This window comes from Neisseria shayeganii (assembly GCF_014054965.1).
Classification (GTDB): domain Bacteria; phylum Pseudomonadota; class Gammaproteobacteria; order Burkholderiales; family Neisseriaceae; genus Eikenella; species Eikenella shayeganii.
Genome location: NZ_CP059567.1, coordinates 2,132,575 through 2,359,290, shown reverse-complemented (window position 1 = coordinate 2,359,290; position 226,716 = coordinate 2,132,575). Strand labels below are relative to the sequence as shown.

At 58.7% G+C, this 226,716-nt stretch carries 210 protein-coding genes, 6 tRNA genes, 1 other RNA gene and 7 pseudogenes (2 of these 224 cut by a window edge); 137 read left to right on the top strand and 87 right to left on the bottom strand.

The genetic code is table 11. The features are described from left to right. The 3 genes in view from pyrC to H3L94_RS12740 are tightly spaced (at most 60 nt apart) and all read right to left on the bottom strand, a layout consistent with a single transcriptional unit that may run on beyond the window. Window positions 1-771, bottom strand: the 5' portion of a protein-coding gene (gene pyrC, locus H3L94_RS11585; protein WP_182122106.1) for a dihydroorotase. Its footprint begins 267 nt before the window's first position; the window shows 771 of its 1,038 coding nt (coding positions 1-771); its start codon is at window positions 769-771; the stop codon falls past the left edge of the window. Window positions 772-831: 60 nt separating this feature from the next. Further along, complete coding sequence (locus tag H3L94_RS11580) at window positions 832-1,056, bottom strand: sulfurtransferase TusA family protein (protein WP_040660493.1); 225 nt, start codon at window positions 1,054-1,056, stop codon at window positions 832-834. Between the two features lie 38 nt (window positions 1,057-1,094). Continuing rightward, the gene (locus H3L94_RS12740) at window positions 1,095-1,289 is read right to left on the bottom strand and encodes a lipoprotein signal peptidase (protein ID WP_244958908.1); all 195 of its coding nucleotides are present in this window, start codon (window positions 1,287-1,289) and stop codon (window positions 1,095-1,097) included. Window positions 1,290-1,406: 117 nt separating this feature from the next. Here H3L94_RS12740 and purD point away from each other — a divergent pair, with 117 nt between their 5' ends. Together purD and H3L94_RS13110 are read left to right on the top strand one after the other, a co-directional pair. Then, window positions 1,407-2,675 carry a phosphoribosylamine--glycine ligase gene (gene purD, locus H3L94_RS11575; protein WP_182122105.1) on the top strand — a complete coding sequence of 423 codons (1,269 nt, stop codon included), beginning with the start codon at window positions 1,407-1,409 and terminating at the stop codon, window positions 2,673-2,675. 176 nt (window positions 2,676-2,851) lie between these two features. Continuing rightward, window positions 2,852-3,791, top strand: a protein-coding gene (locus H3L94_RS13110; RefSeq protein ID WP_182121299.1) for an IS630 family transposase whose coding sequence is annotated in 2 segments (ribosomal slippage) — window positions 2,852-3,184 and window positions 3,186-3,791 — 939 coding nt in all. Because the reading frame shifts where the segments join, the coding sequence is not laid out codon by codon here. A 31-nt stretch (window positions 3,792-3,822) separates the two neighbouring features. Here H3L94_RS13110 and H3L94_RS11565 read toward each other — a convergent pair. The 5 genes from H3L94_RS11565 to H3L94_RS11545 all read right to left on the bottom strand — a co-directional run bounded on the left by H3L94_RS11565 (window position 3,823) and on the right by H3L94_RS11545 (window position 6,961). Next, a complete protein-coding gene (locus H3L94_RS11565; RefSeq protein WP_182122104.1) occupies window positions 3,823-4,620 on the bottom strand; it encodes a phosphatidate cytidylyltransferase in 798 nt (265 codons plus the stop codon). An 87-nt stretch (window positions 4,621-4,707) separates the two neighbouring features. Then, window positions 4,708-5,214 (bottom strand): 4-hydroxyphenylacetate 3-monooxygenase, reductase component, encoded by a 507-nt coding sequence (gene hpaC / locus H3L94_RS11560; protein ID WP_009120107.1) that lies wholly within the window; start codon window positions 5,212-5,214, stop codon window positions 4,708-4,710. A 4-nt stretch (window positions 5,215-5,218) separates the two neighbouring features. Then, window positions 5,219-5,683, bottom strand: coding sequence for a homoprotocatechuate degradation operon regulator HpaR (gene hpaR / locus H3L94_RS11555; protein ID WP_040661132.1), 465 nt, complete (start codon window positions 5,681-5,683; stop codon window positions 5,219-5,221). Between the two features lie 509 nt (window positions 5,684-6,192). Further along, window positions 6,193-6,435, bottom strand: coding sequence for a hypothetical protein (locus tag H3L94_RS11550; RefSeq protein WP_182122103.1), 243 nt, complete (start codon window positions 6,433-6,435; stop codon window positions 6,193-6,195). A 49-nt stretch (window positions 6,436-6,484) separates the two neighbouring features. Next, the gene (locus H3L94_RS11545; RefSeq protein ID WP_182122102.1) at window positions 6,485-6,961 is read right to left on the bottom strand and encodes a hypothetical protein; all 477 of its coding nucleotides are present in this window, start codon (window positions 6,959-6,961) and stop codon (window positions 6,485-6,487) included. A 191-nt stretch (window positions 6,962-7,152) separates the two neighbouring features. On the opposite strand from H3L94_RS11545, the gene H3L94_RS11540 reads away from it, so the two are divergent. The 3 genes from H3L94_RS11540 (at window position 7,153) to H3L94_RS11530 (ending at window position 9,952) form a co-directional block, all read left to right on the top strand. Further along, complete coding sequence (locus H3L94_RS11540) at window positions 7,153-7,770, top strand: alpha/beta fold hydrolase (protein ID WP_009120100.1); 618 nt, start codon at window positions 7,153-7,155, stop codon at window positions 7,768-7,770. 38 nt (window positions 7,771-7,808) lie between these two features. After that, complete coding sequence (locus H3L94_RS11535; RefSeq protein WP_182122101.1) at window positions 7,809-8,951, top strand: NADH-dependent flavin oxidoreductase; 1,143 nt, start codon at window positions 7,809-7,811, stop codon at window positions 8,949-8,951. A gap of 155 nt (window positions 8,952-9,106) precedes the next feature. After that, window positions 9,107-9,952 (top strand): CPBP family intramembrane glutamic endopeptidase, encoded by an 846-nt coding sequence (locus H3L94_RS11530; protein WP_182122100.1) that lies wholly within the window; start codon window positions 9,107-9,109, stop codon window positions 9,950-9,952. Window positions 9,953-10,025: 73 nt separating this feature from the next. Here H3L94_RS11530 and H3L94_RS11525 read toward each other — a convergent pair whose 3' ends face one another. Then, window positions 10,026-10,607 carry an HPP family protein gene (locus tag H3L94_RS11525; protein ID WP_244958770.1) on the bottom strand — a complete coding sequence of 194 codons (582 nt, stop codon included), beginning with the start codon at window positions 10,605-10,607 and terminating at the stop codon, window positions 10,026-10,028. Between the two features lie 8 nt (window positions 10,608-10,615). Between H3L94_RS11525 and H3L94_RS11520 the strand changes: the two genes are divergently transcribed. Beyond that, window positions 10,616-11,164, top strand: a complete 549-nt coding sequence (locus H3L94_RS11520) for a TetR/AcrR family transcriptional regulator (protein ID WP_182122099.1) — start codon at window positions 10,616-10,618, stop codon at window positions 11,162-11,164. A gap of 315 nt (window positions 11,165-11,479) precedes the next feature. Beyond that, on the top strand, window positions 11,480-12,499 hold the full coding sequence (locus H3L94_RS11515) for an NADP-dependent oxidoreductase (protein ID WP_244958769.1): 1,020 nt from the start codon (window positions 11,480-11,482) through the stop codon (window positions 12,497-12,499). Window positions 12,500-12,809: 310 nt separating this feature from the next. Here the strand turns inward: H3L94_RS11515 and H3L94_RS11510 are convergent, their stop codons facing one another. Beyond that, the gene (locus H3L94_RS11510) at window positions 12,810-13,733 is read right to left on the bottom strand and encodes a LysR family transcriptional regulator (protein ID WP_182122098.1); all 924 of its coding nucleotides are present in this window, start codon (window positions 13,731-13,733) and stop codon (window positions 12,810-12,812) included. Window positions 13,734-14,177: 444 nt separating this feature from the next. Beyond that, the gene (locus tag H3L94_RS11505) at window positions 14,178-14,354 is read right to left on the bottom strand and encodes a hypothetical protein (RefSeq protein WP_182122097.1); all 177 of its coding nucleotides are present in this window, start codon (window positions 14,352-14,354) and stop codon (window positions 14,178-14,180) included. A 158-nt stretch (window positions 14,355-14,512) separates the two neighbouring features. Between H3L94_RS11505 and speB the strand changes: the two genes are divergently transcribed. Further along, window positions 14,513-15,460 (top strand): agmatinase, encoded by a 948-nt coding sequence (gene speB, locus H3L94_RS11500; protein ID WP_182122096.1) that lies wholly within the window; start codon window positions 14,513-14,515, stop codon window positions 15,458-15,460. Between the two features lie 130 nt (window positions 15,461-15,590). Next, window positions 15,591-16,997 (top strand): YjiH family protein, encoded by a 1,407-nt coding sequence (locus H3L94_RS11495; protein WP_182122095.1) that lies wholly within the window; start codon window positions 15,591-15,593, stop codon window positions 16,995-16,997. 20 nt (window positions 16,998-17,017) lie between these two features. Here the strand turns inward: H3L94_RS11495 and H3L94_RS11490 are convergent, their stop codons facing one another. Continuing rightward, complete coding sequence (locus tag H3L94_RS11490) at window positions 17,018-17,269, bottom strand: hypothetical protein (protein ID WP_182122094.1); 252 nt, start codon at window positions 17,267-17,269, stop codon at window positions 17,018-17,020. Between the two features lie 75 nt (window positions 17,270-17,344). Between H3L94_RS11490 and H3L94_RS11485 the strand changes: the two genes are divergently transcribed. Continuing rightward, on the top strand, window positions 17,345-18,967 hold the full coding sequence (locus H3L94_RS11485; RefSeq protein ID WP_182122093.1) for a 5-guanidino-2-oxopentanoate decarboxylase: 1,623 nt from the start codon (window positions 17,345-17,347) through the stop codon (window positions 18,965-18,967). A 125-nt stretch (window positions 18,968-19,092) separates the two neighbouring features. Here the strand turns inward: H3L94_RS11485 and H3L94_RS11480 are convergent, their stop codons facing one another. The 4 genes from H3L94_RS11480 to yihA form a co-directional block, all read right to left on the bottom strand. Further along, window positions 19,093-20,565 (bottom strand): Na+/H+ antiporter NhaC family protein, encoded by a 1,473-nt coding sequence (locus tag H3L94_RS11480; RefSeq protein ID WP_182122092.1) that lies wholly within the window; start codon window positions 20,563-20,565, stop codon window positions 19,093-19,095. Window positions 20,566-20,585: 20 nt separating this feature from the next. After that, the gene (locus H3L94_RS11475) at window positions 20,586-21,710 is read right to left on the bottom strand and encodes a class II histone deacetylase (protein ID WP_182122091.1); all 1,125 of its coding nucleotides are present in this window, start codon (window positions 21,708-21,710) and stop codon (window positions 20,586-20,588) included. Window positions 21,711-22,077: 367 nt separating this feature from the next. Continuing rightward, on the bottom strand, window positions 22,078-23,091 hold the full coding sequence (locus H3L94_RS11470) for a helix-turn-helix transcriptional regulator (RefSeq protein ID WP_182122090.1): 1,014 nt from the start codon (window positions 23,089-23,091) through the stop codon (window positions 22,078-22,080). Window positions 23,092-23,125: 34 nt separating this feature from the next. Beyond that, window positions 23,126-23,782 (bottom strand): ribosome biogenesis GTP-binding protein YihA/YsxC, encoded by a 657-nt coding sequence (yihA, locus tag H3L94_RS11465; protein ID WP_182122089.1) that lies wholly within the window; start codon window positions 23,780-23,782, stop codon window positions 23,126-23,128. Window positions 23,783-23,915: 133 nt separating this feature from the next. Between yihA and H3L94_RS11460 the strand changes: the two genes are divergently transcribed. Beyond that, the gene (locus tag H3L94_RS11460; protein WP_009120081.1) at window positions 23,916-24,554 is read left to right on the top strand and encodes a c-type cytochrome; all 639 of its coding nucleotides are present in this window, start codon (window positions 23,916-23,918) and stop codon (window positions 24,552-24,554) included. A 112-nt stretch (window positions 24,555-24,666) separates the two neighbouring features. On the opposite strand, the pseudogene H3L94_RS13105 reads toward H3L94_RS11460, so the two are convergent. The 3 genes and pseudogenes from H3L94_RS13105 to maiA form a co-directional block, all read right to left on the bottom strand. Beyond that, a pseudogene (locus H3L94_RS13105) lies at window positions 24,667-24,933 on the bottom strand (hypothetical protein); the annotation flags it as partial. Window positions 24,934-24,985: 52 nt separating this feature from the next. Next, window positions 24,986-27,001: a DUF1963 domain-containing protein gene (locus tag H3L94_RS11455; RefSeq protein WP_182122088.1), complete on the bottom strand. Its 2,016-nt coding sequence runs from the start codon at window positions 26,999-27,001 to the stop codon at window positions 24,986-24,988. Window positions 27,002-27,359: 358 nt separating this feature from the next. Then, on the bottom strand, window positions 27,360-27,998 hold the full coding sequence (maiA, locus tag H3L94_RS11450) for a maleylacetoacetate isomerase (RefSeq protein WP_182122087.1): 639 nt from the start codon (window positions 27,996-27,998) through the stop codon (window positions 27,360-27,362). 148 nt (window positions 27,999-28,146) lie between these two features. On the opposite strand from maiA, the gene H3L94_RS11445 reads away from it, so the two are divergent. Continuing rightward, entirely contained in the window at window positions 28,147-29,079 is a 933-nt protein-coding gene (locus H3L94_RS11445) for a LysR family transcriptional regulator (RefSeq protein ID WP_244958768.1), read from the top strand. A 131-nt stretch (window positions 29,080-29,210) separates the two neighbouring features. On the opposite strand, the gene H3L94_RS11440 is transcribed toward H3L94_RS11445, so the two are convergent. After that, on the bottom strand, window positions 29,211-31,049 hold the full coding sequence (locus H3L94_RS11440) for an ABC transporter ATP-binding protein (RefSeq protein WP_182122086.1): 1,839 nt from the start codon (window positions 31,047-31,049) through the stop codon (window positions 29,211-29,213). A 401-nt stretch (window positions 31,050-31,450) separates the two neighbouring features. Between H3L94_RS11440 and yccS the strand changes: the two genes are divergently transcribed. Next, a complete protein-coding gene (yccS, locus tag H3L94_RS11435) occupies window positions 31,451-33,640 on the top strand; it encodes a YccS family putative transporter (RefSeq protein ID WP_182122085.1) in 2,190 nt (729 codons plus the stop codon). Between the two features lie 194 nt (window positions 33,641-33,834). Further along, complete coding sequence (thiC, locus tag H3L94_RS11430; RefSeq protein ID WP_244958767.1) at window positions 33,835-35,709, top strand: phosphomethylpyrimidine synthase ThiC; 1,875 nt, start codon at window positions 33,835-33,837, stop codon at window positions 35,707-35,709. Between the two features lie 110 nt (window positions 35,710-35,819). Here thiC and H3L94_RS11425 read toward each other — a convergent pair whose 3' ends face one another. Next, complete coding sequence (locus H3L94_RS11425; protein ID WP_182122084.1) at window positions 35,820-36,263, bottom strand: VOC family protein; 444 nt, start codon at window positions 36,261-36,263, stop codon at window positions 35,820-35,822. 80 nt (window positions 36,264-36,343) lie between these two features. Beyond that, window positions 36,344-37,132: a helix-turn-helix transcriptional regulator gene (locus H3L94_RS11420; protein WP_182122083.1), complete on the bottom strand. Its 789-nt coding sequence runs from the start codon at window positions 37,130-37,132 to the stop codon at window positions 36,344-36,346. Between the two features lie 248 nt (window positions 37,133-37,380). Between H3L94_RS11420 and H3L94_RS11415 the strand changes: the two genes are divergently transcribed. The 6 genes from H3L94_RS11415 (at window position 37,381) to H3L94_RS11390 (ending at window position 42,661) form a co-directional block, all read left to right on the top strand. Then, window positions 37,381-38,820, top strand: a complete 1,440-nt coding sequence (locus tag H3L94_RS11415) for an MBOAT family O-acyltransferase (protein WP_182122082.1) — start codon at window positions 37,381-37,383, stop codon at window positions 38,818-38,820. A 323-nt stretch (window positions 38,821-39,143) separates the two neighbouring features. Further along, window positions 39,144-40,175 carry an SGNH/GDSL hydrolase family protein gene (locus tag H3L94_RS11410; protein WP_244958906.1) on the top strand — a complete coding sequence of 344 codons (1,032 nt, stop codon included), beginning with the start codon at window positions 39,144-39,146 and terminating at the stop codon, window positions 40,173-40,175. Window positions 40,176-40,196: 21 nt separating this feature from the next. Then, window positions 40,197-41,366, top strand: a complete 1,170-nt coding sequence (locus tag H3L94_RS11405) for a GDSL-type esterase/lipase family protein (protein ID WP_182122080.1) — start codon at window positions 40,197-40,199, stop codon at window positions 41,364-41,366. Window positions 41,367-41,469: 103 nt separating this feature from the next. After that, window positions 41,470-42,207, top strand: coding sequence for a triose-phosphate isomerase (gene tpiA, locus H3L94_RS11400; RefSeq protein ID WP_182122079.1), 738 nt, complete (start codon window positions 41,470-41,472; stop codon window positions 42,205-42,207). A 10-nt stretch (window positions 42,208-42,217) separates the two neighbouring features. Then, entirely contained in the window at window positions 42,218-42,544 is a 327-nt protein-coding gene (gene secG / locus H3L94_RS11395; protein ID WP_182123180.1) for a preprotein translocase subunit SecG, read from the top strand. Between the two features lie 31 nt (window positions 42,545-42,575). Beyond that, a tRNA-Leu gene (locus H3L94_RS11390) sits at window positions 42,576-42,661 on the top strand. 103 nt (window positions 42,662-42,764) lie between these two features. Here the strand turns inward: H3L94_RS11390 and H3L94_RS11385 are convergent. Beyond that, the gene (locus H3L94_RS11385) at window positions 42,765-42,971 is read right to left on the bottom strand and encodes a hypothetical protein (RefSeq protein ID WP_182122078.1); all 207 of its coding nucleotides are present in this window, start codon (window positions 42,969-42,971) and stop codon (window positions 42,765-42,767) included. Between H3L94_RS11385 and H3L94_RS11380 the strand changes: the two genes are divergently transcribed. The 16 genes from H3L94_RS11380 to tsf all read left to right on the top strand — a co-directional run bounded on the left by H3L94_RS11380 (window position 42,951) and on the right by tsf (window position 56,707). Next, complete coding sequence (locus H3L94_RS11380; protein WP_182122077.1) at window positions 42,951-44,162, top strand: tyrosine-type recombinase/integrase; 1,212 nt, start codon at window positions 42,951-42,953, stop codon at window positions 44,160-44,162. The genes H3L94_RS11385 and H3L94_RS11380 overlap by 21 nt on opposite strands. A 152-nt stretch (window positions 44,163-44,314) precedes the next feature. After that, entirely contained in the window at window positions 44,315-45,106 is a 792-nt protein-coding gene (locus tag H3L94_RS11375) for a hypothetical protein (protein ID WP_182122076.1), read from the top strand. A gap of 238 nt (window positions 45,107-45,344) precedes the next feature. After that, window positions 45,345-45,581, top strand: a complete 237-nt coding sequence (locus H3L94_RS11370) for a helix-turn-helix transcriptional regulator (RefSeq protein WP_182122075.1) — start codon at window positions 45,345-45,347, stop codon at window positions 45,579-45,581. Beyond that, complete coding sequence (locus tag H3L94_RS11365) at window positions 45,578-45,955, top strand: hypothetical protein (RefSeq protein WP_182122074.1); 378 nt, start codon at window positions 45,578-45,580, stop codon at window positions 45,953-45,955. Before H3L94_RS11370 ends, H3L94_RS11365 begins: the two co-directional genes overlap by 4 nt. Window positions 45,956-46,405: 450 nt before the next feature. Continuing rightward, on the top strand, window positions 46,406-46,600 hold the full coding sequence (locus H3L94_RS11360) for a hypothetical protein (protein ID WP_182122073.1): 195 nt from the start codon (window positions 46,406-46,408) through the stop codon (window positions 46,598-46,600). Further along, on the top strand, window positions 46,597-47,046 hold the full coding sequence (locus H3L94_RS11355; RefSeq protein WP_182122072.1) for a hypothetical protein: 450 nt from the start codon (window positions 46,597-46,599) through the stop codon (window positions 47,044-47,046). Before H3L94_RS11360 ends, H3L94_RS11355 begins: the two co-directional genes overlap by 4 nt. A gap of 193 nt (window positions 47,047-47,239) precedes the next feature. Beyond that, complete coding sequence (locus H3L94_RS11350) at window positions 47,240-47,557, top strand: hypothetical protein (RefSeq protein ID WP_182122071.1); 318 nt, start codon at window positions 47,240-47,242, stop codon at window positions 47,555-47,557. Continuing rightward, complete coding sequence (locus H3L94_RS11345) at window positions 47,554-48,612, top strand: DUF7146 domain-containing protein (protein ID WP_182122070.1); 1,059 nt, start codon at window positions 47,554-47,556, stop codon at window positions 48,610-48,612. The genes H3L94_RS11350 and H3L94_RS11345 overlap by 4 nt, the downstream gene beginning before the upstream one ends. Continuing rightward, entirely contained in the window at window positions 48,609-50,519 is a 1,911-nt protein-coding gene (locus tag H3L94_RS11340; RefSeq protein WP_182122069.1) for a DUF927 domain-containing protein, read from the top strand. Before H3L94_RS11345 ends, H3L94_RS11340 begins: the two co-directional genes overlap by 4 nt. Window positions 50,520-50,893: 374 nt before the next feature. Continuing rightward, entirely contained in the window at window positions 50,894-51,235 is a 342-nt protein-coding gene (locus tag H3L94_RS11335) for a hypothetical protein (RefSeq protein ID WP_182122068.1), read from the top strand. Window positions 51,236-51,624: 389 nt separating this feature from the next. Continuing rightward, on the top strand, window positions 51,625-51,894 hold the full coding sequence (locus H3L94_RS11330; RefSeq protein ID WP_244958764.1) for a type II toxin-antitoxin system HicA family toxin: 270 nt from the start codon (window positions 51,625-51,627) through the stop codon (window positions 51,892-51,894). Beyond that, on the top strand, window positions 51,891-52,226 hold the full coding sequence (locus tag H3L94_RS11325; protein WP_182122067.1) for a type II toxin-antitoxin system HicB family antitoxin: 336 nt from the start codon (window positions 51,891-51,893) through the stop codon (window positions 52,224-52,226). The genes H3L94_RS11330 and H3L94_RS11325 overlap by 4 nt, the downstream gene beginning before the upstream one ends. 848 nt (window positions 52,227-53,074) lie before the next feature. Beyond that, on the top strand, window positions 53,075-54,205 hold the full coding sequence (locus H3L94_RS11320) for a beta-ketoacyl-ACP synthase III (protein WP_182122066.1): 1,131 nt from the start codon (window positions 53,075-53,077) through the stop codon (window positions 54,203-54,205). Then, on the top strand, window positions 54,202-54,717 hold the full coding sequence (gene coaD / locus H3L94_RS11315) for a pantetheine-phosphate adenylyltransferase (protein ID WP_009120075.1): 516 nt from the start codon (window positions 54,202-54,204) through the stop codon (window positions 54,715-54,717). The genes H3L94_RS11320 and coaD overlap by 4 nt, the downstream gene beginning before the upstream one ends. Window positions 54,718-55,027: 310 nt before the next feature. Beyond that, window positions 55,028-55,753, top strand: a complete 726-nt coding sequence (gene rpsB / locus H3L94_RS11310; protein ID WP_009120073.1) for a 30S ribosomal protein S2 — start codon at window positions 55,028-55,030, stop codon at window positions 55,751-55,753. 99 nt (window positions 55,754-55,852) lie between these two features. Beyond that, complete coding sequence (tsf, locus tag H3L94_RS11305) at window positions 55,853-56,707, top strand: translation elongation factor Ts (RefSeq protein WP_009120072.1); 855 nt, start codon at window positions 55,853-55,855, stop codon at window positions 56,705-56,707. 221 nt (window positions 56,708-56,928) lie between these two features. On the opposite strand, the gene H3L94_RS11300 is transcribed toward tsf, so the two are convergent. From H3L94_RS11300 to H3L94_RS11290, 3 genes are all read right to left on the bottom strand, one after another. Further along, complete coding sequence (locus H3L94_RS11300; RefSeq protein WP_182122065.1) at window positions 56,929-57,825, bottom strand: polyprenyl synthetase family protein; 897 nt, start codon at window positions 57,823-57,825, stop codon at window positions 56,929-56,931. Then, window positions 57,809-58,036, bottom strand: a complete 228-nt coding sequence (locus H3L94_RS11295) for an exodeoxyribonuclease VII small subunit (RefSeq protein WP_182122064.1) — start codon at window positions 58,034-58,036, stop codon at window positions 57,809-57,811. The genes H3L94_RS11300 and H3L94_RS11295 overlap by 17 nt, the downstream gene beginning before the upstream one ends. A 73-nt stretch (window positions 58,037-58,109) precedes the next feature. Continuing rightward, on the bottom strand, window positions 58,110-58,802 hold the full coding sequence (locus tag H3L94_RS11290; protein ID WP_182122063.1) for a pyrimidine 5'-nucleotidase: 693 nt from the start codon (window positions 58,800-58,802) through the stop codon (window positions 58,110-58,112). A gap of 229 nt (window positions 58,803-59,031) precedes the next feature. Here H3L94_RS11290 and fba point away from each other — a divergent pair, with 229 nt between their 5' ends. Further along, complete coding sequence (gene fba / locus H3L94_RS11285; protein ID WP_009119273.1) at window positions 59,032-60,096, top strand: class II fructose-bisphosphate aldolase; 1,065 nt, start codon at window positions 59,032-59,034, stop codon at window positions 60,094-60,096. A gap of 274 nt (window positions 60,097-60,370) precedes the next feature. Then, window positions 60,371-61,459 carry an AOC03_06830 family ribosome hibernation factor gene (locus tag H3L94_RS11280; protein WP_182122062.1) on the top strand — a complete coding sequence of 363 codons (1,089 nt, stop codon included), beginning with the start codon at window positions 60,371-60,373 and terminating at the stop codon, window positions 61,457-61,459. A gap of 294 nt (window positions 61,460-61,753) precedes the next feature. Here H3L94_RS11280 and H3L94_RS11275 read toward each other — a convergent pair whose 3' ends face one another. Continuing rightward, complete coding sequence (locus H3L94_RS11275; RefSeq protein WP_182122061.1) at window positions 61,754-62,650, bottom strand: helix-turn-helix domain-containing protein; 897 nt, start codon at window positions 62,648-62,650, stop codon at window positions 61,754-61,756. A gap of 109 nt (window positions 62,651-62,759) precedes the next feature. On the opposite strand from H3L94_RS11275, the gene H3L94_RS11270 reads away from it, so the two are divergent. After that, window positions 62,760-63,638 carry a DMT family transporter gene (locus tag H3L94_RS11270; protein WP_182122060.1) on the top strand — a complete coding sequence of 293 codons (879 nt, stop codon included), beginning with the start codon at window positions 62,760-62,762 and terminating at the stop codon, window positions 63,636-63,638. A 175-nt stretch (window positions 63,639-63,813) separates the two neighbouring features. Here the strand turns inward: H3L94_RS11270 and H3L94_RS11265 are convergent, their stop codons facing one another. After that, window positions 63,814-64,806 carry a putative transporter gene (locus H3L94_RS11265; RefSeq protein WP_009120045.1) on the bottom strand — a complete coding sequence of 331 codons (993 nt, stop codon included), beginning with the start codon at window positions 64,804-64,806 and terminating at the stop codon, window positions 63,814-63,816. Between the two features lie 144 nt (window positions 64,807-64,950). On the opposite strand from H3L94_RS11265, the gene H3L94_RS11260 reads away from it, so the two are divergent. Continuing rightward, window positions 64,951-65,466: a cytochrome b gene (locus H3L94_RS11260; protein ID WP_182122059.1), complete on the top strand. Its 516-nt coding sequence runs from the start codon at window positions 64,951-64,953 to the stop codon at window positions 65,464-65,466. Between the two features lie 362 nt (window positions 65,467-65,828). Here H3L94_RS11260 and H3L94_RS11255 read toward each other — a convergent pair whose 3' ends face one another. Next, the gene (locus tag H3L94_RS11255; protein ID WP_009119227.1) at window positions 65,829-66,557 is read right to left on the bottom strand and encodes a cytochrome c biogenesis CcdA family protein; all 729 of its coding nucleotides are present in this window, start codon (window positions 66,555-66,557) and stop codon (window positions 65,829-65,831) included. Window positions 66,558-66,566: 9 nt separating this feature from the next. Further along, complete coding sequence (locus H3L94_RS11250) at window positions 66,567-66,944, bottom strand: thioredoxin family protein (protein WP_182122058.1); 378 nt, start codon at window positions 66,942-66,944, stop codon at window positions 66,567-66,569. A gap of 338 nt (window positions 66,945-67,282) precedes the next feature. On the opposite strand from H3L94_RS11250, the gene metE reads away from it, so the two are divergent. Next, entirely contained in the window at window positions 67,283-69,556 is a 2,274-nt protein-coding gene (gene metE, locus H3L94_RS11245) for a 5-methyltetrahydropteroyltriglutamate--homocysteine S-methyltransferase (protein ID WP_182122057.1), read from the top strand. Window positions 69,557-69,663: 107 nt separating this feature from the next. Here the strand turns inward: metE and aldA are convergent, their stop codons facing one another. From aldA to H3L94_RS11225, 5 genes and pseudogenes are all read right to left on the bottom strand, one after another. Continuing rightward, window positions 69,664-71,103 (bottom strand): aldehyde dehydrogenase, encoded by a 1,440-nt coding sequence (gene aldA, locus H3L94_RS11240; RefSeq protein WP_182122056.1) that lies wholly within the window; start codon window positions 71,101-71,103, stop codon window positions 69,664-69,666. A 94-nt stretch (window positions 71,104-71,197) separates the two neighbouring features. Continuing rightward, a pseudogene (locus H3L94_RS12730) lies at window positions 71,198-71,424 on the bottom strand (ATP-dependent exonuclease). Between the two features lie 26 nt (window positions 71,425-71,450). Continuing rightward, window positions 71,451-72,341, bottom strand: coding sequence for a DMT family transporter (locus tag H3L94_RS11235; protein WP_182122055.1), 891 nt, complete (start codon window positions 72,339-72,341; stop codon window positions 71,451-71,453). A gap of 94 nt (window positions 72,342-72,435) precedes the next feature. Beyond that, complete coding sequence (gene ruvC / locus H3L94_RS11230) at window positions 72,436-72,972, bottom strand: crossover junction endodeoxyribonuclease RuvC (protein WP_009119219.1); 537 nt, start codon at window positions 72,970-72,972, stop codon at window positions 72,436-72,438. A 97-nt stretch (window positions 72,973-73,069) separates the two neighbouring features. After that, entirely contained in the window at window positions 73,070-74,416 is a 1,347-nt protein-coding gene (locus H3L94_RS11225; RefSeq protein WP_182122054.1) for a M16 family metallopeptidase, read from the bottom strand. Window positions 74,417-74,536: 120 nt separating this feature from the next. Here H3L94_RS11225 and H3L94_RS11220 point away from each other — a divergent pair, with 120 nt between their 5' ends. The 24 genes and pseudogenes from H3L94_RS11220 to hsdR all read left to right on the top strand — a co-directional run bounded on the left by H3L94_RS11220 (window position 74,537) and on the right by hsdR (window position 100,694). Further along, on the top strand, window positions 74,537-74,872 hold the full coding sequence (locus H3L94_RS11220; RefSeq protein WP_280525470.1) for a zinc ribbon domain-containing protein YjdM: 336 nt from the start codon (window positions 74,537-74,539) through the stop codon (window positions 74,870-74,872). 95 nt (window positions 74,873-74,967) lie between these two features. Beyond that, window positions 74,968-75,099 (top strand): annotated as a pseudogene (locus H3L94_RS12910) (lipoprotein signal peptidase); the annotation flags it as partial. Window positions 75,100-75,170: 71 nt separating this feature from the next. Beyond that, window positions 75,171-76,337: a DNA-processing protein DprA gene (gene dprA / locus H3L94_RS11215; RefSeq protein ID WP_182122053.1), complete on the top strand. Its 1,167-nt coding sequence runs from the start codon at window positions 75,171-75,173 to the stop codon at window positions 76,335-76,337. Window positions 76,338-76,358: 21 nt separating this feature from the next. After that, window positions 76,359-76,823 (top strand): Smg family protein, encoded by a 465-nt coding sequence (locus H3L94_RS11210; RefSeq protein ID WP_009119215.1) that lies wholly within the window; start codon window positions 76,359-76,361, stop codon window positions 76,821-76,823. Window positions 76,824-76,961: 138 nt separating this feature from the next. Then, window positions 76,962-79,256, top strand: a complete 2,295-nt coding sequence (gene topA, locus H3L94_RS11205; RefSeq protein WP_182122052.1) for a type I DNA topoisomerase — start codon at window positions 76,962-76,964, stop codon at window positions 79,254-79,256. Window positions 79,257-79,396: 140 nt separating this feature from the next. Next, window positions 79,397-80,047 (top strand): phosphatase PAP2 family protein, encoded by a 651-nt coding sequence (locus H3L94_RS11200; protein WP_182122051.1) that lies wholly within the window; start codon window positions 79,397-79,399, stop codon window positions 80,045-80,047. Window positions 80,048-80,158: 111 nt separating this feature from the next. Further along, on the top strand, window positions 80,159-80,737 hold the full coding sequence (gene rsmD, locus H3L94_RS11195) for a 16S rRNA (guanine(966)-N(2))-methyltransferase RsmD (RefSeq protein WP_182122050.1): 579 nt from the start codon (window positions 80,159-80,161) through the stop codon (window positions 80,735-80,737). Between the two features lie 110 nt (window positions 80,738-80,847). Next, window positions 80,848-81,099, top strand: a complete 252-nt coding sequence (locus tag H3L94_RS11190) for a YfhL family 4Fe-4S dicluster ferredoxin (protein WP_009119210.1) — start codon at window positions 80,848-80,850, stop codon at window positions 81,097-81,099. A 137-nt stretch (window positions 81,100-81,236) separates the two neighbouring features. Beyond that, window positions 81,237-81,320: transfer RNA gene (locus H3L94_RS11185), tRNA-Tyr, on the top strand. Window positions 81,321-81,357: 37 nt separating this feature from the next. After that, window positions 81,358-81,431: transfer RNA gene (locus H3L94_RS11180), tRNA-Gly, on the top strand. A 19-nt stretch (window positions 81,432-81,450) separates the two neighbouring features. Further along, a tRNA-Thr gene (locus tag H3L94_RS11175) sits at window positions 81,451-81,525 on the top strand. A gap of 54 nt (window positions 81,526-81,579) precedes the next feature. After that, window positions 81,580-82,764 (top strand): elongation factor Tu, encoded by a 1,185-nt coding sequence (gene tuf / locus H3L94_RS11170; RefSeq protein ID WP_182121945.1) that lies wholly within the window; start codon window positions 81,580-81,582, stop codon window positions 82,762-82,764. Window positions 82,765-82,774: 10 nt separating this feature from the next. Beyond that, a tRNA-Trp gene (locus H3L94_RS11165) sits at window positions 82,775-82,850 on the top strand. A gap of 79 nt (window positions 82,851-82,929) precedes the next feature. Next, window positions 82,930-83,370 (top strand): preprotein translocase subunit SecE, encoded by a 441-nt coding sequence (gene secE / locus H3L94_RS11160; RefSeq protein WP_182122049.1) that lies wholly within the window; start codon window positions 82,930-82,932, stop codon window positions 83,368-83,370. Between the two features lie 18 nt (window positions 83,371-83,388). Then, window positions 83,389-83,931, top strand: coding sequence for a transcription termination/antitermination protein NusG (gene nusG / locus H3L94_RS11155; RefSeq protein ID WP_182122048.1), 543 nt, complete (start codon window positions 83,389-83,391; stop codon window positions 83,929-83,931). Window positions 83,932-84,071: 140 nt separating this feature from the next. After that, window positions 84,072-84,503 carry a 50S ribosomal protein L11 gene (gene rplK / locus H3L94_RS11150; protein ID WP_182122047.1) on the top strand — a complete coding sequence of 144 codons (432 nt, stop codon included), beginning with the start codon at window positions 84,072-84,074 and terminating at the stop codon, window positions 84,501-84,503. Continuing rightward, window positions 84,503-85,198, top strand: a complete 696-nt coding sequence (rplA, locus tag H3L94_RS11145; protein WP_182122046.1) for a 50S ribosomal protein L1 — start codon at window positions 84,503-84,505, stop codon at window positions 85,196-85,198. The genes rplK and rplA overlap by 1 nt, the downstream gene beginning before the upstream one ends. A gap of 237 nt (window positions 85,199-85,435) precedes the next feature. Further along, window positions 85,436-85,936 carry a 50S ribosomal protein L10 gene (rplJ, locus tag H3L94_RS11140; protein WP_182122045.1) on the top strand — a complete coding sequence of 167 codons (501 nt, stop codon included), beginning with the start codon at window positions 85,436-85,438 and terminating at the stop codon, window positions 85,934-85,936. Between the two features lie 62 nt (window positions 85,937-85,998). Beyond that, window positions 85,999-86,373: a 50S ribosomal protein L7/L12 gene (gene rplL / locus H3L94_RS11135; protein WP_009119204.1), complete on the top strand. Its 375-nt coding sequence runs from the start codon at window positions 85,999-86,001 to the stop codon at window positions 86,371-86,373. A gap of 232 nt (window positions 86,374-86,605) precedes the next feature. Continuing rightward, window positions 86,606-90,787, top strand: a complete 4,182-nt coding sequence (gene rpoB / locus H3L94_RS11130) for a DNA-directed RNA polymerase subunit beta (protein WP_182122044.1) — start codon at window positions 86,606-86,608, stop codon at window positions 90,785-90,787. Between the two features lie 109 nt (window positions 90,788-90,896). Then, the gene (rpoC, locus tag H3L94_RS11125; RefSeq protein ID WP_182122043.1) at window positions 90,897-95,078 is read left to right on the top strand and encodes a DNA-directed RNA polymerase subunit beta'; all 4,182 of its coding nucleotides are present in this window, start codon (window positions 90,897-90,899) and stop codon (window positions 95,076-95,078) included. A 224-nt stretch (window positions 95,079-95,302) separates the two neighbouring features. Beyond that, window positions 95,303-96,826 carry a class I SAM-dependent DNA methyltransferase gene (locus H3L94_RS11120; protein ID WP_182122042.1) on the top strand — a complete coding sequence of 508 codons (1,524 nt, stop codon included), beginning with the start codon at window positions 95,303-95,305 and terminating at the stop codon, window positions 96,824-96,826. Further along, window positions 96,826-98,292 carry a restriction endonuclease subunit S gene (locus tag H3L94_RS11115; RefSeq protein ID WP_182122041.1) on the top strand — a complete coding sequence of 489 codons (1,467 nt, stop codon included), beginning with the start codon at window positions 96,826-96,828 and terminating at the stop codon, window positions 98,290-98,292. Before H3L94_RS11120 ends, H3L94_RS11115 begins: the two co-directional genes overlap by 1 nt. After that, window positions 98,289-100,694 (top strand): EcoAI/FtnUII family type I restriction enzme subunit R, encoded by a 2,406-nt coding sequence (gene hsdR, locus H3L94_RS11110; protein ID WP_182122040.1) that lies wholly within the window; start codon window positions 98,289-98,291, stop codon window positions 100,692-100,694. The genes H3L94_RS11115 and hsdR overlap by 4 nt, the downstream gene beginning before the upstream one ends. Window positions 100,695-101,222: 528 nt before the next feature. Here the strand turns inward: hsdR and H3L94_RS11105 are convergent. The 6 genes from H3L94_RS11105 to H3L94_RS11080 form a co-directional block, all read right to left on the bottom strand. Further along, on the bottom strand, window positions 101,223-102,326 hold the full coding sequence (locus H3L94_RS11105; RefSeq protein ID WP_182122039.1) for an endonuclease/exonuclease/phosphatase family protein: 1,104 nt from the start codon (window positions 102,324-102,326) through the stop codon (window positions 101,223-101,225). Window positions 102,327-102,566: 240 nt separating this feature from the next. Then, window positions 102,567-103,484, bottom strand: a complete 918-nt coding sequence (locus tag H3L94_RS11100; RefSeq protein ID WP_182122038.1) for a DUF58 domain-containing protein — start codon at window positions 103,482-103,484, stop codon at window positions 102,567-102,569. Continuing rightward, on the bottom strand, window positions 103,484-104,392 hold the full coding sequence (locus tag H3L94_RS11095) for an AAA family ATPase (RefSeq protein ID WP_182122037.1): 909 nt from the start codon (window positions 104,390-104,392) through the stop codon (window positions 103,484-103,486). The genes H3L94_RS11100 and H3L94_RS11095 overlap by 1 nt, the downstream gene beginning before the upstream one ends. Window positions 104,393-104,491: 99 nt before the next feature. Further along, a complete protein-coding gene (rbfA, locus tag H3L94_RS11090; RefSeq protein ID WP_009119193.1) occupies window positions 104,492-104,863 on the bottom strand; it encodes a 30S ribosome-binding factor RbfA in 372 nt (123 codons plus the stop codon). 28 nt (window positions 104,864-104,891) lie between these two features. Then, the gene (locus tag H3L94_RS11085) at window positions 104,892-105,347 is read right to left on the bottom strand and encodes a hypothetical protein (protein ID WP_182122036.1); all 456 of its coding nucleotides are present in this window, start codon (window positions 105,345-105,347) and stop codon (window positions 104,892-104,894) included. 29 nt (window positions 105,348-105,376) lie between these two features. Beyond that, window positions 105,377-105,709 carry a hypothetical protein gene (locus H3L94_RS11080; RefSeq protein ID WP_009119191.1) on the bottom strand — a complete coding sequence of 111 codons (333 nt, stop codon included), beginning with the start codon at window positions 105,707-105,709 and terminating at the stop codon, window positions 105,377-105,379. Between the two features lie 124 nt (window positions 105,710-105,833). Here H3L94_RS11080 and H3L94_RS12905 point away from each other — a divergent pair. Then, window positions 105,834-105,983, top strand: a pseudogene (locus H3L94_RS12905) (lipoprotein signal peptidase); the annotation flags it as partial. Window positions 105,984-105,997: 14 nt separating this feature from the next. On the opposite strand, the gene infB reads toward H3L94_RS12905, so the two are convergent. From infB to rimP, 3 genes are read right to left on the bottom strand one after another with little or no spacing between them, the layout of a single operon-like run. Next, complete coding sequence (gene infB, locus H3L94_RS11075) at window positions 105,998-108,769, bottom strand: translation initiation factor IF-2 (RefSeq protein ID WP_182122035.1); 2,772 nt, start codon at window positions 108,767-108,769, stop codon at window positions 105,998-106,000. 12 nt (window positions 108,770-108,781) lie between these two features. After that, window positions 108,782-110,278 carry a transcription termination factor NusA gene (gene nusA / locus H3L94_RS11070; protein WP_009119188.1) on the bottom strand — a complete coding sequence of 499 codons (1,497 nt, stop codon included), beginning with the start codon at window positions 110,276-110,278 and terminating at the stop codon, window positions 108,782-108,784. A 28-nt stretch (window positions 110,279-110,306) separates the two neighbouring features. After that, window positions 110,307-110,738, bottom strand: coding sequence for a ribosome maturation factor RimP (rimP, locus tag H3L94_RS11065; RefSeq protein ID WP_182122034.1), 432 nt, complete (start codon window positions 110,736-110,738; stop codon window positions 110,307-110,309). 266 nt (window positions 110,739-111,004) lie between these two features. Here rimP and H3L94_RS11060 point away from each other — a divergent pair, with 266 nt between their 5' ends. The 3 genes from H3L94_RS11060 to H3L94_RS11050 all read left to right on the top strand — a co-directional run bounded on the left by H3L94_RS11060 (window position 111,005) and on the right by H3L94_RS11050 (window position 116,585). After that, window positions 111,005-112,162: an alpha-hydroxy acid oxidase gene (locus tag H3L94_RS11060; protein ID WP_182122033.1), complete on the top strand. Its 1,158-nt coding sequence runs from the start codon at window positions 111,005-111,007 to the stop codon at window positions 112,160-112,162. 168 nt (window positions 112,163-112,330) lie between these two features. After that, entirely contained in the window at window positions 112,331-114,223 is a 1,893-nt protein-coding gene (speA, locus tag H3L94_RS11055; RefSeq protein WP_182122032.1) for an arginine decarboxylase, read from the top strand. A gap of 376 nt (window positions 114,224-114,599) precedes the next feature. Next, entirely contained in the window at window positions 114,600-116,585 is a 1,986-nt protein-coding gene (locus tag H3L94_RS11050; protein ID WP_182122031.1) for a TonB-dependent receptor domain-containing protein, read from the top strand. 375 nt (window positions 116,586-116,960) lie between these two features. Here the strand turns inward: H3L94_RS11050 and H3L94_RS11045 are convergent, their stop codons facing one another. The 3 genes from H3L94_RS11045 to H3L94_RS11035 all read right to left on the bottom strand — a co-directional run bounded on the left by H3L94_RS11045 (window position 116,961) and on the right by H3L94_RS11035 (window position 120,002). Further along, a complete protein-coding gene (locus H3L94_RS11045) occupies window positions 116,961-117,575 on the bottom strand; it encodes a glutathione S-transferase family protein (RefSeq protein ID WP_182122030.1) in 615 nt (204 codons plus the stop codon). 70 nt (window positions 117,576-117,645) lie between these two features. Then, the gene (locus tag H3L94_RS11040) at window positions 117,646-118,224 is read right to left on the bottom strand and encodes a DJ-1/PfpI family protein (protein ID WP_009119180.1); all 579 of its coding nucleotides are present in this window, start codon (window positions 118,222-118,224) and stop codon (window positions 117,646-117,648) included. Between the two features lie 152 nt (window positions 118,225-118,376). Next, window positions 118,377-120,002 (bottom strand): GH3 family acyl-acid amido synthetase, encoded by a 1,626-nt coding sequence (locus H3L94_RS11035; protein ID WP_244958762.1) that lies wholly within the window; start codon window positions 120,000-120,002, stop codon window positions 118,377-118,379. Between H3L94_RS11035 and H3L94_RS11030 the strand changes: the two genes are divergently transcribed. From H3L94_RS11030 to H3L94_RS10965, 14 genes are all read left to right on the top strand, one after another. Further along, window positions 119,992-120,459 carry a hypothetical protein gene (locus tag H3L94_RS11030; RefSeq protein WP_182122029.1) on the top strand — a complete coding sequence of 156 codons (468 nt, stop codon included), beginning with the start codon at window positions 119,992-119,994 and terminating at the stop codon, window positions 120,457-120,459. The genes H3L94_RS11035 and H3L94_RS11030 overlap by 11 nt on opposite strands. 84 nt (window positions 120,460-120,543) lie before the next feature. Then, entirely contained in the window at window positions 120,544-121,140 is a 597-nt protein-coding gene (locus H3L94_RS11025; protein WP_182123175.1) for an LOG family protein, read from the top strand. Beyond that, complete coding sequence (locus H3L94_RS11020) at window positions 121,101-121,925, top strand: Rossmann-fold NAD(P)-binding domain-containing protein (RefSeq protein ID WP_244958759.1); 825 nt, start codon at window positions 121,101-121,103, stop codon at window positions 121,923-121,925. Before H3L94_RS11025 ends, H3L94_RS11020 begins: the two co-directional genes overlap by 40 nt. A 188-nt stretch (window positions 121,926-122,113) precedes the next feature. Further along, window positions 122,114-122,521, top strand: coding sequence for a DUF2059 domain-containing protein (locus H3L94_RS11015; RefSeq protein WP_182122028.1), 408 nt, complete (start codon window positions 122,114-122,116; stop codon window positions 122,519-122,521). Window positions 122,522-122,549: 28 nt separating this feature from the next. Continuing rightward, on the top strand, window positions 122,550-123,101 hold the full coding sequence (locus H3L94_RS11010; protein ID WP_182122027.1) for a ubiquinone biosynthesis accessory factor UbiJ: 552 nt from the start codon (window positions 122,550-122,552) through the stop codon (window positions 123,099-123,101). Window positions 123,102-123,169: 68 nt separating this feature from the next. Then, window positions 123,170-124,183 carry a tRNA dihydrouridine(20/20a) synthase DusA gene (dusA, locus tag H3L94_RS11005; protein ID WP_182122026.1) on the top strand — a complete coding sequence of 338 codons (1,014 nt, stop codon included), beginning with the start codon at window positions 123,170-123,172 and terminating at the stop codon, window positions 124,181-124,183. A 159-nt stretch (window positions 124,184-124,342) separates the two neighbouring features. Then, on the top strand, window positions 124,343-124,765 hold the full coding sequence (locus H3L94_RS11000) for a DUF5339 domain-containing protein (RefSeq protein ID WP_182122025.1): 423 nt from the start codon (window positions 124,343-124,345) through the stop codon (window positions 124,763-124,765). Window positions 124,766-125,113: 348 nt separating this feature from the next. After that, the gene (locus tag H3L94_RS10995) at window positions 125,114-126,064 is read left to right on the top strand and encodes an AEC family transporter (RefSeq protein WP_244958758.1); all 951 of its coding nucleotides are present in this window, start codon (window positions 125,114-125,116) and stop codon (window positions 126,062-126,064) included. A 95-nt stretch (window positions 126,065-126,159) separates the two neighbouring features. Beyond that, the gene (locus H3L94_RS10990) at window positions 126,160-126,954 is read left to right on the top strand and encodes a thymidylate synthase (protein WP_182122023.1); all 795 of its coding nucleotides are present in this window, start codon (window positions 126,160-126,162) and stop codon (window positions 126,952-126,954) included. Window positions 126,955-127,088: 134 nt separating this feature from the next. After that, window positions 127,089-127,304, top strand: coding sequence for a 50S ribosomal protein L31 (gene rpmE / locus H3L94_RS10985; protein WP_009119161.1), 216 nt, complete (start codon window positions 127,089-127,091; stop codon window positions 127,302-127,304). Window positions 127,305-127,441: 137 nt separating this feature from the next. Next, window positions 127,442-128,422 (top strand): TerC family protein, encoded by a 981-nt coding sequence (locus H3L94_RS10980; protein WP_182122022.1) that lies wholly within the window; start codon window positions 127,442-127,444, stop codon window positions 128,420-128,422. 126 nt (window positions 128,423-128,548) lie between these two features. After that, window positions 128,549-129,919 (top strand): adenylosuccinate lyase, encoded by a 1,371-nt coding sequence (gene purB / locus H3L94_RS10975; RefSeq protein ID WP_182122021.1) that lies wholly within the window; start codon window positions 128,549-128,551, stop codon window positions 129,917-129,919. Window positions 129,920-130,127: 208 nt separating this feature from the next. Further along, complete coding sequence (locus H3L94_RS10970) at window positions 130,128-131,714, top strand: inorganic phosphate transporter (protein WP_220457309.1); 1,587 nt, start codon at window positions 130,128-130,130, stop codon at window positions 131,712-131,714. A gap of 71 nt (window positions 131,715-131,785) precedes the next feature. Continuing rightward, window positions 131,786-133,354 (top strand): DNA recombination protein RmuC, encoded by a 1,569-nt coding sequence (locus H3L94_RS10965; RefSeq protein ID WP_182122020.1) that lies wholly within the window; start codon window positions 131,786-131,788, stop codon window positions 133,352-133,354. Here H3L94_RS10965 and H3L94_RS10960 read toward each other — a convergent pair. The 4 genes from H3L94_RS10960 to gcvT all read right to left on the bottom strand — a co-directional run bounded on the left by H3L94_RS10960 (window position 133,300) and on the right by gcvT (window position 137,857). Then, window positions 133,300-134,007 (bottom strand): aspartate/glutamate racemase family protein, encoded by a 708-nt coding sequence (locus H3L94_RS10960; RefSeq protein ID WP_220457308.1) that lies wholly within the window; start codon window positions 134,005-134,007, stop codon window positions 133,300-133,302. The two genes, H3L94_RS10965 and H3L94_RS10960, sit on opposite strands and share 55 nt — an antisense overlap. Window positions 134,008-134,042: 35 nt before the next feature. Beyond that, a complete protein-coding gene (locus H3L94_RS10955; protein ID WP_182123173.1) occupies window positions 134,043-135,920 on the bottom strand; it encodes a monovalent cation:proton antiporter-2 (CPA2) family protein in 1,878 nt (625 codons plus the stop codon). A gap of 276 nt (window positions 135,921-136,196) precedes the next feature. Next, the gene (gene gcvH, locus H3L94_RS10950; protein ID WP_182122019.1) at window positions 136,197-136,580 is read right to left on the bottom strand and encodes a glycine cleavage system protein GcvH; all 384 of its coding nucleotides are present in this window, start codon (window positions 136,578-136,580) and stop codon (window positions 136,197-136,199) included. Between the two features lie 179 nt (window positions 136,581-136,759). Continuing rightward, window positions 136,760-137,857, bottom strand: a complete 1,098-nt coding sequence (gene gcvT / locus H3L94_RS10945; protein WP_182122018.1) for a glycine cleavage system aminomethyltransferase GcvT — start codon at window positions 137,855-137,857, stop codon at window positions 136,760-136,762. A gap of 940 nt (window positions 137,858-138,797) precedes the next feature. Here gcvT and H3L94_RS10940 point away from each other — a divergent pair. The 3 genes from H3L94_RS10940 to H3L94_RS10930 all read left to right on the top strand — a co-directional run bounded on the left by H3L94_RS10940 (window position 138,798) and on the right by H3L94_RS10930 (window position 140,373). After that, window positions 138,798-139,286, top strand: coding sequence for an Lrp/AsnC family transcriptional regulator (locus tag H3L94_RS10940; RefSeq protein ID WP_040660898.1), 489 nt, complete (start codon window positions 138,798-138,800; stop codon window positions 139,284-139,286). A gap of 146 nt (window positions 139,287-139,432) precedes the next feature. Continuing rightward, window positions 139,433-140,014: a DUF1415 domain-containing protein gene (locus H3L94_RS10935; RefSeq protein WP_182122017.1), complete on the top strand. Its 582-nt coding sequence runs from the start codon at window positions 139,433-139,435 to the stop codon at window positions 140,012-140,014. Then, a complete protein-coding gene (locus H3L94_RS10930; RefSeq protein WP_182123171.1) occupies window positions 140,014-140,373 on the top strand; it encodes a YbaN family protein in 360 nt (119 codons plus the stop codon). Before H3L94_RS10935 ends, H3L94_RS10930 begins: the two co-directional genes overlap by 1 nt. Window positions 140,374-140,704: 331 nt before the next feature. Here H3L94_RS10930 and H3L94_RS10925 read toward each other — a convergent pair whose 3' ends face one another. The 5 genes from H3L94_RS10925 to H3L94_RS10905 all read right to left on the bottom strand — a co-directional run bounded on the left by H3L94_RS10925 (window position 140,705) and on the right by H3L94_RS10905 (window position 146,475). Next, complete coding sequence (locus H3L94_RS10925) at window positions 140,705-141,634, bottom strand: hydrogen peroxide-inducible genes activator (RefSeq protein WP_182122016.1); 930 nt, start codon at window positions 141,632-141,634, stop codon at window positions 140,705-140,707. Beyond that, window positions 141,631-141,909 carry a cell division topological specificity factor MinE gene (minE, locus tag H3L94_RS10920; protein ID WP_009119142.1) on the bottom strand — a complete coding sequence of 93 codons (279 nt, stop codon included), beginning with the start codon at window positions 141,907-141,909 and terminating at the stop codon, window positions 141,631-141,633. Before minE ends, H3L94_RS10925 begins: the two co-directional genes overlap by 4 nt. A 4-nt stretch (window positions 141,910-141,913) precedes the next feature. Continuing rightward, window positions 141,914-142,726: a septum site-determining protein MinD gene (minD, locus tag H3L94_RS10915; RefSeq protein WP_009119141.1), complete on the bottom strand. Its 813-nt coding sequence runs from the start codon at window positions 142,724-142,726 to the stop codon at window positions 141,914-141,916. Window positions 142,727-142,935: 209 nt separating this feature from the next. Then, on the bottom strand, window positions 142,936-143,655 hold the full coding sequence (minC, locus tag H3L94_RS10910) for a septum site-determining protein MinC (RefSeq protein WP_182123170.1): 720 nt from the start codon (window positions 143,653-143,655) through the stop codon (window positions 142,936-142,938). Window positions 143,656-143,766: 111 nt separating this feature from the next. Then, entirely contained in the window at window positions 143,767-146,475 is a 2,709-nt protein-coding gene (locus tag H3L94_RS10905; RefSeq protein ID WP_244958757.1) for an FG-GAP-like repeat-containing protein, read from the bottom strand. Window positions 146,476-146,766: 291 nt separating this feature from the next. Here H3L94_RS10905 and rseP point away from each other — a divergent pair, with 291 nt between their 5' ends. The 12 genes from rseP to H3L94_RS10845 all read left to right on the top strand — a co-directional run bounded on the left by rseP (window position 146,767) and on the right by H3L94_RS10845 (window position 159,555). Then, complete coding sequence (gene rseP / locus H3L94_RS10900; RefSeq protein WP_182123169.1) at window positions 146,767-148,110, top strand: RIP metalloprotease RseP; 1,344 nt, start codon at window positions 146,767-146,769, stop codon at window positions 148,108-148,110. A gap of 2 nt (window positions 148,111-148,112) precedes the next feature. Further along, entirely contained in the window at window positions 148,113-150,515 is a 2,403-nt protein-coding gene (bamA, locus tag H3L94_RS10895) for an outer membrane protein assembly factor BamA (RefSeq protein WP_182122014.1), read from the top strand. A gap of 19 nt (window positions 150,516-150,534) precedes the next feature. After that, window positions 150,535-151,038: an OmpH/Skp family outer membrane protein gene (locus H3L94_RS10890; RefSeq protein ID WP_182122013.1), complete on the top strand. Its 504-nt coding sequence runs from the start codon at window positions 150,535-150,537 to the stop codon at window positions 151,036-151,038. Window positions 151,039-151,052: 14 nt separating this feature from the next. Next, window positions 151,053-152,084, top strand: a complete 1,032-nt coding sequence (lpxD, locus tag H3L94_RS10885) for a UDP-3-O-(3-hydroxymyristoyl)glucosamine N-acyltransferase (protein ID WP_009119135.1) — start codon at window positions 151,053-151,055, stop codon at window positions 152,082-152,084. Beyond that, entirely contained in the window at window positions 152,085-152,540 is a 456-nt protein-coding gene (gene fabZ / locus H3L94_RS10880) for a 3-hydroxyacyl-ACP dehydratase FabZ (RefSeq protein WP_182122012.1), read from the top strand. It abuts the gene before it with no gap. Window positions 152,541-152,649: 109 nt separating this feature from the next. Further along, on the top strand, window positions 152,650-153,426 hold the full coding sequence (gene lpxA, locus H3L94_RS10875) for an acyl-ACP--UDP-N-acetylglucosamine O-acyltransferase (RefSeq protein WP_182122011.1): 777 nt from the start codon (window positions 152,650-152,652) through the stop codon (window positions 153,424-153,426). Between the two features lie 96 nt (window positions 153,427-153,522). Continuing rightward, window positions 153,523-153,900, top strand: coding sequence for a DUF4870 family protein (locus tag H3L94_RS10870; protein ID WP_009119132.1), 378 nt, complete (start codon window positions 153,523-153,525; stop codon window positions 153,898-153,900). Window positions 153,901-153,957: 57 nt separating this feature from the next. Continuing rightward, window positions 153,958-154,842, top strand: coding sequence for an alpha/beta fold hydrolase (locus H3L94_RS10865; RefSeq protein ID WP_182122010.1), 885 nt, complete (start codon window positions 153,958-153,960; stop codon window positions 154,840-154,842). A gap of 116 nt (window positions 154,843-154,958) precedes the next feature. Then, entirely contained in the window at window positions 154,959-155,750 is a 792-nt protein-coding gene (locus H3L94_RS10860) for a 3'-5' exonuclease (protein WP_182122009.1), read from the top strand. Window positions 155,751-155,803: 53 nt separating this feature from the next. Then, entirely contained in the window at window positions 155,804-156,676 is an 873-nt protein-coding gene (locus H3L94_RS10855; protein ID WP_182122008.1) for a prephenate dehydrogenase, read from the top strand. Between the two features lie 654 nt (window positions 156,677-157,330). Then, entirely contained in the window at window positions 157,331-158,131 is an 801-nt protein-coding gene (locus H3L94_RS10850) for a 3-hydroxybutyrate dehydrogenase (RefSeq protein WP_182122007.1), read from the top strand. Between the two features lie 185 nt (window positions 158,132-158,316). Further along, window positions 158,317-159,555: a DUF3734 domain-containing protein gene (locus H3L94_RS10845; RefSeq protein ID WP_009119127.1), complete on the top strand. Its 1,239-nt coding sequence runs from the start codon at window positions 158,317-158,319 to the stop codon at window positions 159,553-159,555. A gap of 114 nt (window positions 159,556-159,669) precedes the next feature. On the opposite strand, the gene H3L94_RS10840 is transcribed toward H3L94_RS10845, so the two are convergent. Together H3L94_RS10840 and H3L94_RS10835 are read right to left on the bottom strand one after the other, a co-directional pair. Next, window positions 159,670-160,326, bottom strand: coding sequence for a YiaD family glycine zipper/OmpA-like lipoprotein (locus tag H3L94_RS10840; RefSeq protein ID WP_009119126.1), 657 nt, complete (start codon window positions 160,324-160,326; stop codon window positions 159,670-159,672). Between the two features lie 145 nt (window positions 160,327-160,471). Then, on the bottom strand, window positions 160,472-161,089 hold the full coding sequence (locus H3L94_RS10835) for a peroxiredoxin (protein ID WP_182122006.1): 618 nt from the start codon (window positions 161,087-161,089) through the stop codon (window positions 160,472-160,474). Window positions 161,090-161,376: 287 nt separating this feature from the next. On the opposite strand from H3L94_RS10835, the gene H3L94_RS10830 reads away from it, so the two are divergent. From H3L94_RS10830 to H3L94_RS10805, 6 genes are all read left to right on the top strand, one after another. After that, window positions 161,377-161,835: a hypothetical protein gene (locus tag H3L94_RS10830; RefSeq protein ID WP_182122005.1), complete on the top strand. Its 459-nt coding sequence runs from the start codon at window positions 161,377-161,379 to the stop codon at window positions 161,833-161,835. Window positions 161,836-161,896: 61 nt separating this feature from the next. Next, complete coding sequence (locus H3L94_RS10825; RefSeq protein ID WP_182122004.1) at window positions 161,897-162,385, top strand: hypothetical protein; 489 nt, start codon at window positions 161,897-161,899, stop codon at window positions 162,383-162,385. 72 nt (window positions 162,386-162,457) lie between these two features. Beyond that, entirely contained in the window at window positions 162,458-163,867 is a 1,410-nt protein-coding gene (gene cysS, locus H3L94_RS10820; protein ID WP_182122003.1) for a cysteine--tRNA ligase, read from the top strand. A 93-nt stretch (window positions 163,868-163,960) separates the two neighbouring features. Beyond that, entirely contained in the window at window positions 163,961-165,145 is a 1,185-nt protein-coding gene (gene ispC / locus H3L94_RS10815) for a 1-deoxy-D-xylulose-5-phosphate reductoisomerase (protein ID WP_182122002.1), read from the top strand. Between the two features lie 11 nt (window positions 165,146-165,156). Next, window positions 165,157-165,765: a hypothetical protein gene (locus H3L94_RS10810; RefSeq protein WP_244958756.1), complete on the top strand. Its 609-nt coding sequence runs from the start codon at window positions 165,157-165,159 to the stop codon at window positions 165,763-165,765. Next, window positions 165,762-166,508, top strand: a complete 747-nt coding sequence (locus H3L94_RS10805) for a hypothetical protein (RefSeq protein ID WP_182122001.1) — start codon at window positions 165,762-165,764, stop codon at window positions 166,506-166,508. Before H3L94_RS10810 ends, H3L94_RS10805 begins: the two co-directional genes overlap by 4 nt. An 82-nt stretch (window positions 166,509-166,590) precedes the next feature. On the opposite strand, the gene H3L94_RS10800 is transcribed toward H3L94_RS10805, so the two are convergent. The 3 genes from H3L94_RS10800 to H3L94_RS10790 all read right to left on the bottom strand — a co-directional run bounded on the left by H3L94_RS10800 (window position 166,591) and on the right by H3L94_RS10790 (window position 170,340). Continuing rightward, window positions 166,591-167,751 (bottom strand): polyamine ABC transporter substrate-binding protein, encoded by a 1,161-nt coding sequence (locus H3L94_RS10800; RefSeq protein ID WP_009119117.1) that lies wholly within the window; start codon window positions 167,749-167,751, stop codon window positions 166,591-166,593. Window positions 167,752-168,080: 329 nt separating this feature from the next. Next, window positions 168,081-168,995, bottom strand: coding sequence for a c-type cytochrome (locus tag H3L94_RS10795; RefSeq protein ID WP_182122000.1), 915 nt, complete (start codon window positions 168,993-168,995; stop codon window positions 168,081-168,083). Continuing rightward, window positions 168,988-170,340 carry a c-type cytochrome gene (locus H3L94_RS10790; RefSeq protein ID WP_182121999.1) on the bottom strand — a complete coding sequence of 451 codons (1,353 nt, stop codon included), beginning with the start codon at window positions 170,338-170,340 and terminating at the stop codon, window positions 168,988-168,990. The genes H3L94_RS10795 and H3L94_RS10790 overlap by 8 nt, the downstream gene beginning before the upstream one ends. Window positions 170,341-170,741: 401 nt before the next feature. On the opposite strand from H3L94_RS10790, the gene rnpB reads away from it, so the two are divergent. The 13 genes from rnpB (at window position 170,742) to H3L94_RS10725 (ending at window position 181,505) form a co-directional block, all read left to right on the top strand. Then, window positions 170,742-171,099, top strand: an RNA gene (rnpB, locus tag H3L94_RS10785) — RNase P RNA component class A. Window positions 171,100-171,129: 30 nt separating this feature from the next. After that, complete coding sequence (locus H3L94_RS10780; protein WP_182121998.1) at window positions 171,130-171,498, top strand: anti-anti-sigma factor; 369 nt, start codon at window positions 171,130-171,132, stop codon at window positions 171,496-171,498. Window positions 171,499-171,770: 272 nt separating this feature from the next. Next, window positions 171,771-172,217, top strand: a complete 447-nt coding sequence (locus H3L94_RS10775; RefSeq protein WP_182121997.1) for a CopD family copper resistance protein — start codon at window positions 171,771-171,773, stop codon at window positions 172,215-172,217. A 73-nt stretch (window positions 172,218-172,290) separates the two neighbouring features. Continuing rightward, window positions 172,291-173,451 carry a lipid-A-disaccharide synthase gene (gene lpxB / locus H3L94_RS10770; RefSeq protein ID WP_182121996.1) on the top strand — a complete coding sequence of 387 codons (1,161 nt, stop codon included), beginning with the start codon at window positions 172,291-172,293 and terminating at the stop codon, window positions 173,449-173,451. Beyond that, a complete protein-coding gene (rnhB, locus tag H3L94_RS10765; RefSeq protein WP_182121995.1) occupies window positions 173,448-174,032 on the top strand; it encodes a ribonuclease HII in 585 nt (194 codons plus the stop codon). Before lpxB ends, rnhB begins: the two co-directional genes overlap by 4 nt. Window positions 174,033-174,127: 95 nt before the next feature. Continuing rightward, a tRNA-Met gene (locus H3L94_RS10760) sits at window positions 174,128-174,204 on the top strand. Between the two features lie 370 nt (window positions 174,205-174,574). Continuing rightward, the gene (locus tag H3L94_RS10755; protein ID WP_182121994.1) at window positions 174,575-175,078 is read left to right on the top strand and encodes a cupin domain-containing protein; all 504 of its coding nucleotides are present in this window, start codon (window positions 174,575-174,577) and stop codon (window positions 175,076-175,078) included. 23 nt (window positions 175,079-175,101) lie between these two features. Then, window positions 175,102-176,106: a hypothetical protein gene (locus tag H3L94_RS10750; RefSeq protein ID WP_054598612.1), complete on the top strand. Its 1,005-nt coding sequence runs from the start codon at window positions 175,102-175,104 to the stop codon at window positions 176,104-176,106. Window positions 176,107-176,283: 177 nt separating this feature from the next. Beyond that, window positions 176,284-177,753, top strand: a complete 1,470-nt coding sequence (locus tag H3L94_RS10745) for an aldehyde dehydrogenase family protein (RefSeq protein ID WP_182121993.1) — start codon at window positions 176,284-176,286, stop codon at window positions 177,751-177,753. Between the two features lie 198 nt (window positions 177,754-177,951). After that, window positions 177,952-179,019 (top strand): maleylacetate reductase, encoded by a 1,068-nt coding sequence (locus tag H3L94_RS10740; protein ID WP_182121992.1) that lies wholly within the window; start codon window positions 177,952-177,954, stop codon window positions 179,017-179,019. Window positions 179,020-179,130: 111 nt separating this feature from the next. Beyond that, a complete protein-coding gene (locus tag H3L94_RS10735; protein WP_182121991.1) occupies window positions 179,131-179,994 on the top strand; it encodes a dioxygenase family protein in 864 nt (287 codons plus the stop codon). After that, a complete protein-coding gene (locus tag H3L94_RS10730; RefSeq protein ID WP_182121990.1) occupies window positions 179,984-180,331 on the top strand; it encodes a Rieske (2Fe-2S) protein in 348 nt (115 codons plus the stop codon). The genes H3L94_RS10735 and H3L94_RS10730 overlap by 11 nt, the downstream gene beginning before the upstream one ends. Before the next feature lie 163 nt (window positions 180,332-180,494). Beyond that, complete coding sequence (locus H3L94_RS10725) at window positions 180,495-181,505, top strand: LysR family transcriptional regulator (RefSeq protein WP_182121989.1); 1,011 nt, start codon at window positions 180,495-180,497, stop codon at window positions 181,503-181,505. On the opposite strand, the gene pcaF is transcribed toward H3L94_RS10725, so the two are convergent. Genes pcaF through H3L94_RS10710 form a run of 3 tightly spaced genes read right to left on the bottom strand, consistent with a single transcriptional unit; the run spans window position 181,425 to window position 183,972 of the window. Beyond that, on the bottom strand, window positions 181,425-182,639 hold the full coding sequence (pcaF, locus tag H3L94_RS10720; protein WP_182121988.1) for a 3-oxoadipyl-CoA thiolase: 1,215 nt from the start codon (window positions 182,637-182,639) through the stop codon (window positions 181,425-181,427). The genes H3L94_RS10725 and pcaF overlap by 81 nt on opposite strands. Then, window positions 182,636-183,298, bottom strand: coding sequence for a 3-oxoacid CoA-transferase subunit B (locus H3L94_RS10715; protein ID WP_182121987.1), 663 nt, complete (start codon window positions 183,296-183,298; stop codon window positions 182,636-182,638). The genes pcaF and H3L94_RS10715 overlap by 4 nt, the downstream gene beginning before the upstream one ends. 11 nt (window positions 183,299-183,309) lie before the next feature. Then, complete coding sequence (locus H3L94_RS10710; protein ID WP_182121986.1) at window positions 183,310-183,972, bottom strand: 3-oxoacid CoA-transferase subunit A; 663 nt, start codon at window positions 183,970-183,972, stop codon at window positions 183,310-183,312. A gap of 203 nt (window positions 183,973-184,175) precedes the next feature. On the opposite strand from H3L94_RS10710, the gene H3L94_RS10705 reads away from it, so the two are divergent. Further along, window positions 184,176-184,559, top strand: a complete 384-nt coding sequence (locus tag H3L94_RS10705) for a nuclear transport factor 2 family protein (protein ID WP_182121985.1) — start codon at window positions 184,176-184,178, stop codon at window positions 184,557-184,559. A 253-nt stretch (window positions 184,560-184,812) separates the two neighbouring features. Here the strand turns inward: H3L94_RS10705 and H3L94_RS13100 are convergent. The 4 genes and pseudogenes from H3L94_RS13100 to H3L94_RS10690 form a co-directional block, all read right to left on the bottom strand. Beyond that, window positions 184,813-184,986, bottom strand: a pseudogene (locus H3L94_RS13100) (ATP-dependent exonuclease); the annotation flags it as partial. Window positions 184,987-185,052: 66 nt separating this feature from the next. Then, a complete protein-coding gene (locus tag H3L94_RS10700) occupies window positions 185,053-185,376 on the bottom strand; it encodes a DMT family transporter (RefSeq protein WP_182121984.1) in 324 nt (107 codons plus the stop codon). Between the two features lie 92 nt (window positions 185,377-185,468). Further along, window positions 185,469-186,341: a pirin family protein gene (locus H3L94_RS10695; protein ID WP_182121983.1), complete on the bottom strand. Its 873-nt coding sequence runs from the start codon at window positions 186,339-186,341 to the stop codon at window positions 185,469-185,471. A 77-nt stretch (window positions 186,342-186,418) separates the two neighbouring features. Further along, a complete protein-coding gene (locus H3L94_RS10690) occupies window positions 186,419-186,655 on the bottom strand; it encodes a DUF896 domain-containing protein (RefSeq protein ID WP_220457306.1) in 237 nt (78 codons plus the stop codon). A 178-nt stretch (window positions 186,656-186,833) separates the two neighbouring features. Here H3L94_RS10690 and H3L94_RS10685 point away from each other — a divergent pair, with 178 nt between their 5' ends. Together H3L94_RS10685 and H3L94_RS12715 are read left to right on the top strand one after the other, a co-directional pair. Continuing rightward, window positions 186,834-187,196: a winged helix-turn-helix transcriptional regulator gene (locus H3L94_RS10685; RefSeq protein WP_182121982.1), complete on the top strand. Its 363-nt coding sequence runs from the start codon at window positions 186,834-186,836 to the stop codon at window positions 187,194-187,196. Window positions 187,197-187,231: 35 nt separating this feature from the next. Then, window positions 187,232-187,506 (top strand): annotated as a pseudogene (locus H3L94_RS12715) (hypothetical protein). Here H3L94_RS12715 and H3L94_RS10680 read toward each other — a convergent pair. The 3 genes from H3L94_RS10680 to murA form a co-directional block, all read right to left on the bottom strand. Continuing rightward, the gene (locus H3L94_RS10680) at window positions 187,470-188,240 is read right to left on the bottom strand and encodes a TIGR03915 family putative DNA repair protein (protein WP_182121981.1); all 771 of its coding nucleotides are present in this window, start codon (window positions 188,238-188,240) and stop codon (window positions 187,470-187,472) included. The pseudogene H3L94_RS12715 and the gene H3L94_RS10680 overlap by 37 nt on opposite strands. A gap of 23 nt (window positions 188,241-188,263) precedes the next feature. After that, complete coding sequence (locus tag H3L94_RS10675) at window positions 188,264-189,526, bottom strand: putative DNA modification/repair radical SAM protein (RefSeq protein ID WP_182121980.1); 1,263 nt, start codon at window positions 189,524-189,526, stop codon at window positions 188,264-188,266. A gap of 148 nt (window positions 189,527-189,674) precedes the next feature. Beyond that, on the bottom strand, window positions 189,675-190,928 hold the full coding sequence (gene murA, locus H3L94_RS10670; protein WP_182121979.1) for a UDP-N-acetylglucosamine 1-carboxyvinyltransferase: 1,254 nt from the start codon (window positions 190,926-190,928) through the stop codon (window positions 189,675-189,677). A gap of 44 nt (window positions 190,929-190,972) precedes the next feature. On the opposite strand from murA, the gene H3L94_RS12710 reads away from it, so the two are divergent. Continuing rightward, complete coding sequence (locus H3L94_RS12710) at window positions 190,973-191,185, top strand: ATP-dependent exonuclease (protein ID WP_425325920.1); 213 nt, start codon at window positions 190,973-190,975, stop codon at window positions 191,183-191,185. A 117-nt stretch (window positions 191,186-191,302) separates the two neighbouring features. On the opposite strand, the gene hpf is transcribed toward H3L94_RS12710, so the two are convergent. The 6 genes from hpf to H3L94_RS10640 form a co-directional block, all read right to left on the bottom strand. Continuing rightward, on the bottom strand, window positions 191,303-191,626 hold the full coding sequence (gene hpf, locus H3L94_RS10665; RefSeq protein ID WP_009119074.1) for a ribosome hibernation-promoting factor, HPF/YfiA family: 324 nt from the start codon (window positions 191,624-191,626) through the stop codon (window positions 191,303-191,305). Window positions 191,627-191,678: 52 nt separating this feature from the next. After that, the gene (gene rpoN, locus H3L94_RS10660; RefSeq protein ID WP_182121978.1) at window positions 191,679-193,052 is read right to left on the bottom strand and encodes an RNA polymerase factor sigma-54; all 1,374 of its coding nucleotides are present in this window, start codon (window positions 193,050-193,052) and stop codon (window positions 191,679-191,681) included. A gap of 17 nt (window positions 193,053-193,069) precedes the next feature. Further along, on the bottom strand, window positions 193,070-193,813 hold the full coding sequence (lptB, locus tag H3L94_RS10655) for an LPS export ABC transporter ATP-binding protein (protein WP_182121977.1): 744 nt from the start codon (window positions 193,811-193,813) through the stop codon (window positions 193,070-193,072). Window positions 193,814-193,907: 94 nt separating this feature from the next. Next, window positions 193,908-194,420, bottom strand: coding sequence for a lipopolysaccharide transport periplasmic protein LptA (gene lptA, locus H3L94_RS10650; RefSeq protein ID WP_182121976.1), 513 nt, complete (start codon window positions 194,418-194,420; stop codon window positions 193,908-193,910). Further along, on the bottom strand, window positions 194,395-194,979 hold the full coding sequence (gene lptC, locus H3L94_RS10645) for an LPS export ABC transporter periplasmic protein LptC (RefSeq protein WP_182121975.1): 585 nt from the start codon (window positions 194,977-194,979) through the stop codon (window positions 194,395-194,397). Before lptC ends, lptA begins: the two co-directional genes overlap by 26 nt. Beyond that, window positions 194,976-195,512 (bottom strand): KdsC family phosphatase, encoded by a 537-nt coding sequence (locus tag H3L94_RS10640; RefSeq protein ID WP_182121974.1) that lies wholly within the window; start codon window positions 195,510-195,512, stop codon window positions 194,976-194,978. The genes lptC and H3L94_RS10640 overlap by 4 nt, the downstream gene beginning before the upstream one ends. Before the next feature lie 229 nt (window positions 195,513-195,741). On the opposite strand from H3L94_RS10640, the gene putP reads away from it, so the two are divergent. Then, window positions 195,742-197,259 carry a sodium/proline symporter PutP gene (putP, locus tag H3L94_RS10635; protein ID WP_182121973.1) on the top strand — a complete coding sequence of 506 codons (1,518 nt, stop codon included), beginning with the start codon at window positions 195,742-195,744 and terminating at the stop codon, window positions 197,257-197,259. A gap of 428 nt (window positions 197,260-197,687) precedes the next feature. Beyond that, the gene (gene putA / locus H3L94_RS10630) at window positions 197,688-201,293 is read left to right on the top strand and encodes a bifunctional proline dehydrogenase/L-glutamate gamma-semialdehyde dehydrogenase PutA (protein ID WP_182121972.1); all 3,606 of its coding nucleotides are present in this window, start codon (window positions 197,688-197,690) and stop codon (window positions 201,291-201,293) included. Here putA and H3L94_RS12700 read toward each other — a convergent pair. Beyond that, window positions 201,294-201,475 (bottom strand): annotated as a pseudogene (locus H3L94_RS12700) (ATP-dependent exonuclease); the annotation flags it as partial. A 180-nt stretch (window positions 201,476-201,655) separates the two neighbouring features. On the opposite strand from H3L94_RS12700, the gene fdx reads away from it, so the two are divergent. The 3 genes from fdx (at window position 201,656) to xth (ending at window position 203,109) form a co-directional block, all read left to right on the top strand. Further along, window positions 201,656-201,997, top strand: coding sequence for an ISC system 2Fe-2S type ferredoxin (gene fdx / locus H3L94_RS10625; protein WP_182123166.1), 342 nt, complete (start codon window positions 201,656-201,658; stop codon window positions 201,995-201,997). 68 nt (window positions 201,998-202,065) lie between these two features. Then, window positions 202,066-202,260 carry a Fe-S cluster assembly protein IscX gene (gene iscX, locus H3L94_RS10620; protein WP_182121971.1) on the top strand — a complete coding sequence of 65 codons (195 nt, stop codon included), beginning with the start codon at window positions 202,066-202,068 and terminating at the stop codon, window positions 202,258-202,260. A gap of 81 nt (window positions 202,261-202,341) precedes the next feature. Beyond that, window positions 202,342-203,109 (top strand): exodeoxyribonuclease III, encoded by a 768-nt coding sequence (xth, locus tag H3L94_RS10615; RefSeq protein ID WP_040660268.1) that lies wholly within the window; start codon window positions 202,342-202,344, stop codon window positions 203,107-203,109. Window positions 203,110-203,526: 417 nt separating this feature from the next. On the opposite strand, the gene H3L94_RS10610 is transcribed toward xth, so the two are convergent. The 5 genes from H3L94_RS10610 to mutS form a co-directional block, all read right to left on the bottom strand. After that, window positions 203,527-204,126 carry a response regulator gene (locus H3L94_RS10610; RefSeq protein ID WP_009119087.1) on the bottom strand — a complete coding sequence of 200 codons (600 nt, stop codon included), beginning with the start codon at window positions 204,124-204,126 and terminating at the stop codon, window positions 203,527-203,529. After that, entirely contained in the window at window positions 204,119-205,840 is a 1,722-nt protein-coding gene (locus H3L94_RS10605) for a sensor histidine kinase (protein WP_182121970.1), read from the bottom strand. Before H3L94_RS10605 ends, H3L94_RS10610 begins: the two co-directional genes overlap by 8 nt. A gap of 179 nt (window positions 205,841-206,019) precedes the next feature. Further along, the gene (locus H3L94_RS10600; RefSeq protein WP_182121969.1) at window positions 206,020-206,985 is read right to left on the bottom strand and encodes a hypothetical protein; all 966 of its coding nucleotides are present in this window, start codon (window positions 206,983-206,985) and stop codon (window positions 206,020-206,022) included. Between the two features lie 168 nt (window positions 206,986-207,153). Further along, entirely contained in the window at window positions 207,154-208,056 is a 903-nt protein-coding gene (locus H3L94_RS10595; RefSeq protein ID WP_182121968.1) for a patatin-like phospholipase family protein, read from the bottom strand. A gap of 75 nt (window positions 208,057-208,131) precedes the next feature. After that, window positions 208,132-210,726, bottom strand: a complete 2,595-nt coding sequence (gene mutS / locus H3L94_RS10590; RefSeq protein WP_182121967.1) for a DNA mismatch repair protein MutS — start codon at window positions 210,724-210,726, stop codon at window positions 208,132-208,134. A 508-nt stretch (window positions 210,727-211,234) separates the two neighbouring features. On the opposite strand from mutS, the gene mltA reads away from it, so the two are divergent. The 8 genes from mltA (at window position 211,235) to H3L94_RS10550 (ending at window position 218,814) form a co-directional block, all read left to right on the top strand. After that, window positions 211,235-212,545, top strand: coding sequence for a murein transglycosylase A (gene mltA / locus H3L94_RS10585; protein ID WP_182121966.1), 1,311 nt, complete (start codon window positions 211,235-211,237; stop codon window positions 212,543-212,545). Window positions 212,546-212,814: 269 nt separating this feature from the next. After that, window positions 212,815-214,311, top strand: coding sequence for a hypothetical protein (locus H3L94_RS10580; protein ID WP_244958755.1), 1,497 nt, complete (start codon window positions 212,815-212,817; stop codon window positions 214,309-214,311). Between the two features lie 3 nt (window positions 214,312-214,314). Beyond that, a complete protein-coding gene (locus H3L94_RS10575; protein ID WP_182121965.1) occupies window positions 214,315-215,400 on the top strand; it encodes a hypothetical protein in 1,086 nt (361 codons plus the stop codon). Between the two features lie 12 nt (window positions 215,401-215,412). Continuing rightward, the gene (locus tag H3L94_RS10570) at window positions 215,413-215,949 is read left to right on the top strand and encodes a GTP-binding protein (RefSeq protein WP_182121964.1); all 537 of its coding nucleotides are present in this window, start codon (window positions 215,413-215,415) and stop codon (window positions 215,947-215,949) included. A 2-nt stretch (window positions 215,950-215,951) separates the two neighbouring features. Beyond that, a complete protein-coding gene (locus H3L94_RS10565) occupies window positions 215,952-216,611 on the top strand; it encodes a roadblock/LC7 domain-containing protein (protein WP_182121963.1) in 660 nt (219 codons plus the stop codon). Window positions 216,612-216,641: 30 nt separating this feature from the next. Further along, window positions 216,642-217,007 carry a roadblock/LC7 domain-containing protein gene (locus H3L94_RS10560; protein ID WP_009119101.1) on the top strand — a complete coding sequence of 122 codons (366 nt, stop codon included), beginning with the start codon at window positions 216,642-216,644 and terminating at the stop codon, window positions 217,005-217,007. A 167-nt stretch (window positions 217,008-217,174) separates the two neighbouring features. Further along, window positions 217,175-218,416: a signal recognition particle-docking protein FtsY gene (gene ftsY, locus H3L94_RS10555; protein ID WP_182121962.1), complete on the top strand. Its 1,242-nt coding sequence runs from the start codon at window positions 217,175-217,177 to the stop codon at window positions 218,414-218,416. A 203-nt stretch (window positions 218,417-218,619) separates the two neighbouring features. Continuing rightward, complete coding sequence (locus tag H3L94_RS10550; protein WP_182123164.1) at window positions 218,620-218,814, top strand: lipoprotein signal peptidase; 195 nt, start codon at window positions 218,620-218,622, stop codon at window positions 218,812-218,814. 72 nt (window positions 218,815-218,886) lie between these two features. Here H3L94_RS10550 and H3L94_RS10545 read toward each other — a convergent pair whose 3' ends face one another. Beyond that, window positions 218,887-220,704 (bottom strand): bifunctional chorismate-binding protein/class IV aminotransferase, encoded by a 1,818-nt coding sequence (locus H3L94_RS10545; protein WP_182121961.1) that lies wholly within the window; start codon window positions 220,702-220,704, stop codon window positions 218,887-218,889. Window positions 220,705-220,890: 186 nt separating this feature from the next. Here H3L94_RS10545 and H3L94_RS10540 point away from each other — a divergent pair, with 186 nt between their 5' ends. Next, window positions 220,891-222,582 carry a vWA domain-containing protein gene (locus H3L94_RS10540; RefSeq protein ID WP_182123163.1) on the top strand — a complete coding sequence of 564 codons (1,692 nt, stop codon included), beginning with the start codon at window positions 220,891-220,893 and terminating at the stop codon, window positions 222,580-222,582. A 138-nt stretch (window positions 222,583-222,720) separates the two neighbouring features. Here the strand turns inward: H3L94_RS10540 and H3L94_RS10535 are convergent, their stop codons facing one another. Beyond that, a complete protein-coding gene (locus H3L94_RS10535) occupies window positions 222,721-223,101 on the bottom strand; it encodes a transposase (RefSeq protein WP_182121960.1) in 381 nt (126 codons plus the stop codon). A gap of 125 nt (window positions 223,102-223,226) precedes the next feature. Here H3L94_RS10535 and H3L94_RS10530 point away from each other — a divergent pair, with 125 nt between their 5' ends. Next, window positions 223,227-224,132: a LysR family transcriptional regulator gene (locus H3L94_RS10530; protein ID WP_182121959.1), complete on the top strand. Its 906-nt coding sequence runs from the start codon at window positions 223,227-223,229 to the stop codon at window positions 224,130-224,132. Between the two features lie 55 nt (window positions 224,133-224,187). Here the strand turns inward: H3L94_RS10530 and H3L94_RS10525 are convergent, their stop codons facing one another. Together H3L94_RS10525 and H3L94_RS10520 are read right to left on the bottom strand one after the other, a co-directional pair. Beyond that, on the bottom strand, window positions 224,188-225,153 hold the full coding sequence (locus tag H3L94_RS10525; RefSeq protein ID WP_182121958.1) for a cation diffusion facilitator family transporter: 966 nt from the start codon (window positions 225,151-225,153) through the stop codon (window positions 224,188-224,190). Between the two features lie 144 nt (window positions 225,154-225,297). After that, the gene (locus tag H3L94_RS10520; RefSeq protein WP_182123162.1) at window positions 225,298-225,867 is read right to left on the bottom strand and encodes an adenine phosphoribosyltransferase; all 570 of its coding nucleotides are present in this window, start codon (window positions 225,865-225,867) and stop codon (window positions 225,298-225,300) included. A gap of 133 nt (window positions 225,868-226,000) precedes the next feature. Here H3L94_RS10520 and H3L94_RS10515 point away from each other — a divergent pair, with 133 nt between their 5' ends. Next, on the top strand, window positions 226,001-226,716 hold the 5' portion of the coding sequence (locus tag H3L94_RS10515; protein ID WP_182121957.1) for a RelA/SpoT family protein. 1,495 nt of this gene lie beyond the right edge of the window; only the first 716 of its 2,211 coding nucleotides appear in the window; the start codon lies at window positions 226,001-226,003; the stop codon falls past the right edge of the window.

Here is a 226,716-nt window from a genome sequence, read left to right as displayed (position 1 = left end):
TTCTTTGGTGTGCTGCGGGTGCGGGGCGGAATCGGTGCCGAGGAAGAATTTATGCGCCTGCGGGCCGGTAACCGCCGCCACCAGTGCTTGGCGGTGGCTTTCGCGTTTGAGCACGGGCAGGCAGTAGTAGTGCGGCCGCACGCCGCCCACCAAAAGATCGTTGCGGTTGAGCATCAGGTGCTGCGGGGTCACGCTGGCGGCAATATTGTCGCCCGCCTCGCACACCAAACGGGCGGCTTCGGCGGTGGTGATGTGCTCGAACACCACTTTCAAATCGGGCACTTCGGCCAGCACCGGCTTCAAAATGCGTTCGATGAACACCGCTTCGCGGTCGAAAATGTCGATGTCGGCATCGGTGACTTCGCCGTGCACCAGAAAACGCAAATCCTGGGCGGCGATTTCGCGCAGCACCGGCAAGAGCTTGAACAAATCGGTGACGCCGGAATCGGAATTGGTGGTGGCGCCGGCGGGATAGAGTTTGAAGGCCACAATGCCGGCCGCTTTGGCTTCGCGCACGGTGTCGGGCGTGGTGTTGTCGGTGAGGTAGAGCGTCATCAGCGGCTCGAAAGCGCTGCCTGCAGGCAGGGCGTCGAGAATGCGCTGTTTGTAGGCCAAGGCGTCGGCCACTTGCGCCACCGGCGGTTTGAGGTTGGGCATGATGACGGCGCGCGCCATCTGGCGGGCGGTGTAGGGCAGTACGGCGCGCAGCGCTTCGCCGTCGCGCAGGTGCAGGTGCATGTCGTCGGGTTGGATCAGCTGGAGGGTTTGCATGGGAATCTTTCGGTGTTTCGGTAGGGGTTTCAGGTAGCCTGACGGGCGCAGGCACCGGGCTTATTTGTGGCGCACCACCAAGGTAAATACGCCGTTATCGGCGGTGGAGGATAAGAGTTCGTGGCCGGTTTGGCGGCAGAAGGCGGCGAAGTCGTCGGGTGCGCCGGCATCGGTGGCCAGCACGGTAATCACTTGGCCGCTTTCCATTGCCGCCAGCGCTTTTTTGGTGCGCAAAATCGGCAGCGGGCATTTGAGGCCGCTTAAGTCTAAGGTGAGTGGGTTCATGGCAGTCGGCATGGGGTTGGCTGGGAAAATATGCCGAATTATAGCCGATTGCGCAAAGCCTGAGACCTTTGCAAACCCTCCAGATGTGGATGCAGTTCAAGGCGTAGCAGCGCAGGGAACGCAGACATATCATATAGATAGGCAAGTGAGCGAGCAGCGCACAACGCAGAAATGCGCCGCAGATGGGGGTTTTGCAAAGGTCTCAGCCTGCCGTCTCCTGATCGGGTGTTCAGGTAGCCCGAAGCAAGAAGGCTGCCTGAACACAGTCTGTTTTTCGCAAAGCCCCTGCCACCCGCCAATCCGCTATAATCGCGCCTCAGATTTTTCCGCTTTTTACCGAAGGATATCGCATGAAACTTCTCGTTATCGGCAGCGGCGGCCGCGAGCACGCCTTGGCTTGGAAACTGGCGCAGTCGCCCAAGGTGGACACCGTCTTTGTCGCCCCCGGCAATGCCGGCACCGCGCAAGAGCCGAAGTTGCGCAATCTGGCCCTGAGCAGCCATGCCGAGTTAATCGATTTCTGCCGCCGCGAACAAATTGCCTTTACCGTGGTCGGCCCCGAAGCCCCGCTGGCGGCCGGCATGGTGGACGACTTCCACGCCGTCGGCCTGCCTATTTTCGGTCCCACCCGAGCCGCCGCCCAGCTGGAAAGCTCCAAAGACTTTGCCAAAGCCTTTATGGCGCGGCACGGCATTCCCACCGCCGGCTACCAAACCTTTGCCGAAGCCGAGGCCGCCCATGCTTATGTGGACGACAAAGGTGCGCCCATCGTGATCAAGGCCGACGGCCTGGCTGCCGGCAAAGGGGTGGTGGTGGCGATGAGCCTGGCCGAAGCCCATGCCGCCATCGACGACATGCTGTTGGGCAACAAAATGGGCGCCGCCGGTGCGCGGGTGGTGATTGAAGACTTTTTGCAGGGCGAGGAGGCGAGTTTTATCGTGATGGTGGACGGCGAACATGTGCTGCCGATGGCCACCAGCCAAGACCACAAACGCCTGCTCGACGGCGACCAAGGCCCCAACACCGGCGGCATGGGTGCCTACAGCCCGGCGCCGGTGGTCACCCCCGCCGTGCATCAGCGCGTGATGGACGAAATCATCCTGCCCACGGTGCGCGGCATGCAGGCGGACGGCACGCCGTTTACCGGCTTTCTCTATGCCGGCCTGATGATTGATCACAGCGGCGCGCCCTACACCATCGAATTCAACTGCCGCTTCGGCGACCCAGAAACCCAGCCCATCATGAGCCGTTTGGACAGCGATTTGGCCGACCTAGTGGCCGCCGCCCTGGCTGGCCGGCTCGACACCGTCAGCGCCCAATGGAATCCGCAAACCGCCGTCGGCGTGGTGTTGGCGGCCGCCGGCTACCCCGACAGCCCGCAAAAAGGCGAGGTGATTCACGGTTTGGCCCAAGCGGCCGAGGCCGGCGGCAAAGTGTTCCACGCCGGCACCGCCGATAAGGGCGACGGCCAAATCGTTACTAACGGCGGCCGCGTGCTGTGCGTGGTCGGCCTGGGCGACGATGTGGCCGCGGCCAAAGCCCGAGCCTACCAAGCCCTGGCGCCAATCCGCTTTGACGGCATGCAATACCGGCAAGACATTGCCGACAAAGCCATCTGACGCGGATAAAGAAAGCCGGCGTTAACAATAAAGCTGCCGAATCTGAAAACGATTCGGCAGCTTTATTGTGTTTGATACCCGCAGAGAGCATTTCAGGTAGCCCGAGACCTTCAGATTAGAGCAACTTCGACTAAAAACGTTACATAATAGGTTTTTTCTGGCAGCCGGAGCATGAGATGCGCGCCTATTCGCAAGACCTGCGAGATCGAGTACTGGGAGCGCTGGAGCGCGGAGAGCGCCCCAGCGCCATTGCCCGTCGTTATGAAGTCAGCCGCATGTGGGTATATCGGGTGCGTGATCGCTTCGAAAAAGAAGGCGAGCGCAGCAGCAGGCAGCAAGGCGGCAAGCGCATCTCCCGGCTGGCGCCAGTAGAGGGCATGATCCGCGACTGGATCAAGGCCGATCCCGATCTGACCTTGGTGCAAATGTGCGAGCGTTTGGGCGAGCATGGCATCAGCATCAAACCCTCGGCCTTGTGGCACCAGCTCAACAAATGGCGGCTGAGCTTCAAAAAAAACGCTGCACGCCAGCGAGCAGGAGCGTGAAGACGTGCAGCAGGCACGGGCGAGCTGGATACAGCAGCAGGCCCGGCTCGATGCCAGGCGCCTGGTATTTCTGGACGAGACCTGGAGCAGCACCTGCATGACGCCGCTGCGCGGGCGCGCCCCGCGCGGTCAACGCTGCGTGGCCAGCGCCCCGCATGGGCACTGGAAGACCAGCACCTTCATTGCCGCCTTGCGCTGTGATGCACTGACGGCCCCCATGGTGACCGATGGCCCCATCAATGGCGCCGTGTTTCTGGCGTGGGTCAAAACCTTTCGGTGCCCGACACTTCGCCCTGGCGACATCGTCATTGCCGACAACCTCTCCAGCCACAAAGTGGCGGGCGTGCGAGAAGCCATCGAAGGCGTGGGCGCCAGCATTCGCTATCTGCCGCCGTACTCGCCGGATTTGAACCCCATCGAGAAGCTGTTTGCCAAGTTCAAGGCGCTGCTGCGCAGGGCGGGCGAGCGCACGGTGGGTGCGCTGTGGCAGCGCATGGGGCAGCTGGTTGATTTGTTCTCGGCTCAAGAGTGTGCCAATTACTTCAAATCAGCTGGGTATGTAATGAATTAAATCGAAATTGCTCTAATGGAGCGGGGCACATTCAGGCGAATAACGCGAGTACGGCGGTATAAACGCTCAGTACCGCAATCAGCGAATCCACGCGGTCGAATACGCCGCCATGGCCGGGCAGCAGATGGCTGCTGTCTTTGACGCCGGCGGCACGTTTCAGCCAGCTTTCCAACAAATCGCCACAGATACCGGTGGCGGTGAGCAAAACGGCTACCAGCACGGTGCCCAACCAAGACATATCAAAGCCCAGCCAGCCGGCCGAACGTGCCCAGCTCATGTATAAGACTACGGCAAACAGGGCGCCGGCCACGCCCTCCCAGCTTTTGCCGGGGCTGATGGTGGGCGCGAGTTTTCTTTTGCCCCACAGTTTGCCGAAAACATAGGCAAACACATCGGCCACCCAAACCAACATCATTACCGCCAGCAGGGAGACGGCGTCTTCGCCGTTCGGGCGCAGACCGATGAGGGCAAACCAAAACGGCAGCATCAGCAGCCAACCCGCGGCCATGCCTTTCCAATCCGGGCGCAGCCGCCATTTGTTTTTCAGCCACAAGGGCATGGCCATCAGCCAAAAGCCGAGTACGCCCCACCATGCCGGTGCGGGCAGCTGCCAACCGCCGGCATGGGCCAACCACATGAATAAGGCGGTACCGGCCAGATAAGGTTTTTGCATGCCCGGACCCATGCCGCATAAGCGGCTGTATTCCCAAAGGGCGATGAGGGCGATGAGGCCGCTGAAGGCAGCCCACAAGCCGTTGCCGGCGCCGAAGAGCATGCCGAGCATCAGCGGCAGCAGCACGAGGGCGGTGAGAATGCGTAGTTTCAACATAATGGTCTTTCAGGTAGCCTTTTGACGCCGGCCAGCTCCTTGCTTATTGCCTTGAACCGGATTGCAGTGTTTTTCGCCGGTAAGGGATTAAACCAAGCTGCCGAAGCGGCGGCGGAAATAGGTGAGCGCCGGCGCGGCGGTGTCGTGTACGCTGATGTGGCCGATCTCCACAAACAGGACGCGGTGGGTGCCGACGGTGGTGTGCTGCACGATTTCGCCGTGCATGTGTGCCAAGGCACCGGTGACTTGCGGCTGTCCGGTGGGGCCTTCGGCCCAGATATGGTGGAGAAACCGCTCTTCGGGGGTGAGACGGGTGATACCGGCGAAATGTTCGGCCGCATCCTGTTGGTCTGCGGCCAAGACATTGATGCACAAGCGCCCGTTGGTTTCCAGCAGGGGAACGATGCGGGCGTGGCTGTTGATGCACAGCATCACGGTGGGCGGCTGGTCGGTGATCGAAGTAACGGCCGTCATGGTGATGCCGTAGCGGCCGGCCTGGCCGTTGGTGGTGATGATGTGCACGCCGGCGGCACAGGCCGACATGGCCTCGCGGAAGGCGGTTTGCAGGGGATGTGGCGGATGTTCTGGCAGCATGGATTCAGGATTTCGCAACGGCAGCGTATTTTTTGTCGTCTTCAACGCCGATGGTGGCCAATTCGGCCAGCAGGGTGTGTAACTGGTCGATTTTGTCTTTCGGCATCAGGGTTTCGATGATGTCGTAGTGCTTGTCGATTTGGTTGACGAAATCGGTGTAAGTGCGTTCGCCTAGGGAAGTGAGTTTGAGGAAAACACGGCGCTGGTCGCTGGCGGGTTTCAGGCGCATCACCAAGTCCATTTTTTCCAAACGGGTGAGGATGCCGGTGAGGCTGGGGCGCAGAATGCAGGCGGTACGGGCCAAATCTTGGAAATCCATGGTGCCGTTTTCTGCCAGCAAGCGCAGAATCCGCCATTGTTGGTCAGTCAGCCCGACTTCGTTCAGCAGAGGGCGGAAATGGGTCATCAAGGCTTCGCGCGCTTGAATCAGGGCGATGTTGAGCGACATGTGTTTGGACGGGTGGATCATAATGGCAAACATTCCCTTCGGTTATGAACAGGCGGCATCAGGCGCAGGCCGCCGGATTTTGTTTCTTTCAATTTTAATAATCGGATTATAGCCCTTCCGCAGCCAGGCTGGAAACGTGTCTGCCGCTTGATTGCGTCAATCGCAACCAAAGCGCTCGGCTATGAATCGGCCGGGGGCGGGTTGGAAATTCGCTTGAGCAGCATGAACCTGTTCACAATTTCCGTGAAAGCGGTATTTTCGATCAAAACTGCCGGCGCAACGGCCTGAGACCTTGGCAAAACCCCATCTGCGTCGCATTTCTGCGTTGTGCGTTTATGCCCTATGGGTACTGCTCGCTCACTTGCCTATCGTGTGATATGTCTGTCGCACAGGGATTCCTAGCGTTCACGTTCGCTGCGCTGCTACGCCTTGAACTGCATCCACATCAGGGGTTTTTGCAAAGGTCTCAGCCTGCCGAAGGGAGCGGGTCTGGCCCGAACCCACACAAAACAAACACTTTCTGAATCCGATTAGCGGTCTGCTTCGTCAAAAGGCGCTTTGCCTTGTTCGCGACGGGTCAGATAGGTGGCGAACAGCGGAAACAAAGCGGCCAGCAGGTAACAGCCGCCGATAATCAGCAGGGCGATGCCGCCAATCGGCTGGTTGAGCACTTCATGTATCCAATCGCCCATGCCCAGCAGCGTCATCAGGCCGGGAATCAGGGCGCATAAGCCGCAAATCAGAATAATGACGGAACCGACGGGTAAACGCATGACAAAGCTCCTTTCATCTGAGATCAGCACAAAAACCAGTGGTTTGTCTTTACGGCAGCGCTGGCTCGCTTTCACAAACCACGCCCTTGGGATGGGCGGCACGGTAGCGTTCGGTCAAATCGTCTGCCACCATTGCGGCATAAAGCACCAAGCCCAAACTGGCCGGCAACAAGGCGATTCCGAGCCAGGCCCGCCACAGCGCCGGCCACCCGTGCCGCACGCGGATTTTCCTCCAGGTTTTGCGCCCCGGCGGCGGATATTGCTTGCTGCGCAGCATGCACAGAGCGTCCGGCAGCAGCCAAGCCGCAAACAGCACCAGCAGCAAAACAGGGCCGAAGGTGCTGCCGTAGAACACCACGATATAGCCGGGGATGCCCCACAGGCTGCGGCAGTCGGCATGGTTGGCGAAATCGTGGAAGGCGGGAAAAAAGATGAAATGCAGCCAGCAACCGATCAGGCCGAACACCACTGCAAAGCGGATGCGGACGGCGCGGCTGTAACGCGGGGCATAGTATGGGCCGGACATGATTTTCCCTGATGGTTGCGATGCATGATTCAGAGCCTTTATCCTAACAGATGCCGGCGGTGTAGCAAATCAGGCTACCTGAAAGCCGTCCGCATTCGGGGCGAAAACATCGGACTGTTTTCAGGTAGCCTGCTGTCGATTAAACCGCATCAGCAAACTACCCTAACGATCAGCGCAAGGAAGATTTAATTGTGAATAGCCGAAACAAATCCATTTTGTTTTTACCCGGCGCGTCGGGTGATCCGGCATTTTGGCAGCCGGTGGCGGATTTGATGCCGTCGGATTGCTGCTGTACCGTACAGACTTATCCTGAATTTGCCGGACAGCCTCCTCACCCAGCCGTTCAGGATTTTGCTGGTTTGTGCGACTGGGTATTGGCAAAAATTCAAGAGCCTACTGTGCTGGTAGCGCAATCGATGGGCGGCATCATTGCCATGCAGGCGGCTTTGTGCCAGCCCGAGCAAGTGCGAGGTTTGGTGCTGGTTGCCACATCCGGCGGCATGGATGTATCGGCTTTCGGTGCGGAAGACTGGCGCAGCGCTTATCTGTTGGAGCAGCCGCAGCTGCCGACATGGTTTGTAGAGGCGGATTGCGATTTGTCACCGGATTTTGCCGAGATTCAAGCGCCCGTGCTGCTGATTTGGGGCGGCGATGACCGCATCAGCCCGCCTGCCGTCGGACGTTTTTTGCAGCAGGCATTGCCGAATGCCGAGTTGGCAGTGATACCGCATGGCGGGCACGATGTGGCACACACTCATGCGGCGGAAGTAGCGGCGCTGATTCGCGATTATTTGAATGAGGCCGTCTGAAAACCATGCCTGTCTGAAACACAAGAAAGTGATACACAATGAACCCGAAATACACCCCGCTTTTCCAACCCTACACGCTCAACAACGGCGTGGTCGTGAAAAACCGTTTGGTGGTCGCGCCCATGACGCATTGGGCTTCCAACGCAGACGGCAGCATCAGCGAGGGCGAGCGCCGTTTTTTGCAAAACCGCTTTGAAGGCTTCGGCCTGTTTATCGCCGCCGCCACGCTGGTGTCGCCCGAAGGCAAAGCGTTCGGCGGACAACCGGAAGCCATCGGCGCGGAAGACTTGCCGAGCTTGCAAGAAGTGGCGCAGATTGCGCACGAACAAGGCGCCAAAGCCGTTTTGCAGCTTCATCACGGCGGCACCAAAGCGATGGCCGATTTGCTGGAAGGTGCCGACAAAGTGGCCCCGTCGGACGACGAAGCCAGCGGTTCGCGCGCGCTCACCGAACCGGAAATCCGCGCACTGATTGAAGCCTTTGCCCGTGCCGCCGAGTTGGCGCTTCAGGCAGGTTTCGACGGCGTGGAAATACACGGTGCCAACGGCTACCTGATTCAGCAGTTCGTGTCCGCCCAAAGCAACCGCCGCGACGACGCATGGGGCGGCAGCCTGTCCAACCGCTTGCGCTTTTCGCTGGCCATCGTCGATGCCGTCGATGCCGTGCGCCGCAAACACAACCTTCCCGATTTCATCCTCGGCTACCGTTTCTCGCCCGAAGAAGGCGGCGACAACGGCCTGACCATGCAGGACACGTTCGCGCTGATTGATGCCATGGTGCAGAAACCGCTGCAATACCTGCACGTTTCGCTTTGGGATTTCTACAAAAAAGCCCGCCGCGGAGCCGACACAAATTTGACGCGCATCGAGCAGATACACCGACGCATCGGCGGCAAACTGCCCCTGATCGGCGTAGGCAACCTTTTCAGCACCGAACAAATTTTGGCAGCCTACCAAACCGGCTGGGCGGAATTCATCGCACTAGGCAAAACCGTGATGATTAACCCCGATTTGGTCGCGCTGATTGAAAGCGGCCGCGAAGCCGAAATCGTGTGCGAACTCGACCCCGACAAAGCCGACCGTTACCGCATTCCCGAACGATTGTGGCAGCAATGCCAAATGGGGTTGGCCTACCTGCCGCCGGTGAAAGGCAGCAAAAACTGGCAGCCGGTGGATATTTGATTCGATAGGTTTTTATGCGTAGGGCAGGCATTCCTGCCCGCCACTCAGACTTGCAAGTTTGAATCATACAAAGCGCAAGGGTGCCAACCATACGGTTGCATCATGAAGTGATACCGTCTGAAAAACATACTTGCACAAACAACAAGGAGCCACCGATGACGCCAACCCAATACATCGTCAACCCCGCGGTTTACCGGCCCGTGTTTTTCTTCGCTGGGTCGCTGTTGCTGCCGTGGGCGGCTTGGTTGGCGGCGGCTTACTTCAGCCACCAGCCCGACGGCGGGCACAAAGGTTTACTCACGGCCTTGCTGTTGGCCGGTTTGCTCGCGCCGGTGTGTTTGGCGGCGGGGTTGTTGTGGCGGCAGCCTTCTCTGCGGGCGGATGCTTTGTTGCGTTTGCGTTTTTCCGGCGTGCGCAAACGGTATTGGCTGGCGGCGGTGCTGTTGCCGCCGCTGTCGCTGGTGTTGGCGCAGGGCGTGTCGCTGTTATTTGGCTATTCTGCCGGGCAGTTCCATATTTCAGGTAGCCCTTCGTTTACTTCGGCGCTGATTTCGCCGTGGCTGGCTTTGGTGCTCGGGGCGGTGCTGGAAGAGCTGGCGTGGCACTCCTACGGCACGGACGCGCTGCTGTCGCGCTTCAGCCTGTTTGCCGCGTCGCTGATTTTTACCGTGTACTGGGCGCTGTGGCATATACCGTTGGGCTTGGTGAAAGGCTATTACCACAGCGAACTGGTGGCGCAAGGCTGGCTTTACACCGCCAATTTTGTCGCCAGCATGGTGATGTTTGTGCTACTGATGAACTGGCTGTATCTGAAAAGCGGGCGCAGTATTATGGTGGCGCTGCTGTTTCATTTGGTCGCCAATCTCGGCAACGAGATCTTCCAAACCCACCCCGACAGTAAAGTGATTCAAACCGGCATTCTGCTGCTGTTGACTGCATGGGTGCTGTGGAAAGAGCGGGCTTTGTTTTTCAGACGGCCTCAGTTTAAACAGGCTACCTGAAAGGCCGTCTGAAAAACCATGCCTGTCTGAAAATACTTTTCAGGCAGGCATCATTAAAACCAAGCTGTGAAAACTAAAACCAATAAGTCGGATAGCGTCTACCTTCACCCCAATTGTTATAGAACAAAGCAACCGCTACCAAAATCAGGGAACCTAACAATGTAGGTGTCAATAAAAAATCCCAGCCTACCCCGCCCAACATCACGATCAATGGATTTGAACCGGCAGGAGGATGCGGAACGCGTAAAATAAGCATCAAGGCAATAGCTGTTCCGACCGCAAGCGCCATACTCCACCAGCCAGAACCGAAAATGCCCATAAGTATCAAACCCGTCAAGGTGGCGACAAAATGCCCGCCTATTACATTTCGAGACTGTGCAAACGGGCTTTGCGGGTAGGCAAATACCAATAAACAGCTTGCTCCGAAAGAACCTAACACCAAAGGCAACACCAGAGTGTTTCCCAAACCCGCGAAAGCTGCTGTGGCCAAGACGGCGCCAAGCCAAGCAAACCCAATGGTTTTCCAAGGCAGGCGAGGCGGGCAGTTTTCTGTTGCTTGAAAGCGTGGTTTATCGACCATATGATTATCCGTATCAATTAAATTGAATACACCGATTGGTATACCAATAATATACCGTTCGGTATATTTGAACAAGGGTTCACATGGATATCCGTCAGAAAATCTTAGAAACTGCTTATCAAACGTTTTATCGTCGAGGCTTTCATGCCTGCGGTGTAGAGTTGTTGGCAGCGCAGGCCAATACGACCAAACGGACACTTTATGCGCATTTCGGCAGCAAAGAAGGTCTGATTGAAGCCGTTTTGCAATACCGGCACGAGCAATTTATCCAAAATATGATTGATGCATTAGCGTGTTATGCGGAGCAGCAAACGGCTTATGCTTATCTCGATTTCATTATCAATTGGACACAATCTGCCGATTTTCACGGCTGCATGTTTATCAACGCGTGTGCCGAGTATTCCGATAAGGCGAGCATGCCGCATCAAAAATCAAGCCGACATAAGTCCGAAGTCAGGCAAATTCTGCGTCAACGTTTGCAAAGCTGCGGCGTGCCTGAGTCGGACAAAAAAGCCGATATGTTATTTATGATTGGGGAAGGATGGATTGTTGCCGCACAAAGCGGACAAGATTTGGCCTGTTCCATAGAAGAAATGGCTAATCTGATTGATGAACGTGGGTCGGGTTCTTGAATATGAGCCAAGCACCGAGTTTGCCTGAAACCCCACTACCTGTCTGAAAACAGCATAGAAGATGGTGAACAAGCCTGCCGTTACCCTACTGTGTTGCCAGAACAATGTTTCAGGTAGCCTCAAAGATTTTCAAGGGCGCGAAAACCCGGCCTGATCGCTACACTTGCTCTTTTCAAAGCGCTTCTGGATCACACAGGTTACCTGAAAAGCCATCCGATAATAGCCATTTTTGGAAAAACAATTATTTACAATGGTATGAGATGCGTGCAAACAGCAACTGTACCGCACTCATCCGCTGAGCAACAAGGAATCTAGATGCCAAGCATGCAAGCCATGACCATCAGCCGTTACGGCAAAACACCGCTCCAAATGAGCACCATGCCCATGCCCGAAATCCGGGACCATGAGGTTTTGGTGGCCATTCATGCCGCCAGCGTGAACCCGATTGATTTCAAAATCCGTGACGGCAAAGTCAAAATCCTGCTGCATTACGATATGCCGCTGATTTTGGGCAACGATTTTGCCGGAACGGTGGTGAAAACCGGCCAAGCGGTGCAACGCTTCAAAACAGGCGATGCCGTTTACGGCCGCCCCGCGAAGTCGCGCATCGGCACCTTTGCCGAATACATCGCCGTGCATAAAGACGATATTGCCGCCAAGCCCGCCAATTTAAGCTTTGCCGAAGCCGCCTCGATTCCCTTGGTGGGTCTGACCGCCTACCAAGCGTTTTACGAAGCCCTGCGCCTGAAAGCGGGCGATAAAATCCTGATTCACGCCGGTGCGGGCGGTTTGGGTACGTTTGCCATTCAGCTGGCCAAACACATCGGCGCTTATGCGGCCACCACCGCCAGCCCCGCCGGACATGATCTGGTGGCGCGTTTGGGTGCCGACCACATCATCAACTACCGCGAAGAAAATTTTGCCGACGTGTTGCACGCTTACGATGCGGTGTTGGACACTTTGGGCGGCGACGCGCTCAAACAGTCTTTCCGCATCCTCAAACCGGGCGGACACATCGTTTCCGTCTCCGCCCTGCCCACCGCCCGTTTTGCCCGTGAATGGCAGCTGCCGGCATGGAAACAATGGCTGTTTGCCGCCGCCACTCTGCCCTTGCAGCGGCTGGAAAAGCGCTACCGCGTGCATTACGATTTCTTGTTCATGCGCGCCAGCGGAGCGCAATTGGCCGAAATTACTCGGCTGATAGAGGCGGGCGCAATCGTGCCCGTGATCGACCGCATCTTCCCCTTTGCCGAAACGCAAGCTGCATTGGATTATGCCGAAAGCGGACGGGCAAAAGGCAAAATCGTGGTACAGCTGCTGCCTGAACAGTCTTAGTTTCGGCCCACCTTCACTTGGCCCAAACAGGCTGAGACCTTTGCAAAAGTCCCATCTGCGGCGCATTTCTGCGTTCTTCGGTTATACTCTATGGGTATGCTCGCTTGCTTGTCTATCGTGTGAGATGTCTGCCCCACGCGGATTGCAGGCGCTCACGCTCGCTGCGCTGCTACGCTTTGAACTGCAACACATCTGGGGATTTTGCAAAGGTCTCAGGCTACCTGAAAAGCAAATGGCTGGCGGGATAGATACTGCCGATGCGGGTTCTGACCCAAAATACCGCGGCAACGCCTGCTGGAGGCATAATCTATTACGTTTGGGGTGAACCTGACTCTGTCGCCAAGCCGGCCAACAGTTGTTGCAATACCCAATCCACCCGCGGATCGGATTCCGGCCGGAATACCGCCATGTGTGCCACCTGATAAGCCGTTTGCGCGGGCAGCAGCGCTTTTAGGGTTCCTTCTGCCACCAACGGGGCAGCGTAATCCTGAGGCAAGAAGCCGATGTGGCTGCCGGCCAAGATAAACAGCAGGGTGACTTCCATGTGATAGGCGGTGGCCGTGATCTGTTGCGGTGACAGTGTCGAAAGCGAAGGCGAGAGCAGGTAGCCGCGTCTGACCCAGGCATAATCGGATTCCAATTGTCCGATGGTCAGTGCCGGCTCGCCGGCCGCAGGGTGGTCGCGGTGGCAGTAAATGTGTTGGGTTTCTTCCCACACCGGGAGGTAGCGCAGATTTTTCAGCGGCTGGGCAAAATAGCCGAACCCCAAGTCGGTTTGCTTTGAGGCCACTGCGGTTTCCATCTCTTGCGGAGAGCGCACATCGGCGGTCAAACGCAAATCGGGATGGCGGCGGTAAGCCTGGCGGATGGTTTCTGCGAGCGCCTGAGTGAAGCGGTCCGGCATATGGTCCACCATGCACAAGCGCAAAGTGCCTGAAAACTGTTCGTTCCGCCGTCGGATTCCCTGCACTTCATGGTGAAATTCGCGGGTGGCGTGCAACAGGCGCAAGCAGGCTTGATAGAGTTGTTCTCCGGTACGGGTCAGCTCAAAACCGCTGCGTCCCCGGCGACACAGCTTGGTATCCAAGCTGCTTTCCAAGTGCGCCAAATGCGTGCTGATGGCCGACTGGGACATATTGAGCCGTGCTTGGGCGGCGCTGATCCCGCGGCATTCGACAATGGCCACAAAAGCCTGAAGTGCTTTGATGTCATGTTTCAGCAAGGTGTGGAGCATCACAATTTCCCCGATTCTGTAGCCCGGCAAGGCCGGATGTTGACTGAAATATAGCGCCGATCAGAGATTGGCGGCAGATGATAAGGCGGAAGTCTGGGCAAAGTCCCAGCTGCGGCGGATTAAGGCTTGGTGTGTTCGTGCCCCATGATATCTTGTCCCGTAGGGTTTTTTGCTTTCAGACTCTTGGCGTTGCCGCCCCTTGAGCTGCCTGCGCATCTGAAGGTTTTGCCCAGGTTTCAGGCTACCTGAAAACATTCGGGCAGTTTTTTTTACCGACACATTTTGAAGCAATCGTTTCTGCTCTCCCAAAAAAACGCTTATTTTTCTTATCTTTTTTTCGGGTCTTATCCGGCTCGGTGTCACCAGCCGTTCGGCTGTTCTGTCTTCCCCATTTCATTCTCATTCATATTCCGCAAGGGCCGTACCCGGTGTTCGGTTTGGTGGTCACGCGTGGTTTGAATCGGCTGCTTTCGGTACAAACATTTCAATTTCGAATGTTGGCATCAGAAATTCGGCATAGAAACGGCGGCCAAAAACTTTTATTTTTGTTTTTGTCTGCGGGCAGCAGGAGAGAAAAACCTGCCATCCGCCCGCTGCCTGCATGACAGCGAGGCTGCCCAAGCCGCCAGTGCTTTCAGCTTTAGCCCATGTGCGGACAGTGGGGCTTTATGGCGGTAAAAACGGTGATGAACAGGCGTTCAGTCCGTTGGCGGACGCGCAACCAGACCGTTTTCCTGGCCCATTGATGCCTATCCATTTCTACATTCAGGAGCCTGACCATGTTCAACCAACCCCTCAGCGGCAATGCCATGCCGCGTTGCGGTGGCATTGCCACCATGATGCGTCTGCCTTTTCAAGCCGATGCGGCAGGATTAGACGCGGCCTTTGTCGGCATTCCGCTCGATATCGGCACCTCCAACCGCCCCGGCGCCCGTTTGGGGCCGCGCCAAATCCGTGACGAATCCAGGATGTTGCGTCCCTACAATGTGGCCACTTTCGCTGCACCTTTCGAGAGCCTTCAGGTAGCCGATATCGGTGATGTGCCGATCAATACCTTCAACCTGCTCAAAAGTGTTGACATCATTGAAGCGTTTTACCGAGACCACATTCTGGCCCACGACTGTGTCCCGCTGACTTTGGGCGGCGACCACACGGTGGTGTTGCCGATACTGCGCGCCATGGCGGCCAAACACGGTCCGGTGGGTTTGGTGCATGTGGACGCCCACGCCGACATCAACGACGAAATGTTCGGAGAAAAAATCGCCCACGGCACCCCGTTTCGCCGGGCGGTAGAGGAGGGCCTGCTGGATTGCCGCCGCGTGGTGCAGATTGGTCTGCGCGGCACCGGCTACAGCGCCGACGAGTTTGATTGGTCGCGTGATCAGGGTTTCCGCGTGGTGCCGGCAGAGGCTTGCTGGCACCGATCTTTAGCGCCTTTGATGGCGGAAGTTCGGGAGCAGATGGGAGACGGGCCGGTGTACATCAGTTTTGACATCGATGGCATTGATCCCGCCTATGCACCGGGTACCGGTACCGCCGAAATCGGCGGCCTGACCGTGCCTCAGGCACTGGAAATCATCCGCGGGCTGCGTGGCTGCCGGGTGGTCGGGGGCGATTTGGTGGAAGTAGCGCCGCCCTATGATCCTTTCGGCAACACTTCCGTGGTGGCCGCCAATCTGTTGTTCGAAATGTTATGCGTGCTGCCCGGGGTACGCTACGACCGCTGAATCTGGCCTTAAAACCAATAACATTCCGAAAGCCGGGCCAGATTTCCCTGCCGCGTACTCTGTTTGTCGGGCAACACCGACCAATCGCAGCGCGGCTGCGGAGGCAATCGGAATAATCAGGAGAAACCTCATGAAACTCAATGCTTCCCAGGAACCCTTCATCCATGAAACGCCACCGCCGCCAACCATTCCGCTGGCGCAGCGCAGACAAGCCACTGCCAAATTTATTGTGTTTTCCCTCATCGGCGTGCTCATGTTTCTGACCCCGCTGTATTGGGGCGGCAAATGGACGATTGGCTTGGGCATTATTGCCGATGCGGTGCGTGAAGTGGTGAAGCCCTATCTGCCGCTGACCGCCGTATGCGTGGTGGTGGCCTCTGCATTGCTCACTTTGTGGGTGGCGCTGCTCAAGCCGCAATGGAGCCGTGCCGATACAACATTCGCCGCCATTTTCCGGGTCAACTGGTTGTGGCTGCTGCTCAGGATTTTGGGTGCGGTATTCATCGTCATGATTTATACCCAGACCGGGCCGGAATGGGTGATCGGCAAAAACACGGGCAGCGTGATTCTCAACGATCTGAATCCCGTGCTGATTCCTTTCTTTTTCTTCGCTGTGCTGTTGCTGCCGTTTCTGGTGGATTACGGTTTGATGGAGTATGTGGGCACCTTGCTGCGCAAGCCTTTTCAGAAAGTGTTCCGTCTGCCCGGCCGCGCGGCGATTGATGCCACCGCTTCTTGGCTCGGATCCGGCACCATCGGGGTGTTGATTACCTCCCAGCAGTATGAAAAAGGCTTTTACAGCCAACGCGAAGCGGCCGTCATTGCCACCAGCTTCTCGCTGGCTTCGGTGGCCTTCAGCCTTTTGGTATCCGATTTCATTGGCATTTCCCATTTGTTCGTGCCTTTTTATCTGACGGTTTTGGTGGCCGGCCTGGCTGCTGCAGTCATCATGCCGCGCATCCCGCCCCTGAGCTTGAAAAAAGATGTGTACCATCCGAAAAACGGCAAGCAGCTGCTGGAAACCGGTGCACCTGCGGGCAATACCCATGCTTGGGCGCTTGACCAAGCGGTGCGTCGTGCCCATGCCATGCCGGGGCCGCTCAAGGCATTGGGCAACAGCATTCAGGTATTGGCCGACGTTTATCTGGGCCTGTTGCCGGTCGTCTTCGCCATCGGCACGTTGGCTTTGGCCTTGTCGGAATACACGCCTGTGTTTAGCGTGCTGTCCGCCCCGTTGGTGCCGTTTTTGGAGTGGCTGCATCTTCCCGAGGCCGCCAAAGCGGCTCCCGCGGTATTGGTTGGTTTTGCCGATATGTTTTTGCCGGCGGTGTTGGGTAAGGGCATTGAAAGCGAACTGACCCGTTTTGTGATTGCCTGTTTGTCGCTTACCCAAGTGATTTACATGACCGAAGTCGGCGCCTTGATACTCAAAGCGCGCTTGGGCTTGAATATCTTGGAGCTGTTTGCCGTTTTTCTGCTGCGAACCCTGATTACCTTGCCCATCATCGTACTGATGGCGCATTGGGTTGTGTTTTGAGTACCCTTGTGCGCTGCAGATCAGCTGCTTGGTTTGCGGCGCACGGTGATGGCTTGGCTGTGCGCCGCAAGGGGGCGCCACCGTTTTAACCCATCAAAATACTTATCGTCCATGATAACCAGGGTCAGCGGAAAGAACAGGCTACCTGAAAACCCTGGGCCTGTTTCAGGTCTTTCATAACGTCGGTATTGGCGGGCAATAGCCCGTGTGCCGTCTTTTCGGCCCGGCAGCTGTGGCATGCGCAAAACTGCCGCCACATTTTCTGACCACACGCCCCCGCCGGCGCTTGTTTCACTGCGGTGTGCTGCCTGCAAAGGCGTGGCGCGCCGCCACTACTGGAATACGCTATGTCTTTACTTCCCCCTCATGCCACTTGCGGCGAAGCTTTGGTTCATCTGTTGGCCGCTTACGGCATCGATACCGTTTTCGGCATTCCCGGCGTCCACACCGTTTCGCTTTATCGGGGTTTGCCGCAAACCGCTATCCGCCACATCACGCCCCGTCACGAGCAGGGCGCCGGCTTTATGGCCGACGGCTATGCCCGCGTCAGCGGCAAACCCGGCGTCTGTTTCATCATCACCGGCCCCGGCATGACCAATATTCTCACTGCCATGGGGCAGGCGTATGCCGACTCCGTGCCGATGCTGGTGATTTCGAGCGTCAACAAAACCCATCAGTTGGGTTTGGGCGAAGGCCGCCTGCACGAGTTGAAAAACCAAAGTGAGATGGTGGCCGGTGTGGCTGCCTTCAGTCATACCCTCATGCGGCCGCAAGACCTGCCCAAAGTATTGGCCCGCGCTTTTTCGGTGTTCAACAGCAGCCGTCCCCGGCCGGTACACATAGAGATTCCGATTGATATCATCGATGCGCCCTTCGGCGAACCCTCGGTGCGGGCTGCGGCATTGCCGGACAAACCCTGTGCCCCGGAGGAGGCCTTGGCGCAAGCGGGTGCATGGATGCGCCATGCCGTACGGCCGCTGCTGTTGTTGGGCGGCGGTTGCGCACGCGCCGATCCTGCGCGGGTACAGGCCTTGGCGGAAGCTTGGGACGCACCGGTGTGTTGCACCATCAATGCCAAAGGCCTATTGCCGAACGGGCATCCCTTGCAATTGGGCAGTAATCAGTCGCTGCCGGCCGTGCGCGAACTGGCGGCACAGGCCGATGTGGTGCTGGCCATCGGCACCGAACTGGGCGAAACCGATTACGACGTGGTGTTCGACGGCAACTTCCAGTTGGGCGGCCGCCTGATCCGCATCGATATCGATGCCGAGCAGCTGCAGCGCAACCATCTTGCCGACCTGGCCATTGTGGGCGATGCGGCCGATGCCGTCAGCCGCTTGGCCGATATGATGGCGGCCGCTCCCATTTCTCGCCAAGGCGCCCAACGGGCGGCGGCGGTTCGCGAAGCGCTGGCGGCGTATTGGCCGCCGGCCTGGTTGAAGCAGGCTGCCGTCTTGGCGCAAGTGCAGCAAACTTTACCGGGCGTGATTGTGGTGGGCGACTCTACCCAGCCCGTCTACTCCGGCAACCATTTGTACGAGCCGGATACGCCCCGTGCTTGGTTTAACGCCTCCACGGGTTACGGCACCTTGGGTTATGCCTTGCCGGCCGCTTCCGGGGCCAAATTGGCGGCACCCCACCGCCCGGTGGTGTGCCTGATCGGCGACGGCGGCATTCAGTTTACCCTGCCCGAGCTGGCGTCGGCCGTAGAGGCGGGCATCGGCATTGTGGTTTTGCTGTGGAACAATCACGGCTATGGCGAAATCAAACGCTATATGCGCCGGGAAGGCTTGCCCGAAATCGGGGTGGACATCTATACGCCCGATTTCCAAACCCTGGCACGCGGATTCGGCTGCCAGAGCGCCAGAGTTAGTAATCTGGCCGAGCTGGGAGCAGCTTTGCGTCAAGCCGCTCCTAACCGGCCGACCTTGATTGAAATCGTTGAAGACGATTTTGACGCAGACCGTTAACCGTTTTATCTGAGTGCGAAACCCCCTGCTGCCGGCTTATTCAGCCCACAGCAGGGGGTTTCGCTGCGGAAAACAGAGAAGGGTTTGGGCTTTTCAGGTAGCCTTTCCGGTTCTCCAACGCCTACTTAGCCCCACAGCCAACCGCCCAGGGCAAACAGCACGGCGGCAATCAGGGCCGACACCCAGACGTAGCGCCATTGGGTGAGGGCGTGTTCCATCGGCGTGATTTCGCAGCTGCGGGCCGACAGCACGGTGGAATCTCCGAAGAAGCAGGCTTGGCTGCCGAAGCCGCCGGCGGAAATCAGCGCGCCGAGGGTGAGCGGCAGATTGGCGTCCAGCGCCACCGCCAGCGGCACGATGATGGGGAAGGCGATGGCGTAAATGCCCCAGAACGAGCCGGTGGTGAAGGTGAGCGCCGAGAGCAGCACAAAGGTGATCACCGGCAGCCATTGCGCATTGAGATAAGGCTTGACGTTTTCAATCAGCCACGGCGCCAGCCCCAGCTGTTCGTTCACGTCTTGCAGCACAAAGGCGGCGAAGATGATGGCCACCGGCGTCACCATGCTGAGCATGCCTTCCATAAAGTCGTTGAACAACTGCGGCAGGCCGGCCAGCTGCAAAAAGCGGTACAGCGCGGCGGTAAACAGCACCGCGGCCATGGCGCCGAGCAGGGTGTCGCCAAACCACCAAGTGCCCAATACCAGCACCACAATCGGCAGCAGGAAATACATGATGTGGCTGCGGCCGCCGTAGCTTTCTTCAACCGGCGCCTGCTCGGCCAGGCCCTGATCGCGGCGTTCGGCGGCCCGTGCCTCGGCCTGGCGCATGGCGGCGCCGGGCTTGAGAATGTCGAAAGCCACCAGCGGCACCACCAAAATCGCCACCCAGGCATAGAGCACATAGGGGATCACCTGCATATAGTAGGCCATGCCGCTGCCGGCTTCGGCCACATGGTTGCTTTCCAGCAGGCCGGCCAGATAAATGCCCCAGGTGGAAATCGGCACCAGCAGGCACACCGGTGCGGCGGTGGCGTCGGCCACATAGGAGAGCATGGCGCGCGACACGCCCAGGCGGTCGGTGAGCCGGCGCATGGTGGCGCCGACGGTGAGCGAGCTGAGGTAGTCGTCGATGAAAATCAGCAAACCCAACAGCCAGGCGGCAATCAGGCTGTGGCTGCGGGTGCGCGCCACGCGGCCGATCAGGCGGCTGAAGGCGTCGGTGGCGCCCGATTTTTGCAGCCACATGATCAGGCCGCCCATCAGCACGCACAACAGCAGAATCCAGCCCATGACCGGCCCGGCCATTACCTTGAGGCTGCTGGCCATCAGGCTTTCAATCAGCACTTTGGGGTTGGGGTTGATCAGCATCAGCCCGACCATGGCGCCGAAAAACAGCGGCTCCAGCGTGCGGCGGCTCACCAGCGCAAAGCCGAGCACGCAGGCAATCGGCAGCAGGCTGAACACACCGTAGGCGGTTTTGCCGTCGGCCAAGGTGACGCTGTAACCGTTGCCCAGCCACAGCGCCACGGCCACCAGCACCATGCTGATCAGCAGCACACGGTTGTTGATTTCCGGATGGGATTTGGGAATAAACCACATGGCATGCCTCCTTTCCGTTTTCAGGTAGCCTCAGCAGCCAGCGGGCAGCCGGGCTGTTGCTGGAAGAAGGCGCGCAGTGCGTCGATGTGCGCGCGCTGCTGCGGCTGCAAATCCTGACCGGCGGCGGCCAGATGCGCCGGCAGCGAGGGATCGCTGATGCCGGTGTCGCGCCCGCTCAGGGTTTCCACCACCGCCAGGCCGAGGAAGGGCGTGGTGGCCGGGTTGTAGCCGCCCTCGTGGGTGAACACCACCCGCCCGCCGCACAAGCGCTCGGCGGCATCCAGCACCATCTGCGTGAGGGTGCGGTAGCTGTCGGCATGCAGCATCATGCGCCCCAGCGGGTCTTCGATGCTGGAATCGAAACCGCAGGCCACCATGATCAAATCGGGGCGGAAGGCTTCCAGCGCCGGCAGCACAATCTGTTCAAACGCATACACATAAGCGCCGTGGCCGCAGCCGGGCATCAGCGGCAGATTCATGTTTTTGCCCAAGCCGGCGCCGGCGCCGACATCGGTGTGCGCGCCGCGGTTTTGCGGGAACCAGTTGTCTTGGTGCAGGGAAATCGCCAGCACGCGGCCTTCTTCCCAAAAACAGGATTCGGTGCCGTTGCCATGGTGCACGTCCCAGTCGATGATGGCCACGCGTTCGCAGCCGTTGTCCAGCGCCCAGGCGGCGGCCACCGCGGCATTGGAGAAAATGCAGAAACCGCCGCCGGCATCCGGCTCGGCATGGTGGCCGGGCGGACGGATCAGCGCATAGGCATTGTCGGCTTGGCCGGCCAGCACCGCTTTCACCGCGCTGATGGCGCCGCCGGCGGCTTTGCGGGCAATGTCAATCGAAGCGGCGCCGAAAGGCGATTCGGCGTCGGCCAGGCCGTTTTGGCCGCGCGCGGCCTCGGTTTTGGCCAGATAGTCGGCGGTGTGCACCCGCAGCAGGTCGGCATCTTCGGCATCCGCCGGCGCCACGCGCTGCAATTGGTCTAGCAGGCCGGACACCTCCAGCAGATTGCGGATGCGGCGCTTGGGTTCGGGCGATTCGTAGTGTTGCAAGGGCTGTACGGTAAGGCCGGGGCGGTAGAGGCCGGCGTAGGTGGACGTGTCGTGCCACATATACAGCTCGTGCCAGACAAAGGCGGTTTCGCGCATGGCGTTTCTCCTGTGTGATTTTGTTATGGACGGGCGCTGATGTCAGCCGCTTTATTTTTAAAACAAAACCCGTGTCGGCAAGAGGATATATTCGGACAGATTTGCGGTTTTTGCAGACAAAACCGGCCATTCAGGCTTTCAGGTAGCCTGCTGCGGTGCAGCAATAAAGCAGAAGGAGAAGCGGGAGAGCGGCCCGACCAATACGCGGGCGGGGCGGAAAATAAAAGGTTGATGCTGTCGGATTCCAGAATCCGACCGACGAAACCGATATCCGGCAAAAGTGGCGCTGGAAATATTGAGTGGAGTCGGATGTCGATATCCGACTATCGGGCTATCTGAAAACTATATACGCCGGTTGGCACCGCTTCTAACGGCCGTACCAGGCGGCGGGGCTGCTGCCGGTCCAGCGTTTGAAGGCGTGCTTGAAGGCGGCGGGGTCGGCAAAGCCCAAGGCGTCGGCAATCTGCGCCAGATTGTGCCGGCGGTCGTGCAGCAGCGCCACCGCTTCGTGCAGGCGAATGTCGTCGAGCAGGGTTTGGAAGGCGGTGCCGCATTTGCGCAGGTGGCGGTGCAGGGTGCGCTCGGTCATGTGCAATTCGGCCGCCACCGCCGGCATGGCGCTGTAGCGCTTCAAATCGCCGGCCATCAGGGTGCGCACCTTCAGCACCAAGGGCTGCATCAAGAGGGCGCCGATTTGCTGTTCGAGGGCGCGGCATTCGCGCAGGGTTTGTGCAAACACGCTGCTTTGGGCATAGGGCAGCGGCAGCGCCAATAATTCGGCGCTAAAGCACAGGGCGTCGGCCTCGCCACCCTGGTCGCGGTACTGGGTGGCAAAGGCGCTGCCGTCCACCGCGCCCAGGGTGGCGATGATTTGGCGGTAGGCTTCGGCGCACAGGCGCAGATGGAAGCGGAACAGCTCGGGGCGGCCGCGGTAGTGTTCAAAGCGCAGCTGCGCCTGGCCGCTGTCGGCGCAATGCAGCAGGCGGATGCCGAAATAGCTGCCCAGTTGCAGCGGAAACTGCAGCGCGGTGGCCAGCGCAGTGCCCAAATCGGCGCTGAGCAGCATCAAATAACCCAACAGGCCGTAATAGGAGAAATGCAGGTGGCGGCCCAAGCGGCAGCCCCATTCGGCGGCGTCGCCGGCGGCCACGCACTGCAAAAAGCAGTATTCTTCCAAATCGCGGCTGATGTAATTGAGTTCGCGGTAAAGCGGGTTTTGCGCCTGATAAGCGGCCACCGCCGAGCGCAACTGCGCCGCCTGCGGCCCCTCGCCCAGCAGCTCGGCCAAGCCTTCCAGCGCGCTGGCGCTGGTGGGCTGGCCCGAACCGTAACCGGCGAGCAGGTGGGCTTGGCTGTCGGCCAGGCAGTGCCAATCGGGCATGGGCGCTCCTTATTGCTTGGGCGGTGTCGGGCTTTCAGGTAGCCTGCGGCGGCTCTGAGGTGGCAGCATCGTCTGCGGCGGTGTTGGCAGCAGTGTGGCTTTCAAACCACTGGCGCACCACGGCATCCACTTCTTCAATGCCTTGTTTTTTCAGGCTGGAAAACAGCTGCACGCCTACTTCTTGCTGTTCGGTAAAGGGTTTTAACGCTTTCTTGACGGCAGACAAAGTTTTCATTTGCTCATTCTTGGATAATTTGTCCGCTTTCGACAGCAAGATGTGCACCGGCCGGCCGGTGAGGGCGAAAAAATCCAGCATACGCACATCCAGCTCTTTCAAAGGATGGCGCGCGTCCATGATCAGAATCAAGCCGATCAGCTGGCTGCGGGTTTGCAAATAGTCGCCCAGCAGCTTTACCCAATGGGTGCGTATGGCTTCCGGCACTTGGGCGTAGCCGTAACCGGGCAGGTCCACCATAAAGCCGCCGTTGGGCAGCTCGAAAAAGTTGATGTGCTGGGTGCGCCCCGGGGTTTTGGAAACAAAAGCCAGACGCGTGTGATTGGTCAGCGTGTTGATGGCGCTGGATTTGCCCGCATTGCTGCGGCCGACGAAAGCGATTTCCGCCGGCGTGTCGGGCAGGTCTTTTAAATGATTGACGGTGGTATAGAATTTTGCGTTTTGAAAAAGCGTCATGGCTGGAACAATTTGTGAAATTTGGTATAGAATACCACGTTTATGAAAATATCGGTTTAAATCGGGCAGGCCCGATTCATAGAGTATTGGGGGCGGAGTCAAGAATCAACGCCCTGATTTTAGGAGCATTTTAATGAAACGTACTACCTTGTTGGGCTTGGCGCTGGCCGCTTCCGGTTTCGCTCTGGCCGCCCCGCAGGCAGCCGACATCGCCAAAGGCAAAGAAATTGCCGAAACCGTGTGCGCCGCCTGCCATGGTGCGGACGGCAACACCTCGATCGCCATGTATCCGCGCTTGGCGGCGCAACACCCCGCCTATACCGTACAGCAAACTTTGGCCATCAAAGACGGCAGCCGCAATACCGGCGCCGCTGTGACCATGCGCCCGCTGGTGGAAAACCTGAGTGAGCAGGACATCGCCAACGTGGCCGCCTACTTTGCCACCCAGCTGCCGAAATCCGGCGAGGCCAACCCGAAAGAAAACCCCGAGCTGGGCGCCCGCATCTACCGCGGCGGTTTGGCTCAGAAAGGCCTGCCGGCCTGTATGTCTTGCCACGGCCCCAGCGGCGCCGGTATTCCGGGCAATGCGAAAGCGCAAGACGGCACCGTGGCCTACCCGCGCCTGGCCGGCCAGCACACCTCTTATGTGGTGGATCAACTCAACGCCTATCAAAGCGGCCGCCGCACCAACGCCATCATGGTGGACATCGCCAAACGCATGACACCGGAAGAAATGCAGGCCGTCGGCAATTTTATCCAAGGTTTGCACTAAACCCTGATGCCCAAACCGCCGTATCCGGCTTATGCGGATACGGCGGTTTTTGTATGCTTTTTTTCGGTTTGGCAAAGAGCCCAGGCTACCTGAAAACTTTTCGGCTCAGCCGCTACTGGCGTTGTCTGTTTTCAGGTAGCCTGAAACCTTTGTTGTTTCCTGTTGCAGAGCATCGGTAAGGGCAGGTGTAGAAACCAACTACGTTACTGACACCCACAGGTTGATAAAAATAAGCCTGTAATAGCTCAAAGGATATCTCCTACTTCAGGCTGCGGTGCGGCTTCACAGTATTGAAAAGTTGACGAAACGGCATGGCGCCTTCTGTCTGTGATCTGGGCTGCCAAATCTCCATTATCGTTCGGATGACTAGCTCTGTTTTTACCAAGGCCTCAGCCTCAAACATCAACTTGGCGTGTTTGCCGGTCGTCGAATCAATAAGCATCCCAATGCAGCCAGGCTTGATCAAAGCGCCGCGCGGCCAAATCCTCGCGGGCGATGAAGAACCGGCCGATGCCGCCGTCGCCCCACATCACGCTGCCGTATTCGCCGTCCACTTCCTGGCTGTCGAGCTGGAACAGGAGCACATCGTCTTTGCCTGCACGCGGGTCGTCTTGGATGAAATAGGGATAGCCCATGAGATGGCTTTCGTTTTGCAGGGCGACCTCGACGAAATGGCGTTTTGCCGCCTCACTGAGTGCCAGCCCCTGTGCCCAGTCATAGAACGATTGGCCGAAGATGGCAGTAAATTCATCATGTTCGGCAAACGGATAGTGTTCGGCAAGTGTGGCCTGCACCGCGTATTCGCCCGCCACCGGGTGATACCATTGCGGCGGAGCGTTGTCCCAACCCATGACATCCGCGTTGATTTCGCGGGCAATGGCCTGCGCTGCCGGATTGACTTTGCCCTGTTGTGCCAGATGCAAATAGCTGCGGCTGCCGCTGCTGATCTGCACCAGCAGCGCCGCTTTGCTTTGCGGGGGCTCGGCGAGAAGTTGCGCGCGTTCTTCCGCCCATAAGTGCGCCAGTTCGCCATCCTGCTCTGCCGCCACAAAGGCATCGTTTTCTTTCAGGTAGCCTGTCAAAAGCGCCGCAACTTCTGCCTCCTCATCTTCTTCTGCCAAGTCGAAGGCTTCTTCAAACGCGGAAAATTGTTTCAATAATTCCCCCACCGACGCCAGCGGATGCGCATCTTCGCCCAGCTCATACACCTGATCAAAATTGCGCACGGCATCCAGCGCGCTGGCCGGGGCTTCGCCTTCGGCAACAAAGCCTTGCGCCGCGAAACGGGTGGTCAGGCGCTCCATGCGCTCGGCGAGCATCTGCTGCTCCCGCGCCATAATCTCTTGCTGGCGGGCGAAATCGGCTTCGGCAAAGGTCTGGCGCATATGCTGCATCAGGGTGTCGATATGCCCTTCCAGCACCTGATCGAGATCAGCGGCGCTCATCACCCGCGCGGTCTGCGCTTCGGCGACGATGGCATCGATATTGGCTCGCAACGCGGGCAAGGCCTCGCGCCACAGGGCGGCGAGTTTGTCATTGCCATAAAAATCAATCAATTCCTGCTGCATTTGCCAATCGACTTCCAGCACTGCGCGCGGATCGTGCTGCCAGTATTGCCGCCAGCGCAAATCGCCGGTGGTGAGCATTTGCCGGGTCAGCACCTGGTGCACGTGCACGCTGTGTTCAATCTCCGCTTCGTCCATCTCGCTTTCTGCAAGCGTCCAATACATGCTGGCGGGATGATCGGTGAGACGAGTCGCCACATATTCCGCGGTTTGCGGCAGCACTTCCTCAAGCGCATAGGTAATGGCGGACCAATCGGCCGGGGCACCGTCTTCTGCTTCGTTGATGGTGCGCACGATGTCGGCGAGCGCAGGCAGCGCCGCTTTTTCTTTTTGCCACAGGCGGGTGAGCTTGGCATCGCCGCCTTTGGTCACCGCTTGCTCATGGCGCGTCAGCCATTCGGCAAGCATCTGTACCGGTTCTTCGCACCAGCGCGCCTGAAAAGCAAGTTGTTCTTCGGAAAGCGTTTCTTCTCCCGCTTCGGGAAAGGCGTGCGCTGGGAAAAGCTCGCGCTGCTGCTCGCGGGAAAGCGAGGGCGCGGTGGCGTCGGCAAAATAGACGGCGCGATAGCCGCTTGCCTCATCCATGCCGTAATTCCAGTGGAAGGGATTGATATAAAACGCCAGTATGCCTTCGTGCGGCAAATCGGGATGCGGCGGCAATTCGCCCAAATTGAATTGCGCCAGCAGCGACAACGGCTGTCCGTTTTCATTCTCCGGATAGGGCTGGTTTGCCGGCCAATAACCGAAGCCGCCGATGCGCGAGGCGGTGAGCGGCAAATCGTCTGTGGCACGGGTGAGTGTGAGCGAGAGCACGGGGCGGGCGTGTTGCACCAACTTGGCGATAAAATCGGCGGGCAAATGGGCTTGCAGGTGCTCGAGCATGGTTTTCTCCGGTGTTTATTTCCTATTGTTCAGTCTGTTTTGGTGGGAAATGATGCAGTTGGCTGACTGAGGTGGAGGCCATTATGCCATTGATGCTGGAGCAAATAGCGAATTTTCACCGGAGCGCTTCGAGTATCGTTCTGTCTGTATGGGCCATGCCGGCGGCGGTTTCCCGGTGCAGAAAGCCCAACGGCCCCGCAGAATATTGTGTTGTTTTCTGCAGGGCCGTTGGCCAAGGTGGGCGCTCTGGTTTTTATTTGTGCGCGGACGGGCGGTGATCCCGTCTCAGCCTGTTGGATTGTGTCTGGTGCAGGCCAAGCGGCTTTTCAGGTAGCCTCCAGTTCAATGAGGGCGTACCTTAAGGCGCATCCGACTGCTGTTCGGGGGCGGCCTGGATAAAGGCGGGGTGCCGGGCGGCGGTTTCGGCAATGCGGCAGATGCGGGGATAGGCGGATAAGTCGATTTGGAAACGGCGGGCGTTATACACCTGGGGAATCAGACAACAATCGGCCAGCGTGGGCGTGTCGCCGAAGCAGTAGGCGCCGCTGTCGCTGAGCGAGGCTTCCAAGGCGGTAAAACCTTTGTGCACCCAATGTGCGTACCAAGCCTGTTTGTGTGCGTCGTCCCAACCCTGTTGCACGAGGTATTGCAGCACGCGCGTATTGTTTAGCGGATGGATGTCGCAGGCGATGTGCTGGGCGAAGGCGCGCACGCGGGCGCGTTGCAGCGGGTCGTCCGGCAGCAGGGGCGGCTCGGGGTGGGTTTCTTCCAAGTATTCGATGATGGCCAGCGACTGTGCCAACACGGCGCCGTCTGCGGTCTGCCAAGCCGGCACCAGCTGTTGCGGATTGAGGGCGGTATAGGCGGGCAGCCGCTGTTCGCCGCCTTGGTTGAGCAGGTGGACAGGCACGCTGCGGTAAGTGAGGTTTTTCAGCGCCAAGGCAATCCGCACGCGGTAGGCGGCAGAGCTGCGGAAATAGGTGTAGAGCGTATCCATATTCAGGTAGCCTTCGTTGATGCGGGGGAAGCGCTGCTATTTCAGCAGAAATACACTTATCGGTAAAACAGTTTTTTGGGCGGTATTCATCGGCAAGATTGATAAATGGCCGCACCGCCGCTATGCTGGGCACCGAAAGGAACCGACCATGCACATCACCTTGCGCCAACTGCGTGCTTTTATTGCCGTTACCCAAACCGGCAGCTTCACCCAAGCGGCCGAATCGCTGCATCTGACCCAATCCGCCCTCAGCGGGCTGATTAAGGAGCTGGAAAACCACCTCGACGTGCGCCTGTTCGACCGCACCACCCGCCAGCTTTCCCTCTCCGCCATGGGTGCGCAGATTTATCCGATGGCCAGCCGCATCGTGCACGATGTGGACGCCATGCTCACCGAAATCGGCTACCTGAAAGACCTGCACCGGGGCGCGGTCAAGATTGCCGTTTCGCAACAGCTGGCCTCTTCGCTGATGCCCGCGGTGATGGCCGGCTTTGCTGCCGAACACGGCGACATCCGCGTGGGGCTGGAAGATTGTCCGGTGGAGCGGGTGCTCGACAGCGTGCGCACCGGCGAAGTGGATTTCGGCATCGGGCCTGAGCGCGAAAACAGCAGCGACATCCAAGCCGAGCGGCTGTTTTCGCTGCCGTTTTATTTGGTGTTGCCGGACGCACACCCGCTGGCGCGGCATCAAACAGTGCCTTGGCAGGCTTTGGTCGGCGAAACCCTGATTACCCTCAACGGCCCGTTTTCCGACTTGCTGGCCGCCGAATTGGGCGGCGACATCGGCCCCGTCATCAACAATGCGGCCCACCGCGTCAATCTGCTCTCCACTGCCGTCAGCATGGTGCATGCCGGCCTCGGTCTCACATTGTGTCTGCCGTTTGCCGCCAACCGCATCCGTCAATACGGCTTGCAGATGCGGCCCATGTGCGCACCCGTGCTCACCCGCTCGTTCTGCCTCTACCGCCGCAAAAACCGTGCCCTCTCGCCGGCCGCGGAGCACTTCCACGATTTTCTGTGCCGCAGTCTGCGGCAGCAAACCGCCGAATGGTCGGCCTGCGGCGAAACGGTCGGGCAGTAAGCAATCAAGGTCTCAGGTTTCAGGCCGCCAATGCGTTTTCAGGTAGCCTTAAGGCTACCTGAAAACGCAACACTCGCTACAAAAAGGCGATTTTTGGCAAAAAGCAGCTGCAAACGAGTGGCCAGTTTGCCTTAGCGATCGGGAAGAAAACCGCCGCTTTGGTGCGCCCACAATTTGGCATACAGGCCGTTTTTCGCCAGCAGTTCGCTGTGGCTGCCTTCCTCCACAATCCGCCCGTGGTCAAGCACGATCAGCCGGTCCATGGCGGCGATGGTGGAGAGGCGGTGGGCGATGGCGATCACGGTTTTGTCGGCCATCATCTTGTCCAAACTGTCCTGTATCGCCGCCTCCACTTCCGAATCCAGCGCGCTGGTGGCTTCGTCCAGCAGCAGAATCGGCGCGTCTTTCAGCATCACGCGGGCAATCGCAATGCGCTGGCGCTGGCCGCCGGAAAGTTTCACCCCGCGCTCGCCCACATGGGCGTCGTAGCCGGTGCGCCCTTTGGCGTCTTGCAGCTGCGGGATAAAACCGGCGGCTTCCGCCCGTTCGGCGGCCCGGATCATGTCCGCTTCGCTGGCCTGCGGGCGGCCGTACACAATGTTGTCGCGCACCGAGCGGTGCAGCAGGCTGGTGTCTTGGGTGACCAAGCCGATTTGCGCACGCAGACTTTCCTGGGTAACTTGATGGATGTTTTGCCCGTCGATGCAGATGCGTCCGCTTTGCGGCTCGTAAAAGCGCAGCAGCAAATTGATGATGGTCGATTTTCCGGCGCCGCTGCGGCCGATCAGACCCACTTTTTCGCCCGGTCGGATGCGCAGGTTGAAGCCCTCCAGCAACGGTTTGCCCGCTTCATAGGCGAAATCGAGGTTGTCAAAACAAATCTCGCCGCGCGACACCTGCAAAGGCAGGGCTTGCGGGTGGTCGAGAATGGTTTGCGGCTTGGACAAAGTGTTCATGCCGTCGTTGACCGTGCCGATGTTTTCAAACAGGCGGGCCGACTCCCACATAATCCATTGCGACAAGCCGTTGATGCGCAAAGCCATGGTAATCGCCACCGCAATCGCGCCGGCGCTCACCTGCCCCTGATGCCACAGCCACAGCCCCAAAGCGGCGGTGCCCAAAATCAGCGACACATTCACCGCATAGCTGCTTACCGACAGCAGGGTGGCCAGCCGCATCTGCGCGTGCACGGTGCCCAGGAATTCCTGCATCGATTCTTTGGCATAGGCCGCTTCGCGCGCGCCGTGGGAAAACAGCTTCACCGTGGTGATGTTGGCATAGGCGTCGGTGATGCGGCCGGTCATCAGCGAGCGCGCATCCGCTTGCCGCTGCGCAGTTTTCGACAGGCGCGGAATCAGCAGCCGCATCACGGTGGCAAACGCCGCCATCCACAGCAGAAACGGCAGCAGCAACCAGCCGTCGAGCGCAAACAGAATCACGCCGGAGCTGACAAAATACACCGTCACATACACCACCATGTCCGACAGCGTCATCACCGTGTCACGCACCGCCAATGCGGTCTGCATCACTTTGGCCGACACTCGGCCGGAAAATTCGTTTTGGTAAAACCCTAGGCTCTGGCCGAGCATCAGGCGGTGAAAGTTCCAGCGCAGGCGCATCGGAAATGCACCCTGCAAGGTTTGCAGCTGTATGCCGGAGGCCAGCAGACGCCAGCCGATGCTGAGCAGCAACACCGCCGCCATGCCGATGAGCAGGCTGCCTTTTTCCCGCCACAACTCGGCCGGCGGATATTGGTTGACCCAATCCACCAGCACGCCCATAAACTGAAACAGCAGGGCTTCGGTGATGCCGATGCCGGCCGAGAGCACGGCCAGCGCCAGCAGCCAGCCGCGCAGGCCGGCCAAATTGCTCCAGATAAAGCGCCACAAACCTTTCTCCGGGGTGACGGGAGCGGTATCGGGATAAGGATCGATGCGGTTTTCCAACCAACTGAACAGACGTTTCAACATATTGGCATTTCTTCTGTTTGAAGGGTTTTCAGGTAGCCTGCGGCATCCGGCGGCAGGCTACCTGAAAGATGGGCATATAGTGTAGCGCACGTCAGCAGGACCAATCAGAATTTTCTGCCGCGAAAGCCTGAGACCTTTGCAAAACCTCCATCTGCGGCACATTTCTGCGTTGTGCGTTTATGCCCTATGGGTACTGCTCGCTCACTTGCCTATCTGTATGATATGTCTGTCCCACAGGGATTCCTGACGTTCACGTTTGCTGCGCTGCTACGCCTTGAACGGCATCCACATCTGGAGGAGGTGCAAAGGTCTCAGCCTGCCTGTCTGCGCGCACGGCCTTCTGCGCTATAATGGCGTGCCTGCCGATTGTCTCTTGTGTCTTGCTTTTTGTCGATTCTTCCATGCCGCTGCGTAACCGATGGCTTTCCGCCCGCGTCTTGTCTACTTTGCCGCTGTTTTTCAGCGTCAGCGTGGCGGCGTGGGCGGTGTGGTATTGGCAGCAGCCGCAGCTGAATATGCCGCTGGTGTTGGGCATCATCGCCGGCGGTTTGGTGGATTTGGACAACCGGCTCACCGGCCGCATCAAAAACGTGGTCATCACCGTGGCCGCGTTTACCGTGTCGTCTTTGGCGGTGCAGTTGACCTTCGGCCATCCCTGGCTGTTCGGCGCGGTGATGACGGGGCTGACCTTTGTGTTCACCCTCGCCGGTGCCATCGGCCTGCGCTACCGCACCATCGCCTTCGGCACGCTGGTGGTGGCGCTCTATACCGTGCTGACCCACCACGAGCAGACGGTGTGGTATGTCAATCCGCTGCTGATTCTGTGCGGCACCCTGCTCTACAGCGCCTCCACTTTGCTGCTGCACCTGCTGTTTCCGCACCGTCCGGTGCAAAACAGCATGGCTTCGGCCTATACCGCGCTGGCCGCGTATCTGGATGCCAAATCGGTGTTTTTCGACCCCGACGAAACGGAAACGCTGGAGCAGCAGCAGATTGCCTTGGCCATGCAAAACGCCAAGGTGGTGGCCGCGTTCAACCTAGTGCGCAGCGCCCTGTTTTACCGCCTGCGCGGCCAACACCGCCATCCGCGCACCACGCGCATGCTGCATTATTATTTCGCCGCCCAAGACATTCACGAACGAATCAGTTCCAGCCATGTGGAGTACCACAGTTTTGTGGAAAATCTGCGCCACAGCGACTTGATTTTCCGCATCCAGCGGCTGCTCGAATGGCAGGCGCAAACCTGCCGCGATGTGGCCCACAGCCTGCGCCGCGACGGGCCGTTGCCCGACACCCAAAGGCTGGAGCGCGTGATGGCCGGCGTGCGCCAGTCGCTGCGCCTGCATATGGAACGCCATCCCGACAGCCGCAGCGAGCACGGCCTGCACCGGTTGTTGGACAATCTGCAAAGCGTGAACTACCAGCTCACCCATTTGGGCAATGCCGACGTGGATGCCGAATACGGCGACAACAGCGAGCGCAACCGCATTGCCGGCGAAGACGTACGCGGCTGGCGCTCGGTGGGGCGCACCGTGGCGGCGCACCTGAGTCTCGAATCGCCGGTGTTCCGCCATGCCGTGCGTTTGGCCATGGTGGTGTCGGTGTGCATCGCGCTGATTGAAAGTCTGCATCTGCCTTTGGGCTATTGGATTCTGCTCACTGCGGTGTTTGTGTGCCAGCCCAACTATTCGGCCACCAAATCCCGCCTCAAGCAGCGGGTGGTCGGCACCTTGGCGGGCGTATTAGTGGGCTCTTTGGTGCCCTATTTCACGCCTTCTCTGGAAACCCGGTTGGCGGTGGTGGTGGTGTCCAGCACGCTGTTTTTCTTTTTCCGCACCAATAAATACAGCTACTCCACCTTTTTCATCACCATTCAGGCCGTGGTCAGCTTCAGTATTGCCGGGCTGGATGTGGCCGAAGCCCTCCCGCTGCGCCTGCTCGACACCGTGATCGGTGCCGGCATTTCTTGGCTGGCGGTGTCTTTTCTGTGGCCCGATTGGCATTATCTGGGCTTGGAGCGCACCGGCGCACAGGCCTTGCGCAGCAGCGCAGGCTACCTGAACAGCATTCTCGACCAGCTGCGCCACGGCGGGGCCGACGACGTGGCCTACCGCAGCGTCCGCCGTCGCGCACACGAACACGCCGCCCAGCTGAGCAGCACCCTGTCCGATATGTCGGGCGAGCCGGCCAAATACGGCGACCAACTGCAAAACGGCTTCATTCTGCTGAAAACCAACTACGCCCTTATCGGCTATATTTCCGCCCTCGGCGCCTACCGCAGCCAAATGCCGGCCGACAGCCGCGACGAAACTTTCCTGCCCGATTTTTTCCGCGCCGCCGCTCAAACCGCCGCCCTGCTGCGCCGCCTGCCCGAACTGCCGCCGGAAGACTTTGCCGGGCAGGCCGAAGCCCTGCGCGGAAGTTTGCTTGCCCTGCGGCCGGCAGACGACGAACGCCAAAACAGCATTCTTTGGCAGCAGCTCAACCGCATCGCCCGCCTGCTGCCTACCGCCTATCAGGCGTTGCACGATGCCGGCCGCACCGAAAGCCCGCCACAAAATCCTTTACCCCGTTCCGATAGCATGCTTTAATCCCGCCACGAAACAGGGGTGCCGTTACCCGCGGCTGAGAGTCACCCTTAGAGCGGCCTGCCTGCTCTTACACCCGATCAAGATAATGCTTGCGTGGGGAGTTTTGCCAAGGATTCTTTCAGGTAGCCTGATGCTTCAGGCTGCTTCCCCCGCCCCGGCTCCTGTTTCCGTTACCCACCGACAGGAGCATTTTTATGGCCACCAAAACCACCGGCAACGAAGCCAGCCAACTTGAGCAGCTTTCCCACGATTTGGGCATCCAGTTTGCCTATCCCAATTCCACCAAAGTCTATTTGCAAGGCAGCCGCGCCGACATCCGCGTGCCGCTGCGCGAAATCGCCCAAGACGATACCGTCACCGACCAAGGCCGCGAGCCCAACCCGCCGATTCCGGTGTACGACACCAGCGGCGTGTACGGCGATCCCTCGGCCAAAATCGACCTCAAACAAGGCCTGCCCGACGTGCGCAGCGCTTGGATAGCCGAGCGCTGCGACACCGAAATCCTGCCCGGTTTATCCAGCGAATACGGTCTCGAACGCGCCCACGACCCCAAAACCGCCCACCTGCGTTTCAACCAAATCACCCAACCGCACCGTGCCAAAGCCGGCAAAAACGTGACCCAAATGCACTATGCCCGCCAAGGCATCATCACGCCGGAGATGGAGTTTGTCGCCCTGCGCGAGCGCATGAAAATGGAAGAAATCTGGCGCGACCCGCGTTACGCCAAAATCATCAAGCAGCACCCCGGCGAAGCCTTCGGCGCGAACCTGCCCACCCATCCCGACCAAATCACGCCCGAGTTTGTGCGCAGCGAAGTGGCCGCCGGCCGCGCGATTATCCCTGCCAATATCAACCACCCCGAATTGGAACCGATGATCATCGGCCGCAATTTCCGCGTCAAAATCAACGGCAATTTGGGTAATTCCGCCGTGACTTCCTCGCTCACCGAAGAAGTGGAAAAAATGGTGTGGTCGCTGCGCTGGGGTGCCGACACGATCATGGATTTGTCCACCGGCGCGCACATTCACGAAACGCGAGAATGGATTATCCGCAACGCGCCCGTGCCCATCGGCACCGTGCCGATTTACCAGGCGCTAGAAAAAACCGGCGGCATCGCCGAAGATTTAACGTGGGGTTTGTTCCGCGACACCTTAATCGAGCAGGCCGAACAGGGCGTGGATTATTTCACCATCCATGCCGGCGTGCTGCTGCGCTATGTGCCGCTGACGGCCGAGCGCATCACTGGCATCGTGTCGCGCGGCGGCTCGATTATGGCGAAATGGTGTTTGGCCCACCATCAGGAAAACTTCCTCTACACCCATTTCGACGAAATCTGCGAAATCATGAAGGCTTACGACGTGTCGTTCAGCCTCGGCGACGGCCTGCGTCCCGGTTGCGTGGCCGATTCCAACGATGCCGCCCAGTTCGGCGAACTGCACACGCTGGGCGAACTGACCGCCAAAGCGTGGCAGCACGACGTGCAAGTGATGATCGAAGGCCCCGGCCATGTGCCGCTGCAACGTGTGAAACAAAACATGACCGAAGAGCTGCAACACTGCTTTGAAGCGCCGTTCTACACGCTCGGTCCCTTGGTCACCGACATCGCCCCCGGCTACGACCACATCACTTCCGGCATCGGCGCGGCCAATATCGGCTGGTACGGCACGGCCATGCTGTGTTACGTCACCCCGAAAGAGCATTTGGGTCTGCCCGACAAAGAAGACGTGCGCACCGGCATCATCACCTACAAGTTGGCCGCCCACGCCGCCGACTTGGCCAAAGGCTGGCCGGGCGCACAGTTGCGCGACAACGCCTTATCCAAAGCCCGCTTTGAATTCCGCTGGCGCGACCAATTCCGCCTCGGCCTCGACCCCGAACGCGCCGAAAGCTACCACGACGCCACCCTGCCGGCCGAAGGCGCGAAAATCGCCCACTTCTGCTCGATGTGCGGCCCCAAATTCTGCTCGATGAAAATCACGCAGGAAGTGCGCGACTACGCCGCCGCACAAAAAGGTATGGCAGAAAAAGCGATTGAGTTTGTGAAAACCGGCGCCAAGATTTACAGCTAAAACGGCTGCCGAACAGCCAACAGGCTACCTGAAAACGTTAGCGACGCAGAAATTCGCGTGGCTTGTTTTCAGGTAGCCTGTTTTTTAAAGCCGAGTGGCTGAATGATCCCTCAGGCTGATTCGCCTTGCAGTTCGGCATTCACCATCCATGGGGTGCCGAAGCGGTCGGTGACGATGCCAAAGCCTTTGGCCCAGAAGGTTTCGGCAAACGGCATGCGCACCTGCCCGCCTGCGGCCAGCGCGTTGAAGATGCGCTCGCCCTCGGCCAGGGTGTCCACATCTATGGCTACCTGAAAACCCTGCATGGGCTGAAAGCCGCCTTCGCTGCAAAAGGCGGGCAGGCTGTCGCTGGCAGAGAACAAGAGTTTGCCGTCTTTCGTCAGAGCGCTGTTCGCCACTTTGCTTTTATCGGCCTCGGACAGCGGCGCCATGTCCGGCTCCGGCGGCATCTCGGCATAACGCATGAGTTGTGCTTCGGCGCCGAGCAGTTCGGCGTAGAAGGTCATGGCCTCGGCGCAGTTGCCGTTGAAATAAAGATAGGGGCTGAGTTGCATGGGGTTCTCCTTGCGTGAATGCGCTATTGGCGCGGATGAAGATCGCCCAGATTCTGCCGCAAATCGCTGTGCGGCATTTGTCACGGATTGCGCTGGCGCAGGTAGTCAAACAGCAGTTTGGGTAGGTTGACGGTGATCGGCGGGTCGCTGGGGCGCAGCGGGCGGAAGGCTAAATCGAGCGTTTGCGGTGCGGGCAGCGGGAAGGTGATGGGTTCGGGATGCAGGGCGCGCAGGCAGTGGTCGAGGCGGAAGAAATCCAGCAGGTTGAGGCTGGGGCGCATTTCGCAGCCGAGCAGGTGGTAGCGGCCGTCGGGCATGTGGTCGATGACAAAGCGGCGGGTGTGAAACAGCGCCCGCCCCAGTACCGGCACGCCGCGCGGAATCGGCTCGGGAAACAGCCCGACAAACACCAGCGGTGCCAGCCCCTCGCCCTGTATTTCCACGCTGAGCGCATGCGTTTGCGGGTGGGCAGCGGGGTCGAAGCCGTGGTAGGGCAGCACCCGGGCGCCGCCGTCATGCAGCGCTTGCCGCAAGGTGGCGCTGAAGGTGGCGGCCTGTGCGCGGTAGTCGCGCGGGCTTTGCCCGGTATGGGCGCGAAAGCGGTGCGCATAGGTGGCGGCGCTGGCATGACCGGCCTCCAGTTGCGAGGCAATCACTGGCTGGCCTTGTACCAGCGGGGCAATGCCCTGCTCGATTTTCAGCGCGGCGATATAGTCGCGCAGCGACAGCCCGGTGTGGGCGCGAAACCAGCGGCTCAGGGCGAAGCGGTTGACCCTGAAATGCGCGGCAATCTGCGCCGGCGTGGGGTCTTGGTGCAAATGCGCGCGGATATGGGCGGTAACGGCATCAATGGTCTCGGGAGGCAGCATGGTCAAGCCTGATTCGGACAAGAAAAGCGACGCCGCACCGTAACACCGAACGGCCGCCGCTTTCAAGCCGAAACGGCGGCAGCTTCCCTATGGGGCGTTTCAGGTAGCCTGCCGCCTGCTGCGGGATGCCGGGCAAGCGGCTGAAAGTTTTTGTAAAAATACGTGAGGCGGGTATAATTCGGCGTTTTGCGGCCGTCCGTTTGCGGCCGTCCGTTTGATTTCCGTTTTGAGCCTGCCCTGCTTCCGCCATGCCGCTGCTTTCCATCGAATTTGCCGTTTTTTTTCTCTGCTTCTTTCCCCTCTATTGGCTGCTGCGCGCTTCGCCGCGCGGGCAGAATTATCTGCTGCTGGCGGCGGGCTTGGGCTGGCTGTTTCATCTGCATTGGGGCTTTGCTGCGGCGGTGGTGGTGTTTTCGCTGGCGGTGACGGTGGCGGCGGCCGGGCTGTCGCAGGCGGTGCGGCCGCGGGCGCGGCAGGGCTGGTTGGCCGGCGGGGTGGGCTTGGCGCTTGTGAATCTGGCGTTTTTCAAGTATTTCGATTTCTTCCGTCCGGCTTTGCAGCAGTGGTTGCACGGGCCGGTGGCCGATCTGCTGCTGCCTTTGGGCATTTCTTATTACACCTTTCAGGCGGTGGCCTATCTGGTGTCGCTTTACCGGCGCGAAGACGTGAAGCTGAAATGGCGTGATCTGCTGCTGCACCTGAGTTTTTTTCCCACCATTACTTCGGGCCCGATTGCGCGGGCAGGCTACCTGAAAAGCCTGGAAGGCACGCATCCGGGCATGGCCGGGCAGATTCAAACCGATACGCCGCGCCGCATTCTGTATCCGGCGCTGGCGGTGTCGCTGGTGGTGTTGGGCATCACCAAAAAATGGTGGCTGGCCGGTTCGCTGGCCGGCGGCTGGGTGGACCCGGTGTTTGAAAACCCGATGCAGTACGATGCGCTGGCGGTGCTGACTGCGATGTACGGCTATACGGTGCAGCTGTTTCTGGATTTCTCCGGCTACACCGATTTGGTAATCGGCATGGCCATGCTGCTCGGTTTCCGTTTGCCGCAAAACTTCATGATGCCGCTGCGCGCCTTCAATATCCGCGATTTTTGGGACCGCTGGCACATCACGCTCTCCACTTGGATCCGCGACTACATTTATATCCCGCTCGGCGGCAGCCGCCACGGCTTTGTGCGCACCCAGTTCAACCTGATGGCGGCCATGCTGTTGTCGGGCATTTGGCACGGCCAGGGCTGGAACTTTCTGCTGTGGGGCTTTTTGCACGGCGCGGCGCTGGTGCTGCTCAATATCGGCGACCGCATTGCGGGCAAACGGGAGTGGCTGGCCTCGTCGTCGCGCTGGGGCAAGGCGCTGGGCGTGCTGGTCACGGTGAACTTCGTCTGCTTCGCCTTTGTGGTGTTCCGCACCGCCAGTTTGGAGGAAGCCGGCCTGATGTTCCGCGCCCTGCTGGGCAATGAGTTGGGCTGGCGGCCGGCCGATTTGGGCACCGTGGCCGTCTTGGCGCTGATGGTGTTGGCGCTGCTGTTTTACGGCAGTCTTGCCCGCCTGTTCCAAGGTGCGGTGCGCCTGTTGGAACGCCTGCCGCTGTGGTTGTGGCCGCTGCCGCTGGCCGCCGCCCTGTGGCTGCTGATGGTATTGGCGCCGTCCGGCATCCCCGGCTTTATCTACGCCAATTTCTGATCCGGCCGAAATAACCGACACCCAAGTCTTTCAGGTAGCCTGAACCGCACCGTCACCATCCGCCGTTATATGGACATAAGGAACACGGCATGAAACCGCACCAAGCCAAACGCAAAGCCAACCGCCACAAATACAGCAAATCTGCGCCCCGGCCGGCCGCGCCCGCTCCAGTTGCCGTCCGCGCAGCTGCCCAAGCGGACAAGCACGTGCCGGAGTTGCCGGCCAAGCCGCATATTCCGGTGCGCCAGCCCAAGCCGCAGCCGCCCGCTGCCTTGGCCGAGAAACCCCAACCCCGCCGTTATGCTTGGGGGCTGGCGGCGGTGATGTTGTGTACCGCCTTGCTCACGGTATGGTTCAGCCAGCAGTCGATCAACGCTTACTGGCAGCAAACCTACCACCGCGCCAGCCCGCTGGAAATGTTGAACCGCTACGCCTGGTGGCAGAGCGGCGCGCGGCTGCAAACGGCGGCCAACGAGCGTTATCAGGCGCTGGCCGATTGGTTTGCCGGACACAACGAGCGCTGGCGGCCGCCGCCCGCGCCCGCAGCCAAGCCGGGCGTTCAGGTAGCCCTTGCGCACGCCGTACCGCTCGAACAAGCGAATGTTAAGCCGCCGTCAGAGACGGTAAAACCGCTTGCCGCCGAGCAACGTGCGCCTGATAAAGTGCGCCTCACGGCCGGCGACAAGGTGTTTTTTGCCGGCGATTCCATGATGGAAGGCATCGCACCCCACCTGCAAAGACGGCTGCGCAGCGAATACGGCATCCAGTCGGTCAACCTCAGCCGCCAAAGCACCGGTTTGTCGTATCCGCAGTTTTTCGATTGGCCCGCCGTGATTGAAAAACAGTTGCAGGACGACCCCGACATCAAACTGCTGGTGGTGTTTCTCGGCCCCAACGACCCGTGGGATTTTCCCAATCCGCAGCAGCCCGGCAGCGGCTACCTGAAATTCCAAAGCCCCGAATGGGAGCAGGTGTACCGCCAGCGCATCGACCGCATCGTCCAAGCCGCCCGCCGCGCCGACGTGCAATTGGTTTGGCTGGGCATCCCGCTGATGAAGGGCAGCAAGCTGAACACCCAAATGCGCTACCTCGACGGCATCATGGCCAGCGAATTGCAGGGCAAAGCCATCTGGCTGCCCACCGACCGCCTGCTCGGCGGCAGCGAGAACGGCGAATACCGCGACAGCATAGAACTGGACGGCCGTTCCGTGCGCGTGCGCAGCAAAGACGGCATCCACTTCACGCTGAAAGGCCAGCAGTTCTTGGCCGACCACCTCGCCGCCTACATCGAATACCGCGCACCCGAGCCGGTGGCCGCCGCCGCTGTGCCCGCAGCCGTACCACACACACCCTAAGTCAAAATTAAAGGAAAAATTATGTTGTTGCACACAGGCAGAAAGGCCGCCCTGATGCTGGCCTGCCTGCTGAGCTGCCAAGCCTGCGGCGCCGACCCCACTCCCCAGGCCCAAGCTGCCCAACTCACCAACTACGGCACTTGGCAGCCGGTTTGGTTGGACAAGCTGGATCGCCTCAACCGCGGCGAAAACGTGAAATTCCGCATCCTGCAGGTGGGCGATTCGCACACCGCCGGCGATCACTTCACCCACGAGCTGCGCCAGCGCCTGCAGCAGAAATGGGGCGACGGCGGCATCGGCTGGGTGTATCCGCACGCCGTCAGCGGCCAGCGCAACGCCCAAGTTTTGCACAGCGGCAGCGGTTGGCAGCTGCTCAGCAGCCGCAAAGACCGCGCCGACTTCCCCTTTGGCGGCATCCTGTCCCGTTCCGGTAACGGCGGTCGCGTTACCGTGTCGCCGCGCCAGCCGGTCAGCGGCGAACAGCGCATCACCATCACTGCCCGCCCCGTGTTTGCCGACCAAGCCCTGACCGTCAGCGACGGCCAAGGCCAAACCGCGGCCGCCCTGCCCAATTTGGGCAGCAATGCTTGGCAGTATTTTTCTTTCCACGCCAGCCTGCCGCTGAGCTACCGCGCGCAAGCGGGCGATATTTGGGAAATCGGCCACATCAATATCGAAAACGACCGCCCCGGGGTGGTGGTGTCGGCCATGGGCATCAACGGGGCGCAGCTGACACAATGGAGCGGCTGGCGCAGCGACTGGCCGCAGGATTTATCGGCCACCCAGGCCGATTTGGTGATTTTGGCCTACGGTACCAACGAGGCGTTCAACAACCGCATCGACATCGCCCAAACCAAGGAAGAATGGGCGTTTGCCATCCGCCGCATCCGCGAAGCCCTGCCCGGCGCGGGTATTTTGATTGTGGGTGCGCCGGAGTCGCTGCGCGGCAAGCAGGGCCGGTGCGGCACCCGTCCGGCGCCGTTGGATGCGGTCCAACAGATGCAACGCGAAGTGGCCCAGCAGGAGCAGATTTTCTTTTGGTCTTGGCAGGAAGCCATGGGCGGCCCTTGCAGCATGAAAAGCTGGATCGGCCAAGGGCTGGGCGCCCGTGACGGCGTCCACTTCACTGCCCAAGGCTATCAAAAGGCCGCGGGCCAATTGGCCGAAGACATCATCGCTTTGGTGAAATAAACCATTCGGGCGGACCGGTTTTCAGGTAGCCTCGGCGGCCGGCAGGCAGCGGGGGAAATCGGTTACAATAGCCGCCGTTTCACATCACTCGGAGAACGCGCACATGTGGCAGCAACAATGGATTTTGGGTAACTGGAAAATGAACGGACGTTCGGCCGCCTGCGCTGATTTTGCCGCCCGTTTGGCCCAACACAGGCTACCTGAAAACGTGCTTGCCGGCATTGCCGCCCCCGCGCCGTACGCCGCCGCCCTGAAGCAGCTGTTGCCGGCCGGGTGGTTAAACGGCGCGCAGGACGTCAGCCGCTTTGCCGCCGACGGCGCCTTTACCGGCGAAACGTCCGCCGCCATGCTGGCCGATATCGGCTTGGACTTTGTGTTGGTCGGCCATTCCGAGCGCCGCCAGTATTTCGGCGAAGACCATGCCGTGCTGTCCGAAAAAATCGACCATGCCCAAACCGCCGGCCTGATTCCGGTGTTGTGTGTGGGCGAATCGCTGGCCGAGCGCGAAGCCGGCCGCGAGCAAGCCGTGGTGGCCGCCCAACTGGCTGTGCTGGCAGAGAAAAAGCCCGCTCAAATTGCGGTGGCCTACGAACCGGTATGGGCCATCGGCACCGGCAAAGTGGCCACGCCCGAGCAAATTGCAGAAATGCATGCATTTATTTACCGCGAGCTCTTGTCATGGGCGGCCGAGGGTGCTAATATCCGCACCCTTTACGGCGGCAGCGTCAACCCGCAAAATGCCCGCGCCATCCTCAGCCTCCCTCATGTGGACGGCGCCTTGGTCGGCGGCGCATCGCTACAAGCGGACAGTTTCGCTGCCATTATTTGTGCAACCGAGTAAAAACATGGGTCTGGAAGCATTTAAAACCATCATTATGATCATCGGCGGTTTTGCCTCGCTGGCTGTCATCGGTTTGATTCTGATGCAGCAGGGCAAAGGCGCAGATGCCGGTGCCGCTTTCGGCTCGGGCAGCGCCCAAGGCGTATTCGGTTCTGCTGGCAGCGCAAACTTTTTGAGCCGCAGCACCGCCATCGCCGCTGCCGTATTCTTTGCCTGCTGCTTGGCCTTGAGCTATATTTCAACCTATGGCAATAAAAGCCGCTTGAATTTCGATCAGCCAGCCGCCGCTCAACCGGCAGCCCCTGCTGCAGCCAGCCAAGCCGTGATTCCTGAATAAGGAAGCCGCCGTATTTGACAAACAGTTTTCAGCCGACATGGTGGAATTGGTAGACACGCTATCTTGAGGGGGTAGTGACCCTAGGTCGTTCGAGTTCAAGTCTCGATGTCGGCACCATACTAAAGAAACCAGCAGCCTTCGGGCTGCTGTTTTTTTGTCCCTATGCGTCTAAGCAAATCTACAATATAATTTCAATTCATAGACTTATTCACAATTTTGGTTAATCGGCAAGCGGCTTGCCGTCTATCCCCGTCCACAGACAGGCCACCAAATCTACAAAAAAATGTTGGTGCTTTTGTTGGTGCTTGGCAAAATGGCATAAAAAAGCACCAACAAAATCGCCGGCAAGCCTGATTGGCTGTGGCTTTGCCGCATTCGTCACAAGCACCAACACCAGCAGACCATCATGCCCCTTAACGATTTGCAAATCAGGCGAGCCAAGCCGGGCGACAAGAAGCAAACTTTGTCCGATGGCGGCGGCTTGGCCTTGGTTATCAGCCCCGTTTCACGCGGCGGCACCAAGTATTTTGTTTACAATTACCGCTTCCACGGCCGGCAGCAGTCGTTGCGCCTTGGCAAGTATCCCGATATAGGTTTAAGCGAAGCCCGCGAAAAACACCAGCAGGCGCGGCAAGACTTGGCGAAAGGCATCAATCCCAGCGAAGCCAAACAGCAGGCCAAAATCGAGCAGCAGGCCGCCTTGCTGCATACGTTTGAGCATATCGCCCGCGCTTGGCATCATGACAATTTGCACCGCTGGCAGCCTGCACACGCCGGCCGGATTATGTCGGATATGGAAAAAGACGTTTTTCCCGCTATCGGCAGCCGGCAGATTGATGAAATTGGCGTGGCCGATGTGAAAGCGCTTGTCGGCTGTATTGTGGCGCGGGGCGCGACAGTCACAGCCGAAAAGGTGCGCCAATGGATAGCCGCGATTTACGGCTATGCGGCCATGTTGGAAATCACAGACCGCAACCCGGCTGCGCCCTTACGAGGCTACTTTGACAAGAAGGCAACGCGCCATATGCCGGCCTTACCGCAAGGGGAATTGACCGAGTTTTACCGCCGCCTGCTGTTGGCCGATATAGACCACAGAAACCGGATTGCCCTATTGCTGACGATGCTGGTGTTTGTGCGGAGTACCGAATTGCGCGGCAGCGAATGGCCGGAAGTGGATTTTGCAAATGCCGAATGGGTGATTCCGGCTGCCCGCATGAAAATGAAACGCAGCCATACCGTGCCTTTGGCCGATTGGCCGCTTGCCTTACTGGAAGAGCTTCACGGCTTGAGCGGCAACGGGTGCTATCTGTTTCCCAGCCGCACGGCCACGCACGGCTTTATCAGCGAGGCCACGCTGCCGCGCATCATCGAACGCATGGGCTACAAAGGCATTGCCACACCGCACGGCTTCCGCAGCCTAGCCAGCACAGTATTGAACGAACAGGGCTTTAATCCCGATGCCATCGAACACCAGCTTGCCCATGTGCCGGCCAATAAAATCCGTGCCGCCTACAATCGGGCGGACTATATGGCGGAAAGGCGCAAGATGATGCAATGGTACAGCGACTATCTGCGGCGGCATTACGAGGCCGCACAAGCCCTGCTGGCGGCAGATTGAGGCATGCCAGCCTGCACCTTTCAGGCTACCTGAAAAGCGTTTACCGCCACACCTAGCCCGCGATTAGCTACCAAGGGCGAAAACAAGGCAATTCCCTGCCAGCCTTGCCGGTGTGGTTCCCTTTTATCTTAGGCAGGGGAACGGTAGGGATAATGGATAAGGTAGGTTTACTCGAGTATGCAGATTTGTTGAAAGCATGGGGGGTGGATTTTCAAATAACCCGTATTTATGATTTTCAGACACAAGTACTGAAACACTTCCTGAATGATAAAGAATTGTTAGACTTGGAAGAGACTATTCTTAGTTATTGTTATTTGACAAGGGCGATGCGTGAGGAAAATGAGGAATATCCTTATGCTTGGTTAATGGAGCCATTTTCGGCCAGTGCAGATGATTTTGGTAACCGTTGGAAGCAGCTTATTGTTGGTATTCCCCGTATTGGTCTTCGCGCTGAATTAAAAGTGCGGAAAAGATGGCACTTGGAATCTACTTGCGCTGCCTGCTTGTTGGTTGTTTCTTATGCTGAAAGTATTCAGGCTGGCAAATTACAGCGTGATGATGCCTTGACGCGGGCGGCTGTTATGCAAGACCTGGCTTTTCTATTGAATGATGCCGCCTTTTGGGGCAGCAGTGCGCCTGAGATAGAAAAACAGAAGGTCAAGCGAAGGCGGCGTAAGGGAGCGGTAGAAAGTGCTGCCAAATCCTTTAAGGCAAGATTCAGGAATGAGGTGGTTTCTCCTGAATATCAGAAAATTTTGAAAAAAGGTTTGCAGCGGGGCGATAAAGCTAAATTTATACGAAAAATGGTGCAGGCATATGCTGATTTTTTTGATGAAGCAGTCAACAACGGTGCAGCTTTGTCGGAAAGAGATGAGTTTATTACCGAAGAGACGATTAAACGCTGGATAAGTGAGATTGATAATGAAATGAAATCATCAGCTTAAATGATAAAGCAAGCTGACGCCCATGCCCGATATTCGGGCATTTTTTACGCCTCGTGATTGTAGAAAAATGGGTACAGAGCATTGCTAAATCACCAAATGTCATTGCGATATCATGAAATGGCATTACCCAATCCTAGATATTGATTTTACAGGGAGTTATATTTCGCCCCGCTGTATCAAGCCAGCTATTTCAGTCTAGGCCAAGGTGCAGCGGGGTTAATTTTATGGAGTGAATAAAATGGGCATTCAGATGTTACGTTTGCCGCAAGTGATGGCAAAAACCGGATTGAGCCGTGCTGCGGTGTGGGCAAAGCAAAATCCGAAAGACAGCCGCTACGATGCTTCTTTTCCAAAGGGTGTAAAGCTGGCGGCCAATACTACCGCATGGGTGGAATCGGAACTTGATGTTTGGTTGGAAAGCCGCCTTGCTGCCAGCCGGGCTATTCAACACACCAGCAAAGGGGCAGTGGCATGAGAGAAGAGGAATACCGCCAACAAGTTCACGGCGTAATGTGCCGCCATCCTGACGGCGGGCAGACCGACCGCCGCTTAGGCGGCCTGCTTGGCTTGCTGGGCAATCACGATTTTTTGACCGCGATTGTTTGCGGCATGGAAGGCGATTTATTGGGGCGGGATACCGCAACAGCATCCGATATTGATTTTCTGCTGCATTGTGTGGCGGAAGCCAAGCAGGAAGCTTTCAAGCTGTGTCCGGTGGCGCACTATCACGGCGAAATCGGCGGCGAATTGGCGCTGTTAAACAAGATTGAAGAATCGTTGTTGCAGTATCAGGCCGATTCAGTCCGTTTGGCTTTGGAAGCGGCCGAAATGGAAGCTGCCGGTATCTAAAACAAAGCCGCCAACCCAAAAGGGCGGCGGCGTAAAACCTGCGGGGAGATAAAACGCAGGTCGGGAAGAATCGTTATGTTATCAAAAAACTGTCTTTTGCACTCTGTGGCCGTGGTGCCGCCTGTTTTTCAGGTAGCTTGCCCGCGCCCGTCTATTGACAGCGCCCGCCGGCAGCGGCAAGATACGGCTGCCGCTTTCAATCAGGCGGCAGGGTTTAGCAGCCCTAATACAACGTGGCAGACAAGCCGCCGTTATTCCCTATCGGGCGGCGTTATTGCGTCTGCATTCCCTTGTTGTACCTTTTCCTACGGGGAACAGGGGAACGGGAGGCTTTATGCCTGCTGGAAACACGTTGTCCAGTCTGCTAACCCGTTCCTTTTGTTCCCCGCCCTCACGTTTAGCAGCGTGAAACGGGGGCTTAAAAACCAACGTGAAAAGGTACTTATCATCATGAAACCAATCCGCAAGGGCTATTCACGCCCCATTACCGCGCAACCGCTGCGCACCTTCCCCACTTTGCTGCAAGCCAGCGCCTTTGTTGACCGCCTGACGGCGCAAAGCGCGGTGTCTTACCGCTTCAATATCCAGCAAACCGCTGCCGACTGTTGGACGGTTGCCCGCGTGGTGTCTGGAGGTGCGGCATGAAGCTGACTTTGGAAACCCGTTATTACAACCCGCTGGCCGATTTGCTGGGCAATGCTGCCGCTGTGGCCGCCGTGCAAAAAACCTATCTTTACGGCCGCGAACATTTGGCGGCAGTATCCGATGGCGATTGCGGTTCTTTGCTGTGTACGGTGGAAGCCGCACAAACGGAACTGGCTGAAATCTTGAGTTTGGCCGGCTTTGTGCAGCAGGCGGCTTACAGCAACCAGCCTTTAAGCCATGTCATGCCAGATGACGACAAGATAGAGACTACCTTGAGTTTCATTACGCACTTGGCGGCCGATGTGGGCGCATTACTGGCCGATTGGCGCGAAGTTTTGGCGCGGGAAAGCGTGTACCGCGAATGCGGGGCGGTGGCGGGCAAATCCGCCACCAAGCGCTGCGCACACCAGCCGAAAAGCCCGCCGGCTTCGCCCGGTTCGCCATAAGGCGGCATAGAAGCGTTTTTACGGCGATTCGGGGCTTGATGCGCCCTAGTATTCTCTAGGCAGGAAACCACGCTAAAAACGCAAATTTGAGCCGCTAACGGCCATTCTCTACAAATTCCCTTCCCTATTTTCACACCGCTAAGGCGTTTTTGCGCCTTGGCTGGTGTTTTGCAACCTGAAAAAGGTGTTTGTCATGGATAAATTCGTTTTGCTCGCCCCGCTGTGGGCGTGTGCCGACTTGGCGGCGGCATCGGCCGATGCGGCCAAACTGCGTAACCATCCCGCCTATGCCCGTTTGGGCTTGGTGCAGTCTGCTTGCGGCCGCTGGCTGGTGTGCCGTGTGGTGCCTTTGCCGGAAGATGATGGCGGGGCATCATGTGCCGCCACGGGCTGCGGGCTACCTGAAACGCCGGTCGATGCCTTCAACGGCAACGGTAAGGCTTTCCCTGCCGATGGGCTACCTGAAAGCGTGTTTGGCGACGGCTGGCGGCCGGAAAGGGGGTTGGCATGAATGCCGTGCGTATCGGCTTAAACGACGTGAAGGCGGCGGCGTATGGCCGCTGGCCGGAAATCTTGCAGTCTTTGGGCGTGCCGGCGGCGCTGCTGGATAAGTCCAAACACCAGCCCTGCCCCGCTTGCGGGGGCAAAGACCGCTTCCGCTTTACCAACCACAAGCAGGGCGGCGGCTTTATTTGCAACCATTGTAGCCCGGATGGCGGCAGCGGCTTCGATTTGTTGATGCTGGTGTACGGCTACACCTTTGCTGAAGCGGTGCAGGCAGTAAAAGCGGTGTTGGGTTTGGCCGGCGGCCATGTGGCGCCCATGGTGGCGAAGGCCAAGCCGGCAGCCGACCACACGGCGGAAGAGGCGGCGCGCAACCGCTGCCGTTTGGCGAAGCTGTGGGATGAATGCCTGCTGTGGAATGCGCAGCCTGTGATTGCGGATTATCTGCACGGGCGCGGCATTCCCTTGCCGGAAGCTTTGCCGGTGAGTTCGGCGTTACGTTTTCATCCGCACCTGGCCTACTGGCACGGCAAACGGCTGCTTGGCCGTTTCCCTGCCATGGTGGGGCTTTACCGCGATGCCGAAGGCCGGCCGTGCGGCCTGCATCTGACGTATTTGGCCGTTACGGCAGGCGGTGCCACAGGCAAGGCGGTGTTGTTCGACCCGAAAACCCGCGAACGCCTGCCGGCCAAGAAAATGCGTGCCGTGCATTCAGGCAGCCTAACCGGGGCGGCCATACGCCTGTTCACGCCACAAAACGGCCGTATCGGCATTTGCGAAGGAATAGAAACGGCCGTGGCCGCGCGTTATGTGTCCGGGGTGCCGATGTGGGCTTGCGGTTCGGCGCACGGCATTCAATCGCTGGCGTTGCCGGCAGGAATACGCGAGCTGGTAATTGTGGCCGATAACGATGCCAACGGCACGGGTATGCAGGCTGCACGGGCCTTGCAGCGGCGGTACAGCCGCCATTTGGACAGCATCAAGATTTGGCAGCCGAGCATGACGGGCGCGGATGCGCTGGATGTGTTGGCGGCACAGGTAGGGAAAGGGGCCGTGGCATGACGGACGAAACCAAAAACAGAGGCGCAGACGGCCGAAACGGCGGCCGTAAGCCGAATATGTGCTTAGTGAAGGGCAAGGCAGGCAAGGGCGGCCAAAATGTGCCTATCAGCGATTTAGAGGCATTGCAGGGCATTGCCGATGCCGATGCTTCGCCCTTGGTGCCGTATTACGAGAATCGGCCGGACGGTTTGTTTTTTATCGGCGTGGGCATGACGCGGGAAGGCGAGCCTTACCATCTGCCGGCGCTGCATATTGCCGACCCCATCGGCCTGATTGGGCGAGGCACGGGCGAGGACGGGAAGGAATACCGCATTATCGAATATGCCCGCCGTGGGGAAAGACAGCGCCAGCAGGCGGCTTTGCCTTTGGAAGGCGTGGGCATGCCTGATTGCTGGCGCTTTCTGCGTGGCTTGGGTATCGGCATCAAATCAGGCGGCAAGGCACAGGGCGCATTGGCGGATTATCTGCAATGGGAAGGCGACCTGACGGACTGGCAAATCGCCAACCGGGGCGGCTGGCTGAATGACGATTACACGGCTTACGTGCTGCCCAGCGGCGAAATCATCGGCCGCAGCGACGGAAAGGTTATCTACAACGGCGACACGTCTAAGAAGACCGCCTACACGGTATCCGGCACGCTGGAATCATGGCAGGCCGAAGTAGCGCGTTACGCGGCGGGCAACAGCCGCCTGCTGCTGGTGTTGGGCGCGGCCTTTGCCGCCCCGCTGCTGGCACCGATGAAGCTGGAAAACGGCGGTTTCCACCTGTTCCATTCTTCCAGCGGCGGTAAAACCACGGCCGCCATGCTGGCTTTGTCGGTATTCGGTAATCCAGACAAGCTGAAAAACACTTGGAAAGCAACCGCCTTGGCGATTGACAATATCGCGGCCGCCACTTCAGACGGCTTTATGGTGTTGGACGAAATTTCGCAGGCCAAAGGCCAAGACGTGAGCAGCGTGGCCTATTCGCTGTTTAACGGCGTGGGCAAGCTGCAAGGGGCGAAGCAAGGCGGCAACCGCGAACGGCTGGAATGGCGCGTGCTGCTGCTTTCTACGGGGGAGTTTGACGCCCTTCACTACATGAAGCAGGCGGGCTTTGAATGGAACGCCGGCCAAAACGTGCGTCTGCCTTCCGTGCCGGCCGATGCGGGCAAGGGCTTCCGTGTGTTCGACACCCTGCACGGCTTTGCCGACGGGGCGGAATTTGCGGAAACGCTGGAACGGGCGGCGAAATACCACTACGGGCAGGCCGGTCGGGCGTTTGTGGCACAGGTGGCCGCTGCCATGCACAGGGATAAGGCGGGGTTTATCGCCAAAGTGAACGGTTTGTGCCAAGCCTTCCGCCAATCCCTGCCGGAACTGGACGGCCAGCCGGCACGGGTGGCGAAACGCTTTGCGCTGGTGGCGGCCGCTTTGGAACTGGCAACGGAATACGGCATTACGGGGTTTGCTGCCGGCGAAGGTGCGGCTGGTGTGCGTGCCTGCTTTCAGGCGTGGTACGAGCGGGAAGGCAGGGGCAATTACGAGGAACGCACCATTTTGCAGCGGGCGATTGACTTCATTCAATCAAAAGGCAATTCGGAAATGTTCCGCCGGCTGGAAGATATTGGTGCGGACGGTATTCACACCACCAGCCGCTACCATGCCGGCTATGTGGAACAGCGCAACGGTTACGCCCCAGTTTACTACCTGACCCGTGAAGCCTTTGAAACCGAGGTATGCGGCGGCTATGACAAGGATTTTGTTTGCAAGGTGTTGTTTGATGCCGGCTGGCTGCGCAAGGGCAGTTCGCGTTGGACAAAACAATTGAAGCGCAACGGCATGACGACGGCTTGGTTTTACGTTTTGGAGGGCAGCCAGCCGCCGGAAAGACAGCCGGCAGACGGGGAAAGCCTTGGTGGCCGGTAGGCATGTTTGAATGTTTCCGTACGCGCGAGGCGCTAAATGTTGGTTACTTTGGTTACCATTGCATTATCTTCATGTTTTATATGTGATATTCGGTATTTTTGCTTTGGTTACTTCTTGGTTACCCGTTGGTTACTTTGGTTACCTTATTGAGAAAAACAGGCGCTGTTTTCTGATTTAATTTTAATATTCATGATGTTAATTAGGTAACCAAGATTTTATTGTTTTAAATCATGTTGATATTGAAATGGTAACCAAGCGGTAACCGTAAAGTAACCAAGAAAAAGGGGTATTTTATCATATAAAACAAAGAAGTAACCAAAGTAACCAAGTTTTTGGGGGTGTGCGTTATATATTTTTTGCGAAAAGGGGTTTAAATGATAGACGGTATCATTAGTGGCAGATTGAGCCGGCCGCCGAAAAAGCTGTTTACCGAGCGTGGCAGCGTGTATGTGATTGCGAAAATGAATGTGTCCTCCTTCAATCGTGAGCTGCCTGCCATGCACGCGAATGTGATTGCCTTTGACGGCCGCGTGTGCGGCTATCTGCTGGAGAGGCAGCAAGGGGAAACGGTGTCTTTGGGCGGCATCATCACGCCGAGGCTGACGCATGCATACGGGCAGCCGGAAATAGAATTGAATCTGACGGCCAAGGCCGTGATGCGGGGCTACCATATCGGCCAAGCGCAGGGGAAAGGCTGGATATTCGATGGCCGTTAGGCCGGTATGGCTGCTGCCGTCCGGCTTCAGGCTACCTGAAAGGCGGTAAGGTACTTCCAGCCGTTCGATTCACGCGGGTTATTCGCACCGTATTTTTTGGGAAGCGGCAGGGTTATATGATTTGCTTGCTGGCTTTCAGGGGTGGGGGCGGTAAAAGTCTGTAGGGCTTGGCTATCGGACACCGCCCGCACTTTCATTGAGAGAATTTTTTCCTGTGGAGCGATGTTAAAGATAGGATTAACAGGCTGATTAACATTGAACTTTTAGCATTTAATGCTGTTTGGTTTCACGCCTTCAGGCTACCTGAAACCAGCGCCGCCCGCTTACCCCGTGGCGGTAGCGCAGATTGTCATGCCGCCGTCCCTGTTTTAAAATGGTACTAGATAATAGTGCCATTTATTTTGATGAAGAAGAGACACCAGCGCACGCTTGCTTTGATATTCAGCCGCCCCGTATCCGGTGGCATCAAATGGGCGGATATAGAATCCCTGTTTACCGAGCTGGGCGCGGAAATTCAGGAGCGGGAAGGCAGTCGCATTGCCGTTGTGCTATTTGGGCAAGTGAAAGTGTTTCATCGGCCGCACCCCAGTCCCGATACCGACAAAGGCGCGGTGGCTAGCGTGCGCAAATGGTTGGAAGACAACGGAGTAAAACCATGAACAACATAATGGAAATCAACGGCCATAAGGCAGTTATCCAGTACGACCCGGAAACCGAATTGCTGCGCGGAGAATTTATCGGCCTCAATGGCGGGGCGGACTTTTACGCCGACAACGTGGCCGACCTGCACAAAGAAGGCGCAGCCAGCTTGGCGATATTTCTCGATGTGTGCAAAGAGAAAGGCATTGAGCCTTACAAGCAGTATTCAGGCCGTTTCAATGTACGGGTAAGCCCCGCTACCCATGCGGCAGCAGTAGCGGCAGCAGCCGCGCAGAATATCAGCTTGAACGAGTGGGTAAGCCGTGCCATCAGCCAGTCTGCTCAGTCCTGAGGGCGTGTGTTTCGCTACTGCTTGATGGTGTCCGCTGAATAACTGCGTATAGATGACTATCCGGTTGTGTGCGGCATAGCCCCTGCCGGCAATTTATTCCGTTGGTAAGACGCTTGAGAATACCGAGAAATGCGGCAGCTATTATGTTCCATTGATACCGCTTTATTGGCACAATTCATTGCAGGTTGCTTTATAGTTTTTTGTAATGGCTTTGCGCCTTGCTAAACAGAATGAAATACGGCTCTATTATGTTACGTTCTGATGCTGCTTTATCAGCCCAATTCATTAGAGCGTGCTCTGCGGTTTATTTTGGCTGTTGCCCGCGTTGTGAAACAGGGTGACTTGAACAAAATGTTGGTGCTTTTGTTGGTGCTTTTGGATTTTAAATTTATTTTGTATTTTTTAAACAATGTATTGAGTGAATAATTCAAGTCCCGATGTCCACCATACTAAAGAAACCAGCAGCCTTCGGGTTGCTGTTTTTTTGTCTCTATGCGTCTAAGAAAATCTACAATATAATTTCAATTCATAGACTTATTCACAATTTTGGTTAATCGGCAAGCGGCTTGCCGTCTATCCGCGCCACGGTAGTAGAGCCAAATTTACAGGCAAATCTTAGTGTTTGGAAAATAACGCCAGAGTCACCAAAGCAAAACAGCCCGAACATTTCAGTTTGGGCTGTTTTTATCGGCTTTGCCGGCGCTCGGAAAACAGGCACAGAGCAAATCCTGCAGCGTCGTATGGCGGCAGGTTTTCCCCGATGGCGCTCATGCTTTGACTTCCGTTTTCCAAAGCATTATGCTTGCCGCGTTTGCGGGTTTCCCGCGCTTTTATTTTGGAGCACCGCTATGTCCCACCCCGCCGCCGTTCTCAGCGCAACCGGCCTGTTTACCCCGCCTTTCAGCATCAGTAACGAAGAGCTGGTTGCCGCTTTCAACCGCTATGTGGCCCAGTACAATCAAGAACATGCCGATGAAATTGCCGCCGGCAGCCGTGCGGCGTTGGCCGAGTCCAGCAGCGAATTCATCGAAAAAGCGTCCGGTATCCGCAGCCGTTTTGTGATGGATAAAGAAGGAATTCTGAATCCGGACGTCATGCATCCGGTATTTGCTCCGCGCAGCAATGACGCTTTGTCGCTGCAGGCCGAAATCGGCGTGGCGGCGGCACGCGATGCTTTGGATCGCGCCGGTGTGGCTGCGGCCGACATTGACATGATTGTGGTGGCCAATTCGAATATGCAGCGCCCCTATCCGGCGGTGGCGGTGGAGATTCAGCATGCTTTGGGTGCCGGCGGCTTTGCTTTCGACATGAATGTAGCCTGCTCGTCCGCCACGTTTGGCCTGCAAACGGCGGCGGACGCGATTGCCAACGGTTCGGCCAGCCGTGTGTTGGTGATCAGTGCCGAAATCTGCACCGCGCACCTGAATTTCCGCGACCGCGACAGCCACTTTATTTTCGGCGATGCCGCCACCGCCTTGCTGCTCGAACGCGCCGATTTGGCCGCGCCCAAGCAGGGCTTCAATGTGGTCAGCACTCGGCTGTGGACCCAGTTTTCCAACAATATCCGCAATAATGCGGGCTTTCTCAACCGCTGTGAGGCGGATAACGACCCGCTGGCGGCCGACAAGCTGTTTGTGCAGCAGGGTCGGAAGGTATTTAAGGAAGTTTGCCCGGCGGTCGGCGAACACATTGTTGCCCATTTGTCCGCCCAAAATATCGCCCCCGAAGCGGTGAAACGCTTCTGGCTGCACCAGGCCAACCGCAGCATGAACGATTTGATCAGCCGCCGCGTGCTCGGCCGCGATGCCACGCCCGAAGAAGCACCGATTATTCTCGACCGCTATGCCAACACCAGCTCGGCCGGTTCCGTGATTGCCCTGCATTTATATCAAGACGGCCTGCAAAGCGGCGACTTGGGCGTGCTGTCCAGTTTCGGCGCCGGTTATTCCATCGGCTCCGTGATTTTGGAAAAACGATGAACGCGCCGCGCCGCGCCGTGTATGCCGGCAGCTTTGATCCGCCCACCAACGGCCATCTGTGGATGATCCGCCGCGCGCAAGCCATGTTTGACGAGCTGGTGGTGGCCATCGGCAACAATCCGGACAAAAAATCCACCTACACGCTGGAAGAGCGGCAGGCCATGTTGGCGGAAATCACCACCGAATTTCCCAATGTGCGCATTGCCCATTTCAGCAACCGTTTTCTGGTGGATTTTGCCGACAGCATCGGCGCCAAATTCGTGGTGCGCGGCATCCGCACCGCCTCGGATTACGAATATGAGCGCTCGATGCGCTACATCAACGCCGATTTGCAGCCCGACATCACCACCGTGATCCTGATGCCGCCGCGCGAATTTGCCGAAGTGTCTTCCACCATGGTGAAAGGCATGGTGGGGCCGCATAATTGGCAGAAAACCATCCGCCGCTATGTACCGGATGCGGTGTACCGCAAAATCATGGCAGATCAAGGCGAGCAGCCAGTTGTGCCGTAAAGCGGCGATCTGCGACTCAGGCTACCTGAAAATGCCAAGGCGGCGTTTCAGGTAGCCTGGTTTGTTTGCATGACCAAGCAGTTGTGTCGCTTGGCGGGCAAAAATAGCATCCAGGATGTTGTTTCTGGATGCGGTTTTCTTGCGCGAGTGCTTCATTTCCTATACAATTCCGCCGCTTTCGTTTTGGAAGCGTTTTTTATTTTTTATCCCAATCATGCTCGCATCTTGCGCCAAAGGGTGCTCGGAATCTTTCGGGAGTTCGGGTTCTGTGCGCATGGATGTCTGCCTTAACCCTTTGTAAGGAAATTAAATGTCTCAAGTTACCATGCGTCAAATGCTGGAAGCCGGCGTACACTTCGGCCACCAAACCCGCTACTGGAACCCGAAAATGGAGCAATACATTTTCGGCGCGCGCAACAAAATCCACATCGTGAATCTGGAAAAAACCCTGCCGCTGTTCCAAGAAGCCCAAGACGTGGTGCGTCGTTTGGCTGCCAACAAAGGCACCATTTTGTTCGTCGGCACCAAGCGTCAAGCGCGTGACATCATCCGCGAAGAGGCCACCCGCGCCGGTATGCCCTATGTTGACCACCGTTGGTTGGGCGGCATGCTGACCAACTACAAAACCGTGAAACAGTCGATCAAACGCCTGGAAGAAAAAGCAGCAGTTTTGGAAAACGCCGAAACCAGCGGCTACAACAAAAAAGAACTGCTGGATATGCAGCGCGAAGTGGACAAGCTGGAACGCTCTTTGGGCGGCATCAAAAACATGAAAGGCCTGCCCGATGCCATCTTCGTGATCGACACCGGCTATCAGCACGGCACTTTGGTAGAAGCCGCCAAGTTGGGCATTCCGGTGATTGCCGTGGTGGACACCAACAACAGCCCCGACGGCGTGAAACACGTGATTCCGGGCAACGATGACTCCGCCAAAGCCATCCGTCTGTACTGCCGCGGCATGGCCGATGCGGTTTTGGAAGGCAAAAACCAAGCCATCGCCGAAACCGTGGCCGCTGCCCAAGCTGCCGCAGAATAAGTTCTGCCCCGCAGGCTGCCTTATTTTCAGGTAGCCTGCTCCCATTTCTGAGGCGCGGCACCGGCCGCGTTTCGTGTTCATGAATTTTAGGAGACAGCTATGTCTAACATTACCGCAAAAATGGTGGCCGATCTGCGCGCCGCCACCGGCCTCGGCATGATGGAGTGCAAAAAAGCTTTGGTGGAAGCCGAAGGCAACTTTGAAAAAGCCGAAGAAATCCTGCGCATCAAATCCGGCGCCAAAGCCGGCAAGCTGGCTGGCCGCACCGCTGCCGAAGGCGTGTTGGCTTATGCCATCGAAGGCAATGCAGGCGCTTTGGTGGAAGTGAACTGCGAAACCGACTTCGTGGCCAAAGATGCCGGCTTTGTAGAGTTTGCCAACTTTGTTGCCAAAACCGCCGTGGCCAAAAAACCCGCTACGGTTGAAGAGTTGAGCGAACTGGTGGAAGAAGAACGCAAAGCCATCATCGCCAAACTGGGCGAAAACATGTCTGTACGCCGTTTCCAAGTGATCGAAACCGGCAACAGCCTGACTGCCTACATCCACGGCGCCCTGGCTACCGAAGGCGTGTTGGTTGAGTTCAAAGGCGCCGAAGACGTGGCCCGCAAAGTGGGCATGCACATCGTGGCCGCCAAACCGCAATGCGTGGCCGAAAGCGAAGTGGATGCCGAATTGGTGGAAAAAGAGCGTCACATCTACACCCAGCAAGCCATCGAATCCGGCAAACCGGCCGAAATCGCCGCCAAAATGGTGGAAGGCCGCATCAAGAAATTCCTGGCCGAAATCACTCTGAACGGCCAAGCCTTCGTGATGAACCCCGACCAAACCGTGGCCCAATTCCTGAAAGAAAACGGCGCGGAAGTGATCAGCTTCGTGCGCTACAAAGTGGGCGACGGCATCGAGAAAAAAGAAGTGGACTACGCAGCCGAAGTGGCTGCTGCCGCCAAAGTATAAGGCGCCGTCCCTGCTTCCCCGCCACCTGCCGCAAAAACGGCAGGTGGTTTTTTGTGGGCGAGTGGACCGGCCGCAGGTTTGATACAGTGTTTTCAGGTAGCCTGAATGACAAAAAATCGCCCCGCTGTTTGGTAACAGGTGGGGCAGAATTTTTGCACAGGCTTCAGGCTACCTGAAAGCATGGGGAAGCCGTTTCAGTCAGCCGCAACGCATGTCCCCGTTTAATAACGGCGGGCGGTAACAAAGTCGGCCAGCTGGTGCAGACGGTGTGCGGTTTGGCCGAAAGGGTGCAGTGAGGCACAGGCTTCGGTGGCCAGCAAGGCGGCATAGTGGCGGGCGGCGGTCAAGCCCATCAGTTTGACATAAGTGGGCTTGTCGGCTTCGGCGTCTTTGCCAGCGGTTTTGCCCAAGGTGGCGGTATCGGCTTCGCAGTCCAGCACGTCGTCGATCACTTGGAAGGCCAGGCCCAGTTTGGCGGCGTAGGTGTCGAGGGCGGCCAAGGCAGTTGCATCGGTATCGGGGCAGCACAGGGCGCCGAGTGCCACGGCGGCGCGGATGAGGGCGCCGGTTTTCAGGCGGTGCATGGTTTCCAATTGCGCTTGATCCATGTTTTGGCCGACGTGCTGCAGGTCGATGGCCTGCCCGCCGGCCATGCCCAGGCTGCCGGAGGCTTGTGCCAGGGTTTGGATTTGCTGTAAACGGCGCTCGGCCGGCAGGCCGTTGGGGCGGCTGAGCAGATCGAAGGCCAGCGTTTGCAGGGCGTCGCCGGTGAGCAGGGCGGTGGCTTCGTCGTATTGGATGTGGCAGGTGGGTTTGCCGCGGCGCAGGCTGTCGTTGTCCATGGCCGGCAGGTCGTCGTGCACCAGCGAATAAACGTGGATCAGCTCAACCGCCGCCATCGCCGCCTCCAAGGCGTCGCCGTGGGGGCGGCCGGTTTCGGCGGCGGCCAACACCAAAAGCGGGCGCAGGCGTTTGCCGCCGCCCAGGCTGACGTAGCGCATGGCGTGGTGCAGGCGCTGCGGCTCGGTATCGGCGGCGGGCAGCAGGCGCTCCAGTACCAGCTCGGTTTGCGCCTGCGCTTTGTGCAGCCAGGCGGCAAAATCATTCGCTGGGTTCAAGGTTCAGCTCCTTCAGTTCGCCGGCGTCCAATACCTGCAGTTTCTGTTCCACTTCGGCCAGCTTGTTTTGGCAGAATTTCACCAATTCGCTGCCTTCCTGATAGGCCGCCAGCGCTTCTTCCAAGGGCATTTCGCTGTTTTGCATGGCTTGGGTCAGGGCTTCGAGGCGGGCCATGGCGTCTTCAAAACTTTTGGGGGATTTTTTCGACATGGTGGGCTTTCGTGAGGGCGGGTTTCAGGTAGCCTGCGGAGCGGCAGCCTCCGCCCGAATGATGGGGTTTGTTTTAAGGTGCGGATTGTGGCAGAGATTGGCCGGGTTGGCTATGGGCGGCCAGCCGGCGGGCACAGCCGCGCAGGGCGGCCATGTCGGCGGCCACGACATCGGTAAACGGCAGCGGGGCGGCGGTGCTGCCGTACCAAACCGTCCGCATGCCCAGTGCTTTGGCTGCGTGCAGATTGGCGGCGCTGTCGTCCACCATGATGCATTTTTGGGGCGGGGTGTCCAAGGCGGCACAGACCTGCAGATAGGCCTGCGGATCGGGTTTGTAGCAGTAGCCGACGTCATCGGTGCCGAACAGGGCGGTGAAGTGATGCGTCAGTTCCATGGCCTCCATGAGGGCGCGCACATAAAACGACGGGCCGTTGGAAAACACGGCTTTGCGTCCGGGCAGGGCGGCCAGCGCGGCGGCGGTGCCGACCATTGGCTGCAACACGGTCAACAGCTCGGGTAGCGGGTGGCTGTATTGCAGAAAGGCGTCGATGCTGATGTGCGGATGGTGCCGCTGTAGGCCAGCCAGCGTGGCGCCGTAGCGGTGCCAATAATCTTCGCGCAAATGGGAAGCGGCGGCTTCGTCAACTCCTAATGCTTGCGCCATAAATTCGGTCATGCGGCGGTTGATGCGGTAGAAAATACCGGCATCGGCGTGGTGCAGGGTGTTGTCGAGATCGAACAGCCACACGGGTTCGGCAAGCGGCATCTTCAGGCTACCTGAAAGCAAAGGGGCGATTATAGTGGCGCGGGCGCAAACGGGTACAGCTTTGCCGCAATGTCTTTGCGGTTTGGGCCGCCTGATTCGGTATGGGGCGGCGGTCGGTAATCACAGGCGGTCTAATCCGCAGAAGCGGGCTTTCAGGTAGCCTGAAACAGCGGCGGCAAAACTGCTATAATCGCTGCCGATTTTGACCGGATTTTTTAGGAGAACTCTCATGGCTCTTGTTTCTTTGCGCCAACTGCTGGACCACGCCGCCGAGCACAGCTACGGCCTGCCCGCTTTCAATGTGAACAATCTGGAGCAGATGCGTGCCATCATGGAGGCCGCAGACGAAGTGAACGCCCCCGTGATCGTGCAGGCTTCGGCCGGCGCGCGCAAATACGCCGGCGCGCCGTTTTTGCGCCATCTGATTTTGGCGGCGGTGGAAGAATTTCCGCATATTCCGGTGGTGATGCACCAAGACCACGGCACCTCGCCCGACGTGTGTCAGCGCTCCATCCAGCTCGGTTTTTCTTCGGTGATGATGGACGGCTCGCTCAAAAGCGACGGCAAAACCCCGGCCGATTACGACTACAACGTGGACGTAACCCGCACCGTGGTCAATTTCGCCCATGCCTGCGGCGTGTCGGTGGAAGGCGAAATCGGCTGCTTGGGCAATCTGGAAACCGGTGATGCCGGCGAAGAAGACGGCATCGGCGCCGATGTGAAACTCTCGCATGACCAAATGCTCACCAGCGTGGAAGAAGCCGCCAGTTTTGTGAAAGACACCGGCGTGGATGCGCTGGCCATTGCCATCGGCACCAGCCACGGTGCCTACAAATTCAGCCGCAAGCCCACCGGCGATGTGTTGCGCATCGACCGCATCAAAGAAATCCACGCCGCCCTGCCCAACACCCATTTGGTGATGCACGGCTCCAGCTCGGTGCCGCAAGACTGGCTGGCGGTGATCAACGAATATGGTGGCAACATCGGCGAAACCTACGGCGTGCCGGTGGAAGAAATCGTGGAAGGCATCAAGCACGGCGTGCGCAAAGTCAACATCGACACCGATTTGCGCCTCGCCTCCACCGGCGCTATCCGTCGCTACCTGGCCCAGCATCCGGCCGAATTCGACCCGCGCAAATACCTGGCCGAAAGCGTGAAAGCAATGAAACAAATTTGTTTGGACCGCTACCGCGCCTTCGGCTGCGAAGGCCAGGCCGGCAAAATCAAACCGGTATCGCTGGAAAAAATGGCCGAGCGTTATGCCAAAGGCGAGCTGGCGCAGATTGTGAAATAATGCTGATCGGGCTCTGATTGCCAAACAGGCTACCTGAAACGTGTTCAGGTAGCCTGTTTGCTTTGCTGGAGCCGATCTGAAAGTAAGGCTTTGTGTGTAGGCGGTTAGTTTGCGTTAAAAATAAAGCTTTTGGCTTGAAAAATGGGCATTTGCTGCCAATTGCTGTGATAAGCAATGATTTGACGCTATCGCGCACGGCATCGGGCGCGGTCAAAGCTGATCTGAGCCGAGTGCCTGAGTTTCAGGCTCCATTGATTGATATGAAAGGAAAGCCATGAATCTGGCCACCATCAAAGACATCCAAAGCAAGCAGGCTTACCCGAGCGTGACCATCACCCTGCCGACCTACCGCACTTCCCCCGACAATGACAAAGACCCCATTCGGCTGAAAAACTTGGTGAGCGAAGCGGTTGCCCGCTTGGAGGAGGAGTTCGGCAAACGCGAAACGGCGGATATCGCCGCCGCTATCCATCGTTTGGCCGATGAGGTGGACCATGAGCACAATCTCGACGGCTTGGTGATTTTTGCCAGCGCCGAATACAGCGAGTCGTTCAAGCTGCCCTTCCGCGTGCCCGAGCGGGTGAGCATTGAAGACAACTTCGTTACCCGCGATCTGGTGTATGCCATGAACCGAAGCCCGCTGTATTTGCTCACCGTATTGAGCGAACATGGCTCACGCCTGTTTGTCGGCCGCAAAGACCTGCTCAACGAAGTGCACGCCTACGGCTTCCCCTTCAGCCTGGCCAACACCGTGGCCAACGCCAGCCCCAGCCAGGACATCAGCCATGTGCGCGACCAGATTGTGGCCGACAATATGCGTGAAATCGGCGACGCTTTGGCTGAAGCGCAAAAACAGATTCCCGCACCCATCGTGGTGGTGGGCGTGGACCGCAACATCGGCCACTTCCGCGAAGGCGCGCGCAACAGCGACGAGGTGATGCTGTATATCCATAGCGGCCACAACGAAGAAAGCGAGCATCAGCTGGCACAGCATATTTGGCCGCAGGTGAAAGAAGCCCTGAGCCAGGAGCGCGAAAAAGTGTTTGCCGATTTGGAAGCGGCCAAGAGCAACCACCGCTTTGTCGACAGCCTCAACGAGGTGTGGCAGGCCGCCATCGACGGCCGGGCGGAAATGCTGGTGGTGGAAGAAGACAGCAGCCTGGCCGCAGAGGTCAGCGAAGACGGCCGCCAACTCACGCTGTTGCCGGAAGGTTTCACCGCATCCGAGCGCACTTATGAAGACATCGTGGACGAGATGATTGAGAAAGTGCTGGCCGCCGGCGGCCAAGTGAAATTTGTCGATAACGGCCGCTTGGCCGCGCAACAGGCCGAGCACGGCGTGGTGGCGGTTACCCGTTATTGATTTAAAGAAATGAGGCGGCTGCCGGAAAACCATCCGGCAGCAATCCAACAGGCTACCTGAAAACAAACTACGCAGAAACTTGCGTGGCTGGTTTTCAGGTAGCTTTTTTGGGTGTTATGGTGTTGTCTTGTAGAGATCTTTGCCAAACCTCCCAATGTGGTGCATTTCTGCGTTGCGCGCTGCTCGCTCGCTTGCCTATCTATGTGATATGTCCGCGCTCGCTGTACTGCTACGCTTTTAACCGCACCCACATTGGGAGATTTGGCAAAGGTCTCAGGCTAAGCGGCAATACGCCTAAGATGATGTCGGTGTCCGGGCCGTGTCTTGCGGGCCGGGCTGCCGCATTTGTGATGGTGCACAGCCGAAATGGGCGCGGAAACGGCGGCTCAAATGGGCAGAAGAGGCAAAGCCGCATTGGAGGGCGATGTCGGTCAGTGGCAGGCGGCTGCCGCTGACCAGCCGCCGGGCTTTTTCCAGCCGCTGCTGCATCACATAGCGCTGCGGGCTGTGGCCGGTGCTGTGTTTGAACAGGCGTGAGAAGTGGTATTCGCTCAAGCAGGCTTCGGCGGCTAAGTCTTGCAGGGTCAGGGGGCGGTGCAGGTTGGTCTCAATCCAGTCGCACAGGCGGCGTAAGCGGCTGGGGTCCAGCCGGCCGCGCACGGCGGGCGGCGCCCAGCCGACATTGCTGTAATGGCGGATCAGGTGTTGGAGCAGCAAGGTGGCGCTGGTGCTGATTTGCAGGTGGTTGGCGGGGTCCTGCCAGTCTTGGTTGAGGAGGAAGAGGCGGAACAAAGCGGCAATGCGCTCATCGTCGGCAAACACCCGTGGGTGCAGGGTGATGCTGTCGGGCGATTTGTCCCATACCTGTTCGGCAACCGTGCGCAGATGGTCGGGGGTGTAATAGAGATGGGTGAAATGCAGGGGATTGCGGATGTCCCAGCTGGATGCCCAGTCGGCCGGCATCAGGCAGAAGCGGCCGGGTGCGCCGCCGTGACGCCAACCTTGCGGGCTTTTATATAAGGTGTCGCGCCCGCCGTTTACATAAAGGCTGAGCACCGGATGGTCGTGCACGATGTCCACTTCCACTTGCCGGTTTGACCAGGCGGCCAGTTGGATGCCGTTGGCCAGCGTGATGCTGTTGTGCAATTCGGCGTGGTGGTGCAGCAGTTTTTCGATGGCTGGGTAGGTCATGATGGCAAACCGCAATTTCAGACAAATCGGCGGCAAAATGGGACAAGCGCGTTTCGGCGGGCGCAAATCATAATGGCTACCTGAAAAATTTGTCAAAAAGGATGGCCGGATGAATGTGCTGCTGTATGTATCGGTGGTGTTGATTTGGGGCACTACTTGGTTGGCGATTGCGGTACAAACCGCTTATACCCCGCCTTTGAATGCGGTGTTTTGGCGTTTTGCGACGGCGGTGGCCGTGTTGTGGCTGCTGTTGGCTGTGTTGCGTCGTTTGAAGGTGCTGGGCCGGCAGGATCAGCTGTGGTGTGCCGTGCAGGGCGCGTGTGTGTTTTGCTTGAATTTTGTGTGCCTGTATTCGGCCGTCAAATACATCAACAGCGGGCTTTTGGCGGTGATTTTTTCTTTGTCGGTATGGTTCAATGCCTTAAACAGCCGCTTGTTTTTTGGTCATGCCCTCACGCGGAGGTTTGCCGTTTCGGCCCTATTGGGCTTGTGCGGCATGGTGGCGCTGTTTTGGCCGGATATGTTGGCCGGAGGCGGTGAGCACGGCCTGTGGCGGGGGATGGCGTTTGCGGTGGCCGGCACTTATCTGTTTTCTTTGGGCAATATGGTTAGCCTGCGCCACCAGCGGCGCGGTTTGAATGTGTTCCATACCAATGCCTGGGCCATGCTGTACGGCACGGTATGGCTGGCGCTGCTGGTGTTTTTGTCTGGGCAGCTGTTGGCACCGCCATCTGACGGGGCGTTTTGGCTGGCGACCTTCCATGTGGCCGTGCCCGGCACGGTGGTGGGCTTTGCCGTTTATTTTCTGTTGGTCGGGCGCATCGGTGCGGCCAAGGCGGCTTACAGTATGCTGCTCACGCCTTTGGTGGCGTTGGCGGTCTCTACGGTGTGGGAAGGTCACCGTTGGCATGCAGCCGGCGTGTTGGGGGTGGCGCTGATTTTGTGCGGCAATTATCTGATGTTTTCGCGGCCGCCAGCACGCCTTTAGGGACTGTTCGCCATCTCCATGGCGGCGGTATTCGGTCAACATTCCGAGTCCGCCGCCTTGATCCCGAAAGGGGCGGCGAAATGCTGGCCAGATTTCCAATTTGGGGCCAGCCTGCTTGGTGTCTGCCGTTTTTGCCTCCTAAAACCGCTGCGCAAGAAGCTGGGGAATCGGGTGTTTAAGGGTTTGTTTCCGCTTGGGGGGCAGCCATTTGCCGCTCGAAGGCTTTCAGCCGTTTGTGGATAGACAAGAGCTCGACAATGGTGGGCCAAGACTGCACCAGAAACTGAAAAGAGTCGAGCACCTGGCCGAAGGCACGCACAATCTGCTGCATCAGGCCGAGCGTGATGACGCCTTTCACCAGTGTCGGGCCCATGGCCAGATAAGGCAGCACGATGGAAAACTGCAGATACGACCAACGGGCGATGTCGAAATACAGATAATGCCAATAGAGGCGGAAATAATTGCGGCGCACGTCTTGAAACAGGCCGCCGAGGGTGGCGGTGTCGGCGCGGTGGGGCTGGTCTTCGCCGAGCACCAACTCTTTGCGGTAGGCGGCTTCTACTTTTTGGTTGTTGAATTCCAGCCCCGGCAGTTTCACCCCGATGCCGGCCAGCACCACGGTGCCGACGATGGCGGCGATGATGGCGATGTACACCAGCGAGTGTTCCACATGGCCGAAATAAGGCAGCTCGTCAATCGGCTTGCTCAATTCCCACAGCAGCGGGACGAATGCAATTAGGGTAAACACGGCTTTCAAAAAGCCTTCGCCCAAGGTTTCTACCAGATTGGCAAAGCGCATGGTGTCTTCCTGCACCCGTTGCGAAGCGCCTTCGATGTGGCGCAGGCGCGGCCAATGGGCGGTGTAGTAGTCGGTCATGGCGGTGCGCCAGCGAAAGGCATAATGCTTGCCGATATAGCTGGTGACCACCGCCACCAAAATCAGGATGCCGGCAATGCGGGCGAAGGCGAAAATGTGGGCGTAAAACTCGTCCAGCGACACCGAACCCGGCTCGGCCAGCATTTTTTGCACCGCATTGTAAAACGTGCCGAACCAATCGTTGATTTGCAGGCTCAGCTCCACCCGATACCAAGTGGCGGCCATGATGAGCAGGGTGCCGAACAGCGACCAGCGCAGCCATTTTTTATTGAGGAAGAAACTGCGGAACATGGATGCTCCTGTGAAAATAAGTAAAGGCGGCCATTATAGTGGCATTCGTTGGCCGCCGTCATCGGGCGCGATGGGCGGACGTGGTCAGACCGCCGGCCATCCGTTATACTGCCGCCTTCCTAAAAATACACATCCCTACCTATTATGAAACCCGATACATCAAATGCTTACGGCAGCATCAGCCGTTTTTTCCACTGGATCATGGCCGCCGGCTTTCTGCTCATGCTGTTTACCGCGGTGGCGTGGACGCTCAACGAAGACTATTTCAGCCTGATCGATCTGCACAAATCGGTGGGTTTTGTGCTGTTGGTGCTGCTGGTGTTGCGCCTGCTGTGGGCGCTGGGCAACCTGAGCCGCCGGCCCGCGGGCAATCTGTTGGTGAAACTTGGCCACGCGGCGCTGTATGTGCTGATGGCCGCCGTGCCGCTCACCGCCATGCTGCGCCAGCACGGCTCGGCGCGCGGCGGGCTGAAGGTGTTCGGTGTGGAAATCATGAACGGCGCCCCCGAAAAAATCGAATGGATGACCCGTTTGGGCAACGAGTGGCATGCGCCCTTGGCTTGGGCGCTGTTTGTGCTGGCGGCCGGCCACATTCTGATGGCGGTGGTACACCAGCTTAAAGGCGAGAAAATCCTCAACCGTATGTTGGGCCGCGATTGATCGCATACCGCCGTGATCAAACGGATTTTGCTGAACTGAAAAAGAGGCTACCTGAAAGTTTTCAGGTAGCCTAACGCCCTTTAGGGGCGGGCTTGAAAGGAACGGAGCGGCAACATCCGGTGCCATTGCCCTTGGGGGATACGGCGTTTGGGCGTTTAGGGCGTGTCGTCGTCGCCAAGCGTGGCGGCGGTGTTTTGGATCAAACTCCGCATCTGCGGCGTGAAACATGCCGGCAAGATGTCCCATCCGGCTCGCTGGCTGGCTTGACTGGCGAAGCGTGTCAAGCCGCTCTCTTCGCGTGAGCCTGGCCGCTGCGGATGTTGCCTCAACAAACCGCTTCGCCAGCAGGATGACGACAGGCCTTAGAAACGGGTGGTCAGATCGGTCAGCCATTCCGGGCTGAGTTGGAGCAGCCAGATTTCCAGCTGTTTGTCGAAGCCGGTCAGCACCAGCAGGCCCACGGCCAGCAGGCTCCAGCCCATGATGGTGCGGCCGCGTTGGCTGAAGTTGCCCAGCTGTTCGCGTTTTTGGCGGAACGCCTGGCGCGACAGCAAGCCGATCACAATCAGCGGCACCACGGCGCCCAGGCTGAACACCATCATCACCACGGCCACGCTGGCCAAAGCTTCCCCTTGGCTGGCCAAGGCAATCGCCGCGCCCAGAGTCGGGCCGATGCACGGTGCCCACACCAAACCCAGCAAGATGCCCACGCCGAATTGGCCGGCGGTGGATTCCGGGTTGAAGCGGCTCAACCAGGCTTCGCCTTTGCCGCTCAAGGCGGCAGTGTGTTTGCCCAAGGCTTCTTGCAGGCGGCTGCTCAACAGCCAAGCCGCCACCAGCAGCATCAGAACGGCGCCCACATAGCGCAGATGCTGGCTGTCCAGGCCCAAGGCCAGGCCGACCGAGGCAATCAGGGTGCCGACCACGGTAAACGACAGCGCCATGCCCAGCGCGAGGGCAAACAGGCCGGCTTTGCGTTTGGCCATGGCCGAGGTGGCCACAATCGGCAGAATCGGCAGCACGCAGGGCGACAAGGTGGTGAGCAGGCCGGCCAGCAGGCTGAGGGCCAAAGCGGTCAAACTGATGTCCATACAGCCTCCTTAGCGCGGCAGGCTCAGGAAGCGGCGCAATGCTTCGGGGCGGGTTTCGCCCACGCCGCGGCGCACTTCCTGACCGCGGTGAAACAGAACCAGCGTGCTTTGGCTGCTGATGCGGAAGCGGGCCAACTCCTGTTTTTGCTTGTCGTAATCGATTTTGAGCACGGTCAGGTCTTTGAATGACGGCTCTTGCAGCAGCGGTCGGATCACCGCATCCTGACGGCGGCACACCGGACACCAATCGGCGTGGGCGTCCACCAGCACGGGCTGGCCGGCTTTTTGCAGCTCGTCAAATTTGGCGTGGCTGTAGGGCAGAATGCCGCCGGCCAACACTTGGGCGGAAAAGAGGGCGGCGGCTAAAGTGAAAACAGTCTTTTTCATGATGTATCCTTTCGGTGGTATGGCAATCAAACTCACCGTGTCAGACGGCGGCCCGGCCGGTTTCTGACAAAATCATGAAAATTAAATTTACAAGATATTGAATTTAATTGGTTAAATATTTCAATCTTGCTTGCTGCGGTGTTGTGCAATGCAGCATCAGGCTACCTGAAAGCCATCTGCTTTCAGCTAGCTTAATTAGTTTTATTCATATGGATATGCAAAATAAGCGTTTGCCGCTGGCAGAAAAAGCCTGCAGAATGCAGGCTTGATGAATCACCGTTTCGGCATGCCGTCAAGGCATGCCGTTCAGATGAATAAACCGAAACCAAGGAAAACCCATGAATACCTTCCACCTGTCCGGCTATCCGCGCATCGGCGCCAAGCGCGAGCTGAAATTTGCCGTTGAAGCCTTTTGGAAAGGCGCGAAAAGCGAAGCCGAGCTGCAAGAAACAGCCGCCGAAATCCGTCGCCTGAACTGGGCCGCACAAAAAGCCGCCGGCGCCGATCTGCTGCCCGTAGGCGATTTTTCTTTTTACGACCATGTGTTGGACCTGCTCTGCACCTTGGGCGCGATTCCCAAGCGCTTCGGCTTCGACGCAGCCAATCTGAGCCTGCCCGAATACTTCCAACTCGCGCGCGGCAACGCCACCCAGTTTGCGATGGAAATGACCAAATGGTTCGATACCAACTACCACTACATCGTACCCGAATGGCACGCCGACACCGAGTTTAAAGTCAATGCCAAAAACCTGATTGCCCAAATCAAAGAAGCCAAAGCGCAAGGCCACGACATCAAGCCCACGCTGGTCGGCCCCGTTACCCTGTTGTGGTTGGGCAAAGCCAAAGACGATAACTTCAAGCGCATCAGCCTGCTGCCCAAGCTGCTGCCTGCCTACGCGCAACTGCTGCGCGAACTGGCCGCCGAGGGCGTGGATTGGATTCAAATCGACGAGCCGATTCTCTCTGCCGACGCCGATGCCAACTGGATCAAAGCCGTTGAAACCGCTTATCAGGAATTTGCCCACACCGGCGTGCGCATCATCATCGGCACCTACTTCGCCTCTGCCGCCGAACACCTCAACCTGCTCAAAGCCCTGCCCGTGCACGGCGTACACATCGACTGCGTGCGCGCACCCGAACAACTGGCCGTGTTTGCCGATGCCTGGCCGCAAAACAAAGTTTTGTCTGTCGGCCTGATCGACGGCCGTAACGTCTGGCGTGCCAACTTGAGCAAAGTGATCGACACCCTGAAACCCGTTCAAGACAAACTAGGCAACAACCTGTGGATCGCTCCGAGCTGCTCGCTGCTGCACAGCCCGCAAGACTTAGCCGTAGAAGAAAAACTCGATGCCGAAATCAAAAACTGGATGGCGTTCGCTGCCCAAAAACTGGTGGAACTGGGCGTGGTGAAACAGGCTTTGGCACACGGCAAAGACAGCGTAAAAGAAGCCATTGCCGCTTCCGATGCCGCCGCCGCCGACCGTGCCACCAACAAAAAAATCCACAACGATGCCGTTAAAGCCCGCGTGGCCAATCTGCCCGAAGGTGCCGACCAACGCAAATCACCGTTTGCCGAGCGCATCAAGGCGCAACAGGCTTGGATGAACCTGCCCGTCTTGCCCACCACCACCATCGGCTCGTTCCCGCAAACCACCGAAATCCGCCAAGCGCGCGCCGCCTTCAAAAAAGGCGAACTCTCTGCCGCCGATTACGATGCCGCGATGAAAAAAGAAATCGCCTACTGCGTGGAAGTGCAGGAAAAACTGGAACTCGACGTGCCCGTACACGGCGAAGCCGAGCGCAACGACATGGTGGAATACTTCGGCGAACAACTGGCCGGCTACTGCTTCACCCAATTCGGCTGGGTACAAAGCTACGGCTCGCGCTGCGTGAAACCGCCCATCATCTTCGGCGACGTATCGCGCCCCGAACCGATGACCGTTTACTGGTCTGCCTACGCGCAAACCCTGACCAAGCGTCCGATGAAAGGCATGCTCACCGGCCCGGTAACCATGTACAAATGGTCGTTCGTGCGCGACGACATCCCCTTGAGCGAAGTGGCCAAACAAATCGCCTTGGCCTTGAACGACGAAGTGTTGGACTTGGAAAAGGCCGGCATCAAAGTGATTCAAATCGACGAACCGGCCATCCGCGAAGCCATGCCGCTGAAAAAAGCCCAATGGGACGAATTCTTGGCCTGGGCCTGCGAAGCCTTCCGTTTGAGCAGCACGGGGGCGGAAGACAGCACCCAAATCCACACCCATATGTGCTACTCGGAGTTTAACGACATCCTGCCCGCCATCGCCTCTATGGATGCTGACGTGATCACCATCGAAACCTCGCGTTCCGACATGGAATTGCTCACCGCTTTCGGCGACTTCAAATACCCGAACGACATCGGCCCGGGCGTGTACGACATCCACAGCCCGCGCGTGCCGACTGCCGCCGAAGTGGAAAAACTGCTGCGTAAAGCCATGGAAGTGGTGCCGGTGGAGCGCTTGTGGGTCAACCCCGACTGCGGCCTGAAAACCCGCGGCTGGAAAGAAACCGTCGAGCAGCTGGAAGTGATGATGGACGTCACCAAAAAACTGCGTGGCGAATTGGCCCAGTAAAGCAGCCTAAGCAAACAACAATACCTGTCTGATGTTTCAGACAGGTATTTTTTGCGGTACAGGCTACCTGAAAGATTTCAGGTAGCCTGTACCGCCTTTATTGGCGCTTAAATATTGGTTTCCAGATACACCATTTGGGTTTGCAGATATTCTTCCAAACCGTGCTTGCCGTCGGCGCCGCCGATGCCGGATTTTTTCCAGCCGGCGTGGAAGCCTTGCATGGCCTCGAAGTTTTCGCGGTTGACATAGGTTTCGCCAAACTGCAAACGGCGCACCACATAGAAGGCTTCGTTCAAATCGGTGGTGTACACCGAGCTGGTGAGGCCGTATTCGCAGTCGTTGGCCAGCGCCACCGCTTCGTCCAGCGTGTCGAACACCGCAATCGGCAGCACCGGGCCGAAGGTTTCTTCTTTCATGATGTCCATCCCATTGTGCACATTGGTGAGCACGGTGGGCTCGAAGAAATAGCCTTTGCCTTCGGCACGTTTGCCGCCGCAGAGCACGGTGGCGCCCTGCTCTACCGCACGGGCCACTTTGGCCGCCACCGCTTCGGCGGCGCGCGCTTCAATCAGCGGGCCCATTTCCAAAGCGCCTTCGGCGGCTTCGGCCGGATTGCCGTAGCGCACGCCTTTCATCGCCGCCACCATCTTATCGATGAACTCGCGCTCGATGCTGCGGTGCACATACACGCGCTCGGCGCAGTTGCAGATTTGGCCGGTGTTGCCCACGCGCGAAGCCAAGATGGACTGCACCGCCAAGTCGATGTCGGCGTCTTTCAGTACCAGCGCGGGCGCCTTGCCGCCCAGTTCCAGCGACACTTTGGTGATATTCGGGGCGGCCACGGCCATCACTTCGGCGCCGGCGCGCACCGAGCCGGTGAGGCTCACCATGTCCACCTGTTTGTGGCCGGCCAGCAGACTGCCGGTGTCGTCGCCGCCGTTGACCACGTTGAACACGCCGGCGGGCAGGCCGCTGTCATGCACGATTTCGCTGAAGATGTGGCAGTTGATGGGGGTAACGCTGCTGGGCTTGATGACGATGGTGTTGCCGGTAACCAGCGCTGGGCCGGCTTTGCGGGCGATGAGGAAGAAGGGGAAGTTCCACGGCAAAATGCCGGCAATCACGCCCAGCGGGCGTTTGAACAGAAAGATGTTTTCGCGCGGGCGGTCGCTTTGCAGCACTTCGCCTTCGTAGCGGCGCGCCCATTCGGCCTGGTAGTCGAGGTAGTCGGCAGTGAACATCACTTCGATGCGCGCCAGGTCTTTGGTTTTGCCGCCTTCGGCCACAATGGTGTCGGTCAGTTCATCGGCGCGGGCGCGGATGCCGGCGGCGATTTTGCGCAAATAGGCACCGCGCTCCACCGCCGGCAGGCGCTCCCACGCCGGTTGGGCGGCCCGCGCGGCGGCCACGGCACGGTCCACTTCGGCCTGTCCGCCTTGCGGCTCGCGGGCAATCGCCGCTTCGGTGGCGGGGTTGAGCACGTCTTGGTAAGCGCCGTTAAAAGCGGTGTCGAAAGCACCGTTGATGTACATCGCCAGTTGTTTCATCTCGTTCTCCTGAATGGTTGGGAAGGCGGCCAGCCGGAGCCGGCCTGTTCGGCAGGATTAGGCTGTTTATTCCAAATTTGCCGATGCGGGCAGTTTAGCCCCTTCCCAGCCGCTTTACAATCGGCCTTTGGGAGCAGACAGGCTGAGACCTTTGCAAAAGCCCCAGATGTGGATGCAGTTCAAGGCGTAGCAGCGCAGCGAGTGTGAACGCCAGGAATCCCCGTGGGACAGACATATCATATAGATAGGCAAGCGAACGAGCAGTACCCATAGGGCATAAACGCACAACGCAGAAATGCGCCGCAGATGGGGGTTTTGCAAAGGTCTCAGGCTACCTGAAACCGTTTTCAGGTAGCCTGTTTATGCCGGTCGAAAAACAGGCTGATACTGTAGCCGACCAAAATAAGCACGCCGCCCAATACGGCCGGTGCCGACCAAACGTAATCTTCCAAAACACTGGAAACCAGCATGGCCACCAAAGGAAACAAAATGGTGGCCAATGCCGCCTTATCCGGCCCCGAGTTTTTCACCAGCGTCAGATACAGCCAAAAAGCGAGTGCGGTACAGAATAAAGACAGATAAAGAAGCGAAGACAAATAGGGAATGGTCAGCGGAATGCGGAACGAGTCGCCCTGCCAAACAATCAGCACGGCACACAAAACCGCGCCGTAACTCAGGCCGAGGGCGGTTGAGGCCAAAACGGGCAGATTGTGTTTGCTGAAACGGGCGGAAAGCATATTGCCGGCCGACACCATATAGGTGCCGAGCAGGGCATAGAAAATGCCCGCGCCCAAGGCCGATACATCATGGGCGGCCTTTAATTCGCCGGAAAACAGCAAGGCCACGCCGATGATGCCCACCATGCCGCCCAGAACAACCGCTTTGCTGATGGGTTCGCGGAAAAACAGCCGTTTATTGAGGCTGTTCACCAACACCAAAGTGGAAAAGACAACGGAAACCAAACCGCTTTTGATGTGGCCGGTGGCCAGATAAAAGCAATAATAATTGCTTGAAAACAATAATAATCCCATGAGTGCGAGATAAGCATGGTCTTTTATGCTCAGGCGGGGAATTTTGCAGCTTGCCGCGCACCAAGCCAAGAGAACTAGGGCGGCCAGCAGAATGCGGTAGAAAATCGACACCGCAATCGGCGTGTCGCCCAATTGGAATTTGATGGCATACCACACCGTGCCCCAAAGAAAAATGGTGGCGAGCAGCAACAGATTATTTTTGTTCAAGATGGTCTCCGTTTTCCATTGACCGGCATCGGCCTAAGAAATTTGGTTTGCATCAGAAATAAACAGGCGGCGCGGATGGCAAACCAACGCCGCCTTATTGAAACCGCCCGCGTTTGATTTGCGCTTCCTGCCGCAGCTTGGCGGCCAGGCTGTGGTTGCGCAGGGCGTGGGTGAGGGCCACGGCCAGGCCGTCAGCGGCGTCGGCCTGCGGGGTGCCGGAGAGTTTCAGCATCTGCACCACCATGTGCTGCACCTGCTCTTTGGCGGCTTTGCCTTGGCCGACCACAGCTTGTTTGACTTGCAGGGCGGTGTATTCGTACACCGGCAGGCCGCGCAGCACCAGGGCGGCCACGGCGGCGCCGCGGGCTTGGCCGAGCATCAGGGTGGCGGCGGGGTTGGCGTTCACAAACACTTGCTCCACCGCCGCTTGGGTGGGGCGGTAGGTGTCGATGATTTCGCCGATGTGCTGCACGATGATGCCGATGCGGCCGGCCAACTCGTCGCCGGGAATGGTTTTGATGCAGCCGGAAGCCACGTAGTGTTGGTTTTGGCCGATGACGTCGATCACGCCGAAGCCGGTGATGCGGCTGCCGGGGTCGATGCCGAGAATGCGGACGGGGGTGGGGGACATCGCGGGGTTCGGAATAGGGTAAGGAAATGTTGGGGGCGGGGCAGGCTACCTGAAAGGCTTTCAGGTAGCCTGAAGGGATGTTTGGCGGTGCTAAAGATCAGTTGCCGCCGCCCTTGTTTTCCGGCTGCTCCGCGCCGGGCACGGCTTCGGGCAGCAGGATGACGGTGGTGTGTTTTTGCGTCAACAGCCAGCGGGCGGCTTCCTGTACTTCGGCGGCGGTAACGGTTTTTTCGCGGCGGCGGATTTCCGCTTCGTCGGTGTAGGAGAAGCCGGCCGATTCGAGGTAGCCGATGATTTCGGCTTGGCTTTCCATGTCGTCTTTGGCGAATTGTTCCGAGGCGTCGAGCTGGTTGCGGATGCGGGCCAGTTCGGCTTCGCCCACGCCTTGCTCGGCGATTTTTTTCAGTTCGTCCAAGAAGGCTTGGGTCAGGTTTTCGGGTTGGAAACCGGGGGCGGGATAGCCGGTAAAGACGAATAGGTCGGGGCTGCGCGAGAGCAGCTCGTAGCTGAGGCCGACGCTGACGGCCACTTTGCGCCCGCGCACCAGATGTTTGTCCAAGCGGCTGGCGGAGTGGCCGTCGAGCACGGCGGAGAGCATGCTCAAGGCGTAGGGCAGGCGGTCGTCGAGCCGGCGCAGGGAGGGGGCGTGGAAGGCGAGGGAAACCAGCGGCAGGTCGCCGGGGGCGGAGGTGGTGGCGCGGCGGTGTTCGGCGGGCGCGGTTTCGGCCAAATCCTTGCGTGCCGGCAGGGCGCGGGCGGGCAGCGGGGCGAACAGTTTTTCCGCCGTGTCTAAGAGTTCATTCGCTTTCACGTCGCCCACCACCACCAGCGTGGCGTTGGCGGGGGCATACCAGCGGCGGTACCACTGGCGCAGGTCATCGGCTTTCAGGGTGTGCAGGTCGTCCATATAGCCGATCACCGGCGCGCGGTTGGCGGGGTGGGCGAAGGCGGTGAGGTAGAGGGTTTCCCACATTTTGCCCGTCGGGCTGTTGTCGCTGCGCATGCGCCGCTCTTCGCGGATCACTTTCATTTCGTTGTCGAAATCGGCGTCGCTGAAATTGAGGTTGGCCATGCGGTCGGCTTCCAGCGCCAGCACCTGCGGCAGATTGGCCACGGCGAGGGTTTCGTGGTAAACGGTTTCGTTGCGTGAGGTGAAGGCGTTGTCGTTGCCGCCCCAGGCCGATACGCGGCGGCTGAATTCGCCGGCGGGCACGCTGTGGGTGCCTTTGAACATCATGTGTTCCAAGGCGTGGCTGAGGCCGGTTTTGCCGGGATTTTCATCTACGCTGCCCACGCGGAACCACAGCTGCGACACGGCCACCGGCGCGCGGTGGTCTTCGCGGACGATCACTTTCATGCCGTTGGGCAGGGTGCGGGAAACGGTTTCTGCCGCGGCGGGCAGGGCGCACAGCAGGGCGGCGCACAGCAGGAAGGGCTTGAACATGGGTTTTCCTGAATTGGTTGCGGGCGTGTATGATACCTGAAGTTTTCAGGTAGCCCGGGCTGCTTGAGGCAAATCAACAACAATAAACCACTTACTAGAAACCATGTGAAGGAAATCATCATGAACGCACCCCTCTGCCCGCAATGCAGCTCGGAATATGTTTACCACGACGGCAGCCAATGGGTTTGCCCCGAATGCGCCCACGAATGGCAGGACGGCGAACCAGCCGAAACCGCCGAGGCCGAAGCGGCGGTGTGCGACGCCAACGGCGCAGTGCTGCAAAACGGCGATACGGTGGTACTGATTAAAGATTTGAAAGTAAAAGGCAGCTCTTTGGTGATCAAGCAGGGCACCAAGGTGAAAAACATCCGCCTGCAGGACGGCGACCACGACATTGCCTGCAAAATCGACGGCACGCCGATGAATCTGAAATCGGAGTTTGTGAAAAAGGCTTAGGGCGGTTTTCAGCCATCAATCATAGAGGCTACCTGAACGGCAAAACGGCTTTCAGGTAGCCTTTTGTTGCTTGGCATACAAACACTTGGAGACCTTTGCAAAACCCCCATCTGCGGCGCATTTCTGCGTTGTGCGCTGCTCGCTCGCTTGCCTATCTATATGATATGTCTTCGCTTGCTGTGCTGCTACGCCTTGAACTGCATCCACATCTGAGGGTTTTGCAAAGGCCTCACTTGGTTAATTTCGAGCTTTTGCTTGCGTCAAGAAGCTATATCGCCCACACTGGAGCGGACTGCCGATGGCAATGCAAGGAGGAGCCGTGGATAAGGAAAGCGAACGCCTGGCTTGGATCAGACTGGCTTTGATGCCGTATATCGGCGCCGAAGCCTTTGCCCGCCTGTTGGCGCATTACGGTTCGGCTGCCGCGGTGTGGGCGGCCGAAGATGAGGTGGCCGCCGTGCTGCCCACCCAGGCGGCCCGCACGGCGTGGCGGACGCGCCGGCATGAAGCGGAAGCGGCGGCCGATGCGGCCTGTCGGTGGGCGGCGCAGGAGAATTGCGCTTTGTTGTTGTCCTGCGATGCCGGTTTCCCCGTCATGCTGGGCGAAGGGCTGACCCCGCCGCCGCTGTTGTTTGTGCGCGGCGACAGCCGTTTGTTGTCCGCCGCCGGCGTGGCGGTGGTCGGCAGCCGCCATGCCACGCCGCAGGCCATGCGGGTGGCGGCCGACTTTGGTGCCGCTTTGGCCGAGCGGGGCTTGGTCACGGTATCGGGCATGGCCGCCGGCATCGATACCGCCGCCCACGAAGGCGCTTTGCGGCAGGGCGGCGGCACGGTGGCGGTGTGGGGCACGGGCATCGACCGCGTGTATCCCACCGCCAACAAGGCGCTGGCGCACCGCATTGCCGAACACGGCTGCATCATTTCCGAGTTTCCGCTGGGCACCCGGCCGCTGGCGGCCAATTTCCCGCGCCGCAACCGTTTGATTGCCGCGCTGGCCCATGCGGTGTTGGTGGTGGAGGCCGCGGTGGAGTCGGGTTCTTTAATTACCGCGCGACTGGCGGCGGAAATGGGGCGGGAAGTATTTGCCGTGCCCGGCTCCATTGATAATCCGCACAGCAAAGGCTGCCATGCGCTCATCAAGCAGGGCGCCAAGCTCACCGAAAGCCTGGCCGATATTTTGGAAGAATGTCCGCTGTTGGCCGAGCCGACAGGCTTGCCGGTGCAGGCCGGCGGGCAGATGGCCCTTGCGCCGCCGCTGCCGGAAAGTGCCGGGACGGAGGGTTCGCCGGCGTCGGCTGAAGGCGGCAGTGCTTTGTTGGCGGCCATGGGCTATGCGCCGGTGCATCCCGACACTTTGGCGCAAACACTTGGCATTCCCGCCGCAGATGTGTATGCTGAAATAACCTTGCTGGAAATCGAAGGCCGCGTGGCGCCTTTGCCCGGCGGCCGCTACCAGCGGGTGTGAAGCCGTGATTAGGAAAGACAGATGATTGATGTAATAGCTTTTTTATTGGAAAATTTCCGCGATTTCGATGCCTGCCCGCCGAATGAAGATTTGTGCGGCTTGCTGGAGCAGGAGGGTTTCCATAACGACGACATCAACGATATGCTGTTGTTTTTGGACATTCTGCAAGAGCGAAGCCGCATGGAGCAGAAGCATTTTTCCCATGCCCACGCCATACGTGTCTATCTGCCGGAAGAGCGCGATGCCGTGCCGTGCGAAGCATTGGGGCTGTTGCATTTTCTGGAGCAAAACGGCGCTTTGCTGCCGGAGCAGCGCGAATTCGTGCTGATGGCTCTCTTGCATCTTTCCCACGAACACGAATTGACTTTGCAGCACGCCAAAGTGCTGGCGCTGCTGGTGTTGTGGGCCGATAAATCCGAATTGCCGATTTTGATCGGCGATGATTTGATGGCGGCCGTATTGCAAGATAAAGTGTTGATTAACTGAAACACACCGGTTCTGCCCGGCAAAGGCTACCTGAAAAGCAACAGTGGTTTCAGGTAGCCTTTGCTTGCCGCCGCCGATGCGGAGCGGCTTGCCGGACTGCCGAATAACGAATAAACAAACCGACCTTACGAGATTCCCATGGCAAAAAACCTGTTGATTGTCGAGTCTGTGACCAAAGCCAAGTCGATGCAGAAATACCTGGGCAGCGACTTCCAGGTGCTGGCCTCCTACGGCCACGTGCGCGACCTGATTCCGAAAAACGGCGCGGTGGATCCCGAGCACGATTTCGCCATGAAATACGAGTTGATCTCGAAAAACGCCAAGCACGTCGATGCCATCGTGGCCGCCGCCAAGGAAGCCGAAAACATTTATCTGGCCACCGACCCGGACCGCGAAGGCGAAGCGATTTCCTGGCACCTCACCGAAATCCTGAAAAGCAAACGCGGCCTGAAAAACATCCGCCCGCAGCGCGTGGTGTTCCACGAGGTGACGCAAAAAGCGGTGCAGGAAGCCATCCAGCACCCGCGCGAATTGGACATCCATTTGGTGGATGCCCAACAGGCGCGCCGGGCTTTGGATTATTTGGTCGGCTTCAATCTGTCACCACTGCTGTGGAAAAAAATCCGCCGCGGTTTGAGCGCCGGCCGGGTGCAAAGCCCCGCCCTGCGCCTGATTTGCGAACGCGAAAACGAGATTCGCGCCTTTGAGAGCCGCGAATATTGGAGTGTGCATTTGGACAGCCACAAAGGCCGGCAGAAGTTTGCCGCCAAGCTGATCCAATGGCGCGGCGAGAAGCTAGAGCAGTTCGCCCTGGCCGACGAGGCCGCGCAACAGGCGGTGCTGGATGCTTTGGCCGGCCATAGCGCCCAAGTGGCCGAAGTGGTGAAAAAGAAGGCCACCCGCAAGCCGGCCGCGCCTTATACCACTTCCACCATGCAGCAGGATGCGGTGCGCAAGCTGGGCATGACCACTGACCGCACCATGCGCACGGCGCAGCAGCTGTTTGAAGGCGTGGACGTGGGCCAGGGCGCGGTGGGCCTGATTACCTATATGCGTACCGACAGCGTCACCCTGTCGGCCGACGCGCTCACCGAAATCCGCCACTACATCGAAAACAAAATCGGCGGCGATTATTTGCCCAAATCGGCCCGCGCCTACAAAACCAAGTCGAAAAATGCCCAAGAGGCGCACGAGGCCATCCGCCCGACTTCGGTGTACCGCACGCCCGAAAGCGTGAAACCGTTTTTGAGCGCAGACCAATTCAAGCTCTACCAAATGATTTGGCAGCGCACGGTGGCCTGCCAGATGGTGGAAGCCAAGTTCGATGCCACTTCGGCCGATATTCAGTTGGGCGACGGCATTTTCCGCGCCAGTGGCCAAGTGTTGGTGTTCGACGGCTTCCTCAGCGTGTATCAGGAGGGGCAGGACGAAGACGAAGAAAGCGAAGACGGCAAAAAACTGCCCGATCTGGTCGCGGGCGAAACGCTGCCGGTGGACAAACTCTATGGCGAACAACACTTTACCCAGCCGCCGCCGCGCTTTAACGAAGCCACCTTGGTGAAGGCTTTAGAAGAGTTCGGCATCGGCCGGCCCTCCACCTACGCCAGCATCATCAAAACGCTGAAAGACCGCGAGTATGTGACCGTGGACCAGCGCCGCTTCCTGCCCACCGATACCGGCGACATCGTCAACAAATTCCTCACCGAGCATTTCGAGCAGTATGTGGATTACGACTTTACCGCCAAGCTCGAAGACCAGCTGGACGACATCGCCAGCGGCAAGCGGGCGTGGGTGCCGGTGATGGACAAGTTTTGGAAAGGCTTCCACAAGCAGATTGCCGAAAAAGAAGGCATCGAGCGCGCTAAGATCACCACTCAGGAGCTGGACGAAACCTGTCCCAAATGCGGCCAACACAAGCTGCAGATCAAATTCGGCAAGCGCGGCCGTTTCATTGCCTGCTCGGGCTACCCCGATTGCGACTACACCCGCAACGTGAACGAAACGGCGGAAGAGGCAGCCAAAGAAGCCGAGGAGCCGAGCGTGGTGGAAGGGCGCGATTGTCCGAAATGCGGCGGCCAGCTGGTGTATAAAAAAGGCCGTTACGGCAAGTTTATCGGTTGTGCCAATTATCCGAAGTGCAAACACATCGAGCCGTTAGAGAAGCCGAAGGAAACCGGCGTGCCCTGCCCGAAATGCGGCAAGGGCCACCTGATCGAACGCAAATCGCGTTACGGCAAGCTGTTTTACAGCTGCAATACCTATCCCGATTGCGACTACGCCACTTGGAATCCGCCCGTTGCGGAAACCTGTCCCAACTGCCAGTGGCCGGTGCTCACCATCAAAACCACCAAGCGCTGGGGCGTGGAGAAAGTGTGCCCGCAGAAAGAGTGCGGCTGGAAAGAACAGATCGAGCCGCCTGCGCCTAAGGAATAAGCTAAGGGATAAGCGTTTCCTCTGCGTGAAACAGGCTACCTGAAAAAGGCGTACGGCTTTCAGGTAGCCTTCGGTTTTATTTTTCAGTATGCCGTTGCAGTCTTTGGCTTGGATTGCGCGGCTAAGGATTGGACTGCCTCATGCCCCTGTTCCGCCTGCACCGCCCCACCGCCCGGCACGCCTTATTGCTGTTGGGCATGATTGTGCCCTTGAGTGTGGCGGTGGCCGTTGCTTCACTGCTGTCTGCGCGCGGCGATTTTGCGTTTGAAACGCCGCTGATGTTGGCCGTACACCGCCATAGCGCCGGCACCCTGCTGGAGCAGTTGGCCCTGCTGTTGCATTGGTTGGGCAAATGGCCGTCGGCCACCCTGATGACGCTGTGTCTGGCCGCTTATGAATACCGCCAGCGGCGCGGCGGACGGGCGGTATTGGTGTTGGCCGGAACCGGCTTGTCCACCGCAGTCACTGCAATCGGCAAAGTGTTTTTTAACCGTGCGCGGCCGGAACTCTGGCCCAGGCTGGTAGAAGAGGCCAGTGCTTCCTTTCCCAGCGGCCACAGTGCTTTTGCGGCGGCTTTTGCGGTGTTGTGGATGATTTTGTATTGGCACACGCCGCAGCGCGGTAAAGTGGCGGCAGTGGCGGGATTGCTGTTGCTGTTGGCCGGTTTGTCCCGCGTGGTGCTGGGCGTGCATTATCCGACTGATGTGTTGGTAGGCTGGATGGTGGGCGGGGTGTCGGTGCTCGGCGTCTATGCGGTGATGAGCACGGGGCGGCGCAAACAGGCTACCTGAAAACAGCAGCAGGCGTTCAGGTAGCCTGAAGCCAAAACATCCTGCTCTTAAACAATTCCGGTTAATTGGCTCAGTAAGAAATTCAGCAAAGCAGAAAGCATCAGCATGAGCATGGCAAAAAAAAATGCCAAACACCAAAATCAGGTCCGCATCATCGGCGGTACGCATCGCGGCCGCAAACTGTCGTTTGCCGATGCCGATGGACTGCGGCCGACGCCCGACAGCGTGCGGGAGCGGCTGTTTAATTGGTTGGGCCAGGATTTGAGCGGCCTGAATGTGTTGGATTTATTCGCCGGCAGCGGGGCTTTGGGTTTTGAAGCGGCGTCCCGTCATGCCCGCCAAGCGGTGTTGGTGGAAAAACACCGTGCCACCGCCGCGCATTTGGTGAAACAGGCGGAAGTTTTGTCTTTGCAGGATAAGGTGCAAACCGTGCATGCCGAGGCTTTGGCGTTTTTGGCACACAACCGCATTCGCTTTGATGTGGTTTTTCTCGATCCGCCGTTTGCTTGGCAGCAATGGCCGGCACTGTTTGCGGCTTTGCCGGCCAGCTTGGCCGAAGAGGCTCAGATTTATTTGGAGGCCGGCCGCCTGCCCGTTTTGCCGCCCGGCTTCGAGACGCGCAAGGAAGGTAAAGCCGGCATGAGTCGCTATGTGCTGCTGCGCTACTTGGCCGGCAATCAGGCTATTTAATAATTGTTATCAAAGAGAAAAATTCAAAATACGGGCTACCTGAAACAAGGGGTTGTGCTATAATCCCGCGCCTTCGGTTTTGGATCATTGAAAATTTAAGGAACAACAGCATGTCCCTCTTTATTACCGACGAATGCATCAACTGCGATGTGTGCGAGCCGGAATGCCCGAACGACGCGATTTACCAGGGCGATGAAATTTATGAAATCGAGCCGGATAAGTGTACCCAGTGCGTGGGCCATTACGACGAGCCGCAATGTCAGCAAGTGTGCCCGGTGGATTGCATTCTGATTAATGAAGAAGCGCCGGAAACCCAAGAAGAATTGATGGCAAAATACGAGCGTTTGATGGCGGCCAAATAATGCCGGCCAGATTTTGCGCTGTAAGCGGCAGTAAAATTTAAATCATAAATCGAATTACTTAGCGAGTAACTGCAAAAAAAATGTTTCCCAAGGCTTGACGCCGACGGTATCGCTAATTATTATGCCGCTCTCTTTTCGGTGGGATTCCCGAGCGGTCAAAGGGGGCAGACTGTAAATCTGTTGCGAAAGCTTCGAAGGTTCGAATCCTTCTCCCACCACCATAATCCAATCACAATTGGGGCAGGCGAAAGAGTAAGTGCGGGTGTAGCTCAATGGTAGAGCAGAAGCCTTCCAAGCTTACGGTGAGGGTTCGATTCCCTTCACCCGCTCCATAAAAAATGTAACAATTTGGCCCATGTAGCTCAGGGGTAGAGCACTCCCTTGGTAAGGGAGAGGCCGGCAGTTCAAATCTGCCCATGGGCACCATCTCAAAAATTCCCTGTTGATTTCCATTTATTTAAGCTTAATAGGATATTTGCCATGGCTAAGGAAAAATTCGAACGTAGCAAACCGCACGTAAACGTTGGCACCATTGGTCACGTTGACCATGGTAAAACCACCCTGACTGCGGCGTTGACCACCATTTTGGCCGAAAAATTCGGCGGTCAAGCCAAAGGTTACGACCAAATCGACAATGCCCCGGAAGAAAAAGCCCGCGGCATTACCATCAACACCTCTCACGTAGAATACGAAACCGAAACCCGCCACTACGCCCACGTAGACTGCCCGGGCCACGCCGACTACGTGAAAAACATGATTACCGGTGCCGCCCAAATGGATGGCGCCATCTTGGTGTGTTCTGCTGCCGACGGCCCCATGCCGCAAACCCGCGAACACATCCTGCTGGCCCGCCAAGTGGGCGTACCTTACATCATCGTGTTCATGAACAAATGCGACATGGTGGATGACGCCGAACTGCTGGAACTGGTGGAAATGGAAATCCGCGACCTGCTCTCCAGCTACGACTTCCCCGGCGACGACTGCCCGATCGTACAAGGTTCCGCCTTGCGCGCCCTTGAAGGCGATGCCGCTTATAAAGAAAAAATCTTTGAACTGGCCGCCGCCTTGGACAGCTACATCCCCACGCCCGAGCGTGCCGTAGACAAACCCTTCCTGCTGCCGATCGAAGACGTATTCTCCATCTCCGGTCGTGGTACCGTGGTAACCGGTCGTGTAGAGCGCGGCATCATCAACGTGGGTGACGAGATCGAAATCGTCGGTCTGAAAGACACCCAAAAAACCACCTGTACCGGCGTGGAAATGTTCCGCAAACTGCTGGACCAAGGCCAAGCAGGCGACAACGTCGGCGTACTGTTGCGCGGCACCAAACGTGAAGAAGTGGAGCGCGGTCAAGTATTGGCCAAACCCGGCACCATCACCCCGCACACCAAATTCAAAGCCGAAGTGTACGTATTGAGCAAAGAAGAAGGCGGCCGTCATACTCCGTTCTTCGCCAACTACCGTCCCCAATTCTACTTCCGCACCACCGACGTGACCGGTGCCGTGACCTTGGAAGAAGGCGTGGAAATGGTTATGCCCGGTGAAAACGTGACCATCAGCGTTGAGCTGATCGCCCCGATCGCCATGGAAGAAGGCTTGCGCTTTGCGATTCGCGAAGGCGGCCGTACCGTAGGCGCCGGCGTGGTTTCTTCTATCATCGCTTAATGAAGGTTTTAGGCCAGTAGCTCAATTGGTAGAGTATCGGTCTCCAAAACCGAGGGTTGGGGGTTCGAGACCCTCCTGGCCTGCCAAAATCGGACTAACCGGCCCCGTGCCGGTTAGTCTTTTCTTTTACAGAGAAAATTCCTGAATGTATTTAAGGTAATCACAATGAGTGGTCACAAGCAGAAGACGAAAGAAGTGACAGCGTCACCTAAAATGTCCAAACAAGAGTTGCGCCAAAAGGAGCAAGCCGAGCAGCAGCGGAGCAAAAGAAGCGATATGGCTAAGCTGGCTTTGGCTGCCATTTTGTTGCTTGCAGGTGTTTGGGGGTATTATGCCCAGCCGCAATGGTCGGTTTATTTGCGGGCGCTGTTTCCTTTGGCTGGCGTCATTTTGGCCGTGGCCATTGTTTTCTTTTGGTGTGATTTAGGGCGGAATCTGGTTCGTTATGTCAAAGGCTCTATTACCGAGGTGAAAAAGGTAGTGTGGCCGACCAAGAATGAAACATGGCGCAATACCTTGTTTGTTTTGGTGTTTACCGCCTTGATGACATTTTTCTTGTGGGTGGTCGATAGCATTCTGGCGTGGCTGTTCTTGTTAAATGCATAATGAAAAAGAGGTGGAAAAATGTCGAAACGTTGGTATGTAGTACAAGCCTATTCCGGTTTTGAAAAAAATGTCCAAAAAACTTTGAAAGAACGGATTGCTCGAGAAGGGATGGAGGGCTATTTTGGTCAGATCCTTGTTCCGGTTGAGGAAGTGGTGGATATCAAAAACGGACGGAAGACGGTAAGCGAACGTAAGTTTTTTCCCGGCTATGTTTTGGTTGAAATGGAAATGACCGATGATTCTTGGCATTTGGTAAAAAGCACCCCTCGCGTTAACGGCTTTATCGGCGGTACCGCCAATCGGCCCTTGCCTATTTCCCAGCGTGAAGTGGAGGCCATTATGGCCCAAGTCGGCAGTGGGGCTGCTGGCGAGAAAAAGCCCAAGCCACGTGTTGAGTTTGAAGTTGGTCAGCAGGTTCGGGTGAATGAAGGTCCTTTTGCCGATTTTAACGGTTTAGTGGATGCGGTGGATTATGAGCGCAACAAGTTGCGCGTGTCGGTGCAAATTTTCGGGCGCGAAACCCCGGTGGAGTTGGAATTTGCCCAAGTAGAAAAATTGTGATGCAAAAAGCACACAGATTTGCCAGGCATAATTGTGTGCTTTAATTGATTAATTTCAGATTCAAGCTTATAATGCACGGCTTGACTTTTTGGGGAGCAGATATTCTTCTGCGCAATACCCGTTTTTAGGAGTGTAATACAGTGGCAAAGAAAATTGTCGGCTACATCAAACTGCAGATTCCTGCAGGTAAAGCCAATCCTTCTCCGCCCGTCGGTCCGGCTTTGGGTCAACGCGGCTTGAATATTATGGAGTTCTGCAAAGCGTTTAATGCGGCAACCCAATCTATGGAGCCGGGTCTGCCGATTCCGGTGGTGATTACTGCATTTGCAGATAAATCTTTCACTTTTGTGATGAAAACGCCGCCGGCAACCATTCTGCTGAAAAAAGCAGCTGGTTTGCAAAAGGGCAGCTCCAATCCGCTGACCAATAAGGTAGGTACCGTAACCCGTGCGCAATTGGAAGAAATTGCCAAAATCAAAGAGCCCGATTTGACTGCGGCTGACTTGGATGCGGCGGTACGTACGATTGCAGGTTCTGCCCGCTCAATGGGCTTGGATGTGGAGGGTGTGTAATGGCTAAAGTATCCAAACGTTTGAAAGCATTGCGCGCCTCTGTTGAAGCTAACAAGCTGTATCCCGTTGACGAAGCGATTGCTTTGGTTAAGCAGGCTGCAACCGCCAAATTCGACGAGTCGATTGATGTGTCTTTTAACTTGGGCGTGGATCCCCGGAAATCCGACCAGGTAATCCGTGGTTCGGTTGTGTTGCCTAAGGGCACCGGTAAAACCACCCGCGTGGCTGTCTTTACTCAAGGCGCCAATGCTGAAGCAGCCAAAGCTGCCGGTGCCGACATTGTCGGTTTTGAAGATTTAGCGGAAGAAGTGAAGAAAGGCAATTTGGATTTCGATGTGGTGATTGCTTCTCCGGATGCCATGCGCATTGTGGGTCAGTTGGGCACCATTTTGGGTCCGCGCGGCCTGATGCCTAACCCCAAAGTGGGTACCGTGACGCCGAATGTGGCTGAAGCGGTAAAAAATGCCAAAGCCGGCCAAGTGCAGTACCGTACCGATAAAGCCGGTATCGTACACGCCACCATTGGTCGCGCCTCGTTTGCCGAAGCCGATCTGAAAGAAAACTTTGCGGCCCTGCTGGATGCCATCATCAAGGCAAAACCGGCGGCAGCCAAAGGCCAGTATCTGAAAAAAGTGGCTCTGTCCAGCACCATGGGCTTGGGCGTGCGTGTAGATACGGCTAGTGTAAACAGCTAATCAAATTTTCAGGTAGCCTGTTATCGGCAGGCTACCTGAAACATGGGCTACTTAAATCCAATTAAGTAGATGTCCAAGACCGTAGGGATCTTTAGATTTAATTGTATTGTTTGCACCCTACGCAGACGGTAGTCCTGAAGTATGCGCAAGTACTTTGCTTGCAAAATGTCTTTTCAGGTTGCCGCGCTGGTGAAGCGCCTCATGGGTGCTTCGTTGATAAACAGTGGGAGGTAGACCTTGAGTCTCAATATTGAAACCAAGAAAGCAGCCGTAGAAGAGATTGTTGCCGGTATCAGCAACGCTCAAACTATGGTGGTTGCTGAATATCGCGGTATCAGTGTTGCCAGCATGACCGAACTGCGTGCCAACGCACGTAAAGAAGGCGTATATCTGCGCGTTCTGAAAAACACATTGGCCCGTCGTGCGGTTGAAGAAACTTCTTTTGCCGGTTTGGCCGATCAAATGGTTGGTCCGCTGGTTTACGCTGCATCGGAAGATGCCGTAGCCGCCGCAAAAGTGCTGCACCAATTCGCGAAAAAAGACGACAAAATCATCATCAAAGCCGGTTCTTACAATGGCGATGTGCTGGATGCTGCCCAAGTGGCCGATTTGGCTTCCATCCCCAGCCGCGAAGAACTGTTGTCCAAGCTGCTGTTCGTTATGCAGGCCCCGGTTTCCGGTTTGGCTCGCGGTTTGGCTGCTTTGGCAGAGAAAAAAGCCGGCGAAGAAGCCGCTTAACATCCGATTTTGTTTCATTCAGAAAAATTTATCTTTTTATCAATATTTAGGAGTTTGATAGCATGGCTATTACTAAAGAAGACATTTTGGAAGCCGTTGGCAACCTGACCGTTATGGAACTGAACGACTTGGTGAAAGCGTTCGAAGAGAAATTCGGCGTATCTGCTGCTGCCGTTGCTGTGGCTGCCGGTCCTGCTGCTGGCGGTGCTGCTGCTGCCGAAGCCAAAACCGAATTTGACGTGATCTTGGCTTCTGCCGGTGACCAAAAAGTAGGCGTGATCAAAGTGGTTCGCGCGATTACCGGCCTGGGCTTGAAAGAAGCCAAAGACATGGTTGACGGCGCACCCAAAACTGTTAAAGAAGGCGTGTCTCAAGCCGAAGCTGACGACATCAAAAAACAATTGGAAGAAGCCGGCGCGAAAGTGGAAATCAAATAATTCCCGCGCAGCAAAAAGGCTGGCAGTTTTACTGCCAGCCTTATTTCGCTTGGCATTACCGAAAAGTGAAAAGTTTGCAAAAATTTACAAATCAAATTCGATTTGTGTGTAAATTTTTGAAAATTATTCAGACCGAAGTCAGCGAGTCCCGCCAGTCAATTGTCTGTGTGGGCAAATGCTTTCGGTTACCGATGGATTTTGAACTCAGTCTTTTATCATCTGGAGCGAGCCAATGAGTTACTCTTTTACCGAGAAAAAGCGCATCCGCAAAAGCTTTGCCAAGCGCGACAGCGTGCTGGAAGTTCCTTATCTGCTGACCACGCAGTTGGAGTCATACAGCAAATTCCTGCAGCAAAGCCGTCCGTTTGACCAGCGTGCGGATGAGGGTTTGCAGGCGGCATTCAATTCGATTTTCCCGATTGTCAGCCACAACGGCTATGCACGTTTGGAGTTTGTGCATTATGTTTTGGGCGAGCCCCTGTTTGACATTGCCGAATGCCAACTGCGCGGCATCACTTATGCGGCCCCTCTGCGCGCCCGCATCCGTTTGGTGATTTTAGATAAAGAATCATCCAAGCCCAATGTGGTGAAAGAAGTGCGTGAGAATGAAGTCTATATGGGCGAGATCCCCTTGATGACGCCTTACGGCTCTTTTGTGATTAACGGCACCGAGCGCGTGATCGTGTCTCAGCTGCACCGTTCCCCGGGCGTGTTTTTCGAGCACGACCGCGGCAAAACCCATTCTTCCGGCAAACTGTTGTTTTCTGCGCGCATCATTCCCTATCGCGGCTCTTGGTTGGATTTCGAATTCGATCCTAAGGATTTGCTCTATTTCCGCATCGACCGCCGCCGCAAAATGCCGGTAACCATTCTGCTCAAAGCGCTGGGCTACAGTCATGAGCAGATTCTCGATACTTTCTACGATAAAGAAAACTTTTATCTCTCTAAGGACGGTATTGAGACGGATTTGGTGTTGTCTCGTTTGAAAGGTGAAACCGTCAAAGCCGACATCACCGATGCCGAAGGCAAAGTATTGGTGGCTGCCGGCAAGCGCGTGACTGCCAAGGCCATTCGCGACATTGAAAAAGCCGGTCTGAAACGCTTGGCGGTTGAGCCGGACAGCCTGATCGGCAAAGTGCTGGCCAAAGACGTGATTGTGCCGGATACCGGCGAAGTATTGGCCACCGCCAACAGCGAAATCACCGAAGAATTGCTGGCTCAGTTTGATATCCACGGCATCAGCGAAATCCAAACCTTGTATATCAACGAGTTGGGACAAGGCGGCTATATTTCCGCCACCTTGCGTACCGACGAGACGGCAGATCAGGCGGCTGCCCGTATTGCCATTTACCGCATGATGCGTCCTGGCGAGCCGCCGACCGAAGATGCAGTGGAGCTGCTGTTCAACCGTCTGTTTTTCAATGAAGACAGCTACGATTTGTCGCGTGTCGGCCGCATGAAATTCAATACCCGCACCTACGGTCAGAAATTGAGCGATGTGCAGCAGGAGTCTTGGTACGGCCGACTGCTGAACGAAACCTTTGCCGGTGCGGCCGAAAAAGGCGGCTTCGTTCTGAGCGTGGAAGACATCGTGGCTTCCATCGCCACTTTGGTGGAGTTGCGCAACGGGCATGGCGAAGTGGACGACATCGACCACTTGGGCAACCGCCGTGTGCGTTCGGTGGGTGAATTGACCGAAAACCAATTCCGTTCCGGCTTGGCGCGCGTAGAACGTGCGGTCAAAGAGCGTTTGAATCAGGCGGAATCGGAAAACCTGATGCCGACCGATCTGATCAATGCCAAACCGGTGTCTGCAGCGATTAAAGAGTTTTTCGGCTCCAGCCAACTCTCCCAGTTTATGGATCAAACCAACCCCTTGTCGGAAGTGACACACAAACGCCGCGTTTCCGCTTTGGGCCCGGGCGGTTTGACCCGTGAGCGTGCCGGCTTCGAGGTGCGCGACGTACACCCGACCCACTACGGCCGCGTGTGTCCGATTGAAACCCCAGAAGGCCCGAACATCGGCTTGATCAACTCCTTGTCGGTGTATGCCCGTACCAACGATTACGGTTTCTTGGAAACTCCGTACCGCCGCGTGGTGGACGGCAAGGTCACCGACCAAATCGATTATCTGTCGGCTATTGAAGAAGGCCGTTACGTGATCGCTCAGGCCAACGCCGAATTGGACGACAAAGGCTACCTGAAAGGCGATTTGATCACCTGTCGTGAAAAAGGTGAAACCATTGTGGCCACGGCCGACCGCGTACAGTATATGGACGTGGCCACCGGTCAGGTGGTGTCGGTGGCGGCTTCTCTGATTCCCTTCCTGGAGCATGACGACGCCAACCGTGCCTTGATGGGCGCCAACATGCAGCGTCAGGCCGTACCGTGCCTGCGTGCAGAAAAACCCTTGGTGGGCACCGGCATCGAACGTGCGGTGGCGATTGACTCGGCCACCGCGATCGCGGCCCGTCGCGGCGGTGTGGTGGAGTATGTGGACGCCAACCGCGTGGTGGTGCGCGTACACGACGAAGAGGCGGTGGCCGGCGAAGTGGGTGTGGATATTTACAATCTGGTGAAATTCACCCGCTCCAACCAGTCCACCAACATCAATCAGCGTCCGGCCGTGAAAGTGGGCGATGTGCTGCAACGCGGCGACTTGATTGCCGACGGCGCTTCCACCGATTTGGGCGAATTGGCTTTGGGTCAGAACATGACCATCGCCTTCATGCCGTGGAACGGCTACAACTACGAAGACTCGATTCTGATTTCGGAAAAAGTGGCTGCCGACGACCGTTACACCTCCATCCACATTGAAGAACTGAACGTGGTGGCCCGCGATACCAAGCTGGGTGCCGAAGACATTACCCGCGACATTCCCAACCTCTCCGAGCGCATGCAAAACCGCTTGGACGAGAGCGGCATCGTGTATATCGGTGCTGAAGTGGAAGCCGGCGACGTGTTGGTGGGCAAGGTGACCCCCAAGGGCGAAACCCAGTTGACGCCGGAAGAAAAACTGCTGCGCGCCATCTTCGGCGAAAAAGCCTCGGACGTGAAAGACACCTCGCTGCGTATGCCCACCGGCATGAGCGGTACGGTGATCGACGTGCAAGTCTTTACCCGCGAAGGCATCCAGCGCGACAAACGCGCCCAATCGATTATCGATGCCGAGCTGAAGCGCTACCGCCAAGACTTGAGCGACCAATTGCGTATTTTCGATGCCGATGCGTTTGACCGTATCGAGCGCCTGATCGTGGGCCAAAAAGCCAACGGGGGCCCGATGAAGCTGGCCAAAGGCAAAGAGATCACGGCCGAATACCTGGCTTCTCTGCCAAGCAAGCACGACTGGTTCGACATCCGTCTGGCCGATGAAGAGCTGGCCAAACAACTGGAACTGACCAAGCTCAGCCTGCAGCAGAAACGCGAAGAGGCCGATGCCCAGTATGAAGTGAAGAAGAAAAAAATGACCCAGGGCGACGAGCTGCCGCCGGGCGTCCAAAAAATGGTGAAGGTGTTCATCGCCATCAAACGCCGCCTGCAGGCGGGCGACAAAATGGCCGGCCGCCACGGTAACAAAGGTGTGGTATCGCGCATCCTGCCGGTGGAGGACATGCCGTATATGGCAGACGGCCGCACCGTTGACATCGTGCTCAATCCCTTGGGCGTACCGTCGCGGATGAACATCGGCCAGATTCTGGAAGTGCATTTGGGTTGGGCCGCCAAAGGCATCGGCCAACGCATCGACAAAATGCTGGCCGAGCAGCGCAAAGTGAAGGAAATCCGTACCTTCTTAGACAAGCTGTATAACAGCGGCGGCAAAAAAGAAAACCTGAAATCGCTGAGTGATGAGGAAGTGTTGGAGTTGGCGGCCAATCTGCGCAACGGCGCCACCTTCGCCTCGCCCGTGTTCGACGGTGCCAAAGAGGAAGAAATCCGCGCCATGCTGGATTTGGCCTACCCGAGCGACGACCCCGAAGTGCAAAAACTGGGCTTTAACGACACCAAAACCCAAATCACCTTGTACGACGGCCGCTCCGGCGAACCGTTCGACCGCAAAGTGACGGTGGGCGTGATGCACTATCTGAAACTACACCACTTGGTGGACGAGAAGATGCACGCCCGTTCAACCGGTCCGTACTCTCTGGTGACCCAGCAGCCCTTGGGCGGTAAAGCCCAATTCGGTGGCCAGCGTTTCGGTGAGATGGAGGTGTGGGCGCTGGAGGCTTACGGCGCCGCCTACACCCTGCAGGAAATGCTGACTGTGAAATCGGACGACGTTACCGGCCGCACCAAAATGTACGAAAACATTGTCAAAGGCGAACACAAAATCGAAGCCGGCATGCCGGAGAGCTTCAACGTATTGGTGAAAGAAATCCGTTCGTTGGGCTTGGATATCGACATGGAGCGCTATTGATCACGCCCCGCCGCTTTCAGGTAGCCTGAGAGGCTACCTGAAAGCCCTATGCCGATTATCCGCCCTGCCTAGGGCAACAGAATATGACTCTTCCTCATAAGGAGCAAAAATGAAAGCCTTGTTAGATTTGTTCAACCCCCTGCAAACGGCCGGTGTGGACGAAGAATTCGATGCCATCCGCATCGGCATCGCTTCGCCCGACACCATCCGCGCATGGTCTTACGGCGAAGTGAAAAAACCGGAAACCATCAACTACCGCACCTTCAAGCCCGAGCGCGACGGCCTGTTTTGCGCCAAAATTTTCGGCCCGGTGAAAGATTACGAATGCTTGTGCGGCAAATACAAGCGTTTGAAATTCAAAGGCGTGACCTGTGAAAAATGCGGTGTGGAAGTGACCTTGTCCAAAGTACGCCGCGAACGCATGGGCCACATCGAATTGGCCGCGCCGGTGGCCCACATCTGGTTCTTGAAATCCCTGCCTTCCCGTTTGGGCATGGTGTTGGACATGACGCTGCGCGACATCGAGCGCGTGCTGTATTTCGAAGCCTTTGTGGTCACCGACCCCGGCATGACCCCGCTGCAACGCCGCCAGCTGCTGACCGAAGAAGATTATTACAACAAGCTGGAAGAATACGGCGAAGATTTCGACGCCAAAATGGGTGCCGAGGGCATTCGTGAATTGTTGCGCAGCTTGGACATTGCCGCCGAAGTGGACATTCTGCGTCAGGAGTTGGAGAGCACCGGATCGGAAACCAAGATCAAAAAACTGGCTAAGCGCCTGAAAGTATTGGAAGCCTTCCTGCGCTCCGGCATGAAGCTGGAGTGGATGATCATGGATGTGCTGCCGGTGCTGCCGCCCGATTTGCGCCCGCTGGTGCCTTTGGACGGTGGCCGCTTCGCCACTTCCGATTTGAACGACCTTTACCGCCGCGTGATCAACCGCAACAACCGCCTGAAACGCTTGTTGGAACTGAATGCGCCCGACATCATCGTGCGCAACGAAAAGCGTATGCTGCAGGAAGCGGTAGATTCCCTGCTCGACAACGGCCGCCGCGGTAAAGCGATGACCGGCGCCAACAAACGTCCGCTGAAATCGCTGGCCGACATGATCAAAGGTAAAGGCGGCCGTTTCCGTCAAAACCTGTTGGGTAAACGGGTGGACTATTCCGGCCGTTCGGTGATCACCGTGGGCCCCTACCTGCGCCTGCATCAATGCGGTCTGCCGAAGAAAATGGCCTTGGAGCTGTTCAAGCCCTTTATCTTCCACAAACTGGAAATCCAAGGCTTGGCCGCCACCGTGAAAGCCGCCAAGAAACTGGTGGAGCAGGAGGTGCCGGAGGTGTGGGACATCCTGGAAGAGGTGATCCGCGAACACCCGATTCTGCTCAACCGTGCCCCGACCCTGCACCGCTTGGGTATTCAGGCTTTCGAGCCGATTCTGATCGAGGGCAAAGCCATCCAGCTGCATCCCTTGGTGTGTGCCGCGTTCAACGCCGACTTCGACGGCGACCAAATGGCGGTACACGTGCCCTTGAGCTTGGAGGCGCAAATGGAAGCCCGCACCTTGATGCTGGCCTCCAACAACGTGTTGTCGCCCGCCAACGGCGAGCCGATTATCGTGCCTTCGCAAGACATCGTATTGGGTCTCTACTACATGACCCGCGACAAAATCAATGCCTTGGGCGAAGGCAGTCTGTTTGCCGATGTGCAGGAAGTGCACCGTGCCTACCACACCAAACAGGTGGAGTTGGGCACCAAGATTACCGTGCGTCTGCGCGAATGGGTGAGAAACGAGCAAGACGAGTTCGAACCGGTGACCACACGCTACGAGACCACCGTCGGCCGTGCCCTGCTCAGCGAAATCCTACCCAAAGGCCTGCCGTTTGAGTACATCAACAAGGCACTGAAGAAAAAGGAAATATCCAAGCTCATCAATGCTTCGTTCCGCCTGTGCGGCCTGCGCGACACGGTGATTTTTGCCGACCACCTGATGTACACCGGCTTCGGTTTTGCGGCCAAAGGCGGCATCTCCATCTGCGTGGACGACATGGAAGTGCCGAAAGAGAAAGCCGCCCTGCTGGCCGAAGCGCAAAGCGAAGTGAAAGAAATCGAAGACCAATACCGCCAAGGTTTGGTGACCAACGGCGAGCGCTACAACAAAGTGGTCGATATTTGGGGCCGCGCCGGCGACCGCATTGCCAAAGCCATGATGGACAACCTTTCCAAGCAGAAGGTGCTCGACAGCGAAGGCAAGGAAGTGGAGCAGGAGTCGTTCAATTCCATCTATATGATGGCCGACTCGGGCGCCCGTGGTTCTGCCGCCCAGATCAAACAGCTTTCCGGTATGCGCGGCTTGATGGCCAAGCCGGACGGCTCGATTATCGAAACGCCGATCACTTCGAACTTCCGCGAAGGCCTGACCGTATTGCAATACTTTATCGCCACCCACGGTGCGCGTAAGGGTTTGGCGGATACCGCTTTGAAAACCGCTAACTCAGGCTACCTGACCCGCCGCTTGGTGGACGTGACCCAAGACTTGGTGGTGGTGGAAGACGACTGCGGCACCACCGACGGCTTCGTGATGAAAGCCGTGGTGCAAGGCGGCGATGTGATCGAGCCGCTGCGCGACCGCATTTTGGGCCGCGTGACCGCCGCCGATGTGGTGGATCCCGCCAACGGCGCCACTCTGGTGGAAGCCGGCACCCTGCTCAACGAGCAGATGGTGGACTTGATCGACCAATCCGGCGTCGATGAAGTGAAAGTACGCACCCCGATTACCTGTAAAACCCGCTACGGCCTGTGCGCACACTGTTACGGCCGTGACTTGGCGCGCGGCAAACTGGTGAACACCGGCGAGGCGGTGGGCGTGATTGCCGCCCAGTCGATCGGTGAGCCAGGTACCCAGCTGACCATGCGTACCTTCCACATCGGCGGTGCCGCTTCGCGTGCCGCCGCCGCCAGCCAAGTGGAAGCCAAATCGAACGGTACCGCCCGCTTCAACAGCCAGATGCGCTATGTGATGAACAACAAAGGCGAACTGATTGTGATCGGCCGTTCCTCCGAAGTGGTGATTCACGACGACATCGGCCGCGAGCGCGAGCGTCATAAAGTGCCTTACGGCGCCACCCTGCTGGTGCAGGACGGCTCGGGAGTGAAAGCCGGCCAAACCCTGGCTACCTGGGATCCGCATACCCGCCCGATGATTACCGAACACGCCGGCCGCGTGAAGTTCGAAAACGTGGAAGAAGGCGTTACCGTTACCAAACAAACCGACGAAATCACCGGTTTGTCCACCTTGGTGGTAATCGACGGCAAACGCCGCAGCGCCGGCACCAGCAAATTGCTGCGCCCGACCGTGAAGCTTTTGGACGAGAACGGCGAAGAAGTGAAAATGCCGGGCACCGAAACCGCCATCTCCATGGCCTTCCCGGTGGGCGCCATCATCACCGTGCGTGAAGAACAAGAAGTGGGCAAGGGCGACGTGTTGGCGCGTATTCCGCAAGCCTCGTCCAAAACCCGCGACATTACCGGCGGTCTGCCGCGCGTGGCCGAGCTGTTCGAAGCCCGCGTACCCAAAGACGCCGGCATGTTGGCCGAAGTGACCGGTACCGTGTCTTTCGGTAAGGAAACCAAAGGCAAACAGCGCCTGATCATCACCGATTTGGACGGCGTGGCCCACGAGACCCTGATTTCGAAAGAGAAACAGATTCTGGTGCACGATGGCCAAGTGGTGAACCGCGGCGAAACCATTGTTGACGGTTCCGTGGATCCGCACGACATTCTGCGCCTGCAGGGCATCGAAGCGCTGGCCCGCTATATCGTGCAAGAGGTGCAGGAGGTTTACCGCCTGCAAGGTGTGAAGATTTCCGATAAGCACATCGAAGTGATCATCCGCCAAATGCTGCGCCGGGTGAACATTGCCGATGCCGGCGAAACCGGTTTCATCACCGGCGAGCAGGTGGAGCGCGGCGATGTGATGCAGGCCAACGAGCGTGCGGTGGCTGACGGCAAAGAGCCTGCCCGTTTCGATAACATCCTGCTCGGCATCACCAAGGCCTCTTTGTCTACCGACAGCTTTATTTCGGCCGCCTCCTTCCAAGAGACCACCCGCGTGCTCACCGAAGCCGCGATCATGGGCAAACAGGACGATTTGCGCGGTTTGAAAGAAAACGTGATTGTCGGCCGCCTGATTCCGGCCGGTACCGGTTTGACCTACCACCGCAGCCGCCGCCGCGCATGGCAGGCACATCACGAAGCCGAAGTGAACGAACAAGTGGACGAAGCCGAATAAGGCCGACCTGCTGTGAAAAAACCGCCGCTTCCCGATTGGGCGCGGCGGTTTTTCAGTATCGGTCTGACCACAGCATTTTTTCTTGAAGAGGCCGTAGGAAGCAAAAATCATGCTCCAAAACCGATTGCTAATCCTAGCGGAGTCGGTTGCTTCTTCTTGATATTTTTGATATTTTCGTGTCAAAATATGCAAACGGAAGTAAATTCCAATAAAAACAACTATTTATGATTCCAAGCACCTTTGTTAAATCCATTCAGAACATCATGCGCGGCGACGCGGGCATTAACGGCGATGCGCAGCGTATCGAGCAGATGACCTGGCTGCTTTTCCTCAAAATCTACGGCAACAAAGAACAAAACTGGGCGCTGATCGAAGACCGCTACCAATCCATTATTCCCGACGAGTACCAATGGGAAAACTGGGCAAGCGACCGCAAAGACGGCCGTGCGCTCACGGGCGACGCGCTGTTGCGTTTCGTCGATCAGGAATTAATCCCCGCACTGAAAAGCCTGCGCGTAACCGAGAGCACCCAACGCCGCCACCTTATCGTGCGCGATGTGTTTGAAGACGCCAAAAACTTCATGAAAAACGGCACGCTGCTGCGCCAACTGATTAACGAAATCGACGCCATCGATTTTGACAGCAGCAAAGAGCGCCACGCCTTTGGCGACATTTACGAAACCATCCTGAAAAGCCTGCAAAGCGCGGGCAATGCGGGCGAGTTTTACACCCCGCGTGCCGTTACCGACTTTATGGTGCAGATGATTGATCCCCAATTGGGCGAAAGCGTGGCCGACTTTGCCTGCGGCACCGGCGGCTTTTTGGTGTCCGCCTTGAACCGCCTGGAACCGCAAGTCAAAACCGTAGCAGACCGACAGACCCTCAACGCCGGCCTGTACGGCGTGGAGAAAAAACCGCTGCCGCACCTGTTGGCGATTACCAACCTGCTTTTGCACGACATCGACAGCCCGCAAATCCGCCACGGCAACGCACTGGAATACAACGTGCGCGACTACGGCGAGCGCGACCGCCACGACATCATCTTGATGAACCCACCCTACGGCGGCACCGAGCTGAACATCATCAAGCAGAACTTCCCCGCCGAACTGCGCTCCAGTGAAACCGCCGACCTCTTTATCGCACTGGCTTTGTACCGCCTCAAAGCAGGCGGACGCGCCGCCATCATCATTCCCGACGGCTTTTTGTTCGGTAACGACGGCGCCAAAACCGCACTCAAAACCCGCCTGCTCACTGATTTCGACCTGCACACCATCGTCCGCCTGCCCAAAAGCGTGTTTGCGCCCTATACCCCTATCACCACCAATATCCTGTTTTTCAACAAACTCCAAGCCGGCAAAACGCCGTCTGAAAGACTTTGGTATTACCGCGTTGATATCCCCGCCGACCGCAAAGCCTTTTCCAAAACCAAGCCCATGCAGCTTGCACACTTTGCCGAGTGCATGGCGTGGTGGCACAACCGCAGCGAAATCCAAGACCCCGACCGCGAAAGCTATCAAGCCAAAGCTTTTGACAAAGCCGAACTGCTTGCAGGCGGCTGCAATCTGGATGTGTGCGGCTACCCCAACGACGAAACCGAAGTACTCAGCCCCGCCGAGACCATCGCCCGCTACCACGCCGAACGCAGCCGATTAAACCGCGAAATCGACGCGCGATTGGCGAATATCCGCACGCTTATCGGGCTTTCAGACGGCCTTGACTTGGATGACTTGAATCAGGGGGGCGAATAATGCACACCCCGCAACTTGCCGACAACCTGCGCCGCGCCCTGTTGCAGGCCGCCATCGAGGGCAAACTCAGCGAACGCCAAGCCGACGATGGTCACGCCCGGGATTTGCTTAAGCAGATTCAAGCCGAAAAAGCCGCTTTGGTTAAAGCAGGCCGTCTGAAAAAAAGCAAAGCGCTGCCTGAAATCGGCGAAGACGAAAAACCGTTTACCATTCCGGAAAATTGGGTTTGGGTTAGGTTGGGGGAGGTTATTTTCCTAAAATCAGGGCAGGATTTGACGCCGTCTGAATACAGTTCAACCGCCGATGGCATTCCTTATATTACAGGGGCAAGTCATTTTAATAACGGGCAATTAAACATTAGCCGATGGACAAAATTTCCAAGAAGCGTTGCAGAAAAAGGCAGCTTGCTATTTACTTGTAAAGGTACGGTTGGAGAAATGGCTTTTTTACAAGAAGAGAAAGCACATATCGCACGGCAAGTCATGGCAATTACATCCGTTGGCAATAAAGTTGAACTCGCTTTTATAAAAATCATTTTGCAATCGTATGTAACGCAAATTAAAGCCGGTGCAAAAAGCATGATTCCGGGGATTGGTAGGGATGACCTTTTACTTTTACTAATCCCCCTCCCGCCCCTAGCCGAACAAGCCCGTATTGTTGCCAAGCTGGATGCGCTGCTGGCCGAAACCGACGCACTCAAGGCACAGGAAACCACACTGGCCGACGTACAGAAAAATTTCCCCAAAATGTTGCGTGCTTCGTTGTTGCAGGCGGCGATTGAAGGCAAGCTCACCGAACGGGAAAGCGGAGACGGCCACGCTCAAGAACTGCTCGCCGCCATTCAAGCCGAAAAAACCGCTTTGATTAAAGCAGGCCGTCTGAAAAAAAGCAAAGGGCTACCTGAAATCGATGATGACGAAAAACCGTTTGCCATTCCGGAAAATTGGGTTTGGGTTAGGTTGGGGGAGATAGCTCAAATTAACCCGCGCAACAAAGCGGATGATGAAACAGTTGCCGCATTTGTACCGATGAACTTGTTAAATGGCGGTTTTCAAAATTCGTTTTCTTTTGAAGAACGTGCTTGGAAAGCAATCAAAAAAGGTTACACGCATTTCGCAGAAAACGATGTTGTGATTGCCAAAATCACGCCTTGTTTTCAAAACAGAAAGTCCGCCGTTATGCGCGGTTTGCCGAACAAAATCGGCGCAGGAACAACTGAATTGCATGTCTTGCGCCCTTATTCGGAGAAAGTAATGCCCGAGTATCTTTTGCTGATTGCAAAAAATGCCGCATTTATTTCCGACGGCGTTGCCAATTTCACAGGCACGGCAGGGCAGCAGCGAGTTAGCTCAACCTTTGTCGAAAATTACCCAATCCCCCTCCCGCCTCTAGCCGAACAAGTCCGTATTGTCGCCAAGCTGGATGCGCTGCTGGCACAAATCGAACCCTTGGAGAACTTATCATGAGCCGCAAACCCCAGCTCACCGAAGAAGACACCAAGCTGCGCCACATCACGCCCGCCATTGAAGCGGCGGGTTGGGCGAAAGAGCAAATGTTGATGGAGTATTTCTTTACCGACGGGCGCGTTCAGGTGCACGGCAAAACCGCCCGTCGCGGCAAGCGCAAAAAGGCCGATTATCTGCTCACCGCGCCTAACCGCCGCCTGCCGCTGGCGATTGTCGAAGCCAAAAGCCGCGATAAAACGCTGGGCGACGGGATGCAGCAGGCGATCGAATATGCCGAGATTTTGGACATTCCCTTTGCCTATACCAGCAATGGCACGGGATTTTTGGAGCACGACCGCTTGACGGGCGTTGAGCGCGAATTGGCGCTGGACGAATTTCCAAGCTACGGCGAACTGTGGGCACGTTTTTCGGGTGAAAGCGGGCTTTCGGATACCCAGCAGACGCTGTTGCAGTCGGATTATCATTTTGATACCGACAAGCAAACCACGCCGCGTTATTACCAGCGCATCGCCATCGACCGCACCGTGGCGGCCATTAGCGGCGGGCAAGAGCGGGTGCTGCTCGTGATGGCAACGGGTACGGGCAAAACCTACACCGCCTTTCAAATCATTTGGCGGCTGATGCAAAGCGGGCAGAAAAAGCGCGTGCTGTACCTTGCCGACCGCAACATCTTGATCGACCAAACCATACAAAACGATTTTCGCCCGCTGAAAAATAAAATCACCAAAGTAGAGCACAAAAAGCTCGACAGCTCGTATGAGGTGTATATGAGCCTGTATCAGCAGCTGGCGGGTGATGTGGGCGAAGAGCCGTTCCGCCAGTTTAAGCCTGAATTTTTCGATTTGATTGTGGTGGACGAATGCCATCGCGGCAGCGCAAGAGACGAATCGCAATGGCGCAGGGTGCTGGATTATTTCAAGAGCGCAACCCATTTGGGGCTGACCGCCACGCCCAAAGTGAGTACGGAAGCGGACAATATTCACTATTTCGGCGAGCCGGTGTACACCTATTCGTTAAAACAGGGCATTGAAGACGGCTTTTTGGCGCCGTACAAAGTCATCCGCGTCGGCCTTGACAAGGATTTGCAAGGCTGGCGGCCGCCCGTGGGCACCACCGACACCGACGGCGATTTGGTGGAAGACCGTGTGTATGAGCGCGAAGATTTCGACCGCCATTTGATTATCGACGAGCGCACCGCTGCCGTTGCCCGCCGCATTACCCGCTGGCTGGAAGAGAACGACCCGTTTGCCAAAACCATCGTCTTCTGCACCGACATCGACCACGCCGAGCGGATGCGTCACGCTCTGGTGAAAGAAAACCGCGAGCGGATGAAAGAAAACCCCAAATACATCATGCGCATCACCGGCGACAACCCCGAGGGCAAAGCGCAGCTGGATAATTTTATCGACCCCAACGAGCGTTATCCCGCCGTGGTCACGACGTCCAAGCTGATGACCACGGGCGTGGACTGCAAAACCTGCAAGCTGATTGTGCTGGACAACGAAATCAAATCGATGACCGAGTTCAAGCAAATCATCGGGCGCGGCACGCGGATTAACGATGCCTACGGCAAGCAGTATTTCACCATCATGGATTTTAGGAACGTAACCAATCTGTTTGCCGACCCCGAGTTTGACGGCGAGCCGGTGTCGGTAACGGACGATAGCGGCGATGATGCGATTGTTCACGATGTACCCGACGGCGGAAGGCCGTCTGAAAACGGCGAAGAACAGGCGGACGGCGGCGAAACAGGCGACGAAGGTTTTGTTCCGCCTGAAGACGAACCGAAAAAGAAAAAAGTGCGCGTACGCGGCGTGGACGTTACCATTTTGAACGAGCGCGTGGAAATTCTCGATGAAAACGGCAGGCTGATCACCGAAAGCCTCACCGATTACAGCCGCCGCAATATCTTGAACCAATACGCTACGCTCGACGTATTCTTGCAGGCGTGGAACGATGCAGAGAAAAAACAGGCGGTGCTGGACGCGCTGGAAGATGTGGGCTTGACGGTGGAGATTTTGCAGGAAACCTACGGCAAAGCAGAGGGCATCGACCCTTTTGATTTAATCCTGAATATCGCCTACAACCGCCCCGCCATGACCCGAAAAGAACGCGCCCGCCGCTTGGAAAAAGACGGCTTTTTGCAGGCATACAGCGAAGAATGCCGCGCTGTGTTGAGCGCACTCTTGGACAAATACATGAACGAAGGCATCAGCCTCGAACAAACCGCCATTTTGCAAAACGCCCCGTTCAGCGACATCGGCACGCCGATGAAGATTGTTTCGCTGTTCGGCGGCAAACGCGAATACGAGCGCGCGATAAGGGAAGTGCAGCGGCATCTGTATCACATTCCGCCCGATCTGCTGTATCAACGCGGCACAGGGGCGCGGTTGGGAAGGTAGCGTTGGAGATAAAGAGACTGCTGGGGAGGGCATGGGCATGATATGCCGAAAAAAGCTAAGCCCTATTTACCACCGTTGTTTTGTGGGAATGGCGGGAAATGATTGTGATGCTGTGCCAAGAGACGGAGCGGACTGACAAGGGGTTGCAGCCGAACCTATTCAGGCATATGAGACCTTTGCAAAACCCCCATCTGCGGCGCATTTCTGCGTTGTGCGCTGCTCGCTCACTTGCCTATCTATGTGATATGTCTGCATTCGCTGCGCTGCTACGCCTTGAACTGCATCCACATCTGAGGGTTTTGCAAAGGTCTCATATCGGCATTTTTTAGGCGGTGTTGTGCTGCGGACATTCGGTGTTCAATGGATTTCGGGCTACCTGAAAAGGGTTTCAGGTAGCCCGAAGTGTTTGCTCCGGTCTCGGGCCGTCGGCATGGGTCTGGCGTAGCGGTTTTTCGAGACTAAATTTCCGCTGTGCACCGGCGGCTTCTGCTGCGGAAAACGCCGCACGAGAAGATGGCAAACCGCTTCTTAGCGGCGGTATTTCACCCGCTCCCGCTCGTGTATCGGCTCGGCGGCTTCGATTTTTTCGTTGGCTTGTTCGTGGTCTGCGGCGTCGGCTTCCGGCTCGGGCTGCACGGCTTCGGCGGGCGGGTGGTATTGGAATTTGCCGTACACGGGGAAGTGGTCGGAGCCGATGTGCGGCAGCACTTTGAGATCGGATACCAGAAAGTCGTTGCTGTGGAAAATGTGGTCGAGCGGCCAGCGCAACAGGCGCCAGTTGGCGTGGAAGGTGTTGTAGAGGCCGCGGCCCACGCGCGGGTCGAGCAGGCCGCTGATGCGTTGGAACAGGCGTGAGGTGTCGGACCAGGCCACGTCGTTGAGGTCGCCAAAAACCAGGCAGCTGTGTTGTTGGCGGGCGATTTCTTTGCCCACCAGGAGCAGTTCGCCGTCGCGTTCGGTGGAGGTGTCGCTTTCGGTGGGGCTGGGCGGCATGGGGTGCAGGCAGTAGATGTGCACCCATTCGCCGCTGCGCAGCTGCACTTCGGCCTGAATCGAGGGAATGTCGTCGCGCACGCGGTAGAGCACTTGGGCGTTGCGCAGCGGCAGGCGGCTGTAGAGGTGCATGCCGTAGAGGTTGTCGAGCGGGATTTTGACCTGCCAGCCGTAGGCGGCTTCTAAGGGGGCGAGTTGCTGTTCCCACCAATGGTCGGTTTCCAAGGTGAGGACGATGTCGGGGTGGTGCGCTTCGATGAGCCGCAGCAGTTTGCCGGCTTGGCGGTTGGGGGTGAGGACGTTGCTGGTGAAGATGCTGATGGTGCGCTTGTTGTCCGGGCCGGTGTAGGCGAGTACGGTGGGGCGGCGCAGGCGGGTGTAGGCGCTGATTTGCCAAAACTGCCACAGGGCGCAGAGAAGGTTGAGCGCGGCCACGGCGGCAAACCAAAGCTGGCCGGGCGGGGCGGCCAGATAGGCGGCGCCGATGGCGGCCAAATTGAGCACGGCGATTTGCAGGCGCGGAAAGTCGAATACCCGCATGATCCAGTGGTCGTGCGTGAGCAGGGAGAGGAAGGTGGCGGCGGCAGGCAGGCTCAGGACGGCCAGCAGCAGGCTGTGTTGCCAAGATAGATCCGGCATGGCGGTATGGGGCGGAGGGGGATGGGAAAACGAAGTGTAGCAGAATTGTTAAGGCAGCGGACAGTGTGGTCGGTGCAGAAGGGGCGGGGATGTGCTTTCAGGTAGCCTGAGACCTTGGGGTCACGCCCGCCCGCTGTGCGGCTAGGCCTCGGTTGGCATCCGCCCCCAGGCTTTGCAAAGATTTCGGCTTTGGCGGGCAAAAGGCTACCTGAATGCGGTGCGGGGTCGGGTGCGGATAAATCAGAGTAGGGCCAGGGCGGCCAGGCATTTTTCCCGCTGGCCGTGTTGCGGGGGGATGGTTTGGGCGGGCAGCACCAAGGTATAGGGCCTTCCGTGGCGGTGGGCTTCGAGTATGCGGTGGCAAAGCAGGCCGGCCAAACGGTCGGCCGGGGTGGCGGCCGGGTAGTCGGCGTGGCTGATGAGATCGGTTGCGGCGGAGAAAACAGGCTCTTCAAAGTGTTTGTCGAGCAGGCGGCCGCTTTTGGCAAACTGTTTCCACGCCACTTGCTGCAACGGGCGGCCGGGCTGGTGTTCGAGCAGGTAGGCGAGGTCTTCGCGGCCGCCGGGACGGGCGCGGCGCTCACCGCTGTCGTCGGGGAGATGGCCGGGCGGCGGGGTGTGCGGCAGAGGAGCGGGATAGACCAAGCCTTCGTCGGGCCAGTGCCAGATGCATTCGACGCGGCTGATGCCGAAGGGGAACACGCTGCTGCAGTGCAGCGGCGGCAATTGCAGCCGCCCGCGCCGTTTGGCCAGTATCGGCCAGGCGAAGGGGCGGCTGTGTCGGGCGCTGAATTCGGCCCGATGGCTGTTGTGCTCGGCCGTCTGGCTGTCGTCCTCGGGCACAACGGTAAACCAGAGCAGGCGGTGGCGTTGGGCGCTGCTGCCGGCGGGATGGAGCAGCACTTCGGCGGTTTGGCCTTGGAACACTTCGGCCGGCGGGGTAATGTCTAAACGCAGGCCGAGCAGTTGCAGGCAGTTGAGCAGCACGCCGACGAGCAGGAAACCGGCCAGCCAGAACGCCACCACATAGGCGAGGTTGACTTGGTAGTTGAGGCCGACTGTCCACAGCAACACCACCATCACGGCCAGACCGAGGCCGAGGCGGGTGGGGCGCACGGTGAGGTCGCGCAGGCGCGGACTGTGTTGGGGCGCCGCCATCAGGCCACGGCCACCTGAAGCAGCATGTCCTCCAGCAGGCGGGGGACGGGCTGCGCTTGCAGGGCTTGTAGGCGGTGGCCGGCCACCGGCACCCACACGGCTTTGATGTCTTCGGGCAAAACGTGGTCGCGTCCGTGCAGAAAGGCCCAGGCTTTGGCCGCGGCCACCACGGCCAAGCCGGCGCGCGGGCTGAGGCCGGTCACGAAACGGCCGGGCTGGCGGCTGGCGGCCACCAAGCGGTACACATAGTCAGCGGCCTGCTGGGAGCAGGTGGTCTGGGCGGCTTGCGCCTGCCATTGCAACAGCGTGGCGGGGTCGGCCACGGCTTTCAGTGCGGGCAGCATCTGGCGGCGGTCGCCTTGAAAATACAGCCTGCGTTCGGCTTCGGCCACCGGATAGCCCAGCGACAGGCGCATCATAAAGCGGTCGAGTTGGGATTCGGGCAGGGGAAAAGTGCCGAGCTGTTCCACCGGGTTTTGGGTGGCGATCACCAGAAAAGGTTGCGGCAGGCGGTAGGTTTTGCCGTCCACCGACACCTGCTTTTCTTCCATCGCCTCCAGCAGGGCAGACTGCATTTTCGGCGAGGCGCGGTTGATTTCGTCGGCGAGCAGGAAGTGCTGGAAAATTGGGCCGGGGTGGAATTTGAAGCGGCCGTCGGCGGGCTGGAACGCGTTCACGCCCAACAGGTCGGCCGGCAGCATATCATTGGTGAATTGGACGCGGCGGTAGCCCAGGCCGAGTACGCCGGCCAAGCCGTGGGCCAGCGTGGTTTTGCCCACGCCGGGCACGTCTTCCAGCAGCACGTGGCCGCCGGCCAGAATGCAGGCCAGTATCTGGCGCAGGATGGGCTCTTTGCCGAGAATCAGTTGGTTGAGTTGGGCGAGGGCGTTTTGCAGGGCGGGATTCATGATGTGTTTTGAGGGAATGGGGCTACCTGAAAAGGGAAAAACGGGCTTTCAGGTAGCCGGTATGCTGGGAAAACACCGCCCTGTGGGCGGTGTGCGGGCTCAGTCTTCTACCGGCTTTTCAGCGGCTACCTGCTCGATGAGGTGGGAGAGGCTCATGCCGCGTTCGAGCGATTCGTCGTATTTGAAATGCAGCTCGGGGGTTTTGAAGAGTTTGATGCGCTTGGAAAGCTCGCTGCGCAAATAGCCTTTGGCGTGCTCCAGGGCTTCGGCGGTGACTTCGCGGGTGGCGTCGTCGAGCACGGTGTAGTAGATGGTGGCGTGACTGTAGTCGCGGGTAACGGCCACTTCGTTGATGGTGATGAAACCGGCGCGCGGGTCTTTGAGGCCGGTGCGGGTGAGCTCGGCCAGTTCGCGCATGATTTGTTCTTGCACGCGGTCTTGCCGCGCGTATCCTTTGTTTGCTTTAGCCATGATTGCCTTTGAATAAAATGTTTTGGGGTCAGGTGTCGCCGTCGGCGGCATAGATTTGGGCCAGCAACATTTCCACGGCCTGCATTTGGGCCAGTAGTTCGCGGCTGGCGTCGTCTTCCTGGGCCAGAAACTTTTGGCGGTCCAGACGCAGGGCGCCGATGGCGGCGATGCACTGCTGCATCTCTTGGAAGCGTTCGTGACGGCGGATGATGTCGCGGTTGTCTTCGTCGTCGGCCAACAGGCGGATGTGCACCGGCTTGGCTTTGATTCGGTCGATGACGCCGCTGCAGTTGAACGACATGGTGGGGGTGTGGAAGCGGTTGTCGGCGTTGTCGAACTCCACCACAATGGAATTGCCGAACAGGAATTTGACGGTGGCAGGCTCGATGAAGTGCTCGGGGTAAATTTCCTGACCGTCTTGCGCCAGATTTTCCACCAAGCAGGTGTCGCCTTCTTTCAGTTGGGAAATGAACACATGGGGCATGGGATGCTTTCAAGCCTGGCGGTAGCCTTTTATTTCAACTGGTTGGTGCGGCTGATTAAGGCGTCCATCAGGGCGTCGTATTGCTGGCGGCGGCTCTGCAGGCGGATGGCGTCGAACTCGGCCAGCTTGCCTGCAAAATCGCGGCTTTTGAAATAGGGTTTTAAATCGAGGGATTTTTCCAAAAAACGGATGATGTTCATGTCGTTTTCCCGGTCGACCGGGTGTACCGGCATGCGTTCGGTGAGCACGAAGTTGTCGGGCAGGATCAGGGTCGCCACCAAGAGGGGCGTTGCGTTTTCGCGTTGGCGGATTTCGCGCACCAAGGTAAAGGTTTCTAAGGTGTAGGTTTGTTTGTTGCTCATGTCGTCGCCCCTAGAGAAAACGGCATTGCCGGCTGACCGGCGGGTGTGTGCTCGGACAAATGCTGCCCCGGCTGTGCAGGAAGGCTACCTGAAAGGCGTGGAGCTTTTCAGGTAACCGAGACCTTTGCAAAACCCCCATCTGCGGCGCATTTCTGCGTTGTGCGCTGCTCGCTCGCTTGCCTATTTATCTGATATGTCTTCGCTCGCTGCGCTGCTACGCCTTGAACTGCATCCACATCTGAGGGTTTTGCAAAGGTCTCAGCCTGAGGTACGGCACGGGGTGGTGCGTTACAGGGAACGGGCCACTTCCACGATGTCGAACACTTCCAGCACGTCGCCTTCCATGATGTCGTTGTGGTTTTTCAGCATCAGGCCGCACTCGAAGCCCATGCGCACTTCTTTGACGTCGTCTTTAAAGCGTTTGAGCGATTCGAGCTCACCGGTGTGGATCACCACGTTGTTGCGGATGAGACGGACTTTGGAGTCGCGTTTGACCACGCCGTCGGTCACCATACAGCCGGCGATATTGCCCACTTTGGACACGGTGATGACTTGGCGGATTTCCACGGTGCCGGTTTGCTGTTCTTTCTGCTCGGGCGCCAGCATGCCGCTCATGGCCGCTTTCACGTCGTCGATGGCATCGTAAATGATGTTGTAGTAGCGGATTTCCACGTCTTCGCTTTCGGCCAGCTTGCGTGCGGAGCCGTCGGCACGGACGTTGAAGCCGATGATAAACGCGCCGGAGGCAATCGCCAAGTTGACGTCGCTCTCGGTGATGCCGCCCACGCCGCTGTGCAGCACATTGACTTTCACCTCGTCGGTGGACAGTTTTTGCAGGCTGCCGGCCAACGCTTCGTAAGAGCCTTGTACGTCGGCCTTGATGATGACCGACAGATTTTGCGCCTGGCCTTCGCCCATATTGTTGAACATGTTTTCTAGCTTGGCGGCCTGCTGTTTGGCCAAACGCACGTCGCGGTATTTGCCTTGGCGGAACAGGGCGATTTCGCGGGCTTTTTTCTCGTCGGCCAACACCATGGCGTCTTCGCCGGCGTTGGGTACGTCGGAGAGGCCGAGAATCTCCACCGGAATCGACGGGCCGGCTTCGTTAATCGGTTTGCCGTTTTCGTCCATCATGGCGCGCACTTTACCGAAGGCGGTGCCGGCCAAGAGCATGTCGCCTTTTTTCAGCGTACCGCTCTGTACCAGCAGGGTGGCCACGGCGCCGCGGCCTTTGTCCAAACGGGCTTCTACGATGATGCCTTTGGCCGGGGCTTCCACGGGCGCTTGCAGCTCCAGCACTTCGGCTTCCAGCAGCACGGCTTCCAGCAGGGCGTCGATGTTGATGCCTTGCTTGGCGGACACATCCACAAATTGGGTGGTGCCGCCCCAGGCATCGGGAATCACTTCGTGCTGGGTCAGCTCTTGGCGGATGCGTTCCGGATTGGCGGTGTCTTTGTCGATTTTGTTGACCGCCACCACAATCGGCACGCCGGCCGCTTTGGCATGGGCGATGGCTTCGATGGTTTGCGGCATCACGCCGTCGTCGGCGGCCACCACCAAAATCACGATGTCGGTGGCTTGTGCGCCGCGGGCACGCATGGCGGTAAACGCTTCGTGGCCGGGGGTGTCGAGGAAGGTGATCACGCCGCGCGGGGTTTCCACGTGGTAGGCGCCGATGTGCTGGGTAATGCCGCCGGCTTCGCCCTGCACCACTTTGGCGCGGCGGATGTAGTCGAGCAGCGAGGTTTTACCGTGGTCAACGTGGCCCATCACGGTGACCACCGGCGGACGCGGCAGCAACTCGGCTTCGGTGTGTTCTGCACCGTCTTCCAAGAAGGCTTCCGGATCGTCGGCGGCCGCGGGTTTGCCGATGTGGCCCATTTCCTCTACCACAATCAGGGCGGTTTCTTGGTCCAGCGATTGGTTGATGGTGACCATCATGCCCATCTTCATCAGGGTTTTCACCACTTCCACGCCTTTTACCGCCATTTTGTGGGCCAGGTCTGCCACGGTAATGGTTTCCGGCACCAAGACTTCGTGCACCACCGGTTCGGTCGGCGCTTGGAAGGCGTGTTGGTTGGGCTCCAGTTTGAGCTTTTTGCCTTTTTTGCCGCCGCGTACGCGGTCGTCGTCACGGCTGCTGCGGCTGTCTTTGCCGCCTTTGCCTTTGGCGGCTTTGCCGCGCGGCAAGTCGTCATCGCGTTGTGAACGGCGTTCGTCTTTTTTCGGTTTGCCGGCGGCCGCAGTGCCGGTGGAAGCGGAGAGCGGCGCTTTTTCCGTGGGTTTGGCGCTGCGTTGTTCGGCCTGCTTTTGCTCTTTGGCCGCTTTGGCTTCCTGCTGTGCCTGCAACTTGGCCGCTTCGCGGCGGGCCTGGCGCTCTTGGCGTTCTTGTTTTTCGCGCAACAACGCTTCCTGATGCGCACGCAAGGCTTCGGCACGGCGGGCTTCTTCGTCGCGGGCGGCCTGTTCGGCGGCGCTGACCACTTCTACCGGCTGCGGCACCGCGGCCGGTGCTTTTTCTTTTTTGCTGCGACGCGGCTTCGCTTGGTCGGCATCTGCTGCAGCGGCAGGTTCGGCGGGCGCAGCATCGGCAGCCACCGGATCGGCTGGGCTCGGGGCTTCGCTTGCGCTTGACTCGGCCGCGGCCGCCTGAGCAGCGGCTTCGGCCGCTTGGGCGGCTGCCTGTTCGGCAGCTTGTGCCGCCGCTTCCGCCTCGGCTTGCGCTTGCGCTTCTGCCTGAGCCGCCGCTTCGGCTTCTGCTTTGGCTACCTGAAGGCCGGTGTCTTCTTGCGGAATCACCACGCGGCGGCGGCGGCGGGTTTCCACGGCCACACCGCCTACGGTGCTGCGTTCTTTTTTGGTGCGGCTGACGCTGATGGGCGCGTTGTCGTCGCTGTCGTGGCGTTGGCGCAGATAGGCCAGCAGCTGCTGTTTGTCTTCGGGGGTGACGGTGTCGGCGCCGCTTTGTTTATTGACTCCGGCCGCCTGCAATTGTTCCAGCAGGGTGGGAACGGACTTTTTCAGTTCGGCCGCAAATTGTTGTACGGTGTTGTGACTCATGCGTGCCTCCTTTTATTGTTGTTCTTCGTTAAACCAATGTTCGCGCGCGGTCATGATCACGGCTTTGGCTTCTTCGTCGCTGACGCCGGTGATTTCGATCAGTTCGTCAACCGAGAGCTCGGCCAAATCGTCGCGGGTGGTGATGCCGGCCTGGGCCAGATCGCGCAGCATGTCCTGATCCACGCCCGCCAGCGTTTTCAGGTCTTCGGCCACGTCTTCGAGTTTTTCTTCCGACATAATGGCCAAGGTGAGGATGGCGTCGCGGGCGCGGTTGCGCATGGCTTCCACCGTGGCTTCGTCGAAGCCGATTTCCACCAGTTCGGCGGCCGGTACATAAGCCACTTCCTCCAAGGCGGCGAAGCCTTCCTGCACCAGCAAATCGGCGGTCTCTTCGTCCACGTTCAGGTGTTGCACGAACAGGGCGCGCAGCTCGGCGTCTTCGGCTTCGTGGCGCTCTTCGGCTTCTTCAACCGTCATGATGTTGAGCTGCCAGCCGGTGAGGTCGGCAGCCAAGCGGACGTTTTGGCCGCCGCGGCCGATGGCCAGCGCCAATTGGTCTTCGGCCACAATCACATCTACCGAGTGGTTGTCTTCGTCAATCAGGATGCGGCTCACTTCGGCGGGCGAGAGGGCGTTGATGACGAATTGGGCGGTTTCGGGCGACCAAAGCACCACGTCCACGCGTTCGCCGCCCAATTCGTTGGTCACGGCGTTGACGCGCGAACCGCGCACGCCGATGCAGGTGCCTTGCGGATCAATGCGCGCGTCGTTGGATTTGACGGCGATTTTGGCGCGGTGGCCGGGATCGCGGGCGGCTTCTTTGATTTCCAGCAGACCGTCTTCGATTTCCGGCACTTCCTGTTCGAACAGTTTCACCAGGAACTCGCGCGAGGTACGGCTGAGGATGACTTGTTTGCGGCCGCTGGCGCCTTGTTCGTCCACGCGCAAAAACAGGGCGCGGATGCGGTCGCCGCTGCGGAAGTTTTCGCGGGGGATGCATTGGTCGCGCGGAATCAGGGCGTCCAAACGGCCGAGCTCAACGATGATGCCGTGGCGTTCCACCCGTTTCACGGTGCCCAGTACGATGTCTTCGCGGCGGGACAAAAAGTCTTCCAGAATCTGTTCGCGTTCGGCATCGCGGATGCGCTGCAGAATGATTTGTTTGGCGGTTTGGGCGGCTTGGCGGCCGAACTCCACGTTTTCCAGCTGCTCCTCGTGGTAATCGCCGATTTGCAGCGTGGTGTCGGGAATTTCTTCCTGGATTTCTTCGATGGTTTTTTGGGTGTCGGGGTAGGTGTAATCCTCGTCAGCCACAATCAGCCAGCGGCGGAAGGTGCTGTATTCTCCGGTGTGGCGGTCGATTTCCACCCGCACGTCCATGTGTTCGCGGTCGGCTTTCTTTTTGGCGGCCACAGACAGCGCGAATTCCAGGGCTTCAAAAACCACTTCGGTGTCTACGTTTTTTTCGCTGGCCAAGGCTTCGGCCAGTTGCAACATTTCGCGGCTCATTGGAATGAACTCTCCTGATGGGTTATTTTTAAAATTTGAATTCCGGTTTCAGGCGGGCGCGGTCGATGTCGGCCAGCCGGATGGCAATGTTTTTGCCCTCGCAGTGGAGGGTGACGGTGTCGTCGGTGCAGCCTTCGATGCGGCCGATGAAGTTTTTCTGGCCTTCTATCGGCAGGCGGGTTTTTACTTTGGCCAGGCTACCTGAAAAGCGCACGAAGTCGGCGGCTTTTTTCAGCGGGCGGTCCAGGCCGGGGCTGGAGATTTCCAAGCGCTTGTAATCCACGTCTTCCACCATGAATACGCGGCTGAGGTGGTTGCTGACGGTGGCGCAGTCTTCTACGGTGATGCCGCCTTCTTTGTCGATGAATACGCGCAAATCGCCTTGGGCGGTGAGTTCGAAGTCCACCAGTTCGTAGCCCAGGCCGGGCAGGGTGGTGTCGAGAATGCTCTGGATGTCCATTTTGCTCCGTCGAAAACAAAAAAATGGCCGCGGGGCCATTTCTCATTTACGGTTAAATAACTGAAAAACGGCGTGATTCTAACGCATCCGAAAAAAGATGGCAAATGCGGCGTGTTTGTGCCTGCCTGGCGGCGGCTGATATTGATTGATTTATCTAATGCACAAACCGCCGTTTTATCGGCATAATACGCACACTTTACACAAGACTAAGCAGGCGCAAAGCATTGCGCCGTTTCGATTATCACAGAAAATACAGAGTGTTGCCCATGAAGCCCGATTTAAGCAAGATGACCTGCATTGCGGATTTGCAGCGCGTTGCCCGCCGCAAAGTGCCGAAAATGTTTTACGACTATGCCGACACCGGTTCTTGGACCGAGGCCACTTACCGTGCCAACAGCGATGATTTCAAAGATATTCTGTTCCGTCAGAAAGTGTTGGTGGACATGGAGGGCCGCAGCCTGGCCACTAAGATGATCGGGCAGGGCGTGAAAATGCCGGTGGCCTTGGCGCCGGTGGGGCTGACCGGTATGCAGCACGCCGACGGCGAAATCCTTGCTGCGCGGGCGGCGGCCAAATTCGGTGTGCCGTTTACCTTGTCCACCATGAGCATCTGCTCCATCGAAGACGTGGCCAGCAACAGCCCCGATCCTTTCTGGTTCCAGCTGTATGTGATGCGCGACCGCGATTTCATGAGCAACCTGATCCGCCGCGCCAAAGAGGCCAAGTGTTCCGCCTTGGTGCTGACGGCGGATTTGCAAGTGTTGGGCCAGCGCCACAAAGACATCAAAAACGGCATGTCCGCGCCGCCGAAACCCACCATCCGCAATCTCATCAATTTGGCCACCAAGCCCGAATGGTGTTTGGGTATGCTCAACACCGAGCGGCGCACCTTCCGCAACATCGCCGGCCACGCCAAGGGCGTGAGCGATTTGAGCTCGCTGTCGTCTTGGACCGCCGAACAATTCGACCCCAGCCTGAGCTGGGACGATGTGGCGCGCATCAAAGACGAATGGGGTGGCAAACTCATCATCAAGGGCATCATGGAGCCGGAAGATGCCGAAGCCGCAGTGAAGAGCGGCTCCGATGCGATTGTGGTGTCCAACCACGGCGGCCGCCAGTTGGACGGCGCGCCTTCCTCCATCCGCGCGCTGCCCGACGTGGTGAGCGCGGTGGGTTCCGATATCGAAGTGTGGCTGGACAGCGGCATCCGCAGCGGGCAAGACATTCTGCGCGCTTGGGCGCTGGGTGCGCGCGGCGTGATGGTGGGCCGTGCCTATATTTACGGCTTGGGCGCCTACGGCGAGGCCGGCGTGACCCGCGCTTTGGAAATTCTGTATAAAGAAATGGACATCACCATGGCCTTCACCGGCCATCGCAATATTCACGATGTCACCAGCGACATTTTGGTTAAAGGCACTTACTGACCGTGTGCCTGATGCCATCTGGGCTACCTGAACAGCCAAGCGGCGTATCCGCAGGGCTTTCAGGTAGCCTTCTTTACGCGCCGCCGGCAAAGCGGCGGGCCATCACACAATAAGGGCTACCTGAAAGCGGTTGGCCTGTATCACCAACATTAGAGAGAGGAACCGAACATGACTTGGAACATCAGCGACAGCGCCGCCTTGTACGGCATCAAACACTGGGGCGGCGGCTATTTCTTTATCGGCGAAAACGGCGAAGTAACGGTACGGCCGAAGCCGGAGGCCGGCACCGAAATCGGCCTGCACCGGCTGGTGTCGGAATTGCAGGCGCGCGGACAGGATTTGCCCATGCTGTTCCGCTTCCCCGATATTCTGCAAGACCGCGTGCTGCAGCTGTGCGCCGCGTTTAACGAATCGGTGGAGAAGCTCGATTACCAAGGCCGCTACACCGCCATTTACCCGATTAAGGTGAATCAGCAGGAAAGCGTGGTCAAAAACATCATCGTGCCCAAAAGCGAAGCGGTGTCGATCGGCTTGGAGGCCGGCAGCAAACCCGAATTGATGATTGTGCTGGCCTTTGCGCCCAAAGGCGGCGTGATTGTGTGCAACGGCTACAAAGACCGCGAATTCATCCGTCTGGCCCTGATGGGACAGCGGCTGGGGCACGAAGTGTTTATCGTGATCGAAAAAGAAGCCGAAGTGGACTTGGTGATCGAAGAATCGGCCAAACTCGGCGTGCGCGCCAACATCGGCCTGCGCGTGCGCCTGTCTTCGCTGGCTTCCAGCAAATGGGCGGACACCGGCGGCGAAAAAGGCAAGTTCGGCCTGTCGGCGGCGCAGATTATCTCGGCGGCGGAAAAACTGAAGGCCGCCGGTTTGGGCGACTGCGTGCGCCTGATGCACTTCCACATGGGCTCGCAGATTTCCAATATTGCCGACTACCGCCTCGGTTTTAAAGAAGCGGTGCGCTATTTCGGCGAACTGCGCGCCTTGGGGCTGCCCTTGGATTATGTCGATGTCGGCGGCGGCTTGGGCGTAGATTACGACGGCACGCACTCGCGCAATGCCAGCTCCATCAACTACGACATCGGCGAATATTCCCATACCATCGTGTCGATGCTGGGCGAATTCTGCGATGCCCACGGCCTGCCGCACCCGCATATTTTCAGCGAAAGCGGCCGCGCGCTCACCGCGCACCATGCGGTGTTGGTGATGAATGTGACCGATGTGGAAACCCTGCCCGACCACATTCCCGCCGTGGCCGATCCCGAAACGCTCAGCTTCCCCACCCGCAAACTGCTGGACATCCTGCAAGGCGATACCGACAGCGAAATGGTGACGGAAACCTATTACCGCATTTCGCACTATCTGGCCGACCTCAATGAATACTATTTGGAAGGCAAAGTCGGCCTGCAGGAAAAAGCCCTGGCCGAACAGCTGTATGCCGTGCTGTGCCGCCGCTTGCGACAGCAGCTGCAAGGCGGCGGCCGCAGCCAGCGGCAGGTGTACGACGATTTGACCGACAAACTGGCCGATAAATATTTCTGCAATTTCAGCGTGTTCCAAAGCCTGCCCGACACTTGGGCCATCGGCCAAGTGCTGCCCATCATGCCGATTCACCGCCTGAGCGAGCGGCCCACCCGCCGCGCCGTGCTGCAGGATTTAACCTGCGACTCAGACGGCAAGGTCGGCCAGTATGTGGACCGCCAAAGCATCGAATCCAGCATGGCCGTGCATGTGCCGGCCGCGGGCGAGCCTTATGTTTTGGGCGTGTTTATGGTGGGCGCGTATCAGGAAATCTTGGGCGATATGCACAATCTGTTCGGCGACACCGATTCGGTGAATGTGTATGTGCAAGAGGACGGCAGCGTGGCCTTCGGCGGCATCGAGATTCATGACACGGTGGAGGATATGCTGCGCTACGTGCATTTGCAGCCGCAGGAAGTGATCAACCGTTTCGAGGAAAAAATCCGCTGGGCCAAGCTGCCGGCCGAACAGCGCGACACCTACGCCGCTGCTTTCTGCCGTGCTTTAAAACAGAGCTCTTATTTGAGCGCGGAGTAAGCCCCGAGGGCTTGCCCCAAGAATATCCGAGCTTGGACGATGGCCGGCATCCCGCGTCTGCGGCTTGTTACGTGCGAACTTGTATCCCCGTCGCCGTTGCCAAGCCGCAGACGCGATTTTTGTTGCGGCATCGGCGCTCGGGCTACCTGAACAGTATGGCGCAAAGCTGTTGCTTAATCGGTGGAAGGCGGGCCTAAGCGGGAGCAGGGGCATCGGCCGTTCGATCATGTTGTGGCGCAGAACAGACAGATTGCGGGACATTATGTAAATAAATAGAAATAAAATACAGAATCAATTACATTTGCCCGCCATTAATAATGGTTTTCGTTATTAATTTGACTTATTTTTAAAATCCAATTGATTTCAAAGGTTATTTATGATTTCCCGTCCCCGATGCTTGCGTTTGAGCATATTGAGTTTGTCGTTGTTGTGCGGCTTTGCCCATGCCGACACCCAAGCGGCTGCCGATTCCTCCGAGTTGGAAACGATTGAAGTAACCGGTGCCAAGAGCCTGACCACCGGCAACTATAAAAACATTGCCGAGCGCAATGTGGCCAGCATCCGCGATGTCTTGGCCGACCGCGCCGACATCAATGTGGGCGGCGGCAGCCTGTCGGCCCAATATCTGAGCATCCGCGCCGCCGGCCAAAACAAAATCGACCTGGTGGTGGACGGCACGGCTACGGCCACCCAGGCTTGGTACCACCAAGGCCGATTCCAATTGGATCCGGCCATGATTAAGGTAATCGGCGTGGAAAAAGGCGCGGGTTCGGCCAGCGCCGGCATCGGCGCCACCAGCGGTGCCGTGCGTGCCCGCACGGTGGAGGCGGCCGACTTTTTGAAAGAAGGCCAAAACTTTGGTGTGCGGGTGGGCGCCGAAATCAACAGCAATAAAGGCAGCAACGGCAGTTTGGCGGTGTACGGCAGCAGCCACGGTTTCGACGGCCTCCTGATGGGCAGCTGGCTGGATGACCGCAACTACCGTGCCGGCAGCGGCTATCGCGACGGCACCACCCACTCCGACCGTGCGAACAACACCGCGCGCGATCAAGGCAACTACTTGGCCAAAGTGGGCTACCGTTTTAATGACGACCACAAAATCGGCCTCAGCTACCGCTACGAGCGCTATTACGGCGTAGGCGCCGACCGGCTGGAATTTGTGATGGACGACCGTGTCGGCCCCACTGAATCGCTGCAAAAAACCACCAACCTGAGCTATGAAGGCCACCATCTCGGCTTTATCCGCGACGTGGACGCCAACCTTTATCACCTGAAAATCGAAGACAACCGCAATGCTTGGTCGGGCAGCCGCGACTTGGGCGGTGGCCGCCATTCCGAAGCGCTGACCACCGGCGGTAATTTCAATTTCACCAGCGAGCTGCCGGGCAGCCATCTGTTGAAATACGGCGTCAATCTGCGCAACGAGAAAACCAACAGCCAAGACAACCGCAGCGGCTATGTAGACGGCGAGCGTAAGCGCGAATACGGCCTGTATGTGGAAGGCATCTGGTCTTTGTCGCCGGTAACGCTGACCACCGGCCTGCGATACGACCATTTCAAATTGACCACAGCGGGTAATCCGCAGCGCCCGGGCAACCGTGATGCTGCCGACGGCCGGCTCAGCCCCAGCTTCGGCCTGACTTGGGACATCAACCCCAGCCTGTCGCTGCAGGCTAAATTGAACTACGCCGCCCGCAGCCCGCAGCTGGCTTCGGCCAACACCCTTACCGACACCCGTGGCAGTGCCGCTGCTGCACGCGGCTTGCGCAATGTGGATCCCGGTTTGGCGTTCGAGCGCGCCCGCTTGGCGGAAGTCGGTCTGAAATGGCGCCACGGCGGCTGGTCGCTGGGCGGCAGTGTGTTCGAGCAGACCGTGCACAACTACTATACGCCCAATAACTCCAAGAATGATCTGGCCAACCGCGGCCGTGTGAAAACCCGCGGTTACGAATTGGATGCCGCCTACCGCTGGAACAATCTGACTGCGCGTTTGGCCATGGCTTATGCCGATCCGGAAGCCAACTTCCCGATTTCCAACGACCCGGCCGACATTGTGCCGCAAGGCCGTCGCTGGATTACCGGTCTTACCTACGCCTTCCCGCAGGCCAATTTGGAAATCGGCTGGCGCGGTCGCTTTACCCAAAGCAAGGACTACACGGCCGGCAATGCGCAGCAACACCGTGCCGGCTACGGCGTGCATGATGTGTATCTGAACTGGAAGCCTTTGACCGACATGAATGTGAATTTCGCCGTCAACAACATCGGCAACAAGCTGTATTACAGCCACAGCCAGCGCGTTTCCGGCGTTGCGCCGCCCTCACGCGGCCGCGAAGTGCGCTTGGGCGTAAACTACCGTTTCTAAGCCTAACCGCTTGAGCGGCAGCAAAAAGGCAGACTCTCGGTCTGCCTTTTTTGTGCCCGCATGGCGGGCATCGAACCTGTTATCCGCTTGGTGAAACATGCTGCGGGCTACCTGAAAACCTGAGCCCTTGGCCGCGCAGACTGTGGTGTCTGTTTTCAGGTAGCCCGAATCATGGCGCAAGCCGTGGCAAACAAGAGCGGCCGCCCCGCCGTAAGGGCGGGCATCTTGAAACGGTGCGATGTGGTTTGGCTGACCAGTTTGAGGCTACCTGAAAACCCGATGCGTCACAAAAACGCACCATCTGTTTCCAGGTAGCCTCAAATCATTCGCTGGCTGGCGGCGGCTAAGAAACCATCTGCCGGTCCGGGCGGCGCTTTAGGCTTCCAAGCCTTCTTGCGCCAGCACGGCTTGGAGGCCGGGGTTTTGGCCCATGCGGCGGTAGAACGGGGCCAGTTGCGGCAGGCTGCTGTAATCCAGGCCGATGCGGTGGCACCAGCGCAGCAGCACATACAGATACACGTCGGCCACCGAAATGTCGTCGGCCAAATAGTCTTGCGTGGCCAATTGTTGGTCGGCCAAGGCGAGCTGGCGCAGAATCTGGCGGTGGGCGGATGCCTCCATGGCCTGTTTCACGGCTTCGTCTTGGATGTAGTCGGGGGTGTGGAACAGCAGCGAGAAAGATTTGTGCACATCGCTGTTGAGGAAGACCAGCCAGCGGAAGGCGCGGGTGCGGCCTTGCGGGGTGTCGCTGCCGAACAGGCGCGCCTCTGGATGCAGCGAGTCGAGGTAGAGCACGATGGCCACGTTTTGGGTGAGGGTGAAATCGCCGTCCACCAGCAAGGGCACGGTGCCCAGCGGGTTGAGCGCCAAGTAGTCGGGCTGTTTGGTGTCGTCGCCGCTCATGGCCTGGGCTTCGTAGGGTTGGCCGATCCATTCGAGGGCGGTGTGCGGCGTCATCGAGCAGGCGCCGGGCAGGTAATACAGTTTCATTAAAGTTGTCCTTGTTCAGACGGTAAAGAGGCCGAAAGGCTACCTGAAATACTCAGGCAGCCCGGTCGGCTTACAGGGTGATGCGGGCGCCGAGCAACTCGACGAACTGGCGCAGCCAAGCGGGGTGGGCGGGCCAGGCCGGGGCGGTAACCAAATGGCCGCTGGTGACGGCGTCGGTGACGGCGATGTCGGCATAGTCGCCGCCGGCGGCGCGCACGTCGGGCGCGCAGGCGGGGTAGGCCGAGCAGCGGCGGCCGCGCAATACGTCGGCGGCGGCCAACAGCTGGGCGCCGTGGCAGACGGCGGCAATCGGTTTGGCGGCGGCGTCGAATTCGCGCACGATTTCGATCACGCGCGGGTTGAGGCGCAGGTATTCGGGGGCGCGGCCGCCGGGAATCACCAGGCCGGCGTAATCGGCGCTGTTGACGGCTTCGAAATCGTGGTTGAGGCTGAAGTTGTGGCCGCGTTTTTCGCTGTAGGTTTGTTCGCCTTCGAAGTCGTGCACAGCGGTGGCCACCGTTTCGCCGGCTTTTTTGCCGGGGCAGACGGCATGCACTTCGTAGCCCAAGCCGAGCAGAAATTGGAAGGGCACCATGGTTTCGTAGTCTTCGGCGTAGTCGCCGGCCAGCAGCAGGATTTTTTTGCTCATATCGTTCTCCTTTTATCGTGATTGAGGGGGTGCCGGAGCACGGGCTTATCTTACGCTTTTTCCGGCCGCGCTTATATGACGCGGCGCAAATTTATCTGCGGCGGCTTGGTGGCGACACGCCACAGGCTACCTGAAACCGTGCCGACAGGCTTTCAGGTAGCCTGGGGCCGGAATGCGGCTTCGGGGGTAAGCGGCGGCAGCAATAAGGGGATTTTGCGCGTGCCCAGGCGCTGGTCGGCGCGGTGAAGGGTGGCGGCGTAGGCCTGCGGGTCGGGCAGGCGGACGGCTTGTACCGGCGCGAGTTGGCCGATGCGGCGGGCATAGGCGTATTGCGGATTGGCGGCCAGCGCTTCGTCGAGACGGGCGGCCAGTTGCGGCGGCCAGGGCGTGTGCTCCGGCAGCAGCAGGCGGTAATGCGGCGGGTTGGCGGCCACGCCTTGCAGCAGCGCCTGTTCGGGCAGCCGCTTATCCACCGCCAGCAGGGCGCGGCGCACAAAGGCTTCGGTGAGTTTTTCGCCGCATAAATCGCTGGTGAGGTGGTCTCGGCCGATGAATTCGAGTTGGGGCAGGGCGCCGGAAAAGCCGTATACGGCCACGCGGTCGCCGGTGTCGTAGCGGTAGAGGCCGCCTTGGGTGGTGACGATCAGGCGGTAGTCCTGCCCGCTGTTAAGCTGGTGGGCCGGGCGGATGCTGCCGTCGGCGGCGGCAAATTCGTAGAAGTGGCTGTCCACCGCCAATAAGGGCTGCGGGCTACCTGAAAAGGGCAGGCTGCTGACGGCTTCGGTGGCGAGCAGGCCTTTGCCTTGTAGGTGCACATCGGGCAGCAGGGCCTGCAGCTCGGCGGCGGGCAGGGCGGCGGTGTGGCTGTTCCAGCAGCTCACGGTGTCCAGTTGCGGCCACAACAGGCGCGCATCGAAGCGGCCGCCGCGGAAGGCGTGTTGGGCGGTGCGGCGGCGGTGGGGGTCGCTCAAGCTGGCGAGCAGGCTGTCTTGTTCGGCAACTAGGGTGTGGAAAATGGCCAGCAGCAGGGTGGGGCTCCACACCGAAATCAGGCTTAGATCGGCGGCGGAGAGCAGCAGGCGGGCGCTGTGCCATTGCCATTCGGCGGCGCTGCGGGCTTGGGTGAGCTCGGCTTGGAACAGGGTTTGCGCGGCCAGCGCGGCGCCGGTTTCCTCGCCGAAGTAGGCCAGATCGCTGCCGCTGCCGATGGGCGTGCCGCCTGCGGTATGATGGCGGCTGCGGGCGGCCGGGCTGATGATGAAAAACAGGCGGCCGGCAAAAGCCTGCGGGCGGTGCTGCGCCAAATCGGCCAGCCAGGGCAGCACGCCGCGGCGGAAGGCGGCCAGGAGGCTGGCGGTGTAGGGAATCAGTTTGGCGCCGCCGGAAGAGCCGCCGGTTTCCTCAAACTGGATCACCGGCTCGGCGGTAAGCAGGCCGTTGCCGCCGGCAGCCAAGGCGTCGATGTCGGCGCGGTAGTCTTCGTAGCGGCGGATCGGCACTTGTTGGGCAAAGGCTGAATACCCCGCCATGTCGGCAAAGCCGTGTCGGCGGCCGAAGACGCTGGCGGCGTTCTGTTGCAGAATCTGTTGCAGAATCTGCTGCTGGGCGGCTTCGGGGTGGCGGGCGGCTAGCTGAAAACGCTTGAGTGCGGCGGCAAGCAGGGCGGTGGGCAGGGGCATGACGGCCTCGCGGCAGGAAGATAAAGCGCTATTGTCGGCAGGGGCGGCGGTTTTGGCAAAGCTATTCAAGAGATACGGGAGGAAAAAAATGGTACGCATCGACATCGGCACCGATTTGCCGTGCTCGGCAGAACAAGCGGCGGCGGAAGTATGCCGGCCGCGGCTGTTGCACTATGTGGCCTGGCCGCTGGTGGTGTTCCGCCCGCGCGAGCCGGCGGCATGGCCCGAGCGCTGGGTGCCCGGCACTTATCGGGCGGGTCTGTATTTGGGCGGGGTGCTGCCTGTCGGCGGGCAGGCGATTGTGATTTCCTATCCGCAGCAGGCCGCCTTTGCCCTGCTCGACGACGGCCACGGCCGCCTGATCCGCCGCTGGTCGCACCTGATCACCATCGAGCCGGATGGCACGGGCGGCTGCCGTTACCGCGATAGGGTGGAGATTGCCGCCGGCTGGCTGACTTGGCCGGTGGCGCTGTTTGCCCACGTGTTTTACCGCTACCGCCAATACCGCTGGCGGTGGCTGGTGCGGCAAGGTTTCGATTACGGGCGGTTTGCTTAGGGTGAAGGCGGCTTTGGCGATATAATGCCGCCTGTTTTGCTCCGGCACCCGCCGAGGCTACCTGAAAGCACACACATGAACGAAATGAAGCACATTGCCGTGTATTGCGGCTCCAATTTGGGCGAAAACCGCGCCTATTACGAGGCGGCGCAGGCCATGGGCCAAGCGATTGCCCGTCGCGGCAGCCGTTTGGTGTACGGCGGCGGCCGCATCGGCCTGATGGGCACGGTGGCCGATGCGGTATTGGCCGCCGGCGGCGAAGTCACCGGCGTGATCCCGGTGTTTCTGCGCGAAAAAGAAATGGCGCACGACGGGCTGACCGAGCTGATCGAAACCGAAGATATGACCAGCCGCCGCCTGAAGATGATTGCGCTGGCCGATGCCTTTGTGGCCCTGCCCGGCGGCTTGGGCACTTACGAGGAATTGTTTGAAGTGCTGTCTTCCGCCCAGCTGCGCCTGCACAACAAGCCCATCGGCGTGCTCAACAGCGGCGGCTTTTTCGATCCGCTGCTGGCGCTGATGCGCCACACCGCCGAGCAGGGCTTTATGCCGCCGGCCAATGTGGGGCTGTTGTGCGTGGCCGATACCGCAGAGGGCTTATTGGCCGAAATGGCGGCCTACCGTTATCAGGAGGCGGGCAAATGGATTCAGCCGGCATGGACGCGCGAAGCAGCGGTGTAAACGGCGCGGCGATACTCGGTTTCGGCCATCTCGGCCGCCCGCTGGCCGAAGCCCTATACCAGCAAGGCTGCGCGGTGGCGGCGCTGAAACGCCGGCTGACTTCCGACGACATCTGCCTGCCGATTGCTTTGGAAGCCGCCGATCTCAATGCGCCCGAAGTGTGGACGCAGCCGTTTTGGGCAGAACATTGGGCCGGCAAAGCCACTTGGTTCTGCCTGCTGCCGCCCTCGGCGGTGGCCGATTATGCAGACGTGATCGGCCGCTGGTTGGCGCTGGCCGAGCGTTTTCAGGTAGCCCATATCGTGTACGGCAGCAGCATCGGCGTGTACGGCGGCGCGGTGCGCGATTGCGATGAAAACACGCCGCCGCAGCCCGATACCGAGTCGGCACGCAAAGTATTGGCCGCCGAACAGCTGATGTGGACGAGCGCGGTGCCGAATGTGAGCCTGCTGCGTTTGGGCGGCCTGTACGCTGCGGAGCGCCATCCGCTGTACAGCCTGCTGCGCCGCCCGAGCGCCCGAGCGCCCCATGCGCCGGCCAATATGCTGCACCGCGACCGCGCTGTGGCCGCTTTGCTGGCCGCTGCCGGCCACCCGTCCGGAAGGTTGATCCGCAATGTGGTGGAAACCCCGCATCCGTCCCGCCTCGATTTTTACCGCCGCGAAGCCGTCAAACTCGGCGTGGCGGTGCCGGAATTTGATTTGGACGACCACAGCGGCGGCAAAAAAGTGTATTCGCTTTGGGCTGCCGCGGACGAATGTTCCAGCTGGCCTGAGGCTACCTGAAAGCCGCCGGTCAAGGCCGATTCGGAGAAAAGGATAACCTAAGATGAACAAAATAAACCTGTTTTTGGCCGCCTGCTTGCCTGCCCTGGGTTTGCTGTCGGCCGCCCCCGCCGCCGCCCAGCCGCCGAGCGAAGAATCGGTGGCGCGGCTGATGGCGGTGCAGAATATGGAGGCCAGCGTGCCGCCAAATGCTGCCGGCTGCCTCCGCCGTGATGGAAGAGGAATTCCGGCGCGATTTGCAGCGCCGCGGTTATTCCGAAGCGCAGCAGAATACCTTGCGCAAAACGGTGTTTCCCTTGATTGACCAGGCGTTGCAGCGGGCGATGAGTTCGCCCCAGCTGCACAGCGAAATGAAGGCCGTCGTCCGCCAGGCACTGCGGGAAACCTATACCCAAGAGGAGGTGGATGCGTTGGTGGCTTTTTATGCCTCGCCGGCCGGGCAGTCTTTGCTGCGCAAACAGGGGCAGCTGACCACCCTCATCATGACCCGCATCCGTTCGCTGGGCGTCCGCTACACCGAAGCCGAAATGAACCGCATCCGCCCGCAAATCGAACGCGCCTGGCGGCAAGTCGATCCCGATTTCCGTGCCGAATAAAGCCGTTCAGGCTACCTGAAAGCAGACCATGTATCCGATTCTCAACCACCTGATCGCCCAAAATCCCGAAACGCGCAGCGCCTTAGCCGCCCACAGCGGCCGCCGCTTCGAGCTGGCTGCCGCCGGCTGGCGCCTGTGCGCCGTGATTTCGGAAGAAGGTTATCTGGCTGCCGCCCAAGGCGATCCCGAGGCCGTGCTGCGCTTTCGCAACAGCGCGGTGCAGAAAGTGTTGCAGGGGCAGACGCCCGGCGTGGGCGACATCGAAGTGGCGGGCGACCATGCGTTGGGCATGGCGCTGCTGCCGCTGATCGGCGGCCTGCGCTACCACGCCGCGCAAGACATCCGCCGTCTGTTCGGCGAAGCGGCCGCCGAGCAGGCGCAAACCGCCGGCCGCCAAATCCGCAGCGATTGGGCGGACGTGAAGCAGGGCGTGTTCGACAGCGTCAGCGATTATGTGCGCCGCCACGACGATACCTTGGCCGTCCACCGCGACACTTTTGCGCCGTTTGCCGAGGCGGTGGAAACCCTGCGCGACGATGCCGCCCGTTTGGAAGCCCGTTTGAAACGCCTGGCGCGTTAAGCGCTTTCAGGTAGCCTCCGTTTGCCCCCTCCGCTACAATCGCCCGCTTTTTTGATGATCAGCCACCCATGAACAACCCGAATCTGCCGCCGCGCCGTTTGTCTGTGGCCCCCATGCTCGATTGGACCGACCGCCATTATCGCTATATGGCGCGCCAAATCAGCCGCCATACCTGGCTTTACACCGAAATGATCAATGCCGGTGCGGTGGTGTACGGCGACGAAGCGCGTTTTCTGTTGAAAGACGAATGCGAGCAGCCGGTGGCCTTACAGTTGGGCGGCAGCGATCCGGCCTTGCTGGCGGCGGCAGCCAAAAAGGCGGCGGCTTATGCTTATGACGAAATCAACCTCAACTGCGGCTGCCCCAGCCCGCGGGTGCAGAAAGGCGCGTTCGGCGCCTGTTTGATGCAGGAGGCGGATTTGGTGGCCGATTGTTTGAATGCCATGCAGGAGGCGGCGCCCGAGTGCGCAGTCACGGTGAAGCACCGCATCGGCGTGGACAGGCAAACCGAATATCAAACCGTGGCCGACTTTGTCGGTACCCTGGCGCGCAAAACGGCCTGCCGCACCTTTATCGTGCATGCCCGCAATGCCTGGCTGGACGGCTTGTCGCCCAAGGAAAACCGCGATGTGCCGCCGCTCAAATACGAATATGTGTACCGCCTGAAGCGCGAGTTTCCCGAGTTGGAAATCATCATTAACGGCGGCATCACCGACAATGAGCAGATCGCCGCCCACCTGCAGCAGGTGGACGGCGTGATGGTGGGGCGCGAGTGTTACCACAATCCGATGATCATGCGCGATTGGGATCAGCGTTTTTACGGCAGCAGGCTACCTGAAACCACCCATGCCGAATTGGTGGACCGGCTGTACCGCTATATGGCGGCGCAGATTGCCGCCGGCCGCGGCACCACGGTGCGCCATATGGCGCGTCATTATTTGGGCCTGATGCACGGCCTGAAAAACGCCCGCACGTGGCGGCGGATGCTGTCGGACGCGGCCTTGCTCAAGCCGAACCGGCCGGAATTGATTTTAGAGGCATGGGCGGAGCTGGCGCCTTTCGTGGGGCAGGCAGAGCAGTAAGCGGTGCCGACGCCCGCAAAACCGTTGCCATTTCGCAACCGGCCACCGGCTTTTGCGGGGTAGCGATCATCATTTGGTCACAATAGTGCTATGATTCAGGCGGTTTTGATACCGCTCAAAAAAACTGAATATACTGTTTCGGAGACTTTCACAATGAAAATGAACCAATCTGTTTTGGCCGCCATGATGATGGCTTTTGCCCTGAGCGCCTGCGGCGACAAAGCCGCTGACCCTGCGCCTGCCGCCAGTGAAGTAGCCGCTCCGGCTGCCAGCGAAGCGATGCCTGCTTCTGCTGCTCTGCCCGCTTCTGAAGCCGCGCCGGTTGAGCCGGCCTCTGCGCCTGCCGAAGCCGCTACCACTTCTGCCACCCCGGCAGCTTTGGATGCGACTTGCCAAGCCTACTTCGACCGCGTGGAAGCCTGCTTGGCCAAAGTGGACCAAGGCGTAGCTGCTTCTTTTGCCACCCAAAACGAAGAGCTGAAAAAATCTTTGGCTGAATCGCCTGCCGAACAACAAGCCGCTGCTTGTAAACAAGCCAACGATATGTTTACCGAAAGCGCCAAAGCGCTGAACTGCGAATAATCCGGCCGCTTCTGCCAACCCCGCCTGCATCAGGCGGGGTTGTTTTTCTCTTTTCAGGTAGCATGGGGTTGGCAGCGCAGCGGTGTGGTACGGCTGCGGTGCTGGGGGAAAACCTCCCCGCTTTCGGCGCTGGCCATGCTCGCTGCCCCCTAAATCCTGACTGCCATTCCGAGACCTTTGCAAACCCCCCATCTGCGGCGCATTTCTGCGTTGTGCGTTTATGCCCTATGGGTACTGCTCGCTCACTTGCCTATCGTGTGATATGTCTGCGTTCGCTGCGCTGCTACGCCTTGAACTGCATCCACATCTGGAGGTTTTGCAAAGGTCTCATTCCGTTTGTTTGCGCTGATGAATACCTTTTTTTCCTCCTTGCAGTTCGCCCTCAATATCATGCTGCCCAATATCCTGTTGCTCTTACTGGGTTGGGGTTTGAAACGGATAGGCTACCTGAACGAAGCGTTTTGCGCCGAGGCCTCGCGCACCGTGTTTTTGGTGTCGCTGCCCTTGCTGCTGTTTCTCGGTATTCTCAACGGCGAGGCCGATTATGCCGCCCAATCCGTGCTGTTGGCGGCCGGCATCGGCAGCACCCTGATGATTTTTACCCTGGCCGAGTGGGCGGCGGCGCGTTGGGTCAAGCAGACGGCGGACAAAGGCGTCTTCGTGCAGGGCGTGTTCCGCGGCAACCTCGCCATCATCGGCCTGTCTTTGTGTGCCAATGCCTATGGCGCGGACGGCTTGGCGGTGGCGGCGGTTTACACCGGCGTGGTGACGATTCTCTACAATATTCTGGCGGTGATTACGCTCAGCCGCCATCAGGGCCAGCGGCCCAAATTGGGCGCCATGCTGCTGACCATGTTGAAAAACCCGCTGATTCTGGGCATTGCCGCCGCCATGCTGGTGCAGCAAAGCGGGATCGTTGTGCCCAAGCCTTTGTTGACCACGGCCAAGTATCTGGGCGATTTGGCGCTGCCGTTGGCTTTGCTGTGCGCGGGGGCTACGTTTAATATGAAGAGCCTGTTCGGCGCGGGCGACATTTCCCTGTGGGCCAGTGCCGGCCGTTTGCTGTTTGCGCCTGTGCTGGCGGTGGCGGTGGGTTTGGCCTTCGGCTTGCGCGGGCTGCACATGGGGGTGCTGTTTCTGATGTCGGCCACGCCGGTGGCGGCGGCCAGCTATGTGATGACCCGCGCCTTGGGCGGCAATGCCACGGCGGCGGCCAATATCCTCGGTTTCACCACCGCCGCTTCCATGCTCACCACTTCGCTGGGTATTGTGCTGATGCACCTGCTGGGCTGGATGTGAGGCCGGATTGGGGGCAAACCGCTTCTGCGCCGGCAGGCAAAGAATGCTTGCACCACGTGTTACAATGGCGCCGTTTTCTTTTCAGGTAGCCTTTTATGCAGCAATATCTCGATCTGATGCGGCATGTGCTCGATAGCGGCACCGATAAAGCCGACCGCACCGGCACCGGCACCCGCTCGGTGTTCGGCCATCAAATGCGTTTTGATTTGGCGGCCGGCTTCCCCCTGCTCACCACCAAAAAACTGCACTTGCGTTCCATCATTCACGAATTGCTGTGGTTTTTGCGCGGCGACACCAATATCGGCTACCTGAAAGCCAATAATGTGTCGATTTGGGACGAATGGGCCGACGAAAACGGCGACCTCGGCCCGGTGTACGGTTACCAATGGCGTTCCTGGCCTGCGCCCGACGGCCGCCACATCGACCAAATCGCACAAGTGGTGGCGCAGATCAAAAACAATCCCGACAGCCGCCGCCTGCTGGTGTCGGCTTGGAATCCCGCCTTGGTGGACGAGATGGCGCTGCCGCCCTGCCACGCCCTGTTCCAGTTTTACGTGGCCGAAGGCAGGCTTTCCTGCCAGCTCTACCAGCGCAGCGCCGATATTTTTCTCGGCGTGCCCTTCAATATCGCCAGCTACGCCCTGCTCACCCTGATGATGGCGCAAGTCTGCGGTTTGCAGCCGGGCGAATTCATCCACACTTTGGGCGACGCCCACCTGTACAGCAACCACTTCGACCAAGCCCGTCTGCAGCTGGCGCGCGCCCCCCGTCCTTTGCCGAATATGCTGCTCAATCCGGCGGTGGACGATTTGTTTGCCTTCCGCTTTGAGGATTTCGAGCTGCAAGATTATGATCCGCATCCGCACATCAAAGCCGAAGTGGCGGTGTAGTGTGGCGTTTGGGTTGCAGCCGTGTAAATCCGTCCGCCTTTTCTTGCGCCGCCCGCGGCTTTGCGGCATAATTCCGCGCTTGTCTTTTGAAGTATAGGCACATTCCCTATACCCGCTTTCTCAAGGAAAACATCATGAAACCCAATACCCATCCCGACTACCACGATGTTCAGGTAAGCTGCTCTTGCGGCAACCAGTTCACCACCAAATCTGCCATGAGCAAAGAAGCGTTCAGCATCGAGGTGTGCTCCGAATGCCATCCTTTCTACACCGGCAAACAAAAAATCGTGGACAGTACCGGCCGCGTAGACAAATTCAATCAAAAATTCGGCAATATGTTCAAACGCTGAATCTGAGTTAAGGCTGCTGCGGCAGCCTTTTCTTATGGGCAACTGCCCCCATAATCGTTTTTTTCGGCGTCTTTGCGGCCCGCATCACACACGGCGGCTGCCGGCCGCCACCTTAAACCATCATCAGAGGAAACCTCATGACCGAATATCCCCAAGTCGGCAGTCCCCTGTTTTACGGCGTGTTTTTCGTTGCCGTATTGATCATGATTGCCATCGATATGCTGACCTTGAGAAAAAGCGGCGCCCACAAGGTCAGCGCCAAGGAAGCCCTGTTTTGGAGCGCCGTTTGGGTGGCCGTCTCCTGCGCCTTTGCCGGCTGGCTGTATTTCGAGCTGGCGGGCAACCCGGCTTACGGCAAAGCGGTGGCCACCGAAAAAGTGTTGGAATACTTTACCGGCTATGTGTTGGAAAAATCGCTGGCGGTGGACAATATTTTTGTGTTCCTGATGATTTTTTCCTATTTCAAAGTGCCGCCGGAATATCAGCACCGCGTGCTGCTGTACGGCGTGTTCGGCGCCATCGTGCTGCGTGCGCTGATGGTGGGCATCGGTGCCGTGCTGGTGCGTGAATTCAGCTGGGTACTGTATATCTTCGGCATCTTTCTCATCTTCACCGGCCTGAAAATGCTGAAGCCGGAAAAAGAAGAGGCCGCCGATTTGGGCCGCAATCCGCTCTTGCGTTGGTTGACCAGCCACATTCCGGTGAGCAAAAACTTCGATCAGGAAAAATTCTTCACCGTAGAAAACGGCAAAAAAATGGCCACCCCGCTGTTGCTGGTGTTGGTGATGATCGAGCTGAGCGACGTAGTGTTTGCGGTGGACAGCATCCCCGCCATTTTCGCCGTGACCACCGATCCCTTTATCGTGCTCACTTCCAATATTTTCGCCATTCTCGGCCTGCGCGCGATGTATTTCCTGTTGGCCGATATCGCCGACCGCTTTGTATTCCTCAAATACGGCTTGGCTTTTGTGCTGACCTTCATCGGCGTGAAGATGCTGATTGTGCATTGGGTGCACGTGCCCATACCGGTTTCGCTCGGTGTGATTTTCGGCGCCTTGGGCTTGTCGATTCTGATTTCCCTGCTGCACAACCGCCGCAGCGGTTCCGCGCAACACTAAGCGCTGCGCACACGGCCGCCATCAGGCTACCTGAAGCCTTTCAGGTAGCCTGATGTGCTGCAAGCGGTGCGGCTTTCGCGTAAAATGCCGCCCGTTTTGATTACTTCCCCCACAGGATGCCCGCCCATGATCAATCCCATTTCCGCCCTGTCTCCGTTGGACGGCCGCTACGGCAAATCCGTTGAAGCCCTGCGCCCGATTTTCTCCGAATACGGCCTGATGAGGGCCCGTGTCAAAGTGGAGCTCAGCTGGCTCAAAGCGCTGGCCGCCGAAGAGAAGATCCGCGAAGTGCCGGCTTTCAGTGATTTCACCCTCAACGAAATCGACCAAGTGATTGCCGATTTCTCTCTGGATGACGCCGCCGCCGTCAAAGCCATCGAAGCCACCACCAATCACGACGTGAAAGCCATCGAGTATTGGCTGAAAGAGCGTTTCAACGGCGTGCCGGAAGTGTTGGCCGTGAGCGAATTCATCCATTTCGCCTGCACCAGCGAAGACATCAACAACCTCTCCCACGGCCTGATGCTCAAGCAGGCGCGCGACGAAGTGCTGCTGCCCAAATTGCGCGAAGTGGCCGACAAACTGCGCGACATGGCGCACCATCTGGCTGCGGTGCCGATGATGAGCCGCACCCACGGTCAGCCCGCCACCCCCACCACCCTGGGCAAAGAAATCGCCAACGTGCTCGCCCGCCTCAACCGCCAAATCGGCCTGCTGGAAAAACAGGAATTCTTGGGCAAAATCAACGGCGCGGTGGGCAATTACAACGCACACATGGTGGCTTATCCCGATGTGGACTGGGAGGCGCACTGCCGCTATTTCGTCGAACTGGACTTGGGGCTGACCTTCAACCCCTACACCATCCAAATCGAGCCGCACGACTACATGGCCGAATTTTTCCAAACCCTCAGCCGCATCAACACCATTCTGATTGATTTCAACCGCGACGTGTGGGGCTATATTTCGCTGGGCTACTTCAAACAGAAAGTGAAAGCCGGCGAAGTGGGCTCGTCCACCATGCCGCACAAAGTGAACCCCATCGACTTTGAAAACTCCGAAGGCAATCTGGGCATGGCCAACGCCGTGCTGGGCTTTTTGGCGGAAAAACTGCCGGTATCCCGCTGGCAGCGCGACCTCACCGACAGCACCGTGCTGCGCAATATGGGCGTGGGCGCGGGCTTCACCCTGCTCGGCTTGGTGGCCCACCTGCGCGGCCTGAACAAATTGGAAGCCAACCCCGCCGCCCTGGCTGCCGACTTGGACGCCACTTGGGAATTGCTGGCCGAGCCCATCCAAACCGTGATGCGTCGTTACGGCGTGGCCAACCCCTACGAAAAACTGAAAGACCTCACCCGCGGCAAGGACGGCATCACGCCGGAGGAATTGAAAGTATTTGTGGAAGCGCTGGAGATTCCGGCCGAAGCAAAAGCCGAACTGCTGAAGCTGACCCCCGCTGCTTATGTGGGTAAGGCCGAGGCGTTGGCCAAGCGCATTTAAACCCCGCCGCAAATGGATACAGGCTACCTGAAAGCGTTTCAGGTAGCCTTTGTTTTGCCTGGGTCGCCGCTTGTCAAGCGCGGCGGTGTGCCGATGTTGCACAAATGCCGAGGGCGGGGCAATCGGCCTCAATCATCGGGCCGCTTTTGGTACAATATGAGCGTAGTTAAGCGTTTCCGACATCCCCTCAGTACGCAAGGATATTTTGATGACTTCCCACAACCCTGCAGTCGGTATGAAAGGCGTCAATTTTGTGGCGGCGGCCGTTTTGCTCGCCATTTCGGCCTATTTTGTTTATTGGGGATTGGGCTACACCCATTACAACCATCCGATTCTGTTCGTGCTGGCCGCCTTTCTCGGCATTTTTATGGCCTTCAACATCGGCGGTAACGATGTGGCCAACTCTTTCGGCACTTCGGTGGGCGCCGGTACGCTCACCATCCCGCAGGCTTTGGCGATTGCCGCCCTGTTTGAAGTGAGCGGGGCGGTGTTGGCGGGCGGAGAGGTTACCTCCACCATCCGCAGCGGCATTGTCGATTTGGGCGGTTTGGATATCCGGCCGCTGCAGTTTGTCTACATCATGATGGCGGCCTTGGCGGCGGCAGCTTTTTGGTTGCTGTTTGCCACCCGCAAAGGTTGGCCGGTGTCCACCACCCACGCCATCATCGGCGGTATTGTGGGCGGTTCGCTGGTATTGGGTTTCCAGATCGGCGGCCCGGAGGGCGGTTTGAGTCTGGTGAAGTGGAGCAAAATCGGCGAAATCGCCATTTCTTGGGTGCTGTCGCCCCTGCTCGGCGGCCTGACCTCTTATCTGATTTTCAAATGCATCAAAAAATACATTCTCGGTTATAACGAAGCCGCCGAAATGCAGATTCGCGCTTTGCGCCAGCAGAGAACGGATTACAAAAAAAGCCACAAAACGCTGTTCGACCAAATGACCGAGGTGCAGCAGCTGGCCTACACCGCCGCCATGGTGCGCGATGCCCAGATTTACAATGAGGGCAATTACCGCGAGGAAGATTTGGAGTCCGATTATTACCGCGAGCTGCACCAAATCGAGCGGCGCAAACATGAAGTGGCCGCTTTCCGCGCCTTGCAGGTGTGGGTGCCGGTAGTGGGCGCGGTGGGCGGCATGATGATTGCGGCCATGCTGCTGTTTAAAGGTTTGAAACACCTTAACCTCGGGCTGACCGATACCCACAACGTCCTCATCATGGGCATGGTGGGCGCGGCGATTTGGATGGCGACTTTCGCTTATGCCCGCCAGCTGAAATCGGGCGACAGCACCGACCGCGCCACTTTCATCATGTTCAGCTGGCTGCAAGTGTTCACCGCCTGCGGCTTCGCCTTCAGCCACGGCTCCAACGACATCGCCAATGCCATCGGCCCGTTTGCCGCCATCATGGACGTGTTGCGCAGCGGCGAGGTGGGCAGCAAGGCGGCGATTCCGCCGATTGCCATGCTCACGTTCGGCGTGGCCTTGATTGTGGGTTTGTGGTTTATCGGCAAAGAAGTGATTGCTACGGTGGGCGAAAATCTGGCGAAGATGCACCCCTCCTCCGGTTTTACCGCCGAGCTGGCGGCCGCCACCATTGTGATGCTGGCCTCTGCCTTGGGCTTGCCGGTATCCAGCACCCATATCTTGGTGGGCGCGGTGCTCGGCATCGGTTTGGTGAACAAAAACGCCAACTGGGAATTGATGAAACCGATTGCGCTGGCCTGGGTGATTACCGTGCCGGCAGCCGCCACGCTGGCGGCGGTGAGCTTCCTGCTGTTCAATGGCATTTTCGGTTGAACGGATGTTTTCAAAAGGCTACCTGAAAACCTTTCAGGTAGCCTGATTGTTTTGATTGGAATGGTTGTGCCATGAATATTGCTTTTGAACTGTGGGTGGTTTTTATTTTGGCGGCTGCCGTGCTGAGCGGCCTGCTGGTGTGGTTGTGGCTGCGCGGCCGCTTCCAGGCCGACCGCCACCGGCTGCAACTGGCCAACACCGCCCTGCAGGAAAACCTGCAGGCGGCGCTGCAACGGCAGCAGGACAGCGAAACCGCCCGCCGGGCGGCAGAGGAGCGGCTGGCCGAATGGCAGCAGCGCTGCCACGGCGAGCAGGGCCGTGCCGCAGCGGCGGCGGAAGCGGCGCGCCAATGGGAAGCGCGGGCGGAGCGGAGCGAACGCAGCCGGCAGGAGGAAGCGCAAGAGTATGCTGCATTACAGCAGGAGCTGGCCGATCTGCGCCTGCGCCACGAGCGGCTGTGCACCCAAATCGAGCAGGAACGGCTGGCGCAAGACGAGAAACTGGCTCTGCTGGGCGAGGCGCGGCAAAGCCTGAGCAGCCAGTTCCAACAGTTGGCCAACGAGATTTTGGAAGAGAAAAGCCGCCGTTTCAGCGAGCAAAACCGCGAGCAGCTCGGCCTGCTGCTGAATCCCTTAAACGAGCGCATCAGCGGTTTCAGCCAGCTGGTGCAGAACACTTATGAAAAAGAAGCCAAGGAGCGGCTGACGCTGGAAAACGAGCTTAAGCGCCTGCAGCAGCTCAATCACCAGCTGCACGACGACGCCCAGGCGCTGACTCAGGCTTTGGTGGGCAGCCGCAACAAAAGCCAGGGCAACTGGGGCGAGATGATTTTGGAGAAAGTGCTGGAAAGTTCGGGCTTGGTGAAAGGGCGCGAATACAGCGTACAGAGCGGCGGCCGCCAAACCGACGACGAAGGCCACACCCGCTATCTGCAGCCCGATGTCTTGGTGCACCTGCCGGAAAACAAACAGCTCATCATCGACGCCAAAGTGTCGCTCACCGCCTATGTGCGCTACACCCAGGCGCAGACGGCGGAGGAGGCTGAAGCCGCGCTGGCGGCCCATTTGGCTTCCGTGCGCCAACACATCAAAACCCTGTCGGCCAAATCGTACAGCGACATCGAAGGGCTGACTTCGCTGGATTTCGTGTTTATGTTCGTGCCGGTGGAGCCGGCTTATCTGTTGGCATTGCAGCATGATCCCGAGCTGTTTCAGGAGTGCTTCGACAAACGCATCATGCTCACCGGCCCCGGTACGCTGCTGGCCACGTTGCGCACGGTGGCCAATTTGTGGCGCAACGAATACCAAAATCAAAACGCGCTGAAAATCGCCGAAGAAGGCGGGCGGCTGTACGACAAATTCGTCGGCTTTGTCAGCACGCTGGAAGGGGTGGGCAAAAATCTGGAACAGGCGCAAAGCTATTACCAGCAAGCCTTCAAGCAGCTGTCGGCAGGGCGCGGCAATTTGGTGAACCGGGCGCAGAAGCTCTACCAACTCGGCGTGAAAGCCGGCAAACAGCTGGATCGCGGCTTGGCCGAGCAGGCGGAGGGGGAAGCCGAGGCGCTGCCCGGGCTACCTGAACAGGATCAGGCGGCAGGAGAAACGCCGGACAAGGCGAATTCCACTGCCGACAAAGCATGAATTTCTGCGCTGTCGAATAAGGGCAGCACACAGTCTTCGGCCTGCAACAGCAGGCCGATTTCTGTACAGCCCAAGATCACGCCTTGCGCGCCTTGTGCCTGCAGGCCGGCAATGATGTCGAGATAGCGGGCTTTGGAGCCGGATTCGATGTGCCCCAGGCAGAGTTCGTCAAAAATAATGCGGTGGACGGCGTCTTGTTCTTCCGGCGTCGGCACCAGGGTGGCGATGCCCAAGCGTTGCATCCGTTCGCGGTAAAAGCCGTCGCTCATGGTGAAGCGGGTGCCGAGCAGGGCCACGGTGTCCAAGCCTTGCGCCCGAATGGCGGCGGCGGTGGCGTCCACCACATGCAGCAGCGGTATCGAAACTGCGGCTTCGATTGCGGGTGCCACTTTGTGCATGGTATTGGTGGCGAGCACCAAGATTTCGGCGCCGCAGGCGGCCAGGCGGCGGGCGCTGTCGGCCAATATCGCGCCCGCCGCCGCCCAATCGCCGGCTTTTTGCAAAGCAACAATGCGCTCGAAATCCACGCTGTGCATCACGATGTCGGCGCTGTGGTTGCCGCCGAGACGGGCATTCACGCTGCGGTTGATGATTTGGTAATACAGTACCGTGCTTTCGGGGCTCATGCCGCCGATGATGCCGATGGTTTTCATGGCTTTTTCCTCGTGAATGGCAGATCGGCCTAAGCTTAGGACAGGCTACCTGAAAGCGGTTGGGCGGGTGCGCTGTCGGTTTGGGCGACCGGCTCTTGCATCAGTGCCTGCATCAGCTCGGCGGTTTCCGCTTCTAAGGCGCGCAGGCGTTCGGCCAGCTGCTCGTTCATGTGCAGGGGCAGGGAAGGGTCGTGCGATTCGGCCAAAATATGCTGGCGCCGGTCGTCGCGGGCGGTATAGAGGTCGGCCAGCTCTCGCGCTTTCCCGGCGGAGATGCCCAAAGCTTCCAAGGCCAAACGGCCGCTGTGCACGGCGGCATCGAAGGTTTCGCGCACCACATGGTTGGCGCCGGCGCGGTATAAATCGTGGCTGTGCCAATGGTCGTAGGCGCGGGCGATGACCGGCAGCTGCGGATAATGGCGGCGCACGAATTCGATGATTTCGATGGCGCGGCTGCGGTCGTCAATGGCCACAATCAACAGTTTGGCCCGCTGCAGGCCGGCGGAGGCGAGAAGTTCGGGGCGGTTGGCGTCGCCGTAATAGGTTTTCAGGCCGAATTGGGTCAGGCCGTCCACCGTTTCCGCGTGGTAGTCGATCACGGTGGAGTGGTAGCCGCAGGCGGCCAGCATGCGGTTGATTTGCAGGCCGAAGCGGCCGTGGCCGAGCAGGATGATCGGTTTTTCATCGCCGATTTCGTCATCCGGGCGGTGGTTGGCGGCGTTGTCTGCCGTTTTGTTGAGGCGCTCGTAGAGGATAAATAGCAGCGGGGTCGCCACCATGGAGAGGGCGATCACCAGCAGGATGCGGTCGGCCAGCAGCGGCGGCAGCAGGTGGCTCTGTTTGCTGATCGACAACAATACAAAACCGAATTCTCCGGCTTGTGCCAAGCTGAGAACGAGCAGCTTGTTGGCCGCCGAATCGAGGCGGAAGATTTTGCCCAACACCAACAGCACCAGCATTTTCAACAGCATCAGGCCGCCGGTGAGGCCGAGGACCAGCCACCATTCCCCGCCCAAGAGCTTGAAGTTGATGCCGGCGCCCACGGTGATGAAAAACAGCCCCAACAGCAGCCCTTTAAACGGCTCCAGATGGCTTTCCAGCTCGTGCCGGTAGGCGCTTTCCGCCAGTGCCACGCCGGCGATGAAGGTGCCCAGTGCGGGCGAGAGGCCGATGACCGACATCAATTCGGCGATGCCCACCACCAGCATCAGGGTAAAGATGGTGAACATTTCGCGCAGCCCGGTGCGCCCGATGCGGCGGAAAGCGGCGGGCACGATGCGGCGCACGCCAAATACGATGGCGGCCAGCATCAGCGCGGTGGCCAGCGCCTGCAGCCACACCGGTTCGCCGGCCAAGAGATTGATGGAATGGTCGGCATCGGGCGCATTGGCCGCCGCACCGGCTGCGCCTAAAAGCGGCAGCAGCGCCAGCATCGGGATGGCCGCCACGTCTTGAAACAGCAGCACCATAAAGCCCGCCTGCCCGCCCTGCGTATTGAGCAAACCTTTTTCGCCCAAGGTTTGCAGCACGATGGCGGTGGACGACAGGGCCAGGATGCAGCCCACTGCCACGCCGACTTGCCAGCTTTGGCCCAGAGCCACCGCCGCTCCGGCAATCAGGGCCACACTGAGGCCGACCTGCAGGCCGCCTAAGCCCAATAATTTGTGCCGCAGCTGCCACAAAGTGTGCGGCGCCAGCTCCAAGCCGACCAGAAACAGCATCATTACCACGCCGAATTCGGCCACGTGCTGGATGGTCTCCACTTCCTTGCCCACCAAACCCAATACGGGGCCGATGGCGATGCCGGCCATCAGGTAGCCCAATACCGAGCCGAGGCCGAAGCGTTGCGAAACCAAGACCGCGGCAACGGCGGCAAACAGATAGATGAAGGCGTAAAGCAGAATCTCAGACATGGCGGTGAAGACGGAATGGGAGGGACAGCGCAGTCGCTTGATTGTGGAGAAAGGAGACGGCGCACGGAAGAGGGGCAGGCTACCTGAACAGGCCGCCCGAGCGATGCAGGCGGTTTGGGGCCTGTGCACAGACAATTCAGGCTACCTGAAATGCTTTCAGGTAGCCTGAGACCTTTGCAAAACCGCCGTCTGCGGCGCATGGTCGCATTGTGCGCTGCTACGCCTGGAACGGCTTGCCATCTGGGGTTTCTGCGAAGGTCTCAGCCTGAAGCAGGATTAGCCGATTTCGGCGGCGTATTGTTCGGCGGTCAGCAGGCCGTCCAGATCGGCGGCGTTGGCCGGGCGGATTTTGAAGAACCAGCCTGCGCCGTAAGGATCGCTGTTGGCGGTTTCGGGGGCGCCGACCAAGTTTTCGTTAACCGCCAGCACTTCGCCGGCAATCGGGGCGTAAACGTCGGAAGCGGCTTTCACCGATTCCACCACGCCGGCTTGGTCGTCGGCGGCCAGGCTGGCGCCCACTTCGGGCAGCTCTACAAAAACGATGTCGCCCAACAGCTCTTGCGCATGCTCGGTAATGCCCACGGTAACGCTGCCGTCGGCTTCTAGACGCAGCCATTCGTGGCTGGATACGTATTTCAAATCAGCGGGGATATTGCTCATGGTGTGTTCTCCAAGTGGGTAAAGAGCGGCCGATAGTAGTTGGCCGGTTGGGTAATTCAAAGGGTTTGGCCGTGCGGCCTGATAGCGGGCATCGTGGGCCATGCGTCCCCCAAAACGCCGCCAGGCCTGCCGCTTTCAGGTAGCCTGTTGCCAAGGCTACCTGAAAGCGGGGCATGGCATCACTCGAATTGTTTTTGGCCGTTGCGCACAAACGGCAGTTTCAGCACGCGCACGTCCACTTCTTTGCCGCGCATCAGCACTTTGGCGGTGTCGCCTTCAAAGGCTTTCGGCACGCGGGCGATGGCGATGGACTGCTTCAGGCTGGGCGAGAACACGCCGCTGGTGGTGATGCCTTGGCCTTCGGGCGTCACCACTTCCATGCCTTCGCGTAAAACACCGCCTTTGGCCAGCAAGAGGCCGACTTGTTTGACGTCCACGCCTTGTTCTTTGAGGGCGACGAGGGCGGTTTTGCCGATGAAGTCGCGGCTTTCGTCTTTCAAATCCACCGTCCAGCCCATGCCGGCCTGCAGCGGGCTGGTTTCGTCGTCCATGTCGTGGCCGTAGAGGTTCATGCCGGCTTCCATGCGCAGGGTATCGCGGGCGCCGAGACCGCAAGGCTGAACGCCGGCTTCGCGCAGGGCGGCAAAGAAGGCAGTGGCTTCGCTGCCGGGCAGAATCACTTCCACGCCGTCTTCGCCGGTGTAGCCGGTGCGGGCGACAAACCAGTCGTTGCCCAAATCGGCACCTTGGAAGGGCTTGAGCGCATTCACGGTTTCTGCCCATTCGGGTTTGACGGCGAGCAGTTTTTCAATGGCTTTGGGGCCTTGCACGGCGAGCATGGCAAGATCGTAGCGGGGAGTGATGTCAACGCCGAACGCTGCGCCCACTTTGGCGAATTGGGCCAGGTCTTTTTCGCGGGTGGCGGCGTTGGAGACGATGCGGTATTGGGTTTCGGCTTCGTTGGCGCGGTACACGATGAGATCGTCCATCACGCCGCCGTTGTCGTTGAGCATGGCGGAATAGAGGGCTTTGCCGACGAAGGAGAGTTTGGCTACGTCGTTGGCGAGCAGTTTTTGCAGCCAGGCTTTGGCCTGTTCGCCGCGGATGTCGGAAACCAACATATGCGAAACGTCGAACATGCCGGCATCGGTGCGCACGGCTTCGTGTTCCTGGATTTGCGAACCGTAGTTGACGGGAAGCGCCCAGCCGGCGAAATCAACGAGTTTGCCGCCGGCGTCTTGGTGGGCGGCATAGAAAGGGGTCTGCTTTAAGCTCATGGGAGCGTACTCCTGGTGTTGGGGGAAACGGTTGTCTGTTGGTTGCCTAGGCCGGCAAGGAAGCGAATTGGTCCCGCATAAGTTTATGGCATGCGTGAAATCTAAGCTTTCGCACCAAAGTTGCTGTGGCTACAGGGGCGGCAAACCGGTGTAACGGCACCGGGATCAGGCTGTCCGCTTGCTTGAACCAGGTCGCCTTGATTTGGCCTTTTGCTCAATGTCTTATATGTTGGTGGCCGCCATAAATCGACACAAAATGCCCTTTTTGCAGTGTTTGCGGGCAATATTTTTGCAAAGGTGACGCAAAGGGGCAGTCTCTGCCGCAAGCCTTAGCCGCCCAAGCCCTGCCTGTTCGGGGAGGCTGTTGCAGGGGTATGTTGGCCGATGAATGAGAGGGCAGGCTTTACCCTATTTAACAGCCGGCTGTTCAGGTTTTATTGAATCGACAAAGGTCGGGCCTGAATAAAACGGTTGGCTTTTAGTAAGTGCCCAGGGGCGGAGACATCCGGTCTTTGTGCGAAACGGGCTGAATTATCGCCCGATTTAGAAAATAGGGGCAAGGCTTAAATGCGGCTTGGCATGTACGTTGCTCAAATCATAAACAGACGACACCCGGCTTAACTTTTTTTGACAATTTATGTCATATTTAAGTAAATGAACTACCGATCCCGTTGAATATTGTGAAGCTTAGGAAGCGGGATGTGAAATAGGCACTAAAATTTCCTTGCTAATCCTAACTTTGGAATTTTATTCCAACGGCATTTCGATATAATGCGCCCATGTTCCGATTGTAGAGTGATCACTGCTGATACCGTCGGGACAAGAAAAAGGTTGAAGTATTCGGATATTAATAAACGGGAAAATAGGGAGCTGTCTTAGGTGATTTCAGTTAAGGCGGCTGTCGTCATGATCAATGCAAATCAATGGGAAAAACAGCAGCATGACAACAACCACAACCACTTTAGATAAAACCGACTTAAAAATCCTGCAGGTATTGCAGGGCAACGGCCGATTGACCAATGTGGAGTTGGCCGAAAGGGTGGCGCTGTCGCCCTCGCCCTGCCTGCGGCGCCTGAAGCAGCTCGAGGAAGCGGGGGTGATCCGCAGTTATGCCGCCTTATTGAGCCCGGAAACGGTGTGCTTGGGTCTGCAGGTGTTTATCCGGGTGTCGGTAGATAAGGGTAGCCATTCGCGGGACGGCTTTGCCGAATCGGTCAAACAATGGCCGGAGGTACTGAGCTGCTTTGCGCTCACCGGCGAAACCGATTATATGTTGCATGCCTTCTTCACCGATATGCAGGCTTTTTCACACTTTATTCTGGATACCTTGCTGTCGCACCCGGGCGTGCTGGATGCGCGCTCCAGCTTTGTATTGCAGGAAGTGAAAAACTCAACCGCATTGCCGCTGCATCATTTGGCGGCAGATTGAATATTTGCCCGGTTGGTCGGCTTTCAGGTAGCCCGATGTGGTGTTGAAACTACCTGAATGCCTTGATTTCGACAGCAAATTTTGATTTTGCCGAACGGCAGGGTTTATAATCCTGCCCTTTTTTCTGTCTGCAGGAAACCCAACCCATGAATGCTGTTCCGGATGAGGCTGCTGTTTTGGCCGATACCCGCCATTGGCTGGAGACGGCGGTGATCGGTTTGAATTTGTGCCCGTTTGCCAAGGCGCCGTATGTGAAAGGCCGGGTGCGCATAAAGGTTAGCCGGGCCCGGCATTTGGATGCTTTTTTGGAAGATTTGGACTGCGAGCTGCAATATCTGGCTTCCGTGGCGGCAGAGGAGGTGGAAACCACGTTGTTGGTGCATCCCACGCTGTTTCCCGACTTTCTGCTCTTCAACGATATGTTGGAATTGGCCGATGCGGCGGTGGCCGACAACGGCTTGGAAGGCGTGTTGCAGATTGCGCCTTTTCATCCCGATTTCCAATTTGCCGACACGGAGGCGGACGACATCGGCAATTATACTAACCGCAGCCCTTACCCCACCTTGCATTTGATTCGCGAAGACAGCATTGCCAAAGCGGCGGAGGCGTTTCCCGACGCCGCCGAGATTTTCGAGCGCAACATCGCCCTGTTGGAAGAAATGGGGCGCGAGGGGTGGGACAGCTTGGGCGTGGCCGGCGCTTGTCCGCACAAACGGGAGCCGTCGTGATTGTCCGGGCTTTATTGTGGGTGGCCGGTGCGGTTTCTCTGCTGACCGGCATCGTCGGCATTTTTTTGCCGCTCTTGCCCACCACGCCGCTGGTGCTGTTGGCGGCTGCCTGCTGGGCGCGGGCGTCGCCGCGTTTCCACCGCTGGCTGCACCAACATCCTTATTTCGGGCCGATGGTACAGGATTGGGAGGAGCGCCGCGCCGTGCCCAGGCGGGGCAAATATTTGGCGGCCGTTATGATGACGATTTCCTGCAGTTGGATGTTTTATGCCTTTCCTGAGCGTTGGTGGGCGGCGGCCATCACTTCGCTTATCTGCTTTTGTGTGACCGTTTGGCTGTGGCGTCTGCCAGATGCTTGAGGCGGAGAGAGGGACGGCGCAGGCAGATGTGATGTTTGCCTTTTTCGCTTGGAAACGCAGGAAGCCTTCGCATAAAAAAATCGCCCCGTTGGCCGGCCAGCGGGGCGATTTGTATTGTTTCGGGCTGAGACCTTTGCAAAACCGCCAGATGTAGATGCAGTTCAAGGCGTAGCAGCGCAGCGAGCGTGAACGCTAGGACTCCCCGTGGGACAGACATATCTCTAGATAGGCAAGCGAGCGAGCAGTACCCATAGGGCATAAACGCATAATGCAGAAATGCGCCGCAGATGGCGGTTTTGCAAAAGTCTCAGGCTACCTGAAAATAATGCCGTCAGGCCGCATCTTCATGAATAAAGCGTACCCCGGCCAGCTGTGATTGCAGTACGGCCTGCCTGATGGCCGCCAGTGCTTTCGGGCGCACGAAATTGCGGCGGCTGGCCAGCACGATGCGGCGCTGCGGCACCGGCGGCTCGAAAGGCACGATGGAGAACAACAGGTGGTCGTTGTCGGTCAATGCACTGGAGGGCAGCACGCTGATGCCCAAGCCGCTGGCCACCATGTGGCGGATGGTGTTGATGGAGCTGCCTTGCACGGTATTTGCCAAACCGGGTATCCGTTGGCGGGAAGCGAGTTCGGAGCAGCTTTCCATGATTTGGTCGCGCAGGCAGTTGCCTTCGTTCAGCAGCAAAACCTGTTGGCTGGCCAAAGCATCGGCGGATACGGCGTCCAACTCTTCAAACTCATGGCCCTTGGGCACGATCACGAAAAAAGGTTCGTCATACAAGGGCGTGGTCACAATGCCCGGCTCGTGATAGGGGGCAGCCACCACCAGAGCGTCCAAGTCGCCTTTTTTGAGGCGGTCGGTTAAGGCTTGGGTGTAGTGTTCCTCCAGCATCAGCGGCATGCCGGGTGCCAGCTGGCGCAGCGACAGAATCAGGCGCGGCAGCAGATAGGGGGCAACGGTAAAAATCAAACCGAGTTTGAAGGCGCCGCTCAACTCGTTTTGTTCGATGGCCGCCATATGCTTGATGCGGTCGGCCTCCTCCAAGACGCGGTGGGCTTGTGCCACGATGCGCTCGCCCGCTTCGGTGGTTTTCACTTCGCTGCTGCTGCGGTCGAATAGGGAAACGGCCAGCTCTTCCTCCAGTTTTTTGATGGCGATGGAGAGCGTGGGCTGGCTCACGAAGCAGCGTTGGGCCGCCCGGCCAAAGTGGCGCTCCTGCGCCACGGCCACGATGTAGCGTAACTCGGTCAGGGTCATGTTCGGTCGGCCTCGGCTTTGCGTTGCGCGTCCGGCAGAATGATGTTGAGCTCCAAAACGTCCACGCCGTCTTGTTTTTCTTGCGAAATGCGGATGTCATCCAGCGAGACGTTGACGTATTTGGACAGCACTTCCAGCAGCTCTTTCTGCAGGGTGGGCAGGTAGTCGGGCGCCTGCTCTTTCACGCGCTCCTGTGCGATGATGATTTGCAGGCGGTCGCGCGCGACTTGGGCCGACTTCTGTTTTTTGCCGAACAGCATATCGATCAGAGACATGGCCTTATCCTCCGAACAGGCGTTTCAGGAAGCCTTTTTTCTCGGCTTCCAAAAAGCGCATCGGACGGTTTTCGCCCAATAGGCGGGCCACCACGTCTTGATAGGCGTTGGCGGCGTCGGCATCGTTTTGGTGGATCACCGGCGAGCCGGCGTTGGAAGCCTGCAGCACGCTTTGCGATTCGGGAATCACGCCCAACAGCGGAATGCGCAGAATGTCGGTGATGTCGTCTACCGAAAGCATTTCGCCTTTTTCTACGCGCTCGGGGTTGTAGCGGGTAATCAGCAAGTGTTCTTTAACGGTTTCGCCTTGCTCGGCTTTGCGGCTTTTGCTCTGCAAAATGCCCAAGATGCGGTCGGAGTCGCGCACGCTGGAGACTTCGGGGTTGGTGGTGACGATGGCTTCGTCGGCGAAATAGAGTGCCATCAGCGCACCGGTTTCGATGCCGGCGGGGGAATCGCAAATCACGTATTCGAAGCCCATTTTTTCGGTGAGTTCCTGCAGCACGCGCCCCACGCCTTCGCGGTTGAGGGCGTCTTTGTCGCGGGTTTGCGAGGCAGGCAGGATGTAGAGCTGGTCGCAGTGTTTGTCTTTGATCAGCGCCTGGTTGAGCGAGGCTTCGTTTTGGATCACGTTGACCAGGTCGTACACCACGCGGCGTTCGCAGCCCATGATCAGGTCGAGGTTGCGCAGGCCGACGTCGAAGTCGATCACGGCGGTTTTGTGGCCGCGCAGTGCCAAGCCGCTGGCGATGCTGGCGCTGGTGGTGGTTTTGCCTACACCGCCTTTGCCGGAGGTGACTACGATGATTTTTGCCACAATAAATTCCTTTTGTGTTGGTGAATGGGGTTTCAGGTAGCCTTTCGGACTCAGGCCTTTGCAAAACCTTCAGATGTGGATGCCGTTCCAGGCGTAGCAGCGCAGCGAGCACAGGCCTATCAGACAGATAGGCAAGCGAGCAAGCGCACTCTAGGCGTAAACGCACAACGCGGAAATGCTCTGCAAATGGGGGCAAAGGTTTCGGGCTGTCAGTCGCCGAGGGCGGCTACTACCAAACGGCCTTCCTGCAGATAAACCTGCACGGCTTTGCGGTGCAGATGGGCAGGCAGGTCTTGATCGAAGGTGCGGTAAATGCCGGCCACCGACACCAGTTCGGCCTGCATGGACTGCACGAAAATACGGGCGTTTTGGTCGCCGTCGGCACCGGCCAGGGCGCGGCCGCGCAGCGGGGCGTAAACGTGGATGTGGCCGTCGGCAATCACTTCCGCGCCTTCGCTGACCATGCCCAGCACAATCAAATCGGCATTTTCGGCATACACCTGCTGACCGGTGCGGATGGGGCGTTCCACCACCAAGGTTTTGCGCGCCCCGACTACGGGCGGCGGGGCGGCCGCAGCGGGCGGCGCAGGCGGCGCTTCGGGCAGGGGAATGCTTTTTTCTTCGTTGCGCGAAGGGCCGCAAAACGCCAGATGATAGGCTTGGGCCACCGGCAGCCATTGTTCGTCGGCGTGGCGCAGGGTGCCCAAGCGCAGGCCGTAGCGGGCGAAAAGATCGAGAATGCTGCCCAAGTCAAAAGTATCGGGGTCGTCCAGCGTCTGAACATCCAACAGCAGCGGCATATCGGCAAACGCGCGGTATTGCGCCGCCCGCTCTTCCAAGGTCTGGCGGACGGCCGCCGGATCGGGGCTGTTGAGTTGCACCGCCAGGGCGTCGAGGCGGGCGGATTTGATGTCGAAAGCGGGTTTCATCAGGCAGCAGACGGGTGTTAAACGGGCGGAGTTTACCGTTTTATCCACAGCGCATCAATCGGCTACCTGAAAAGGGAGGATGTTCAGGTAGCCTGTTGCTGCCGTGCCGCATTAAGGCTGCTGCACTATGCGGTGATAGCGGCCCGGCGCGAGGCGCACGCTTTGGCGCAGGTCGTCGCGGCCGCACCAGCGGATGTCGAGCTGCACTTCCGCCACCGCCGCCTTGCCGAGGCCGAACAGGATGCGGCGGTCGTTTTGCGCGGCAAAGCCGTTGTTGGCGTACACCTCGCGGTGTTGCGCCGTCAGGCCGGCTTGCGGCAGCAACTGCACCTTGCTGCCCAGTGCGTCACGGTTGCAGCGGCGGCCGTCGCCCACCAATTCCAGCCCCAGCCAGCCGGCGGCCTGGCTGTCGTTGCGGTAGAGGCTGGGCGGGGCGGTCATGTGGGTGACCAACACATCGGCATCGCCGTCGTTGTCGAAGTCGGCGGTAATCATGCCGCGCGAAGTGCCTTTTTGCGTCCAGCCCACTTGTTCGGCCACATCGACAAAATAATCGCCGCGGTTGAGATACACGCGGTTGGCTTCGTGGCCGAAGATGCAGCGGCCGCGCACATCGGCCCAGCGGTCGGCATAGCCGTGTACCTCGGGGCCGGTGAGGGCGATTTGGGCGTTCCAATACCAGTAGTCGGGGCAGGGCGTTTCGCCGGGGTCGTAGGCGTTGTCGGCCATGCCGTTGGCCTGCAGCATGTCTAAGCGGCCGTCGCGGTTGAGATCAACGAAGGCAGCGCCCCAGCCGAAGCGGCGCTCGTTGAGGGCATTGCGGCGGCCGGCTTCGTCGCGCAGCATGTCGGGGCTGTGTTCGCCGGCTTGGCTGTGGTTCATCCACAAGAGACTGCCTTCGGCCTGCAGTTTGTGGTGCACATTGGAAACGTGGATGTCGGGGCGGCCGTTGTCGTCGAGGTCGCCGAAGGTGGCGTTCATGCCTTTGTAGGTGTCGCGGCCGATGCTGCCTGCGAGCCGGCCTTGCACGGGGCTGAAGCCGCGGCCTTGGCGGTTGATATAGAGTTGGTCGGGGCCGAAGTCGTTGGCGAAATAAATATCCGGCCAGCCGTCGTCGTTGAGGTCGCCGGTGGCGGTGGCCATGGTCCAGCGGCGGCCGCCAAAGCCGCTGTCGGCGGCGGGCGCGGCGGCAAAGCGGCCTTGGCCGAGGTTGCGGTAGAGCCAGTTTTCGTCGGCGTTGTCGGCATTGTGCCAGGAGCGGTGCATCACGTTGAACATGCGCCGGTCGCCCTCGTATTCGGCTTCAGGTAGCCGGAAGATGGAGTAGCGCACGGGGCGGTTATAGTCGGGCAGGTGGCGCTGCATGATGTTGGTAACGATGACGTCCAGCCGGCCGTCTTGGTCGGCGTCGAGCACATTGGTGGAGACGCTGATTTGGTAGGCGTCCAGCCCGGCTTCGCGGCTGATGTCGCTAAAGCCGAGGCGGCCGGTTTCGATCAGATCGTTGCGCAACAAACGGCCCGGGCCGAAACCGGTGCCCAGCAGCAAATCGGCATCGCCGTCGTTGTCCATGTCAAACCAGGTGGCGGCGGCAATCAGGCCGTGCTGTTCAGGTAGCCTGCGCTGTGCGTCGAGCATGGGCAAATCGAAACGCTCGAAGCGGAAACCGCCGCGGTTGAGCCACAGTTGGGCGCGGTCGGCCTCGCTTTTGAGGGGTTGGGTGAGAAAGACGTCGGGCAGGCCGTCGAGATCGACATCGGCCACCGCGGCGGCATCGCCCACCGACAACAGCCATTTGGCCACATGGTGCATGCGCGGGTCGGTGCGCTGCCAGATGTCGCCGGGTTGGCCGCCGATGCCGCTGACGGCGGCGGGGATTTCGGTGAGGTGGAAGCCGGCTGCGTCGGCGTTGCCGAAAGCATGGTTGGCGCGGTATAGGCCCCAGCCGCCCAGGCCGAGGGCGGCGATCACCGCCAGCGCGCGCCCTTGTTGGCGCAGCACCGTGCGCCACGGTGTTTGCCCCTGCCGCCACCACAGCCACGCCCAGCGCAGGGTGAAATAGGCAAAGGCGGCGTAAAACAGGGTGGAAAAACTCTGAATGCGGTGCAGCAGCAAATCCACCACCACGATAAACAGAGCCATGCCCACCTGGCCGCGGCGCGAGTTGGGCGAGGTGGGCGGATCGGTGATCATGAAAAAGGTAAACAGATAGAACGCCGGCGAGGAGAAGGCACCCAAAAACAGGGTTTCCGGCGGCAGATGGTGTTGCAGCACCCAGGCGCGCAAGGCCAGCTGGACGGCATAAAACACCAAAAACGACACAATCAGCGCGCTGCGGCGGATATTGAGGGCAAACAGCATCAGCGCGGCGGTCACCACGAAAAACGCAGTCACGCCCGAGCCGCCCCATTGGTAGGCTGGAGCGGGGGTGATCATGCCCTGGCTGAGGGTGAGCGCGGCGATGACGCCGAACAGGCCGGGGTTGTACACATGGCGGCCGTTGACGGTGCACACATATTTGGAGGCGATGGCGAAAAACGGCGGGATGGCCGCCAGCCACAGGCCGTGGGCAAAGTTGGTGAGAATGGACAAACCCATGCCGGTGATGGCGGCGCTTAAGGGCACGAGCAGGGTTTTGCGGCGCAACAGATAATGCAGGCCCATATCCAAGAGCACGCACAGCGACACGATAAAGGCTACCTGAAGCGGGCTGCGGTTAAAGCCCCACAGCGTCATGCCGCAAATCACAAAAGTGGTGAGCAGGGCGAAAACCGCCCAGCGCGGGTCGTGTCGGGTGGGGAGGCGTTCGAGTGGCGGCATGGTCGGCATGAAGCGGAGCAATATTCAAGACAGGCGGATTATCCCCTGTTTTTCGCCCGGCTTAAAGGGCGGCGGTTTGCCTTTGCTCGGCAGCGGCCCGCTTTTTCATCTTGCGGAAAATACTATACAATCCGCCCCTTGTGCCGGCCGGGCAGGGTTTGGACGCTCAAGCTCGGCCGCCGTTTCGATAACCGGGAACGGCACGGTTTAGGCTACCTGAAAACGGCAAGATGCGGCTTTCAGGTAGCCTGATGCCGTTCCATTGAGATGATTAAGGAAGTCATGTCTTTGCTGCATACTGTCGGCTCGTTTTTGCTGGCGATTGTGATTTTGGTGAGCCTGCACGAGCTGGGGCACTTGCTGGTAGCGCGTTGGTGCGGCATCAAGGTGCTGCGTTTTTCCGTGGGCTTCGGCAAACCGTTTTTGAAAAAACGCTGGCGCGGCATCGAATGGTGTCTGGCGCCGATTCCGCTGGGCGGCTATGTAAAAATGGTGGACACCCGCGAAGGCAATGTGGCCGAGGCCGATCTCCCTTATGCGTTCGACAAGCAGCACCCGGCCAAACGCATCGCCGTGGTGGCCGCCGGCCCGCTCACCAATCTGGCCTTGGCCGTGTTGCTCTATACGCTGACTTTCAGCACCTTCGGCGTGAAAGAAATCCGTCCGGTGGTGGGCACGGTGGAGCGCGGTTCGATTGCCGAGCAGGCCGGTTTCCAAGCCGGCGACACCATCCACAGTGTCAATGGCAAAGCCGTTGCCAATTGGGGCGACGCCCAGGCCGAAATCATCATCAATTTGGAAGCCGGCCGCGTTCAGGTAGCCGTCAGCGATGCCGACGGCCGCGCCGCCGAGCGTTCGATTGATGTGGCCGACACCCCGCAGGCGGCGCAAGCGGCCAAGCGCGGCGGCTATTTCGGCTTGGTGCCGTTTAAGGTGGAGAACACGCTGGAGACGGTGGCGCCCGATTCGCCAGCCGCGCGCGCCAGTTTGCAAAAAGGGGATACCATCGTAGCGGTCAACGGCGAGCCCACCGCCACCTGGCAGGATGTAACCGCCATTGTGCGCGCCCACCCGCAAGACCGGCTGAGCGTGGACTACGTGCGCAACGGCCAAGCCCGGCAAACCTTTCTGCGGCCGGACGCCAAGCCTGACGGCAGCGGCAAAAGCTACGGCTTTGCGGGTTTCAGCGGCCGGAGCAACCAAGCCTGGGCCGAGCAAAATACCCGTCATTACCGGCCTTCGGTGGGCCAAGCCTTTCTGCTGGGTACCGAGCGGCTCTACAGTTATACGGTGCTGACCGGCAAGCTGTTCGCCCGCCTGCTCACCGGCCAGGCTTCCATCAGCCACATTTCCGGCCCGCTGACCATTGCCGACTATGCCGGCAAAACCGCCGATGCCGGTTTGCCGGCCTATCTGGAGTTTCTGGCGGTCATCAGCATCAGCCTGGGGATTTTGAACTTGCTGCCGATACCTGTTTTAGACGGCGGTCATTTAATGTATTATGCCGCCGAATGGATTCGGGGCAAGCCCGTGAGCGAGCGCGTGCAGATGCTGGGCATCCGCATCGGACTCTCGCTGATGCTCATGCTGATGCTGGTGGCTTTCTTCAACGATATTACCCGCTTATTTGGATAACCATGAAACTGAACAAACTCTCTTTCGCTTTGATTGCGGCCGGCCTGTCGTCTTGGGCGCTGGCGGCCGATCCGTTTACCATTCAGGACATCCGCATCGAAGGTCTGCAGCGTACCGAGCCGGCAACCGTGTTCGGTTTCCTGCCCATCCAAATCGGCGGCACTTTTGCCGACGGCGACAGCGAGCAAATCATTAAAAACCTTTATGCCACCGGCCTGTTTGACGATGTGCGGGTGGAAACCCTGGGCAATCAGGTCTTGCTGACGGTGGTGGAGCGCCCGGTGATCAGCAGCGTTACCGTTACCGGCGGCAAGGTTCTGCCCAGCGATGCCATCAAAAGGAATTTGGATACTTTCGGTTTGGGCCAATCCCAGCCCTTTAATCAGGCCGTATTGAGCCAGGCAGTGGCCGCGCTGCAGCAGGAATACACCAACCACGGCAAATATGCGGTGAAAATCACGCCGCAAGTGAACCGCCTGTCGCGCAACCGCGTGGACATCGCCATCAATATTGACGAAGGCGACACCACCCACATCCGCGAAATCCAGTTTGAAGGCAACCAGGCCTTCTCCGCGCGCACCCTGCGCCGCCAGATGCAGCTGGATGAAAACGGTTGGTTGAGCTGGCTGTCGAAAGACGACCGTTTTTCCGATGAGAAATTCCGGCAGGATTTGCAATCCATCACTGAGTTTTATCAAAACGAAGGCTACTTCGAGGGCCGGGTGGAGGATGCTGATGTCCGCTTCAACGAAGACAAAACCGCGCAAACGCTGTGGGTGAAAGTGCACGAAGGCCCGCGCTACCGTTGGGGTCAGGTGCGCATCGAAGGCGACAGCCGCGAGGTGCCGAAAGAGGAGTTGGAAGGTCTGCTCACCATGCGGGCCGGCAAGTGGTATAACCGCGAACTGATGGTGGACAGCCTGCGCGCCATCCAAGATCGTATGGGTCAGGCCGGTTATGCGCTCAATCAGGTATCCGTGCTTCCTCAGCCTGACGCGGCCAACCAAACCGTTGAGTTCGTGTTGGTGGTGAATCCCGGCCGTAAAGTGTATGTGAACCAGATCAACATCACCGGCAACAACAAAACCCGCGACGAAGTGATCCGCCGCGAAATGCGCCAGTTGGAAGCCGCGCCTTACGATTCGGCCAAAATCAACCGCTCCAAAGAGCGCATCCAACTGTTGGGCTACTTTGACGAAGTGACCATGGAAACCCGTCCGGTAGAGAATACCCCGGATCAGGTGGATGTGGATGTGGCGGTAAAAGAGCGCTCTACCGGCTCGATTGAAATCGCTGCCGGCTGGGTGCAGGACACCGGCTTGGTGCTGTCGGCCGGCGTGTCGCAAGACAATCTGTTCGGCACCGGCAAATCCGTCAGCCTGCGTTTGGCGCGCGGTAAAACCCAAAACACCGCTTCTCTGTCGTTTACCGACCCCTACTTCACCGCTGACGGCGTGAGCCTGGGTTACGATGTGTATTATCGCGGTTTTATGCCCTACAAAGCGGAGAGCAGCAGCAGCGGCTCCAATAATTACGAAACCACCCGTGTCGGCTTCGGCGCGCGTATGGGCGTGCCGGTGACCGAGTACGACCGCGTCAATTTCGGCTTGGGCGTGGAGCACCTGCAGGTAAAACTGCACGGAGATCCGAAATTCCAGCCCTACCGCTACCGCCAGTTCATCAATGACCACGGCGAGAAAAACTGGATTTTGAAAGGCAATGTCGGCTGGGGCCGCAACACCACCGACGACGCGCTGTGGCCGACCCGCGGCTACATCACCAGCGTGAATGCCGATTTGGGTCTGCCCGGCGGCGATTTGCAATACTATATTTTCACCCACGACCAACGCTGGTTCTTCCCGCTCAGCAAAAACTTCACCCTCATGCTCAGCGGTGAGTTGGGTTATGCCGGCAGCTACGGCGGTACCCCCAATCTGCCCTTCTTCAACAATTTCTACGGCGGCGGCTTGGGTTCCGTGCGCGGTTACGAGAGCGGCTCTTTGGGTCCCAAGGTTTATGAATCCGATTCCGTAGGCAACCGCTCTACCGTCAATTACGGCGGCACCTATAAAGCCTTCGCTTCGGCGGAGCTGCTGTTTCCGCTGCCGGGCATCAAAGACCAACGTTCGGTGCGTCTGAGCCTGTTTGCCGATGCCGGCAGCGTGTGGGACGGTAAAACGTATAACAACCGTGCCTATGACGTGAGCAACCCCTACGGCAGCAATGGCTACTACACAGGCGAACACAAATCCTCCTTCAGCAACGAACTGCGCTATTCCGCCGGTGCGGCGCTGACTTGGCTCTCACCTTTGGGTCCGATGAAGTTCAGCTATGCTTTCCCGCTGAAACGTCAAGACCGCGACCAAGTCCAACGCTTCCAATTCCAGTTGGGCACCACTTTCTAATTGTTGTGAGGAATCGGGCATGATGAAGTTGACTCCCACCCGCTTGGCCGCCGCCCTGTTGCTGCCTTTGCTGGTTTCTTCTGCGTTGGCGCAAGGGGTGCAGAAACTCGGTTTTATCGATACCGAGCGGGTGTATCGCCAGTCCACCCAAGCGCAGCAAATCCAAACCACACTGCAAAACGAGTTCGGCAGCCGCCAGCAGGCTTTGCAGCAGCTGCGCGACCAAGGCGTGTCTTTGCAGGCGCGTTTGGACAGCGGCCGGCTGAGTGCGGCGGAATACCGCCGCACCGAACAGCGCCTGATCGAGCTGGACCGCAATCTGGTGCGCCAGGCCGCCCAGCTGGCGGAAGAATACAATCTGCGCCGCAATGAAGAGTTTGCCGCTTTGCAGCACAATGCCAACCGGGTGATTGAGCAGCTGGCGCAGCGCGGCGGCTACGACGTCATTCTGCGCGATGCGGTGTATGTGAACAGCAAGTTTGACATTACCGACGAAGTCATCCGCGAGCTCAACCGCCAATAAAGGCTACCTGAAAGATGCAGAAACAACTGTCTGACATCACGGCCGCGCTCGGCGGCCGTATTGAAGGGCGCGATGTGGCCGTGGCGCAGATCGCGCCCTTGCATTTGGCGGCCGACGGCGACATCAGCTTTGTGGCCGGCAGCAAACATTTGGCCGCCGCCCAAGAGAGCCGCGCCGAAGCTTTGATTGTGGACGAGCAAACCGCTGCCGAGCTGGGCGGGCGCAACCTGATTGTCTGCCGCAACCCCTATCTGTATTTCGCCCAAACCACCCGTCTGTTTCATCCCGTGCCGCCGCTGCGGCCGGGCGTCCACCCCAGCGCGGTGGTGGAGCCCAGTGCCCGCGTGCCGGCCAGCTGCGAAATCGGCGCGAATGTGTTCATCGGCCCCAATGTGGTGTTGGGCGAAGGCTGCCGCATCGGCGCCAACAGTGTGGTGGAAGAGGACTGCGTGTTGGGCGACGGTGTGGTGCTGCACCCCAATGTCACCGTTTATGCCGGCTGCGGTATCGGCAAGCGGGTGGAAATCCATGCCGGCGCCGTCATCGGCGCCGACGGCTTCGGCAATGCCTGGACCGGAGAAGCCTGGTACAAAATCCCGCAAATCGGCGGCGTGCTGATTGGCGACGATGTGGAAATCGGCGCCAACACCACCATAGACCGCGGCGCCCTGGAAGACACCGTGGTGGAGAACGGTGCTAGAATCGACAACCTCGTGCAAATCGCCCACAATGTCCGCATCGGCGCGCACACCGCCATTGCTGCCTGCGTGGGCATTGCCGGCAGCACCCGCATCGGCGCCTATTGCCAAATCGGCGGTGCCGCCATGTTTGTGGGCCACATCGACGTGGCCGATAAAACCTTCATCGGCGGCGGCACCTTGGTCAGCGCCTCTATTGAGCGGCCGGATTACTACGCCAGCTCCTACCCCCTGCAAACCCATAAAGACTGGGTGCGCAACGCCGTGCACCTGCGCCGCCTGAATGAATTGCACCGCCGCGTGAAAGCCTTGGAGGCCGCAGCGGACACACCCGCAAAGGAAAAATAAATGGCACACGACCTGCCCATCGATATCCGCACCCTGCAGCAACTGCTGCCGCACCGTTATCCCTTCTTGCTGATCGACCGCGTCACCGCCTACGAGCCGGAAAAAACCCTGACCGCCATCAAAAACGTCACCATCAACGAGCCGTTTTTCCAAGGCCACTTCCCCGGTTTTCCGGTGATGCCCGGTGTGCTGATCATCGAAGCGCTGGCGCAGGCCGCCGGCACCTTGGCCATTCTCAGCCGCGGCGGCCGCAACGATGACGAAATCTATTTTTTCGTCGGCATCGACAACGCCCGCTTCAAGCGCCAAGTGGTGCCGGGCGACCAGCTGGTGTTTGAAGTGGAAGTCATCACCCACAAGCGCGACATCGGAAAATTCAAGGCCGTGGCCAAAGTGGACGGCCAGATTGCCGCCGAAGCCGAAATCATGTGTGCCAAACGCACCGTAGAAAAATAAACCCAGTGTTTTCAGGTAGCCTGCCGTGAGTCAGGCTACCTGAAAACACATCCGTGCGGCCCTTCAAGCTGTGTGTGCGGCACCGGCGCTTGGGCCGGGAAAGAATGTCATGAGCCTTATCCACCCCACCGCCGTGGTCGATGCCAAAGCCGAGCTCGATTCCAGCGTCAAAGTCGGGCCTTACGCCGTTATCGGCCCGCATGTGCAAATCGGCGCCGGTACCGAAATCGGCCCCCACGCCGTGATTGAAGGCCACACCACTATTGGCGAGCACAACAAAATCTTCCAGTTCGCCAGCCTCGGCGCCGTCCCGCAAGACAAAAAATACCGCGACGAACCCACCCGCCTGATCATCGGCAACGGCAACACCATCCGCGAATTCACCACCTTCAATCTCGGCACCGTCACCGGCATCGGCGAAACCCGCGTCGGCGACGACAACTGGATCATGGCCTATTGCCATCTGGCGCACGACTGCGTGGTGGGCAGCCACACCATTTTCGCCAACAACGCCTCGCTGGCCGGGCACGTTACCATCGGCGATTATGTGGTGCTCGGCGGCTACACATTGGTGTTCCAGTTCTGCCAAATCGGCCCCTATGCCATGACCGCCTTTGCCGCCGGCGTGCACAAAGACGTGCCGCCCTATGTGATGGCCTCGGGCTACCGCGCCGAGCCGGCCGGGCTGAACAGCGAAGGCATGCGCCGCAACGGCTTTTCCGCCGAGCAGATTGCCCGCGTGAAAGAAGTGTATAAACTGCTCTACCGCCAAGGCCTGAGCCTGGAAGAGGCCAAAGCCGAAATTGTGCAGCGGGCCGACAGCGCGCCCGAGCTGGCGGTATTCAAAGATTTCTTCGCCGCCTCCAGCCGCGGCGTCATCCGCTGACCCCTTCTGTTGCCAGGTTTCAGGTAGCCTCGAAAACCCTTCGGGCTACCTGAAGCGTTGACGAAGGTTTCCGGCCGCTTGCCGTGGAGCCCAACCATGAACCCAAGCCAATTCCGTTCGCCCGTGCCCTTGAAGCGGGAAGACGACAGCGTGCGCCAATACGTTTATCTCACGTATGCGGCCTTTTTCATCGGCCTCATCAGCGGCGGCACCGGCACGCTAGTGGGCGTGATCATGGCCTATTTGCGCCGCAACGAACTGCGCGGCACGCCGTATTTCGACCACCTGCATTTTCTGATCCGCACATTTTGGTTCAGCCTGCTGGGCTACCTGATCTGCCTGCCTTTGCTGCTGGTGTTGATCGGCTGGCCGCTGGCGGTGTTGGTGACCATTTGGCACGTTTACCGCCTGATTGCCGGCTTGCTCCGGCTGCATCAGCGCCAAGCCATCCATGCTGACGGCTGGACCGTATAGTCGGCCGCTTCACATTGAGGGCTGCCAGTTCAGGTAGCCTGCTGCTGCGATTTCCCGATGATTGAACGAGTTTCTGTTTCCGAATTCCACACCCTGCACGGCTTGCGGCTGCATATCCGCCGCTGGCCCGCGCCCGGCCGGCCGAAAGTGGTGCTCTTGCACGGCTGGATGGATTGCGGCGCCGGGTTCCAATTTTTGGCCGACCGCCTGCACGATTATGATGTTTATGCTCCCGACTGGCGTGGTTTTGGCCTATCCGAACACCAAGTCCACGGCCATTACGACCGCGCCCTGATGATGGCCGACCTGCACGCCCTCGGCCGCCTCATCAGCCCGGAGCAGCCCTTGCACCTGTTGGGGCACAGCATGGGCGGCATGCTGGCCGCCCATTATGCCGGCGCGGTGCCGGAGCGGGTGGGCAGCCTGATTGTGGTAGAAGGGTTCGGCATAGAAAACGGCAGCGTGGCCGAATCCGACCGCCGCAGCCGCGATTTTCTCGCCGCCGTTGCCGAGCCGCCGCAGTGGCCTGTGTTGCCCGATGTCGAAGGCGTGGCGGCCAAGTTGCAGAAACGCAATCCCTTGATCAGCCCCCGGCAGGCCGCTTTTCTGGCCGATGCGCTCACCCGCCGCCGCTCCGACGGCCGCGTGGTGTACCGCGCCGACGCCAAGCACAAAATTCCGCAGCCCCAACCCTACCGCCTCAGCGTGGTGCGCCATCATTGGCAAAACATTCAAGCGCCGGTTTTGTGGGTGGAAGGCGGGCAGGTGCCGCACAACCATTATCTGCAGATGCTGGGCGAAGAGCTGGAGCGGCGTTATCAGGATTTCGGCCGCCCCGAACGGGTGCGTATTCCCCACAGCGGCCATATGTTGCAATGGGAAGCGCCGCAGGAGTTGGCCGAGGCCGCCAACCGTTTTTGGCGGCAGGTACAGGCTACCTGAAAAGCCGACGGCTCACTTAGCCGTCTTGGGTGCTGATTCGCCGGCTTTTCAGGTAGCCTGTTGCCGCAAACCGTGCCACAATCCGCCCGTTCCCCGTCTGTTTCGAAAGCCGCATCATGACGCCCATTCTCGCCTTCGATATCGAAACCGTCCCCGATGTGAACGGCATCCGCCTGCTGTGGGATTTGCCGGCCGACGTGCCTGCGGCCGAGGTAGTGGCATTCGCCCAACAGAAACGCCGTGCGCACAACGGCAGCGATTTCATGCAGCACCATTTGCACCAAGTGGTGGCCGTTTCCTGCTGCATGCGCTGGGGAGGCGACCACCTCCACATCGGCACCATCGGCGAAATCGGCGACGACGAAGAAACCGTGATTGCCAAATTTTTCGAGCTGATCGAAAAATACACCCCCCAGCTGGTGAGCTGGAACGGCGGCGGTTTCGATTTGCCCGTGCTGCACTACCGCGCCCTGATTCACGGCATTGCCGCCGCCCGCTATTGGGACATGGGCGAGGGCGATTTCGGCGACAGCCGAGAATTCAAATGGAACAACTACATCAGTCGCTACCACAGCCGCCATTGCGATTTGATGGATTTGCTCGCCCTCTACCAGCCGCGCGCCGCCGTGCCTTTGGACGATATGGCCAAATTGTGCGGCTTTCCCGGTAAGCTGGGCATGGACGGCAGCCGCGTGTGGGAAGCCTTCCATGCCGGCCGCCTGCGCGACATCCGCGACTATTGCGAAACCGATGCCGCCAACACCTATTTAATGTATCTGCGTTTCCGCCTGATGAGCGGCGCGATGGATGCCGACGAGTATGAGGTGGAAATCAAGCGCCTCAAAGGCTACCTGAAAACCCAGGCCGGCAAAGCGCATTGGCAGGAATTTCTGGCTGCGTGGCATTGATGGCAGGCGGCAGCGTTTTCAGGTAGCCCCAGGCCTCCCTCTCCATTTCTTTCATGATGATCCCTCTGCAACGCATCGTTTTAATCGGCGTCGGTCTGATCGGCGGCTCTTTTGTGCTCGATTTGAAGCGCAAAGGCTTGGTGCGCGAAGTGGCCGGCATCGATTTGGATGCCGACAATTTGGCGCGGGCATTGGAGCGCGGCGTGGTGGACAGCGCCCACACCGCCGTGCAAGCCGATGTGCTGGCCGGCGCCGATTTGGTGTTGTTGGCCACGCCGGTGGCGAGTTTGCCGGCCTTGTGCCGAACATTGGCGCCGCTGCTGCCCGATCACTGCCTGGTCAGCGATGTCGGCAGCACCAAACAGTCTGCCTTGGCGGCTTTTGCCGAGCACCTGCCGCAACACCTGCCCCGCTGTGTGGCCGCCCACCCGATTGCCGGCTCCGACCGCCACGGCGCTTTGGCGGCCCAGTTCGGCCTGTTTCAAGACAAAAAACTGGTGTTGTGTCCGCACGATCGGCAAGATGCCGCGGCCTTGGCGCGTGTGGCTTCGCTGTGGCAGGCGGTGGGCGCGCAAACCTGTTGCCTGAGCGCCGAAGAGCACGATGCTGTTTTTGCCGCCGTTTCCCATCTGCCGCATTTGCTGGCCTATTCCTATATGCATCAAGTGGCGACGGCCGCCGACAGCGCCAAATGGCTGGATTTTGCCGGCTCGGGTTTTCGCGATTTCACCCGCATTGCGGCCAGCTCGCCCACGGTTTGGGCCGACATCACGCTGGCCAACCGCGACAGCCTGCTGGCTTTGCTGAGCGCCCAGCAGCAGGAGTTGGCCGACTTGCAGCAATGGCTGCGGGACGGCAACCGGGCTGCCTTATTGGATTTCTTCCGGGTCGCCAGCCGGGCGCGGGAAGATTGGCAAAACCGCTGAGCGGATCGGCAATTGGCTTAAATATTCGGATTCGAAAATAAATATTGCCAATTGGATTCGATTTGGAAGATTCCGCCAAGAGAAACAGGCGGGCAAGCGGATTATCTGGCAGCTGTGTTGCTTTTTTACTGATTGGTGCAAAAAATCGAAATTTAAGCTTGACGTTTTCGGTGCGAACGCGCAAAATGCCAGCCATTGAAGCGACAGCAATGCCGTTTCAATAGTTTCTCCTCTATTTCTCCTTTGTAGACTTGGGCGCACATTGCAAAATGTGCGCATTTTTTTGCGCAAAATTCCTGATGACGGACGTTTTGTTGCCGACTTTTTTCTGTGCGGGGCATGGCTGTGCCGAGCGGCCGGGGGATAGCGCATAAGTGGCGCATAAGGAAAACAAAACACACTATTTTGTTCGGAGTCGCGCATGAATTGGTAAAGTAAAGATAAATTATCGACCAAGCGCTTGCTTTCTGCGTTTCACTTTCTTATAATTCGCTTCGTTAGGTGGTCAGCATGATTACTTGACAGTTTCTCCTCTATTTCTCCTTTGTAGACTTGGGCGCACATTGCAAGATGTGCGCATTTTTTTGTCTGTTCAATTCGCAACGATTTGCCTACAATAGCCGCCTTTGCGAACAGACACTCAGGAGCAGCCAGATGGCAAACGGATTTTTATCCCAAGATCTTAACGGTAAAGTGGCCTTGGTCACCGGTGCGGCCAGCGGTTTGGGCAAGGATATTGCGCAAACCTATGCCCGTGCCGGTGCGGCGGTAGGCATTGCCGACATCAACCCGGCTGCCGCCGAAGCGGCGGCCGAAGAAATTTGCGCCGAGGGCGGCCGTGCCATGGCCGTGGCGATGGACGTGACCGACGAGGCCGCGGTGCAGGCCGGCACCGACCGTTTGGCCGAGGCGTTTGGCCGTTTGGACATTCTGGTGTCCAATGCCGGCATCCAAATCATCAACCCCATCGACAAGCTGTCTTTGGCCGATTGGAAAAAAATGCTGGCCATTCACCTGGACGGCGCGTTCCTCACCACCCAAGCCGCGCTGAAGCATATGTATGCACAAAACAGCGGCACGGTCATTTATATGGGTTCGGTGCATTCGCACGAAGCCAGCCTGTATAAAGCCCCGTATGTCACCGCCAAGCACGGCCTGCTCGGCCTGTGCCGCGTGTTGGCCAAAGAGGGCGCGGCGCATCAGGTCCGCTCGCACGTGATTTGCCCCGGCTTTGTGAAAACGCCTTTGGTGGAAAAACAGATTCCCGAGCAGGCCAAAGAAAAAGGCATTACCGAGGAAGAGGTGGTGAAAAACATCATGCTCGGCCAAACCGTGGACGGCGAATTCACCACCACACAGGATATTGCCCAGCTGGCCCTGTTTTTGGCGGCCTTCCCCACCAATGTCTTTACCGGCCAGTCTTTCTTGGCCGGCCACGGTTGGCACATGAAATAAATACTGACCGTAAACCACAAATATAGTCGAATAAAATAAGAAGGAGGCAAGGCGGCCAGCCGCAGAGAGTACGGCAAGGCGCAGCCAACGCCGTATCCTTCTTACTTTTCAATAACGATAAAACAGGCTACCTGAAACGGCAGTGGTTTCAGGTAGCCTTTAACAGCCATCAGAAAGGAATCAGCATGTCTTTGCAAGAAGCCGTCAAGCCTTACGACCGCATCACTCTGCTGTTGCAGGGCGGCGGCGCACTCGGCGCCTATCAGGCCGGGATTTACGAAGGGATCCACAACAACGGCATCCGCATCAACAGCATTTCCGGCATTTCCATCGGTGCGCTCAACACGGCCGTGATTGCCGGTAACCCGCCGGAAAAGCGGATCGAAGCCCTGCGTGGCTTTTGGGAAACCATCACCCGCCGCAACTACACCAGTGACGCCTTCAATCCTTATAAATACATGCTCAGCCACATCGGCTGGTGGGAGCAGATTCCCGGTGTGGCCCACGCCTTTCCCCATGTATTTGAAAACTCCTTCCTCAAACAGCAGTTACGCACTTTGGAAAGCAGTACCGAGGCCTTCCAGACCATGCTGGAGGGGCAGCGCGGCTTCTTCAAACCGCGCTACCAGATTCCTTTTAATACCACGCCCAACCACCTCAGCCATTACACCACCGACCAGCTCTACCGCACGCTGGAACGTTTCTGCGATTTGGATTTGGTCAACCGCCCCGACGTGATGCGGGTTTCTGTGAGCGCGGTGAACGTGCGCAGCGGCAACTACGCCGTGTTCTGCAACGAAAACGAAGAACTGCGTTACGAGCACTTCATCGCCTCCGGCGCGCTGCCGCCCGGTTTTCCCGCAGTGGAAATAGACGGCGAATTTTATTGGGACGGCGGCATGGTGTCCAACACCCCGCTCAACGACATTCTCGAGCATGAAGAATCGCTCAAACAGCTGATTTTCCAAGTGGACTTGTGGGATGCGCGCGGTAATCTGCCCGACAACATGAAAGCCATCGACGAGCGGATCAAAGACATCCAGTACTCCAGCAAAACCCGCATGATTACCGACGTGATGGGCCAGCGCCTGCGCTACAACCGTCTGATCAAAGAGCTGTTGGCCATGATTCCGGACAAGAAAAACCAAGCCGCACGGCGGGCGATTGCCGAAGCCGAAGCGCTGGCCGATGTGGGCGTGAAAAATGTCATCCATCTGATTTACCGCAAGAAAAGCTACGAGCGCGGACACAAAGATTACGAATTCAGCAGCAATACCATGCACGACCATTGGGACAGCGGCCTGCACGACATCGCGCAGACTTTCCGCCATACCGATTGGTTCGAACTGCCGCCGGACGACGAAATTTTCGTTACCCACGATATCCACGACAAACGGCGCCAGATGTCGCAAAAAGGGCGTTAAATCCCGTCTGCCAATTTCCTACGATTTCCTAAAATCCGGACACATCAAACAAAAGGCTACCTGAAAAGTTTTTCAGGTAGCCTTTGGCGTTTGCCGGGCGACAGACGGACAAGATCAGCGGGCCGGCGCCGGATTGATCAGAATTTCTACACGGCGGTTTTGCGCACGGCCGGCTTCGGTGGCGTTGCTGGCAATCGGCGAGCGTGAGCCGTAGCCCACGGTGCTGATGCGGTTGGCCGCCACGCCGCGGCTGTGCAGATAATTGGCCACCGATTGCGCACGCTGTTGCGAGAGCGGGTTGTTGATGTGGTCGCCGCCGGTGTTGTCGGTGTGGCCGGCCACGGTAATCGTGGTTTCCGGATATTGCGACAACACGCCGGCCACGGTGTTTAGCGATTGGACGGCATCGCCGCTCAGGGCGGCGCTGTTGGTGGCGAAGGTCACGCCGCTGGGCATGGTCAGCTTGATTTGGTCGCCTTGGCGCTCCACTTCCACCGGTGTGTTTGCCAGCTCGTCACGCAGGCGTTTTTCCTGAACATCCATATACGCGCCGACACCCGCGCCCACCAAGCCGCAGCCCAAGGCCGCATTGCGGGCGCCTTTGCCGCCGTGGGTAATCGCGCCGACGGCGCCGCAGGCCGCTGCGCCGCCCAAGCCGTAGAGCGCGGTTTTGGAAATGGTTTGCTGGCCAGTAACCGGGTCGGTCACGCAGCCGCTCAGGGCCAGGGCGGCTGCCGTGGTCAGGGTCAGTAAAGATTTGCTCAGTTGCATGGCGCTTCCTTTCTTTATTATGGTTTGGCCGAAGTGCCGGCCGGCGGGAAAACGCTTTCACTATAGCAGGCTGATTGCGCCGGCAGCGCCAAAAGCGTCAAAAAGCCGCAGCTTTTACGCTGCGGCCGATGTTTTTTACCCAATCCTACAGTTTGCCGGCCGCTTCGGCCAAATAGGCGGCCACGCCCTCGGCGTCGGCCTTCATGCCTTTGTCCCCTTTTTGCCAGCCGGCCGGACACACTTCGCCGTGTTGTTCATGGAACTGCAGGGCATCCACCATGCGCAGCATGTCGTCCACATTGCGGCCCAGAGGCAGGTTGTTCACCACTTGGTGCTGCACCACGCCGTTTTTGTCGATCAGGAAGGAACCGCGCAAAGCCACGCCTTCGTCGCTTTCCACATCGTAGGCGCGTGCGATTTCATGCGTGATGTCGCCCACCATGGTAAAACCCACTTGGCCGATGCCGCCCTGCTCAACCGGTGTGTTGCGCCAAGCGGCATGGGTAAAGTGGCTGTCGATGGACACGGCGATCACTTCCACATTGCGCTTTTGGAATTCCGCCAGCCGGTTGTCGAAAGCAATGATTTCGGAAGGGCAGACAAAGGTAAAATCGAGCGGATAGAAAAAAACCACGGCATATTTGCCTTGGGCCGCTTCGGCAAAGCTGAAGTCTTCGCTCATGCGGCCGTTGCCCAAAACGGCGCAGAATGTTTTGCGCTCGCCGTGAAAGAAGGGGGCGGGTTTGTTGACCAATACGGCCATAATGGACTCCTGAACGGTAATGGGAAAACGCTTAAAACAGCAGCCGCCTGACCCAGGCTGCCGAGTGCAGCTTCATTTTAGTGGAAAACCGTACCGATGCACATGTATTTAACCCCATGCCCGCCCTGCCGCGCTGTGCGTGCCGCGTCGGGATACGGCGAGGTCGGTGCCGCTTGGTGCCATACATAAAGGTTTGGAGGCGCAGCGCTTATCCATTACAATGCGCCGGTGTCGGCCAACCCGCGTGCGCCGTACGCCGATTGACCGTCTTTCAGAAAGGACTGCCGATGCATTCCGCCACCCGCGTTACCGTGTGTGCCGTCTGGTGCACTGCCGCGCTCAGCGCCACTGCCGCCCCCTTGGTCCATCTGCCGGCGGGACTTTATCGCGAAAGCGGCGCGACCGTGACCACGTTCTCCGGTGGCAAACCGATGCAGCCCTTATTGTCTGAAAGCAATCTGGTGCGTGAGGTATGCGTGCCCACCGACAGCAGCGCTTGGTATGCCGAACAACTGCGCCGCTTTCCGCAAGCCCTCTCCCCGCAGATGCGCGAGCAAGGCATTAACCGGATAGAAGTGCGCTCGCGCGTGGGTACCGATTCGGCCGGCCGGCCCGAAGTGTGGATTGGCTACACCCAAGTCAGCCGCAATCCGAATTTGGGGGGCATCAGCCGTCTGTACAGCCACCTGCTTTTTAGCTATTTGGGCCAACCCTGTCCTCTTGATCCTTCGGCAGCAGCAGACTGAATGCGCCTTATGCCGCCGTCGTTTCAGGTAGCCTTTGCCCACCATTGACCGAGCTGAGACCATGCCATCTTTCCGCTTGTGCCTGTATGTCGCCTTGCTGACTCTGGGCAGCCACGCCTTCGCTGCGCCGCTGGAAAACCTGCCCTCCGGCCGGTACCGCCAAAGCGGCAACACCACGGTCACTTATCCCGGCGGCAGCCAGCCGCGGCCGCCGTCGTCACCCGGCATCGCGCCAGAACGGGAAGTGTGCATCCCTGCCGATAGCGGCGCTTGGTATGAGGTGCAGCTGCGCCGCTTTGCACAAACCATTACGCCGCAGATGCAGGATGCCGGCGTGATTCGGACGGAGTTGCGCGCCCGTATCGCCCTCAACCGCGAAGGCCGGCCCGAAGTGTGGTTCGGCTACAGCGAAGACAGCCGCGGCCCTGAGGCGGGCATGATCACGCGCAGGCACAGCAATCTGCTTTACACCTATTCGGGCGAACCTTGCAGCCTCGCTGAGGCCGCCGCTGCGGCCGCCGACGTCAACGCAGACCGGTACGCCCCTTAACGCTTACCCCCAGGCTACCTGAAAGCCTGATTACGGTTTTCAGGTAGCCCCTTTTATCGTTTGAACTGAACCATGCTGAATATTTACAACACCCTTACCCGCCAAAAAGAAGCCTTTGTTCCGCTCAATCCCGAAAACGTGCGCATGTATGTGTGCGGCATGACGGTGTACGACTACTGCCACCTCGGCCACGCCCGCGTGATGGTGGTGTTCGACATGATTGCGCGCTGGCTGCGCCACAGCGGCTACCCGCTCACCTATGTGCGCAACATCACCGACATCGACGACAAAATCATCGCCCGGGCCGCCGAAAACGGCGAAACCATTGCCGAGCTTACCGCGCGCTTTATCGCCGCCATGAACGAAGATGCCGAGGCCTTGGGCGTGCTGCGCCCCGATGTCGAGCCCAAGGCCACCGAGCATGTGGCGCAGATGATTGCCATGATCGAGCGCCTGATTGCCAAGGGCAAAGCCTATGCCGCCGACAACGGCGACGTGTATTACGCCGTGCGCGAATTCGCCGCCTACGGCCAGCTGTCGGGCAAATCGCTGGACGATTTGCGCGCCGGCGAGCGGGTGGAGGTGGACGGTTTCAAACGCGATCCGCTGGATTTCGTGCTGTGGAAGGCGGCCAAGCCCAACGAAGCCGACTTCTGGGACAGTCCCTGGGGACGCGGCCGCCCCGGCTGGCACATCGAGTGCTCGGCCATGAGCGAAGAGCTGTTTGGCGACACCTTCGACATCCACGGCGGCGGCGCCGATTTGCAGTTTCCGCACCACGAAAACGAAATCGCCCAAAGCTGCGGCGCCCACGGCGGCAGCTGCGGCCACGAGCACGGCGGCAAAACCATCGAAAGCCATGTCAAATACTGGCTGCACAACGGCTTTATCCGCGTGGACGGCGAAAAAATGTCCAAATCGCTGGGCAATTTCTTCACCATCCGCGACGTGCTGAAAGAATACGATGCCGAGGTGGTGCGCTTCTTTATCCTGCGCGCCCACTACCGCAGCCCGCTGAATTATTCCGACGCCCATTTGGACGACGCCAAAGGCGCGCTCACCCGCCTGTATACCGCGCTGAAAAACACCGCGCCGGCCGATTTCGCCCTCAGTGAAAACGCCAACGACTACACCCGCCGTTTCTTCGCCGCCATGAACGACGACTTCGGCACGGTAGAAGCGGTGGCGGTGTTGTTTGAGCTGGCCAATGAAGTGAACAAAACCAACAGCGCCGAATTGGCCGGCTGCCTGAAAGCCTTGGGCGGCGTGCTCGGCCTGCTGCAACGCGAACCGCAGGCGTTTTTGCAAAGCGGCAGCGCCGGCGGTTTGTCCAATGAGGAAATCGAGACTTTGATTGCCCAGCGTAAGCAAGCCCGCGCCGACAAAAACTGGGCCGAGTCCGACCGCATTCGCGACCTGCTCACCGCCGAAAACATTATTTTGGAAGACGGCGCCGGCGGCACCACTTGGCGGCGCGGCTGACCATCGGTTTTCAGGTAGCCTTTCGGGCTACCTGAAAACTTGCCGCCTATCTGTTTGCTGTTTCTTCTTTCCCATTCCGCTCAGAATCCTCCCATGCCCCAACACACCCTTACCCTTCTCGGCAGCACCGGCAGCATCGGCCTCAGCACTTTGGACGTGATCGCCCGCCATCCCGACAAATTCCGCGTGTTCGCCTTGGCCGGCCATACGCAAACCGCCAAGCTGGCCGAGCAGTGCGCCGCATTCCGGCCGCGTTATGCGGTGGTGGCCGATGCCGCCAGAGCCGACGATTTGCGGGCCAGATTGGCGGCGGCAGCTTGCGATACCGAAGTGCTGCACGGCGCACAGGCCTTGGTGGACGTGGCGTCGGCGCCCGAAGTGGACGGCGTGATGGCGGCGATTGTGGGCGCGGTCGGCCTGCCGCCCACGCTGGCGGCGGCGCGGGCCGGCAAAACCATTTACCTGGCCAACAAAGAAACGCTGGTGGTGTCCGGCAGTCTGTTTATGCAGGCGGCGGCGCAGTCTGGCGCGCGCATTCTGCCGGTGGACAGCGAACACAACGCGATTTACCAAGTGCTGCCCGAGCACAAAGGCTACCTGAAAGACGGCGGCATCGAGTCGATTGTGCTGACCGCTTCCGGCGGCCCGTTTCTGCACACCGATTTGGCCGCTTTGCCCGCCATCACGCCCGCGCAGGCGGTGAAACATCCGAATTGGTCGATGGGGCAGAAGATTTCGGTGGATTCCGCCACCATGATGAACAAAGGCTTGGAGCTGATTGAGGCGCATTGGCTGTTTGCCTGCCCGCCCGAACGGCTGGAGGTGGTGATTCACCCGCAAAGCGTGATCCACAGCATGGTGCGCTATGCCGACGGCTCAGTGCTGGCGCAGATGGGCACGCCCGATATGCGCACGCCGATTGCCTATTGTTTGGGTTTGCCCGAGCGCATCGAGTCGGGCGCCGCGCCGCTGGATTTTGCCGCCCTCTCTTCGCTCACCTTCGCCAGGCCGGATTTCCAACGCTTTCCCTGCCTGAAGCTGGCCTACGAAGCCATGCACAGCGGCGGCAGCGCGCCCTGTGTGCTGAACGCGGCCAACGAAGTGGCGGTGGCGGCATTCTTGGCCGGCCGCATCCGCTTTACCGATATTGCCGCCGTGGTGGCGGCGTGTTTGGAGCGGCACCATCCCGTGCAGCCGGACGGCATCGATGCCCTGTTGGCGCTGGATGCCGACATCCGTGCGCAGGCCGAAGCCGCGGTGCGGCGGCGGGCTACCTGAAAGGCGGCGGTGTGGAATCGGCAAACCGTTTCAGCCGCATGCTGATGCGCCGCCGTTTGCGGGTGGCCATAGTGTGGTGCGGGTTGGCGACGCTGGCGTTTTACGGCTGGCAAAACGGCTTGGCCACGCAGGGCGGGGCGCTTTCCCTGCCCAAAGCCTTTTGGCTGGGGCTGACGGTGTGCTGTTGGCTGGTGTTGCCGCCGCTGGTGTTTTGCGCACCGCATATCGGCCGCCGTTTGCGGGCGGCGTATCTGCTGTTTTGGCTGCCCATGTTGGCGCGTGCGCTGATTGAATTGTGGCTGCTCTATGGCCGCGGCGGCTGGCAGTATGTTTACGGCATGGCGCACGATGTGTTCAGCCTATTGTTGTTGGCCGTGCTGGCTGGTCTCTGCCGCCGGGAGCGCCCGCGGGTGTGGGTGGGGCATTTGTGGGTGATGGCGGCCATGTTTGCGGCGGAAACCTATTTCGCCCGCTATATTTCCGCTTTCAACCACGGCCGCCACAGCGCCGAACTGTGGTTCATCGGCTGGCAGCCGCCGCATCTGGCCAACCAGTTGTTGACCGCCGTGTTGGCCGTGTGTTTGTGCGGCTGGCTGATGTATTTGGAGCGCCGAGCATGACCCGACTCCACACCCGAACCGAGCGGCCGAGCAGGCTACCTGAAAGCCGCATCGACGCACTCTACGCCCTGTATGCCCGCTATTATGCGGGCACTTCCCCCGCGCTGTTCCGCCGCGACCTGTTGGAAAAAGACTGGGTTTTGCTGTTGGCAGACGAAGATGGCGCCGTGCGCGGTTTTTCCACCCTGAAAGTGTTGCAGGCCGAGCATCAGGGGCGGCCGGTGCGTGCCCTGTTTTCCGGCGACACGGTCATCGACCACCGTTTTTGGGGCGAGCAAACCCTGCCTCTGGCCTGGTGCCGTTTGGCCGGCCGCATCCAAGCCATGCAGCCCGAGGTGCCGCTGTATTGGCTGTTGATTGTGAAAGGCGACCGCACCTACCGTTACCTGAACGTGTTCAGCAGGCAGTATTACCCCAACCGCCGTTATGCCACCCCGCCCGACATACAGGCGCTGATGGATGGCTTGGCTGCCGCCCGCTTCGGCCCGGCTTACGATGCCGCCCGCGGCTTGGTGTGCTACCCCGAATCGCAAGGCCACCTGAAAGCCGAGTGGCATACCGACAAGCAGGACAGCCACCCCGAGGCGGCCTATTTCCGCAGCCGTAATCCGGGCCACGGCCACGGCGACGAGCTGGTGTGTTTGACCTTGCTGGCGCCGGAGAATCTGCGTTCTTTCGCCTTACGCGGTTTTCGGCAGGGTTGGGAAGAGGGGCCGCTGTCTGCGGGGTTTGAGGCTACCTGAAACCGTCGGCCAGCATGAAAACGGTTGCGCAAGCGTGAAAAACGCCCGCTGTTTGAAACAGCGGGCGTTGCGTTTGCCGGACTTATTGGGCGGTCATCAAACCTTGGTACAAGCGGGTCATCAGACGGCTGGCGTCGGCGGTTTTCGGCAGGATCACGAAGCTGTTGGCTTTCACTTCGTCGCTCGGGAAGATGGAAGTGTTGCTGCGGTGGGCTTCTTCCATCAGATCGCGCGCGGGTTTGCTGGCCGGCGCGTAGGTGACGAAGTTGCCGTTGGCGGCGGCCACATTCGGATCCAGCGTGTAGTTGATGTATTTGTGTGCATTGGCCACGTTGCGTGCGTCTTTCGGAATCATGAAGGAATCGATCCAGATGGCCACGCCGGTGTTGGGCACCAAAACTTCGATGTTGATGCCGTTTTTGGCTTCGGCGGCACGGTTTTTGGCGATGTTGAGGTCGCCGCCGTAGCCGATGGCCACGCATAAGTCGCCGTTGGCCAGGTCATTGATGTAGCCCGAGCCGCTGAAGCGTTTGATGTCGGGGCGAACGGCCTTCATCATATCGGTGGCGGCTTTCAGATCGTCGGCGTCTTGGCTGTTCGGGTTTTTGCCGATGTAGTTTAAGGCCAGCGGATATTGCTCCAGCGGGCTGTCGAAGAAGGAGATGCCGCAGGATTTCAGCTTGTTGGTGTATTCGGGTTTGAACACCAGGTCCCAAGCGTTGGCGGGCAGCTGGTCGGTGCCCAGGGCTTTGGCCACGGCGTCTTTGTTGATGCCGATGGTGTTGATGCCCCAGAAGTAGGGCACGGCGTATTTGTTGCCCGGATCTACCTGTTCCATCAGTTTCATCAGCTCGGGGTCGAGGTTGCCGTAGTTGGCGATTTGGCTCTTATCGATTTCCTGATAGGCGCCGGCTTGGATTTGGCGGCTGACGTTGGCGATGGAGGGCACCACCAGATCGTAGCCGGAATTGCCGGTCAGCACTTTGGCTTCCAGGGTTTCGTTGCTGTCGTAGTAGTCGGTGCGGATTTGGATGTTGTTGTCGGCCTCGAATTTTTTCACGGTTTCGGGGTCTACATAGTCCGACCAGATATAGAGATTGAGCTGGTTGCTGCCGTCGGCGGCAGATGCGGTGCCGGAGGCGCTACTGTCAGCGGGTTTGCCGGAATCGGCAGATTGGCCGTTGCCGCCGCAAGCGGCCAGAAACAAACTCATCAGGGCTGAAACCAAAAGTGTTTTTTTCATGTTGTTTCCTTTGTGGAATCGGTTGGGAAACGTCGGAACCGCGGGCTGCCGACCGGATGTGCGCAAGGCTGTCTGGGCAAGGGGATGGCCGGAGCCGCCTGCTTGGCAAACAGATGCTGCCGCCGTGTTGATTTCTCCTTCGGCGAAAAGGGGATTAGACTTGGAAACGGCGGGGCTGGCAAGTGTTTTTTGCGGCGGAGCGGCCCGCAGGCAGCGGGGCTGGCGGTGTTTGGCTGCGGCTTGGTGCCGGATGGATTGATTTTGAATAAAGATTCGGGCTACCTGAAAGCTTTCAGGTAGCCCGAGCGCTTGTTGCGGATATGCAGAGATCAGTAACGGGCGTCTTTCGGTTTGTCGCCGTTGGGCCAGTCGTTCACTTTGCCGGGGAAGTCGGGGCGCGGCTGGTGGGTAAAGTATTCGGCGATGTCCACGGCGTCCTGATCGCTCAACACATTGCCTTCGCCCCATAAGCCGTGGGTTTGCACGCCCATGGGCATGGCGGCTTTAATGAAGGCCGCGGCTTTGTAGGTGCGCGCCATGCCGGCGCCGATGTTGAAGGATTCGTCGCCCCACAAAGGCGGGAAGGCGTAAAAGCCGGTGCCGTCGCGTTTGCCCTCGCCGTTGCTGCCGTGGCAGGTGGCGCAGTGTTGGGCGTAGAGGACGCGGCCGTGTTCGGGGTCGGGCGTGAGATGGGTGTCGATGGCCACGGCGTTCACAATGTCCACCCTTTGCCCTTTGGGCACCCCTTGGCCGACCCAGTTGATGTAGGCCACCATGGCCTGCATGGCTTCGCTGTCTCTGGGCAGCGGTTTGCCGTTCATCGAGCGCTGGAAGCAGCCGTTGATGCGGCCGACCAGGTCGATTTCTTTGCCGGGACGGGGCATCACGCGCGGGTAGCGGTTGGTGGTGTTGATGTAGGGGTTGCCGCCGGCCACTTTGCCTTGTGCGATGTGGCAGCTGCTGCAGTTCATGTGGCTGCCGACGTGTTCGGGCAACAGGCGTTTGGTGTGGTTCATCAAACGTTGGCCGAAGCGGATTTGGGCGGCGTTGGGCTGTTGGTCGATGTCGCTGTCGAAGGGCAGGGTGTATTCGCCCACGGCTGTTTTTTCGTCGCCCTGTCCGGTGACGATGGGGTGTCGGATGGGCTGGGCTTCGGTGGTTTCGGGGGTGTCTTGGCAGGCGCTCAGGCCGAGCAGGCCGAGGCCGGAAGCCAAGAGGAGAGCCGACAGTTGGTGCTTATTCATGGTGTGCTCCTGAAGCGGCTTGGGGAACGATATTGGGCGCTTTGCGGTTGACGAAATGGCGGATTTCGGCCACGTCGCGGCTGCTGATTTCGGGTGCTTGGTTGTGCCAGCTGTTGCGGACGAAGTTGACCACGTCGGCAATGTCTTGGTCGGTCAGGTGCTTGAAGCCGGGCATGCTGAAGGCCATCACGTCGTGTTTGCTGTGCGGCATGCGGCCGCCTTCCAAGGTTACCTGAATCACCGATTGGGCGTTGTTGGCATAAACGGCGCTGTTGTTGTTCAGGGCGGGGAAGATGCGCGGCATGCCGTTGCCGTCGGCGCGGTGGCAGGCCATGCAGTGTTCGGCGTAGAGCAGGGCGCCGCGGTTGGCGTATTCGCCGTTGAGCAGCATGGCGGTGGTGGTGTCTTCGCGTTTGGGCAGTTCGGTTTCTTTGCCGGGTGTGGGTGACAGGGTTTTCAGGTAGCCTGCCATGGCCTGCAGATCGCTGTCGCTCCAGTATTGGGTGCTGTGTTCCACCACTTCGGCCATGGCGCCGAAAGCGGCGCTGCGTTCGGTGCGGCCGCTGGCGAAGAAGTCGGCCAGTTCGGCTTGGTTCCAGCTGCCCAGCCCGCGTGCTTCGCCGCGCAGGCTCTTGGCCCGCCAGCCGTCGATGACGGCGCCGCTGAGGAAATGTTTGCCGTCGTCGCTGAGGGCTTTTTCCTGATAGGCGATGCCGCGCGGCGTGTGGCAGGCGCCGCAGTGGCCGGGGCCTTCTACCAGGTATTTGCCGTGGTTGGTTTGGGCGTCGAAGCGGCTGTCGGGCACGAATTCGCGTTTGGGGGCGAAGGCGGTCTGCCAATAAGCCAAAGGCCAGCGCCAGTTCAATACCGGCGGCAGGGTGCTGTCTGCGTTGGCCTGTCTGACGGGTTTCACGCCGTGCATGAAGTACACGTACATGGCCTGAATGTCTTCGTCGGGCATCAGGGTGTAGGAAGGATAGGGCATGGCCGGATAAAGCGGGCTGCCGTCGGCACGGATGCCGTGTTGGACCGCGCTTTTAAATTGGGCGTAGCTGTAGTGGCCGATACCGGTTTCTTTGTCGGGCGTGATGTTGGTGCTGTACACCGCGCCCAAGGGGGTTTGCATGGCCAAGCCGCCGGCATAGGGCTGGCCGCCGGGGGCGGTGTGGCAGGCGAAACAGTCGGCCAAGCGGGCGGCATATTCCCCGCGTGCCACTTTAACCGGGTCGGCAGACAGCTGGATGTCGGTTTGCTCGGTGCGGACGTGGGTCAGCCATTTGGCACCGCCGTAGATGACCACCAGTAAGACCGTGATGCTGAGTGCGGTTTTGGTGAAGATTTTCATGAGCGCTCCTTCTGCAGCGTCGGGATCGAAAGTATTGCTTCGTGGAGATACGGCTCTATTGTTTCGCTGCGGGCCGGAGGGCGGCTATTGTGGAAAACCACATAAGCGCAGCTTATTTGACGGAACGCAATAAAATTAAAATTTCTGTAAAGAAAAGCAGGGTGACGGCGGCGGCAGGCGTGGTTTTTCAGCACTTTCGCGCTGTTGTCTCGGCCTGCAGCATGGGGTGGGGAACGGTTCCTCCAAGCAGGCGGCTTGGGTGGTTGGGGAGTTTGGGCCGGAATCGGGCGGCCTGCCGACTCAGGAAAGACAGCCGGCCGGATCACTGGCTACCTGAAAGGTTTGCCGCCCAATGCCGATTTGCCGCCGCTTGACAGCCCCGATATAATCTTGGCCGCACCGCAGTCGGGCAGACAGTCGCCGCGTGATCCGTTCACGGGGAGGAAAGTCCGGGCTGCACAGAGCAGGATGCCGGCTAACGGCCGGGCGCCGCGAGGCGACGGAAAGTGGAACAGAAAGCATAACCGCCGATGGCTGCGGCAACGCGGTACAGGTAAGGGTGAAATGGTGCGGTAAGAGCGCACCGTGCGGCTGGCAACAGTCCGTAGCAGGCCAAACCCCATCCGCAGCAAGACCAAACAGAACACCATGACGCTGCTCGCCGAGTGTTCGGGTAGGTTGCTTGAGCCGTCCGGCAACGGGCGGCCTAGAGGAATGACTGTCCAACGACAGAACCCGGCTTACCGCCCGGCTGCGGTGCAGAAAACTCAACTTGAAAAGGAAAAGATAATGAAAAAAAACCTGATGCCTGCTGCTTTGCTGGCCTTGTTTTTAGCTGCTTGCGGTGGCGAGCCTGCTGCTCCCGAAACTGCCGCTCCGGCGCCTGCCGTTGCCGAAGCTTCTGCTCCTGCCGCAGTGCCGACTGCCTCTGAAGTGGCGACCGCTTCCGAAGCTGCTGTTGCACCGATGGGCGAGCTGATTGCGCTGTGTAAAGAAGCGGAAACTCTGGAAAACCAATACATCGAAACCCTGAGCGGTGCCGAAAAAGAAGAGCGCATCAAACACCGCGACACTTGGTTGGCCAGCCTGAAAGAAGCCACCGCGGCCGAGCAGGAAGAAAACTGCAAACAAGCCATCGAAGAATTGAAAGAAGAGTAATCGCTCTTTTAGAAAAAGCATACCCGGCCGGGTATGCTTTTTTTCATTTTTCAGGTAGCCTGAGACCTTGGCAAAACCTCCAAATGGGGAGGCGGTTCAAGGCGTAGCAGCGCAACGACTGTGAACGCTATGAATCCTTGCGGGACAGGCATATCACACGATAGGCAAGCGAGCAATACCCATAGGGATCGACGCACAAGACGGACATGCGCCGCAGATGGGTTTTGCCAAGGTCTCAACCTATTTTCTCTGTCACCTATCGGAACCCCGCTATGTCTGCCTATGCCTTTGCCCATATCGTTCATTTGCTCTGCGCCATTCTGTTTGTGGGCGGCGTGTTGTTTGAAGCGCTGGTATTGTCGGTTTTGCACACGCCGGCCGTCAGCCGCGAGGTGCGGCAGGCGGCCGAAAAGGCCGTTTCCTCGCGCGCAGTAAAAATTATGCCTTGGGCGGTGATGCTGCTGTTTTTGTCCGGCCTGGCGCTTGCGCACCGCTATGCCCCGCTGCTGGCCGCACCGGCAGACAATTCGCTCGGGTGGCAGCTGTGGCTCAAAATCCTGCTGGCATTCAGTGTGCTCCTCCATTTCATCGCCGCCGTCCGCCGTATGCGTCGCGGCACCATGACTGCGGCTTTCTCGACATACATCCACCGCGCCGTGCTGTTGCACATGCTCTTGATTGTGGTGTTGGCCAAAACCATGTTTTATCTGGTGTGGTAGCCGCGCAGAACGTTTCAAGCGTGCAGCCGATGCGCTACAATCCGCCCCTTTCCGCCTTCTTCTGCCAGCCACCATGTCCCACTCCTCCTCTCCGCTGATCGCCCTCTGTGCAGGCGAAGCCTCGGGCGACCTGCTTGGCGCCCACTTGATGGCTGCCGTCAAAGCGTGCTGTCCGCAAGTGCGCTTTACCGGCATCGGCGGCCCGCGTATGCAGGCGGAGGGGCTGCACAGCCTGTTTGACCAAGAGACACTGGCGGTGCGCGGTTATGTGGAAGTTTTGAAAAACCTGCGCGCCATTCTTGCCATCCGCAAGGGGCTGGTGGCTGAGCTCACACGGCAGCGCCCGGATGTTTTTGTCGGCATCGACGCGCCCGACTTCAACTTGGGCGTGGCCGAACAGCTGAAAGCCGCCGGCATCCCCACCATCCATTACGTCAGCCCGTCGGTGTGGGCTTGGCGGCGGGAACGGGTTCACCGCATCGTGCGGCAGGTAGATGAGGTGTTGTGCCTGTTTCCGATGGAACCGCCGCTCTACCACGCCGCGGGCGGACGGGCGCGCTTTGTCGGCCACCCGTTGGCGCAAACCCTGCCGCTGGACGCCGACCGCGCACAGGCACGCGAACGGCTCAAACTCGACCCCAACCAAGCCGTATTTGCCCTCTTGCCCGGCAGCCGCGTCAGTGAAATCGACTACATGGCGCCGCTCTTTCTACAAGCCGCCCAACGCATCCGCGCCCAAGAGCCGGAAGCCGTTTTCCTCCTGCCCTACGCCACCGCTGCCACCCGCGCCCGCCTGCAAACCCTTTTGGACAGCGATGCCTACCGCTATCTGCCGGTGCGCCTGATGTCGGCCCGCACCGAGCTGGCCTGTACCGCCGCCGATGTGGTGTTGGTGGCCAGCGGCACCGCCACGCTGGAAGTGGCCCTGTGCAAACGTCCGATGGTGATCAGCTACAAAATCTCGCCGCTCACTTATGCTTGGGTGAAGCACAAAATCAAAGTGCCTTACGTCGGCCTGCCCAATGTGTTGCTGGGGCGGATGGCTGTGCCCGAGTTGTTGCAGAAACAGGCCACGCCCGAACAGCTGGCCGAGGCCGTGCTGCATTGGTACCGCCACCCGGCCGAAAGCGAGCAGCTCGCCGCCGATTTTACCGAGCTGCACCGCCTGCTGCGCAAAGACACCGCCGCCGAAGCCGCCGAAGCCGTGCTGGCCGCCGCCGGAGCAAACACATGATGTGGCAGGCCGGCGTGGACGAAGCGGGCCGCGGTCCGCTGGTCGGCAGCGTGTTTGCCGCCGCCGTGGTGCTGCCGCCCGATTATTGTCTGCCCGGCCTCACCGATTCCAAAAAACTCAGCGAAAAAAAGCGCGACCTGCTGGCCGCAGCCATCAAAAAACAGGCCGTAGCCTGGTGCGTGGCTGCCGCCTCGCCCGCAGAAATCGCCGAACTCAATATTCTGCATGCCACCCTGCTCGCCATGCGCCGCGCCGTACACGGCCTGCCCAGGCTACCTGAAAAAGTGTGGATAGACGGCAACCGCATCCCGCCCAATCTGGGTACCGAGGCCGAAGCCGTGGTGAAAGGCGACAGCAAAATCATCGAAATTTCCGCTGCCTCCGTGCTGGCCAAAACCGCCCGCGATGCCGAAATGTATGCCCTGGCTGCGCGCCACCCGCAATACGGTTTCGAACGGCACAAAGGCTACGGCACCGCTGCCCACCTCGCCGCCTTGCAACAATACGGCCCGCTGCCCGAACACCGCCGCGACTTCGCCCCGGTTAAAGCCCTGCTTGTCCAAGGGCGGCTGTTTGGTTGATTTCTCGTTTTCAGGTAGCCTCCGACCGTTGCCTCTTTTTAGCGAAAAATGCTTGACGTTAATCCGGCGAAGCGGTATAGTTCGCATTCTTCAGACGCGGGGTGGAGCAGCATGGTAGCTCGTCGGGCTCATAACCCGAAGGTCGTAGGTTCAAATCCTGCCCCCGCAACCAAATACAAAAAAAGCGCCTTGTCTTAGACAAGGCGCTTTTTTTGTCCTCATTTTAATCGCTAACTGAAAACTTATCCCCTGCAGACAATGCAGACGACCGGATGCCAGCTTGTTGATTGCGGCATTGTGTGTTGTGTCGGTGAATGGCGAATATTATTAGAGTCAAACATCACATTGCCCGCGTCCTTCATGGGGCAACGGCATGCCTCTGAGCTGCCTGCTCTCTGAAATTCAGTCTATTGCTTTCATTTTACGAACATTCATGTCGGTGTTTTCCGAATTGTCGTCCGTTACATTTCATTGTACTTTACAAGCCAACTGCATTAGCTCTTTGATGCAGCAATGAAATCCAATTATACGGAGGAGCAGCCATGGAGAATCACCAAATCAAAGCAACCCGATTCGGCAGTTTGAACGATTACGAAAAAGGTTCTATCCAACTGATCAGCGGAGAAGCAAGCAATTATGCTTTTTCCAATATTTTTGAAGTTGCCTCGCAATCCGCCCCCTACGAAAAAAGCGTAGTCGGCATGAATTTGAAATTCGTTATCGAATCATTGAAAGCAGAAGGTACGTCGCCTTGGTTTACCGCCTCGCACGATGAATTCGTGATTGTGATGGACGGCGAAATCCGCGTGGATTATATCAAGCTCGACCAGCCCTTGGTTGACGAAGCCGAAGAAGGCACCCGCTTGGCCGGCGATAACCCGCAAGGCAAAAAAATGGGACACGCCATTCTGAAGCAGGGTCATCAGGCCATTTTGCCCGCCGGCAGCGCCTACCGTTTCGAAGCCGCCAAACCCGGCGTTATCTTAATCCAAACCATCAAAGGCCCGCTGTCGGTCGAAAAATGGCACAGCATCTGCATTCAATAAACCCTCCCGGAAGGAGAAAAAACATGGATAAAAAATTTGAAGAATTTCTGGCTGCCGGCGTGCAGGCAGGCGAACGCGACGAGCTGACCGGCTACCGCACATTCCGCTTGGGTCAATTCACTTTCGAGCGTGACGAATACTTTGCCAAAATCACTTGGAGCGTAAAAGGCGAAACCCATTCGCACCTGATGTCGGCAGATGCGTTCCTGCGTGCTTTGATGCGCGATGTGGCTTGGGGCTTTTTCTACGGCTGGGTAAACTTTGACGACGTTATCGGCACCCGCAACCACTACGGCAGCGTAGACCTTTATGCAGGCACATTTAACGGCGTATTGAAAGAAGCCGGTGTGGATTACATCGAAAACTTCGAAACACCGCTGATTATGGCCACTTTTAAAGCCATCCTGCACGATTGGGTTAACGAAAGCTTCGACCCGTTTGCCGCCCCCGAAGAAACAGGCAGCGCATTCGGACGCAAAGAAGGCAACAACGAAGCGGCCATCGACCGTTACCGTATTGCCACCAAGCGTATGCCCAGCCTGCCCGACGATTCTCCGTTGCGCGACGATCTGCCGGTAAACCGCCAATTCCAAGACGTGGTTCAGGACGAACCCGAAATCCATTGCGAACCCGGCTTTGAAGGCCAATTGGGCGGTTTCAACCTGTTCAAATACCTTTCCCGCTCGGATGTTACTTGGAACCCTTCGGTTACTTCGGTATGCAAAGAAAGCCTCTTCTGCCCGACCACCGAAGAATACATTCTGCCGATTTTCCACGGTAACGACCGCGTAGAGTGGTTTTTACAGCTTTCCGACGAAATCACTTGGGATATCGCCGATAAAAACGACGGCAAACCGATTGCCCGCCTGATTATGAAAGCAGGCGACATTGCGGCCATGCCTGCCAATATCCGCCACCAAGGTTATTCGACCAAACGTTCTATGTTGCTGGTTTGGGAAAACGCTACGCCCAACCTGCCGCAAAAATACGAATCAGGCGAATTGCCCCCTTATCCGGTTGCTTTTTAAGCCCGAATCCATCATAGAAAAAGCCGGACGCGAGCGCACCGGCTTTTCCGGATAAGCGCCGTACCGCGCCCGGCTCTTAAAAAAGAGCGGCGCTATTCGGTGCAACCCGCCGGAAACGCATGTAAACACACCGGACACAAAACCACTCTTCATTTAAAACAAAGAAAGGCTTGTTAAATGAATACAGAATTATTTATCAACGGCAAATTCGTTCCCGCTCAAAAAGGCGGCACCATTGATGTGCTCAATCCTGCCAACGGCGAATTGATTACCAAAATCGCCGCCGCCGAAGCGGAAGATGTGGACATTGCCGTGGCCGCCGCCAAAAAAGCCTTCCCCGCATGGGCAGCCACACCTGCCGCCGAGCGCGGACGTTTGCTTTTGAAACTGGCCGACCTGATTGAAGAACATGCCGAAGAATTGGCGCAAATCGAATCGCTCGATACAGGCCATCCGATCCGCGATTCGCGCCGTTTGGACGTTCCCCGTACCGCAGCCTGCTTCCGCTACTTCGGCGGCATGGCCGACAAAATCCAAGGCTCGGTTATTCCTGTCGAACAAGGCTTTTTAAACTACGTTGTGCGCGAGCCTGTGGGCGTAGTCGGCCAAATCGTACCTTGGAACTTCCCGCTGATGTTTACCTCATGGAAACTCGGCCCGGCCTTGGCTGCGGGCAACACCGTGGTGATGAAACCTTCTGAACTCACCCCGCTCTCCACATTGAAAATTTCCGAACTGATTCAGAAAGCAGGCTTCCCCGACGGCGTGGTCAATATCGTTGCAGGATACGGCAACACCGCCGGACAACGCATTGCCGACCATGAAGACATCGCCAAAGTGGCCTTTACCGGCTCCACCCAAACCGGCCAAAGCATCGTGCGTGCCTCTGCCGGCAACCTGAAACGCCTGCAACTGGAATTGGGCGGAAAAGGTGCCAACATCGTGTTTGAAGATGCCGACATCGATGCTGCCGTTAACGGCTCGGCATGGGCGATTTTCCACAACCAAGGCCAAGCCTGTATCGCCGGTTCCCGCCTGATGCTGCACGAATCCATCGCCGACGAGTTTTTGGAAAAATTCGTGAAATTGGCCGAATCCATCCGCTTGGGCGACCCACTCAACCCCGAAACCGAAATGGGCCCGCTCACTTCCGAATCGCACCGCAACAAAGTGCTTTCCTATGCGGAAATCGCCACCGAACAGGGCGGTAAAATCCTAACCGGCGGCAAAGCACCCGAAGATGCCGCGTTGAAAAACGGCTACTACGTTTTGCCCACCGTGGTGGAAGCCAAACCTACCGACCGTGTGGCGCAAGAAGAAGTGTTCGGCCCGTTTGTTACCGTGCTGCGCTTCAAAAACGACGAAGAAGCTTTGGAAATCGCCAACGGCACCGAATACGGCTTAGGCAGCGGCTTGTGGACGAAAAACCTGCAACGCGCACATTTGTTTGCCCGCAAGATACGCGCAGGCATGTGCTGGATCAACAGCTACAAACGCGTTAATCCCGGCAGCCCCTTCGGCGGCGTAGGCAAATCGGGATATGGTCGCGAAATGGGCTTTGAAGCCATTCACGACTACACCGAAGCCAAATCGGTGTGGGTGAATGTGGATGCCCAAATTCCGCCGCACTTCGACAGACGCAAGTAAGCAGGCAAAGCGTTCGGGCGGCAAGTCTAATCCCTTTCAGGTAGCCGCCCGCCGCACTTGCCTCATATCCACACTGCCTCCAAGAGCAGGATCACACTTCACTTACCCGCCGCTTATGCCTGTCTGAACCGGCGCGACACAACTTAATCGATTAAGTGAAGCGATTTAGCTGCATATCATGAATACAAAGGAATTGTTATGAACCGTTTCCATTACCAAGCCTTGCCGCTGGATGTGTATTTCGGCAAAGGACGCATCAGCGAACTGCGCGGCATATTAGACCGCTACGGCTACCGTAATGTGCTGGTGATGACCACGCCCGACCAAAAAAGCGCCGGTGAAAAACTGGCCGGAACATTGGGCGAGATTGCCGCCGGTGTTTACCCCCATGCCGTGATGCACGTTCCGGTGGAAGTGGCTCAAAAAGCCTCGGCCTATGTGCGCGAACACCAAATCGACTGCTGTATCGCGCTGGGCGGCGGTTCCACCATCGGCTTGGCCAAAGCCGTGGCTTTGGAGCTGGGCGTGCCCATAGTGGCCGTGCCGACCACTTACGCAGGCAGCGAAATGACCACGGTTTACGGCCTGACCGACAACGGCCGCAAAACCACCGGCAAAGACATCCGCGTTTTGCCCAAAGCCGTGATTTACGACCCCGAGCTGACCTTTACCCTGCCTGCCGCCATATCTGCCGCATCGGGCATGAATGCGATGGCTCACGCGGTTGAAGCCCTTTATGCGGAAAACAAAAACCCGATTATCAGCATGATGGGCGAAGAATCGGTGCGTTCTTTGAAAAACGCGCTTCCTAAAATCGTTCAAAACCCCCAAGACGAAACGGCGCGCGAACAGGCGTTTTACGGCGCATGGCTGGCGGGCATCTGTTTGGGTTCGGTCGGCATGGCGGTACACCACAAAATCTGCCATACCTTAGGCGGCACGTTCAATCTGCCCCACGCCCAAGCCCATGCCATCATGCTGCCTTATTCGGTGCATTACAACCGCTCAGCCGACGATGAAGCAATGGCTCGCCTGGCCTCGGCCTTGGATATCGCCGACCCGCAAGCATGCGGTTCCGAGCTTTACCGCCTCAACCAGTCTTTAGGCATTCCGATGGCCTTGAAAGACATCGGCTTTCCCGAACACGGAGCCGAAGAAGTTGCCCGTATCGTGTGCGACAGCCCCTATTACAACCCGCGCCCGTATGTTTACGACGAGCTGCTTGACTTATTGAAAAAAGCCCATGAAGGCCGGCCGCCCGCCTGAATACTGTTTTCAGACGGCCTCCACCCTGCCCGAGGCCGCTTTCGGCGGCTTGGGCATCCCTTCGGCCTACTAATAAAATAAATAAAACAATAAGCTACCAAGGAGGAACGCATGAATCTGACCGAACAGGTTATCCGCAGTTTTCAAAACATCGAAAACGAGCGGCACCGTTTTCTCATTACCACTTTCATCAAAAAACTGCACGAATATGTGCGCGAAACCGAACCGAGCGAACAGGAATGGGAGCAGGCCATCCGCTTCTTAACCGAAACCGGCAAGCTCTGCCACGAGCAGCGTCAGGAATACATTTTGCTGTCGGACGTATTGGGCGTGTCGATGCTGATCGATCAGATTCTGCACGAAAAAAACGAAGTGCAAACGCCTTCCACCGTGTTCGGCCCGTTCTTTATCGACAATATGCCGATAAGGCCGTTCGGCAGCAGCATCATTTCCGATGATGCGGCGGCTCCGCCTTTATTGGTGCGCGGCAAAATCACCGACATCGAAGGCAATCCGGTTGCGGGCGCGCGCATCGATGTTTGGCAAACCGCCGAAAACGGCATGTATTCCGGCCAAGACCCGCACCAAAGCACCGACAACCTCCGCGGTGTGTTTCTCAGCCAAGAAGACGGCAGCTACGCCTTCCAAACCATTTTGCCGGTCAGTTACCCGATTCCCGACGACGGCACGGTGGGCAAGCTGATGGCTTATGCCAAGCGCAGCGTTTGGCGGCCGGCGCACATCCATTTCAAAATCGAGGCCGACGGTTTTCAAAGCTTGGTTACCCACCTGTTTCTCGAAGGCGACGAATATCTGCAAAACGATGCCGTGTTCGGTGTGAAAGACCGCCTGATTGTGCGTTACAGCGAAGAAAAAGCCGACGACACCAGCCGCGAATGCTACGGCCTGAACACAGATTACCGGCTGATTGAATACGATTTCATCCTAACGGGAGACGAGAGCCGTGAGCGATAAAACCTTTCTCTGCCGCCAAACCGAGCTGGACGAAAACGGCGGGGTGTTTAAAGTACCCCACCCCGTTGAACGCAACATCACCATCGTGTTGATCAGGAAAGACGGCCGCTGCTTTGCCTACCGCAACGTGTGCCCGCATTACTCCATTCAGCTCGACAATGCCCAAGGCCGTTTTTTCACTTACCAAAACCGCTACATCATGTGCGCGCACCATTCGGCCATGTTCGATATCGAAACCGGATTGTGTGTGGACGGCCCCTGTAAAAACCATTCGCTGGTGCAGGAGAATGTGTCGGAAGACGGTGAGGCCATCTATCTTGCGAACGCCTGCCAATGAAATCAGGTCGGTCATCAGGGAGAAACGTTTGCGGAAGCGCGTTTAAGGCAAAGGTGATGGCCGCAGGCTACCTGAAAAACGGTTTGGCAAAAAATTTGCCAAACCGTTAATCTATGTGCGCCAAACCCGGGTATTGGCGCATAATTGCCCAAAAGGATCAACCATGGACAAACTGCAATGTATGGAAGCCTTTGTGCGTGTGGCACAAAGCGGGAGCTTCATTCAGGCGGCCGAACAGCTGGGTGTGGCCCGTTCGGTTATCAGCACGCGCATCCAGCAATTGGAAAAATTTGTCGATGCGCCCTTGTTCCACCGCAACACCCGCTCCGTGCGCTTGTCGGATATCGGTGAAAAGTATTACGACGAATGCGTTGATCTGCTGAACCGCTTCGATACCCTGGTTGACGCCATGGCCATGGCCAAAAACGACCTGAAAGGCAAACTGCGCATCCATCTGGTGCCCGGCTTCGGTTTGGGTTATTTCAGCAAAAAACTGTTTCTGTTTACCCAGACCTATACCGACATCGAATTGGATTTGGTGGTCAGCGACAAAGTGGTCGATCCGGTATCGTGCGGTTTTGATGTGGCCTTCCAGATTTTCCCGCCCAAGGGCGAAAGCCTGATCGACCGCAAAATCTTCCACGTCAATCGTGTATTTTGTGCTTCTCCGGCTTTCATCGCCCGTTACGGTGAGCCGCAAACGCCTGATGACCTTTGCCGTTTCGAGCTGGGCTATTATTCGGGTTATCCTGAACGCAACAGGATCAAATTTTTCACCGGAGACAAATTGCAGGAAATATCGGTTGCCGCACGCATTAATTCTTCCTCCATCCACCTGCTGCACGATTTCGCGTTAACCGGCGGCGGCATTGTCTGCTTGCCGACCATTGTGGCGAAAGAAAGCCTGCTCGAAGGCAGGCTGGTGTCGGTGCTGACCGATTATCCGGTTCCGGCTTACAGTTTGAGGGCGGTGTTCCCGCCCAATTCCAAGAATATTAAAAAAGTCAGACACATCATCGATTTTTTGTCGGAAAACATCAGCCAGTTACCCAAATGGGACGAACAGCTGATTGCCAAGGGCTGCTTGTCGCCCCTAGTCGCATCGCTCAATGAGCGCCGCAATGCCTTGCCCGACACCGATGCACATCGAGCACACCGCATAACGTCCGCCTGAAACTTCCAGCTGGTTCAGCGCGGTTGCCAACAGGCGCGTGCCGGAAGCCCCCAAAGGGTGGCCGATGGCGATGGCCCCGCCGTTGGGGTTGACGCGCGGATCATCGTCGGCCAAACCCAAATCGCGGGTACACGCCAAAGCCTGGGCGGCAAAGGCTTCGTTCAATTCGATCACATCAATATCGGCCAAAGCCACGCCGGTTTTGGCCAGCAGTTTTTTAATTGCCGGTGCGGGGGCGAAACCCATAATCCTCGGCTCGATGCCCACCGTCACCCCGGCAATCAAACGGCCGCGCGGCTTCAGCCCGTAGGCTGCTACCGCTTTGGCAGAAGCCAGCAAAACGGCAGAGGCACCGTCGTTAATGCCCGAGGCATTGCCGGCCGTTACCGTGCCGCCTGCAAACACCACCGGTTTGAGTTTTGCCAAGCCTGCCGCATCGGTATCCGGGCGAGGATGCTCGTCTTGATTCACCACCATGCTGCCGCCTTTGCGTTGCGGGATTTCCACCGGCACGATTTCGCGCTCGAAAAAACCGCGCTGCTGCGCCGCCGCCGTCTTCTGCTGGCTGGCAAGGGCAAAACGGTCTTGGTCTTCCCTGCTGATGCCGAATTGCTCCGCCACATTTTCAGCGGTTTGCGGCATGGTATCCACGCCGTATTGCGCCTTCATGGCCGGATTGATAAAACGCCAGCCCATCGTGGTGTCTTCGATTTTCTGATTTCGGCCGAAAGCCTGTTCCGATTTGCCCATCACATAAGGCGAGCGGGACATGTTTTCCACGCCGCCGGCAATCAATAAATCGGCGTCGCCGGTTTGAATCGCACGGCCCGCCGTCAGCACCGCATCCAAAGACGAACCACACAGGCGGTTGATGGTGGTTGCCGGCACGGAAGGCGGCATGCCTGCCAGCAAAGCAGACATTCTGGCCACGTTGCGGTTGTCTTCGCCCGCCTGGTTGGCACAGCCGTAAATCAAGTCGTCGGCTTTTGCCCAATCCACTTGGGGATGGCGCTGCATCAATGCTTTAATCGGCACGGCACCCAAATCATCGGTGCGCACTGCGGCAAGGCCGCCGCCGTAGCGCCCGAAAGGCGTGCGCACGGCATCAATAATATAAACGTCGTTCAGTTTCATTTCTTTGCTCCTGCTGTGGCGTCGATTAAAGGGGCGTCGGTCAGTTTTTGCAGTTCTTCAAAGTCCAAGCCGTCGACTTTTTCAATCACGCGCAAACCCTCCCCGTCCAAATCGATCACGCATAAATCGGTGTAGATGCGGTTGACGCAATGCAGGCCGGTTGCCGGATAAGTGAGGTTTTGCACGATTTTCGGTGCGCCCTGCTTGCTTGTGTGTTCCATCGTTACCCACACTTTTTTGGCGCCGACGGCCAAGTCCATTGCACCGCCTACCGCCGGAATGGCATCGGGCGCACCGGTGTGCCAGTTGGCCAAATCTCCATTGGCCGACACTTGAAACGCGCCCAATACGCAAATGTCCAGATGGCCGCCGCGCATCATGGCGAAAGAGTCGCCGTGATGGAAATAGCATCCGCCGGTTTGCAACGTAACGTATTCTTTGCCCGCGTTAATCAAATCGGGGTCTTCTTCGCCGGGAGCGGGCGGCGGGCCGAATGCCAGCAGGCCGTTTTCGGAATGCAGAAAGACTTCTTTGTCTGCGGGCAGATAAGCCGCAATTTTGGTTGGCAGCCCGATGCCGAGATTGACGTAAGCACCGTCGGGAATATCTGCGGCAACGCGCATGGCGATTTGTTCACGGTTGAGTTTTTGGTAGTTCACCGCTGCTCTCCTTATCCAATTTTAACGACGTGCCGGACAAAAATTCCCGGTGTGATGATGTGTTCGGGGTCCAAGGCGCCCAATTCAACGATTTCCGATACTTCGGCAATGGTGACATCGGCCGCCGCCGCCATAATCGGGCCGAAATTGCGCGCCGACTTGCGGTAAACCAAATTGCCCCAGCGGTCGCCTTTGAAGGCTTTAATCAGCGCAAAATCCGCTTTGATGGGGTACTCGAGCACATAATCTTTGCCGTCGATATGGCGGGTTTCTTTGCCTTCCGCCAACAGCGTGCCGTAGCCGGTGGGTGTAAACACCGCACCCAAGCCCATGCCCGCCGCCTGAATGCGGCAGGCCAGGTTGCCTTGCGGCACCAGTTCCAGCTCGATTTTCCCGGCACGGTAAAGCTCGTCGAAAACCCAAGAATCGGATTGGCGCGGAAAAGAGCAGATGATTTTGCGCACCGCACCGGTTTTCAGCAGTTTGGCCAAACCGTAATCGCCATTGCCTGCATTGTTGTTGATGATGACCAAATCTTTCGCTCCCGATTCAATCAGGCCGTCGATCAATCCGGCAGGCTGCCCTGCCGTACCGAAACCGCCGATCATAATACGGGCGCCGTCCGAAATTTGAGCCAGCACATCCTCCAGAGAACGGGTTGTTTTGTCTATCATGGTGGTTTGCCTTGTCGAAAATAAATCCTAATCCATACCGTAAGGTAGAGTCCGCCACCATTTTATTCTGTTTGAACCCGGCTGTAGTCATGCAGCGGACAAATACAATGTTTTGAAATTTAGAACAATAAAACGCATAAATAGAATTAAGATGCTGCATCAGCGTCAGAATCAACAAGGCCAGCCAAACGGGAGAAATATTGATGAACACGGAGATAAATTGGGAAGCAGCCGTCCGCGCCGCCGAGCGGCAAAGGGCCGACTGTCTGATCCAGCAACGTTACGCAGAATTTGCCGCCATGTGCAGCCCTAAGCTCTGTTATGTGCACACCAGCGGCACCGTGGACGATTTGGATGCCTTAATGGGCAAGCTGTATGCCGGCTTTTACGTTTACCAAGCCATTCATTACCCGATTCACGAAATCCGGCATCTGGGTACGGGCATTTTGGTGCGCGCCGATTTTCAGGCCGATCTGTTGGTGGACGGACAACCCAGAAAGCTCAACAACCGGGCCGTATCGGTTTGGGAAATCGAAAACGGCCAGCTGAAACTGGCGTTTTATCAAGCCACGCCCATCGCCAAGTAAGTGTGCCCCCGCAGTGGGCGCCGCCTGTTCGCAATCTCCGTGGCGGCGGTGTTCAGCTGACATCCTGAGGCTTTTGCAAAACCCCCAGATGTGGATGCCTTTTCAAGGCGTAGCCGCACCGCGTTTGCCGCGTTGATTGCAGCCGGAGACAACAAAATGCTGGCAAGATGTGCAATCTTGCCAGCATTTCTGCTTGATAGACGATATACGCGGTTTCTGCCTCGAAAAACCGCTGCGTCAGCAGGTGATGAGCAGGCTGAGACCTTTGCAAAACCCCCAGATGTGGATGCAGCTCAAGGCGTAGCAGCGCAGCGAGCGTGAACGTCAGAAATCCCCGTGGGACAGACATATCAGATAGATAGGCAAGCGAGCGAGCAGCACACAACGCAGAAATGCGCCGCAGATGGGGGTTTTGCAAAGGTCTCAGACTCTAAGGGTGCTTGCCGGCAACCTGTATAGGTTTTCAGGTAGCCCGTATTCTTTGAAACGCCCTTCAAGAATGGCTGGCCAGCTTCATCACCACCACGCCGGTAATAATCAGCGCCGCGCCCAGCCAGCGGCCGAAGCTGGCGGCGTCGCCGAAAAACACCACCCCCACTAAAAACGCACCGGCCGCGCCGATGCCCGTCCACACCGCGTAAGCCGTACCCATCGGAATGGTTTTTTGCGCCAGAAACAGGCAAAAGCCGCTGGCCGCCATAAACAGCACCGCCAGCACCATGCCGTGCCAGCGGTAGCCTTCCTGCTGCGCCAGTTTCAAACCCAGCGGCCAGCCGATTTCCAGCAGGCCGGCGGTGATCAAATATACCCAACTCATCAAAGTTTCCTTTTCTTCTTATCGCCGCTGAATCAAACAACTCAAACCGCATACCGATGCAGATTGGGCTGTTTGTTTGGCGGGGCGGGGCGTCAAGCCAGTTGACCGAAGCGGCCGCTGTTGAATTCGGCAATGGCCTCACGGATTTCTTCGGCGCTGTTCATCACAAACGGCCCGTAGCCCACCACAGGTTCGTTAATCGGCACGCCGGACAGCAGCAGGATTTTCACCGTTTCGCCGCCGGCGCGGATGCTTACTGCACCGCCGCCTTCGTCAAAACCCACCAACTGCCCGGCACCGGCGCGCGCTTGGCCGTTAAATTCGGCTTCGCCGCGCAGCACCACCATAGACAGATTATGGCTGGCCGGAACCTCAATGGCTGCCTCACGGCCGGCTTCGATCACCACGTCCCATACATTCATCTCGGTAAAGGTGTCGGCCGCACCGCGGACGCCTTGATATTCGCCGGCGATCAGACGCAGATGGCCGGCATCCTCGGGCAAGGCCACTACGGGGATGTTTTCCTTGGCCAAATGCTGATAGCGGGCGGGGGTGAGTTTGTCTTTGGCCGGCAGGTTCACCCACAACTGCACCATCTCAAACAGGCCGCCGTTGCGGCTGAAGGCCTCGGAGTGGAACTCTTCGTGAATGATGCCGGCGCCGGCGGTCATCCATTGCACGTCGCCCTCTTTGATCACGCCGCCGCCGCCGGCCGAATCGCGGTGCGCCACTTCGCCGTGGTAGGCAATGGTCACGGTTTCGAAACCTTTGTGCGGGTGTTGGCCGACGCCGCGCTGGCTGCTGCGGTGGTTGGGGGCGAATTCGTAAGGGGCGGCGTAATCCAGCATCAAAAACGGATCGGTGCCGCGGTCTTCGCCCATGTGGGAAAACAGGGGTTGTACCAGAAAGCCGTCGCCCACCCAATGTTGGCTGTTGGCGCGGTAGATTTGGCGTACGGAACGCATGATGACTTCCTTTCTTGTTTTTTTGATGCGGCCGGCAGGCTACCTGAAAGCCCGGCGTGGCCTTACTGCAAACATTATTAAACATTCACCTGCATGCCGGCAGCCTGGGCGGCGCGCAGCTTGGCGGGGGTAACGTCCTGGCCTTCGGGGTCCACCACGGTCACGGTGGACAACATATTGTTCAGCTGGCCGCATACTTGGCGGATATAGGCCTGGCGCAGCGCTGCCCGTTCTGCCAGCTCGGCTGCGTTTAAGCCTTCGGTTTTGGCTTTGCGGGCCAGTTCGTTGATGCGGTCCAATTCCATAATGCGCATGATGCACTCCTTATTCCAATCGGCCTGCCGCTTTGAAGCGGTTTGGGCCGGTTTGCAAACGGCAATAAAACTGCCCGAATTTTTGCTGGGCTTTTTATTTCCTTGGGCGTATTATACGCAGTACAAACCAATGAGCAAGTACGCACATTTTTTATACTGTAATTAAGGAAGCAAACGCATGCATGATTCTGCAGACGACCCTTTGGCTGTGCCGGATGGTGCGCTGTGCTGCCCGGTACGCACCACACTCAGCATCATCGGCGGCAAATGGAAGGTGTTGATTTTGTATCATTTGAATACCGATATCCGACGTTTCAACGAATTGCAGCGTCTGCTCTCGGGCATTACCCAACGCATGCTCACCCTGCAGTTGCGCGAGTTGGAGGCCGACGGCATCGTTCACCGCGAGGTTTATCCGCAGGTGCCGCCCAAGGTGGAATATTCGCTCACCGATTTCGGCCGCACCCTGTTGCCGGTGATCGAGGCCATGTACCGCTGGGGTGAGGCGTATGCGGCGGAATGTGCGCGGCAGCGCTCGTAATCTCTCTGGCGGCTGATGCCGTTTGCCCGCCGCTCATGCGGAAGCAGGCAGCGTTTTCCGTATCCGGCTTATTCGGCCGCGGTATCAGCCCGAGACCTTTGCAAAACCCCCATCTGCGGCGCATTTCTGCGTTGTGCGTTTATGCCCTATGGGTACTGCTCGCTCGCTTGTCTATCTCTATGATATGTCTTTCCCACGGGGATTCCTGACGTTCACGCTCGCTGCGCTGCTATGCCTTGAATTGCATCCACATCTGGGGGTTTTGCAAAGGTCTCAGCCCGGCAATTCGGGTTGTTTTTCGGTGAGGTAAGCCCAATAGCGCTGCGGCACCTGTTGCCGGTGCAGGCGCGGGTTGCGGCGGGCGGCGATGTTGCTGCTGTGGAAATAACGCCGCCACAGCCGCTGGTAATCCTGCTCCTGCGGCGCATAGGCTGTTGTCAGCGCGGCGGTGTCGAGGTGGCTGATCGGATAAAGGCCTGTCTCATTGCTGGCCACGCCGTAAGCGCGCCCGGTGTCGAAAATGGCCCAGTGCTGCTGCGGATAGCGGCGGCGGAAATGCGGCACAATCAGCGGCAGCACGTCGTATTGCGGCGCGATGCGGGCCAGATAGAGGCTACCTGAAAGCTCTTCAAAGCGCACAAACGCTTCCATGCGGTGTTTTTCATGGCCGACGGTTTTCACCCACTGCGCCCACTGCAACACGTCGATATGGCCGTAATCACTCAGCAGGTCGCGGCGTTCGGGGCGCGCCAGCATCAGGCGGACGAGGCGCAAAAAGGTGTCCGGCATCTCGGGGGCGGCAACCAGAAAACCGTACAGCAGCCGCACCATGCCGCGGCGGCCGATCTGCCGCTCCAGCCGTTCGCACACTCGGCGGGCGTGTTCGGCGTTGGCGGCCACGCTTTCGCTGTGGCCGAACAAATCGGTGTCGTGCGCATCGGCAGTCAGATGCACCTGATCGGGCGGCAGACGGCGGGCGTACACCTCAAACACGGCGCTCAACAAACCGTCAAAACTGCCGTTGTAATGCAAGATCACACGCATGGGCGGGTTCCTATGGGCGCGGTTCAAGCAAACAAATCGCTTTGCACGGCATCGCTTTGGCCGAACTTGGAGCGGGTGTGTTGCAGCAGCAGACCGCGCAATTGCGTGCTGTCGATTAAGTCGGCATAGCGGTTGGGTTCGGGCAGGGTAATGAAATAGCGCGCGCGGTTTAAGGCCACGCCCATTTTGCGCAGCTGGGCCATAGTAATCATGCGGAAGCGGCGGGCCTGCACGATTCGGCGGGCGGACTTCACGCCGATGCCGGGCACGCGTAAGATGGCCTCCAGCGGGGCGTGTTGCAGCGGCACCGGAAACCATTCGCGGTGCCGCAATGCCCACGCCAGTTTGGGGTCGAAGTCCAGGTCGAGAAAAGGTTGTTGCTCGTCTAAAATTTCATGGTCGGCAAAGCCGTAAAAACGCATCAGCCAGTCGGCCTGATAAAGCCGGTTTTCCCTGCGCAGCGGCACTTGTGCCGATAAGGGCGGCAGGCGTTTGTCTGCCAATACGGGCACATAGCCGGAGTAATACACACGTTTGAGGCCGTAATGGCGGTAAAAACCGCCGGCGGCACGGATGATTTGGCGGTCGGTTTCGCCTGCCGCACCGATAATGAACTGCGTGCTTTGGCCGGCCGGGGCGAACTTGGGTGTGGATTTGATGGTTTTGCGGCTGTCGGCAAAAGCCGTGATTTCGTTACGCACAAATGCCATCGGCTGAGTCATGTCGCGGTGGTTTTTTTCGGGGGCGAGCAGCTTGAGGCCGGAAACGGTGGGGATTTCCATATTGACGCTGAGGCGGTCGGCATACAGCCCAGCCTCGTGCAGGATTTCGGGCGAGGCTTTGGGAATGGTTTTCAGGTGGATGTAGCCGTGAAAGCGGTGTTCTTCGCGCAGTTTTTTGGCAATGCGCACCAAACGTTCCATGGTGTAGTCGGCGTTTTTGAAAATGCCGGAACTCAAAAACAGCCCTTCGATGTAGTTGCGGCGGTAAAAGCTCATGGTCAAATCCACCACTTCATCTACGGTAAACGCTGCACGTGGGATGTCGTTGCTGCGGCGCGAGGCGCAGTAGGCACAATCGTAGATGCAGTGGTTGGTGAGCAGAATTTTCAGCAGCGATACGCAGCGGCCGTCTTCGGTGAAACTGTGGCAAATGCCGGCGCGGGATGAGTTGCCCAAGCCTTGCCCCTTATTGCCGCGCGAGCCGCCGCTGGACGAGCAGGAAACGTCGTATTTGGCCGCGTCGGCCAGGATTTCCAGCTTGCGGCTGAGTTTTTGGTAGTCCATGGCATGGCTTCATAAAATCATATTTTCTGATTATAAAGATGAGATTTTATTCAGTCAGCTAAATTTTTTCTTAGTTATGGAGAGTAAGGGGTAAACAAACAGGCTACCTGAAAGCCTTTCAGGTAGCCTGTTTGTCAATTAGGGAGCCTCAGCCGCGTACCCGTTCGATTAAGGCACCGACTTTGCCCAGCTTCTCTTCGATGTGCTCGTAGCCGCGGTCGAGGTGGTAAATGCGCTCGACCACGGTTTCGCCGTCGGCCACCAGGCCGGCAATCACCAGGCTGGCCGAGGCGCGCAAATCGGTGGCCATCACGGTGGCGCCGGAAAGCTTGTCCACGCCTTTGATCATGGCCGTATTGCCTTCGGCGCTGATTTGGGCACCCATGCGGTTGAGTTCGGGCACGTGCATGAAACGGTTTTCAAAAATGGTTTCCACCACGCGGCTGCTGCCCTCGGCCACCGCGTTCATGGCCATAAACTGCGCCTGCATATCGGTGGGGAAACCGGGATGCGGCACGGTGCGGATGTCCACCGCTTTCGGGCGTTGGCGCATATCGATGGCGATCCAGTCGTCGCCTGCTTCAATCACGGCGCCGGCTTCCACCAGTTTGTCCAACACCACTTCCATGGTTTTGGGTGCGGCGTTGCGCAGTACTACGTGGCCGCCGGTCATGGCCACGGCGCAGAGAAAGGTGCCGGTTTCGATGCGGTCGGCCACCACGCTGTGGGTGCAGCCGTGTAGTTTCTCCACGCCCTCCACCGTTATCACCGGCGTGCCGATGCCGTGGATTTTGGCGCCCATCTTCACCAAGCACTCGGCCAAATCCACCACTTCGGGTTCAATGGCGCAGTTTTCCAAAATGGTGGTGCCTTCGGCCAACGTGGCGGCCATCAGCAGGTTTTCAGTGCCGCCCACGGTGACCATGTCCATCACCACGCGTGCGCCTTTCAGCTTGCCGCTGGCTTTCACATAGCCGTGCTCGATGGTGATGGTGGCGCCCATGGCTTCCAGTCCTTTCAGGTGTTGGTCAACCGGGCGCGAGCCGATGGCGCAGCCGCCGGGCAGGCTGACTTCGGCATGGCCGAAACGCGCCAGGGTGGGGCCGAGCACCAGAATCGAGGCGCGCATGGTTTTCACCAGCTCGTAAGGGGCGCAGGTGTTGTTGACCGTGCCGCCGTTGATGGAAAACGCGCTCACCCCGTCGCTTTCCACCTGTGCGCCCATGCCTTGCAGCAGTTTGTGGGTGGTTTTCACGTCGGCCAGCATGGGCACGTTTTTCAAGTGGAGGATGTCTTCGGTCAGCAGGCCGGCGCACATCAGCGGTAGGGCGGCGTTTTTGGCGCCGGAAATGGTGATTTCGCCGTTGAGGGGGCCGTTGCCGGTGATTTTCAGTTTGTCCACGGTGTGTCTCGGTAACTAAGGGTTGGGCCGGAATTCGGCGCGGTGTGGGTGGTTTGTTTTCAGGTAGCCTGAGACCTTTGCAAAACCCCCATCTGCGGCGCATTTCTGCGTTGTGCGCTGCTCGCTCACTTGCCTATCTTCATGATATGTCTGTCCCACGGGGATTCCTGGCGTTCACGTTCGCTGCGCTGCTACGCCTTGAACTGCATCCACATCTGGGGCTTTTGCAAAGGTCTCAGCCTGTAGGGCATTGCTGAAAAAACGGCGGATTATAAAGCGGTTTGCCCGCCTTGTGGGGCGGGCGGAAAATTTTTACATCGGCCAAGCAGACGGCAAAACAGGCTGCTTCGGCAGCCTGTGAAAGGGGAGGGCGCTTAAGATTCGGCGCTCAGTTTGCCGCTGGATTCGGCGCGGTGGTCGTGGGTTTTCTCTTTGTGTTTGAGCACCGCACGGTCAAGCTTGTCGGCCAGTAAATCGATGGCGGCATACATGTCTTTATCGGTTTGATCGATGTGCAGGTCTTTGCCCGCCATGTGCCAATCCACTTCTGCTTTTTGCACCAGTTTGTCCACCGAGAGGGTAACGGTGGCGGAAATCACATTGTCGCTGTGCCGCATGATGCGCTCGAGTTTGCTGCGGATGTAGTCTTTCAGCGCGTCGGTCACTTCGATGTTGATGCCGTTGATTTTCAGATTCATAGCAGACTCCTTCGAGGGGTTGTGCCTGCCTGGCGGCGCGCAAGCCGGGGAACTACGGCTGTTTGCGTTTGCGCTGGTGGGCAGGCGGGAAATTCATCTCTTCGCGGTATTTGGCTACGGTACGGCGGGCCAGCGTCATGCCCTGCAGGGCGAGGCGGTCGGCGATGGCTTGGTCTGAGAGCGGCTTGGCTTTGTTTTCCGAGGCAAACAGGCTTTCCATCACGGCTTTCACCGCGCCGGCGCTCACGCCCTGTTCGTCTTCTTCGTCGGCGTAAACGGCGGCCTGGCTGAAGAAGTAGCGTAACGGAAATACGCCCTGGGGGCAAGCCAGATATTTTTGGTTGACGGCGCGCGATACGGTGCTCTCGGCCAGGCCCAATTCTTGGGCGGTGTCTTTGATGGTCATCGGCACCAGGCCGATGGCGCCGAATTGGAAAAAGTCGGCCTGTTTTTCCAGAATGATGTCGGCCAGCCGCAGCACGGTGCTTTTGCGCTGCTCCAATGAGAGCAGCAGGGTTTTGGCTTCGGCGAGTTTTTGTTTGAGTTCGGGCGCGCTGCCGCCGCATTCGCCGAGCAGTTCGCAGTATTCGCGGTTGAGCCGCACCTGCGGCCAGGCCTGGCGGTAGGCGCCGGTTTTCCATTCGCCGGTTTCTTCATCGGGGCGGATCCACACATCGGGCTCGATGTATTCGGTGTGGCCGGCGGCGGCATAGCCGTAGGCGGGGAAAGGGTTGAGCGAGGACACCAGCGCCTGGGCGGCTTCGATGGTGGCGGTGCTGTAATGGGGGTGTTGTTTGCGCACCTGCGGGGCGAGGGTGATTTTGCCTACGTCGTTCAGGTAGCCCTGCACCAGTTTGACGGCGCAGAACACGGTTTCGCACGGTTCGCGGCGGGCCAGCTGTAAGAGCAGGGATTCGGCCAAGTCGCGTGCGCCGGTGCCGGGCGGGTCGAAGCGCTGGAGCTGTTGCAGGGCGGCGGCTAAGTCTGCTTCGTCCAGCATCCATTCCAGCGGCGAATGCTCCACAATCTCTTCGAGGCTTTCTTTCAGGTAGCCTTGGTCGTCAAGGTAGTCGATCAGCAGGTGTACCCGTGCGGCTTCTTCGCGATCCAGCGGATGTTCGCACACCTGCTCGTGCAGCAGGCGGCGGAAGTCGGCTTCGTCGGCCACGGTGGCCCACAAATCGCTTTCTTCGCCGCTGCTGATTTTGCGGGTAATCGGCACGGCAGCGGAATAGTGGATTTCGGGCTGGCCGCTGTCGGCGTCGCCTGTGTCGGCGCGCTCCAGCAGGGGGTTGTCTTCCAGCCAGGATTCCACTTCTTCGGCCAGTTCCTGCGAGGACATGTGCAGCACACGCAAAGACTGCTGCTGCTTTTGGTTGAGCAGCTGGGTTTGGCGTAGTTTGAGTTTGACCGCTTGCGTTGTCATCACCGGCTACCTGAAACTCAATAATCGAAGTTTTCGCCCAAATACACGGCGCGGACTTCGTCGTTGTTGACCAGGTCTTCGGGGCGGCCGTCGGCCAGCACGCGGCCTTCGCTGATGATGTAGGCGCGGTCACAGATGCGCAGGGTTTCGCGCACGTTGTGGTCGGTGATCAGCACGCCGATGCCGCGCTGCTTGAGAAAGCCGATGATGTTTTGGATGTCGATCACGGCAATCGGATCGATGCCGGCAAAGGGTTCGTCGAGCAGGATGAAGCGCGGGTTCATGGCCAGCACGCGGGCGATCTCTACCCGGCGGCGTTCGCCGCCCGACAAAGCGGGCGCGGGGCTGCGGCGCAGGTGGCCGATGTTAAGGTCGGCCAAGAGGCCGTTGAGGGTGTCTTCGATGCGGGCAGGGTCGCTTTCGTGCAGCTCGAGAATGGCGCGGATGTTTTCCTCCACCGTCATTTTGCGGAAGATGGAGGCTTCCTGCGGCAGATAGCCCAGCCCGAGACGGGCGCGCTGGTAAACCGTCATGTGTTGGAGCTGGTGGCCGTCCAGCCCGATTTCGCCGGCATCGGCGGCCACGAGGCCGACAATCATGTAGAAGCTGGTGGTTTTGCCCGCGCCGTTGGGGCCGAGCAGGCCGACCACTTCGCCGTTGCGGATGTCGAGCGAAAAGTCTTTCACCACTTGGCGTTGTTTGAAGCTTTTCTGCAGCTGCCGCACGCTCAGGCGGCTGCCGGGTGTTGTCGGCGCATTCATGATTGGTTTCCCGTTATTTTGATTTTGGTCTTGTCGGGCTACCTGAAAGCCTGTTGCCGCCGGTTGGCGTGTTTTCAGGTAGCCTGCTGCGGCATCAGTTTTGAGGCTGGATGGTGATGCTGACGCGGCCGCGGTTGGCGTTGTTTTTGCTGCCGCCCATCACGGTGTACACCTCGGTGCGGGTGTTGTAGGTGATGGTTTCGCCGCGCGCATTGTCGCCGCCGCGCTCCAGGCGGGCGTTGCCGCTGAGTTTCACGATGCCGGTGGCCGACTGGTATTCCACCCGGTTGGCCTGCCCCTTCACGTGGCCTTGGCGGTCGAGCTGCTGGCCGAACTGTACCGGGCTGCCGGTGGCGGTGATGGTTTGGGTGCCGCTGGCGGCGCGCACCACGCGGACTTTGCCGGCGTGGATATACATGGTGCCTTGTTTGATGACCACGTTGCCGGAAAATTCGGTGCTTTGGTTGCCTTGATCCAACGAGCCTTGGTCGGCCTCGATTTGGATGGGCTGGTTGCGGTCGGAGGTGAGTGCGTGTGCGGGCAGAACGGCGGCCAACAGCAGGGCGCACAGCAGGCGGGGCTTAAGGATGGTCGGTTTGCGGATCATAAATCACGGCCTTTATGCGTGAAGAGAGGTTGAGGCGTCTGGCGGCATGATCGTACACCATGCCTTGCGCGGTGCCGTGCGAGGCGCCGTAGCGGTAGCGCACCCAGTCTTCGGTTCGGGCGGTTTGGGTGTCGGTGTCGATGGTTAGGGTGTCGGTTTCCATGCGGCCGGCGGGCGAGTCGGCGGTTGCGGGCTTCACCAGCACCACGCCGCCGCTGAGGGCCACTTTTTCGTGGTCGTTCACATAATGCGCCTGCGCGGCCTGAACGCGGTACTGCTCGCCGCTGTGGGGGGCGAACACGATATCGGGTTTGGCCAGATAGGCGTCGGAACGGGCCGGAAACTGCCAGGCGCGTTCGGCGGTCAGCTGCTCGGCGACCGCGCCGTCGGCGCCGAAACGCCTGGCTTGAATGCCGAAAATTTCATATTGCGGCTCGTGCGGGCTGAGCGAGGCTTCTTCGGTTTCCAGCTGGCTCACGCGGTCGAGCCAGAAGCTGACGCCGCCCAAAGCCAGCGCCAGTATCAGCGGAAACCACCAGCCGGCCAGTTTCTTGATCATTGTGTGTAACGTTCCAAAGCGGGTTTCAGGTAGCCTTGTGCGTCCATGATCAGGTCGCACAGTTCGCGCACCGCGCCGGCGCCGGCCGGGCGGGCGGTGGTGTAAACGGCATAGTGTTTGACGAAATCGTGCGCCTCCGGCACCGCCACCGGCAGCCCGCACCGCACCATCACCGGCAAATCCACCACATCGTCGCCGATATAGGCGCATTCGTGCTCGGCCACGCCGGCGGCGGTACGCAGTTCTTCATAAGCGGCGCGTTTGTCGCTGATGCCTTTGAAATAGTGGCCGATGCCCAAAGCGCGCACCCGCACGCCCACCGAAGGCGCGTCGCGGCCGGTGATGATGGCGGTTTGCACGCCGCTTTGCTGCAGCATTTTGATGCCGTGGCCGTCGAGCGTGTGGAAGGCTTTGATTTCTTCGCCGTTGTCGCGGATAAAAATGCGGCCGTCGGTTAACACGCCGTCCACGTCCATAATCAGCAGTTTGATGGCGGCGGCACGGCGGCGCAGTTCGTCGGGCAGAGGATTCATCGTCAGGCACGGGTTGGGGCGGGTTTCAGGTAGCCCATCATACCACGGACGCCTCACAAAACCGGCACTTCGGGCAAAGCGAAGCGCCGTCTTAACGCCAAGCGTAGGCGATATTTACAAAAATTGACCGAGCGCGCGTTTCTGAAGTATAAACGCAAAGTTTGGCGGCGGTCGGCCCGACGCGCCCCCACACGCCTTTTCAAACAACAACCCACGAGGTTATTGCATCATGAATCCCATGTACATCACCTTCGGTGTGTATCTGGTGGCCGTTTTGCTCATCGGCTTGGCCGCCTATTTCTCCACCCGCAATTTTGACGACTACATTTTGGGCGGCCGCAGCTTGGGCCCCTTCGTGACCGCCATGTCGGCCGGCGCTTCCGATATGTCCGGCTGGCTGCTGATGGGCCTGCCCGGCGCGATTTACGCTTCCGGCCTGGCCGAAGCCTGGATTGCCATCGGCCTCACCGTGGGCGCTTATTTAAACTGGCTCTTGGTGGCCGGCCGCCTGCGCGTGCACACCGAATACAACAACAACGCTCTCACCCTGCCCGAATACTTTTTCCACCGTTTCGGCGCACAGGGCAAGGCGATGAAGGTGATCTCCGCCGCCATCATCCTCTTTTTCTTCACCATCTATTGCGCTTCCGGCGTGGTGGCGGGCGCCCGTCTGTTCCAGAGCCTGTTTACCGATATGTCTTACCAGCAGGCGCTGTGGCTCGGCGCCGGCGCCACCATTGCCTATACCTTCATCGGCGGTTTTTTGGCGGTGAGCTGGACCGACACCGTGCAGGCCACGCTGATGATTTTCGCCCTCATCCTGACCCCGATTATGGTGTACCTGAGCTTGGGCGGTGCGGATGAAATGAGCGCTGCCATCCAAGCCGCCGCTGTGGCCGCCAACACCGAATACGGCAGCCTGCTCACCGGCACCACCTTCGTCGGCATCATTTCCACTGCCGCCTGGGGCTTGGGCTATTTCGGCCAGCCGCACATTCTGGCGCGCTTTATGGCCGCCGAAAACGTGAAATCGCTCACCAGCGCCCGCCGCATCGGCATGACTTGGATGGTGCTTTGCTTGGCCGGTGCGGTGGCCGTGGGCTATTTCGGTATCGCCTACTTCGGCGCCAACCCCGAACAGGCGGCCGCCATGCAGGGCAACAACGAGCGCGTGTTCATCGCCTTGGCCACCCTGTTGTTCAACCCGTGGATTGCCGGCGTGATTTTGTCTGCCATTCTGGCTGCGGTGATGTCCACCTTGTCCTGCCAGCTTTTGGTGTGTTCCAGCGCCATCACCGAAGACTTCTATAAAGGCTTCCTGCGCCCCAACGCCGCTCAGAAAGAGCTGGTGTGGGTGGGCCGCATCATGGTGTTGGCCGTGGCCGTAATCGCCATCCTGCTGGCCGCCGACCCCGACAGCAAAGTGCTGGGCTTGGTGTCTTACGCCTGGGCCGGCTTCGGTGCCGCCTTCGGCCCGGTGGTGATTCTGTCGGTGTTCTGGAAGCGCATGACCGCCAACGGCGCACTGGCCGGCATGATTACCGGTGCCGTGGTGGTGGTGCTGTGGGCGGAAAAAGTGAACCCCGCCCTGAAAGCGGCCAATCTGCAAACCATGTATGAAATCGTGCCCGGCTTCATCGCCTGCGCCATTGCCGTGGTGGCCGTTTCCCTGCTCGGCAAAGCGCCCAGCCAAGAGGTTCAGGAACGCTTTGAACAAGCCGACCGCGACTACCATGCCGCCAAATAAACCGGCCGTTTGATGACGTGCTCAGGCTACCTGAAACCGCAATAGGTGGGTTTCAGGTAGCCTGATTGGCATTCAGGTCAGCCAAACAGGCGGCCGGCGGCAAAACTTTGCCTTCCATCAAGCCCGCAAACATCGGTTTGGTTTATCATATCCACCTGATTTTCGCCTGAATGGCGGCCTCAAATTCAAGCTGAGACCTTTGCAAAACCCCCAGATGTGGATGCAGTTCAAGGCGTAGCAGCGCAGCGAGCGTGAACGCCAGGAATCCCTGTGGGACAGACATATCATGAAGATAGGCAAGCGAGCGAGCAGCGCACAACGCAGAAATGCGCCGCAGATGGGGTTTTGCAAAGGTCTCAGGCTACCCGAAACCCAGCCCAGCGCTTTCAGGTAGCCCATTTCCCGCACTCTACATCACGGAGATTCCCATGTTCCAGTTTGCCCATCCGCAACAAACCCCCTTGCGCCAAGCCATTACCGAAGCCTACCGCCGCGACGAAGTGGCGGCCGTGGACGATATGTTGCGGCAGGCGCAGATGAGTGCAGAAGAGCGCAGCGCCGCCGCAGACCTGGCTCGCCGCTTGGTCACCCAAGTGCGCAGCAGCCGCAGCAAATCTTCGGGCGTGGACGCGCTGATGCACGAATTCTCCCTTTCCAGCGACGAAGGCGTGGCGCTGATGTGTTTGGCCGAAGCCCTGTTGCGCATCCCCGACAACGCCACCCGCAACAAACTCATCCACGACAAACTGGCCGACGGCGACTGGAAAAGCCATTTGGGCCACAGCCCGTCCCTGTTCGTCAACGCCGCTGCCTGGGGCCTGCTGATCACCGGCAAGCTGACCAACCCCACCAACGAACAAAGCCTGTCTGCCTCGCTCACCCGCATGTTGGGTAAAGGCGGCGAACCCCTCATCCGCAAAGGCGTGGACTACGCCATGCGCATGCTGGGCAAACAGTTTGTGACCGGCCAAACCATTGAAGAAGCGCTGGCCAACGGCAAAGAACGCGAAAAACTGGGTTACCGCTTCTCCTTCGATATGCTCGGCGAAGCGGCCATGACGCAGGCCGATGCCGACCGCTATTACCAAGATTATTTGAACGCCATCCACGCCATCGGCAAAGACGCCGCCGGCGCCGGCGTGTATGAAGGCAACGGCATCTCGGTGAAACTTTCCGCCATCCACCCGCGCTATGTACGCGCCCAGCACGGGCGCGTGATGAGCGAACTGCTGCCGCGCCTGAAAAGCCTGTTCCTGCTGGCCAAGCAATACAATATCGGCCTCAACATCGACGCCGAAGAAGCCAACCGCCTGGAGCTGTCGCTGGACTTGATGGAAGCGCTGGTGTCCGACCCCGACTTGGCCGGTTTCCACGGCATCGGCTTCGTGGTGCAGGGCTACCAGAAACGCTGCCCCTTTGTGATCGATTATTTAATCGACCTCGCCCGCCGCAGTAAGCAGAAGCTGATGATCCGCTTGGTAAAAGGCGCCTACTGGGACAGCGAAATCAAATGGGCGCAGGTGGACGGCATGGACGGCTATCCGGTTTACACCCGCAAAGTGCACACCGATATTTCCTATCTGGCCTGCGCACGCAAACTGCTGGCTGCGCAAGATGCCGTTTTCCCGCAATTCGCCACCCACAATGCCTACACCTTGGCCGCCATTTACCAAATGGGCGAAGGCAAAGACTACGAATTCCAATGTCTGCACGGCATGGGCGAAACCCTGTACGACCAAGTGGTCGGCAGCCAAAACCTAGGCCGCCGCGTACGCATTTACGCCCCGGTCGGGACCCACGAAACCCTGCTCGCCTATTTGGTGCGCCGTCTGCTGGAAAACGGTGCCAACTCCTCGTTTGTGAACCAGATCGTCGATGAAAAAATCAGCATCGACGAACTCATCCGCAGCCCCTTTGATACCTTGGCGCAAGAAGGCATCCGCCTGCACCGCGCCCTGCCGATGCCGCGCGAACTGTACGGCCACGAGCGCGTCAACTCGCAAGGCATCGATTTGAGCAATGAAAACGTGTTGCAAAACCTGCAACAGCAAATGAATGCCGCCGCCGGACGAAGCTTTCAGGTAGCCTCTTTAATCAACGGCCAAAGCCGTCCGGCCGCCGCCGCACACCATGTGCCGAATCCGGCCGACCACGGCGATATTGTCGGCAGCGCCTCGTTTGCCGACGCCGGCTTGGCGCAGGAAGCGGTCAGCATTGCCGTGGCCGCCCAGCCGGCCTGGTCGGCCAAGCCCGCCGCCGAGCGTGCCGCCTGCCTGCGCCGCTTTGCCGACCTGATGGAAGCGCACACCCCCACGTTGATGATGCTGGCCGTGCGCGAAGCGGGCAAAACCCTGCAAAACGCCATTGCCGAAGTGCGCGAAGCGGTGGATTTCTGCCGCTACTACGCCAGCGAAGCCGAACTCACGCTACCTGAAAACACCCCCGGCCTCGGCGCCATGGTTGCCATCAGCCCGTGGAACTTCCCGCTGGCAATTTTCGTCGGTGAAGTGGCCGCTTCCTTGGCCGCCGGCAACAGCGTGGTGGCCAAACCCGCGGAGCAAACCAGCATCATCGCCCACTACGCCGTTTCCCTGATGCATGAAGCCGGCGTGCCCGGCGACGTGCTGCAGCTGGTGCTCGGCGCGGGCGATGTGGGCGCGGCGCTCACCCAAGACCCGCGCATCAGCGGCGTCATCTTCACCGGCTCCACCGAAGTGGCGCGCCTGATCAACCAAACGCTGGCCAAACGCAGCGACAACCCGGTGCTGATTGCCGAAACCGGCGGCCAAAACGCCATGATCGTCGATTCCACCGCCCTGCCCGAACAAGTGGTGGCCGATGTATTGAACTCCGCCTTCGACAGCGCCGGCCAACGCTGCTCCGCTCTGCGCATCCTTTGTCTGCAGGAAGACATCGCCGACCACTTCCTCGCCATGATCAAAGGCGCGATGAACGAGTTGCGCGTGGGCAACCCGCTGCGCCTCCACACCGATATCGGCCCGGTAATCGACGCCGAAGCGCGCGACAACCTGCAACGCCACATCGACCGCATGAAAGGGTTGGCCAAGTCCTACCACGAAGTGCCGCTCGCCGCCGATGCCGCCAACGGCACCTTCGTCGCCCCCGTGCTGTTCGAGCTCAACAATCTGCAGGAGCTGCGCCAGGAAGTGTTCGGCCCCGTGCTGCACGTGGTGCGCTACCGCGCCGGGGAGCTGGACGAGCTCATCGCGCAAATCAACAGCAAATGCTACGCCCTGACCCACGGCATCCACAGCCGCATCGACGCCACCGTGGCGCATATCCGCAGCCGCATCGAGGCCGGCAATGTGTATGTGAACCGCAACATCGTCGGCGCCGTGGTGGGCGTGCAACCCTTCGGCGGCCACGGCCTCTCCGGCACCGGCCCCAAAGCCGGCGGCCCCTTCTACCTGCAACGCTTAAGCCGGCTGAAACGCTGGCGCATCCCGCGCCTGAGCCGCATCGGCCAGGCCGACGAAGCCGCGCTGGCCCGCCTGCAGGAAGTGCTGGCCGCCCTGCCGCTCTCCCAGGAACAAAAACTGGAGCTGGCCGGCAAAATGGGCCAAGCGCGCCTGCACACCCTGCGTCAGGCCGAGCTGGCCCTGCTCGGCCCCACCGGCGAACACAACAGCATGAACTGGCACACGCCCAAGCAGGTGTGGCTCTACGGCGGCGACCTGGCGCAATCCTTTGCCGCCCTCGCCACCCTGGCCGCTTCCGGCATCCACACCGTGGTGGAGTCCGGCCACCCCTTGGCCGCCTATGCCGACCGTCTCGGCGGCCTGCTCTCCACGCACGGCCGCCCCGAAACCGCCGACATGACCCATGTGGTGGCATTGGAGCCGATGACGGCGGAATACCGCCAGGCGTTGGCCGAGCATCCCGGCCCGCTCACCCGCATTCACAACGCGGCCGACGGCTTAGACGTCTTGCGCCTGTTCTCCGAAGTGGCCTGCAGCATCAACACCACCGCCGCCGGCGGTAACGCCAGCCTGATGGCCATGCACGATTTGTAAAGCCTGAGACCTTTGCAAAAACCCCAGATGTGGATGCAGTTCAAGGCGTAGCAGCACAGCGAGCGTGAACGCCAGGAATCCCCGTGGGACAGACATATCATATAGATAGGCAAGCGAGCGAGCAGTACCCATAGGGCATAAACGCACAACGCAGAAATGCGCCGCAGATGGGGGTTTTGCAAAGGTCTCAGCCCGCCATCCCGCAACAGGCTACCTGAACACCACGCCGCCCCGCAGCGGCAGGCTTTCAGGTAGCCTGCTTCCTTTTGCCGCCGCCCTGCAACAGCCTCATTCTGAAAAAAAACAGCATTTCAGGTACAATGCCGCCGTTTTCCCATCCCATTTTCACCCATACACACACCATGCCCAAAATCACCGTCCTGCCCCACGCCGAGCTCTGCCCGGAGGGCAAAATCATCGAAGACGCCCCCAGTGGCCGCTCTCTCTGCGATCTGCTGCTCGAACACGACATCGAAATCGAGCATGCCTGCGAAAAATCCTGCGCCTGCACTACCTGCCACGTGGTTATCCGCCAAGGTTTCGACAGCCTGTCCGAAGCCAGCGAAATCGAAGAAGACCTGCTCGACCAAGCCTGGGGCTTGGAAGCCACCTCCCGCCTCAGCTGCCAAGCCTGCGTGGGCGACGAAGATTTGGTGGTGGAAATCCCCAAATACACCATCAACCACGCCCGCGAACACCATTAACAAACCAAACCCGTTCGCCCCGGGCCGTTGCGCCCGACACTTCCCAACCGCTTTTCAGGTAGCCCGCCATGAAATGGACCGACACCCAACGCATCGCCGAAGAGCTCTACGATGCCCACCCCGACACCGACCCCAAAACCATCCGCTTCACCCACTTGCGCGAGCTGGTGCTGGCCTTGCCGGATTTCGACGACGATCCCGCCCGCAGCGGCGAACGCATACTCGAAGCCATCCAGCAGGCTTGGATTAACGAAGCCGAATAACCTTCTCCCCTGATTACAGGCTACCTGAACGCCACCCCGCTTTCAGGTAGCCTGCTCTGCCGAATCTCATCTCCAAACACCATGAAAATCGCCACCTGGAACGTCAATTCCCTCAACGTCCGCCTGCCGCAGGTCAGCAACTGGCTGATCGAACACCGGCCCGACATCCTCTGTCTGCAAGAACTCAAACTCGAGCAAGACAAATTCCCCCTTGCCGCTTTCGAGTTGCTCGGCTACCGCGCCGTGTGGAGCGGGCAGAAAACCTATAACGGCGTGGCCATTCTCAGCCGCAGCGAAGCGGCCGACGTGCACACCGGTCTGCCCGACCTGCCGGACGACCCGCAACGGCGCGTCATCGCCGCCACCATCGACGGCGTGCGCGTGATCAATGTGTATTGCGTCAACGGCGAAGCGGTGGGCAGCGAAAAATTTGCCTACAAAGAGCAATGGTTCGCCGCTCTCAACCGCTTGGTGGCGCAAGAACTGGCGCAACACGACGAGCTGGTGCTGCTGGGCGACTTCAACATCGCCCCTGCCGACCGCGACGTGTACGACCCGGAAAAATGGCATGAAAAAATCCATTGTTCTTCCGCCGAGCGGCAATGGTTTGCTGAACTGCTGCAACTGGGCTTGGGCGATGGCCTGCGCCACCTGCATCCCGAAGCGCAAATGTTTACTTGGTGGGATTACCGCATGAATATGTTCCGCCGCAAGCTCGGCCTGCGCATCGACCATATTTTGTGCAGCCCGGCGCTGCTTGCCCGCTTGCAGCAATTGGAGGTGGACACTGCCACCCGCGCTCTCGAGCGCCCCAGCGACCATGCTCCGGTTTGGGCCGTTTTTGCCTGAACGGTGCCAATCTCGCCGCCGGCCGCCTTGGATGGGGAGGCGGCTGATCTTTGACCTAATTGTTAATTTTGTTTAAAAAAATCTGAATAAATAAATATTTAGACTAAATACTCGCTCTTATTTAAATTAACTTTTGTCAAATTTTTGCCAAATTATGGCTTAAGAATAACTTTTTTCGATAAAAAATGACGAAAGCCTAGACAGTAGATTCCAGCGTAGGTATAATTTGTCTCGCTTACATGGATTCCTGAATGGGGATGTGTGAGCAGTAAGTAGACGTTTTCCCGCAAGTTGGCCACCAATACTTCCTCCCTTGGTATTGGTGGCGTTTTTTTACTTGCGGGGTTTTGTCATTAAATCGTTAAGGCAGGCTTACAAATAAGATATGTTAGGCTACCTGAACCGTCCAATACCGTTTTATTTCCCTTCTTCCAAAGCCGCCAAGGCCTGAATCAGGGCGGCCATGCTGTCGGCCTGCATTTTCTCCATCAAATGGGCACGGTGCACTTCTACCGTGCGCACCGATACATTCAGCGTTTCCGCCATGGTCTTATTGGTGTGGCCCTGCAACAGCAGCCGCGCCACCGCCTGCTCTTTGGCGCTCAGCTGCTTGAAACGCCGGCGGTTCTGCCACAGGGCATAATTCGTTTCGCTTTGGCTGCGGGCGGCCGCCAAAGCGGCTTGCAGGCGTTGCAGCGACACCGGTTTTTCCAAAAAGTCCACCGCCCCCCGTTGCAGCATATCGACCGCCAGCGGTACGTCGCCGAAACCGGTCATCACCACCAAGGCCAGCGGGCTGTCTTGCGCCTGTAGCGCCTGCTGGAGCTGCTGGCCGTTCAGCCACGGCATATTCCAATCGCTCAACACCACGCCGGGCGTCTCCAGATCGGCCTGTTGCAAAAATTCGCGCGGATCCGCCCACAATTGCGGCCGGTAACCCAAGCTTTCGAGCAGAAAGCCGCAGGCATCCAGCACGGCGGCATCGTCATCGACCACATGAACGGCCAGATTAAGCATGTTTTTTCCTTTCAGGTAGCCTGATTTCGGCACGGGCGCCGCAGACCGCACCACGGCGGTTGCTCAGGTGCAGGCTGCCGCCGATGCTGCGCAGCAGGCGGTCGCAAATGGCCAGCCCCAGGCCCAAGCCGTCGTGTTTGCTGCTGCGGAAGGGCACAAAGGGCTGGGCCAGCACCGCTTCGTCAAAACCGCCGCCGTCATCTTCTATGCGGATGATCCAGCCGCCGTCTGCGGCCCGCTCCACCGTCATTTCCACTTGGCCCACCTGTTGCTGTTGGCTGTTGAGCAGGCAGTTCATCATCACCTGTTCCACAATGCTGGCCACGGTATAGATATGTGTTTGTCCGCTTTGGTTGCACCAATACAGCCGCGGCGGATCTTTTTGGCAGGCCAGCCAGTCGGCGCAGCGGCGCAACATGTCTTCCACCGCCACTTCGGCATACACATGCTCCGGCGTTTTCACCCATTGGCGCAGATTGCGGATGATGCCGCTGCCGCGTTCGGTGGTTTGGATGATGTTGGCCAGCGCACGGCGTACCGCGTCTTTGCCGCCGCCGCTGTCGAGCAGATGCAGGCCGCCTTCGGCGTAATGGCGGATGGCCGCTATCGGCTGGTTCAGTTCGTGCGCCAGGCCGGCGGCCATTTCGCCGGCGATGTTGAGGCGGTCGGCGTGCGCCAGCAGCCGGTCGCGCTCGCGCAGCTGGCGGTATGCCTGCCGCAGTTTTTTCCGCCGCCGGTAGGCCAGCCAGCTCATCCAGGCGTAATTGATCAGGGAAATCAACACGGCCAGCCCCAAGGCACCGGCGAGCAATTTGTTCTCTTGCAGCCATTTGCGGCCTTGGTTTTGCCAGCTCGGGTGCAGCGGATGGCGGCCCAATTCGGCCAACACCTGTTCGGCCGCCACAAAAGACACCGGCGGCGACCAGCCCGGCATGCCCTCGGCCGGGGTGTGGCCGAACAAAAGCCCCATCATGCGCGTGGCCTGTTCTTCGGGCACCGAAGGCAGCGCCGCCAATACCCAATGCGGAAACACAGGTGTGGCGGAAACGCAGCCATTCACGGTGGTTTGCACCGACAAAGGCCGGAAGCTTTCTGCCGGCAAGCCCTGCCGGGCCCGCCACTCTTCCATTAAACATAAAGGGGCAATGGCGGCGTCCACCTCGCCCCGGTGCAGCGCTTCCACCGTCTGCTCAATCGGATAACCGGTGAAAACCGGCAGGTAGTCTTTACCCGCGTGCAATCCGTGCTGCAACAGCAGGCGTTCGGCCAGCATAAAGCCGCCGAACGCCTGTTCGTCCACCGCCGCAACCCGCTTGCCGCGCAAGTCGCGCTCGTCTCGCCAAAGGGCTTCTTGGCGCACCCAAATCGCGCTGCCTACCTGCTCGGTCGCCCGCGGCGTGTGCCCGTTGGGGAAACGGGCCGTGGCCAGCCAACGCCAGCCCTCGGTGTCGGGCAGCACCACAAACTGGGCCTGCGGCCCGAGGGCAAAATCCACCCGCCCGGCCGCCAGCTCGTGCTGCCAGTCGGCCAAAGCCAGCGGCACCAGGACAAACTGTTCTTCCGGCTGTTTCTCGCCCAGCCAGTTCAGCCAGGGCTGCCACTGCGCCCGGGCGGCTTCCGTGCCTTGGGGCGCCAAAATACCCACATACCAAGTCTTGGCCGACACCGCCGCCGATAGCGACAGCAGCAAACACAGCAAGCCCAAACGCATCATGGCCAGGTTTCCTTCCGAGACGACCATCTGAGACCTTTGCACCTCCCCATCTGCGGCGCATTTCTGCGTTGTGCGCTGCTACGCCTTGAACGGCATCCACATCTGGGGGCTTTGCAAAGGTCTCTATCTGTAAATTGGCCCGGGCTTCGCCGCCGGCTGGCGGCGCGTTCCAGGCCGTTTCAGCCGGCCAGGCTGCCGGCAAAGGTTTTTTTCCGTTTCCAGAAACGCCAGCCGCTGCGGGCCGCCAACAGCAGGCGGCCGCCAGCGGGGCCGTCGGTTTGCAGGCAGAGCCCAGACAGGCGGCCGTGTTGCAGGTCTTGCCACAGCGGGGCGAACAGGCTGCGCTCCCAGGCTTCGAGCTGGCTGCAATAGGCGTGGACGTCGGTGCATTGGACGGCGGTGGCGAGCGCGTCGAGATACAGGGCGGTGTCGGCCGGCGGCAGACCGCGGGCGGCGGTTTCGGCCTGCCAGGCGGCCCAGCTTTCGGGTACGGGCGCGGTTTCGCTGCGGCTGAAGGCGGCCCATGGGCTGTCGCTGCCGATGAGGCGGGCGGCGCTGTGGCCGTTGTCTGCCGGCAGGCTGTCCCACAGCCACAGGCCGTTGATCGGCGGCAGGCCCTCGGCCTGGCGCTGTTGGTTGACGGCTTGGCCGTGCAGCCACATTTGGATTTCGGTTTGCCGCTGCAGCCATTGGGTTTGTGCGGGGCCGATAGCGCGTTGGGTGCCGTCGGCCTGGCCGACGATGTCCAACACGCAGGGGGCTTGCCAACCGGCGGCTGCGGGCAGATGCAGCAGCCACAAATCGGGGCGCAGCGGCTCGAAGCGCCAGCCGTCTTCGGCATACAGGCTGTTCAGGCCGTCGCACAGGGTGCGGGCTTCTGCTGCGCTGACGGCCAGCACGCGGTTGTCGAGTATCTGCACGCTGTGCATGCCGGCCTGCTGCCAAACCGGGCTGGCGAAGGCATAGGGCTGCGGGCTCAGTTGGGAGAGGTGGACGTTGAGCTGGCGGAAACAGAAATCGGCGGGCGCGGCGGGCGCGGCTTGGAAACGGCCGAAGCGCAGCAGTTTATCGAGATGGGGCAGCTTGAGCGGCGGCAGGGTGTCGGGGTGGGGCCAATGCAGGCCGGGCAGGTTGAGGGTAAACATGGCGGGCAGGGCAGGTGGGCAAACGCTCGGGTGGGGCAAACCGATGGGGCGGTTTCAGGTAGCCCGAGCAATGTTTGAGCGGTTAATGGATACGGTAAAGGGGAGAGGGGTTCCGGCTACCTGAAAAGCGGGATCGGGCTTTCAGGTAGCCTGTTGCGGGGGCGGGGTTTATTGCAGGCGGTAGCGCGAGAGCACGGCGCGGATTTTCGGCAGGGCGGCGCGGGCGGCATCTTCACCCAGTTTGATGGCTTGGGCGCGTTCGTCAAAGCCGCCGACCGCGCCCAGCCGTTGTACCTGCGGTTTGATCACCACGTCGGCGCCGGCCAGCTCGTTATTGAGGGCGGCGGTGTTCATGATGTTCAGGCTTTGGTCGAGATAGGAGAAAAAGCCGCTTTCGGTGAGGCGGGCGGGTTTGGCCGAAATGTCCACCGCAATCACCACATTGGCGCCCAAGCCGCGGGCGGCGCCCACCGGCACGGGGGCGGTGAGGCCGCCGTCCACATAGCGTTTGCCGCCGATGAGGGCCGGTTGGAACACATTGGGAATGCTGGCCGAGGCGCGCACGGCCTGGCCGGCGTTGCCGCGGCTGAACACCACGCTGCGGCCGCTGTCGAACTCGGTGGCCACTGCGCCGAAGCGCAGCGGGAAGTTTTCCATCGGCCGGTTGCCGACTTTGCGGTTGATGAAGTTTTGCAGTTTTTCACCGCGGATGAAACCGCTGGTGGAGAGGGTGAGGTCCACCAAATCGGTTTTCTGCATGGCATCGGCTTCCTGCGCCAAGCGTTCGGCATTCATGCCCGAGGCGTAGAGGCTGCCGACCACCGCGCCGGCGCTGGTGCCGGTAACCACTTTGACCGGAATGCGGTTTTCCTGCAGCACTTTGATCACGCCGATGTGGGCAAAGCCTTTGGAAGCGCCGCCGCCCAGGGCCAGGCCGATGACGGCTTGCGGTTTGGCGGTGTGCACCGGCTTGGGCGGGGCGGGTTTGGCGGAGCCGAAACCGAGGGTGCCGCAGGCAGACAGGCTGAGGGCGGCGGCAAGCGTGAGGAAGAAGCGTCGGGTGGCGGGCATGGCGGTTTCCTTTCGGCGGGAGGGGCAATGGTTTCAGGCTACCTGAAAGCCGATCATGTGTTGGGTTCTCGGCATTTATAGCAGGCTTTTTAAACGGTACAGGCAGTCCAGCGCCTGTTTCGGGCTCAGGTGGTCGGGTTCGACGGCGGCCAGCTCGGCCAGCAGGGGATGCGGGGCGGTGTCGGGCGGGGTGTCCGGGGTTGCGGTCAGCAGACTGTCGTTTTGTTCAATGTTGTCCGGCCAGTTGTGGAAAATATCCAGCTGCGGGCGGCGGGCGGCGGCTTCGGCCTCGTGGTGTTCGAGGTGTTTTTGTGCGGCTTTGAGTGCGCGCGGCGGCAGGCCGGCCAGTTTGGCCACGGCGATGCCGTAGCTTTTGCTGGCGGGGCCGGGCTCGATGTGGTGCAGAAAAACAATGTCCTGACCCTGCTCCAGCGCGGAAAGATGCATATTGAGGGCGGTGGCGTGGTGTTCAGGTAGCCCGGTAAGCTCGAAATAATGGGTGGCAAACAGGCTGAAGGAGCGGTTTTTCTGAATCAGGTGTTCGGCAATCGCCTGTGCCAGCGCGAGGCCGTCGAAGGTGGAGGTGCCGCGGCCGACTTCGTCCATCAGCACCAGAGATTGCTCGGTGGCGTGGTGCAGGATGTAGGCGGTTTCCGACATTTCCACCATGAAGGTGGAGCGGTTGCCGGCCAAATCGTCGGAGGCGCCGATGCGGGTGAAGATGCGGTCGATGGGGCCGATGCAGGCGCGTTCGGCGGGCACGAAGCTGCCGGTGTGCGCCAGCAGCACAATCAGGGCCACCTGCCGCATATAGGTGGATTTGCCGCCCATGTTCGGGCCGGTGAGCAGCATCAGGCGGTGTTTGTTGTCGAGGCGGGTGTGGTTGGGGGTGAAACGCTGTACCTGCCGCTCGACAACAGGATGGCGGCCGGCGTCGATTTCGATGCAGGGGTAATCGACAAATTCGGGCACGGTGTAGCCGTATTCGTCGGCGTGTTGGGCAAAACAACACAGCACGTCGAGCGTGGCCGCGGCTTTGGCGCTTTGCTGGAGCAGGGGCAGCTGGGCCTGCAATTCCTGAATCAGGCCGTCGTAAAGGCGTTTTTCCCACGCCAGCGCCTGCTCTTGGGCGGTGAGGACTTTGTCTTCAAAGGCTTTCAGTTCGGGCGTGATGAAGCGTTCGACGTTTTTCAGGGTTTGGCGGCGCTGGTAGTCGGTCGGCGCCTGTTCGGCTTGGGTTTTGGAGAGCTCGATGTAAAAACCGTGTACGCGGTTGAATTCCACTTTGAGGGTGGAGAGGCCGGTGCGTTCGCGTTCGCGCTGTTCCAAATCCAGCAGGAATTCGTTGCCGTGGTTTTGAATGTGGCGTAACTCGTCCAATTCGGCGCAAAAGCCGTGGTTGATCACGCCGCCGTCGCGCAGCCAGACGGCCGGTTCGGGCAGGATGGCGGCCTGCAGGCGTTCGGCAATGGCGCGGCCGGGCGGAAAGACAGCCTCTAGGGTGTGCAGCAGGGGGTTGTCGGGCAGGTGGAGGCCGGCCAGGGCAAATAGGCTGTCGCGCAGGCCGCTTAAGTCGCGCGGGCGGGCGGAGCTGACGGCAATGCGGGCGGCAATGCGTTCGATGTCGGACAGGGTTTTCAGGTAGCCTTGGATGGCGGCGTATTCGCCATTGAGGGCGGCAACGGCGGTTTGGCGGGCACGGATGTGGGCGCGGTTGCGCAGGGGGTGGTGCAGCCATTGGGCGAGCAGGCGGCTGCCCATGTGGGTGGCGCAGCGGTCGAGCACGGAAAACAGGGTGGGCGCTTTTTTGCCGCCCAGGGTAGCGGTGATTTCGAGGTTGCGCCGGGTGGCGGCGTCCATGCCGATGTATTCTTGTTCGGTTTCGAGCGACAGGCTGTCGAGATGGCGCGGCAGTTGCGATTGGGTGAGCTGGATGTAGTTGAGCAGGGCGCCGGCGGCGCCGACGGCGGGGGCGTGTTCGGCGGGGTCGAGGCCGAAGCCGAGCAGGTCTTGGCTGCCGAAATAGCGGGTGAGCAGGCTGAAGCCGCTGTCGGCGGCAAACTGCCAGTCGTGCAGGCGGGTGCTTTGCAGGGCGGCGGGCAGTTCGGGCAGGTGGGCGGCGGTTTCATCGCTGATCAGGATTTCGGCGGGCTGCAGGCGCGCCAGTTCGTCGGCCAGTTGGCCGGGGCGGATGATTTTGGTTTTGAATTCGCCGCTTTGCAGCGAGGCCCAGGCGAGGCCGAGTTGTTGTTTGTGCGTTTTGTGGCGGCAGAGGGCGAGGATGCGGTTGGTTTCTTTGTCTTCCAAGAGGGCGGAGTCGGTGAGGGTGCCGGGGGTGACGATGCGCACCACTTCGCGCGCCACCGGGCCTTTGCCGGCCCCCACTTCACCCACTTGCTCGCAAATGGCTACGCTTTTGCCCAGCTTCACCAGGCGGGCGAGGTATTGCTCGGCGGAGTGGTGCGGCACGCCGGCCATTTTGATTGGTTCGCCGTCCAGCTGGCCGCGGGTGGTGAGGGTGATGTCGAGCAGCTTGGCGGCTTCCACGGCGTCGTCGAAAAACAGCTCGTAGAAGTCGCCCATGCGGTAGAACAGCAGTTTGTCGGCGTGGCCGGCTTTGATGCTGAGATACTGTTGCATCATGGGCGAGACGGTGGGTTTGCTGCTCATGCGAGGCTACCTGAAAAAAGAAAACAGGGCGTTATTCTAGCGGCTGGTGCGGCTTTCAGGTAGCCTGATGCCTTGGCAAATCCCATTTGCGGCGCCTGCCTGTGTGGTGTGGCGCCCTTTGTGTGCTTATCTGCTTGATGTGTTTCTCTCGCAGGGATTCTTTGTCATGTGTGCTCGCTGTGCGGCTGCGTTTTGAACGGCTTCTGCGTCTGACATTCCGACGGCAAGGCGCTGGCATCTGCGGCCGGCTTGCGGGAAGGCGTTTGGCGAAAAACGGTGAATGGCTAGGCAAAATAGGCGGGCAGAGCAGATGAAAGCAGGTGTTTGTGTAGTGTAAAAGGGTTTGCGGCCAGATGGATCGGGTGGTTAAATTCAGCGTTTGCGTGTCTGCCGGGCGGCAGAAAGTGTCGCGGCGCGCGGCGGCTTGCTGGGTGGATGCGGCGGCCTTGTGCAGTATATTGTTCAATATTTCAAAAATATAAAAATTTTTTAAAGTGTAATCGGAAGAATGGCAGCGAAATTTCTTTTTTCCCGTCAATCGGCAGCAGTTTTGCCGCTGGTGTGTTTGCTGGCGGCCTGTCCGTCGCAATATGTTCCGCCCGGCGCTTCCTTGCCGCCCGTGGTCGATGTGCCGGCGGGCCAAGCTTATGCGCCGGGGTATGTGCATCGGGTTTCAGGTAGCCCGGCGGCTTATAAGGCAGTGGCGTTCGGCGCATTGCCCCAATGGACGCAACAGGATTTTGCCGCCAGTTTGCAGGCGTTCCGCAAGAGCTGCGAGCGTTTGCAAAGCCAGCCGCAATGGCAGGCCGTCTGCCGACAGGCGGCCGTCGTGCCCAACCAGTCGGCGGCGGCGAAAAGCTTTTTCGAGCGGTATTTCACGCCGTGGGAAGTGAGTCACAACGGTCAGCTCGGCGGCATGATTACCGGATATTACGAGCCGGTGCTGAAGGGCAGTGCAGCGGCTACTGCGCAGGCGAGATTTCCGATTTACGGCCAACCTGCGGACTTGGTCAGTGTGCCGCTTAACGGACAGCGCCAAGGTGTGGTGCGGATCAGATTGACGGGCGGCAACAGCGGCCGAATCGCGCCCGACGGCGAGTACACGGCCAATTTGGCCGAGTTTCCTTTGCAGGAGCGCAGCCGTGTCTTGAAAGGCCGGGTGGAAGGCAGCCGCTTTGTGCCTTACTTTACCCGCGCCCAAATCAACGGCGGGGCACTGAACGGCCGGGCGCCTGTATTGGCGTATGCCGAAGATCCGGTGGAGTTGTTCTTCCTGCATGTTCAGGGTTCGGGCCGGATCCGCACGCCGGACGGCCGTTATATCCGTCTCGGCTTTGCCGACAAAAACGATTACCCCTATGTGTCGATCGGGCGCTATATGGCCGACCGCGGTTATTTGCCGTTGGCACAAACCAGTATGCAGGGCATTCAGGCATGGTTGCGCAGCCACCCGGACCGTTTGGCCGAAGTGTTGGGGCAAAACCCGAGTTATGTGTTTTTCCGCGAGTTGCCGGCTGGCAACGATGGGCCGATCGGCTCTTTGGGTGTGCCGCTCACTGGCGGTTATTCCGGCGCGGTGGACCGCCGCTTTATTACCTTGGGTGCACCGATCTTTTTGGCCACCGCCCATCCGGAAACCGGTCATGCACTCAACCGCTTGATTATGGCTCAGGATACCGGCAGTGCGATCAACGGCGCGGTGCGGGTGGATTTTTTCTGGGGTTACGGCGACGAGGCGGGCCGGGTGGCCGGTAAGATGAAGCAGACCGGCTATGTGTGGCAGCTGCTGCCCAACGGCACCCTGCCCAGTGCGGGGTGAGTTGGATTGAATGAGTCAGCTGGTGTCGATGTCGACGATTGATCTATCTAATTTTTTATTGGAAATGCTTAAATAAATTGTCCATCTTGAGAGGTGATCTGGTTTGCGGTTTGGCTGCGATCAGACGATGAGCAAGACGGCGGTTTGATTTCAAACAAGTAAATCAGTATAGTTTGCCTGCTGTTTGGCTTTAACTTATTTTTGAATAAAGTGCGGTAGAGAGTAAAATGCGCAATTCGATTCAATCAAGATTCAGGAAGGAGGGCTAGATGGAGCCCATGATTCTTGTTCCCGTGCTGCTGGTGGTCTTGGGGGTGCTGATTGTGATGCAGCGGCGCCAAAAGCAAGCCGCTGCCGGCAAGCAGGACATTCAGAGTAAAAAAAGCCACCGACCGGGCGTGAAGATGGCCGGGGCAGCCGCTTCTCCTGCCAAGCGAGCGCCTGCGCCTTCTCCAGTTTCTTTTGAAAAAGAGGAAGAAATCCCCGTTCAAGAAGACTGGGGCTGGGATACTTCGTCAAACGAAGTGTTGGAGGGCGAAGTGTTGGCGGTTGCCCAAGAGGTGGATGCACTAACTGAATATAAAGTGTACAAACAGTTTGGCTACCATGAGAAAGCAGCTGAATCACTGATCCATTATCTGCATTCTGAAGTGGACGGTATCACAGACGGCGTGCGCAGTACCTTGGTGAATGAATTGGTACAGCTGTGGCTGGATGCGAAGAAACCCGATAGCTTGGGTGAAACCTTGAGTGAATTTTCGGAGATGTTGACCAAAACCCAATTGGAAGACTACATCAAGCAAGGTTTGGCTATTGATAAAAACAACCTGAATTTGCGTGTGCTGGCGGAAGAAAAGCTGGGCTGGGGTGTACAGCAGACTGCTGCACAGATTGGCGAAAAGAGCGGCTTGGATGCCAATCAGAGCAAAAGCAGTCGTTTTATTCGGCGTAAAGAAGCGGAGGTGCGGGCAGAGCCAGCCGCTGCGGTTGTCCGCCCGCGTAAGGATTTGGTAACCAATCCCGAGCAGCCCAATCATTTATTGGTGCGCGATGAAGAGAAAACTGCATTGATGGGCTTTATGAAGCCTGAATTGGGTTATCGCTTGATGAAAGACCGTTTGGCTTATGATGCAGCGGTCGGCTATGCCAACAAAGCCATCCGCCAGGCAGACAAGCCGGCTGCATTGATTATTGATGCGCTGAGTCTGGATTATAAAAACCGCAATATTGAACATTTTGCTCAACATTTGTGGCGCCTGTACTACACCTTAGGTCAATATGGCCGCCAGGTGAAGGAGCGTATGTTGGGCTGGGGTTTGAATTTGGGGGATCACGAGATCTTTTCCCAATTAGAAGCCAATCCAAATGAGGCCCAGCTGCGCGATATCGGTATTGAACACGGTTTTTTGGAGCGTGGTACCAGTATCAATAAAGCGCATCGCAAGGCATTGATTCAAATCAGAACCGATTCGGTGGGGGTGCTTCAATCTCCGGCTGAAAAAGCATTGAAGGATGTCGAATCTTTGCTGATGTACGGTCAGTTGGACGAGGCGATGACGGTATTGGAAGATTCCATCATCCAATATCCTGATGAATCGCAACTGTATATTACCCTGTTCGATATTTGTGAGCGGGCAGAGGAGTGGGAGCGTTTGGAGCAGGTATTGCATAAAATCCGTGCCAATGTCCAAAACCCGCCGGAAGAAGTGGTGCTGGCCATGAGCCAACTGTTGCAAAAAATCAATTATGGTTCTGTTCGGGCGTAATCCATGGATAACAATAATACAATCCCCAAAGTCAAAACGGTTCATATCATGTTGTTGGGCATGGATGACCGTCAATATGCCATGTTCCGCATGGCGTTCAAAATGCACGGTACCACCAATTATGAATTGGTAACTGAAGAGCAGGGTATCCCGCCGCAGCTGGTATTGGTAGATGCAGACCATGCGCCAGAGACGTGGGTCGCGGCAAAGGAGCGGTTTGCCCAAGCTAAGGTGGTTTATTTTTCGGCCACGCCGCCGAATACCACCGCCCCTTATCTGGCCAAACCGATTAAATTTGATACCTTGTTTTTGAATTTGAAAAACTTGCAGCAAGGTAACGGTATTTGGATTGCCCGTGCCGGCGCTCAGGCGGTGGAAGAGCCTGCCGCCGTACCGGCACCGAAAGCCGAAACCACCCAGCGGATTGAGCATTTCAATCCTGCTGACGGTTTGTTGGGGATGGTTAGGAAGGCTGCACGCCAAGAGAATGACGTTGCGGTGCTTCATGGCGGCAAACCTGTATTGCTGGTATTTCCTTCGATACAGAAGGTGCTGTTGGCAGCCGATTCAGCAGCGTTAAAAGCTTTGTGCGAACAAAAGTTTGTGGATTTGACTATGCGGCCGGTGGCCGAGGAGCATCTGAAAAACAAAGCCAAACTATCGGTGCAATCTTGTTTGTGGCAGCTGGCGGTTTGGACCGGCAACGGACGCTTCCCAAGCGGCATTGATGCCCATACGGTTTTCAAAATGAAGAGCTGGCCGAATCTCACCCGTTTGGCACCTCTGGCCGAATCGATGCGCTTGTCTGCTTTCCTAACCAAAACATCATCCAGCTTGACCATGTTGCACCGTTTGATGTCGATAGACAGCAAAGATTTGGCCGATTACTTGGCCGCAACCTATGTAACGGGTTACCTGATGGTGGATACGGATTCCGCGGCGGCGCATACCCATGCAGCCGGCACTGCTTCCCGTTCCGCAGCACCCGCTGCAGACTCCCCGCAGACACAGACAGAGGCCAAACCGGCAGAAGTGCCGAAACAGCGCGGCTTGCTGCAACGATTAATGAATAAGATTATTGGCCGATAAGGGAATAACACAATGGCAGAAAACAAGATTATCTTTACAGGCCCCGTAGGGGTAGGCAAAACAACGGCAATTGCCGCCCTGTCCGACGACCCGCCCATCAAAACCGATGCGCGTGCCTCAGACATGACCACTTCCATGAAAAGCCATACCACGGTGGCCATGGATTACGGCGTGATTCATTTGGACGAAAATACCAAGGTGCACCTCTACGGCACGCCGGGCCAAGAGCGTTTCGATTTTATGTGGGACATTCTCAGCCAAGGCAGCATGGGTTTGGTGCTGCTCCTGGACAATACCCGTGCCAATCCCTTAAAAGACCTCAAATTCTTCCTCGATTCTTTTCAGGATCTGTTGAAAACCGCCCCGGTTGTGGTGGGCGTGACCAAGATGGATTTGAAAGCCTCGCCCGAAGTAGAGGTGTATCAAAAATATTTGGCCCAGCACAATATGAACGTACCGGTATTTGAAGTGGATGCCCGTAATGAAAACGATGTCAAACAGCTGGTTACCGCCATGCTGTATTCAATCGATCCCGGTTTAGAGGTGTGAGTATGGATTCGACATTGCTGCTGCAACCCAATTTATATCCGAAAGTGACCCCGGCGGGTGCCTACTACGCGGTATCCAACAAAGGCCAAAGTGCCAGTCGTACTTTGTTGGGCAGTATTTTGCAGGCGGGTGAGGAGGAAACCGTCAATCAGGAAAACGTGATGCGCTGGGCGCAAACCGACGATTTGGACACTGCCCTCAACCTGCTGTACCGTATGCAGCGTTTGGAGTTTCTCTACGGTGAAGACGAACCCGAACAGAAAACCGACTTGTTAAGCGGTACCGGCCTGCCCAATATCTTGATGCATTTGTCAGACGTACAAAAAGCCCTGCTGGTAGACCAAGACGGCTTTTATTTCTCCAGTTCCGGTTTCAACCATGAGGCAGCCGAAGAAATTGCTGTTTTGGCCAGCGAAGCCGTTCGTCTTTACGAGCGCCACAGCCTGTTGATCAAAAACAACCTCAATATCTACCATAATGCAGTGGGCATTTGTGATCCGTCCGGCCAGAGCGAGCTGTCCTTCTTCCCGCTCTATATCGGCGATTTGAAGTTTATTCTGGTCACCGGCGGCGTACCACAGCTGCATAAAGACGAATTTGTCTCCTTGGTACGCGCCTTATATCAAATTGTGGATTCCGCAGCGCAAGCGGATACCTTCTGAAATTAAACAATTCATCGGGAAATCAAAAATATGCAACAACAACTCGTTTCTTCTGTTTTGAGCGATTTACACAGCTCCTCCGTAGACATCACCGCATCCGCCGTTATTTCCAGCGACGGCTTGCCGATTGCCTCCCTGCTGCAATCCAATATCGATCCCGACCGTGTCGGCGCCATGTCCGCCGCCCTGTTGGCTTTGGGCAACCGCACCACCAAAGAGCTGAAATGCGGCGAGCTGGAACAGGTGATTGTGAAAGGCAACGACGGCTATATTTTGTTGATTCAAGCCGGCGAAGACACCGTATTGGTGGTGACTGCCCGCGAAAGCGCCAAGCTGGGCCTGATCCTGTTGGATGCCCGCCGCGCCGCCCGCAGCATCCTCGATTTGGAAGCCTAATCGCAAACGAACGCTTCCCGCTGAATGTGCCGCCAGGCATGGGCAGTCGGAATAGAGGCTACCTGAAAGGCAAACGGCCCGGCCGTTGTTTTTCAGGTAGCCTTTGATATTGGAAAACCCTGCTACAATACCGCCCGTTTTGAAGCGAATGATTGACGGAAAATACCATGTTCGGACTATTCAAGAAAAAGAAAAAACCGGAAGAGCCGGCCTCGTTGCCTGTTGAAGAAGCGGTCTCCCAGCCGGCCGAGCCGGCTGCTGAAGCCGAGGCAGCACCTGAAGCGGTGTCTGCTGATGAAATGCAGCTCCAGCCGGCAACGCAAAGCGAGACGCCGGAGCCGATGCGCGTATCGGCAGCACCGGCTGAGGCCGATTTATCGGGCTCCGCCGATCAGCCGGCCGCCGCATTGCCAGTTGCTGCGGCCCAGCCGGCAGAACTGCCTGAGCCTACTCTGCCCACCGCAACGGTCGCAACACCGGTGGCAGAGCCCACCCCCGCTTTAGGCTGGGCGGCCCGTTTGAAACAGGGTTTGAGCAAGTCGCGTAATCAAATGGCCAAATCGCTGGCCGGCGTGTTCGGTGGCGGCCAGATTGACGAAGACCTGTATGAAGAGCTGGAAACCGTGCTGCTCACCGCCGACATGGGCATTGAAGCCACCGAGCAGCTGATGGCCGAAGTGCGCAAACGGGTGAGTCTGCGCGGCCTGAAAGACGGGCAGGAACTGCGCAGCGCCCTGAAAGAAGCGATTTACGATTTGATCAAACCGCTGGAAGCCCCCCTGAGGCTACCTGAAAGCGGCGGGCCGTTTGTCATCATGCTGGCCGGCATCAACGGCGCGGGCAAAACCACCTCCATCGGCAAACTGGCCAAATATTTCCAATCGCAAGGCAAATCCGTGCTGCTGGCTGCAGGCGACACCTTCCGCGCCGCCGCCCGCGAGCAGCTTCAGGAATGGGGCGCGCGCAACGGCGTTACCGTGATCTCCCAAGCCTCGGGCGACTCTGCCGCCGTGTGTTTCGATGCGGTAGAGGCAGCCAAGGCGCGCGGCATCGATATCGTGTTGGCCGACACCGCCGGCCGCCTGCCCACCCAATTGCACTTGATGGAAGAAATCAAAAAAGTGAAGCGGGTACTGCAAAAATCCATGCCCGAGGCGCCGCACGAAATCATTGTGGTATTGGATGCCAATATCGGCCAAAACGCGGTCAATCAAGTGATTGCTTTCGACGAAGCCTTAGGTTTGACCGGCCTGATTGTGACCAAGCTCGACGGCACCGCCAAAGGCGGCGTGCTGGCGGCCTTGGCCAGCCGCCGGCCGGTGCCGGTGCGCTACATCGGCGTGGGCGAGGGCATCGACGATTTGCGCCCCTTCCATGCACACGATTTTGTGGATGCGCTGTTGGATTGAGACGGTGTGAAACCCCGATGTGGAAAGGCTACCTGAAAGCATTTCAGGTAGCCTTTTTGTGGTGGTGCCGGAGGGAGAAGTCAGCCGGCCCCGTATAGTTGGAGACCTTTGCAAAACCCCCATCTGCGGTGCATTTCTGCGTTGTGCGTTTATGCCCTATGGGTACTGCTCACTCACTTGCCTATCTAGATGATATGAGACCTTTGCAAAACCCCCATCTGCGGCGCATTTCTGCGTTGTGCGCTGCTCGCTCGCTTGCCTATCTATATGATATGTCTTCGCTCGCTGCGCTGCTACGCCTTGAACTGCATCCACATCTGGGGGTTTTGCAAAGGTCTCGATATGTCTGTCCCACGGGGATTCCTGGCGTTCACGTTCGCTGCGCTGCTACGCCTTGAACTGCATCCACATCTGAGAGTTTTGCAAAGAGCTCAGGCTACCTGAAAACCCCATCATGGACTGGGCTTGGTTTAAGCGCTTGCCTGCAAATGCATCCGCATCACGCCGCGCACGGCGTTGGCGGCCACGATTTCGTCGGCCTGCATCAGCGTGCGGCGGGTCATCAAGCCTTCCTGCACGCTGTCGGTGTCGGCGCCCAGATGGGTTTCGGGGTCGGCCAGTATCCGCTGCCGCATCACGCTGTCGAGGATGTCCAGCGACAGCGGCGGGGTGTACCAGATGCTGCCGAAGCGCACGAAGATGCTGCTGCGGCCGCCTTCGAGCAGGTGGCCGTCTTCGTTGAACAGCAGGCTGTCGAAGGCGTCTTGGGCTTCGGCCTGTTGCCAGGCTTGGTCGAACAGGCGGCGGCGGCTGGTTTTGAACCGGCGCAGAAAGTCGTGCCGCGGCAGGCTGAGGGGGCTGAGGATGAGGTAAGGGGAGATGGCCGGCAATTCGTGCAGCGGCCGGAGGCTGAGTTCGGCGCGGCCGTCGGGGCAGTATTCGAGGCGCAGCAGGGCGGGGCGGTGGTCGGCCGCGGCCTGTTCGGCGATGTGCTGCCAGAGTGCTTCATCGGGCGGCGGGAAACGCAGGATGTCGGCGCTGTGCTGCAGGCGGCGGCGGTGCAGGGGCAGCAGCGGGCAGGCGCCGTGTTCGAGGCGCATGCTTTCGATGAGGGAAAAATCGGGCGGCAGGCTACTGAGAAAACGGGCTTTCCAGCCGCATTCGCGGTACTCGTCCTCGGCTTGGCTGTCGGTTACGATGCCGCTGCCAACGCCGAAAACGCCGCGGTAGCGGTTGCTGTCGGGCAGCGGGTTGAGCAGCAAGGTGCGGATGGCCACGTTGAGGGTGCCGTGAAAGCCGAGGCCGCCGGGACAGGGTTTCAGGTAGCCTATGCTGCCGGTGTAGAGGTGGCGCGGGCTGCTTTCGAGTTGGCGGATTTTTTCCAGGCTCATGTGTTTGGGTGCGCCGGTGATGGAGCCGCAGGGGAAGGTGGCGCGCAGGAGCTGGGCGGCGGTGGTGCCGGGGCGGGGCAGGGCGCGGATGCGGCTGGTCATCTGCCACACTTGGCCGAAGGGCCGTACGGTGAAAACTTCGGGCACGCTCACGCCGCCGGTGACGGCGATGCGGCCGAGGTCGTTGCGCAGTAAATCGACAATCATCACGTTTTCGGCGCGGTTTTTCGGGTCGAGGCGCAGGGCTTCGGCGCGTTCGGCGTCGCCTTCGTCGCCCAAAAGCGGAGCGGTGCCTTTCATCGGTTCGGTTTCCACGCTGCCGTCTTCGCCGATGCGCAGAAACAGTTCGGGCGAGAGGCAGAGCGTCCATTGGTGGGCTTCTTCAGGCAGTTTGGCGAGGAAGCCGTAGGGCACGGGCTGGCGTTGGCGCAGACGGCGGTAGAGGGCGGCGGGGCTGCCGTAGCTTTCGCTGTGCAGGCGGGTGGTGTAATTGATTTGATACACCTCGCCGTGGGCAATGGCGGCTTGGATGTCGGCAATGTGTTTCAGGTAGCCGGTTTCGTCGGTGTCGGCGGCGAGGGCGCAGAGGCCGGCGCTGTCGTCGGTGCTGTAGGCAGCCAGCCAATGGTTGAGCGCCTCGGGGTCGAGCAGGCTTTCTTCGGCAAACCAGTGGATGCCGGCGCTGCTGGGGGTGTGGCCCGGTTCGGGGTAATGCAGGGCGTGGCCGAATTCGTAGGGCAGGCAGAGGCAGACGTGCCAGCCTTGTGCCCAGCCTGCTTGCAGTTCGGCATCGAGGCGGTCGAGTTGGTCGGGGCTCAGGCGCAGGCTGCGGCGGTGCTGGGTGAGCAGGCGGGCCTGCCCGCTGTGGGCGTCGTCAAATAGGGCAAAATAAGGCATAGCGGGCGGTGGGGGAGTCGGGACGGCGCGGATTGTAGCACGGCGTGCATCGGGGCTGTTTGTGCCGTGGGTGCACAGTTAGAATAGGTTAAATCTCTGCCGGGTCATGGTTTTCAGGTAGCCTGAAACGCGGGGCTCGGGCTATGATGGCGCGGATTTTCAACAGTGCAACTCAGGAGAAACATGATGTTTTGGCAGCATTCAGTCAGCCGGGCGGCCGTGGCGGCCGCACTGGCCATGTGTACCCAGGCGGCATGGGCGGATTCGGTGCATCAGGTTTGCCAGCGCTATCTGCAGAGCGAGCCGGAGGAGCGGCAGGTGTCCGCACCCCCTTCGGCGGCCGCCATCCGCCACATTGAGGTGGCGCAGGTGCGCTCTGCCCTGAGGACGGCCGAAAAAATGATGCCGGCCACGGCGCCTGCTGCGATTGCCCCTGAAGCGGCGCCTATGCCGCGGCAAAACACCGAACGCTACGGCCATCAAGCAGCCAATCCGGTGCACAGCACGGCCGAACAGGCAGTGTCCACCTTCAGCATTGACGTGGACACCGGCAGCTATGCCAATGTACGCCGCTTTCTCACCCGCGAAAACCGCCTGCCGCCGGCCGATGCGGTGCGCATCGAGGAGCTGATCAATTATTTCGATTATGGCTATGCGCCGCCGCGCGACGGCAAGCCGTTTGCCGTGCACACCGAAGTGGCCGACTCGCCTTTCCGCAGCCAAGCCAAGCTGTTGCGCATCGGCATTCAGGCTAAGGAGATGAGTACCGCCGCCCTGCCGCCGGCCAATTTGGTGTTTTTGGTGGATGTATCCGGCTCCATGATGAGCCAAGACAAGCTGCCGCTGGTGAAATACACCCTGTGCACGCTGGCGCACCAAACCCGCGCCCAAGACCGCGTCACCCTGATTACCTATGCCGACGGCAACCGCGTGGTGCTGCCCGCCACGCCCGGCAACCAGCGGCAGAAAATCCTCAATGCGCTGGACAGCCTGAAAGCGGGCGGCGCCACCGCCGGCGAAAACGCCATGCAGCAGGCCTACCGCGAAGCGCAGCGCGGCCATGTGCGCCACGGCATCAACCGCATTCTGCTGGCCACCGACGGCGACTTTAACGTGGGCATCACTGACTTCGAAACCCTCAAAAGCATGGTGGCCGAAAAACGGCGCGGCGGCGTATCGCTCACCACCTTGGGCTTCGGTACCGGCAACTACAACGAGCACCTGATGGAGCAGCTGGCGGACGCCGGCGATGGCAACTACAGCTACATCGACGGCCCCGAAGAAGCGCGCAAAGTATTGCAGCGCCAGCTTTCCTCCACCCTCGCCACCGTGGCGCAAGACGTTAAAGTGCAGGTGGAATTCAATCCCGCCACGGTGAAAGAATACCGCCTGATCGGCTATGAAAACCGCATGCTGGCGCGCGAAGATTTCAACAACGACCAAGTGGATGCCGGTGACATCGGCGCCGGCCACAATGTGACCGCGCTGTATGAAATCATTCCCGTCGGGGCCGAAGGTTGGTTGCCGGAGCGCCGCTATCAGAACACGCCCGCCGCCGAGGGCAAGGCCGGCGAATACGCCTTCATCCGCCTGCGCTACAAACTGCCCGGCCAAAGCGAAAGTCTGCTGATCCACCAGCCGGTGGCGGTGGGCAGCGTGCCGTTGGCCCGGAGCAGCAACGCCACCCGTCAAGCCGCGGCCGCAGCCGCTTACGGCGAACTACTGCGCGGCGGCAAATACAGCGGCGCAGCCGGCTGGCCGCAAACCCTGTCTTTGGCCAAATCCGCCCAATCGCCCGACCGCTACGGCCTGCGCCGCCAATTCGTGGGCCTGATCGAAAAAGCACAGTCGCTCAGCAGCCGTCGGCCGCAGGAATAGGCTGAGATGATGAAGTAGGCTGAGCCCTTTGCACAACCCCACGCCAACAAACAGCCGGAACACCCTCTATCATGTTCCGGCTCTTTTGCTTAAAAAGCAGGTAAGCCACCTCTAAAGCTCCCTTAAAGTGCTTAATCATTAGGCGCTTCCTGCCTGTTTAGGCAGCCATAGGCACACTGAGCCTGTTGCCGCCTTCAGTAGGTTCACACACATCGCTTTCAAGTGGCTTTCTTCGGGCCACCTTCTGTAAACCAAAGTACGGGCACGGTCATAGCCGAATTTACGGCGCAGCGAACCGAAGCTTTGTTCTACCGCATAGCGCACCTTGGCCAACCGACCGTTGCTCACTCTCTCCTCTCGTAACGGACAGCCGCGGTGTGCTGTTTGCATGATGCCGTCTTTCAATCCCCGTTCTGCCAAACCTTGCCGGTTTGCTTGGCTGTCGTAGCCTTTATCCGCATAGACGGTTGAGTCTTTGGCTATGCCTGCCAACAAGGGGTAGCATATGTTTGCATTCATGGGCATTGGCCGGTGTGACGTGCAATTTCTCAATATACCCTTCCGCAGCAGACACGCAGTATATTGATTTCTTATTCGTATATATATAATCTTTTTGTTGGTAAATCATTTCCCAATAAGAAATCATGGATACCTTATTCAGCCTAAAAGTTTTCCGGCAAGTGGTGGAAAGCGGCAGCTTCACGCAGGCCGCCGAACGCTTGGGCATTTCCAATGCCATGGCCAGCAAGCATATCCGCCATTTGGAACACTCCCTGCACAGCAAACTTTTGCACCGCAACAGCCGCAGACTGCACCTGACCGAAGCCGGCGAAGCGTATTACCGGCAGTGCTGCTATGCCCTGGACACCTTGGAAACGGCGGCACGGCAAGCCGCCGGCGTCGCAGAAAAACCGCAGGGCATATTACGCCTGACCATGCCCCAATGGTTTGCCAATCCCCGATTCAGCCGTTGGTTACATGAATACCGTCAGTTCTACCCGGCCGTGGCGCTGGATTTGGTGCTGAGCAACCGCCATACCGACCTGATTGCCGACGGTTTCGACCTCGCTTTACGCGTTTCCAACGATCCCAGCCCTTCTTTGATTGTGCGCCCCTTGGCCGACATCGCGTTTCTTCTGTTGGCCGCCCCCGATTACCTCCGCCACAACGGCTGGCCGCAAACCCCCGAGGAAGTGGCGCAACACCCTGCCATTTTGCCCTCCTACACCGACATGAGCCGGGTGGAAATCCGGCACAAAAACAGCAGCCGCAGCTGTTTGCTGAAATTGCACTCTTCGGTTCACAGCGACAGCACGCTGATGATCGGCAGCCTGATTCGGGCCGGCTGCGGCATCGGTTTCCAACCCGAATGGTGTGCCTGCGAAGACTTGGCCGCCGGCAGGGTCGTCCAACTGTTGCCCGACTACCGGATCACCACGGTCAAACTTTATGCCGCCTATGTAGACCGCACTTTCCTCAGCGCCAAAGTCAGAAGCTTTATCGACTTTTTGGAAGCGAAAATCCGCGACAACACTGCAGAAAACGGTTGAGGCTACCTGAAAAGCAGATGGGTTTTTCAGGTAGCCTCAACCGTTCCACACAGTGTCAATCATGATGGTGGTGCGGCGGTGTCGAAGATTCGGGCAGGCCGCACAACACACCGTCCTCATGCCCGTGCGCCTCGCTTTCCACCTGAATATTGGTGTGCGTGATGTTCAGCGACCGCAGCCGCTCCGCCAAACGGCCCTGCAAATCGGTGATCTGCGCCACGGTCAGGCTTTCGTCCACCACCAAATGGCACGACAGGGCATGGACCGTGCTGTCGATGCTCCAAATGTGTACATCATGCACCGAGCGTACCCAAGCCTCAGCCTGCAAGATCGACAACGCCTCAGCCATGTCCGCTTCCGGGCTGGCCTCCATCAACACCCGCCAAGCCTGACGGACGGTTGACCAACCGCCGCGCACAATCAGCAGCGCCACCAGCAAACTACTGAGCGCATCCGCCCACAGCCAGCCCCAAGTCATCATCAATACCGCCGCCGCAATCGCCGCCAGCGAGCCGAGCAAATCGCCCAAAACATGCAGATAAGCGGCTTTCATATTCAGATTGTGGCCGACATCGCCGCTGCGATGCATATACCAAGCCACAAAGATATTGACCGCCAAGCCTGCGGCAGCGATCACCAGCATTTCCAGCGAGGCCACCGGCTGCGGCGACATCAGCCGCCACAGCGCCTCGTAACAAATATAGGCGGCAATCGCCAGCAGGGTCAGCCCGTTGAAAAAGGCGGCCAGAATCTCCAAGCGCTTAAAGCCGAAAGTGTGCCGTGGCGTGCTGCCTTTGCGCCCCCACGCCACGGCCAATAAAGCCAGCAGCAAAGATGCCGCATCGCCGAGCATATGGCCGGCATCCGACAACAGGGCCAAGCTGTTCGACCACAGTCCGCCGATGAATTCGACCAGCATAAAGCCGGCAATCAGAACAAAGCTGACCGCCAGCGTGCGCAAATTATCATGCTGGGGGTGGCCGTGGGCATGGCCGGAATGGGAATGCGAATGGGCAGACATCATGCGCTCCGGAAACATCACACACGGCTTATGGTACGGCAACGGCCCGTGCGCCGTCAATCAGACAGACGTAAAAAAGCCGCCGGCGGCGGGAAAGCGCGGCAGGCGGCTTGGCTATGTTTTCAGGTAGCCTGAGACCTGTGTTCAGGCGGCATCCACGGAACCGCTGTTTTGGTACAGCGTAAACAAAGGCACGTCGGCTGCACGGATTTTGCTGCCGCCGGGCAAATCGGTAAATTCCAAAATCGCAGCCGCCTCCACCACCTGCCCGCCGAGTTTGCGGATCAGATTGACACCGGCCAGCATGGTGCCGCCGGTGGCCACCAAATCGTCCACCAACAGCACGCGGTCGTTGGTGTGGATGGCGTCGGTATGGATTTCCACCGTGGCCTCGCCGTATTCCAGCGCATAACTCTGTTCCACGGTTTCATACGGCAATTTGCCTTTTTTGCGGATGGGCACAAAGCCCACATTGAGCTGGTAGGCCAAAGCGGCGCCGATAATAAAACCGCGCGCGTCCAAACCCGCCACCACATTGATGTCCTGATTCATATAACGGTAGGTCAGCAAATCCACCAGCAGGCGGAAATACTCCGGGCTCTGCAACACAGGCGTGATGTCGTGGAACAAAATGCCGTTTTGCGGCCAATGCGGAATTTTGCGGATTTTCTGCGCCAACATTTCAACAGTCATGACTTCGGGATGGAACAGCATAGCGGTAGCCTCTTTCAGGTAGCCTGCGGACGAAAACAAAGCGCGCAATATAGCACAAAAAGCCGCCGCCACACCCCGCCCAAGCCGAATTTGGTTACAATCGGCCTTCCTGCGTGTACAGAATATTCGTGTCATGGAAAACGTCCGCCCCAGCAGCACCGCCCCCGATTTAAACGACTACCGTGCCTGGTTCGCACCCTATGCCGCAAGGCAAAGCGAAACCGAACGGCAGATGCTACAGCGGGCGTTGGCGCTGGCCGAACAGCATTACCCGCCCGAAGCGCGCACCCACGCCGGCGAGCCGCTGCTGGCCAGCGTGATGGGCGCCGCACAAATGGTGGCCGAAATGGACCTGCTGCCCGAAGCCGTGGCCGCCACCCTGCTTACCGACATCTCCTCCTATTGCGCCGACTGGTCGCTTCAGGTAGCCGAACAATGCGGCGAAACCGTGTGCGGCCTGGTGCGCGGCATCGACGAAGTGCAGAAACTCACCCACTTCGCTCGCATCGACCAACTCGGCACCCCCGAAGAACGCGCGCGGCAAGCCGAAGCCATGCGTAAAATGCTGCTGGCCATGGTCAACGACATCCGCGTGGTGCTGATCAAACTCGCCCTGCGCACCCGCACCATGCAGTTTGTCGGCAGCACGCCCGACAGCCCCGAAAAGCGTGCCTTGGCCAAAGAAACGCTGGATATTTTCGCCCCGCTGGCCAACCGCCTCGGCGTGTGGCAGCTCAAATGGCAGCTCGAAGACCTCGGCTTCCGCCACTACCGCCCCGAAGAATACAAACGCATCGCCCGCCTGCTCGACGAAAAACGCGAAGAACGCCTGCAATACATCGCCGACTT

Bases quoted from the DNA above. Each gene is read 5' to 3' on its own strand.
- H3L94_RS11100 (WP_182122038.1), bottom strand. From the start codon at position 103,484: ATGGCGGCGCCCCAACACAGTCCGCGCCTGCGCGACCTCACCGTGCGC.
- H3L94_RS10610 (WP_009119087.1), bottom strand. From the start codon at position 204,126: ATGCTTAATCTGGCCGTTCATGTGGTCGATGACGATGCCGCCGTGCTG.
- H3L94_RS11405 (WP_182122080.1), top strand. From the start codon at position 40,197: ATGTTGTTGCACACAGGCAGAAAGGCCGCCCTGATGCTGGCCTGCCTG.
- H3L94_RS11380 (WP_182122077.1), top strand. From the start codon at position 42,951: ATGCCCCTTAACGATTTGCAAATCAGGCGAGCCAAGCCGGGCGACAAG.
- H3L94_RS10840 (WP_009119126.1), bottom strand. From the start codon at position 160,326: ATGCAACTGAGCAAATCTTTACTGACCCTGACCACGGCAGCCGCCCTG.
- H3L94_RS10740 (WP_182121992.1), top strand. From the start codon at position 177,952: ATGAACCGTTTCCATTACCAAGCCTTGCCGCTGGATGTGTATTTCGGC.
- H3L94_RS11270 (WP_182122060.1), top strand. From the start codon at position 62,760: ATGAATGTGCTGCTGTATGTATCGGTGGTGTTGATTTGGGGCACTACT.
- H3L94_RS10960 (WP_220457308.1), bottom strand. From the start codon at position 134,007: ATGAAAACCATCGGCATCATCGGCGGCATGAGCCCCGAAAGCACGGTA.
- H3L94_RS10750 (WP_054598612.1), top strand. From the start codon at position 175,102: ATGGATAAAAAATTTGAAGAATTTCTGGCTGCCGGCGTGCAGGCAGGC.
- H3L94_RS10850 (WP_182122007.1), top strand. From the start codon at position 157,331: ATGGCAAACGGATTTTTATCCCAAGATCTTAACGGTAAAGTGGCCTTG.
- lptB (WP_182121977.1), bottom strand. From the start codon at position 193,813: ATGAATGCGCCGACAACACCCGGCAGCCGCCTGAGCGTGCGGCAGCTG.
- H3L94_RS10545 (WP_182121961.1), bottom strand. From the start codon at position 220,704: ATGCCTTATTTTGCCCTATTTGACGACGCCCACAGCGGGCAGGCCCGC.
- H3L94_RS11000 (WP_182122025.1), top strand. From the start codon at position 124,343: ATGAACCAATCTGTTTTGGCCGCCATGATGATGGCTTTTGCCCTGAGC.
- H3L94_RS11550 (WP_182122103.1), bottom strand. From the start codon at position 6,435: ATGCGTTTACCCGTCGGTTCCGTCATTATTCTGATTTGCGGCTTATGC.
- rplA (WP_182122046.1), top strand. From the start codon at position 84,503: ATGGCTAAAGTATCCAAACGTTTGAAAGCATTGCGCGCCTCTGTTGAA.
- cysS (WP_182122003.1), top strand. From the start codon at position 162,458: ATGCTGAATATTTACAACACCCTTACCCGCCAAAAAGAAGCCTTTGTT.
- H3L94_RS10890 (WP_182122013.1), top strand. From the start codon at position 150,535: ATGATGAAGTTGACTCCCACCCGCTTGGCCGCCGCCCTGTTGCTGCCT.
- lpxB (WP_182121996.1), top strand. From the start codon at position 172,291: ATGTCCCACTCCTCCTCTCCGCTGATCGCCCTCTGTGCAGGCGAAGCC.
- rplL (WP_009119204.1), top strand. From the start codon at position 85,999: ATGGCTATTACTAAAGAAGACATTTTGGAAGCCGTTGGCAACCTGACC.
- H3L94_RS10530 (WP_182121959.1), top strand. From the start codon at position 223,227: ATGGATACCTTATTCAGCCTAAAAGTTTTCCGGCAAGTGGTGGAAAGC.
- H3L94_RS10925 (WP_182122016.1), bottom strand. From the start codon at position 141,634: ATGACCCTGACCGAGTTACGCTACATCGTGGCCGTGGCGCAGGAGCGC.
- H3L94_RS11460 (WP_009120081.1), top strand. From the start codon at position 23,916: ATGAAACGTACTACCTTGTTGGGCTTGGCGCTGGCCGCTTCCGGTTTC.
- putA (WP_182121972.1), top strand. From the start codon at position 197,688: ATGTTCCAGTTTGCCCATCCGCAACAAACCCCCTTGCGCCAAGCCATT.
- bamA (WP_182122014.1), top strand. From the start codon at position 148,113: ATGAAACTGAACAAACTCTCTTTCGCTTTGATTGCGGCCGGCCTGTCG.
- H3L94_RS10680 (WP_182121981.1), bottom strand. From the start codon at position 188,240: ATGCGTGTGATCTTGCATTACAACGGCAGTTTTGACGGTTTGTTGAGC.
- H3L94_RS10965 (WP_182122020.1), top strand. From the start codon at position 131,786: ATGAATATTGCTTTTGAACTGTGGGTGGTTTTTATTTTGGCGGCTGCC.
- H3L94_RS11440 (WP_182122086.1), bottom strand. From the start codon at position 31,049: ATGTTGAAACGTCTGTTCAGTTGGTTGGAAAACCGCATCGATCCTTAT.
- H3L94_RS10865 (WP_182122010.1), top strand. From the start codon at position 153,958: ATGATTGAACGAGTTTCTGTTTCCGAATTCCACACCCTGCACGGCTTG.
- H3L94_RS11515 (WP_244958769.1), top strand. From the start codon at position 11,480: ATGCCAAGCATGCAAGCCATGACCATCAGCCGTTACGGCAAAACACCG.
- H3L94_RS11035 (WP_244958762.1), bottom strand. From the start codon at position 120,002: ATGCGTACCATTTTTTTCCTCCCGTATCTCTTGAATAGCTTTGCCAAA.
- H3L94_RS10970 (WP_220457309.1), top strand. From the start codon at position 130,128: ATGACTTCCCACAACCCTGCAGTCGGTATGAAAGGCGTCAATTTTGTG.
- H3L94_RS11535 (WP_182122101.1), top strand. From the start codon at position 7,809: ATGAACCCGAAATACACCCCGCTTTTCCAACCCTACACGCTCAACAAC.
- H3L94_RS11060 (WP_182122033.1), top strand. From the start codon at position 111,005: ATGAAGCCCGATTTAAGCAAGATGACCTGCATTGCGGATTTGCAGCGC.
- H3L94_RS11200 (WP_182122051.1), top strand. From the start codon at position 79,397: ATGCCCCTGTTCCGCCTGCACCGCCCCACCGCCCGGCACGCCTTATTG.
- H3L94_RS11350 (WP_182122071.1), top strand. From the start codon at position 47,240: ATGGATAAATTCGTTTTGCTCGCCCCGCTGTGGGCGTGTGCCGACTTG.
- H3L94_RS11050 (WP_182122031.1), top strand. From the start codon at position 114,600: ATGATTTCCCGTCCCCGATGCTTGCGTTTGAGCATATTGAGTTTGTCG.
- coaD (WP_009120075.1), top strand. From the start codon at position 54,202: ATGAACGCGCCGCGCCGCGCCGTGTATGCCGGCAGCTTTGATCCGCCC.
- purB (WP_182122021.1), top strand. From the start codon at position 128,549: ATGATCAATCCCATTTCCGCCCTGTCTCCGTTGGACGGCCGCTACGGC.
- H3L94_RS11250 (WP_182122058.1), bottom strand. From the start codon at position 66,944: ATGAAAAAGACTGTTTTCACTTTAGCCGCCGCCCTCTTTTCCGCCCAA.
- rbfA (WP_009119193.1), bottom strand. From the start codon at position 104,863: ATGGCTAAAGCAAACAAAGGATACGCGCGGCAAGACCGCGTGCAAGAA.
- H3L94_RS11415 (WP_182122082.1), top strand. From the start codon at position 37,381: ATGCCGCTGCTTTCCATCGAATTTGCCGTTTTTTTTCTCTGCTTCTTT.
- H3L94_RS11320 (WP_182122066.1), top strand. From the start codon at position 53,075: ATGTCCCACCCCGCCGCCGTTCTCAGCGCAACCGGCCTGTTTACCCCG.
- H3L94_RS11225 (WP_182122054.1), bottom strand. From the start codon at position 74,416: ATGTTCAAGCCCTTCCTGCTGTGCGCCGCCCTGCTGTGCGCCCTGCCC.
- fabZ (WP_182122012.1), top strand. From the start codon at position 152,085: ATGGCACACGACCTGCCCATCGATATCCGCACCCTGCAGCAACTGCTG.
- H3L94_RS10700 (WP_182121984.1), bottom strand. From the start codon at position 185,376: ATGAGTTGGGTATATTTGATCACCGCCGGCCTGCTGGAAATCGGCTGG.
- H3L94_RS11220 (WP_280525470.1), top strand. From the start codon at position 74,537: ATGAACGCACCCCTCTGCCCGCAATGCAGCTCGGAATATGTTTACCAC.
- H3L94_RS11340 (WP_182122069.1), top strand. From the start codon at position 48,609: ATGACGGACGAAACCAAAAACAGAGGCGCAGACGGCCGAAACGGCGGC.
- H3L94_RS10565 (WP_182121963.1), top strand. From the start codon at position 215,952: ATGGATTCGACATTGCTGCTGCAACCCAATTTATATCCGAAAGTGACC.
- H3L94_RS11365 (WP_182122074.1), top strand. From the start codon at position 45,578: ATGAGAGAAGAGGAATACCGCCAACAAGTTCACGGCGTAATGTGCCGC.
- H3L94_RS11045 (WP_182122030.1), bottom strand. From the start codon at position 117,575: ATGAAACTGTATTACCTGCCCGGCGCCTGCTCGATGACGCCGCACACC.
- H3L94_RS10710 (WP_182121986.1), bottom strand. From the start codon at position 183,972: ATGATAGACAAAACAACCCGTTCTCTGGAGGATGTGCTGGCTCAAATT.
- H3L94_RS10595 (WP_182121968.1), bottom strand. From the start codon at position 208,056: ATGCCCGCCACCCGACGCTTCTTCCTCACGCTTGCCGCCGCCCTCAGC.
- H3L94_RS10790 (WP_182121999.1), bottom strand. From the start codon at position 170,340: ATGAAAATCTTCACCAAAACCGCACTCAGCATCACGGTCTTACTGGTG.
- dprA (WP_182122053.1), top strand. From the start codon at position 75,171: ATGGCAATGCAAGGAGGAGCCGTGGATAAGGAAAGCGAACGCCTGGCT.
- hpaC (WP_009120107.1), bottom strand. From the start codon at position 5,214: ATGCTGCCAGAACATCCGCCACATCCCCTGCAAACCGCCTTCCGCGAG.
- H3L94_RS11080 (WP_009119191.1), bottom strand. From the start codon at position 105,709: ATGAGCAACAAACAAACCTACACCTTAGAAACCTTTACCTTGGTGCGC.
- H3L94_RS10935 (WP_182122017.1), top strand. From the start codon at position 139,433: ATGAATGCTGTTCCGGATGAGGCTGCTGTTTTGGCCGATACCCGCCAT.
- hpaR (WP_040661132.1), bottom strand. From the start codon at position 5,683: ATGATCCACCCGTCCAAACACATGTCGCTCAACATCGCCCTGATTCAA.
- H3L94_RS11455 (WP_182122088.1), bottom strand. From the start codon at position 27,001: ATGCTCGAGCACCTGCAAGCCCATTTGCCCGCCGATTTTATCGCCAAG.
- H3L94_RS10980 (WP_182122022.1), top strand. From the start codon at position 127,442: ATGACCGAATATCCCCAAGTCGGCAGTCCCCTGTTTTACGGCGTGTTT.
- tuf (WP_182121945.1), top strand. From the start codon at position 81,580: ATGGCTAAGGAAAAATTCGAACGTAGCAAACCGCACGTAAACGTTGGC.
- H3L94_RS11530 (WP_182122100.1), top strand. From the start codon at position 9,107: ATGACGCCAACCCAATACATCGTCAACCCCGCGGTTTACCGGCCCGTG.
- fba (WP_009119273.1), top strand. From the start codon at position 59,032: ATGGCTCTTGTTTCTTTGCGCCAACTGCTGGACCACGCCGCCGAGCAC.
- rpoC (WP_182122043.1), top strand. From the start codon at position 90,897: ATGAAAGCCTTGTTAGATTTGTTCAACCCCCTGCAAACGGCCGGTGTG.
- pcaF (WP_182121988.1), bottom strand. From the start codon at position 182,639: ATGAAACTGAACGACGTTTATATTATTGATGCCGTGCGCACGCCTTTC.
- H3L94_RS10800 (WP_009119117.1), bottom strand. From the start codon at position 167,751: ATGAAAAAAACACTTTTGGTTTCAGCCCTGATGAGTTTGTTTCTGGCC.
- H3L94_RS11095 (WP_182122037.1), bottom strand. From the start codon at position 104,392: ATGAATCCCGCCCTGCAAAACGCCCTCGCCCAACTCAACCAACTGATT.
- xth (WP_040660268.1), top strand. From the start codon at position 202,342: ATGAAAATCGCCACCTGGAACGTCAATTCCCTCAACGTCCGCCTGCCG.
- H3L94_RS11120 (WP_182122042.1), top strand. From the start codon at position 95,303: ATGATTCCAAGCACCTTTGTTAAATCCATTCAGAACATCATGCGCGGC.
- gcvH (WP_182122019.1), bottom strand. From the start codon at position 136,580: ATGAGCAATATCCCCGCTGATTTGAAATACGTATCCAGCCACGAATGG.
- lptC (WP_182121975.1), bottom strand. From the start codon at position 194,979: ATGATCAAGAAACTGGCCGGCTGGTGGTTTCCGCTGATACTGGCGCTG.
- H3L94_RS10575 (WP_182121965.1), top strand. From the start codon at position 214,315: ATGGATAACAATAATACAATCCCCAAAGTCAAAACGGTTCATATCATG.
- H3L94_RS10795 (WP_182122000.1), bottom strand. From the start codon at position 168,995: ATGAATAAGCACCAACTGTCGGCTCTCCTCTTGGCTTCCGGCCTCGGC.
- rpmE (WP_009119161.1), top strand. From the start codon at position 127,089: ATGAAACCCAATACCCATCCCGACTACCACGATGTTCAGGTAAGCTGC.
- purD (WP_182122105.1), top strand. From the start codon at position 1,407: ATGAAACTTCTCGTTATCGGCAGCGGCGGCCGCGAGCACGCCTTGGCT.
- H3L94_RS10685 (WP_182121982.1), top strand. From the start codon at position 186,834: ATGCATGATTCTGCAGACGACCCTTTGGCTGTGCCGGATGGTGCGCTG.
- H3L94_RS10835 (WP_182122006.1), bottom strand. From the start codon at position 161,089: ATGGCCGTATTGGTCAACAAACCCGCCCCCTTCTTTCACGGCGAGCGC.
- H3L94_RS10755 (WP_182121994.1), top strand. From the start codon at position 174,575: ATGGAGAATCACCAAATCAAAGCAACCCGATTCGGCAGTTTGAACGAT.
- H3L94_RS10560 (WP_009119101.1), top strand. From the start codon at position 216,642: ATGCAACAACAACTCGTTTCTTCTGTTTTGAGCGATTTACACAGCTCC.
- H3L94_RS10525 (WP_182121958.1), bottom strand. From the start codon at position 225,153: ATGTCTGCCCATTCGCATTCCCATTCCGGCCATGCCCACGGCCACCCC.
- H3L94_RS11410 (WP_244958906.1), top strand. From the start codon at position 39,144: ATGTTGTGTACCGCCTTGCTCACGGTATGGTTCAGCCAGCAGTCGATC.
- rimP (WP_182122034.1), bottom strand. From the start codon at position 110,738: ATGGACATCCAGAGCATTCTCGACACCACCCTGCCCGGCCTGGGCTAC.
- fdx (WP_182123166.1), top strand. From the start codon at position 201,656: ATGCCCAAAATCACCGTCCTGCCCCACGCCGAGCTCTGCCCGGAGGGC.
- H3L94_RS11275 (WP_182122061.1), bottom strand. From the start codon at position 62,650: ATGACCTACCCAGCCATCGAAAAACTGCTGCACCACCACGCCGAATTG.
- H3L94_RS10990 (WP_182122023.1), top strand. From the start codon at position 126,160: ATGCAGCAATATCTCGATCTGATGCGGCATGTGCTCGATAGCGGCACC.
- tsf (WP_009120072.1), top strand. From the start codon at position 55,853: ATGTCTAACATTACCGCAAAAATGGTGGCCGATCTGCGCGCCGCCACC.
- mutS (WP_182121967.1), bottom strand. From the start codon at position 210,726: ATGAGCAGCAAACCCACCGTCTCGCCCATGATGCAACAGTATCTCAGC.
- H3L94_RS10725 (WP_182121989.1), top strand. From the start codon at position 180,495: ATGGACAAACTGCAATGTATGGAAGCCTTTGTGCGTGTGGCACAAAGC.
- lptA (WP_182121976.1), bottom strand. From the start codon at position 194,420: ATGATCCGCAAACCGACCATCCTTAAGCCCCGCCTGCTGTGCGCCCTG.
- nusA (WP_009119188.1), bottom strand. From the start codon at position 110,278: ATGAGCCGCGAAATGTTGCAACTGGCCGAAGCCTTGGCCAGCGAAAAA.
- lpxA (WP_182122011.1), top strand. From the start codon at position 152,650: ATGAGCCTTATCCACCCCACCGCCGTGGTCGATGCCAAAGCCGAGCTC.
- H3L94_RS11480 (WP_182122092.1), bottom strand. From the start codon at position 20,565: ATGTGGTTTATTCCCAAATCCCATCCGGAAATCAACAACCGTGTGCTG.
- H3L94_RS11025 (WP_182123175.1), top strand. From the start codon at position 120,544: ATGAAGCACATTGCCGTGTATTGCGGCTCCAATTTGGGCGAAAACCGC.
- H3L94_RS10805 (WP_182122001.1), top strand. From the start codon at position 165,762: ATGACCCGACTCCACACCCGAACCGAGCGGCCGAGCAGGCTACCTGAA.
- infB (WP_182122035.1), bottom strand. From the start codon at position 108,769: ATGAGTCACAACACCGTACAACAATTTGCGGCCGAACTGAAAAAGTCC.
- hsdR (WP_182122040.1), top strand. From the start codon at position 98,289: ATGAGCCGCAAACCCCAGCTCACCGAAGAAGACACCAAGCTGCGCCAC.
- rnhB (WP_182121995.1), top strand. From the start codon at position 173,448: ATGATGTGGCAGGCCGGCGTGGACGAAGCGGGCCGCGGTCCGCTGGTC.
- H3L94_RS11510 (WP_182122098.1), bottom strand. From the start codon at position 13,733: ATGCTCCACACCTTGCTGAAACATGACATCAAAGCACTTCAGGCTTTT.
- H3L94_RS11255 (WP_009119227.1), bottom strand. From the start codon at position 66,557: ATGGACATCAGTTTGACCGCTTTGGCCCTCAGCCTGCTGGCCGGCCTG.
- minC (WP_182123170.1), bottom strand. From the start codon at position 143,655: ATGAAACCCGCTTTCGACATCAAATCCGCCCGCCTCGACGCCCTGGCG.
- H3L94_RS10600 (WP_182121969.1), bottom strand. From the start codon at position 206,985: ATGTTTACCCTCAACCTGCCCGGCCTGCATTGGCCCCACCCCGACACC.
- H3L94_RS10520 (WP_182123162.1), bottom strand. From the start codon at position 225,867: ATGCTGTTCCATCCCGAAGTCATGACTGTTGAAATGTTGGCGCAGAAA.
- H3L94_RS10870 (WP_009119132.1), top strand. From the start codon at position 153,523: ATGAACCCAAGCCAATTCCGTTCGCCCGTGCCCTTGAAGCGGGAAGAC.
- H3L94_RS11335 (WP_182122068.1), top strand. From the start codon at position 50,894: ATGATAGACGGTATCATTAGTGGCAGATTGAGCCGGCCGCCGAAAAAG.
- rsmD (WP_182122050.1), top strand. From the start codon at position 80,159: ATGGCAAAAAAAAATGCCAAACACCAAAATCAGGTCCGCATCATCGGC.
- topA (WP_182122052.1), top strand. From the start codon at position 76,962: ATGGCAAAAAACCTGTTGATTGTCGAGTCTGTGACCAAAGCCAAGTCG.
- H3L94_RS10540 (WP_182123163.1), top strand. From the start codon at position 220,891: ATGTTTTGGCAGCATTCAGTCAGCCGGGCGGCCGTGGCGGCCGCACTG.
- H3L94_RS11030 (WP_182122029.1), top strand. From the start codon at position 119,992: ATGGTACGCATCGACATCGGCACCGATTTGCCGTGCTCGGCAGAACAA.
- mltA (WP_182121966.1), top strand. From the start codon at position 211,235: ATGGCAGCGAAATTTCTTTTTTCCCGTCAATCGGCAGCAGTTTTGCCG.
- H3L94_RS10855 (WP_182122008.1), top strand. From the start codon at position 155,804: ATGATGATCCCTCTGCAACGCATCGTTTTAATCGGCGTCGGTCTGATC.
- minE (WP_009119142.1), bottom strand. From the start codon at position 141,909: ATGTCTCTGATCGATATGCTGTTCGGCAAAAAACAGAAGTCGGCCCAA.
- H3L94_RS10735 (WP_182121991.1), top strand. From the start codon at position 179,131: ATGAATCTGACCGAACAGGTTATCCGCAGTTTTCAAAACATCGAAAAC.
- H3L94_RS10675 (WP_182121980.1), bottom strand. From the start codon at position 189,526: ATGGACTACCAAAAACTCAGCCGCAAGCTGGAAATCCTGGCCGACGCG.
- hpf (WP_009119074.1), bottom strand. From the start codon at position 191,626: ATGAATCTGAAAATCAACGGCATCAACATCGAAGTGACCGACGCGCTG.
- H3L94_RS11105 (WP_182122039.1), bottom strand. From the start codon at position 102,326: ATGCCGGATCTATCTTGGCAACACAGCCTGCTGCTGGCCGTCCTGAGC.
- rpoB (WP_182122044.1), top strand. From the start codon at position 86,606: ATGAGTTACTCTTTTACCGAGAAAAAGCGCATCCGCAAAAGCTTTGCC.
- H3L94_RS11260 (WP_182122059.1), top strand. From the start codon at position 64,951: ATGAAACCCGATACATCAAATGCTTACGGCAGCATCAGCCGTTTTTTC.
- H3L94_RS10580 (WP_244958755.1), top strand. From the start codon at position 212,815: ATGGAGCCCATGATTCTTGTTCCCGTGCTGCTGGTGGTCTTGGGGGTG.
- speB (WP_182122096.1), top strand. From the start codon at position 14,513: ATGTTCAACCAACCCCTCAGCGGCAATGCCATGCCGCGTTGCGGTGGC.
- H3L94_RS10940 (WP_040660898.1), top strand. From the start codon at position 138,798: ATGACAACAACCACAACCACTTTAGATAAAACCGACTTAAAAATCCTG.
- H3L94_RS11355 (WP_182122072.1), top strand. From the start codon at position 46,597: ATGAAGCTGACTTTGGAAACCCGTTATTACAACCCGCTGGCCGATTTG.
- H3L94_RS11290 (WP_182122063.1), bottom strand. From the start codon at position 58,802: ATGCCGCTTGCCGAACCCGTGTGGCTGTTCGATCTCGACAACACCCTG.
- H3L94_RS11475 (WP_182122091.1), bottom strand. From the start codon at position 21,710: ATGCGCGAAACCGCCTTTGTCTGGCACGAGCTGTATATGTGGCACGAC.
- thiC (WP_244958767.1), top strand. From the start codon at position 33,835: ATGGCCACCAAAACCACCGGCAACGAAGCCAGCCAACTTGAGCAGCTT.
- yccS (WP_182122085.1), top strand. From the start codon at position 31,451: ATGCCGCTGCGTAACCGATGGCTTTCCGCCCGCGTCTTGTCTACTTTG.
- H3L94_RS10745 (WP_182121993.1), top strand. From the start codon at position 176,284: ATGAATACAGAATTATTTATCAACGGCAAATTCGTTCCCGCTCAAAAA.
- dusA (WP_182122026.1), top strand. From the start codon at position 123,170: ATGAACAACCCGAATCTGCCGCCGCGCCGTTTGTCTGTGGCCCCCATG.
- H3L94_RS11445 (WP_244958768.1), top strand. From the start codon at position 28,147: ATGCACATCACCTTGCGCCAACTGCGTGCTTTTATTGCCGTTACCCAA.
- H3L94_RS10955 (WP_182123173.1), bottom strand. From the start codon at position 135,920: ATGTCTGAGATTCTGCTTTACGCCTTCATCTATCTGTTTGCCGCCGTT.
- H3L94_RS11485 (WP_182122093.1), top strand. From the start codon at position 17,345: ATGTCTTTACTTCCCCCTCATGCCACTTGCGGCGAAGCTTTGGTTCAT.
- tpiA (WP_182122079.1), top strand. From the start codon at position 41,470: ATGTGGCAGCAACAATGGATTTTGGGTAACTGGAAAATGAACGGACGT.
- H3L94_RS10825 (WP_182122004.1), top strand. From the start codon at position 161,897: ATGCCATCTTTCCGCTTGTGCCTGTATGTCGCCTTGCTGACTCTGGGC.
- H3L94_RS11470 (WP_182122090.1), bottom strand. From the start codon at position 23,091: ATGCCCGATTGGCACTGCCTGGCCGACAGCCAAGCCCACCTGCTCGCC.
- H3L94_RS10995 (WP_244958758.1), top strand. From the start codon at position 125,114: ATGAATACCTTTTTTTCCTCCTTGCAGTTCGCCCTCAATATCATGCTG.
- H3L94_RS10605 (WP_182121970.1), bottom strand. From the start codon at position 205,840: ATGATGCGTTTGGGCTTGCTGTGTTTGCTGCTGTCGCTATCGGCGGCG.
- H3L94_RS11580 (WP_040660493.1), bottom strand. From the start codon at position 1,056: ATGAACCCACTCACCTTAGACTTAAGCGGCCTCAAATGCCCGCTGCCG.
- H3L94_RS10860 (WP_182122009.1), top strand. From the start codon at position 154,959: ATGACGCCCATTCTCGCCTTCGATATCGAAACCGTCCCCGATGTGAAC.
- H3L94_RS11020 (WP_244958759.1), top strand. From the start codon at position 121,101: ATGGATTCAGCCGGCATGGACGCGCGAAGCAGCGGTGTAAACGGCGCG.
- H3L94_RS10830 (WP_182122005.1), top strand. From the start codon at position 161,377: ATGCATTCCGCCACCCGCGTTACCGTGTGTGCCGTCTGGTGCACTGCC.
- H3L94_RS11015 (WP_182122028.1), top strand. From the start codon at position 122,114: ATGCTGCCGGCTGCCTCCGCCGTGATGGAAGAGGAATTCCGGCGCGAT.
- H3L94_RS11375 (WP_182122076.1), top strand. From the start codon at position 44,315: ATGGATAAGGTAGGTTTACTCGAGTATGCAGATTTGTTGAAAGCATGG.
- ispC (WP_182122002.1), top strand. From the start codon at position 163,961: ATGCCCCAACACACCCTTACCCTTCTCGGCAGCACCGGCAGCATCGGC.
- H3L94_RS11295 (WP_182122064.1), bottom strand. From the start codon at position 58,036: ATGTCGAAAAAATCCCCCAAAAGTTTTGAAGACGCCATGGCCCGCCTC.
- H3L94_RS11210 (WP_009119215.1), top strand. From the start codon at position 76,359: ATGATTGATGTAATAGCTTTTTTATTGGAAAATTTCCGCGATTTCGAT.
- H3L94_RS11265 (WP_009120045.1), bottom strand. From the start codon at position 64,806: ATGTTCCGCAGTTTCTTCCTCAATAAAAAATGGCTGCGCTGGTCGCTG.
- H3L94_RS11545 (WP_182122102.1), bottom strand. From the start codon at position 6,961: ATGTCCGGCCCATACTATGCCCCGCGTTACAGCCGCGCCGTCCGCATC.
- rpsB (WP_009120073.1), top strand. From the start codon at position 55,028: ATGTCTCAAGTTACCATGCGTCAAATGCTGGAAGCCGGCGTACACTTC.
- secE (WP_182122049.1), top strand. From the start codon at position 82,930: ATGAGTGGTCACAAGCAGAAGACGAAAGAAGTGACAGCGTCACCTAAA.
- lpxD (WP_009119135.1), top strand. From the start codon at position 151,053: ATGCAGAAACAACTGTCTGACATCACGGCCGCGCTCGGCGGCCGTATT.
- aldA (WP_182122056.1), bottom strand. From the start codon at position 71,103: ATGAAACAACTGGCGATGTACATCAACGGTGCTTTCGACACCGCTTTT.
- nusG (WP_182122048.1), top strand. From the start codon at position 83,389: ATGTCGAAACGTTGGTATGTAGTACAAGCCTATTCCGGTTTTGAAAAA.
- H3L94_RS10695 (WP_182121983.1), bottom strand. From the start codon at position 186,341: ATGCGTTCCGTACGCCAAATCTACCGCGCCAACAGCCAACATTGGGTG.
- H3L94_RS10570 (WP_182121964.1), top strand. From the start codon at position 215,413: ATGGCAGAAAACAAGATTATCTTTACAGGCCCCGTAGGGGTAGGCAAA.
- H3L94_RS11425 (WP_182122084.1), bottom strand. From the start codon at position 36,263: ATGCAACTCAGCCCCTATCTTTATTTCAACGGCAACTGCGCCGAGGCC.
- H3L94_RS11280 (WP_182122062.1), top strand. From the start codon at position 60,371: ATGAATCTGGCCACCATCAAAGACATCCAAAGCAAGCAGGCTTACCCG.
- speA (WP_182122032.1), top strand. From the start codon at position 112,331: ATGACTTGGAACATCAGCGACAGCGCCGCCTTGTACGGCATCAAACAC.
- maiA (WP_182122087.1), bottom strand. From the start codon at position 27,998: ATGGATACGCTCTACACCTATTTCCGCAGCTCTGCCGCCTACCGCGTG.
- H3L94_RS11520 (WP_182122099.1), top strand. From the start codon at position 10,616: ATGGATATCCGTCAGAAAATCTTAGAAACTGCTTATCAAACGTTTTAT.
- H3L94_RS11325 (WP_182122067.1), top strand. From the start codon at position 51,891: ATGAACAACATAATGGAAATCAACGGCCATAAGGCAGTTATCCAGTAC.
- H3L94_RS11085 (WP_182122036.1), bottom strand. From the start codon at position 105,347: ATGCCCCATGTGTTCATTTCCCAACTGAAAGAAGGCGACACCTGCTTG.
- rpoN (WP_182121978.1), bottom strand. From the start codon at position 193,052: ATGACAACGCAAGCGGTCAAACTCAAACTACGCCAAACCCAGCTGCTC.
- ruvC (WP_009119219.1), bottom strand. From the start codon at position 72,972: ATGTCCCCCACCCCCGTCCGCATTCTCGGCATCGACCCCGGCAGCCGC.
- putP (WP_182121973.1), top strand. From the start codon at position 195,742: ATGAATCCCATGTACATCACCTTCGGTGTGTATCTGGTGGCCGTTTTG.
- H3L94_RS11495 (WP_182122095.1), top strand. From the start codon at position 15,591: ATGAAACTCAATGCTTCCCAGGAACCCTTCATCCATGAAACGCCACCG.
- H3L94_RS10905 (WP_244958757.1), bottom strand. From the start codon at position 146,475: ATGCCGCCACTCGAACGCCTCCCCACCCGACACGACCCGCGCTGGGCG.
- H3L94_RS11190 (WP_009119210.1), top strand. From the start codon at position 80,848: ATGTCCCTCTTTATTACCGACGAATGCATCAACTGCGATGTGTGCGAG.
- H3L94_RS11420 (WP_182122083.1), bottom strand. From the start codon at position 37,132: ATGCTGCCTCCCGAGACCATTGATGCCGTTACCGCCCATATCCGCGCG.
- H3L94_RS11370 (WP_182122075.1), top strand. From the start codon at position 45,345: ATGGGCATTCAGATGTTACGTTTGCCGCAAGTGATGGCAAAAACCGGA.
- H3L94_RS10775 (WP_182121997.1), top strand. From the start codon at position 171,771: ATGTCTGCCTATGCCTTTGCCCATATCGTTCATTTGCTCTGCGCCATT.
- H3L94_RS10780 (WP_182121998.1), top strand. From the start codon at position 171,130: ATGAAAAAAAACCTGATGCCTGCTGCTTTGCTGGCCTTGTTTTTAGCT.
- H3L94_RS10690 (WP_220457306.1), bottom strand. From the start codon at position 186,655: ATGCGCATTATGGAATTGGACCGCATCAACGAACTGGCCCGCAAAGCC.
- H3L94_RS11360 (WP_182122073.1), top strand. From the start codon at position 46,406: ATGAAACCAATCCGCAAGGGCTATTCACGCCCCATTACCGCGCAACCG.
- H3L94_RS11565 (WP_182122104.1), bottom strand. From the start codon at position 4,620: ATGTTGAAACTACGCATTCTCACCGCCCTCGTGCTGCTGCCGCTGATG.
- yihA (WP_182122089.1), bottom strand. From the start codon at position 23,782: ATGACGCTTTTTCAAAACGCAAAATTCTATACCACCGTCAATCATTTA.
- H3L94_RS11345 (WP_182122070.1), top strand. From the start codon at position 47,554: ATGAATGCCGTGCGTATCGGCTTAAACGACGTGAAGGCGGCGGCGTAT.
- metE (WP_182122057.1), top strand. From the start codon at position 67,283: ATGAATACCTTCCACCTGTCCGGCTATCCGCGCATCGGCGCCAAGCGC.
- H3L94_RS10535 (WP_182121960.1), bottom strand. From the start codon at position 223,101: ATGAATGCAAACATATGCTACCCCTTGTTGGCAGGCATAGCCAAAGAC.
- iscX (WP_182121971.1), top strand. From the start codon at position 202,066: ATGAAATGGACCGACACCCAACGCATCGCCGAAGAGCTCTACGATGCC.
- ftsY (WP_182121962.1), top strand. From the start codon at position 217,175: ATGTTCGGACTATTCAAGAAAAAGAAAAAACCGGAAGAGCCGGCCTCG.
- H3L94_RS10640 (WP_182121974.1), bottom strand. From the start codon at position 195,512: ATGAATCCTCTGCCCGACGAACTGCGCCGCCGTGCCGCCGCCATCAAA.
- H3L94_RS11010 (WP_182122027.1), top strand. From the start codon at position 122,550: ATGTATCCGATTCTCAACCACCTGATCGCCCAAAATCCCGAAACGCGC.
- gcvT (WP_182122018.1), bottom strand. From the start codon at position 137,857: ATGAGCTTAAAGCAGACCCCTTTCTATGCCGCCCACCAAGACGCCGGC.
- H3L94_RS11115 (WP_182122041.1), top strand. From the start codon at position 96,826: ATGCACACCCCGCAACTTGCCGACAACCTGCGCCGCGCCCTGTTGCAG.
- H3L94_RS11040 (WP_009119180.1), bottom strand. From the start codon at position 118,224: ATGAGCAAAAAAATCCTGCTGCTGGCCGGCGACTACGCCGAAGACTAC.
- H3L94_RS10705 (WP_182121985.1), top strand. From the start codon at position 184,176: ATGAACACGGAGATAAATTGGGAAGCAGCCGTCCGCGCCGCCGAGCGG.
- H3L94_RS10845 (WP_009119127.1), top strand. From the start codon at position 158,317: ATGTCTTTGCAAGAAGCCGTCAAGCCTTACGACCGCATCACTCTGCTG.